This window comes from Mesorhizobium sp. M0615 (assembly GCF_040320805.1).
GTDB lineage: Bacteria > Pseudomonadota > Alphaproteobacteria > Rhizobiales > Rhizobiaceae > Mesorhizobium.
Genome location: NZ_JAMYQI010000002.1, coordinates 55,835 through 280,672 on the forward strand (window position 1 = coordinate 55,835; position 224,838 = coordinate 280,672).

Sequence of the window (224,838 nt, forward strand, 5' to 3'; positions counted from 1 at the left end):
GCGCTTCCTGATCTCGCAACGCGCGGCGTTGGTGCGCCGGCTGCGCCGCAACTACATTTTCATGTACACGATCCTGATGCTGGCGTGGGTGCTGAAGATCACGACGCCCAGTCTGCAGCGCGAAGGGTCGCCGATAGGCTTGGGCGCGTCATTTCTCGACGCCGCGCGCGTGGCGCAGCTCGGCCCGGTTCCAGGCATCTATGTCGTGTGCATGGTCGGGCTGTTCTATGTCGGCCTACTCGCAGCCGCTTTCCTCATCTCAAGCGACGAGGGCGAGCTTTCGCATGGCACCGTGCATGTCTGAGAGCGGCCTCGAAAAGCGCAATCTGCCGCGGTGATCTTCAGCAGACATTGTCGACCATCAGAGCGGTCGCTTCCGACCGGCTTGCGGCTTCCTCAACCGGAAGCCGTGCGCGATGGCGCTTGTAGGCGGTGAGCGCGATGACCAGCACGCAGCATACGGCGTTCAGCCAGTTGATCGCCGCCAGAGCGGGATCGTTCAGATTGATGTGGGCGTAGAGTCCCGTCGTGGCGTTGGCGCCTGTCCACAACAGCCAGGTCGCGTAGGAAATCGCCGACGCCCCGTGCCTGTCCCGGGCCACCCGCACGATCTGCGGCAGGTAGGACACCACCCGCAAGCCATTGAAAATAGTGAAAAGATAAAAAGACAGATCAGCAAGTGTCATCCGAAACCCCTGTCATGGCCGGACGTCCCATAGCGTTCCTTGCAGTGGCGGCATGTGAGCCCGTTCACATGCCGGTTTCGATTTCCTGTTGCGGCCCGGCATCCGGATTCTTTCGCCATGGGGGCGTTCGCCGTGAGCCAGCCCGACGAGGTCGACATGAACCAGATCTTGTTTCGGCCGACGGCGCGGGAGTGCTAAACAGATCTCGTGCTTGGGCAAAGTTCGGGTTGACCGCTGCCAAGCGCGCGGCGACTATCCCTGCAACGTGCAGGAGGACATGAGAATGGACGAACCCGATCGCTGGCGGCACATGGCGAGCGCCCCCAAGGACGGCAGCCGCATCCTGGTCACGGTCAGGCCATCGGAACAGGGGCCGGCCGAGGTCGACCTCGCTTACTGGTCGCGCGCCGACCAGTTCGGCACGGAGGGCTGGCGCTCTTCCGATTCGTCGCCAGGACGGGTGATCGAATACCCCGAACCGGAGTTGAAATGCTGGATGCCGCTGCCGACGGCCAATCTGAGCCGGGCTTCAATGCCAAGTCCGTGGCAAGGCGAAGACGTCCCGCTGCTCGACGGCTCCGGGATATGATCTCGGCGGGATGACCGTAGGAAATACGCTGCCGGCCCAATACTTGACGGCCTTACTTCGGCCGACGCACCGATCGCACCATGCCGCCCGGGCCGCTGCCGCAAAAGAAGCGGTCGCCGCCGTCGGATTCGAGCCCGGAAACGCCCACCCCCGCCGGCATGTCGAGCCGTTCCAGCACCTTGCCAGTTTGCGGATCGACGCGCCGGACATCGCTCTGGTCGCCTTCCCAGGTGCCGTGCCAGAGCTCGCCATCGACCCAGGTCACTCCGGTGACGAAGCGGTTTGAGTCGATGGTGCGCAGGATTTTCCCGGTCTCGGGATCGATCTGGTGGATCTTGCGCTCCCGGTTCTGCCCCACCCAGAGCGTGCCCTCGGCCCAGGTCATGCCGGAATCGCGGCCGCCGCCGGGCGCCGGGATGGTGGAGAGCACCTTGCCGGTATCGGGGTCGATCTTCTGGATGCGGTCCCCGGCGAGCTGGAACAGATGCCGGCCGTCATAGGCGGTGCCGGCATGTGCCGCGACATCGATCGAGCGCAGCGTCTCGCCGCTTGCCGGATCGAAGGCGGTCAGCCGCTCGCCCGTCGCAAACCAGACATTCTGTCCGTCGAAGCTCACGCCGTGCACGGTGTCGACATCAGGAAAGGGCCCGTATTCGCGCAGGATTTCCGCTGCTGAATGTTTCATGTCCTGGTCCTCGATCATGGTCACCTTTCCTAGCCGTTCGGCAGCGGCGACGGGAGTAACAAGGTGGTCGTGAAACCAGCGACCGGTGGCGTCATCCAGCGCCGCGCCCGGCCGTGGCCGAAGGACTGCACTTTGCCGGTCTCGGCCAACTGCTCGAGCGCCCGCTGTACGCTGCGCTGTCCGGCGCCCAGCGCCAGCGCCAACGCCGAGCTGGCCCAGGATTCACCATCAGCCAGGAAGGCCAGCACCGCGGCGTGCCGCTCCTCGATCGGCCGCGCCAGCACCGCCACGGAGCCTGCTTCGCGCGGCTTTAGCGCGAAGCCCTGGCTGGTCGCGCCTATGCCCGCCAGCGGCCGCAATTCGGCGCGCAGCCGGCCGATCTCGACCCGCAGCCTGGCGCGATGCGATTCATCGGCATGCCGGCCGCCAAAGGCGCGGGCAATCAGCGTCGCCCTCGGCACATCCGCCGGCCAGGCTTCGGCAAGCGCGCGCGCCAGCGCAAACAGCACCGGCCTCGTTGCCAGCGAGATCGTTGTTTCCTGCTTGTGCACGATATAGCGGAACGTATCGACGACCAGCGCGCGCGACGCCTGCAGCGCTTCGACCTCTTCGAGCAACAGCGGATGCTCCTCGCCGCCTGCGATCAGCCGCGCCGCCGGCGTCTCCAGCGCCAGGAAGGCGCTGTCGACCTCCGCCATAAGACCCGGAATGCCGGCCCGGCGGGCGGCATGGCGCGCCCACTCAAGGGCTGCGCGCGCGGCCTTCGTCTTCAGGCGCCGCATGGCGATGCCGGCAACCGCGAGTTCATGCGCGGCGCGTGAGGCCGGCGGAAGCGGCGACGGATCGAGCCCAGCCAGCACGTCTTCAGCCTCGTCGAGGCGGCCGATCAGCAGCAGGCGGCGCACTTTGAGATGCCCGGCATGCGCCGCGTTCAGCCGGTCGCCATGCTTTTCCAATGTCGACCGCGCCGCGTCGAGCGCCTTGGACGGCCAGCCGAGATCACGCGAAACAAGTGCGATCTCGGCTTCGGCGACAACGCACCTGGCGCGCGCCACCGCCTCCTTTGGACCGAAGGCACGGCCGGCCCTACGCAACAGTACTTTGGCGCGATGGAAATCGCCGAGCTGCGCCATGGCAATGCCGCGCAACGCCAGCGCCGGGGCATCCTCGCGCAAGGCGACGCGGTCGAGTGCCGCCAGCGGATTGCCCGCCGCCAGCGCCAGCCCTGCCGCGGTGATCAGCGAGTCCATGCAAATCCCGTCACATTTGTAACTCCCACCGCTCCCCTTATCGGCCCTAACTTAAGTCACCACCGCCAAGCAGCAAGCCGCGGACGGCGACCTAGCCATCTGGACTGGTTGAAGACGCCCAGGCCTGCGTTGACGGCAATATTCGCATTCGCTAGCCTGAGCATCTCAGACAGTCGTGTTAAGCTTCTCAATAAGGAAAAACCGACCATGCCTGCTTCCGAGGACTTCGAGCCCACCGTGCGGCCTCGCCACCCCTGCTGCGGTGGCCCGCCTGCAAATGCCGTCACATTTGTAACTCCGCCCTCGCCGCCTCGCGGCCCTAGCCTGCCTCACGATCAACAGTCAACGACAAGCCACAACGGCTCAACAACTGGCAAAGGAAACAAGCAATGACCAAGCACGTGGCAATGAAGACCCCACCGGTCGTTTCAAGGCAGGAATGGGAAGCCGAGCGCGAAAAGATGCTGGTGAAGGAAAAGGCAACGATGCGCGCCAGGGACGCGCTGTCGGCCGAGCGCCGGCGCATGCCATGGATGGAAGTAGACAAGGCCTATGTGTTTGAAGGTCCCAACGGCAAAGCGAGCCTGCTCGATTTGTTCGAGGGCCGGCGGCAGTTGATCGTCTACCGCGCCTTCTACGAACCCGGCGTCCACGGCTGGCCCGAACATGCCTGCCGCGGCTGTTCGCTCGGCGCCGACCAGGTCGGCCATCTCGCCCATCTCAACGCCCGCAACACCACGCTTGCCTATGCCTCGCGCGCGCCGCAGGCCGACATTGTCAGCTTGAAGCGGCGGATGGGTTGGGAGATGCCCTGGTACACAATCACCGACAGTTTCGACAAGGATTTCGGCGTCGACGAATGGCACGGCCACAACGTGTTCATCCAGGACGGCAAGAAAGTGTATCGCACCTACTTCATCAACAACCGCGGCGACGAGCAGATGGGCACGGTCTGGAGCTACCTCGACGCAACGCCGCTCGGCCGCCAGGAAATCTGGGAGGATTCGCCCGAAGGCTATCCGCAGACCGAGCTCTACAGCTGGTGGAACTGGCACGACAATTACGACGCCGCACCCGACAAGACGTGGGAGGAAGTGTCGGCGGCCGGCGAAGCCGCGTTCCGCAACAAGGACGGCAAGTAAGGACCTGGAGCGGCGCCCATCCAGCTTGGTTTCCTGTCCCTCACGGGACAGGAAACCCGGGCATTGATCATCAAGGGATTACGACCATGAGCGATATCGGCACAGGCACCGGCAGTGAGGTCCCTCAACGCTCCGATGCAGTTTCTCTCCGCACCGCCGACTGGCTGTGCCTCGCCGCGGCCCCTGTTTTCGCCGTGATGGCGCTGCTTACCTGCATTCACGCTGGCGACGGCGTCATGTCGTGCCTGGGGGCCGATGCCTCCCCGTTCACCGGCATGCCGCTGATGTATCTCTTGATGAGCGCCGTCCATCTGGCGCCTTGGCTGCGCGTGATTTCCGGCCGGCCGGTCCGGCGATAGGCTGGACCGCCGCCGCCATGCTAACGCTCTTTACGTCGGAGAGAGACTATGAAGCTGGTCAGGCTGAGAGCGCCGGGCGGGTTGGACAAGCTAGACCTGGTCGAGGAGGATCAGCCCCGGCCTGGGCCGGGAGAAATGCTGGTCAGGATTCGCGCCTGCGCGCTGAATATGCGCGACGATTTCGCCGTACAAGGCAAGGTGCCGCTCGCCGACGGCCGCGTGCCGCTGTCGGATGGCGCCGGCGAGGTGATCGCGATCGGTGACGGCGTCGACACGTTCAAGCCGGGCGACAGCGTCGTCAGTGTTTTCTACCCCTGGTGGCTGGCCGGCGACATGAGATCCGATACAAGCCGCGACATTCCCGGAGACAGTTTCGACGGCTTCGCCAGCGAGTATGTGTGCATGCCGGCGCAGGCCTTCACCAAGGCGCCGGCGGGCTATACGCATCTCGAGGCGGCAACGCTGACCTGCACGGGCGTCACCGCCTGGCGCGGCCTGGTGACATGCGGCAAGGTAAAGCCCGGCGACACGGTGCTGATCCTTGGCACCGGCAGCGTGTCATTGTTTGCGCTGCAATTTGCCAAGGCCGCCGGCGCAAGGGTCATGGCCACGTCGTCCGATGAAGGGAAGCTGGAGAAGCTCAGACGACTCGGGGCCGACAGCGTCATCAACTACAAGGCGGTGCCGGAGTGGGGCGGCAGGGCCAGGGAACTGACGGACGGTCGCGGCGTCGATCATGTGATCGAGGTCGGCGGACCGGCGACGCTGCCGCAGTCGATAACGGCCTGCCGGACAGGCGGGCATATCGCACTCATCGGCGTCCTGACCGGCTTTGCAGCAGAAATTTCGATCCCGGCGCTGTTTTCGAACCAGATCCGCATCAGCGGAATTTCCATCGGCAGCAAAGCTGACCAGCAGGACATGATCCGTGCCATAGAGGTCAACCGCCTGAAGCCCGTCATCGACAGCAGCTTTCCACTGCAGGATATCGCCGCCGCCTTCAGGCATTACGAAGCGCAAAGGCATTTCGGCAAGATCTGCCTCGAGCTTTAGACCCTGCGATCGGCATTCCTACCCAGCGGCCGGCGCCAGCGTCCCGCTTGCCATCAGGCCCCAGAGTTGATCGGCGGTCAGTTGTCTGGCCGAGCCGTCGTAGGCCACCCGGCCGAGGCTGAGCACCACGATCCTGTCGGCCAGCGCCCTGACCGTCGACAGGTCGTGCGTGACCAGGATGACGCCGGTGCCGCTGGCGGCGATCGAACGGATCAGTTTGACGACCTGCGCGGTCTGCTTGACGCCAAGCGCGGCGGTGGGCTCGTCGAGGCAAATCAGCTTGACGTGATCGGCAAGCGCGCGGGCAATGGCGATGGACTGCCGCTGGCCGCCCGACAGCGAGCGCACCAGAACGTTTTCGTCGCGAAGCGTGACGCCCAGCGCGGCAAGCCGGGCACGACACTGCTCGGCGGCCTTTCGGTCGTCGCGAACCGGGAAGACACCGAGCCAACGCCGCGTTTCCTCACGCCCGAGGATCATGTTGTGGGCGACGCTGAGGTTTGGGCAGAGCGCCAAATCCTGATAGACGGTCTCCAGGCCGGCGCCGCGTGCATCCTGCGGGCTCCTGAAGGAAATCGGCTGGCCCTCGAGGGTCATCGCGCCGGCATCGGGCTGGATGGCGCCCGAAATAATCTTCACCAGCGTCGACTTGCCGGCGCCATTGTCGCCGAGCAGACAGACGATCTCGCCTTTGCCGACCGTGAAGCTCGCCTCTTCCAGGGCCGTCAGCGCGCCGTAGGATTTGCGGGCGCCGGCAATTGAGAATGCCGGACCTTGCGGGGCTTCTCCATTGCCCGCCGTCACGGCAGGGCCGGCCGATGCGACGGCACCATTGTCCGCCACCGTGAAGTTGGTCGCGGCCACCAGGGCGCGCCGGCCGCGAAAACCGATCGCAGCCTGGTCGGCCACCAACGCCAGCAACAGCATGCTTCCCACTGAAATGGATTGCCACCATGATTGCAGGCCGACGAAGATCAGTCCTGCATTGAGGATGCCGATGGTGGCAACGCCGATGGCGATGCCGAGCGGCCGGCCGGAGCCGCCGGAAAAAGCGACGCCGCCAAGGATCGCGGCGGTGAGCACGTCGAGCTCGAAGCGAACGCCGATGGTCGGCGTGATGCTGCCGAGACGACCGGCGATCAGAACCGAGACCAAACCGATCAGCAAGCCATTGGCGGCGTAGAGGCCAACCACCGTGCGTCCCACAGGAATGCCGCAGAGTTCGGCCGCGCGTGGGTCGCCGCCGATGGCATAGATTCTTAGTCCCGTGACCGTGCTGGTCAGGACAAAGGCTCCGGCGACAAAGACCAGCGCGGCGATGACCACGGTGTACTGGATGCCGAAGATCTTGCCCCGCCCCAATTCGAGCAGAGCCTCGGGAAAACCATAGACCGCGGTGCTGGAGACGACGAAGGCAAGGCCGCCATAGAGCGCCAGCATCGCCAGCGTGACGATCAACGGCGAGATGCTCAGCCTGCGCACCAGCAGACCGTTGAGCAGACCGAGCAAAAGGCCCAGACCCAGGCCGACGCAGATCGCCAGCAGCGCGCTCTGCGTCGCCACTGCAACCTTGGCAGTGATGATGCCGATCAAGGCGACCATGCTGCCGATGGAGAGGTCGACAAAGCCGGCGATCAGCAGCGCGGAGGTGCCGAGCACGGCAATCAGGATCGAGGTCGAGTTGACGCCGATGACGACGAAATTGTCGAGGCTGAAGAACGATTTGTTCAACAGCGAGAAAGCGACGATCAACCCCAGCGCAACCAGGGCAAGGCCGACGCGGCCCGAGGCTTCGCCGGGCGGCTTGGTGCCGGGCAGCAGGGATGAGGCTGCTTGCATCGGCAGCCGCTCGGATCGAACATTGTCTGTCATCATGCCCAACCGGACTCAAGGATAGGAACCGGCCGGCCAGCACGGCTGGATCCGGCCGGCGCAACACATTGGGCGCTACTTTGCCTCGGATGACCAGGGGAAATTCACATACTGGTCGCGCGTATCGTAGCAAATGTTGCCGTACATCCTGAGATAGATGTCGCGGCGCTTCGGGTCCTTGTAGACCGCGGCCGGATCGGCCACGTCGGCCTCGTATTGGGCCATGTAGTCGCTGGTCAGCGCCACGGGGAGGATATCCATCGCCTGCGGGATGCTCTTGCCCTCCAGCCAGTCGGCGGCGTGCTGGCCCATGGCATAAGCGAAGACCGGCGACGCCAGGCTGATGCTTGCCTTGTAGGGACCGCCGCCTTTCTTGATCGCGGCGACCGCCTCCGGCTCGCCGTCGATGCCGCCAAGGAACTGGTCCGGCCGCGCCTTGCCCGCCGCTTCCAGCGCAGCCAGCGCGCCGAGCACGACGGTGTCGGCGCCGAGCACGACATCGACGTCGGGATGGGCCTGGAGAATGGTGCTCATCGTGGCAAAGCCGCCTTCCTTGTTGACGGGATTGGGCGAGATGTCGGCGACGATGGTGACGCCTGGCATAGCCTTGAAGATGTCGCGCATGGCGGCAAAGCGCGGCGCCAGGAATTCCATGCTGTCATGCGACAGGATGACGACATTGGCCTTGCCGCCGAGCTTGTCCTTTATGTAGGCCGCGGCCGCTTCGGCCAGCACCTTGCCGGTCTCGTATTGCGGCGCGTTGAGCAGCGACGTCGCCGGCGGCGGCACGATGGTGCCGACATAGGCGCCCGACCAGATAAGCTCCTGCAGGCTGCGGCTCATCGAGGCCGGGTCCACGGGGGCTGCGACCAGACCGCCGATCTTGGAGGCGAGAAACAATTGCACCTGCTCGACCCCCTTGGCGGCGTCATTGTTGGCAAGCGCGCGGCGATATTCCAGGCCGCGATCCTTGGCGGCGGCGGCCAGGCCGCGGTCGACGCCCTGCATGAATTCACGCTCGTTGTCCTGCGCGAAGGCCAGCACCTTGCTCAGGCCGGGCGGTGGGCTGCAGGCCGGCGCCTTCGGGTCGAACGGCGCAAATACCGCCGGCTTGGTGAGCCCGGCCGGGCCGTCCTGCGCGCTTGCCAGGACGGTACCGCCCGCGAGCACAGCGGCAACGCCGAGCAGCGTCGCCAGCATCATGTTCCTGTCAGATCGCATTTTACTTCCTCCCTGTCGTTGATTGTTGCCGCGCTTCGTAAGCCTCGCGGTCGCTACTCTTCCCAGTCTCCCCAGATACCCACCTTCCCGCTTGCAAGTCAAAAGTTTTTCCAGTGGAATTAATTAATCAGAGATAGTCGGGTGACTCGCCCACGCGATCACGCCTTGGCGATCAGCGACTGGACGGCTTTGGCCAATTCCGTGCCGAGCACGCGATGCGCGTCGCTGTCGAGGTGAATGCCGTCTACCGCGCTCGATTCGACGACGTCGCCGGCGTTGAAGAAGGCGGCGCCGGCGCGCCGGGCCGCATCGCGGAACAGGCCGGCAAAGTGCATCGACTTTGAAGCGCCGCCCAGGAACATCTGGCCGAACCAGTCGACCTCCAGCATCGGCGGCGGCGCAACAATCAGGACCGCGGGCGCCACGCCTGCGGGGCCAGCTTCGCTGCGCAGCACAATTCTGGCCAAGATCTCAATAGAATCAGCGACATCATTCGGCGTTACCGAGAACCTGTGCTTGAGATCGTTGGTGCCGAGCATCAGGATGACGAGGTCGAGCGGCATATGCGTTTCCAGGCACACCGGGAGCGATTTGAGCCCGTTCTTGTGGAGACCTTCGATCGGATCGTCGTGCAGGGTGGTGCGCCCGCCCTGCCCTTCTTCGATCACATCCCATCCGCTGCCGAGCTGGCGGCGCATGATGCCCGGCCAGCGCCGGTCGGGCGTGAAGCGGTGCCGTCCGACCCGGGCCAGGGTGGGAATGGCGCCATAGGTATTGGAATCGCCAAAGCACATGATGGTCCGGGTCTGCGTCACGGCATTGCTCCTCCAGGCCTGCATACTTTGAACGACAGCAGGCCGGCCGGCGTCAACTACATTTTTCCATCGGGTGGATTTAAGTGTTGCCTTGCCATGCCCGCATTGCTACGTCAGCGCTTTGATCGGCTCGCCTTGCGGCCAAACTCCTTGCGCAGGGGAAAGCGTGACCGGAACCAGCTTCTTCAGTCTCGAAAAGATCGCCGAGGGCCGCAGCGGCGGAACCACGCAGGCCGAGAGCCGCATCTACAACGAACGCCTGATCGTCTCGCTCATCCGCCGGCACGGGCAGCTGGCCAAGACCGATTTGACGCGGCTGACCGGGCTGGCCGCGCAAACCATCACCACCATCGTCAACCGCGCCGCCGACAACAAGCTGCTGCTGCGCCTGGAGCCTTTGCGCGGACGGCTGGGGCAACCCTCGGTTCCCTATGCGTTGAACCCGAAAGCCGCGTACGCCTTCGGCCTCAAGGTCGACCATCGCAGCGCCGATGTCGCCCTGGTCAATTTCGTCGGCGACGTGATGGCGTTCGAACGCACACTGTTCGACTATCCGACGCCCGTCGAGGTGATGAAATTCGCCAAGGGCGCCATCGCGCGCATGTGCCGCAAGCACAGATCGATAGAGCAAGACCGCATCGCGGGTCTTGGCATCGCCTCGCCATTCCATCAGTGGAACCTGAGCGAAGAGGGCGCGGTGCCGGCGAGCAGGCTGGATGCCTGGAGGGAAATCGACATTCGCGCCGAACTGGACCGGGCGTTCGACTGGCCGGTGTTCCTCTACAACGACGCCACGGTGTCGGCCGCGGCCGAACTGATGTTTGGCGCCGGCGGATCGCGCGCCGACTTTCTCTATGCCTATGTCGGGCACTTCATCGGCGGCGGCCTGGTGCTCGATCATCACTTGTTCCCCGGACGAAACAAGCTGGCCGGGGCGCTGGGCGACATGCCGGTGCCCGCGCCGGGGCGCAAGGGCGACCGCATGATGCCGTTGCTGCGCGTCGCTTCGCTGCATTCGCTCGCCGGCAAGCTCAACGACCAGGACAATGGGGACAAGGATGCCGGCCGCATCTGGTCGTCGCCCGACGATTGGGGCGACCTTGGAGAGCCGCTCACCGCGTGGATCGATGAGGTTTCGGACGGGCTTGCCTATGCCGCCCGCAGTGCCGTTGCCTTGCTCGACATCGACAATGTGGTGATCGATGGCGCCATACCGAATGGCGTGCGCAAGGAGATCGCCAAGGCCATGCGCAGAAAGCTGGCGCGGATCCTTGTCGATCGCCCCGAGCCGTTCTCCGTCATCGAGGGGACGTTTGGCCATCTCGGCCCCGTTATCGGCGGCGCCAGCATTCCGTTGCTGGTGAAATATTCGAACGACAAGGAATTGCTCTTCAAGGAATAGGCGCGCAGCCGCCGGCACCAGGCATTTCGAACTGTGAGACTTGTCACATACCTGCTCGTGAAGCGCGTGCTACTTGCACCCTGCGGTCGGTCGACGCCGAAAGAAATCGCCTGCCATGGTCTGGCGGTGACGGGCCTTTCACTTTATGCTGTGGCAGGTTGCATACTCTCAACGGACCTTGATGCCGCAAGCGGTGTTCTCGTCGGCGTCAGGCCGCGACCAGGAGTTTTGTCATGCTCCGACTTTGCGGATTCATCGCGGCCTTCATCCTTGCCGGCCTCACAAGCTTTGAGGCCTGCGCCGATCGAAGGGTCGCGCTCGTCATCGGCAATTCCGATTATCGCGACATCCCGGCGCTGAAGAACCCGGCCAAGGATGCCCAGGACGTATCGGCCACGTTCCGGCTGGCGGGCTTCGAGGTTTTCGTCGCCGAGAATCTCACCAAGCAGCAGTTCGAAGGCCAGTTCCGGGACTATCTGGCCGCCGCCGACGGCGCCGATCTCGCCGTCGTCTACTATTCCGGGCACGGCTTTCAGATCGGCGGCGAGAATTTCCTGATACCGGTCGACGCCTCGTTGAAGAAGGCGGCCGACATCGAGGTCCAGGCCATCAAGCTCAACGACGTGCTGGAGCAGTTGCGCTCGAAGTCGAAGATCCAGGTGATCATCCTCGATGCCTGCCGCAACAACCCCTTCCCGCGCAACAATTACTGGCTGCGCGACCAGCTTGTCACCGCCGGCAATACCGGGCTGGCGCAGGTGCGAAGCTCGCTCAACACGCTGATTGCCTTCGCCACCGAACCAGGTGCGGTCGCCTATGACGGCAGCGGCGATCTCAGCCCGTTTTCATCGGCGTTTTCGCGGCGCGCGCTGGCGCCGAACCAGGAGATCCGCACGGTCATGTCGGCGGTGCGCCGCGATGTCGTGCAGGCCACCAACGGCATGCAGGTGCCATGGGAAAATTCCTCGCTAATCGACGACGTGGTGCTGGTGCGCCGCAACAATCGGCCTTCGCTGCCGCCAGTGCTGGAGAAGGTAGTGCTGTCGGGGGTCGGTCCTGTCGCTCTCGGCCTGCCGGAGCCGGTCGATGTCGATGGCGGCGCTATCAGCGTCAGCATCGAACGTCCGCCAGCAATGGGCCGTCTGGTGCTGGACGGCAAAGACGTCGCGATGGGCGAACCGATTGCCGGCAAGGACCTGCCGCGCCTGCAGATGGATATCCCCAAAGGAGCCGCCACGCAGGACGAGGTGGATATGCTGGCCTACGCCACGCATGACAATTGGGGCGGCGGAAGCCAGGGCATATTGGTGTTCCGCGTCAAGAGCGGCGAAGGTGCGGCGGGTCAGCAGATCATGGCTTCGCTCGAGGCCGAGCAGAAGCAGCAGGTGCTGGAGCGCGGCATCCACATCACCGGCGCTGCCGAAGCGATCGAGAACCGCAAGCTTGATGTTCCCGTCGGCGTCGGACCGGTCGCGCTCAATCTGGATTTCCCGACCGACGATCCGGCGGTCAGCCTGAAGGTCTCTGGGTATCCGGCAACGGGAACGCTGTCATTGCCTGATCGAACCTTGTCGCCGCAATCCAGCCTTCTGGCCGGTGAAGTCGACCATCTCCGTTACGAGCCGCAGATCGGCGCCGGCGCGCCGGTCGAGGTCGGCTTCGAAATCCGGGCCGACAGCAGCTCGGCTAAGCCCGCGACAATGAAGCTGTCGCCGACGGTCGATGCCTGCGATACCGCCGCCGGCGAGCCTCTCGACCTGCAAGGGGTGGTGCCCGGCCTGCTGCCGAACGAGATCGGCGCCGGTGCGGTGGCAGCCTGCGAGGCGGCCGTGAAAACCTATCCAGACGTCGCCCGCTTCCACTACGAGCTCGGCCGCGCCCTGCTTGCGGCAGGCCAGGTTAGAGAGGCCAGGACAGCCATCGAGGACGCCGCCAAGAAAGGCCATGTGCGCGCCGTCTTCGAACTCGGCTATCTCAACGCAACCGGAACCGGAACGACCATAGACCGCACCCAGGCCAACGCTCTCTACAAGGCTGCCGCCGACAAGGGTGATCCTTACGGTATGACCTCGTGGGGACGCGCGCTGTTCAATGGCTATGGCGTCAACCGCGATACGGCCAAGGGCCTCGACCTGCTGCTCAAGGCGGCGGCCATGGGGCACACCTATGCCATGAACGATCTTGCCGCCATCTTCACCGAGGGCCGCAACGGCGTGCCTGCCGATCCGGCCCGCGCCGTCGCCTTCCTGCAAGCGGGGGTGCAGCGCCAAGACATGTATTCGATGAACCTGCTCGGCCGCAATTACCTCGCCGGCCAGGGCATCGACAAGGATCCGAAGACGGCGCAGGCCCTGTTCCAGCAGGCCACCGATCTTGGCCAGCCCTACGCGCCCGGCAGCCTCGCCCGCATGTACAGGGATGGCGCCGGTGTGCGCCAGGACCCGGCGGAAGCGCAAAGGCTGTTCGAACTGGCGACCACGCGCGGCGATCCGTCGAGCGCCTATGATCGCGCGGCGCTTGAAATGGCGAAAGGCGACAAGGCCGATCAGGCTGTCGCGGTGCGCTTCCTGGCATTCGCCGTCGCGCTCGATCTGCGCAAGGAGCTGCCGGACGCCAAAAAGGGCCTGGCGCAGTTCGGCACCAAGCCGAAAACGGCAGCTTTGGACGCCCTGCGTCGAGAGCTCAAGTCGAAGATTCCCGCGTCCGGTTCGCTGGACACGCAACTGGTCAATGCGGCCCGGGGGGTCTGGGAAGAAGCCAATCCGCGTCGGGATTTGTTCTGAACAATAAGGAGGCCATGGTGGGCAAGGCATTCAAGCAGACATTCGGGCAGGCATTCATCGGGATAATTCTATCCGGCGTTCTGGCCGGGCTCATGGGCTGCACCTCGGTGTCGCCGATGTTTGAGCCGGCATCGCCGGTGAAACATCGCAAGGTGGTTCGCGCAGCACCCCAGCCAAAGGTGGTCAGATTCAAGAAGGCGGCCACCGGCAAAGTGATCAAGCCGGCCGAGGAGATCCCGCAAAAGCCGCCCGTCATTCCCGCTCTCGGCGGTAGCGGCGGAGGCGGTGGGGCTGGCGGCGGCGGCGGCGGTTGGGGATGAGATCGTCGACCAAGGGCGCTGCACTCAGCGGCCCCAAAGGGTCTTGCTAAGATCCGCATGAGCCTTGGACAACGTCAAGCCGAAATCGTCCATCCCTGTCGCGGCATCGGTTGGCCAGCGGACAATTCGGCGCAGCGCTGCACGGAAAAGGCAGCGGACGAACGCTGCCAGTGCAGAGGCCACGACCGCCGCCGGATCGAGTCTGCGAGCCGCCAATGCCCGATGGGCCTGTTGTGTTTCGAGATAGCGGGCCAGCGCAACATCGTGACGCGATGGTGCGCCAAGCTCCTGCCGGTCGCGCCCGGGGTCGTCATGCCAGATGGGCCACTCGGTCGGGCTAGGGTGATGCACGGTATCCTCCTGCGAAAAGAGATCCAGTGCGAACAATCTCCTCAAGCGCCGTGAGCAACGCGTGGGAACCTGCGTGATGGAATCGTGAAAAGCGCCTCGGCGGCGGAATAAGTGTTGAAATGGACCGAGCTTGAGCGGATCGTCGTCGCGCTGTGACCGTGGCGGATCCGATGACCGGACCTTATCTTCACCTGCTGGGTGGTTTCGACTTTGCCGGCGTCGGGGCCACGGTTCCAGCCATCAGCCGCAAGGCGCGTGCGATGGTCGCCTATCTCGCGCTGCAGTCGGGGCATTCGCAGTCGCGCGAGAAGCTGGCGACCCTGCTCTGGGGCATCAACAGCGAGGCGCAGGCGCGAATGAGCCTGCGGCAAGCGGTATCGTCTGTCAGGAAGGCCATGCAGACGTGCGGCGGCGGCCGCTTCCTCACCGATGGCAACAGCGTCGCTCTGCATCTCGACGGCCTTGATTTCGACGTCGCGCGGTTCGAGGCGCTGGTCGCCAGCCCGGCACCCGAAGACCTCGAACTGGCGCTCAATGTCTACCGCGGCGACCTGCTCGACGGCTTCGGCCTGAAGGAGGAGCCATTCGAGGACTGGCTGAGGATCGAACGCGAGCGGCTGCGGGCATTGGCCGTCGCGGCGCTCGACAGGCTCGTCGCGCATTATGCAGCGACGAACGATCCTGCCGCATGCGTGCGCGCGGCAGCGCGCCTGCTGGCCATGGACCCGTTGAGGGAGGATGTCCACCGGGCCCTGATGCGCGCCTATGCGGCGCAAGGCAGGACCAATCTCGCGCTGAAGCAATATGAGCACTGCCGCACCGCGCTTCTACGCGATCTCAAGCTGCAGCCGGAGCCGGAGACGCGGCAATTGTTTGAGACGCTGCGCACACGCCGCACAATGGCGCCGGCACGGCCACCCACGACCGATGCGGATGACGCTACCGGCTTCAGCCACGAACTCGCAGCCCCCCCGACCCACTATGTCAAATCGGCCGGGATCAACATCGCGTATCAGGTGACCGGCGACGGTCCGGTCGACCTGATCCATGTGCCGGGATGGGTCTCCAACCTCGACCACGCCTGGGGCTCGCCGCGGCTTTCGCATGTGCACCGGCAGCTCGGCACTTTCTCGCGCCTAATCCGCATGGACAAGCGCGGCACCGGGCTCTCGGACCGCAATGTCGGTCTGCCGACCCTGGAAGAGCGGATGGAAGATGTGCGGGCAGTGCTGGATGCGGTTGGCTCGAAGCGCACGGTGCTTTTCGGCAGCTCCGAGGGCGGCCCGATGTGCATGCTGTTCGCGGCGACCTATCCCGAGCGCACAGCGGCACTCGTGCTCAATGGGGCCTACGCCCGCGGCAGGTGGTCACAAGACTATCCGTGGGCGAAGACAAGCGAGCAGGTGGAAGAGGATCTGGCGATCGTCGAGAAAGAATGGGGAGCGGCGGCGGATATGAGCAACGCGGCGCCCAGTCTGATGAGCGACACGTTCGAGACAGAATGGTTCGCCGCCTATCTCAGGAATTCTGCCTCGCCCGCCGACGCGATCGCCCTGTGGCGCTGGGGAGCCGAAATCGATGTTCGCGACATTCTGCCTGCTGTCCATGTTCCGACACTGATCATGCAGACGACTGGCGACGGCTGGGTGAAGCGGGAAGAAGGACGTTACCTGGCGACGCACATCGAGGGCGCCCGATACATTGAGTTCGCCGGCCGCGACCACGTCATCTGGGGCGAGAATTCCGATCGGATCGTCGACGAGATCCAGGCTTTCGTCACCGGCGCCTTGCCGGCGGCCCCAGGCGAACGGCTGCTTGTGTCGGTGCTGTCCCTCGATATGACGGGCTCGCCTTTCGGCATCGACCCGGCCGAGCGGCACGCCGAAGCGCTCCGTGGCGAACTCCTCGCGGCCGAAGGCAGAGAGATCAGCCGATCGGACGGCAAGGTGCTCGCGGTGTTCCAGCGGCCAACGCGGTCGATCCAGTGCGCGATCGCCATCCGCGATCGCTTGCGGCAATCCGGTGTCGAGGTCCGCTCGGCGGTGCATATCGGCGAGTGCGAGCAGCGGGGCCATCAATTTTCAGGCGCGGCGATCGAACTGTCATCGCGTCTGCTTGACCATGCGCGGCCGGGCGAAATCATCGCATCAAGGACGGTGCGCGATCTCGTGGTCGGCTCCGGCCTGCGGTTCGAGGAGCGTGGCGAAATGGCGGCAAGCGGGCTGCCCGGCGCGTTTCGGTTCTATGCGGTCGATGGTTCGGCTTGAGCCGCTAGGTCACCTCTTCCCTGCCCCGAACCGCAGCCCGTCCATCAGCAGCTTGACCAGTCGGCGCGAGCGGTCGCGCCAGTCCTTGGTGTCGGGGGCCGAGTAGATGCCGCCGAGTGCGTGCAGCACATCGGAGGCGTCGACGTCGCTGCGGATCGAGCCTTCGGCCACCGCCGCCTCGACCAGTTGCCGCAAGGCCAGCGACACCCGGCCCGACATGTCGGAGAACACGGCGGAATTGGTGTTGAACAGGATGCGCAGGCTGGCAGCCAGGCCGCGCTTGGTGGCGATGTAGTCGACGAAGCGCTGCATCCACTGTTCCAGCGCCATGTCGGCCGAATGGTGGCTGGCGAGGTCATCGGCAGCCGCGCAGAGCGCCTCGACCTCACGCCGGTAGACCACTTCGACCAGATGCTCGCGGGTTGGGAAATGCCGGTAGAGCGTGCCGATGCCGACGCCGGCCTGGCGCGCGATCTCCTCCAGCGAGGCATCGACGCCGTGCGCGGCAAAGGCCGCTGCCGCAACCTCGACCAGCCGGTCGCGGTTGCGCTGCGCATCGGCGCGCAGTTGCCTTGGCGCTGCGGCTTCGCGCTTCTCGTCGGCAATTGCTTGCGACTGCTCGGTCAATTTTTTCTCCACTGTCGACATATGGGGGCTTGAACCCAAAGGGGTAAGCCCCCAACTGGATAAACGGAGGCGCCTCCGTTTTAGTGGAGCAGTCTTATCATATAATCAGGGGAGCCGGTATGTCACGTGTTGAGATTGTGAAGACTGAAGCATCCCCTGCCGGCTGGAGAGTCGGGGCGGCAGAGCTGCCAATCTTCCCCCTCGTGGGGGAGATGTCCGGCAGGACAGAGGGGGGCGCTGTCCCGCCAGCCTATCAAGGCCTGACCAACACCCGCTTGGAAAAGGTCTATTTCGACGCATGTAAATCGGGAACGTCGCATTCCTTCGCGCCCCCTCTGCCCTGCCGGGCATCTCCCCCACAAGGGGCGAGGTTAGGCGCACCGTCGCCTCTTCCCTTTTCCTCTCCCACTCGGACGCCATTTCAATCCCCTTGCGTCAAGCAACTGGAGCCAGACGCCCATGACCAGCCAGACCATCCACCTCACCATCAACGGGCACGACCATGAACTGCAGGTCGAGCCGCGCGTCACGTTGCTCGACGCCTTACGCGACCGTCTTAACCTGACCGGCACCAAGAAGGGTTGCGACCAGGGCCAGTGCGGCGCCTGCACGGTGCATGTCGAGGGACAGCGCGTGCTGGCCTGCCTGACGCTTGCAGCACAGGTCGAAGGCCGCGAGATCACCACCATCGAAGGATTGGCCGGCGACGACGGCACGCTTAACGCGGTCCAGGCCGCCTTCCTCGACCAGGATGCTTTCCAGTGCGGTTACTGCACGCCGGGACAGATCATGTCGGCGGTCGGCTGCATCCGCGAGGGCCATGCCGGCTCGGATGACGAGATCCGCGAATACATGGCAGGCAATCTCTGCCGCTGCGGCGCATATCCGCACATCGTTGCCGCCGTGCGCCAGGCGGCACTGGAGGTCGCGTCATGAGGGATTTTTCCTACGTTCGCGCCGATAGCATCGATGCGGCACGACAGGCGGCCGCCCTGCCTGGGGCCATGCTGCTTGCCGGTGGCACGACGCTGGTCGATCTCGCCAAATGCGGCGTGGCCGAACCCGACAGCCTGGTCGACATCACCCATCTCAAAGGACTCGACGCCATCAAGGTCGACGCTGACAGTGCCATGATCGGCGCGCTGGCCAAGATGAGCCACGTCGCCGACCATGCCGAGATCAAGAGCCGCTTTCCCGCGGTCTCCGAAGCGCTGTGGCAGGCGGCTTCCGCGCAACTGCGCAACATGGCGACCATCGGCGGCAATCTGATGCAGCGCACGCGCTGCCCCTATTTCCGCGATCCCGCGAATTTTTCCGCCTGCAACAAGCGCTCGGCCGGCAGCGGCTGCTCGGCGATCGGCGGCGTCACCCGCGGCCATGCCGTGCTCGGCACCAGCGACGCCTGCATCGCCATGTATCCCGGTGACCTCGCCACCGCGCTGGTCGCCTTCGACGCCGTGGTTCATCTTGGCGAACGCCAGGTTGCCGTCGACGACTTCTTTCTCCTGCCCGGCGCCACGCCCGACAGGGAACATGCCATGCAACCGGGCGAGATGATCACGGCCATCAGCATCCCGGCTTCAGTCGCCGCCCGGCAGTCGACCTATCTCAAGGTTCGCGACCGGCAGTCCTATGAGTTCGCCGCTGCAAGCGCCGCAGTCGGCATCGACTTCGAAGCCGATGGCCGCACCATTCGCGACCTGCGCGTCGCGCTGGGCGGCGTCGCGACGAAGCCGTGGCGGGCGCACGCCGTGGAAGCGGCGTTGAAGGGCAAGGTGCTCAGCGAAGACAGGGTGCGGGCAGCCAGCTTGCTCGCCATGGAAGGGGCGATCGACCACGGCGCCAACCACTACAAGATCGAACTGGCGCCGCGCGTCGTTGCCCGCGCCATCCTCAAGACGGGAGCCATGTCATGACCATTCACGACCCGAGGACACGGCACGGCGACGCTTCGGACGGCACTGCCGATCAGGTTGGCGGGCGGCTGTCGCGCGTCGACGGCCCGGCCAAGATTACCGGTGCGGCAAAATATGCCGTCGAGCAGCAGCTCGACGGGCTAACCTACGGCGTCCTGGTCGAAAGCACGATCGCATCAGGCAAGGTGCGCTCGATCGACACGTCAGCCGCCGAGGCGGCACCTGGTGTGCTCAAGGTGCTGACGCCGGACACCATCATGCCGCTGAAGACTGCATCGGACTGGTTCGGCACACCGCCGCCGGACAAGCCCTACTGCCCGCTGGCGCGCGATATCACCTTTTCGGGCCAGCATGTCGCCGCGGTCATCGCGGAGACCTTCGAGCAGGCCGTTGCGGCCGCAGCCCTGGTCAAGGTCAGCTATGACGAGACGCCGGCCATCGTCGACCTCAGCGACGCCAAGGCGGGCGACGGCATTCCGATCGCCGCCATGACCAAGGAATGGGGCGATGCGCAGGCCGCTTTCGCCGCTGCCCCGGTGCGCGTCTGCGGCGCCTATAACACGCCGCGCGAATACCAGGCGCCGATGGAGCCGCATGGCCTCATCGCCCGCTGGGAGGGCGACCGGCTGACCGTGTGGGAACCGAGCCAGTGGCTCGACGGTATGGCCCGCACCTATGCCGAATGGTTCGGCGTGCCGTTCGAAAATGTACGGCTGGTCTCGCCCTATATCGGTGGCGGCTTCGGCTCCAAGGCGCTGGCGCTCGGCCACGGCGCGGTAGCGGCTGCCGCAGCCAAGATGCTGGGACGGCCCGCGAGGGTGGTCATGACTCGGCCGCAGACTTTTACCGGCTATGGCGGCCGCGCCGCGACCCGCCAGACGGTGACGATCGGCGCCGACCGTGACGGAAAAATCCAGTCGATCGTGCATCGCGGCGTCAATGAAACGTCGATCGACGGCATGTGGGTCGAGCCTTTGGGCGTGGTCACCTCGATCATGTATGCGACGCCCAACTTCTCCTCGAAGCAGAATGTCGTGCGGGTGAATTCGGTGGTGCCTGGCGCCATGCGCGCGCCGGGCGAAAACCCTAGCGCCTTCGGCATCGAAAGCGCCATTGACGAGCTCGCCTACGAGGTCGGCATCGATCCGCTGGAGATCCGGCTGAGGAACTATGCCGAGCAGGATCCGCACGCCAAGAAAGCCTGGTCGACGCGGCAGTTGCGCGAGGCTTTCGCGGCTGGCGCCGAACGCTTCGGCTGGGCCCAGCGCACGTCCAAACCGCGTTCGATGCGCGACGGCAACCAGCTGATCGGCTGGGGCGTCGCCGCCGGCACCTATCCGGTACGGCGCGCTTACGGCGAGGCCATCGTGCGTATCCTTGCCAACGGCTCGGTCGAGGTCGAAAGCTCCTCGATCGACATGGGCCAGGGCACCTACACGATCCTGGCGCAGACAGCGGCCGAAACGGTAGGCGTGGCGGCCGACCATGTCGTGGTGAAGCTCGGTGATTCCCGGTATCCCCGCGCCGGCGTCGCCGGCGGGTCGCGGCTGGCCGGCGTGATGACGGGCGCGGTCTACAAGGCGGCGACATCGGCGCTCGACCAGCTTGTCGGGCTGGCGATCAGCGATCCGCGCTCGCCCTTCCACGCGCTGCAGGCGAACACTTTGGTCGTCGCCAATGGCCGCATCAGGTCGCCGCGCGGCGATGGTCCCGATGTCTCGATCGCCGACCTGCTGGCCAGCGTCGGCCGCGACCGCATCGAGGCCACCGGCGACACCATGCCGGCGAACTCGACCGCCGAGGATCGCTACAAGAACTACACCACCATCGCGGCGGCGCTGCCGCACACCGAGGGCGACTATTCGCGCCACTCCTGGTGCGCGCATTTCATCGAGGTGCGCGTCGACGAGGATTTCGGCACGGTGCGCGTGTCGCGCATGGTATCGGCGCTGGATTCGGGCCGGCTCTACAACCCCAAGCTGGCCGAAAGCCAGTGGAAGGGCGGCATCATCATGGGCATCGGCCAGGCGCTGCTTGAAGAAGGCATTGTCGACCGCAGGCATGGCCGCATCGTCAACAACAATCTCGGCGACTATCTGGTGCCGACCAATGCCGACATCCCCGATATCGAGGTCATCTCGGTCGGCGTTCCCGACCTGCACTCTTCGGTGCTCGGCGGCAAGGGTGTCGGCGAACTGGCCATCGTCGGCGTAGCGCCGGCGATCGCCAATGCGGTGTTCCATGCGACGGGAAAAAGAGTGCGGGACTTGCCGATCACGCTGGAGAAGTTGATCTAGGAAGCGGCGTGCGTAATCTCCCCCCTCGAGGGGGAGATGTCGCCGAAGGCGACAGAGGGGGTCGCCTCTCGTAGAGCGCCAACCTCCTTCCGCCGCAGTAGGTCGAGCCCGGTCGGACCGACCCCCTCTGCCCTGCCGGGCATCTCCCCCTCAAGGGGGGAGATTGGCAGCTCGCGCGCCTCGGCTACCAGTCGAGCTTGAACGCAAGCTTGCCGAAATGCTGCCCGCCCGCCGCCATGTGCGCGTAGGCTTCGGCCGCCTGCTCCTGGCTAAACACCTTGTCGACGACCGGGTCGATGCGGGCGGCGGCGATGGCGCGGACGGCGGCGCGAAGGTCAGATACCGACCCGGTGTTGTTGCCGACCACCTTCAGCGCCTTGATGATGATCGGCAGCAGGTCGACCGTGGCCTCGGCGCCGGTGACGAAACCGATGGTGAACAGCGTGCCGCCAGGCGCGGTGGCGTTGACGGCGCGGGCGAAGGTGGCGGTGCCGGCGGTCTCGACGACGAGGTCGGCGCCGAGGCCGCCGGTCAGTTCCAGCACCTTGCCGTCCCAGTCGGGCGTCGCGCGGTAGTTGATGAGATGATCGGCGCCGAGCGCCTTCGCCCGCCCCAGCTTCTCGTCCGACGAAGAAGTGATGATGACGGTGGCGCCGGCGGCTTTCGCCAGCTGCAGGGTGAAGATGGAGACGCCGCCGGTGCCGAGCAGCACGACGACCGAGCCCGGCCCGACATCGGCGGCGCAGACCGCGTTCCAGGCGGTGGTCGCGGCGATCGGCAGTGTCGACGCCGCCTCGAAGGAGAGACGAGCCGGTACCGGCACGAGCGAGTTGGCCGGCAGCGCGACATATTCGGCGAGCGACCCCGGCAGCGAAATTCCGCGCATCTGTGTCATCTCGTTAGGCCGGGGCGGACCGCCGATCCAGCGCGGCTTGGCATGGGCAATGACGCGATCGCCGACGGCGAAATCCGTAACGCCCTCCCCCAGCGCGACGATCTCGCCGGCGCCGTCGGCGACGGGAATGAGCGGAAAGCCGGGCACGCGATAATTGCCGCTGGCCACCGCCACATCGACGAAATTCAGGCTCGCGGCGCGCTGGCGGATCAGCACTTCGCCGCGCTGCGGTTCAGGCGTGGCAATGGTGGTGGCGCGAAAGGCGTCCAGCTTGGCGGCGGTCAGTTCGATGGCTTTCATGGCTCACGCATTCCTGTTTAAGGGGTCAATCGTCAGGATTGAGTGAAGCTATCTGCTGCGCTACAAGCAGATAATCTGGAATTTTTACATTTGAATCCTGTGCTTTATGCAGCAATCACACGACCCCGCCAGCCTTGCCGAAATGGCCGCCTTTGCGGCCATCACGGAAGCGCGCTCCTTCACCAAGGCAGCGTTGCGCGTCGGGCGCGACTCGACGGTTCTGTCACGCCGCCTGCAATCGCTGGAGGAGCGGCTCGGCGTGCGGCTGCTGCACCGGACCACCCGAAGCGTGTCGTTGACGGAGGCCGGAGCGGAGTTCCTGGTGCGTGTCCGCGCCATCCTCGCCTCGGTAGACGAAGCTGAGGCTGCTGCTTCCGCGCATGCCAGCGGGGCTCCGCGGGGCTTGCTGCGGCTGGCGATGCCGGGAACCTTTGGCCGTATGTGGATCGGGCCGCTGCTGCCGCAATTTCTAGCGACGTTCCCGGATGTCCGCATCGAGGCCGAGTTCTCCAATCGGTTCGTCGATCTCGTTGCAGAGAACTTCGATGTCGCCGTCCGTCTCGGCGCGCTGGAGGACTCGCGCCTGGTGGCGCGCAAGATCGCGACACGGCGGCGGTTGCTGTGCGCTGCTCCCTCCTACCTCGCCCGCCGGGGCACGCCGGAAGCGCCGGAAGCGCTCACAGAACACGCCTGCCTCGGCTTCTCCGGCTTCCAGACCTTTCCAACCTGGGAGATGACCGACAGTTCGGGACGCCGCGTCAACGTCGACGTCTCGGGGCCGATGGTGTGCGACGATGCCGAGGTGCTGGTCGAAGCCGCGGTGCAAGGCCTCGGCCTGATGATGAGCACCGACTGGCTTGTCGGACGCGAACTCGCCGACGGACGGCTGGTGCCGGTGCTGGCGGACTGGACGCTGGCCGACGAAGGCGCGGTCTATGTCGTCATGCCCTCGGCCAAGGGACAAGCCGCCAAGACACGCGCCTTCGCCGAGTGGATCGGCAAGCGCTTCGCGCCGGAGCCGCCCTGGACGTCGAGGCCGGTCTCAAAGGCTTGATCAATGGGGCGCGCCGGGGGCTAAGACGGCATATGCCGCTGTCACCAGGCCTTTTGTCCTGTATGATCTCGTTGAATGTAGCTTGGGAGGGGATCATGCAAAGTGCATTGGCGAAGTTCATGATGGCAGGTTCCGTTCTGGCCGCGCTGCAAGCCGCGCAGCCGGCTTTTGCCGCATCCTGCAACTGGAGCGCCAAGATGGAAGAAGACGAAGGCGGCAGCGTGCTGACGGCTTCGGTGTGCGGCGGACCGAAGGCCGATGCGCATCTGATGCTCGTCTGTTTCGACAAGCCGGTGCTGAGCTACGATCTGGGTGCGGCCGGCCAGCAGCTGGAACCCGGCATCAGCGCTTCCTTCACCTTCAAGGGCGGTGACAAGAGCGTGACCAAAAAGCTCGACCTCGAGGCCATGTATAATTACTTCACGGCTGAGCTGAGCAAAGACGATCCACTGCTCGGCCTGTTGCGCGGCAAGGGCGACGTCACGGTTACGGCCGACAAATATGGCGAGAACAGCTTTCCGCTGACGGGCTCGAGCGCTGCGATCGGTAAGGTGCTGGCGCAGTGCGGCAAAAGTTCGGCCGGCGAAGCGGACTGAAGCTCCCTACTTTCGACCACGCAGCTTGGTCCCGCGCCTCCATCAGGGCAAAGCCAAGCAGGTTCTCGCCGCGCCCGGTTTGCCGTTTCGCTCATCGACGGGGGCACGGGTTTGGAGGCGGCAATATGCGGCCTGAGTTTTCAACGCGAGCTGCGCTTTCCCTCCGGTGTCGCCACCAGCGAGGCGGCGGCGGCATTGGCCGTGGCGATCGCCGCTTCCATCGGATGGCCACGGGCGAGGCCTGCCGCGAAGGCGCCGACGAATTCGTCGCCGGCGCCATGGGTGCTGACGACCTTGACCGGGACGGCCGCCAGTGCGAAGGCCGCGCCGGTCCGGTCGCAATAGGCGACACCTTCGCCGCCGGCGGTGACGATCGCCGAGGGGTAGGCATCGATCAGCCGCCGCGCGGCTTCGGTTGCGCCGGCGAGCGTATCGACGACCGGAACGCCGGCCAAAAATTCCGCTTCGATGGCGTTGACGATGACGATGTCTATCAGCGCGGTCAATTCGGCCGACAGTGTTCGCGCCGGTGCGGCGTTGAGCACGACGCGGCCTCCGGATGCCCTCACCGCGCGCGCGGCAGCGATGTTGGCGGCATCGGGCACTTCGTTCTGCAGCAACAGCACTGCCGTCTGTACCACCACCTCGCCCGCAGCCGCGATGTCATCACTGCCCAGGGTGAGATTGCTGCCGGAGACGATCACCGCACCATAGTCGCCATCGCTGTCGAAGATCGCCACGCTGATGCCGGAGCCTGCGCCTGCCGCCACGCGCACGAAGCGGCGATCAACGCCGGCGCGATCGAGATTGGCCAGCAGCGCCGTGCCGAAATCGTCGTCGCCGACGGCGCCGATCATCGCCGCACGCACGCCGGCGCGTGCCGCCGAGACCGCCTGGTTGCCGCCCTTGCCGCCGCATTTCGGCTGCCAGGCATGGCCGGTCACAGTCTCGCCCTTGCGCGGACGGTCGGGCGCGTCGACCATGATGTCGTAGTGCAGGCTGCCGAAGACGGTGACCAGCGGAACCGTCATGTGCCCCGGTCTTTTCGTTTCGAGGTGACCGCCGACATGGTGCGGCCGAGATTGCGCTCCGCCGCCTGGTAGTCGCGCTGCGCCACCGCCACGAACAAAGCGTCGAGGATGTTGAGTTGCGCGATGCGCGCCGCTGCGTTTTCGCCCATCAGCGGCGAGCCTTGCGCGGTCGAGCACAGCACGATGTCGGCAATCCGGGCCAGCGGCGAGTTGTCGTAGTTGGTGATGGCCAGCGTGCGGGCGCCGCTCTTGCGGGCAAGATGGATGGCGTCGATGACGGCCGACGTGTTGCCGGAATGCGAAAAGCCGACGGCGATGTCGTCGGCGCCGAGCAGCGAGGCCGACATCAGCATCATGTGCGAGTCGTCATAGACAGACGCGCGGATGCCGATGCGCAGGAATTTGTGCGAGACGTCGCGGGCGATCTGGGCGGAGCCGCCGACACCATAGAAATCGCGGTTCCTGGCGCGGTAGAGCAGATCGGCGGCACGGTCGAAATCGTCCATGTCGAGGATCGCGAGCGTCTCCTCCAGCGCCTGGATCGAGGTGCGGAACACTTTCTGCACGATCTCGGCCAAGCTGTCGTCGACCGACAGTTCCTGGTGCATCTCGGCGGTCGGGAGGCGGCTGTATTCATAGACGGCGGTGCGGAAGTCGCGGTAGCCGGAGAAGCCGAGTTTCTTGGCGATCTTGACCACCATCGCCTCCGACACGCCGGCCTCCTCGGCGATCTGCTTGAGCGGAATGGTCTCGTCGAAACCGCGCCGGCCGAAGACGGTTTCCACCACCTTGGCCTCAAGCGGGGTGAGATGCGGCATCATCATGCGGATGCGCGGCCCCACGGCTTTCAGATCGAGATTGCTCAACGTCATCCACGTCCCCTCGTCACGACCCGAGCATGGCTTCCTGGACGATAGCCTGCGACGTCACGGCGTCCTGGCTGTCCATGGCGGCGGACAGGCGGTTATCCTTCTCCAGCCGGTCGACAACGCGCAGCAGGCGCTTGACGGTGGCGATGTTGACTTCGCATTCGCGCACCGGATCGAGCCCGGTCATGTCGGGGAAGGTGTCGAAGTAGATGGCGCCGGCGTAGCCGTCGCGGCGGATCTGGCGCAGCAGTTCGATGGTCTGCAGCGTGTGCACCGCGCCGACCATCAGGCCGTCGTCGCGCTTGGCATAGCCATCGTTGAGATGGACGCCGAGCAGCTTGCTGTGGCGAGCGATCAGCGCCGCGGCGAAGGCCGGCTGTTCGTCGGCATAGAGCACATGGGCGAAATCGAGCGTGACGCCGAGAGTGGGTAGGCCGACCTCGCGGATCGCCAGCAAGGTGGTCGCCGCATCCGGCATCAGCGAGTAGGAGCGCGGTTCGTTAGGCTTGTACTCCAGGCTGATCTGGCAGCCGGGATCATGCGCGGCAACTTCACGAATCCCCTCGATTTCGTGCTGCCAGAGCGTCGCATAGTCAGTTTGAAATGCATAGTCGAAGCCATCCTGGCCCAGCCACAGCGTCATCAGACTGGCGCCGGCCGCGCGCACCGCATCGATACCGGCCTTGGTCAAGTCGATGGCTTCGCGGCGCACCGCCGGGTCCGGATTGGTGAAGGCGCCGAGCTTGAAGGCCGGATTGGAGTAGTAACGCATGGCAAAGCCATTGATGGAAAGCCCGAAATCACCGAGCTTTCGGGCGATTTCAGCCGGCTTTTCACTGACATGGTCGGGGAAATTAAGATCAAGGTCGGTCAGCCCGTCGACCTTGGCCGCGCGGGCTGCCATCTGCAGCATGGACGGCTTGCCGGTAAGATCAGGCCATTCGGCTTGCGGCCGCGAGGCGAAGGAATTCAGGCGGGTGGCGAAGCGACTGTTTGTCATGATGGACCTTTCAGTGATTTACTTCATATAAATACGAATATTTGTAAAGTTCTCATTTGCGAGGCGGTTTGTAGCGCGCAACATCCTGCTTGGCCGAGATCTTCGGCTGCGCCTCTGCATCCATGCCGGGAGTTTCGAGTCCCGCAACGGTGCGGATGCTGGTGCAAGCCCTTGCGCCCTGCCTGCCGATTGACCAATCTCGCCGACACTGTCATGAGCCGCGGTTGGGGGATCGCACATGCCAACGCTTTATCAACTGAAACCGGCCTTTCAGGCCAGGCTGCGGCCGCTGGCCGACCGGCTGGCCGATGCCGGCGTCACCGCCAACCAGATCACGCTTCTCGCCGCGGCGCTCTCCATCGCCACCGGCCTGGTGGTCGCGGCCTTTGCCTACCATCCCCTGGTTTTCCTGTTGATGCCGGTGGTGCTGTTCGTGCGCATGGCGCTCAACGCCATTGACGGGATGCTGGCCAGGGAACATGGGCAAGCATCAAAACTCGGCATGTTTCTCAACGAACTCTGCGACGTCGTCTCGGACCTGGCGCTGATCCTGGCCTTTGCCACCTTGTTCCCGGCCTGGGGTGTCGTCGCCTTCGCTATTACCGCCATGCTTGTCGAGTTCGCCGGCGTGCTTGGCGTTGCCGCAGGCAGCGGGCGCAACTATGCCGGGCCGTTCGGCAAGAGCGACCGAGCCCTGGTGCTCGGCGTCATCGGCTTTCTCCTCGCTTGCGGCCTGTGGGTGGCGGGGATCGCGCCATTTGTGTTTCCGATCATGGCTACACTGTCGGGGATAACCGCCATCAACCGGATACGCAGCGGCCTTAGAGCGGGCGGCACCTGATGCCAAAGCGTCAGGCACCCGACCGCCAGAGGGAAACCATGATCCACCAGACCATCGCCGCCCTAGCACCGGCAAGCCTCGAGCGCATCGCGCTGGAGCGCACGTTCAAGAGCCATGACGGCACCGAGATCTTCTACCGCTACTGGCCGGCCGCCGGGTCGACGCCAAAGGGTGCGATCCTTCTGTTCCATCGCGGCCACGAGCATGGCGGCCGCATGGCGCATCTGGTCGACGAACTCGCCATGCCCGACCATGCCTTCTACGCCTGGGACGTGCGCGGCAATGGCCGCTCGGCCGGCGAGCGCGGCTATGCGCCATCCTTTGCCGCCCTGGTTCGTGACATCGACTGCCTGGTGCGTGAGATCGGCCGGGATGGTTTTGGCCAGCGCGACATCGCGCTGATCGCGCAGTCGTTCGGCGCCGTGCTGGCTGCTGCCTGGGTGCATGACTATGCGCCCGACATCCGCGCGCTGGTGGTGGCTTCACCGGCCTTTTCGGTCAAGCTCTACGTGCCCTTCGCCAAAGAGGGCATTGCGCTGTGGCAGAAGCTCAAGGGCCGCTTCTTCGTCAATTCCTACGTCAAGGCGAAGTTCCTGACGCATGATGCCGAGCGCATCGCTTCCTTCGACGCCGATCCGCTGATCACGCGACCGATCGCCTCCAACATCCTGGTCGAGCTTTACGACCACGCTGCCCGCATCGTCTCGGACGCGCGCGCCATCACCGTGCCGACGCAGCTCTTGATCTCCGGCAGCGATTGGGTGGTGCGGCATGGACCGCAGCACGAGTTCTTCGTCAATCTCGGCAGCAGCGCCAAGGAGCGGCATGTGCTGCCCGGCTTCTTCCACGACACGCTGGGCGAGCGCGATCGCAAGCAGGCGCTGGACCTGATCCGGCCATTCCTCGAAAAGCAATTTGCCACGCCGGAGAAAACCATCGACTTGCTTCAGGCCGACCGCGCCGGCTACACCCGCGACGAGGCCGAGAGGCTGGCCTCGCCGCTGGCGCTGCTGTCGCCAAAGGGTATCTACTGGGCGATAAGCCGCGCCTCGATCGGCATCGGCGCCTGGCTGTCTTCGGGCATGAAGATTGGCATCGCCACCGGCTTCGATTCCGGCTCGACGCTCGACTATGTCTACGAGAACGACGCGCGCGGCATCGGCTTCATCGGCCGCATGATCGACCGCACCTTCCTCGACGCCATCGGCTGGCGCGGCATCCGCCAGCGCAAGCTGCATCTGGAAGAGCTGATCGGCAACGCCGCCGCCAGCCTGAAGGCAGCCGGCCGTCCCGTCCACATGCTCGACATCGCCGCCGGTCACGGCCGCTATGTGCTCGATGCCGTCGCCAAATGCACTGAACCACCAGCAAGCGTGCGGCTGCAGGATTATTCCGAGCTCAATGTCGGGTTGGGTTCGAAGCTGATCGCCGAGCGGCGTCTGCCGACCAGCGTCAGCTTCCACCAGGCCGACGCCTTCGATGCCGACATGCTGGCCGGGCAAAAGCCGGCGCCGGACCTCGCCATCGTCTCCGGGCTTTACGAATTGTTCGCCGACAACACGATGATTTCCCGCTCGCTCGGCGGGCTGGCCAGCGCCATGCAGTCCGGCAGCCTGCTCGTCTACACCAACCAGCCATGGCATCCGCAGCTGGAGATGATCGCGCGCAGCCTGACCTCGCATCGCGGCGGCCAGGCCTGGGTGATGCGGCGGCGCACGCAGGGCGAGATGGACCAGTTGGTGACGGCTGCCGGTTTCGAAAAGATCGACCAGCGCATCGACCAATGGGGCATCTTCACCGTCTCGGTCGCACGGCGCGTCTGAGACCATGGCCCTGCCTGTCACTGACCCTGCCCCGGCGCGGGAACCCTATTTGGGCATCGTGCTGAGGGCCGCCCTTTGGCTGGCGCTGCTGGCGCCGTTCTTCTATTCGACCTATGGCTTTGCCAACTGGCTGGCGTCGCGGCGCGACCATGTCGGCAGCATCGTGTTTGCCTGGGAACACGCCATCCCTTTCGTCGCCTGGACGATCGTGCCCTATTGGTCGATCAATCTGTTCTACGGCCTATCGTTGCTGCTCAACACGACCAGGCGCGGTGTCGACCGGCTCGCCGGCCGTTATCTCTCGGCGCAGATCATTGCCGTCGCCTGCTTCATCGCGTTCCCGCTGACGGCGACATTCGTGCGGCCGGAAACCACCGGCCTGCCGGGTTTCCTGTTTGCAGTGCTCGGTGGTTTCGACAAGCCGTTCAACCAGGCGCCATCCCTGCACATCGCACTCCTGGTGATCATCTGGGACCATTGGCGTCACGTTCTGGCACGTCACCGTCTCGGCGGCATTCTCCGCCCCGTCTGGCACGTCTGGTGTTTTCTCATCGGCGCCTCGGTGCTGACGACGTGGCAGCATCATTTCATCGACATTCCGACCGGCGCGCTGCTCGGCCTGTTTGCGCTATGGCTGTTTCCGTTCAAGGGCGAATTGCCTTTCTGGGGTTTTCGTCTGACCGCCGACCCCAAGGCGCGGCGGCTGGCGGGCTACTACGCGCTGGGCGCCGCCCTTGCCTTGGCCGGCGCTGCCGGCGGAGCGTTTGTCTCCGCCGATTTTCTCATCCTGTTGTGGCCGGCATTGGCGCTGGCCATCGTCGCCTTCGCCTATGCCGGGGCCGGCGCCAAAGTGTTCCAGAAGGCGGCCGATGCCAGTGTCTCACTGGCCAGCCGCATCCTGCTCCTGCCCTACCGGCTTGGCGCCCGGATCAATGTGTGGGTATGGACCCGCCAACTGGCGCCGCAACCGGAGATCACCGACGGTGTTTTCCTCGGCCGGTTTCCGAGTGCCGACGAGGCCAACCGCTTCGGCACAGTGATCGACCTTGCCGGCGAGATGGAACGGCCGCGCGGCGTGACCTGCCGCTGGATCAGCTACGCGATGCTCGACCTCGTGGCGCCGCCTCACGACAGGCTGGAGCGAGCGGTGGCGGCGATCGAGCTGGCGCGCCGGCGCGGCACCGTCCTGGTCTGCTGCGCGCTCGGCTTCCAGCGCAGTGCAGCCGTCGTCGCCGACTGGCTGGTGGTGACGGGGCGCTCGTACACAGCTGCACAGGCGCGCAAGAAACTCGCCGCGTCGGGCAGGCCCGTGCACCTTCAGATCGGGCTGGATGAACCGGGGCTGGAAGAACCGACATGAGTTGGCCGGCATGAGTGGCGACAATTTTCCCGAGAAGGCCGAAATATTCGCCGCCGGGCTGATGGTGCAGGCGGTGTGGCCGATCCTGCTGGTGGTCGCGGCTGTGATGGCAGCGCCGGTCATCGGCCTGGTGGCCGGACCGCAGACGACAGCGCTGTCCGCGGCGGCCTGGCTGGTCGCGGCGGCGAGCGCCGTGGCCACGCTGGCTCTTTCGGCCTTGCTTTTGTTCGATGCGCTGCTGTTCCGGCTGATGGCAAGCCACGCCAGCGAGGCCGCCGGGGGTGCCGCGGTCGACGATGTGCTGGCGCGCATGCGCCTGAAATCCACCACTGCCGGCGGCCGCTCGCTCGACCATCGCATGGCAGGCACGCGCCGCCTGCTGACAAGGCAGCGCATGGCGCTCGCCATGTTTGCTGCGGCATCCCTTTTCGCAGCATTTGTTTGAGCCATGACAAAACTTCACCTGCGCGCCAACACCTTCACCTTGCTGCAGACGGTGACGTCGGTCGGCCTGTCGGCGGCGGCCTGGGTGGTAACCGGCGTCAGACCAATCTGGAACGGCAGCCAGCCGTCGGAGCGGCAGCGCATCTACTTCGCCAACCATGCCAGCCATGGTGATTTCATCCTGCTGTCGGCCTGTCTGAGTGAGAAGGTGCGCGCCCGGACCCATGCGATCGCGGCGGCCGAATATTGGGGCAAGTCGCGGCTGCGCCGCTTCATCGCGCAGGACATGCTGTCGTCCGTGCTCATCCACCGGCAGTGGACCGACGAAACGCAACACCCGATCTCGATCATGCTGTCGGTGCTCGACGACGGCCACTCGCTGATCCTGTTTCCCGAAGGCACTCGCAACACGACGGAGGCGGATCTGCTGCCGTTCCGCTCCGGCCTCTACAATCTGTCGATGGCGCGGCCCGATGTCGAACTCATCCCGTGCTGGATCGAGAACATGTCGCGCGTGCTGCCCAAGGGCCAGTTCCTGCCGGTGCCGCTTCTGTGCCGCGTCGTCTTCGGTCCGCCGGTGGCGATCGCGCCCGGCGAAGAACGCCGCACCTTCCTCGAGCGCGCGCGCCAGACGCTGCTGTCGCTCAACCCGCGTCCCGATCGGGACCACTAGCATGACCAGGCAAAGAGACTTCGTATGACACTGCCGCCAATGCATGAAACCGTCATCCTGCTGGCCGGCCTGATCTGCGTGCTGACCATGGCGAGCATCGTTGCCGGTATCCTCTCATGGCGGGCGCCGAAGCCGCTGCCCTCGACGCTCGTCAACTTGAACCAGCGCATCAACGCCTGGTGGGTGATGGTGCTGGCGATCACCGTCGCCTTCTTCTTCGGCCGCACCGGCATGACCATCCTGTTTGCGCTGATCTCGTTTGCCGCGCTGCGCGAGTTCGTGACGCTGACGCACAGCCGGCGCAGCGACCACTGGGTGCTGCTCGGCATGTTCGGCATCATCATTCCCTTCCAGTACTGGCTGGTGTGGACCGCCTGGTACGGGCTCTTCACCATTTTCATCCCCGTCTACTGCTTCCTCTTGATGCCGGCGGTCACCGCGCTCAACGGCGACACCGAGCGCTTCCTCGAGCGCGTGTCCGCGCAGCAATGGGCGGTCATGATCTCGGTCTACTGCGTCAGCCATGTGCCGGCGCTGCTGACCCTCAACGTGCCCGGTTTCGAGGGCCGCAACCTCCTGCTCATCGCCTTCCTGATCATCACCGTGCAAGGCAGCGACGTGCTGCAATACATTTTCGGCAAGCTGTTCGGCAGGCATCTTCTGTCGCCCTCCGTCTCGCCCTCGAAGACCTGGGAAGGGCTGGGCGGCGGGCTGGTGGCATCGAGCCTTCTCGGCGCGCTGCTGTCGTTCCTGACGCCGTTCTCGCCGCTGGCGGCGGCAGGCGTCGCCTTCATCGCCTGCCTGATGGGGTTCCTCGGCGGGCTGGTGGCGTCGGCGATCAAGCGCGACCAGGGCGTCAAGGACTGGGGTCACCTGATCGAGGGTCACGGCGGCATGATGGACCGCGCCGACAGCCTGGTCTTCGCCGCACCGGTGTTCTTCCACATCGTCCGCTATTTCTGGACGTGAGCGAAGCCGTTCAACCGCGGATGGCCCGGCCTGCCTGCTGCAGCAATTCGAAGGCGGCGAAGCGCTTGTCGTGCCAGGGCACGAGGTCGCCACCGGCCGGGCGATAGATGTCGCCGATGCGCGACATGCCGGTCATCGCCGCGATCACATCGGGAAATTTTTGCGCCGCCACCGCAGCCAATATGGCTGAGCCGAGCAGCACCGGTTCGGGCGAGGTCGAACCGGCGACGGTCAGGCCTGTGGTGTCGGCCAAAAGCTGACGTACCAGCTCGCTTTGCGCCGCACCGCCGCTGACGACGATAGTGTCGATGGCAATGCCTTTTTTGGCCATCGCCGCCAGGATCTGGCGAACGCCGTAGCCGATGCCCAGCAGGCCGGCGACATAGAGCGCGACCAGACTGTCGAGGGACGTGTCCATGCCAAGCCCGGCGATCAGGGCCTTGGACTCGGGATCGGCGAAGGGCGAGCGGTTGCCGAGGAATTCCGGCACGACATGCAGTCCATCGGCTAGGTGCGCTACTGCGGACAGGTCGGCGGACTGTTTCGCCGCCTGCTGACCAAGCCAAGCGGTCAGGCCGAGACCTTCCGCCTTGGCTTTTGCGGATGCCTCAGCCGTGGCCGGATGGAAAGCGACGAGGTGGTCGATTGCAGCACCCGCCGCCGATTGCCCGCCTTCATTGAGCCAAAGCCCCGGCACCATCGAGGAAAAATACGGACCCCAGACGCCGGGCACGAAGGCCGGCTCGCTGGTGCTGGCCATGGTGCAGGCCGAAGTGCCGAACACATAGGCCATGCGCGACTGCAAGGTGCCGACCGAGCCCTGCCCGCCAACCGTGCCGACGCCGCCGGCATGGGCATCGATCAGGCCGGCCGCAACCGGCGTTCCCGGCAGCAGGCCGAGATCGGCCGCGGCGGCCTCAGTGAGGCCTTGGGCAAGTGCCGTGCCACCCTCGACGATTTCGGTGCCGATGCGGGCAAAGCCTTCATCGGCGAGCGCGCCGAGGCCGATGGCACGGAAATAGGCATCGTCCCAGCGCCGCTCGTGGCCGAGATAGGTCCATTTGCAGGTCAGCGTGCAGATCGAGCGCGCCAGGCTGCCGGTTGAGCGCCAGGTCAGATAGTCCGTCAGGTCGAAGAAATGCTCGGCCGCATCGAAGGTGGCGGGCAGGTTCTCGCGCAGCCACAGCAGCTTCGGCGTTTCCATTTCCGGCGAGATGGTGCCGCCGACATAGTCGAGCACGGCGTGCTTGCCGGCATTGATGCGCTGCGCCTGGTCGAGCGCGCGGTGATCCATCCAGACGATGATGTTGCGCTGGCTGTCGCCGGAACTGCCGGCCGGCAACGGCGCGCCATCCTGGCCGACCACGACCAGCGAACAGGTGGCGTCGAAGCCAATGCCGGCAATGTCGCGCCCGGCAAGCCCCGACTTGGTCACCGCCTCGCGCACGCTGGCGCAAACCGCACGCCAGATGTCCTCGCTCGACTGTTCGGCGATTTCGCCGGGCTCGATGAACAGAGCGATGTCGCGCTTCGCCGAGGCAAGCATGGTGCCCTTGCTGTCGAACACCCCCGCCCTGGCACTGCCAGTGCCGACGTCGATGCCGAGGAAGTGGGACATGGGGAACCTCAGAGGTTAGGCAGTAGGCAGTAGGCAGTAGGCAGTAGGCAGTAGGCAGTAGGCGAGATGGTCAGCAGTGAACGGTCAGTTGCAAGAGCCTCTCCCCATTCCCTACTGCCTAATGCCTACTGCCTCACAAATCATTGCTCTGCGGCAGGATCACCAGGTCCCGGATGGTGACGTTCCTTGGCCGCGTCAGCATGAACAGCACGGCTTCGGCGACCTCGACCGGTTGAATCAGGCCGCCCTTGGCCAGTTCATCCTCAAGCTTGTCCTTCGGCCAGTCGCTGATCAGCGCTGTCACCACCGGCCCCGGCTGCACCGCGCCGACGCGCAGGCCGTGCGGGGCGACCTGGCGGCGCACCGTATGGACGAAGGCCTGCACGGCGTGTTTCGACGCTGTGTAGATCGGCTCCCAGACCACGGGCACCAGTCCGGCGATCGAAGACGTGACGATGATGTCGCCGGTCTTGCGCTCGACCATATGCGGCAGCACGGCGTGGATGGAACGAAAGACCGCATTGATGTTGAGGTTCAGCATGCGGTCCCACACATCGGGGTCGCCTTCGAGCACCGGGCCGCCGACATAGGCGCCGGCATTGGCGTGGAAGATATCGAGCGGGCCGGCCTTGTCCAGGATTTGCGGCATCATCGTCGCGACGCTGGCCGGCTTCATCAGATCGATCACCAGCGGGATCGCGTCGGGACCGAGTTCGGTGCAGACGCTTTTCAGCGCGTCTTCGGCGCGGTCGACGAGCACAACGCGAACGCCGGCGGCAATCAGCGCTCTCGCGCATTCCAGGCCTATGCCCGACGCGGCGCCGGTGATCGCCGCGACCTTTCCACTCAAATCCTGAGCCATTCTATCCTCGTATCGATTGCGGTTGCGTTCAGGCGCGGCCGTGGGAAACCCGCGAGCGGCGTGCCAGGGAGTCGACGATGACCGCAATTGCCAGAACGGCGCCGGTGATCATGTAGCGAAGCGACGATGACAGATCGAGCAAGGTCAGCCCGCTGGCGATCGACTGGATGACGATGATCCCGAGCAGCGCGGAATAGGCGCTGCCACGGCCGCCAAACAGGCTGGTGCCGCCTATGACCGCCGCCGCAATGGCGTTGAGGTTGACGTCGCCGGTGCCGGCCTGCTGGCTGGCAGAGGCCAGCCGCGCCGCCGACAGCACGCCGCCAAGGGCGGCGAACATCGAGCACATGACGAAGGCGCTGAGGTAGATCGAGCGCACCTTGATGCCGGCGCGGCGCGCCGCTTCGCGGTTGCCGCCGACGGCGGTCATCGAGCGGCCCCATTGGGTGCGGGTCAGCGCATAGTTCATCGCCACCACCAGGCCGACGAACAGGCCGAACATCCACGGTATGCCGCGCGCCTGGTTGAGATAGCCGACGATCAGTTCGAGCAGGATGGTCAGGGCGGCGACGCGCACGATGAGGCCGCCGACAGACGGCGCCGACAAATTGACGGCCCGGCGGCGGCTGACGGTGCGCAGGCCGCTGATCAGCATGACGATGCCGGGCAATGCCGCCAGTGCATAGGACAGCCAGTCCGGCATGACCAGCAACTGGCCGAAATTCACCAGGTTCGAGCCATAGGGCAGATTGATCGAGCCGGTGGAGCCCAGAATATACAGCTGCAGGCCGAGCACGGCGAGCAGGCCGGCGAGCGTCGAGACGAAGCTTGGCATGCCGAGCCGGTTGAACAGCAAGGCATAGAGCGCGCCGATGAAACCGCCGACGGCAATTGCGGCGAGGATGGCGAGCGCCACCGGCCAGCCCTGGTTGACCCACAGCGTGCCTACCATGGCCGAGGCAAAGCCGCTGATCGAGCCGACCGACAGGTCGATCTCACCGACCATCAGCACACAGACGATGCCGAGCGCGATGACGCCGACGGTCGAGCAGTCGAACAGGAGATTGACCAGATTGCTCGACGAGACGAAGACCGGATTGAGGGCGGTGAACACGCTCCAGATGATGACCAGGCCGACGATGACCGGCAACGAGCCGAGGTCGCCGGAGCGGACGCGGTCGAAGAAGGCGCTGATGGCGCCACCAACGCCGGCCTGGTGCTTGACGCGCACGTCGCTGCGGTCGAGGGCCGTCGACGAGGAGGTGTCCTGCTTGGGCTCCGCGCTCATGGCCGCTGCTCCTGATTGTTCGCTTGTTCGGCGGCCTTGCGCCGTTCGGCGCGGCGCGACACTGCATTGTTGGCGGCGCCGGTGATGGCGCTGACCAGTTCCTGGTTCGAGGCGTCGGGTTCGAAGACGCCGTTGTTGCGGCCGAGCCTGAGCACGACTATGCGGTCGGCGACGGCGCGCACGTCCTCCATATTGTGACTAATCATCAGCACGCCGAGCCCACGCTCGCGCACCCGGTCGATGAGGTTCAGCACTTCCGCCGTCTGGGCGACGCCAAGAGCGGCGGTCGGCTCGTCGAGCAGGATGACCTTGGGGTCGAGCAGCAGCGAGCGGGCGATCGCCACGGTCTGGCGCTGGCCGCCGGACAGCGAGGCGACCGCCTCGCGGACGCTTGGAATACGCGCCGACAATTCGTTGAGCAGCGTCCAGGCGCGAATTTCCATCGCCACCTCGTCCAGCCGCAGCGGGTTGATCTCCTTGCCGAGAAAGATGTTGGCGACGACGTCGAGGTTTTCGCACAGTGCGAGATCCTGGAAGACGGTGGCGATGCCGAGCGTCAGCGCGGCGCTCGGGTCGGGCATCGTCACTTGCCTGCCGCGGAAATTGATGGTGCCCGAGCTCGGCTGGTGGACGCCGGCCAGAATCTTGACCAGCGTCGACTTGCCGGCGCCATTGTCGCCGACCAGCGCCACCACCTCGCCGGCATGGACATCGAGATCGATATCGGTGAGCGCCGAAACGGCGCCGAAATTCTTCGAGATGCCGCGCAGGCTGAGCACCAGCTCGCCTGCCGAAACCGGTCCGTCAGAGATGTCAGACATGGTGGCAAACCTTTCCGGATGGGCGGTCAAGAGTGACTGCGAACTTCCGGCCACCGCAAGGGCGGCCGGAAAGCAGGATCAGGATTCTAGGTCATCCTTTTATGCATGTCGTTATCCCAAAACCGCTGCGCACTTTTGGGCGACCTGCATTGTCACTTTGTAATGCCGAGCTTCTTGCAACCTTCGGCGTAGCGGTCGACGCAAAGCTCTTCGGCGGTGTTGATCTTCTTGTCGATGATCTCGGCCTTTAGGTTTTCCTGCGTCACCACCGCCGGCGTGAACAGCTGCGAAGGAGTGTCGTAGAGGGTCATTTCGGCCTTCGGCGTCTCGCCCGACAGAAGCTGGACGGCGACGTTGGCGGCAGCCGCCGCAACGATCTCGCTCGGCTTGGAGATGGTGTTGTACTGATCGCCGGCGATGATCAGCTGCAGTGCGGCGATCGTCGCGTCGTTGCCGGTCACCGGCGGCACCGGATCGACACCGGCGGCCTTGAAAGCGGCGATGGCGCCACCACCGGTGCCGTCATTGGCCGCAACGACGCCGACGATCTGCGTGGAGAAGCGGGTGATCTGGCCGCTTGCCCATTGCTGCGCCTTCGGCGGCGCCCATTCCGGCGTGTCGTATTCGGCAAGGATCTTGTAGCCGCTGTTGTCGAGGCTGGAATGGATGCCCTTCTTGATCAGCCCTGCGGCCGCGTCGGTCGGCGATCCGTTGATCTGCAGCAGGCCGCCGCTGGCCGGGTCGACCTTCAGCGCCTTGAGGTGTTCGACGAGCGAGTCGGCAATGGCCTTGCCGATGCCTTCATTGTTGAACGAGACGTAGAAGTCGGCAGGTGCAGTCGGGATCGGGCGATCATAGGCGATGACCTTGACGCCCTGGCTCTGCGCCAGCTTGACCAGCGAGGCGGCGGCGGTCGAGTCGACAGGGTCAAGCACGATCGCCTTGGCGCCCTGCGAGATTACCGAGTTGAACTGCTGCTGCTGGCGCGAGGCGTCGGCATCGGCGTTCTGGTAGATCACCTTGCAGCCGGGGCAGAGTTTTTTCATCTCGGCGACGAAGCCGGGATAGTCGTGCTGCTCGTAGCGCGTCGAGGCCTGGTCGGGCATCAAGAAGGCGACCGTGGCGTCGGTAACCGGGGCGGCAAAGGCAGCGGTGCCGCCAAGAAGAGACAGAGTGAGCGCAATGGCTCCCGTCGATTTCCAGGCAAATCTGGTCATTTTGATAGCTCCGTTTCAAGGAATGGTTTCATGAAGCCCTGGACACCACATGGCGCCGGGCCTTGACTGCAGTCGGCTGTTGCGAGGAACAACGGAGCACTTGATCCGTGCTGCGCATCCCCTTGATATCTCTGGATTTCGGGACAAGCGATCTCCAGCACGGGGCGCCTCCAACGCACCCCGCGTTCTTACCTCAGTAAACGTCTAGGCTCCTCCCGGTCCTCCCTGTTAGGCGGCAATCTCCGCGCTGATGTTTTCCGCCAGCAGGGCCCTGAAGCGCGAAGGCGACATGCCTTTCTGGGTCAGGAACTGGCGGTTGAAATTCGAGATGTTGTTGTAGCCGGCGGCATAGCAGATCTCGGTGATCGGCATGTCGGCCTCGCTCATCAGCAGTTGGCAGGCGAGGTTGATGCGCAACCGGTTGACATACTGCACCAGCGCCATGCCGGTATGGCGGCGGAAGCTGCGCGAAAACGCGCTCGGGCTGCGGCCGGCGATCGCCGCCAGATCGCTTTCGCTGAACGGCTCGGTCAGGTTGGCGTTGATATAGGCAAGCGCCTTGTTGACGCCGGCCGACATGAAGCCTGAGGGATCCGGCAGATAGCTGGCGCTGGTGAGCGTCCGCACATCGGCGGCGCGGCTCAGAATATCGATCAGTTCCATGAACAAAGCGATGCGGCGAACGCCTTGCGCTTCGACCAGTTCGGCCAGCACAGGTGCGGCGAGCTTGGCGGTAGCGGTGGAGAACAGCGCGCCGCGGCGGCTGAGCTCGAGAATGTTTTCACAACCGGCAAGTTCCGGCAACGCGGCGGTGGCGTCGGCAATGAACTCTTGCGAGAACTGCACGACGCGGCCGCGCAGCGGCACGCTGGCGCCTGCCGGCACGTCGCTGACCCAGTTGTGCGGCAGGTTCGGGCCGGTGAGCACGAGGTTGCCGGGCTCGAACTCGCCGATGAAGTCACCGACGAAATAATGGCCCGTGGTGGCGACGACGTGATGGATTTCGTATTCGGGGTGGAAGTGCCAGCGCACCGTGTGGAAGGGGTAGCCGTGGGCCCAGGCCTTGAACGACTCGCCGCGTCTGATCTGGACGACTTCCAAGTCCGGATTCATGTCAGTTCCTCCCGGCGCCGGTCCGGTCATGCGACCAGTTGCAGTGCCATCTCCCGCAGGCCGCGTTTGCCGCTCTCTGCAGTGATCGAAGCTTAGGCGGCAATTCATGCAGCCGCCACCACGGTGTGTCCACCTCACTGATACTTTTTTGACGTTTTTGTGGTAAAGGCGATACGTTTGCGAGTACGCGGGAGAGATCAGGCCCCGCTTGCGAGACGGTGACGACGCAAACGATGTCGCCGGCGGCGAGAGCTGGTCGCTCGATTTCGGCTCCGTCACAGTGACAATATGCAAAGGGAGCGGATCGGCATGACAAGGACGTTCACCTACTCCGGCAGCCCTGCGCATATTGTCTTCGGCAATGGCGCGTCGTCCGAGGTGGGCACCTGGATCGAAAAACTCGGCTGCAAGCGCGCGCTGGTGCTGTCGACGCCGCATCGGGCTGCCGACGGCGAGGCGCTTGCCAAGTCCCTCGGCGCGCTGGCGGCCGGCATCTTTTCGGGCGCCGCCATGCACACGCCGGTCGAGGTAACCCAAACGGCAATGGCCAAGGCAACCGAGGTCAAGGCTGACTGCGTTGTCGCGCTTGGCGGCGGCTCGACCACCGGTCTCGGCAAGGCGATCGCCTGGCGCACCGACCTGCCGCAGATCGTCATCCCGACCACCTATGCCGGCTCGGAGGTGACGCCGATCCTCGGTCAGACCGAGAACGGCGAAAAAACCACAATGCGTGACGCCAGGATCCTGCCGGAAGTGGTGATCTACGATCCAGAGCTGACCGTCGGCCTGCCGATAGCGATGAGCGTCGCGTCAGGACTCAACGCCATGGCGCACGCGGCCGAAGCGCTTTACGCGCAGGATCGCAATCCGATTTCCACCCTGATGGCGAAAGAAGGATTGCACGCCATGACGGCGGCGCTGCCGGTGTTGACCAAGGAGCCTGGAAACATCGATGCACGCGGCGATGCGCTTTACGGCGCCTGGCTGTGCGGTACGGTGCTCGGCGCCGTCGGCATGGCGCTGCATCACAAGATCTGTCATACGCTCGGCGGCTCTTTCGACATGCCGCATGCCGAGACGCATGCGGTGATGTTGCCGCACACGATCGGCTTCAACGCCGTCGCGGTGCCCGACTTGTTGAAGCCGGTCGCCGACTTGTTTGGCGGCAGCGCGGGCGGCGGTCTCCACGATTTCGCCAAGGCGGTCGGCGCGCCCCTTACATTGAAAGAACTCGGCCTCATGCAGGCCGATCTCGACCGCGCCGCTGAGATCGCGACCAGGAACCCATACTGGAATCCGCGGCCTTTCGACCGCGCCGCAATCCGCGCCCTGTTGCAGGACGCGTGGGAGGGAAGGCGCCCGCAAAACTGACGGCAACAAGCAAGGAACTTACCCGCCGCGAATTCATCAGGATACCGCCACGAGTGGCTCCGCCTGATCGGCGCAGGCCGCTCACGCTTTTGTGCGCGTGAAAAACTGAGCGGCTCAACAAGCCCATTGACATCAGCCGTATTTTCGACGCAAACGTTATATTGTTACTGTTATACAGTTACACAGCCCGCCTCTCCGGCGACATACATTTCAGACTGCAAGGAGACCACGGATGCGTCGCATTCCCTTTCTCGCCGCGCTGCTCGTCGCGGTGCCGCTTTTGACCGGCACGGCTGTCGGCGCCGAAGACAAGCTGACCATCGTGGCGGCCGAGAATTTCTATGGCGACCTTGCCCGCCAGATCGGCGGCAGCAACGTCACCGTCACCAGCATCCTGGCCAATCCCGACGACGATCCGCATCTGTTCGAGACCAGCCCGTCGACGGCGCGCACCATCGCCGATGCAAAGATCGTCATCTATAACGGCGCCGATTACGATCCGTGGATGGACAAGCTGCTGTCCGCCTCGACAGCCAAGGATCGCACGACCATCGTCGCCGCCGACCTGATCGGCAAGAAGTCGGGCGACAATCCGCATCTGTGGTACGACCCGGCGACGATGCCGGCCATCGCCAAGGCGCTGAGCGCCGATCTTGCCAAGCGCGATCCGGCCAATGCCGTGCATTATGAGGCGAACCTGAAGGCATTCCAGACCTCGCTCGAGGCCATTGACAAGGAAATCGCCGACGTCAAGAACACCTATGCCGGAACCGAGGTGACGGCTACCGAGCCGGTCTTCGGCTACATGGCGGAAGCGCTCGGTCTCAAGATGCTGAACTACGATTTCCAGGTGGCCTTGATGAACGATGCGGAGCCGAGCGCCACGCAGGTGGCGGCGTTCGAAAACAGCCTGAAGGACGGCTCGGCCAAGATCCTGTTCTACAATTCGCAGGTGACCGACGAGGCAACGACAAGGCTGCTCGACATCGCCAAGCAGAACAAGGTCACGGTCATCGGCGTCACCGAGACGGAACCGGCGGGCCAGACGATCCAGACCTGGTTCGGCGGCCAGATCGACGCGGTCCAGAAGGCGCTCGCGGCCCGCACACAATGAACGTGACGCGAATGAATGTGACTAAATGAACGCAATCGAATTCGACAAGGTCACGCTGACCTATGGGGGACGCCGGGTTTTATCCGACGTCTCCTTTTCTCTACCGCAAGGCGCCTTTGTCGGCCTGCTCGGCGCCAATGGCGCCGGCAAGACGACGATGCTGCGCGCCATTCTCGGCCTGATCAAACCGGCCGGCGGCGCCATTTCGGTGCTTGGCAAATCGCCCACGCGCGGCAACGCCGACATCGGCTATATGCCGCAGGCGCGGCGCGCGCTTGGCGATGTCGGCGTCAGCGGCCTCGACTTCGTGCTGAGTGCCGCCGGCGGGCATCGCTGGGGCTGGCCCGTCGCATCGGCTGCCGAGAAGGAGGCGGCGTGGAAGGCACTTGAAGAGGTGGGCGCCGGCGACCTTGCGCGGCGGCCGCTGGGCGAGCTTTCCGGTGGCGAGCGCCAGCGCATCCTGATCGCGCAATCCTTGATCGGCAATCCGCAACTGCTTTTGCTCGACGAGCCGCTGATCAGTCTTGACGCGGGCCATCAGCGCGCGATCATCGACCTGGTGCATCAGATCGGCGAACGGCTCGGCATTGCCGTGCTGTTCTGCTCGCACGAGATCAACCCGCTGCTGCGCGCCGTCGACCGCGTGCTCTATCTCGGCAACCGCAAGGCGGCGATCGGCTCCGTCGACGAGGTCATCAGCGGTCCGGTGCTGTCGAAACTCTACGGCACGCATATCAATGTGGTGCGGGTTGCCGGCCGCATCTTCGTCATGGCCGACGATGTCGAACTGGAGAGCGGGGCGCATGTCCACGATCTTTGACTATGAATTCATGCGCAACGCCTTCTATGCCTGCACCATCGTCGGCATCGTTTCGGGCGCGGTCGGCTATTTCCTCGTGCTCCGGGGCCAGACCTTCGCCGGTCATGCGCTCTCCCATGTCGGCTTTCCCGGCGCCACCGGCGCCGGCCTGATCGGGCTGTCGCCGTTTCTCGGCCTCACCGTGTTTACCGTCGCCGCCGGCATCGGCATCGGCCTGCTCGGCGAACGCGCGCATCGCGACGTCGCCATCGGCATCGTTTTGACGCTGTCGCTCGGCCTGGGCTTGCTGTTTCTGCATTTCTACACCGCCTTCGCCTCGCAGGCGACCAACGTGCTGTTCGGCAATGTGCTGGGCATCAGCCTGCGCACCGTTATCGTGCTTGCGGTGCTGGCGGTGGCGATCCTTGTCGCGCTTTTGCTGATCGCGCGGCCGCTGCTGTTCGCCAGCCTGCAGCCGGAACTCGCCGAAGCGCGCGGCGTGCCGCTCACTCTTGTCTCGACCCTGTTCATGGTGCTGGTCGCCGTCGCCACGTCCGAGGCGGTGCAGATCGTCGGTGTGCTGCTCGTCTTCGCGCTGATGGTGGCGCCTGCAGCCACCGCGCTCAGGCTTACCAGCGGCGTCGGAGCCGGCGTGCTGACGTCCATCGCGCTTGCCGTGATCATCGCCTGGATCAGCCTGACGCTCGCCTTCCTGACCGACTGGCCGACGAGCTTCTGGATCACGGCGCTGGGCGCGGCGGCCTATGTCGTCATCGGCATGGTCCGGCGCCCGTCGGTCCGAGAGACTCAGAGCGCCGACGCCGGCCCCTGAGGCTTGCCCTCCGGCGGGTCGATCGGGCCGGCTGGAGTGCAAAACTGACGTCAGGGAAATACACCCAAAAAAAGTCAGGTTTACAAACCGGCTCCTGAAACGTTCAGCCGCGAAAGACAAATTCATCCAATCGCCTAGATCGCGACCTCTGTCGCGCCAAAGGGCCGCTCCGGAGCGGCCGGAACACCCGGAAAACCGCCATTTCAAGCGCATTTTGTAGCGGCGAATGGCGTCCGCGCGGCCGGTTGGAAGCTGGCCGGGAGGTGCAATGGCGACCCCCCGCGGCCATCGCGGGCGGCGTTGACAGACCGCGGTGCTGCATGCGTATAGCAAGCCATGGGTCACGCCATGGCCGTGGCGGTTGAGACGGGGCTGGGGGGTTTCGTAACAACAGCATTGACGGCCCGGCGCCGGACGGGCGGCATGCACTCTCGAAGTGCGCCGCTCGCTCTTGGCTGACGCGCCGGCGACCCGGCAGCAGTCCTGGCCTGCGTTATCTCGACCAGGCTCCGCAGAACGCCATCGTCTCAGCTTTTCGATCCGCATCGGTTCGAAGCGAACGAGGTGACGCCCTCTTAACCGATATTCGCTTCGCTACGTCCCCCTCCCCTGCTGGGCGAGGGGGACGCTGGCGATGAACCGCGCCGGCCGAGGTGTATCGGCACCGATCAGGCAAGCCTGACGACGTCGATCAAGCAAGCTTGACGACGAAGTGCTTGGTTACCGGCTCGATGATCTGCCAGGTGCCCTTGAAATCGGCTTCGACCACGAACGCATCGCCCGGACCGACCTCGACCGGCGTGCCGCCATCGGGCGTGATGATGATGCGGCCGGCGATCATGTGCACGAACTCATAGTCGGTGTAGGTGGCGTGATAAGTGCCGGGCGAGGCCCGCCAGGTGCCCGACAGCACCTTGCCGTCGGCGGTGGTGTGCTGCACGGCGGTCTGCATGGTCGGCCGGCCCGCCACAACGATCCAGCCCGGTAAGTCGCCGCCCTCGGCATGCTCGACAGCGCCGAATTTGAAAATGGTGGTGTTGGTCATGGGAGGCTCCGTTTGAATTGCATGGCTGCCGGTTGGATAGCCGATGCGTGTGACGGGGGCAACGCAAGGGCCGACCCCGGATGTCGGAGATTTGGCGAAGGAGGCGGGGACCTAATCTCCCCCATCGAGGGGGAGATGTCGCCGAAGGCGACAGAGGGGGTCGCCGCGCGTGGAGCGCCTGCCTTCACTTGCAGGATTGGGCCGAGTCCGGTCGAACCGACCCCCTCTGGCCTGCCGGCCATCTCCCCCTCAAGGGGGGAGATCAGCGGCGTCGCCTCCTCCAATGTTGCACTGCGTTAGATTTGTTGCATTGCGATATCGACCCATAGGGCGGAGTCTTGGTCCGACTGTCAACGGTTGCAGCGCCGTGTCCCGTTGGGCGCAAAGCTGCCGCACGTATGATCCCGGCGCGATCGTTACTCGCCGAGGCGGGGTCATGCACCAGCACGAGGTGGCAAATCGTGTCAGCATCGTTCCGGCCCGATATCGAAGGACTGCGTGCCTTGGCGGTGGCAGGCGTGATCGCCTTTCATTTCGGCTTCACCGGCCTGCCCGGCGGCTTCACCGGCGTCGACATCTTCTTCGTCATCTCGGGCTATCTGATCACAAAACACCTGCTTGCCGAAATCACCGAGACCGGGCGGCTCAACCTGTGGCGCTTCTATGCCAGGCGCGCTCGGCGGCTGTTGCCGGCGTCGCTGTTCGTCATCCTCGCCACACTGGTGGCCGGCGCCTTCATCCTGTCGCCGGAGGAACAATCGCTCTATTCCAAAGCCGCCATGTTCGCCTCGGCCTACATGATCAATCTGTGGCTGATCCGCTGGTCGTTCGATTATTTCGCCGCCGATACGGCCAGCAACCCGTTTGTCCATTTCTGGTCGCTGTCGGTGGAGGAGCAGTTCTATGTCGCCTGGCCGGCGCTGCTTGTGCTGGCGGCATGGCTGCGCCCCGGCAAGCGCGGCGCGATCCTGGTGATCGGCATTGCCGGCCTCGTCTCGTTCGCCGTCTGCGCGTGGCTCACCACGGTCTCGCAGCCCTGGGCCTTCTATTTCTCGCCGCTACGCGCCTGGGAGTTCGCCGCCGGCGGGCTGGCCAGCATGGTGCCGCAGCAAGTCTGGCAAAACCGCCCGCGGCTCGCCACGCCGCTGGCGTGGCTCGGCCTAGCGCTGATTGCCGGCGCCTATCTTTCCTTCAGCGACGAAACGCCCTTCCCGGGTTTCCTCGCCCTGGTGCCGGTGGCCGGCACCGTGCTGTTGCTGCTGGCAGGAGCGGCGCACGCGCAGCAGGAGAGCGCTAAGAAAAGCCCGATCGAGGCACTGGCGCTGGCGCCGCTGCAATGGGTCGGCAAACTCTCCTACTCGCTCTATCTCTGGCACTGGCCGGTGATCGTGTATGCCACGATGCTGACGCCGGAACTTTCGCCGCTGCAGCGGCTCGGCTGCTTGGCGCTGACGCTGGCGCTGTCGGGGTTCACCTATCATGTCATCGAAAACCCGATCCGCCGCAATGGCTGGCTGATGGCCAGTGCGGCGCGGGCGCTGGTGCCGGCCGTCCTCCTGACCGGCACCGGCGTCGCAGCCGCCTACGCCAATGCCAGGCTTGCCGTCCACGATCTGGACCCTGAGCAGCGCAGCATTGCCGCCAGCGCCGCGCAGCCGTCCACGGCGCGCGCGGCCGGCTGTATTCTCTCCTTTGAGACGGTGACGCCGAAGGCCTGCGTGTTCGGCAACAAGGACGCCGGGCGCTCGATTGCGCTGTTCGGCGATTCGCATGCCGACCACTGGTCGACGCCGCTGATCGAGGCGGCGGCCAAGAACAATTATCGCCTCGTCACCTATCTCAAATCGTCCTGCCGTGCCTCGCGGGTGACGACCTGGAACTGGCGGCTGAAGCGCGACTACACCGAATGCGACCAGTGGCGGGAGCAATCGGTCAAGGACATTATCGCGTTGCACCCGCACATGGTGGTGATCTCGGAATTCTCGATCGGCAATGTGATGAAGGAATCGCCCGAGGAACTGAAGCACGCCGATTGGAACGAGGAGTGGAAGGCCGGCCTGCGCTGGACGCTGGCGGCATTCAGCCGGGCCGGGATCAAGGTCGCGGTAATCCGGGACGTTCCCTACAATGGAAGCTATGCCGACAAATGCGTGGCGCGGGCGCTGTGGCGCGGGCAGGTGCCTGAAGTCTGCGACACGCCGAGGGACGCGGCGGCGAACGACGACATCGCCGCGGCCGAGCGCGACGTCGTGCGCAGCGTGCCCGGCGCCACCTATGTCGACCTGACCAGCCAGTTCTGCGACGCCCAAACCTGCCACGTGTTCATCAACGGCCAACTCGCCTTCCGCGACCGACACCACCTGGCGACGCCATTTGCTGAATCACTGGAGCCGGTCTTGGAGAAGGCGGTGTTTTAGGGGGCGGCGAGGTAGGGGGACCTGACGGCTGACCGCTCAGTTGATGCGAGCTATGCCACAAACACATCCTCTCGATGGTGAGCGAGGTAAGCCTGCTGCGGCGGGGTGAACGTGCTAGTGCGCCAGACGGCGGGGGCTTCGGCAAAGCCGAAACTCTGCATCACCAATTGCTCGAAACCGAGCCGCCGCAAATCAGTCTTGTCGACGCGCTGGGATATGAGGACCTGCCCGCTATCTTCAAAACTGATGAAGCCACGGTCAAAGAGGTGGTCGGCATCAGGCGTGAGGAGCAGCCCGTTCATGCCGTCCAAGCGCTCCTGCGCGGAAGCGCATAGGCGCCAAGGCTTGATGTGGCTTGCAATCAGCAACGAGGGATTGGTGACCCCTGTGAGTCGGCACGAGCGCTCCATGGCTTCGACATTGGAACGAAATTTACCTTGGCCGCGACGAGCTTGAATGACGCTCGTCTTTACAGTGTCCTCGAGTTGGAGGTCGTCTCGGATACGGCGCTCAACGACGTCCTCTAAAATTTCATTGACGACTTCGAAAGTGAGACTGTTTGCGCCACCACGCCTCAGAGCTTCGCGGTCGAAAGCTGTACCCGCGACAATGGTGTGAAACACCTCTTGCGATACGCTCGCGAGATAGGCGTTTTGACGGCCTGATCCGGAGTTTGGGTCGATGGGCGAGTATCGGGGAGGCAGAAGCGGACCCAATTCGCCAATTATGTCCGACGGGCGCACCGTCGGCAGGAGCGGCGCCCAATACACCGGGAGAAGCCAACCTTCCTCGTTCCAATTGGCTCCAGTGTTCTTGAACTCCGGTGGTTTCGGTGCTGTGAATGCAAACTCCGCTACCCGACCAATATAGCGCACGGCTTGACCGAAAAAAGACAACACGAGGTCACCAGGTGTCGCCCGACGCATATTTTTGTAGAACTCGCTGCGTGCCCCATTCTTCTGAGTTTTGGGCGACCAGAGATATTGCCCGTCGATCTCTTGGCAGGCGGTCTGACTGTGATTTACCCACCAGAATTGCGACATCGTTTTTGATTTTAATAGTTGCCGTCGGCTGGGTAAGCTCTATTCGAGACCTGTCTCGCCTACAAGCATGGAGCCGACCTTATTGCCAGGTGCGACAGGCGGCGTAACTGCATCTTTCGGCGAGACGCCAAGAAGAGCGTAGGGCGACGATAGTCGCCGCCCCCACCCCACTTGCAAATCGCCCCCCAAATGCCATCTAGATCACAGGCGCACCGCCGGTGCGCCTTAGCCACGGAGCTTTCACTTGACGCAGCGAAGCGGCAGTGCGGATTTGCCGCTGCATGGCGGGCGGGTTCCGAAATGGCTGGGCGATCGCATGACGCGGCTGGGCGCTGTGCTGTGCGAGGCGATCATCCATCACTATGGCCGCGACGAGCTGTTGCGGCGGCTGGCGCATCCGTTCTGGTTCCAGTCTTTCGGCGCCGTCATGGGCATGGACTGGCACTCCTCGGGCATCACCACCTCGGTCGTCGGCGCGCTGAAGCGCGGGCTGAACCCGATGTCGCGCGAGCTCGGCATCCATGTCTGCGGCGGGCGCGGCGCGCATTCGCGCAAGACGCCGCAGGAGCTGACCGCGATCGGCGAACGCGTCGGCATCGATGGCGCGGCACTCGCCACCGCCAGCCGCCTGGTCGCCAAAGTGGACAGTGCGGCCGTGCAGGACGGCTTCGACCTCTATCTGCACGGCTTCATCGTCACCGACGACAGCCGCTGGGTGGTGGTGCAGCAAGGCATGAACGGCGACAGCCGCCAGGCGCGGCGCTATCACTGGCTGTCGGAAGGGCTGACAAGCTTCGTCGACCAGCCGCATGCGGCGATCGAGGGCGAGCGGCAGGGCGAGATCGTCAACCTGACCGACCATCGCGCCGCGCCGTCACGTAGCGGCCAGATCGACCTGTTGAAGACCATGAGCCCGGAACGGATCCTCGACGAGCTTGCCGTGCTGGAGCCGCCGCCGAAAGCAGCGCCTGCGAAACCGGCGGCGCAGCCGATGCTGCCCAATCTGGTGATGCCGGCGCATCACGACGTGCGCGAGAGCGACATCGTCATGCACCGGCTGCACGGCAACATTTCCGCCGCCATCGAAAGCGGGCCGGCCGACTTTCCCGAGCTGCTGCTGGTGCCCGGCGTCGGCGCGCGCACGGTGCGGGCGCTGGCCATGGTGGCGGAAGTGGTGCATGGCGCGCCCTGCCGCTTCTCCGATCCGGCGCGCTTCTCGCTCGCCCATGGCGGCAAGGACCGCCACCCCTTCCCGGTGCCGCTGAAAGTCTATGACGAGACGATCGCGGTGCTGAAATCGGCCGTCGGCAAGGCCAAGCTCGGCCGCGAGGAAGAGCTCGGCGCGCTGCAGCGGCTGGATGGCGAAGCGCGGCGGCTGGAGCGCTACGTCACCGGGCCAAGCCTTAAGGAGATCGTCGCCGGCGAGTTCGACCAGTCGCATCTGCTTGGCGGGCGCAGTGTGTTCGGGTGGGAGGGGGCGGCGGAAAGCGACGACGGTTCAGACAGGGGCCGCCAGTAGCTGCCTGTCCATCATGCAGAGATAGTGCGCGGCCCATAGAAACACGTGCTCGGCTTGTTTTGATAATGCTTGCAAAGACCCATTTCTCAAGTGATGCTCTGCCAGGCGAGGCTCGGCATGAAGACATTCGCATGGACGTTGGTTTTCGTGCTGCTGGCGATTGGCGGCGCGATCGCCCAAACGACGCCTGAGCCTGCCATACTGGCATATACACCGCCGATGCACTTCGTCGTTGTACGCAACAGCACGCCAGGATGCGAGCCGACATGCCCGGAATGGATTTCGGCGGAAGGTCACATCGTGGCCGGCACGCCAGCTTTGCTGAAGGCTTTGCTGAAAAAACTCGGCCCCCGCAAATTGCCTTTGGCGTTGAATTCCCCGGGCGGCGAGACCGATGCGGCGATGGCGCTTGGCCATATGATCCGCGCCAGCGGGCTCGACACGATGGTTGGCAAGACGGAGTTCTCCGAATGCGCGCCAGACACAAAAGCCTGCGGGCCGGGCGACCTCCGCTTCGGCGTCGCCAACCCCGTCGGCGCAGTCTGTTCGTCAGCTTGTACGATGGTTCTTGCGGGCGGCGTACGGCGCCTGGCAGACAGCCGCGCCTTTGTCGGCATTCACCGGATCATGCTGCCGGCCGCCAAGAAAATCCACGGCAAGAAGACCATCGTCCTCGTTCCGATACCCAAATGGTATGAACGCAAGGTCGACAGCTATTTCACCGAGATGAAAGCAGGTTCGTGGATCGTATCGGCCATGCAAAAAATACCCGACGACAGCATACGATACCTCGTGACATACGAACTTTTGGACCTGAATCTGATAACCGAAACCGGTCACGGCGACACGCGCACCTCCATCGATATCTGCAAGACCACGCCGCCGGCGGGCAACTGCCGAACGGTCAGGCAATAGGAATAGCGGGCCACGTAGGTCGTCGAAGCGCCTGTTTCTCAACAGCAACCCTTCACTTTACGCGGCGCCCTTCAACAGGTCTTCCGGCCGGCCCTCGACGAGCGCAGCAATATAGCTTTCCAGGCTGGTCGTGCCGCGCTCCGGGTTTTCCGGCTGCATCGGCTTGTCCAGCGTGGCCCCGGTCATGCGGGCATAGGACTCGGCCGCCGCTTTGGAGAAGCCTAGTTTTTCGTAGGTTTCTGTCCAGCGCTCCCGCGGCACCGTGACCACGCGCACGTTTTTGCGCAACGCCGCACTGAAGGCTGCGGCGACATCGGCGGCGGAGTAGCGCCGAGGACCCTCGATATAGTGCGTGCCGGTCTTGTCCGCCGGCTCCAGCAGACGTCTCGCCGCAGCCTCGCCGAGATCCTGCGGCGCCACCATCGGCAGCTCGAAATCCGCCGGGAAGAAGGAGGTGATGACGCCGTCGCGCCGCGCCGTCTCCAGGGCCTGATCCCAGTTGCTCATGTAATAGGCGGCGCGGTTGATGCTTGCCGGAATGGCCTGGGCCTTCAGCTTCTGCTCGAGGCCGTAAAGGACGGTGAGATCGCCGACACCCTCGCCGGCCTGCGCGCCGTAGGTCGATTCCGCCACCAGCTTTTCGAGGCCGGAGCCCTCCAGCGCCGCCGCAATGGCGCCAACCGTCTTGCGCTCCTCGGCGTCGGTGTCGGTCGATGGATCGGCCGGCGGGTTGAGCAGAAACGCCCGCTTGCCGCGCCGCAAGACTTCACGCAGCGCCTCGACATCGAGCACATCGGCAACCGCGGCCTCCGCGCCCTGTTCAACCAACCATGCGGCCTTCGACTCGTCGCGCGTCACCACCGTGACATCCTCGCCCTGCCGCAACAGCGCCATTGCCGCCGCCGAGCCGACATGGCCGGTACCTCCAAGAATGACATGCATGGTCTCGTCCTTCCCTTGCTGATTCATGCCGGATTAATGGCTGGGGCGGCGAAGGGTTCAAAAATCGGGGGACGATGCTGACAGGAGGTGACGCTGACTTTCCCCGCAATGCACGGCGCAGGGGTCGTTCGCATCTTGCAAAATTATGGAACGAGGTCGTGCCCAGCGAGTTATATTAGCGCAACCTTGAATAGGAGGCAGCTATGAGAAAGCTCCTGCTTGCTTCGGCTATCGCTATCACTGCGGCGGCGGCGATGATCGCCCCGGCGAATGCCGGCGGGCGCGTCGTGATCGGCATCGGCAACGGCTACTATGACGATGACTACAATGACAGCTATGGCGACTATTACGATCGCTATGCTCCTCGCCCCTACTACCAGTATGATGCCTACGATAACGGCTTCAGGTACCACAGGTATCACAGGCACCATCGCCATTGCCGCATAGAGTTGGTCAAGCACTGGCGCCATCATCACAGGATCGTCGAGGAAATTCGCGTTTGCGAACGGTGATCCGATAGGGTGAAACCGGTTCGGCCGGCATCTGCCGGCCGGCCGCTTCACTACGCGGCTGCCGGCCTTATCGCGGCTTCCGCATCAGCATCATCCCGTAATCCACGGCCAAAAGGTCGAGCCCGACCTTCAACAGCTTCACCACCACATCTCGTCCCTCGCCGGTGCGTTCGGCGAGCGCCTTCACCGACTGGCCTTCGAGGCAGATTTTGCGAACCACCTCCGCCACTTCCCAGTGGGCCATGGCGGCGATGGCATGGGTGTGGGCGCGGCCGGCGTTGAGCACGCGGTCGGGGATGCCGCCATTGATGCGGCCGCCGTCAATGCGCTCTTCCCACGGCATCGGCCGCAGCCCGTCACGCGAGGCGCGCTCGAAATCGTCGCGAAACCGCTGGCCGGCCTCACGCTGCTGGCGGGTCAGCGAGGTGATGCCGACCAGCGGATCGACATTGCGCACCCGCACGATGCCGCCGGTCGCGGTGTAGCCGTCATTGGAGACCTCGTAGACGCGCCGCGCCTCTTCGGTGCCGACGCTCAACCGCTTGCGGCCGAAGCGATCGTCCTTCAGCGCGAAATCATGGCCGATCTCGCGGCGGATGCGCACCTGCTCGGCTTCGCCTATGGGGAGTTTTGGTGGCTGCCGTTTCTGCGCGGTTTTTTTGCTCATCGGGGGATCCTTGTGGGATTGGGTTGTTGAGCCGGAAGGTTGGCGTTCCTTCGCGCCCCCCTCTGCCCTGCCGGGCATCTCCCCCACGAGGGGGGAGATTGGCAGCTTTGGTCATGTCGCTGACTTGCAACGCCGGCGATCGGCAAATGCCGTGGTGACATCCGATCTCCCCCCTTGAGGGGGAGATGGCCGGCAGGCCAGAGGGGGGCGCTGTCCCGCCGACCTTTCGATCATTGGTGATGTCGTTCCCGAGGCGAGAACCGAGCCTGGCCGCTCACACCACCTCCACCACCGGCCGATGAAACCTCGCCTGATGATATTCGCAGTAACTCTTCAGCGCCCTTGTGCGCAGGCCGCAGCACAGCATCTCGGACCCCGGCCGGCTGCCGGGAGCATCGTTGTCGGGGTCTTCCTCCAGCGTCATGTCGAGCGGCGCGCGGCAGCGGTTGAACAGGCAGTCGATGAAGCGCATGGCGGCGACATGCGGCTGGCGCCCGAGCGAGGCAGGGCGCGGCGCCGGCACATTGAAGCGGTAGATTTCGCCGTCCACCACCAGCCGTCCTTCGGCCGGGGTGGAGCGCGCCGGACGGGCTGGCAACAAAGGCCTGGCCGGCGTGTGTCTGGCTTGCCTGGCGACCGGTGTGGCCGGTGCGGCCTGCTTCGAAACTGCAGGCCACCTTACCGGCTTGCTCGGCTGAACCGGCAGAATCTTCCCTGCCGTGTTCTCGTTTGCCGCAGTCTTCCCCGTCGCATTCTTCCTCGGTCGGCCGCCGGACCTGCCGCCTCTGGGGTTGGCGAAGCCGATGGTCTTCAACGCGCTGTTGCGGTGGACGATGCCGATGATGGCATTGCGCGAGACCGGACTGCCGCGCAGCGCCGTGAAGCGGACGGCGATCCCTGTGGCCGACAGGCCATCCCCCAGCCAGACGGCGATCTCCTGCAATTCGGTCTCGGTATAGGCAGTCATGTCGGTATCCATTGATTGCGCGCGCAAAGGCGGAGCGCCGGCCCGAGGCCTACGGGAAAAAATCAGAGCGGATGGTCGGTGCGGTCAGCCGATACTGGCGGCCGGCAGCGCGCTGGCGAGATGCCGCAAGGCGGCTTCGGCGGCCGCTTTGGTGAGGGCGGAAACCGCCCTGCCCGTCAGCCCGTCGAACAGGATGACGGTGCCGTCTTCCGTGCGGATGCAGGAGATGCCCTGCCCGCCGGAGACAGCCCTTGGCGCACCGGCGGCGCCATGGGCCGAAGAGGTGGCCGGAGCCGGGAGAGGAGCGGCTCCGGCCGTTCCGGTCGATCGGGGGGACGACGGTTCGACCGGATCCGGGGCAAGAGCCCCGGTTTGCGTCCGGACCGGGGAGGAGGACAGCCCGGACGATGGGAGAAAGCTGACGATGTCTGCGGAAACGCTTGCGGTTTGTTCGATCATGCGCTAAGCGTACGATATGTACGAAACGTACGCAAGCGAAATCGTACATATTGGACGATAAATTTCAGGCAATTTGTACGATGCAGGAACCGAGGCACAGATTGCAGCAGGCGCGGGCGGAGGCGGGTTATGCCTCGCCGAGCGACGCGGCGCGGGCATTGCGCGACATCAACAAGAACACGCTGATCAGTCACGAGAATGGTAACCGGCCGCTGTCGCGCAAGGCGGCGGAGAAATACGGCCGCCTGTTCGGCGTCGATCCCGGCTGGCTCTTGTTCAACGGTGACGGCGGCAGCCTTGCGGGGGGCCATTTCGGCTTTGACGAGTCGGGCCGGCAGATCCCGATGCCGTCGCTGGCCACCGTCGATGTGCCCATCGTCTCATGGATCAGCGCCGGCGAACTCGGCAGCCAGGATACGGTGGTCAATCTCAGCGACTATCCGACCATCCCCACCACCGATCTGGAGCAGGGCCAATGGATTGCTCTGCGCGTCGACGGCCCGTCGATGAACAAGATCTCGCCACCGGATTCGATCATCTTCGTCAACCTCAGGGACAAGCGGCTGGTGACCAATGGCTGCTACGTCATTTCGGACGAATCCGGCCAGGCCACCTACAAGCGTTACCGCCCCAACGAGAACCCGCCCTTCCAGCCGGCCTCCTACATGGACATCCCGCCGCCGGCGCTGGAAGGCGCCATCACCATCATCGGCCGGGTGAAGCGCTCGATGATCGATATGTGAGGGAGAAGGCGGTGAGGCGCAATCTCCCCCCTCGAAGGGGAGATGGCCGGCAGGCCAGAGGGGGTCGCCGCGCGTAAGGCGCTGACGTCCTCTGTCCGCGATAGGAAGTCGCGTCAGGACGTACCCACCCCCTCTGTCGCCTTCGGCGACATCTCCCCCTCGAGGGGGGAGATTACGCGCCCAAAAACTCGTTCGTAAAATACCCCCCGAAATCCGGCTTCTCCTTCAGAACCTTGCCATCGCCATCGAGCAATATGCCGGCCCTGAAGAGGTAGGTTCCGATCGCCTCGATCTTGGCCCTGGCGATGGTGCCGATGACGCCGTCCTGGCTGCGCAAGAAGTGTCCGTCGACCAGCATTTTCAGCGAAGCGTGGATCAGCGCCGGGTCGGTCAGCGCATCCCTGTTGGAAGCGATCAGCAGATCGCCGGCTTCCTGCGGGTGATCGCAGGCAAATTGGTAGCCGCGCCGCGTTGCCTCGACGAAGGCCGATGCGGCCTTCGGGTTTGCCTGGAGATATGCATTGCTGGAGGCGATCAAGGTGGTGTGCTCGTCGGGCACGCCGTAGTCGGCGTAGCGGAAGCCGCGCTGCCTGACGCCTCTCAACTCGGCAGCGACGCCTTCCCAGGTCGAGACCTCCAGCGTGAAGTCGACCGAGCCGTTGGCCAGCGCCTCATAGGCCGAGGTGCCTAATGTCACCGTCTCGAAAACGCCCTTGCCGCCATCGTGGCGGATGATGGTCGAGATCAGCGTGTTTTCCCAGGCGCTGCCGAAGCCGCCATAGGTCAGACCGTCAAGGTTTTTCGGGCCTTTAATCTCACTACGGTCCGCGTTGAAGACCAGCTGTCCGGTCTCCTGCTGGACCACGGCGTAGACCGCCTTGAGATCGGCGCCGGCAGCCCGCTGGGTGAACAGGCCGACGCCGGCAATGCCGAAATCGGCGATGCGGTTGGCGACCAGCGTGCCGGCGCCGGTATCGCCATAGGGCAGGATCTCAACATCGAGCCCAGCCTCGCCGTAAAACCCTTTGTCGCGGGCAACGAACAGGCCGACATGGTTGGTGTTGACCGTCCAGTCGAGCGCGACGGTGATTTTTTGCGTAGCCGCATGAGCGCGAGAGGCCAGCGGCAATCCGGCGGCCAGCGTCAGCAGCAAAGCCTGCCGGCGTGTGAATTCGGTCATGAAAAACTCCTTTGAGCGGTCTGCGGAAACAAGCCCCGGTCAGTCCCGGGATTGAGCAGCGTGTCGAGGATGTCGGCTTCGAGCGCGGCGGCCTGGCGCGCGGCATCGCCGCCGGTGGTGCGCGGGCGCGGCAGCGGCACGGCAATCTCGCCGATGATGCGGGCCGGCCGCGCCGACATCAGATAGATTCGATCCGAGAGGTAGACGGCTTCGCGCACGTCATGGGTGATCAGCAGCGCGGTCCAGCGGTGGCGCTGCCACATGCCTTCCAGCCAGCGCTGCACACCCGCGCGGGTCAGTGCATCCAGCGCGCCAAAGGGCTCGTCGAGCAGCAGCATGTCGCGCTGCTGCACCACGGTGCGCAAAAGCGCCGCGCGCTGGCGCATGCCGCCGGAAAGCTCGGCCGGCCAGGCGCGCTCGAAACCGGCAAGGCCGAACTCAGCGAACAACGGCGCGACGCGTTCGCGCGCCGCCTTGCGGCCAAGACCCTGCACTTCCAGCCCCAGCGTCACATTGTCGATGACGCGCCGCCACGGCATCAGCGCGTCGCGCTGCGGCATGAAGGCGAAGGGGCTGCCCTGCAATGGCGCGCCGTCGAAGCGCATGTCGCCCTCGCCTTTCAGCGCGCCGGTCAGCAACTGGAACAGCGTCGACTTGCCGGCGCCGGAAGGGCCGAGGATGGAGACGAACTCGCCGGCCGCGACATGAAGCGAAATGCCGGCGAGCACCTCAAGCGCGCCGAAGTTCTTCCTGATGTCCCGGAGTTCGAGCCGCGTCATTGACGGTTCTCTTCTGCAGCTTCAACCTTGCCGTCGCGGCTTTCGCTCCCTGCATTCTCCCAAGGCATGGCGAAGCGCTGGACGAGCACCGCAATGGCGAACAAGACAAGCGTGAGCGCGGCGCTGACGGCGACCGCGGCGAGCACCAGATCGGGCCGAAAGTTGTTCTTGGCATTGAGCATGTAGATGCCCAGCCCCTTCGCCGCCCCCGCATATTCGGCGAAGATCGCGCCGACGACGGCGTAGGTGATGGAGATGCGCAGCCCGGCGAAGAAATAGGGCAGCGCCGAAGGCAGGCGCGCCAGCCAGAAGATGCGCCAGCGCCCTGCCCCCATGGTGGCGAGCATCTGCGAAATCGCCTTGCTGGTCGCGGCAAAACCCTCGACCAGCGCCACCATCATCGGGAAGAAGGTAACGAGCGCCACAAGCAAGATTTTTGGCATCAGCCCGAAGCCGAACCACAGTACGATGAGCGGCGCAATCGCGACCAGCGGCAAGGTCTGGCTGATAATCAGCAGCGGAAACAGCGCGCGGCGCAGCGGGGCCAAGAAATCGACCAGCGCCGAAAGCACGAAGGCAGCGACCAACGAGCAGGCGAAGCCGGCTGATGTGGCGCGGATGGTGGGCAGCGTGTTGTCGGCAAGGGCAGCGCGATGCTCCCAGGCCTGCTGCAGCACGCGCGACGGCGCCGGCAGCATGGTGGGCGCAGCGCCACCATAGCGGGCGTAGAGCTCCCACGCCGCGAGGAGCAGGGCGGAGGCGCAGGCGGCGGGGATGGTCTTGGCGATGGCTGCGGCTAATCTCCCCCCTCGAGGGGGAGATGTCGCCGAAGGCGACAGAGGGGGTCGTCTCGCATAGAGCGCCCACGCCTTGCCGATGCGAAAAGGACGTCGGCGCTCCACGCGCTGGGACCCCCTCTGGCCTGCCGGCCATCTCCTGCTCGAGGGGGGAGATTCGTGGGCATCGCGGTCTTCGCCAATCGCCAATGGCTCCCCTCCTCTCTGTGCTGAGGGGTCAGAGGCATCTCCTCCACGCAATGGGTCAGATAAACCAGCCACGGCAATATCCTCAAGGAACGACGCTTGAGCCGCGGCTCAGACGGCGCTCGGGCTGTTCGCCGAGATCGTGATGTCGAGGGTGACGTGGCCGGCGCCGGGGCCGAAGCGGCAGAAGGCCTCGTTGAGCGTGGCAAACACCGCACCGGCATCGCCACGCAATTTGGTGCAGAAGTTCTTTGAGCGCTCAAAGACGCCGGACTGTTTCAGGAAATCGATGCAGCCGTAGATCTCGTCCATATGGTCGCCCGTGCCCATAACGTAGAGCGAGAACTGCGCCGCCACCGGCTGGCCGGTCGACGGCGTGGCCTGGACAGCGCGGATCGCGGCGATCTTGCGCTCGTCCAGCGGAATGGCGGGGCCGCCGGTCTCGTCGGAGCGGCAGATCGGATCGTCGGGCTCGCCCGGACAGCCGCGCGAGACCGCCGCCGAAAGCACGCAGTGCTTGCCGCTTTTGGCCGCCGCGACGAACAGGTCGCGCATGGCGGGAAACAGCACCTCGGGCGGCCCGACCATAAGGGTCGAGATGTCATCGGTTTCGATCCGCAGCCGGTCGCGCCAGGGATCGAGCGCGCCGAGCGCGCCGAGGATGACGCCGACGAAATCGTCGGTCATGGGATAAAGGGAAATCTGTGCGCCTGAAAACATCGCCCGCCTCGCTCCGCTGGTATTATCCAGATCAGCTTTAGGGTCCGAAGGCTTGCCGCCCTCATCTCAGCCCCGACGATACGGAGCACCCCTGTGGATGGGCGGGTTAAAGCACCGTTCGCGGCATTGGGGAAGCCGTTTGTTGAGGCACTGCGGGAAAGTGTTTTGGGCCAGACGTGCCGGGCGCCCGGGCGTTAACAGACGACTCGTCAGTTCGTTGCGTTATAACGTTTCCACGAACTTCTTATAACTGCGTTGAAATTCAAGCTGATAAACGTAATTATAAGAAAACGGCAGAGACTCCGCGCAGCCCTTACGGTTTCTGGATTTCCTTATCCGCGACCCCATCCGGACTGTGCTCCTGCATCGCTCGGGCTTGCCTGTGCTGGTCCCCTCGCCCCAGCGCTACGCCATCCACAAGCTGATCGTCGCCTCGCGACGCGGGCCGAGCGCTGGCGCCAAGCGGGAGAAGGATCTCCATCAAGCGCGCCTGCTGACCCAAGCGCTCGAAGCCACGCGTCGCCAGGACGACCTTGCCTTCGCCTTCATGGAAGCGTGGGACAAGGGCGAAAACTGGCGCGAGACGATCCGGGGCGGCTTGAACCTGTTCGACGCCGCCACGAGGGAAAACAGTCACACCATCCTGGGGAAATCCCTCCGCGAAATTGGTGCGACTCCTGAAGGATTCACGATGCGGGATTAGCTGAAGCGACCGCTGCTATATTCATTTCCATCGTCCCAACCGTACGAAATTGGCTTGACGCTTATTCGTACATAAAGTACGATATCTCTTTTCGCAGAGAGGAATGTCCTTGAGCACAGCGAACCATGTTGCCTTCGCCGATCTCTCTCGGCCTTTGCTGTCACCCCCGTCGTTGCCGCCGCCTTTGTTGCCGCCGCCTTTATTGCCGCCCCCTTTGTTGCCCTTGTCATTCGATCAGTGCGAACGCCTCGCCGGGGCCTGGCGAATGGCCAGCCAAGACATCGCCGACGACATCCGCTTCATCCGCCAATATCTGAAAGTCGTTGCCGAGAAGGACGAGAGGCTGTCGACCGGCACCCTTGTTCACAGCCGCGCCTATGTCGAGGCCTGCGCCGGCTGGCTGCCACAGACTGTAACGCGCTATCTGCGCCACCTGCGCCAGATCACCGAATGCGAACTGGCCATGACAGCTGCCGGCATTCGCTTTGCGCTGTCGAGTTATGCCTGGGAGGCATGAGGGCGCCTGTCGCCAAACACAAGGAATTGCGCTGCCCGTCGCAGGCGCAATTCGTCAGGTTGAGAGGCTCGGGCGCGCCTGAACGGCGGGCGCCAAGGATGGCCCCGGCCAGCGAATTCCGGCCTTGCTTTATTTCGACTGGCCTTATTTCTGGCCTTATTTCGATTTGGCTTTGCCGGACTTTGCGGCGGCAGGCTTCGCCGCCTTTGGCTTGGCGGCTGCCTTGGGGGGCTTGGCGTCAGCTTTCTTCGCCGCCTTTTTGGGCTTGGCGACCGCGCCATCGACTTCAGCCGTGGCCTGCTCCCAGTGTTCCTGATGCGCGCCTTCAGGCCGGCCGGCCTTTTCCCAGATCTCGTGCGCGCGCTGGCGAATGCGGTCCTGTTTGTCGTCCGTCACTTAAGCCTCCGTGGTTGGGTCCGGTCGGTTGGTCCAGATTCCACGAAAACATTAGCCGAAAATTCGACCGGCGTCTTGAGTGACGAGACATCTCAGCGCGGGTCGGAAATCACCGCAACGCCGAGCAGCGCCGCTTTCTTGACGATCAGCCCGGCGAGGTCGGCATCCGAACGATCGGTGCCGGTGCGCTCCCGCAGGAGCGCGATCGCTTCCTTCATCGATAACAGCGCCGTGTTGCGCTCGGCCAGCAACTTGTCGCAACACGCCGCAACATTGGCGGAGTTCGGGGTCTCGACATGCGGCAACATGGCAATTCTCCTTTCATCATGTTCGTCATTCGGCCCTGCCGCCCTTTTGGGAAGAACGACAGGGCCGTATCACCGATGAATGGTTAGGTTGTCGAGCGTTACTCGACCACCTCGACAATCCTGCGCGTGCTGGGGTCGACCAACACGGTATGGTTGTCGACGACGGCGTATCTGTACTGAACGTCGGGAACCTCCTGCAGCTCGACAGTGTCAGGCAAGGCAGTGCCGACATTCAATTCGACGCCGAGCAGATTGACCGAGGCAAGCGGATGTTTCTTTACGTATTGGTGCACGACCGTGCGCTGTTCCGGGGTGATGATCACCTGCTGCTGTGCCGGCTGCGTGACGATGACCTCGTCGGCGGCGGCAATGCCGATACCAGCGATCATGGCGAGCCCGGCGACGGCGGGAATAAGGATGGTTTTCATCTTCGTCTCCTGTCGTTGTTGGCGAGCTCCGCCGTGTTCCCGCATGAGGCGAAAACAGCGCAGATCGAGGTGGCGGGCTCCTGGAGGCAAACGCAGCCGGTACGGTCTTGTTCCGCAAGCGGAGACTAAATTGATCGGCTTCCGGTCATGCCAGCAGAACCCGCACCCGCAAGATTCGCATTGAAGCACAATCCCTCAGGAGACCTTCGACATGGACGATGCACGGCTCCAATTCCGGTGGCGATCGCGGCCGGCGCCGGCATTGATCCGGTGACCGCGTCGTGCCCGGCCAAGACCGGAACCGACCGCCTTCGTGCCACGCCGTGAAGTTTCAAGCAAAGGTCATTGCTTCGGCGGCTGCGCAGGCACCTCGCCAGGCTTGATCACCGGCGTCTTGCCCTGATCCGGCGGCGGCTGCGTCATACCCTGGTCACCACTGGGCGGCGGCTGCAGCACGCCGCCGCAGGGACCGAGCGTGCTGGACGATTCGCCACCGCCATTGGCGGCCGGCGGCTTCTGACCATCGTCCTGAGGCTGCGCCTGGCAAGGCGCGGCAGGGCCGTGCTGGTCGCTATTGTCCTGCGCGGCCGCCGGGTCGACCAGCGCCAAGAGCAGCACGCATGGGATGAGGGGGAAAGTCTTCATGGTCCAGCTCCTCTGGATTCATCACCTTGGCAAAGCAGACTAGTCCTTGGCAAAGCAGACTGGCGGCAATTGGTTCCACTGAAGCTGGAGTGGTTGCTGGAACCTGGCAGCCGGAAGTGAGTTCCACCTTCTCGACGCTAAGCCGCCCAGAGGAGGCAATCATGGAACGAAACAGAAAACCCAATGACGAGGTCGAGGCGCCACCGAGCAAAAACGATGCCCGCGACAGGATCGCCAATGATGAAGTGGAAGCGCCGACGCCGGGTCGGCAGGATTGGGATGCGCTGCGTGGCGCAACGGTCCTGCCCGACGGAGCAGATGAGGAAAGCCTGCCGGACACCACCGGTGTCGAGACGGAAGGCGAATTGCCCGAGGAGGATGACGACAACCCCTACCAGGACAGTGACGATGCCTTGCCCGACGACGCCGAGGAAGCCGCCATTGGTCACGATCTGGCGAGGCGCGGCGGCCCGTTCGACGACGTGTAAGGCAGCGACCGCGGATACTTTCGAGAGGTTTCCCGGGACGTCCACGCCGTCACCAGTTGGACCAAGGATGAGCTGAAGGCGATGCCGGAGCATCGCGATATTTCGAAGGATCCGGCTGGCCGGATCCTTCGTTTAAGGCGCCTTGGCGGTTTGGCTTAGCCCTTGTGGTCAAGGGCTGGACGGCGACAATCTCGGCACCTTCGACAGCCGAGAAGCAGCCGAGAAGCACGAACGCGAAGCCCAATATTTCAAGCGCCGTCGAGGCCGCTCGCCTGAAATCTTCAAAGTGCGCAAGAAATCCCCGCCGCGGGCGGTGCAGACACGCTCCAGCATCGCAACGCTGCGAACCGGGCCATCGCCCGCCGGCACTTGAGTGCCGACGGGCTCTGACCTTCAGTTCGACCCGGGATCGCCGAGCGCCTCGGTGACGAAGGACGCCGCGATCAGGTCGTCGGCGTCGAGGCGTAGGGAGCCTTCGACACCCCCCATGATGGCCGCGACCTTCTGGAAGGTCTGCATCTCGTGTTCAGTAACGCTGGCGTCTCGCATCCTGGCTTTCAGATCGGCGATGCGTCGGCCCAGTGAGGCCGACGTTCCGATTTCTCTGTTCGACATGGTGGCCTGCTCCTCCCCCAACCCATGCTGTGGACGTACTCAAGTCTGCCTATATATAAGGCAGCGCGAATACAGTCGCCGCAACGCGCGATATCTGGGAAGGTTCCGGCGCCAAATAGTCACGAAATAATACGTGGTGGGACTCGGGTATGTTGAGCGCCGACGCGGCGATAGACACCGCAGCCAGCGGCTGCGGCCATCGGCCTGGCCAACCCGCGTGGCGGGTCGCGAACGCGGGTCGGACTTGATCGCTGCGCGAACAGTCAGCGAGAAGCCGGCACCACGCCGGACACCGAGCGCGCCGTTTCGGGCGAAAACACCACGAAAGCAAAAACCAGAACGGCAGCGGCGACGATGAGCGAGCCGCCGGCGACGATCGGTTCAAGCGCCGGGTTTCCCTGCAGCATCACATACAGCGCCGGCAGCATGATCACTAGGCCGAGTGTGTAGAGCCCGTAGTGGATCATGGCGATGCGACGCGCCGCCTTTTGCGGATTGAGCGCGTAGTAGCCGCCGAAGATGGCGCTCGTCACCCAACCGAGCAGATTGATATGCGCGTGCGCCGGAAAAGCGGCGTGGTCACCCGAGATCGCCATCTGCAGGCCGGCCGCAATCCCCAACATCAGGAACAAGATGGCAGTTTTGAAAAAGAGTTCTGAAACCCTCGGCATGTCATTTCTCCCCCTATGCGGTCTGCGACCGCTTGCGACCTGGAGAATACACCCACGCGCAGAACTTTTCCACGCCGCGCTTATGGGCCATGCCTGCACAGCTTTTTGCACGCTGTTCGACTTTTCTGGCTGCCACAACCCGGCGCCGCCGCGCTACGGCGTCAGCAAGATGTCGGCGCCCGCTCGCTCGTCGAACACCACCGCGCAGCCGCGCCCCAGCGCCACTGCCGACAGCGCGTTGGCCACCGTCTCGTCCGGCGATACGAAATCACCGGTCAGCACTCGCAACTCCTCCACCGCCCTGGCCATTGACACGCAGTGCCCGGCAACGCGATCGCTCGTGCAGGCGTCAATGACGCTGACGAGGTCGATCATCTCGAACTGGCCCATACCGGCCTCCACAAAAACAGCGTCCCGTCGCGGATATGAACGCCGAGGCGAGAGACAATGTTCCGCAGGTCCGATGCCCAGGCGGAGCACTCGACAGCCCGACCTGGAACGGGCCGGCCGGCGACAACCGCTTCGCTTGACAATAGGCCCTGTTTGTTCTCTATTTGTTCGGCAAAAACGCCTCTCACAACAGACGCGGCTAATGCTGCAACGCCGCAAAGGGAACGGTCGGGATGGAGCCCACCATCCTGCATGCGGATCTCGACGCCTTCTACGCCTCGGTCGAGCAGCTGCTCGACCCGGCGCTCAGGGGCAAGCCGATCGCCGTCGGCGGCGGCGTCGTGCTTGCCGCTTCCTACGAAGCCAGGGTTTTCGGCGTGCGCGGCGGCATGCCCGGACAACGCGCGCGCGAGCTTTGCCCCGGACTGATCTTCGTCGGCGGCCATTTCGCCGACTATCAGCGGCTGGGCGACGCCGCCATCAAGGTGCTCGACGATTTCACGCCGCTGGTCGAGCGGATTTCCATCGATGAAGCCTTTGCCGACGTCGCCGGCTGCACGCATCTGTTCGGGCCGCCGGCCGAGATCGCCGCCACGGTGCGTCGGCGCGTCCGGGCAGAGCTCGGCCTGCCGATCTCGATCGGCGTGGCGCGCACCAAGCATCTGGCCAAGATCGCCTCGCAGGTGGCCAAGCCCGACGGGCTGGTGGTGGTCGATCCGGACACCGAACTTGCCTTCCTGCATGATCTGCCGGTCGGGCTGATGTGGGGCGTCGGCCCGGCGACCAGAGCGCGGCTGGCCGAGATCGGCATCGAGACCATCGGCCAGTTGGCAAAGACGCATGGTGGGGCGCTGCGAAGATTGCTCGGGCCCGCCGCCGGCGAAAAGCTGTCGTGGCTGGCATGGAACCGCGACCCGCGAAAGCTCGAAACCCACAGGCGGTCGCATTCCGCCGGCGCGCAGTCGGCGCTTGGCAGACGGCCGGCCGAGGCGCGTATCTTCGGACCCGTCCTGCTGCATCTGGCAGACCGGGTCGCCAGCCGGCTCAGGGCGAAATCACGGCCCGGGCGCACGGTGACGGTGCGCGTGCGTTTCGCCGATCTGCACGCTGTCACACGCTCGCTGACGCTCGAGCAGCCGATTTCGGCAACCGCGATGCTGGCCGAAATCGCCGGGGAGCTGGTGCGCGGCGTGCTGGCCGCCAACCCTCGGGAGAAGACCATCTCGTTGCTGGCGATCTCGGTGTCGCAGCTGGAAGAAAGTGTCGAGCTGCAGCTGGAGTTGCCGCTCGGGCTTGCCGATGAAAAGCAGCGGCCCGGCAGCAGGCAAGGCCTGGCGCGCTTTGGCGCCGATAGCGCCATCGACAAGATCCGCCAGCGCTTTGGCAGAGAGGCTGTCGGCTATGGCGCCGTGGCGCTGGAAGCCCGGCGCTCGGTTCCCGATGCCTTCCGCGAACTGGCGGAGAAGGAACTGTGAGTGCGGCGCGACGGCAAGGCCAATGTTTAGGCTGGACCCCTCCGCGCTGCATTGCCGCTCTGTTTGAGCAGGCCGACCAACCAGGCCAGACCCGCCGCAGTTTCGGACATTTTTCGCACCGCAACCCGGCCACGCCATGCACGCCCAAGAACAACGCTTTGTCGATGAAGGTGGACTTGCAGTTAGCGCATCGGCGCCAAGAAAAACCGGGATGGGACAGCGAGGCCGCGAAGGTTGACAGTGCCGATCCGTCTGGCATTATCGCGTAAGCTTGGAGGATTCACTATGAAGAAAACCTATTCGAAGCCTGTTCTGGTCAAAAAAGGCAAGCTTTCGCAGGTTACGGCGCTCGCCAATGGAGCGGGTTCCGGCCCGATCGAGTGAAGTCGTTGAGTCGGCTGTCGCCTGATCTGGCGGCCTCGCCTGACACTGGAGATGCGGCATGAAGAAGACCTATTCGAAGCCGGTGCTGGTCAAGAAGGGCAAGCTCTCGCAGGTTACAGCCGACAATGGTAACGGCTCCGGGCCGGTCGCAGTCTAGCAGCCGATCATCCGGACGCCTTGTGCCGTCTGGCCGGGAACAGGGCTTTGGGTGCCCGACGTGGAGAGTGGAAAATGAAGAAAACCTATCTGAAACCGGTGCTGGTCAAAAAAGGCAAGCTCTCGCAGGTCACCGCGAACGGTGCTTCCAATCCGCGATAAACCCTTTCACCCCGATTAATCGCGACACGCTTCAGCGCACAACCACCAGATCGTCGAGCACGAGCTGCCAATAGTGGCTCGTGGAGAGGCGCACGCGCGTCACCGCCGCCAGCATCGGCGCGTAGTGGACGGGCGCCAGTGCCGACAGGACGATCGTGTCGCTGGCGATCAGCCGGTCGCCAAGCCAGCTCTCGACCAGTGCGGTTTCGCCTTCGGACTTCAACCATGCCGCTGTCAGCATCACGGAATGGAACCCGAACGGTTTGTCGCTCGAGAATTCGGCCGGGTGTCCGCTGCTCGTATAGCAGACATGGTCTCCCGAGATATTGCCGTTGACGTAGCCTTCGCTGCCTTCGGTATGATCGCGCGCCAGTGCGTTCAGGTTGAACCAGGTCAACCCGGCATAACCGGACGGCACCTTGCGCAGGCCGCGCGTCGTGACATCGTCGAAACCGATGGCCTGCAAGGACGCGGCGCTGTCGACAGCCGCGTTCTCGGGCGACAGCAGGCCGAGCTCGGTCGGGTAGGCCGACAAGGCCAGTCGTCGTTCCATGCCACCGCCGGTGATTTCGATCGCGTCGGCGTCATCGGGCAGATCGAGGCGGAAGCCATCGCTGAGCGGATGCACCGCCACCTCTTGCCCTTTCGCCATCACCGAGATGCTCGCCGAGACACCGTCCGCTCCGCGGCCGCTGAGCCGGCGTATCGCAAACAGGCCGACCGGCTGCAGCATTGCTTCCGAGACCAGCCCGGTGGGCGAGCCCGGCAGCGGCCGGAGGTGCTGCGACTGGACCTCGTTGGCGCTGCTGGAGCGCCAGCCGGGCGGAACCGACACGGTGAAGCGGTAGCTGCCCGGCACATGGATGGGCGCGGCCCGACGTTTCGCCGACGCCAGGAAATTGGCAAAGCCGCCGCGGTTGCTCCGCGCCGCGGCGACGAAGCGGCCGTCGCCATCATGCAGTCTGACCATGATGCCGGCCATCGGGCGGTCGCCGAGCCCGTAGCGGCCGTCGCGATCGGCATCGAAATAGACAAAGGACGAATGATTGAGCTTACCGTGGTTGCCCGACCAGTCGCGGCGCACGGCGTAGTCGTTGGCCGGATCTTCACGAAGCCGGGCTCTGCGACGCGACCGCGCCAGCCGCCAGGCCAAAGCCGCAACGACAGCGGCGAGCCCGACAAGGAGTATTGCCTTGATCACGGACGGCTCAAGCAATGCTGTCGGCCCTGCTCATCTGGATCTCCTGCGCATACATCGATCCATATATCGATGCTGCAGGCGCTTGAGCAACCGGACACGGGACCGGCGGACCACGGCATCGGCGTCACATATCCATTTCAGGCAACTATTCCGGCGACGGTACCGGCGGCTTCGTCGTCAGCGCCGCGCCGAAGGCGGCGACGACCACGGCGGCGATGCCCGCGCATTGCAGCGGGCTCAGGGTCTCGTGCAGGAACAGGAAGCCGGCCAGCGCGCCCAGCGCCGGCTCCAGACAAGTCAGCGTGCCGTAGAGCCTGGCCGGCATCCGGGTCAGCGCCACCATCTCCAGCCAGAACGGCAAGGCGCTGGAGAACAGCCCGACCAGCAGCGCGCTGACCAGGATCGCGGGTGCGATCAGGCCGGTACCCGCCTCGGCTAGGCCGAACGGCAGGGCGACAGCAGCGGCAATGACCAGGCCGTAAGCCGTGGTCTGGCTGCCAAGCTCGGCGCCCGCCTTTTGCGCAAAGACGATGTAGAGCGCCCAGCAGCAGCCGGCGGCCAGCGCCAGCATCACGCCGATCGGGTCGAGTGCACTGCCGGAGTGGATGAAGGGCGACAACAGCAATATGCCGGCAACGGCCAGCACCACCCAGACGAAGTCGGTGGCGCGCCGCGACGACAGCGTCGCCACGAGCAGCGGGCCGGAGAATTCGAGCGCCACCGCGACGCCGAGCGGGATTCTGGCGAGCGCTGCGTAAAACAGCAGGTTCAGCGCCGCGAGGTTGACGCCATAGGCGATGAGCCAGGGCAGAACGGCGCGCGACGGCCGCACCCGCCACGGCCTCAGCACCGCCGCCAGCATCAGCGCGCCCACGGCCAGCCGCAGCGCCGTGGTGCCATTGGCGCCGATCAGCGGAAACAGGCCCTTGGCGAAGGTGGCGCCGATCTGGATCGACACCATGGCGCCAAGCAACGCGCCGATCGGCAAGCCCTTCGCTTCAGCTGCGGCAATCGGCGTCGACGTCAATTCCAGTCCCTCCCCGCGCGACCAGCCGGCCGTAGCGCAGGCCGGAGATAGGGATAAAGGGCCTGGCTGTCGTGTGGCACGAGCGGGCTGTTGATAGGGCAAGGGTGGGAGGCGAACGCCGACACCCTTCCTCTCCCCCGTCGATCGGGGAGAGGTGTCGAGCGAAGCTCGACGGAGTGGGGGTCGACCGTCCATCACATCCGCCCGATTGCCTGCTTGCCGGAGGCGGCGACCGTGGGTTTCCTGAGCGCCTTCCCCCACTCCGTCGCCGCTTCGCGGCGCCACCTCTCCCCCCTCCGGAGGGAGAGGAAAATGCCAGCTCGCATAAGCTCGCGCCCTTCCTCTCCCCCGTCGATCGGAGGAGAGGTGTCGAGCGTAGGTCGACGGAGTGGGGGTCGACCGTTCATCCGCCTGATTGCCTGCTTGCAGGCATTTCGCGCTCGCTTCCGTCGCTCCTGTTTTGCGGCGACCGTGGGTTTCATGAGCGCCTTCCCCCACTCCGTCGCCGCTTCGCGGCGCCACCTCTCCCCCCTCCGGAGGGAGAGGAAAAGAGGCTAGCTCGCCAGCCCATACACCAGGCTCACCCGCCCATCCGACAGCTGGCCGACCTGGCGCAGCTCCAGTCCGTGCCGGGCGTGCACCGTGCCGAACAGCGCCTTGCCGTCGCCGGCGAGCAGCGGATAGACGATCAGCCGCATTTCATCCACTAGCCCCGCCTGGATCAGGCTGGCGGTGATGCGGGCGCCGCCCATGAGGTAGATGTCCTTGCCGGGCTCGCGCTTCAGCGCCGCGACGTCGTCGAGGCGGCGCAGGAAGCGCGTCGAGGCCCAGGCTGACGTCGTCATGGTGTTCGACAGCACATAGTGCGGGGTTTTCGCGGCAAAGCGCGCCCATTCGAGTTCGGCCGGGTCGACCAGCCTGCCGGTCATCGGCAATGGCTGGTCCGGCTCGTTCTGTTGGATCGCGCTCCAGTAGCGCTCATAACCGGCATACATGACGCCGCCGAGCAGGCAGGCGTCGATCTCAGGCATCAGGCCGTATTCCTCCGACCAGTTGTCGACCCAGTCGGCGAAGCCTTCGGGGCCTTCCATCTTGCCGTCGATGGAGATCTTCATTCCGGTGATCAATTTACGCATGACTTCCTCCTTCGGGCTTGCGGGATGCAAGCACGTTGCCTGGTTTCATTTCCGCTGGCGCGCCGCGGTGTCTGGCGAAGGCGCGTGTTTCGCCGGCCCTTGCGCCGGCATCCGGCGCAAGGGATCGATGGTGCCCGGTTGGACCGGGCGATGCGTTAGGTCAGGTCAGGCCGGCAGGCGCCGGTCGTATTCCGCCACGATACGGCTAAAGCTGTCCCAGAACGGTTCGGGCTTCTCGGCCGCTACGCGGGCAACCAGGAGGTCGAGATGCACGTGCCAGCCGGCGGCATGCATCATCAGGCTTGAGCGGTCCGGCAGGCGGCGGTGGACCAGGGTGAGCAGGACGTCGTCGCCGCGCTGCGCCAATTCGAAGGCGACATTGCCGCTGCCGTTCCAGGTGATGGTGAGCTTGCGCGGCGGATCGCACTCGACGATCTGGTTGTGCATCCGCTGCTCCCCGCCACTGAAGCTGGCCGGCCTGTCGCCGGGCGGGTCGGTCAGTTCGTCATTGCGCCAGACCAGATCGAAGGAAGAGCCTTCCTCCATCTCCATGTCGCCGGCCGCCAGCCATTGGCGGCGCAGATCGCTCTGCGTCAGATATTCCCAGACGCGCTCCCTGGTTCCGGGCAAAAGCCGTTCGATCCTCAACGTGGCCGGCTGGATCAGCTGGGCGTAGCCGTCGAAGCTGTTCATCTGGTTCATCGGTCGTCTCCCTCGGATGATGTTGGCCTGGATGTGTCTGGCTTGGGTGATTCCGGCTTCGATGGTTCTGGATTTGCCGGTGCCGGCGTTGTCGACGTTTTGCGCCCCGCCTCCTCGCGCAAAAGCTGTTCGAGGACATCGAGGCGGCTGTTCCAGAAACGCGCGTATTGGCCGAGCCACTGATAGGCGGTGGCCAGCGGGCGGGCCTCGAGGCGGCAGACATGGGTGCGCCCGCGCACTTCGCGCCGGATCAGCCCGGCATGCTCCAGCGCCTTGATGTGCTTGGAGGCGGCGGCCAGCGACATGGCAAAGGGCTGCGCCAACTCGCTCACCGTACGCTCGCCGCCGGCGAGGTGGTTAAGCATGTTCCGGCGCGTGGCGTCGCCGAGGGCGTGAAAAACCTGGTCCATCTGGGGCGCCTCTAATTCAACCATGTAGTTGAATATAGAGGCGAGATTTTAGATAGTCAACTAGTTGGTTGAATGTTTTTTGGGGAGAGGCGCAAACGCCCTACCTCCCCCTTGTGGGAGGTCGGACCGCAGGTCCGGGTGGGGGTGCTTGGCGCAGGCGAGCGCGAGGAGCGCAATCTCCCCCCTCGTGGGGGAGATGTCCGGCAGGACAGAGGGGGGCGCGAAGGATCGCTACATCTCGGCGAATCCAGATCTTCGGCAAAGCCGTTGCTACATGTAATCGACAGGCCGGCGGGACAGCGCCCCCCTCTGGCCTGCCGGCCATCTCCCCCACAAGGGGGGAGATCAGCAGCTTCAATCTCACCCCGCCATCGCCAGCGGCACCGCGCTCTTGTTGGGGATCTGGATGTCGATCTCCAGCGTCGACATGGTCTCGCCGCGGTCCATCGAAACTTGCAGATAATCCTGGTCGATCTGCACGTGCTTGGCGATCACCGCCATGATCTCCTCGCGCAGGATGGAGACGAGATCGGGCTGGCTGCGGTTGCGGCGCTCATAGGCGAGAAGCACTTGCAGCCGTTCGCGCGCCACCGGCGCGCTGGTGCGCCGCTTGAAGATGTCGAGCAGGTTCATGCCGCCCTCCTTCCCAAAAGACGATCGAGGAAGCCCTTGCGCTCGAAGGGCACGATGACCGGCAGCTGTTCGCCCTCGAGCCGCTTGGCCGCGTCGATGTAAGCCTTGGCGGCGGCGTTCAGCGGCTCCGACAGCGTCACCGGCGAACCGAGGTTGGAGGCGCGCAGCACATCCTGGCTTTCCGGAATGATGCCGAGCAGCGGCACCGACAGTATCTCCAGCACATCGTCGATCGACAGCATTTCACCGCGCGCGGCGCGTCCCGCATCGTAGCGCGTGACCAGCACATGCTTGGCGATCTGCTCGCCCTCCTCGGCCCGCAAGGTGCGGGAATCGAGCAGGCCGATGATGCGGTCGGAATCGCGCACCGACGACACTTCCGGATTGGTGACGATGACCGCCTCGTCGGCAAAGCGCATGGCGAGTTGCGCGCCGCGCTCGATGCCGGCCGGGCTGTCGCAGAAGACATAGTCGAACACCGAGCGCAGCTTGCCGATGACCTCGGCCACGCCCTCCTCGGTCAGCGCATCCTTGTCGCGCGTCTGCGAGGCCGGCAGCAGGAACAAAGTCTCGACCCGCTTGTCGCGGATCAGCGCCTGCGACAGCTTTGCCGAGCCCTGGATGACGTTGACGAGGTCGAACACCACGCGCCGTTCGGCGCCCATGATCAAATCGAGGTTGCGCAGGCCGACATCGAAATCGACCAGCGCCACCTTCTTGCCGGTCTTGGCGACCGCCGCCCCCAGAGCCGCGGTAGAGGTCGTCTTGCCGACGCCCCCCTTGCCCGAGGTGACCACCACTACCTTGCCCATCAATAAAGCCTCCGTTGTTGTTCGTTATGTCGTTGTCGGGCGAGACGCATTAGCTGAAAGGGGCGATGCGCAGCATGCCGTTGTCGAGAAATGCCTGCACAGGCTTGCCCCGGACTGACGGGTCCATCTCCTCGGCCGTGCAATACCAGCCATCCACGGACAGAAGCTCGGCCTCGTTCCTGCGGCAGAAGACGCGCGCCGCCGTGTTCCCTTGAGCGCCTGCCGAAGCGCGGCCGCGCAGCGTGCCATAGACATGGATCGAGCCGGTGGCGACGATCTCGGATCCGGACGCGACCGAGCCCAGCACGATGACATCGCCATGCGGATGGAAGATGAGCTGGCCCGAACGGATCGGCGAGCGGATCATCAACGTGCCAGCGTCGGGTGCGGCAATTTTGGCGTCTTTCGGCTGTGCCCTGGCATCGCTCGCCGGTTTCAAATCGCCCGCCTTCAAATCGCCGGCCTCTGCCTTGATGTCACCGGCCGCCTTCGTATCGCCTGCCGGCGTGGCGTCCTCCGCCCTGCCCGCCTTGCGGCTCGGCTGCAGCAGACCGTCGGTGGTCGCCTCCTTGGCGCCGACCAGCACCGGCGGCAGATGCGCGCCAAGCTCGGCGCCGCCGTCGAGTTCGATGGCATAGATGCGGATGCCGCGCTGGCCGAGCAGATCGACCAGCGCTTCGATGGCCACGACATCGGGCTTCAGCACGTTGAGATCGAGCACCACCGGGCGCCCGGCAAAATAGCCCGGCGAGTTGCCGACCCAGCGATCCAGGCTCTCCAGCCACACATCCAAAGGCGCCTCCGGCGTCAGCGTGAAAGCGACGAAGGAGCGGGCGCGAAAGCGAATGGATTTGGCCTCGAGGGGAGCGGCAAAGGTCACGGCGGGCGATTCCTTACTGAGAGGTAAACGCTAGCGGTGGTATGGTTAATGAAAGGTTAATGAACTGAATAACCGCATGGCAGATCGGACGCCAATTGGCGACACAGACCGCGACATTCACGAAACTAAGCGCGATTGCTAAGGAACAACGCTGGCGTTGCAAGGGCTATCTAAAGTATCACCACTGGGTGAAATCTGGGGCTTGGCGAGATGAAGTTCTTTCGTGTGGCGTTGGCGGCAATCACCGCCGCGGCAATCTACCTGCCGTCCGCGGCAAGCGGCGGCGAGATCGCTTGCGCAACCACCTACGCCGGCCGGCGAATCACCCTCGTTGTCCCCAACGCTGCCGGCGGCGGCTATGATACCTATGCCCGTGCATTTGCGCCGGCCCTTGCCAGCACGACCGAGCTCGATGTCAGGGTCGTCAATATGCCTGCGGCAGGCGGATTTGCGGCGCTAAAGCGTGTAACCAATGCCCCGTCCGACGAACTGGTCCTTATGATTGAAAGCGTCTCAGACATAATTTCGCAAGGTGACATTCCGGCTGGCGTCGACAACTGGATGAATCGGCTAAATCCGATAGGACTGATTCACATCGATCCCGAAGCGTGGATCGTTCGGAACGATGTCGATTTGCAAAGCGCCAAACATCTGGTCGCGTCGGTTTCATCGCTTGAAGCCGGCATCCTGCCGATAGTGCTCACCGCGCACCTCCTCGATATCAAGGTCGACGTGGTCTCGGGCTATGAAGGCAGCGGCGCACTCATGTCCGCGCTCCTGCGTGGCGAAGGCGATATGACATCCAATTCATTGACGACAGGCTTGCGCTCGACCGCCGCAGGCGAAGCCAAAGTCGGTCTGGTTCTCACGGAGGGACCTGACCCGAACGCGCCAGGCGTGGCTTTCCTGGCGGGTGAAGGAGGGTTGGTGTGGCAGCGTAGCCAAGGCCTTTCCAAGGAGAAGCAGGAAGAACGATTGCGGTTGGCCATCGCCGTCGCGAAAGCTTCGGCGACAGCGCGGGGATTTTTTGCCCCTGCCGAGATGGAGCAGAAATCGCTAGGTTGTCTTCGTGACGCCGTCTCTGCCGCGGTCAAGAGCGATGGGTTCAAGGTGGCGCTTGAAGCTCAGAAACGTCCAATCGAGCCGCGCGACGCTGACCAGACCGTCATCGTGATCAACGATATGCTCAGTGCCTTCCATGAGGCGGAAGCGTATCTGAAAAAACACCCGGAACTCGAGCGGGATGCGCGAGCAACGCGCTGATGACCGGATATTGGGCTGCCCTCGGCACTGGACTGGGCAATGTATTCTCCTGGCCGAACATACTGATCCCGGTGCTTGGCACCTTGGTTGCCATGGCTACGTCCTTTCTTCCAGGGATTGGCGGCGCCAGCCTTGCAACCCTTCTGCTGGTCGCAACCGTGCATTGGGATCCGGTATCGGTGTTGTTGCTGTTTGGCGCCCTGACCGGCGGCGCGACCTTCATGGGATCTATAACGGCTATCCTCTTCAACATACCGGGCAACGCGCCAAGCGCGGCAACCCTGCTCGACGGCCATCCGATGTCCAGGGCCGGCCTGCCTCGCACCGCGATAGCCGCCGCGGCAACGGCCTCGGCCGTCGGATCGGTTTTTGGCGTCCTCGTCCTCATAGCGCTCATGCCGATCATTCGGCCGTTCATCCTGCAATTCGGACCGTTTGAATACGTGCTGCTCGGCGTGTGGGGCCTGTCGACGATCATTGCGGTTCCAAGCGCGTCCCGTCTGAAAGCGCTGGCGATGGCGCTGCTGGGGCTTTTGGTCGGTCTTGTCGGAACTGATCCGACCTATGGCCAACCACGCTGGACGTTTGGGAGCATCGCTCTCTTCGACGGCGTCGACATGGTCGCGCTGCTGCTTGGCTTTTTCACCGTTTCTGAAATCATCTCGTGGCGAAAAAGATTGCAGCTTGAAAAAGCGGCTGGCCTGGAAAACGCGAACGACTCGATCTGGACCGGTATGCTTGCTGTCTTTCGTCATTGGGGACTAACAATGCGATCGTCGGCCATCGGCGTGTTGGTCGGCATCATTCCAGGTGTTGGAGGAACGGTCGCCAGCTTCGTTGCCTACGGGCAGGCGATCCAGACAACCCCCAAGGACCAGCGCTCAAGGTTCGGATCTGGTGACATCAGGGGCATCATTGCGCCGGAAGCGGCCGTCGATTCGAAGGACGGAGGCTCGCTTCTGCCGACCGTTGCCTTCGGCCTTCCCGGCAGCGAGGGCGGCTTGATCCTGCTGACAGTCCTGACGGTACACGGCATCGTTCCGGGCATACCGATGCTGACGACCGGCTTGCCCCTGACGTTCACGTTGATTACCGCGCTGCTGCTGTCGAACCTGCTGACGTCCGCAGTGGGATTGGCGTTGACACCATATTTTGCGCGCCTGACTGCTCTCAGGATCGACCGCATCGCGCTCCCGATCATTGTCGTCAGCTTCGTGACGATCGTGCAGCTAAACGGGCTGCTGATCGATCTGTACGTAGCCGTCGCTTTCGGGCTGGCCGGCTACATGCTGAAGCGCCTCGCCTGGCCGCAAATTCCTTTTGTCATATCATTCGTCCTGGGCGGCTTCATCGAGCGAAACCTGGCGCTCAGTGTGGAGTTGGCCCGTGTCGGCAGGCTGAACCCTCTACAACGGCCGGCGTCGTTGACGATCATGGTCATAATCGCGCTTTCCCTCGCATGGATCGTGCGCGGTGGTGTTTTGCCGCCGCGACGTGTCAAGCCAAAGCGTGCCGATGCCGCAGTCGCATGGCTGTTGACCGGTGGATGCGCTGTGATGGCAGCGATATCGCTCCAAGGGCAGCCAGGCTATTCGATCTTCGCGCAGGCCGTGGCCTGGTGTTGTCTGTTTGCGATGCTCGCGGTCGCCCTTGTGCAAACGATCTCGCTTGTTGGCCACGAGAAACAGGGAGGCGGACGGACCCATACGATCCCGGAAAGCCATCGTGTGCCGTTGATGATGATGCTCCTGTTGCCGGCCGCTGTCTGGCTGGCGGGCCTCCCGGCGGCGCTATCCCTGTTTACCCTGATATGGATTGCAGCCGGTCAGAAGCTGACCTTGAAGTCGGCGGCACTGGCATCTTGCACCTCGGTTGCGGTCGCAGTGGCGACCTGGTTTTATCTAGATCGGATAGCGGCTATCGACCTTCCCGCTTCTGCGATGTCGCACTTGTTCTAGTGGTCGGGCTACATCCTGACGGCGACGATTTCGTATCTTGGAATTGTCTGGACGCTGTCGGCAGCGGCAAGCGGGGAAACGCTTTTCCCGGTATGATGCTGCTCCGAGCCGATAATCGTCAGGTTGGATTGCTTCAGCATATCCGCAAGGTCTGAATACGTAGTGCGATCTTCATGCAGCGGTTCATCCCAGAGCGCTTCGACGGCCGTCTTCAGCTCCGCCACGGCAGCGGCAGGAAAATGCGCCGCGACGGCGGCCTTCTCGATGGTCGAAAGCCTTCGGCCGATTTCAGCGCTGCCGCGAGGCCCCCTCGGCTGGTCTTTTTCCGATAGCAACCTCTGGGAGAGAAGCAGGCGTCCGCCAGGCTTGAGACTACGCGCCCAACTGTCGACCACCTGCTGGCGTGCGCTGCGGTCGAAGAAATTAAGAACGCTATGCGCGACAACTGCCTGCACCGGCGCACAGTCGCAACCGCGAATGTCGGCGCGGTGGGTCTCGAGCGCAAAACCGGCGGAGCGGGCAAACAGCCTGTTCTGTTCGACCGTCGTTTCACAGCGATCGATCAGCACAAGTTCGGGCTCGATGCCGACCGGCCTCGTTTGGCCCAGAACCATTGCCGCCAGGCCGGTGTCGGCCGCGCCCGACAGGAGAATGCGACAGCGTCCCTCCTGGGCCACGGCAGCCAGTTCACGCCCAAAGAACCCCCCGCCGGCCGGCTTGGCACCTTTCGATTCCAGCAGGCGGATCATGCTCCACGTGCGATGGTAGGGCATACACCCATGGCTCGGGTCACACAGCACCTCAGCCCAATCAAACGAAAAACGGGCAAGTTGCGTGAGTGGTTCGTCGGTGTAAATCGAGAGCCGTTGTCCTGCCGGTGGGCTTTCTCGCGGGCCGTTCATTGCGATTGCATCTTCCTTCGCCGGGCCATTCTTGTTCTCCAAAGCCATCTCACCGGCCATATCCAGCGGCCCGACTGAATGAATTGGTAAGATCCGGCTGAAGGCAGGAAGTCGATTCTCCCGGTGCCGGAACTGTCGATTGCCTCGAATGCAACTTTCAACGCCGCGATAATGTGGCCACGTCGTTCCTCACGGGCGGCTGCGCCACCTTTGAACTTCGGAAAAGTCGGATTGGGGTTGACCTCGAATATCACCAATGCGCCGTCTCGCAACGTGTAGTCCACGCGGCCGAACTGGATATGGCCCGTATTGCAGGCGCGAAGCAGGTCCTCAGCGTGCGGATTGTCCTTTACGAAGGCGAGTTCCTCGCGCACGAAATCCGGGTCGGTGCTGCTTGCCGATGACTTAACGTTCCAGTCGACGGACCTAAGTATGTGCTGGGACACAATCGCGTCCCCAATGCGGAATGCGCCATACTTTCGATAGTAGCCGTTCGAATCGCGATCGGCTTCAAAGGAGACGGCGATGCGCCGCTTCATCGGCTTGGCGTTGCCCTGGAGCACGGCGATCGCCTCTTCAAGTTGGCGTGGGTTTTCCAGAAGCTTGGTTTCCGGCCCCCAAAAGCCATCTTCCATCCGGATAAAAACAGGGTAACGGGTTGGTCGCTCATCCTGCTCCAGACGCGATACTTCGACCGGGTTGATTCCTCTAATACGAAGCCGGCGGAGCAGGGCGAACCGCTCCAGGACAGTCGCGGGATGGTTTAGAATTCGAGCATCAGGGTCGGCGCGCTTTGCGGCTTCAGCAATATCCGCCGCCGCCATCATTTCCATGCCATTCAGATACTCAAAATCAGTAAAAACCAAGGTACCCGCGGGAAAGTTTAGTCGGCGGAAGACTGACTGATAGGTTTCCATGCGCAAAAGCGGCAACAAGTGCCCTGCCGACGAAATCAGCCGCCGCATCGGCGTCTGATTCAACTCGTGCACCAACACTGTGATCATCGTTGCTCGCCACCCCGTCTCGACGTCGTATAGAGAAAGTGGCGAGAGTGTCTACAGGCACGCTGGTGCCGCGAAGTGGTTGGCACTTCGTATCGCGGCATCTGGGCTGCTTCGCCGGCATCGGCACCGTCCGCTTACGGATGTTGCTATGGCCAGCACGGATCAATTTAGGCGCAAAGCTGTCAGAGAATGACGGCCCCTGTCGCGACTGCCAAAGTGATAAGTGTCAACAAGACACTCTGAAAGATCGTCCTAGGCCTCTGATCATGCCTTTGCCCGCCTCTTTCCCTCGCTCCCCCTCGCCGCCTGCTCAACCGCCGCCCTGTCCGTGCCCAGTCTGTCGATCAACTCCTGCGCCTCGTCGCCCGATATGCCGGTGCGCACGGCGAGTTCCTCGACGGCACGTCGGTGCTGGCGATCTCGCGCGGCAGGGCGTCGTCTGCGGTCAGCGGCAGGGCTGCTTCGCGGTCGATTTCGGCCTCGGCCCGGTGCCAGTGATGCTCGGGGTCGCCAGTGCCTTCGCGCTCCCAGATCTGATAGGCGCGCTGCTGTATCTTGTGATGCCGGTCGTCTTCCATGGTGGTTCCTCCCCTGGGCTTTGAGGACGATCCGAACGATCCCAGAAATCGCGCGGTCGCAATCGTTGCGGCGCCCTTCGCGCTGGCTATTCGCATTGCCGTCTCGGCCCGCCGGAATATGGCTGGTAGCTGTTGTCTTCCGGACGGTAGGAGCGATAGCGGCTGAAGCAGGATTCGACATGGTCGCCGCCGGCGGCCGCGTAGGCGCCCGCGCCCTCGACGTAGCTTGCCTCTCGCGGCGCGACGCGGTCGGCGGCGAGATAGGGCGATACGCAGGTGCGCTGCTGTCCGCTATAGGACATGTAGCTGTTGTCGTCGGGATCGTAGGAGCGGTATCGGCTGGCGCACCAGGCGAGATGCGGCGGCGGCAGTTCGGTCCGCGCGATGGCGCCGGTGACTGTGGGATCGGGCTGCTGCCTGGCCGGGTCCTGGGCTGGCTCCTTGGCGGCGATGTCGGCAGGCGCGGACTGCTCGGGCGGCACACGTTCGAAGTCCTGCGCCGTCTTGTCCACCGGCCGCGCTTTCCGGGTCCACAGTTCCGCCACGCTGACGGTGGGCCTTGCCTCCCGCACAGGCTTGGCGGCAAGCAGCCAGGCTGCGAAAACCAGCCCGCTGCCGAACACCGCAAGGGTCAGCACGAAGCCGCCGACCAGTCCCAAAATCGCTTTCACTCGACACTCCTTGTGTCCCTGCCAATAAAATGCGGGACATCACGGCTTGTTCCAGAAAAGCAGGCGCGAGGGACCTAAGTCTGACCGACCGACAACCGGCAGCTCGCCGAGAACCGGGTGCGGCGCGATTTTTTTCGACGGTGAAAAATCAAGGGAGCGGTCGAGCAGCCATTGGGCCACGTCGCAGCCGCTATTCCGCCGCCTCGGCATAGTGCTGAGGGACATAGTTGAGGATCGGGCCGAGCCAGCGCTCGACATCGGCCAGCGGCATGGCTTTGCGGCGGGCATAGTCCTCGACCTGGTCGCGCTCGACCTTGGCGACGCCGAAATAATAGCTTTCGGGATGGGCGAGATAGATGCCGGAGACCGAGGAGCCCGGCCACATCGCATAGCTCTCGGTCAGGCTGACGCCGACATTGCGCTCGCCGTCGAGCAGCCGGAACAAGGTCGCCTTCTCGGTATGATCGGGCTGCGCGGGATAGCCGGGCGCCGGGCGGATGCCGCGATAGGGCTCGCCGACCAGTTCGTCGGGCGCCAGCGTCTCGTCTGATGCATAGCCCCAGAATTCCTTGCGCACCTTCTCGTGCATGCGCTCGGCGAACGCTTCGGCGAAACGATCGGCCAGCGCCTTGACCATGATCGAGGAATAATCGTCATTGGCGCGCTCGAAGCGCTCTGATATCGCCACCTCCTCGATCCCCGCGGTGACGATGAAGCCGCCGATATAGTCCGGCTTGCCGCTGTCGGCCGGCGCGACGAAATCCGACAGCGCGACATTGGCCTTGCCGTCGCGCTTGGTCAGTTGCTGGCGCAGCGTGAAGAAGGTTGCCAGTTCCTGCGAGCGTGCCTCATCCGTGAACAGCCTGATGTCGTCGCCGACGGCGTTCGCCGGCCAGAAGCCGATGACGGCGCGCGGCGCGAACCATTTTTCCGCGATGATCTTTTTCAGCATCGCCTGCGCATCCTCGAACAGCTGGCGCGCCGCCGGTCCCTGCTTCTCGTCATCGAGGATCTTGGGATAGCGCCCCTTCAGCTCCCAGGTCTGGAAGAACGGCGTCCAGTCGATGTAGCGCGAGAGCTCAGTCAGGTCCCAGTTCTCGAACACTTTCACGCCGGTGAAGGACGGCTTCGGCGGTTCATAGGCGGACCAGTCCACCCTGTGCGCATTGGCCCTGGCCTTTGCCAGCGGCAGCCGCTGCTTGTCGGCCTCGGAGCGGGCATGCGCGTCGGCGACCTTTTTGTACTCGGCCCGCACTGTGTCGACGTAGCCGCCCTTGGTCTCCTTCGACAGCAAGGACGAGACGACGCCGACCGCCCGGCTGGCGTCGTTGACATAGACCGTCTGTCCTTTGGAATAGCGCGGGTGGATCTTCACCGCCGTGTGCACGCGGCTGGTGGTGGCGCCGCCGATCAGCAGCGGAATGTCGAAGCCTTCACGCTCCATCTCGGCGGCCATGTGCACCATCTCGTCCAGCGACGGGGTGATCAGGCCGGACAGGCCGATGATGTCGACATTTTGCTCACGCGCCGTCTGCAGGATCTTTGCCGCCGGCACCATGACGCCGAGATCGATGATCTCGTAATTGTTGCAGGCCAGAACGACGCCGACGATGTTCTTGCCGATGTCGTGGACATCGCCCTTCACCGTCGCCATCAGGATTTTTCCCGCTGTCTGGCGCTCGCCATTGTCGATGCCGTTGGCGGCGTTGGCCAGCTTTTCGGCCTCCATGTGCGGCAACAATCCGGCCACCGCCTGCTTCATCACGCGCGCCGACTTCACCACTTGCGGCAGGAACATCTTTCCAGCGCCGAACAGATCGCCGACGACATTCATGCCGGCCATCAGCGGGCCTTCGATGACATGCAGAGGCCGCTCGGCCGCATGCCGCGCCTCTTCGGTGTCGGCGTCGATGAATTCGGTGATGCCGTTGACCAGCGCATGCGAAATGCGCTGCTCGACCGTCCAGTCGCGCCAGGCGAGATCGCGCTCCCTGGCTTCCTTGCCGGCCGTGCCCTTGAAGCGTTCGGCGATCTCCAGCATGCGCTCGGTGGCGGTGCCGCCGGCCTTGGGCATGCGGTTGAGCACGACATCCTCGCACGCCTCGCGCAGCCCCGGCTCGATCGTGTCGTAGACGGCGAGCTGGCCGGCATTGACGATGCCCATATCCATGCCGCGCTGGATGGCATGGTAGAGGAACACCGCGTGCATGGCCTCGCGCACCGGCTCGTTGCCGCGGAACGAGAAGGACAGGTTCGAGACGCCGCCCGAGATATGGACATGCGGCAGCGTGGCGGTGATCTCGCCGGTGGCCTCGATGAAGTCGACGCCGTAATTGTCGTGCTCCTCGATGCCGGTGGCGACCGCGAAGACATTGGGGTCGAAGACGATGTCCTCGGGCGGGAAACCGGCCTGTTCGGTGAGCAGCTTGTAGGCGCGGGTGCAGATCTCGACCTTGCGCGCCCTGGTGTCGGCCTGACCGGCCTCGTCGAAGGCCATGACGACCACGGCCGCGCCATAGGCGCGCACCAGCTTCGCGTGATGCAGAAAGGCTTCCTCGCCTTCCTTCATCGAGATGGAGTTGACCAGCGGCTTGCCCTGCACGCATTTCAGCCCGGCCTCGATGATCTCCCATTTCGAGGAGTCCACCATCACCGGGACCCGCGCGATGTCAGGCTCGGCGGCGATCAGGTTTAGATACTCGACCATCGCCTTCTTCGAATCGATCAGGCCTTCATCCATGTTGATGTCGATGATCTGTGCGCCATTGGCGACCTGGTCGCGCGCCACGTCGAGCGCCGGAACATAGTCGCCCGCCGTGATCAGCTTTCGGAACTTGGCCGAGCCGGTGACGTTGGTGCGCTCGCCGACATTGACGAAGGGAATCTCATCGGTCAGCGTGAACGGCTCCAGCCCGGACAGGCGCATCTTGCGCTCGATCTCGGGGATGGCGCGCGGCGGATACTTCTTGACAGCCTCGGCGATGGCGCGGATGTGGTCCGGCGTCGAGCCACAGCAGCCGCCGACGACGTTGACGAGCCCTTCCCGCGCAAAATCCTCGATCTGCGCGGCCATGAAGTCCGGGCTCTCGTCATAGCGGCCGAATTCATTGGGCAGGCCGGCATTCGGATAGGCGCAGACGAAGGTGTCGGCGGCGCCTGAAATTTCGGCCAGATGCGCGCGCATCGCATTGGCGCCGAGCGCGCAGTTGAGGCCGATGGTGAAGGGGCTCGCATGGCGCACCGAATGCCAGAAGGCGGTCGGCGTCTGGCCCGACAGCGTGCGGCCGGAGAGATCGGTGATGGTGCCCGAAATCATCACCGGCAGGCGCACGCCCTTTTCGAGGAAAATCTCGTTGCAGGCAAAGATCGCCGCCTTGGCGTTCAGCGTGTCGAAGATGGTCTCGATGAGAATGATGTCGGCGCCACCGTCGACCAGGCCGCGCAGCTGCTCGCCATAGGCCAGGCGCAATTCATCGAAGGTCACCGCGCGGTAGCCGGGATTGTTGACGTCGGGGGACATCGAGGCGGTGCGGTTGGTCGGCCCGAGCGCGCCGGCGACGAAGCGCCGCTTGCCGTCCTCCTGCTGTGCCCTCGCCGCTGCCCGACGCACCAGTCGCGCGCCGTCCCGGTTCAGCGCGTAGACGGCATCCTCCATGCCGTAATCGGCCTGGGCGATCGAGGTCGAGGAGAAGGTGTTGGTCTCGAGGATATCGGCGCCAGCGATGGCGTATTGATAATGGATCTCCTCGATCGCCTTCGGCTGCGTCAGGATCAAGAGGTCGTTGTTGCCTTGCTGGTGGCAGGCGCAGCCGGCGAATGCCTCGCCGCGAAAATGCTCCTCGTCGAAACCGAGACCCTGGATCTGCGTGCCCATGGCGCCGTCGAGGATGAGGATGCGCTCGCGTGCCGCCGCGGTGAGCGCCGCAAGCACTTCCGAACCGTCGGGCTTGGCCGCGACGGGGCCGAACAAAACGTCCAGCGATGCAGAATTCTGCGACATTTTTTATCCTTGAGGCGACAACCATCACATAAGGATATCTATATGTCAACATATGGAATGCAGGCGAACGCGTCGTGGCGAGAGTTTGGTGCGATCGGTCATCCCGATCGACAATGTGACGGCGGCGGTCATCGTCGCCGCTGCGCCGTGCCTACACCACCACGTCCCGATATACCCTCACCTCGCCATCCTGGCCGCGGATGCGCCAATCCTGCCCGTCCCGTCCCTCGACATGGCATGGCCCGAGCGGCACCTTGCCGCCGCCATCCGGCAGGTCCAGCACATAGACCGGATTGCAGATGCCCGACAGGCGGGCGCGCAGCGCGCCGGCCAGCGCCTGTCCCTGCGCAATCGTGGTGCGCCTGTGCGCCATGCCGCGCGCGAGGTCGCCATGGTGCAGGTAATAGGGTTTGACGCCGAGCCGGTACATCAGTTCGCGGCAGAGTTCCTCCAGCACCTCGACCGTGTCGTTGACGCCCTTGAGCAGGACACTCTGGTTGAGCAGCACGAAGCCTGCCTGGCGCATGACGCGGCAGGCCAATTCGGTGGCCGGCGTGATCTCCCGCGCATGGTTGAAATGGGTGACGATTGTGACCATCAGCCGGCCCTGCAACGCGCCAACCAGCCCCGGCGTGATGCGCGCGGGCAGTACGACAGGCACGCGCGTGTGGATTCGCAGCAGCCTGACATGCGCGATCGCCTCGATGCGGGCGCGGATTTCGGCCAGCGCCTTGTCCGGCAGCGACAGCGGATCGCCGCCGGTCAGGATCACTTCGCGGATTTCGGTATGGCCCTCGATATAGGCAAAAGCCTCTTCGAGCGCTTCTCGCGTATAGCCGCGGCCGATCGAGGTCAGGGATTCCTTGCGGAAGCAGAAGCGGCAATAGACCGCGCATTGGTAGGTCGCAAACAACAGCACGCGGTCGGCGTGGCGGTGCGTCAGTCGCGGCACCGGACTGAAGGCATGGTCGGCGATCGGATCGTCGAGCTCGCCTTCCGTTTCCGTCAGCTCATCCGGCGATGGAATGACCTGGGCGCGGATCGGATCGGCGGGATCGTTCCAGTCGATCAGGTCGAGATAGGTTTTGGGGGCACGCACCTTGTGGCGTACGGCCGCCTCCTGCGCCGCCGCGCGCTCGGCGGGTGACAGCGGCAGGGAGGCGAGATCGCGGACGTGGCGCACGCCCGCGCGGATGTCGTTTTGCCAGGCGGGGTCGGCGTCGCGTCCTTCGTCGGCTGTGGCCGCGTCATCGAAAGTTGAGTCTGGGGTCATTGGGGCCTCGGGGCAATTCTGGCGGTGCTATCGGCCGGATGGATGGTTCGGTCAACAGCAGTGGCTCGGCGCGGATTGTCGCTGCGCTGCGGTCCTTCGCATCCCCCGACTATCGCCGTAATCGACCAGCGCAGCAATTTCAGGCAATCTGACCGATAAGGCGCTCCAAGGGGAGATGGGCGCCGCCTAGGGAGGACCGCGATGAGCAAAATGCCGCGCTATGAGGATGCCGTTCAGCGCTTTCGCATCGAAGATGAGATCGCGCGGTTGTATGGCAACCCTGGAACCGGCATCAATGCCTATGTCGAATGCTGCGGCCGCTACACCGGAGAAGACCGGCTGGCGCTGCGCGCGATCTCGGCCGGCGGCGAGCTTCGCGAATTCAGCTTCGACGATCTCGCCGACATGTCCGGGCGCGCCGCCAATGTGCTCAAGGCCGCCGGCGTCGGTGCCGGCGATGTCGTCGCCGGCATGCTGCCGCGCGTCCCCAAACTGGTGGCGCTGATCCTCGGGACGTGGCGCATCGGCGCGGTCTACCAGCCGCTGTTCACCGCCTTCGGTCCGAAAGCCATCGAGCACCGCCTCGGCTATAGCGGCGCCAGGATCGTGGTGACCAACCCGGCCAATCGCGGCAAGCTCGACGAGGTCGAGACATCAGCGCAAATCGCCACCATTCTTGGCAATGGCGATGTGCTACCTGCAGGCGACATCGATTTCCGCGCCGCGCTTGCCGCCGCCTCGCCCGAGTGCCAGCCGGTGATGCGCAAGGGCGACGATTTGTTCATGATGATGTCGACGTCGGGAACGACCGGCCTGCCCAAGGGCGTCCCGGTGCCGCTCCGCGCCCTGCTCGCCTTCGGCGCCTATATGCGTGGCGCGATCGGCTTGCTGCCCGACGACATCTTCTGGAATATCGCCGATCCCGGCTGGGCCTACGGCCTCTATTACGCCATCACCGGCCCGTTGCAGCTCGGCATCGCCACGACCTTCCATGAAGGCGCCTTCAACGCCAAGAGCACTTACGACATCATCGAGCGGCTCGGCGTCACCAGCCTTGCCGGCTCGCCGACCGCCTATCGCCTGCTGATGGCGGAAGGCGCGGAAGCTGCGGCCCGTGTCAAAGGCAGACTGCGCGTGGTGAGCAGCGCCGGCGAGCCGCTCAACCCGGAAGTCATCCGCTGGTTCGACGCAAATCTCGCCGCGCCCATTCACGACCATTACGGCCAGACCGAGAACGGCATGATGGTCAACAACCATCATGGGCTCTCGCATGTCGTGCGCGCGGGCTCGGCCGGCTTCGCCATGCCCGGATATCGCATGGTGGTACTGGACGAGGCCGGCAACGAGCTCGGCCCCAACCAGCCCGGCATCCTCGCCGTCGACATCGCGAAGTCGCCGCTGCGCTGGTTCGACGGCTATCACCAAGCCGAGACGCCGGCGATCAGGGGCGGCTACTACCGCACGGGCGACACGGTGGAGTACGAGCCGGACGGTTCGGTCTCCTTCATCGGCCGCGCCGACGATGTCATCACTTCGGCCGGCTATCGCATCGGCCCGTTCGACGTCGAAAGCGCGCTGATCGAGCATCCGGCGGTCAACGAGGCGGCCGTGGTCGGCGTACCCGATCCGCAGCGCACAGAGATCGTCAAGGCCTTCGTCGTGCTGGTGCCGGCTTACAAGGGCAACCCCGACCTCGCCGAAGAGCTTGCCCAGCACGTGAAGAAACGGCTCTCCGCGCACGCCTACCCGCGCGAGGTCGAGTTCATCACGGAACTGCCGAAGACCCCAAGCGGCAAGATCCAGCGCTTCCTGCTGAGGAAGGCGGAGGTGGAGAAGCGCAAAGGGTGATGTAGGCGCCAATCTCCCCCCTTGAGGGGAGATGTCGCCGAACGCGACAGAGGGTCGTTGCGCGTTAAGCGCTAACGTGGTCTCGCGCGGCAAAAGAGTCGGCGCTTCAAGCGCAACGACGCCTCTGGCCTGCCGGCCATCTCCTCCCTCAAGGGGGCAGCTCCAACGCCGTCTTTTTTCAGCCCAATGTTGTCATGTATCCTTGGAATCGAACGTAGAGCAGGGTTTATATCATGCGGTGGGTCTGGACGTTTCTGTTTGCACTGGTGAGCAGCGTGGCTTTCGCGGCCTCGCCGGAGGACGACTATGTGGCCGCGCGTGACAAGGCGATTGCTGATATCGCGGCGCTGAACAGCGCGAACGCGGCAATCGAGACCATCGACGCTGAGAACGAGAAGGCCTTGGCCGACCTCCAGCAGCGTCTTGCCGGCATTATCGGGCCGCTGGCGGTCAAGGACTTTCCGCCAACCGGCACAATCAATATCGAAAGCCTCAGCGATTCCGATATCGGCTATGGCATGCTCGATGGGCTGCGATACACCAAGGACGACGACGGGCCTAGCCTGGTGGCAACGACGCGAGGGCTGCTGGAGCGCTGGCTCCAGTCCAGAACCGCCGAGACCGACGAGAGTTTCAAACTGCCCGCTGGCATCGATGAGGCGCTTAAGCTGGATGCCTTCTATACCCAGGCGATCAACAGCGACGCCGCCTTCGAGGGAACGCTCGACTTTCCATTGAAGAAGCCCGAGGGCGCCGACATCGCCTTCGCACGGCTCGGCGGCTGGACGCAGGACGTCGGGCCGATCTATGAGCAGGAAGTCATCGTTACGCTCGTCAAAGGCAACAGCGTGAGAATTATCGCAGCGCCGGCAGCCCCTGCAGTTCCGAAGATCACCGCTTGCGACGCCGTGTGGGCTGCTGCGGACGCCGCCGCGCAGAAATTCCAGGAGGCCTACCAGGCGTCGGATCTGAAGGACGAAAAAGCGTTCGATTCCTCCAACGCCGCCTGGGACAAGGGCGACAGCGACTACCGGGCCTGCATGGCGCAGCGCCTGCCGGCTGACACGGCTTTCCCGGCGCTGCTCGCCCAGGCGCAGGCGCTGGCCGATCAAATGGCTGGGAAGTAAGCCTCCCGCAAGGGCCCGCGCGGCAAGATCAGGCGGCTTGTTGCAATCTGAGACGAATATGACTTCGCCGCTGGGTTGCAGAACTCTGCAACCTGGCGTCCTACTTTCGGACACTCATTCAGATTTCGGCTGGACCCTGGCAACCAAAAGCTTACCGTTTGTTCTCGGAGTCGTCTCGAAGCTCAAATTTAAGCTTTAGCTACTATGGTCGACCGAAGGACTACTGTCCTGGAAAGGTCTTCGGATCGAGTTGGCAGGTGCAATGCTCAATTCCGGCCGGTTGAAACGGGCCGTTTTTTCTTCCGCCAACTTGCCGGCGGCGATTGCCTTTGTCGTGCTTCTCGTCTGCGCCCTGGTTGCCGACCAGAGGAACAGAGAGGTCTCCGATCAGCTGGCGCGCGCCGACGTCCTGGCCAAGGTCAACATCATACGTGCCAAGCTCGAAGGCAACATAAGCGGCAATCTCCAGCTGGTTCAGGGTCTCGTTTCGACAATCGTTACCGAGCCCTATATGGGCCAGCAAAGATTTGCGGCACTCGCCCGTAATTTGTTCGAGCAAAAATCGCAGTTGCGCGATATTGCCGGTGCGCCCGACCTCGTCATCGCGCTGATATATCCGCTGGAAGGCAATGAAAAAGCCATCGGGCTGGACTACCGCAAGAGCGATACGCAACGCATGGCCGCGCTTCGCGCCCGTGACCAGCGCGCGCTGGTGCTCGCCGGGCCGGTCAAACTGGCGCAAGGCGGACGTGGCTTCATCGGCCGTATCCCGGTTTTCGTGCCGACGGCGGGTGGCGGCGACCGTTTCTGGGGTATCGTCTCGGCCGTGATCGATGTCGATCGGCTCTACGCTGCCAGCGGACTGACCGACCCTGATCTGGATATCGATGTGGCGCTTATCGGCAAGGATGCGCTCGGCGGCGGCGGGGAACTGTTCTTTGGCGGCGATAATGTCGTGTCCGGCAATCCGGTGATGGCAGAGGTGCAATTGCCTTCAGGCTCCTGGCAAATTTCAGCCATACCGAAGGGCGGTTGGCCGACCGCTCCGAAAAATGAGTGGCTGTTGCGTCTGCTCATGGCGCTTGCCGGCGCGCTGGTGGTGCTGCCGATCCTCGTGGCAGGACGTCTTTTCGGTGAGCGGCAGAAAAGTGACGCCGAGTTGAGGCGCCTGTCCCGGCGGCTGGAGTTGGCGTTGGAAGCCTCTGCTATAGGCGTGTGGGAGCACGATACCGTCAGCAACCAACTCGTATGGGACGACCGCATCAACGAAATCTATGGCAAACCCGGCGGCGGCAAGACCCGTAGCTATGACGACTGGGCGCTGGCGATCCATCCCCAAGACTTCGAACGGGCTAAAGCAGATTTCGATTCGGCTGTTGCAACACAAGGACCCTACTCTTCGCAATATCGGCTCCTGCGGCCGGACGGCACCATTCGCCATGTGCGCACCCGCGCCAGTTTCTTCCGGGACATCGACGGCACGCCAAAAATGATCGGCGCCGAATGGGATGTGACAGGCGACGTGCTGCTCAACGAGAATCTCGTGCGTGAACGTCGCCTTTCAGAATCGAAAAATGCCGAACTGAACCTGGCCAAAGCCCGCATCGAGCATGTCGCGATGCATGATTCGCTGACCGGTCTGCCCAACCGTCGGTATCTGGACGAGATGCTTGCCGAAAACCGCGAAGCCGACGGCCGTGCGGCGTTGCTGCATCTCGACCTTGACCGGTTCAAGCAGATCAACGACACGCTCGGCCATGCAGCGGGCGATGCATTGCTGGTGCATGCTTCGAAAGTCATCAAGGCCAGCGTCGGCAGTGCCGATTTCGTTGCGCGCATCGGCGGCGACGAGTTTGTCGTGCTGAGCCATGGACGCGACGACAAGGACCTCGCCGCGCTGGCCGACCACATTATCGATGCGATGCGCCAGCCGGTCGACTATCTGGGTCACCAGTGCCGGTTCGGCGTCAGCATCGGCATTGCGGCCAATAGCGGCGTCGATGCCAAGCAGTTGCTTGTCAATGCCGATCTGGCGCTGTACCGGGCGAAAGGCCGCGGCCGCAACCGCTACGAGTTTTTCAACGAAGAGCTGCAGAGCGAGATCGTGCGGACCAAGCAAACCGCCGACGAGATTCTGGGCGGGCTCGAGCGGAACGAATTCATCGTCTACTATCAGCCGCAGTTCGACGCCAAGACGCTGGAGATCGTCGGCGTCGAGGCGCTGTCGCGTTGGGATCATCCGCAACGCGGCATGCTGACCCCCGACGCCTACATCAAGGTGGCTGAAGAACTTAATGTCGTGGCGCTTATCGACCGCACCGTCCTGGAGCAGGCGCTCGATAATTTTGAGCGTTGGTCGCGCAGCCACCTCAACATCCCGCGCGTCTCGGTCAACGTTTCCGCACGGCGCCTGGAAGACAGGGACCTGATCAAGGGTTTGCGCAAGCTTCCGATCAAGGAAGGGACCGTGTCGTTCGAACTGGTGGAGTCGATTTTCCTCGACGAAAACGACGAGCTGGTCAGCTGGAACATCGAACACATCAAGGGGCTCGGCATCGACGTCGAGATCGACGATTTCGGCACCGGGCATGCCTCGATCGTCTCGCTGTTGAAGTTGCGGCCCCGTCGCCTCAAGATCGACCGCCAGCTGGTCACCCCCATCACCAGCTCAACCGCACAGCGGCAGCTTGTGTCGTCCATCATCGACATCGGCAAGTCGCTCGGGATCGAAGTGATCGCCGAGGGCGTCGAGACGATGGAGCACGCGCGCATCCTGAAAGAGCTTGGCTGCGACATCCTGCAAGGCTTCCTGTTCGGCTACCCGATGGATGCCAAAGCCTTCAAGGCCTTCGCGCAGTCGCGCAAATGGCTGGCGGCGAGCTGACAAATCCTGGCTTTGCTGGACGCAAATGCGGACGCAGAACCTGCGTCAGGTCCGCAGCCCCGGCGCCTCGTGCCCGGTCCTCTCCACATATTCGGTATAGCCGCCGCCATAGGTGTGGATGCCTTCTGGCGTCAGTTCCAGCACGCGGTTGGAGAGTGCGGCCAGGAAATGGCGGTCGTGCGAGACGAACAGCATGGTGCCTTCGTATTGCGACAGCGCCGTGATCAGCATCTCCTTTGTGGCGATGTCCAAATGGTTGGTCGGCTCGTCCAGCACCAGCAGGTTGGGCGGGTCGAACAGCATCAGCGCCATTACCAGGCGCGCCTTTTCGCCGCCCGACAGCACCCGGCATTTCTTCTCGATCTCGTCGCCGGAAAAGCCGAAGCAGCCGGCGAGTGCCCTGAGCGGCGCCTGGCCGGCTTGCGGAAACGCGTCCTCCAGCGTCTGGAACACGGTGCGTTCGCCCTCCAACACCTCCATGGCGTGCTGGGCGAAATAGCCCATTTTCACACTCGGCCCCCGAGCAACTGTGCCGGCATCCGGGTCAGACGCGCCGGCCACCAGCTTCAGCAGTGTCGACTTGCCGGCGCCGTTGACGCCCATGATGCACCAGCGCTCGCGGCGGCGGACCTGGAAGTCCAGCCCCTCATAGATCGAGCGGCTGCCATAGCCCTTGTGGACGTTCTTCAGCGTCACGACATCCTCGCCGCAGCGCGGCGCCGGCTGAAAATCGAAATTCACGATCTGACGGCGCTTGGGCGGCTCGACACGATCGATCTTGTCGAGCTTCTTCACCCGGCTCTGCACCTGGGCGGCGTGTGACGCCCGCGCCTTGAAGCGCTCGATGAAAGCGATCTCCTTGGCCAGCATGGCCTGCTGGCGCTCGAACTGCGCCTGCTGCTGCTTGTCGGCGATCGCCCGCTGCTGCTGGTAGAATTCGTAATTGCCGGAATAGGCGGTGAGCGAACCGGCGTCGATCTCGACCACCTTGTTGACGATGCGGTTCATGAACTCGCGGTCGTGCGAGGTCATCAGCAGCGCGCCCTCATAACTCTTCAGGAACTGCTCCAGCCAGATCAGGCTTTCGAGATCGAGATGGTTGGACGGCTCGTCGAGCAGCATGACGTCGGGCCGCATCAACAGGATGCGGGCCAGCGCCACGCGCATCTTCCAGCCGCCGGACAGTTTGCCGACATCGCCGTCCATCATTTCCTGGGAAAAGCCGAGGCCGTCGAGCACTTCGCGGGCGCGGCCATCGAGCGCATAGCCGTCGAGCTCCTCGAAACGATGCTGCGCCTCGCCGTACTTCTCGATGATCTCCTCCATCCGGTCGGCCTGTTCGGGGTCGGCCATGGCCGCCTCGAGTTCGGCCATTTCGGCCGCCACGTCGCTGACCGGCCCGGCGCCGTTCATCACCTCGGCCACAGCACTGCGGCCGGCCATGTCGCCGACATCCTGGCTGAAATAGCCGATGGTGACGCCGCGATCGACCTGCACCTGGCCTTCGTCGGGCTGTTCCTGGCCGGTGATCATGCGAAACAGCGTCGTCTTGCCGGCGCCGTTCGGCCCGACAAGGCCGACCTTCTCGCCCTTCTGTAGCGAGGCCGAGGCCTCGATGAAGACAAGCTGGCGGCCGTTCTGCTTGCTGATGCTTTCAAAACGGATCATGCGACTGGAAGAACCTTGGAGGATTTTCCCCGGCCCTTACGCGATCGGCCGCGCCAGAGGAAGCGCCCATTTGACGCCGCGCGCAAAAGCCGCTGCGGTCCGCACCTCCAGAATGCAAAACAGCCCGCCGCGCGATTTTGCGCAACGGGCTGTTTTTGAACCAGCTTCTGTACTCAGTTCGGTGCGGGCACTTCCGCTTCTATTGACGGCACCTGCTGGGCGGCGAGCGAGGCGAGCTTGCCCCGTCTGACGAGTGTCGGCTTCTCATAGGATCGTTTCATAAATTCCCCTCTCTTACACAAGCGGAGACTGTTCCGCCGAACTCGCCATGTCAATAAGCAGCGGTAGTGAGGTGCTTTGGCTGTGTCCGACGAATTGTCACTTCGCGTCGTGGAAAATGATCCCCACTGTATGCCGCCTGCCGGAGCGCAGGCGGCTGACGCCGTGCCTGAGGTTGACGCGGTAATGGCCTTTCGTGCCTTGCACCGGGCGGTTGTGGACAGCAAAGATCACCGCATCGCCCCGGGTCAGCGGCACCACTTCGGCACGGCTTTGCATGCGCGGGCGCTGTTCGGTCAGGACGAATTCGCCGCCGGTGAAATCCTCGCCGGGCTGCGACAACAGGATCGCCACCTGCAGGGGAAAAGCGAGATCGCCGTAGAGGTCCTGATGGAGGCAGTTGAAGTCGCCGGGGCCATATTGCAGGAGAAGCGGCGTCGGCCGCGTTTGGCCGCTTTCGTGGCAAAGCTGGAGGAAGGCGGCGTGGTCATCGGGATAGCGCCGTGCCGCGCCCATGCGTTCGTTCCAGTCGTTGGCGACGCAGGCGAGCCTGGGATAGAGCGCGGTGCGCAGGCCACCGACCAGATCCGGCAGCGGATAGCGGAAATAGCGGTACTCGCCTTGCCGAAGCCATGGCGGGCCATCACCACATGGCTGCGGAAATGGTCCTCATGCGGATAGAGACCGGCGATCTCGGTGCACTCCTCGGGTGAAAGCAGCGCCGGCATGACGGTGCTGCCGTGGCTGTTCAGTTCGCCGATCAGAGCACTCCAGTCCTGCGCTGCGACGCGCGCTTCGGCCGAATGGGCTGCGCGTTTGGTGCTTATCGAATGGATGGTCATCGATGCCTCCTTTGATATGATCAAAGTGGGGCGAACGGCGGGCGTGAACCACCCGATTCCTGCGGAGGTGAAGCGCGATCTTCCCCTTTGCCCCCTGTGGGAGAAGGGAAAACGCGCTTCACCGCTTGCGATACACCTCCAGCTCCGGGTCGAGATCAACGCGCACCGCATTCGTGAACAAGCAGGTCGCCACCATGATGCCGGCGAAGGCGACGAGGTTGACCAGCAGTGTGTCGTCGTAGCGAGCCTTGAGTGCCGCCCAGACATCGTCGGGAACGGCGTTGGTATCGGCAGCGACTGCCTTGCCGAATTCGATCAGCAAAGCTTCTTCAGCGCTGGGCTCGATCGCCTCGGGATCAAGACCGCTGTCGATCAGCGCGCGGCGGAAGAAGGTGAGCGGAATCTCGGCGCGGCATCTCTCGGAGAGCGCCAGCGACAACAGCCAGATGGCGCGGTCGTCGAGCGTGGGCTTCAAGAGATCGCGCAGGGTGAACCATTCGGCATAGATGCGGTGGGCTGCCGGTGAATGCAGCAGGATGCGCTTCATGTTGGTCATGCGCCCGCGCAGGCCAAGTTCCCTGTCGTGCTCGGCGCGGATGTCTTGCGATGCCGAGGCGTAGTCGATCGGCGGGATCATGGCCATGGGACGGTCCTTGGTTGGTGGTAGCGAGGCATTCTGCGACACCCTCACCCAAGCGTCGTATGCAATTGCGGCGCGGCGCGCAGCGTGTTGGACACCGTGCAGATCGCTTCGGCGTCCTCGACGATCCGCTGCTTGGTCGCAGCGTCGAGATCGCCTGAGATGTCGAGCCTGATGTTGAGCCTTTCGACGCGCGACGGTTCGTCCTTCGCCTTCTCGCCGCTGACCTCGGCGCGTACTTCGCCAAGCTCGGCGGCGACGCCGAGGCGTGAGGCGGCGATGCGCGCGCTCAGCACCATGCAGGAGGCGAGCGAGGCGTAGAGCAGGTCGAGCGGATTGAAGCCCGGCGCGCTCACGCCGGTGACGACATCGACCGCGCCGCCGGTCGGCGTCGTGACAGCCGGCAAGCCGCCTGGCTGCAGCGTCGCCGTCGCGCCGGTGACGCGGGTTCTGACCTTCAACTCAGCCATCGCAAATCCTTCTGGCCGGCAGTCCGGCAAAGGGGTAAGGATCGCCCGTGGCGTGTCCTGTCCCGCTATATGGTATGTCCTGGGCCGATGCCGCAAGCTCCGCAGAAGCGGCACCCTGTCAGCAGTCTTCACCGCGCCCGTTTCCTCTCCACCCTGCTCTTTGCTAGGCTCGCGCGATCCGCAACAGGAGCGCGAGAGCCATGATCGTCCAGGCCTGCATCAATGGCGCGCGCGCCGCCGATTTTCACCCCACCCTGCCGCTCGACCCCGATACCATGGCGCGCGACGGGGCGGCTTCGATTGCCGTGGGCGCAGCTGAGCTGCATGTCCATGCCCGCGGCGCGGACCGCCGCGAGAGCCTTGCGCCGGAAGCGATGGACCCGACGATCGCAGCGCTGCGCCGCGCCTGCCCCGGCACGCTGATCGGCGTCTCCACCGGCGCCTGGATCGAGAATGACGATACAAGCACGCTGGTCGCCATCGCCGGCTGGCGCGAATTGCCGGACTATGCCTCGGTCAATCTCAGCGAGGCGGCGGCTCCGATCCTCATGGAGAGCCTGCGCCAGCGCGGCATCGGCATCGAGGCGGGTCTGGCGTCGGTCGCCGACGCCGAGCGGCTGGTCGGCCTCGACCATGGCGGGCGCGTGCTGCGCGTGCTGATCGAGATTTCCGAGCAGACGCTAGACGAGGCTTTTGCGGTCGCCGGCGGCATCGAACAGGTCCTGGAGCGCGCCGGCATTCGCCGTGCCATCCTGCTGCATGGCGAGAACGCGACGGTGTGGCCGTTCGTGCGCCGTGCGGCGGATCGCAACTGGTCGACGCGCGTCGGGCTGGAGGATGGGAAGCATCTGCCGGATGGCACGGTTGCGGCCGGCAATGCCGCGCTGACTGCGGCAGCGGTGGCGATCTTCCAGTCCATTCGATCAGCGTAGCAACAAACTCACCTCTTGCTGTTATTATAAAAATCTCGTAGGCTATTTTCATATCAGGAAGAAATTCCACCACATTTTTCTCCTTTATGAAAGCCTTGCCTTTTGCGTGAGCATCTCGATCAAACCGATCGACGGCTGGTAAAGCTGTTGTCGCAGGATGCCCAGCCCGGCATCAACCGGCTCGCCGAGACGATGGCGATCTCGGTGCCGACGGTGCGCTCAAGGTTGCGCAATCTGCTCGACCGCAACCTCTTGAAGATCGTCGGGCTGCTCAATCTGACCGAACGCCCCGAGTTGATCTCGGCCATTGTCGGCATCAACGCTCAGGGACGTGGCCGCGCCCGGGAACTGGCGCAGCGCATTGCCGAACTGCCTTTCGTCAACTCGGCCTCGGTGGTTACCGGGCGCTTCGACATCATCGTCGACGTGACCGTCGCCGGCGATGTCGCCGACCTCTACCGCATCACCAGCGAGCTGATTCCGGGCGCCGGCATTCCCGGGGAAGTCGTGCGCAGCGAAACCTTCGTCGTCATGGCTTCATGCAACAAATGGGTCAGCCTTCCCGAAGGCTGCTGGTCGGAAGAAACACCGTCACGCAAGGAGCCGGCATGAGAATAGCTGTTCTCGGCGGCCTCGGCCTGCAGGGACGGGCGGCCATCGCCGATCTCGTCGCCAGCGCCGGCGTCGAGGAAGTCGTCTGCGTCGATACGTCGGCCGACGGCCCTGCCCGGCTTGCCGGGCTGACCGACCTTTCCCGCGTGCGTTTCGTCATGCCCGAGGGCGCGATCGGTCCGGCGCTTGCCACCGTGCTGGCGGATGTCGACGCCGCCATCGATCTGTTGCCGCAGCCATTGATGCGCGAGGCGGTGCAGGCCGCGATCGCAACGCGCACGCCGCTGGTCACTACCAATTACGGCAAGGCGATTGCCGATCTGGCGCCGGAGGCTGAACAGGCCGGCGTTTCGATCATGACCGAATGTGGGCTCGATCCCGGCATCGACCTCGTGCTCTATGCGCGCGCCGCAAAGCAGTTCTCTACGATCTCCTCGATCGATTCCTATTGCGGCGGCATCCCCGAACCGAAGGCGATGGCGAAGCCGCTTTGCTACAAGGTAAGCTGGAATTTCGACATGGTTCTGGTCAGCCAGAACCGCGACAGCGTGATGATCGAGCATGGCAAGCGCGTCGAAGTGCCGGCCGGCCGACAGCACGACAATGCCTTCATCCACGAGATCGAGGTCGCGGGCCTCGGCCGGCTGGAAGCTTTCCCCAATGGCGACGCTCTGCACTATGTCGAGATGCTGGCAGCCGCCAAGGGATTGCAACGCTCGGGCCGCTATACGCTGCGCTGGCCGGGATGGTCGGCGTTCTGGGCGCCGCTGAAGGAACTCGGCTTCCTCTCCGAAGACAAGGTGCCCGGCACCGGCGCCAGCCCACGCGAATTTCTCGGCCGTCTGCTCGGCCCGCAACTGCAATATGGCGCCGACGAGAAGGACCTTTGCGTGATGCGCAATGTCTTTTCCGGTCTCGAAGGCGGCCGCGCCAAAACGGTGACGTCGGACCTGATCATCGAACGCGACCTGGCATCAGGCCTGTTCGGCATGAGCCTTGGCGTCGGCTATCCCGCCAGCATCGTGGCGCAGATGCTGGCGCGGCGCGAGATCGCCACACCAGGGCTTTTGAACCCGCTGCTGCATGTGCCGGACGGGCCGTTCTTCGACGAGCTGGCCAAGCGTGGCATCAAGGTTGCCGAGACGGTGGCCTGGGACTGAGGATTTTCGAACGGTGGCTGCCGCCGGCAAACGGTGCCGCCGCTCAAAAAACACCCAAAAGGGTGGAATAACAAAGTGGAACAACAACGATAACAGGAGGAATGCCAAATGAAGATTGCCAAGCTTTTCATCGCCGGACTTGCGCTTGCGGGCCTGACCGCTGCTGCCAGTGCCGGAACGCTCGACGAGATCACCAAGCGCGGCGAACTGCGCGTCGCGGTACAAACGCAAGGACCTCCCTTCTCGCTGGTCGGCGCGGCCGGCGAGCGCACCGGCAGTTCGGTCGAACTCGCCGAACTGATGGCCAAGGAAATGGGCGTCAAGATCACCTTCCTCGACTATGATTGGGACGGGCTGATCCCGGCGCTGCTTTCGGGCAAGGCCGACCTGCTCGTCGCCGACATGACGCCGACGCTGGCGCGCGGCATGAAGGTCGCCTTCACCACACCTTACATGTATACGGGCAGCACCGTCTTCACCAAGGCCGACAGCAAGTTCAAGACAACCGAGGACTGCAAGGCCAAGGGCACCAAGATCGCCGTGCTGTTGGGCGCCACCGGCGAAAAGGAAGCCAAGAACGCCTTCCCGGATGCCGACATCAAGAGCTACAAGGGCGGCGGCCCGCTGCTGCTCGACGCGGTCAACAACGGCCAAGCCGATTGCGGCGTCAACGACGTCTCGGCGGTCAAGGGTCAGTCGACAGCCTATCCCGCCGGCACCTTCACCATCATGCCGGACCTGTTGTCGAAGGAGCCGCTTGCCTTCGCCACCCGCTACGACGAGCCGGACCTGTTGATCTGGATGAACCTGTTCCTCAACCAGGTCAGCATCGACGGCCGCCTGCAGAAGAACCTCGACTACTGGGTCAATTCCGACGCCTGGAAGAAGGATCACTAAGCAGAGGTAAGCAGGGAGTAGTGAGTAGGAAGTAGTGAATGGTGAATGGTGAATGGCCATTCCGGACGCCCTTCACTGCTCACCACTCACTACTCACTACTGCCCATTCACCATTCACAATTCACCGCCATGCTCGAAAATTTCAGCTTCCGCACCATCGTCGAATATCTGCCGCTGTTCGGGCAGGGTCTGATCACGACCGTGTGGCTGTCGGCGCTGTCTTTTGCGGGCGCGCTGGCCGTCGGCATCGTGCTCGCCGCCATGAACCTGCAGCGCGGCCAGCTGTTTCGCGTGCTGGCCAAGGGCTATATCGATGCCGTGCGCGCCACGCCGTTGCTGGCGCAGCTCTACTTCCTCTATTTCGGCCTGCCGCGTCTCGGCTTCGTCCTGCCCGAGCTCGTCGTCGGCATAATCGCTTTGTCGCTGAACAGCGGCGCCTATGTCGCGGAAATCATCCGCGCCGGCATCCTGTCGATCCCGCGCGGCCAGGTCGAGGCCGGGGTTGCCTCGGGAATGACCTATGTCCAGCGCATGCGCCTGGTCATCCTGCCGCAAGCCTTCAAGGTGACGATCCCGCCGCTGCTCGGCCAGGCGATCGTGCTGGTCAAGGATTCCGCGCTTTTGTCGCTGATCTCGGTTTCCGAACTGACGCGCGCCGGCCAGTTGCTGGCGTCCGACCGCTTCATGCCGGCGGAAGGCTTTCTCACCATCGCCGCTTTCTATCTGCTGCTCTATTACTGCCTCAAAGGGCTGGCGGGGCTGTCCAGTCGGTGGCTCGGTCTGCAGCCGGCAAGGAGCAGCACATGATCTGGCAACAGCTGCAAAGCCTGGCCGGCAGCTACCCCCTCGCCTTGCGCGGCCTTGGCATGACCGTGATGCTGTCGGCGATCAGCCTGGTGCTGGGCACGCTGCTTGGCTTCGGCCTCGGCATATTGCGCACCGGCGGCAACCGGCTGATCTCGAGCGTGATCGGCGCCTGGGTCGACCTGATCCGCGGCACGCCGTTTCTGGTGCAGATCTTTCTGATCTTCTTCATCCTGCCGGAATTCGGCATCGAGCTCGATGCCTTCACGGCCGGCATCATCGCGCTCACCAACCTCGCCGCGTGCTTCATCTGCGAGATCGTCGCCGCCGGCATCCGCTCGGTGCCGACCGGCCAGGTTGAGGCAGCTCTGGCGTCTGGCCTGTCGCGCTGGCAACGCATGCGCCAGGTGGTGCTGCCGCAGGCGATGCGCATCGTGCTGCCGCCGCTGGTCGGGCAATATGTACTGTTGATCAAGGATTCCTCCGTCGTCTCGGCGATCGGGCTGACCGACCTCACCCGCGTCGGCTGGCTTGTGGTGCAGCGTGTGCCCAACGGCCTGCTGGTCTTCTTCCTGGTCGGCGTCGGCTATTTCGTCGTCTGCTATCCGCTGATCATGCTCGCCCGCCGGCTGGAGCGCCGCATGGGCGCGGCGCATGGCGAGGTGCAGCTGTGACATCGAACCCAAAGGGCTGACCGCCATGACCAATCCAAGCCCGACCAAGACAAACCTGACCAAAACGGGCATGATCGACTTTCGCGGCGTCAACAAATGGTTCGGCTCGCTCAATGTGCTGAAGGACATCACGCTCAGCGTCGAGCCGCGCGAAGTGGTCGTCGTCTGCGGCCCAAGTGGTTCGGGCAAGTCGACGCTGATCCGCTGCATCAACGGCCTGGAAGCGATCAAGGATGGCGACCTCGTCGTCGACGGCCAGCGCCTCGGCGACCCCGCCACCAACATGACGCAGCTGCGCACCGAGATCGGCTTCGTCTTCCAGTCGTTCAACCTCTACCCGCACAAGACGGCGCTGGAAAACGTCACGCTGGCGCCGATCCATGTGCGCAAGATCCCCCGCGCCGAGGCCGAGCAGGCCGGGCGCGACTTGCTGGCCAAGGTCGGCCTCGCCGACAAGGTCAACGCCTACCCGTCACAGCTGTCCGGCGGCCAGCAGCAGCGTGTGGCCATCGCGCGCTGCCTCGGCATGCGCCCCAAGATCATGCTGTTTGACGAACCGACCTCGGCGCTCGATCCCGAGATGATTTCCGAAGTGCTCGACGTCATGGTCGCGGTGGCCGAGGAAGGCATGACCATGATGGTGGTAACGCACGAAATGGGCTTTGCCCGCAAGGTGGCGCAGCGCGTGGTGTTCATGGACGCCGGCGCCATCGTCGAAAGCGGCACGCCGGAAGCGTTTTTCTCCGACCCGAAGACCGACCGCAGCCGGGCTTTTCTAAGCAAGATTCTAAGGCATTAGAGCTTAGCCAAAGCCGGTCGTCCGAAAGGCCGCGGGGCAGGAACTGTCGACGCACAGCGCCAAACAACGAGCCGCCGGTAGAGTGGATCGGCTACGTTTAGGTCTCCGGCTACGCCTCTGGGACCTTCCACGTGCCGTCCAGAACCTTCGCGCGTGGTCGATAGAGCCGTACCATCCAGTTCCAGCCGGGCCACCATCGGCTGTACGGTCAAGCCACCGGCGCCGCGCCGCGCCGCTCGAGCGCGGTCCTGCGGATGATTTCCGCGATTTCCGGGCTGCTGCTGCACAGCATCTGGAAATCCGCCGCGTGCAGCGACAGGAGTGAGACAGAAGTTGCGGCAGTGACGGTCGCCATACGCGGTTCGCCGCTGATCAGCGCCATCTCGCCGAAGAAGGCGCCAGGGCCAAGCTCCACCGGGTTCGGCGTCGCGACGCTGACGCGGCCCTCCACGACGAAGAACATCCGATCGCCGGTCTCGCCGCTGCGGCAGATCACGGCGCCCGCCGGCACCGTGCGGGGTCTTAACGCGCGCACGATCTCGACCAGCGTGGCCGGGCCAAGCTTCTGAAACAACGGAACGCCGGCAATCAATTGCCAATTGCGGACGAAATCCTCGCGACGGACTTCTTGATAAAAGCCGGAGGCAAGAATGCCGGCCCAGAGCCCGAAGATGCCGATGCCACACATCATGACAGCCCCGGCAAGAACGCGGCCGGCGAAGCTTTGCGGAATGTCGTCGCCATAGCCGGTAGTGGACAGCGTGACCACCGCCCACCACATTGTCTCGGGGATGCTGCCGAACTTTTCCGGTTGGACGTCGCGCTCGATGACATAGGCCGCAAGTGCGACACCGAACAGAACCAGGCCGAAGACCGTGGTGACGCCGACCAGGTTGCGCGCTTCGTTGGCCAGAACCCTGCCAAGCAGCGGGAAGAAGGTCGAGTCGCGCAGCGGCTTCAGCAGCCAGACAGCACAGTAGAGGCTCCGGTCGGGCGTGCCGTCGAGCAGAAATGCGGCGACTGGAACCAAAACCGCGAGCACATCGATCGCGATTGCCGGCGTCCTGTCCCTGAGGTCTCCCGCCCAGCGCTTGAGCAGGGTCTCGGCCATCTGCAGAAGATAGGCGGCCCAAATGACAGCGAGCACAGCAGCCAGAGCCAGTCTGCTTCGTCCGGACATGTTCGGCATCGTGAGCGCAGCCACCGCCAGAAGCCCAGGCGCAGCGAGCACCGCATTTAGCGGTGCGTAGATTCTCAGAAAAGGCAGTACCGACATTCTATCCCACCAGCGGCCACTGTGCTCCAGAATAGAGGCCTTCCGGGCAAGCGCAAAGGGTGCTTTGCGATCGCAAGATCAGGTCACGCCAATGGCTTTCGGGCGCCGCTATCGGCGCTCCACGGTCGCACCGCAGGCGACGGATCAGCTCGGGAGCCGCCACATTCGCACGCGACCCGCACCGCGCAATTCCGTTTCCTCGAGTGGGTCGCAAGCAAATTTCGGTCCAAGCAGTTGGTAAGTTGCATCGGAAATACGGATTTCATCGGGCTCCGCGGACGTTTGAATACGTGAGGCGAGATTAACGGTCTCACCCCACAGGTCATAGGCGAACCGCCTCTTGCCTATGACACCGGCGACGATCGGTCCTGAGTGAATTCCAATTCTCAGCCTTATCGGTTCTCCTGCGAAGCGTTCCCGCCTTACCGCCTTGCGCAGCTCAACTGCATAGCGCGCGAGGGCTTTTGCATGATCGGATCGCGCGGTGGGCAAGCCAGAGACCACCATCACACAATCGCCGATTGTCTTGATTTTTTCGCAGCCGTTTCGTTCCGAGAGCCGGTCCGCCGCCCTGAAGAAGTAATTCAAGATAGCGAGCGTCGTCACGGCTCCGACGCTTCGCGCTCTTTCGGTAAAGCCGACGATGTCGGCAAAAAGCACACTCACCTCCGCGTGGTTGTCGGCAATTTTCTTTTGCGCTTTCAACCGCTCCGCGATGGATGCCGGAAGAATGTTGAGGAGCAGGGTTTCGGCGCGCTGGTATTCACGCGCCAATCCCTCCTGGCTCTTTCTCAGTGCCTCGTTCGTCGATTGCAATTTTTCGTTGAGTTGACGCTCCCTCTCTTGCAGGAGCGTCATTTCATAGGCCTTCTGTTGAAGCCGCTGCCTGTTGTCTCGTTCGGCAGTGGCGTCCAGAAAAAGCAGCCACACGCACGCATTGTCAGCAAAAAAATGAAGGTCGGCGACACGCCCGCCGGGCAGTTCGATCATGTCCATGCGAAACGGAAGCTCCGGGCAAGGCAGCAAACCTTCCATGAATTCAAGCTGCCCCGCAACAGGCTTGCCGATGCGAAGCGATGACAGCCCGTAATGTTCAACATTACCGCCCTTGGCAGCTATGCAAAGCTCAGCGTCGATTTTCAGATAAGCGACAGCGTGCCCGTCGAAGAAGAAATTGAAAAACCAATTTCTGACTTCTTTTGGCAATTCATGCATGGTCTATTTGGTGACCATCAAGGCAAGTTGACGAAAGGCGTCATCGACCTGCTCGCCCGAAAGCGCACTTGTTAGATAGATTTGCCATCCACGTTGCCTCAACTCGTTGATCTCACCATCCGATATCGCCCACCGATCGGCCAGATCGGACTTGTTGAACAGCAATACGAACGGCATGGCGCCGAATTCGGCCTCGACCCGTTCGCGCAGCGTGAGTGCCACGGCAAGAGTAGCAGCGCGGGTTCCATCGACGACTAGCACGAGCCCGGTTGCACCTCGAACATAGCTGACGCGGAATGAGCCGATATCGTCCTCGCCGGCCAAATCCCACAAAATCAGATCCACGGTTTTGTCCGGGAGCGCGACGCTTTTCTTGTCGATTTTCACTCCGACGGTGGTCAAGTAGGTTTCTGAGAAGATGCTCTGCACAAACCTGCGGACCAGACTCGTCTTTCCGACGGCGAAGCCGCCCAGCATGCAGATCTTTTTTTGCAACATGTTGGGCTCCGCTAGTCCAGGTTTACCGTAATCGAAACCCGGCGATTGGTGGAGCTACCGGTTAGACTGTTTTCAGGTACAGCCGGCTCAAAAGTGCCCGCGCCCCGAACCAGCAGCAGTTCGGGAGCAACGCCGCGCTTGTTGAGAAGCGCACGAACTGTCTCGGCGCGGGCGGCGCTGATCGACGCGTTGGCCGTCTCACGGCCCGTGGTGTCCGAATGCCCGGTCAACATGAACCGCGCCGTTACGCCGGAATTGCGGGCACTCTGGGCGAATTCCTTTATTTGATCCGCCAACCTGTCGAGAACCGGCGTCTGCTCCGGTCCCGGCACAACCTTGCCGGAAGAGAAGAAAATATCGGTCGTCTGGATCGCCTGCCTCAAATGATTAAGTTCTGCGAGGTTCAGCTCACGCAGCTGCGAGACATCCAGAACCACTCCGTCCGCCGAAAGTTGTTCAGCGGCGGCCCGCGCGCGGTTGATCCAGCCGGCAGGAGCCTCACCCACGGCCACAATGCGACCCTGGATGATCGAGAGCTGAACGGTTTTCGGCGGGGACAGCGCCGCCGTCAGCCGCTTCACCACAAACTTCGGATCAAGGCTCTGATAGAATTGCCACTGTGCATGAACGCGGGCAGGATCAACGTCCGTTCCGGACAGCAGGGCTTGCGGGTCGGCGGCAAGCGGGTCTCTCAAGCCGGAAATATAGAAATGTCCGCCCCTCGCCGTTTGTTGGGCTACGATGATTCCCGGTTGGGCCTCAAGTCGCGACACATAATACTGCCAGTGCTCCGCCGCGCGTGCTTCGGGGCTCACGTCACGAACCTTGGAGATGTCGAATTCGGGTCCGCCTGCCGAAAGCTGCCGGGCCGCCGCGCGCGCGCGATCGATCCAGGTGTCGGGAGCCTCACCCTCGGCAACGATGCGATCATCGACGATCGAAAGTCGTACTGTTTCCGGCGGATACAGTGACGCCGTCAGCCGCTTCAGCACGAACTCCGGCTCAAGGCTCTGATAGAACTGCCACTGCGCATGAACCCGGGCGGGATCGACCTCTGTTCCCGACAACAGCGACTGCGGATCGGCGCCAAGCGGGTCTCGCAGGCCGGCAATATAGAATTGGCCGTCGCTTATCTTTTGGTCTGCAACGATGATGCCCGGCTGGGTCTCCAGTCGCGACACATAGGCGTGCCAGCGCTCCGCCTCGCGCACTTGGGGACTTACGTCACGAACCCCCGAGATATCGAAGACCGGCCCGCCTGCCGAAAGCTGCTGGGCCGCCGCGCGCGCCCGGCTGATCCAGGTGTCGGGAGCCTCACCCTCGGCGACGATGCGGCCATCGACAATCGAAAGTCGCACTGAATCCGGCGGAGCCAGCGACGCCGTCAGCCGCTTCAGCACGAACTCCGGCTCAAGGCTCTGATAAAATTGCCATTGCGAATGAACCCCGGCCGGATCGACTCCCGTGCCTGACAACAGCGACTGCGGGTCGACGGCAAGCGGGTCCCTCAGGCCGGCAATATAGAACTGGCCATCGCGTACCTGCTGTTCGGCAACGATGATGCCCGGCTGGGCCTCCACTCGCGACACGTAAGCCTGCCAGCGCGACACGTAAGCCTGCCAGCGCTGCGCTGATTGCCAGGAAAGAAGGTACCAACCGCCTGCCAGACTCAAAAGCAGCAGGGCAACGGCCGCCACCAGCCACGGAAATCCGTCGTTTGATTCCTCCTGCTTCAGCTCGACGCAGGTCTGCAACTGCGCCTCTACGCTGGCCAGCTGCGAACCGTCGCCGTCAAACTGCTCTAAGGCCTGTGAGCTTTCCTCATGGATGCGAAGCAACACATCGCGAACGATTTCATGCAATTCCTCCGGCGGATTTCCCCGGATCACCGAAACCAGGGTCGCAAACGGTCCAACTTCCGACCAGAGACGAAGCTCGCCGAAACGGATTGTGTCCAGGCCGCTCTGCTCTTTCTCGTTAAATGAGTCTTTTACAAAATCCTGAATCGCACTGAGCATCGAAGAAATGAGCTGAGGATCTTCGCTCGTTGCATTGTCGGCCGTTACATGCGTTATCAAAAGGCCGGAATTCCGATGAATGAGAAACGCATGTTCCACACGGTAGACAAGGGAATGCTTCAGAACAACTGCCGAGAAGCTTGCCCCTGTTCTCCAGGCTTCAAGTCTCCACTTGAGCCCGTGCCAGGTGAATATGTGCCTTAGAGTTTCATTCAGCGACTGAAAGGTCTGGTCGATCTTTTCGCCGATCGACTTGCGAATTGCCGGCAGAAACACCGGGTACAATATGTCCGTCAGCGTGCGCGGGCTCTTCTGGATCGACCGTTGCACAGCCCGTTCGACAGCTGGCGCAAGCGCCTCGCCGAGTTGCGCGTAAGGCGCTCGTCCGGCAGCACTGGGAAGAACGTCGCCCACGGCCGCCGCAAGCTGCTCGGGTTCGTCGAGCAGATGCGTGACGCGTGAAAGCTCGGAGATTTCGCGGCTGACCAGCAACTGCCGCAGCGTTTCCATGCGCGGATCGGCGGTTGGAACCGCCTCGAACTGCGCACGGTAGTCCGGATCAACGTTCCGGGCAATTTCGATCAAAAGACGAGCCAGAGCCTCGCGATCAATCTCTGTATCGTTCGAGGCTGTTCTTTGCGGAAGGTTGAATGGGTCGACGGTGGACGTCAAGGTCCCATCAACTCACTTTCCAGCTACGGTCCGAGTTGCTCTTGCTCCCGACGGGATCCTGATTGAGACACTTTGCAACCTCGACAAACAGGCCAGCCAAAAGATTTCGGTCGGTCTTGACGTTGCTGAGGTCGGCAAACATCTTCTCGATCAGCATCTGAACGCCTTCATTCTTCTGCTTGATTTCCTCACGCAGCAAATGATCGTTTCGATTTATCCGGTCCGAAACGTCGCGCTCGAGCGCGCTTAACTGATCCGACAACGTGCGCACCTGCTTTTCAAGAGCCTGGTTTTGCTCGCGAAGATTCCGGTCGATCTCCTTGTCGGCATCGGCTCGTGAATCTTTTTCGCTCCGCAATTGCCCTGCAAGCGAATCGATCTGCTTCTTTGCATTCGACTCGTACATTTCGAGATTGCGCTTGGCCTCGGATTCAACATCCTTGAAGCGCTGCAACACCCGTTCTTCAAGCTTGGAAAAGCGGCGGTCATAGTCCTGCATCTGGTTGCCGAACAGCAGGTCACGGATCTTGTCGACACCGACGGCGTCGCCGGCGGTTCCGTTTTCGCGGGCCTGAACTCCCATGAAGTTCAGCCCGTTTCCTTCTGTGTTACCTATCAGATTTACGTCCGCCTTCTTTTCTGAAGAAGCGGAATTCGAAGATTCCTTAGCCATCCATATACCCCCATTGAACACATGCCGTCAGGTAAGCATGTCAGCAATCGGGCCGCAAGCCGGATTCGTCTTGACTTATGCCTATTCATGGGGCAGCCGAGCGCGATGGCTAACGGCCCGGCAATGGCAATCAGGGGCGATGCCCTCTTGAAGGCGCGGAGCGTGCGGACGGTTCCGGGTATCCAAAAAGCGGCCTTCAGTCGAACGTCGCCAGCGGCTCGGCATTGATCTCGACCCACTCACAGCGCCGGCTTTCGTGGTAAAAAGACTGAAATGGCGGCGGGAACGACGGGTCGGCGAAGGCGCCGACGGGAATGGCGATCACACCGGGCTGCGTGTCGATGCGATAGTGGACGGCGGCGCCGCACTCCGGGCAGAAATTGTAGATGACGCGGCCGCCCTCGTCGCCGGTGCGCGTGAACTGCTTCGCCCGTCCCTCGATCGATACATCAGCTTGCGCAAACCGGACATTGTAGCTGAAGGCGCTGCCGGTGCGGCGCTTGCAGTCGAGGCAATGACAGACCGAGATGCGCACCGGCTCGCCCGAACAGACGGCTGAAAGCTGGCCGCAGAGACATTGCGCGCGGCGCGTGACCATTGTTTCTTCCTCCCTTCACATCACTGCGTATCGGCACTGGCCCTCAGTTCCGTCCGCTTCTGTTCCGAAACCATGGCCAGATCCAGCACCTTCTGCAGTTCGGCGGCATGGTGGAATGAAGGCTCGGCCTGCACGCCGCTGCGAACCGCATCGACGAAGCGCTGGTAATTGGTCGGCACCGTGCCGGCGTCGAGCACCTGCCATTTGGCGTTCTCGATATCCTCGCCGACACACGCCTTCAGTTCCGAACCCTCGAGATTGTGCACGACTTCGATGCCGCCCTTGTCGCCATAGATGCGCAGGCGCAATTCGTTGATGTGGCCGGTCGCCCAGCGGCTGGCGTGAACGACGCCAAAGGCGCCGTTGGAGAAATCCAGCGTCATGGCGAAGCTGTCATTGGCGTCGAGGTCGTATTCGCCGATGCGGTTGCCTGGCGCCTTGTCGAAGGTGCGCAGCCGGCAAAACACGTGGTCGACGTCGAGTGCGGCGCCATAGCTGGCGAAATCGAGGATGTGGATGCCGACATCGCCGAGCACGCCGTTGGAGCCGTGGTCGCGCGACAGCCGCCACAGCCATTTCGGGTCGGTGCGCCAGTCGCCCCAGAATTTCGAGACCAGCCAGCTCTGCAGATAGGAGGACTCGACGTGGCGGACGGTGCCGATCTCGCCGACCAGCACCATCTGCCGCGCCTTCTGCAAGGCAGCGACATTGCGATAGGTGAGATTGACCATGTTGACGATGCCGGCCGCCTCAGCCGCTTTGGCCATCTCGCTTGCCTTGCCGAAGTCTTCGGCCAGCGGCTTTTCGCACAGCACCGGCTTGCCGGCCGCGATCAACGCCATGGTGGTCGGGTGGTGAATGCGGTCCGGCGTGACGTTGGCGACCGCATCGAACTCGCCCCACGCCAGCGCGTCTTCCAGCGATGTGAATCGCTTCGGTATCTTGAACCCGTCGGCGAATTCGCCCACGCGCTTTTCATCGACGTCGACAGCACCGACGATCTCGACGCCGTCGATGCCGCCGAAACGGCGGGCATGCTCCTGCGCCATCCAGCCGGTACCCAGTATCAAAAGCCGCATTCTCTGCACTCCGAGCGAATTGGTTCGATTCAATCATATGGCGCAGATACGGTCTAGGAAACCCATGCGGAAAACCGCTACGCCTTTTTTCCTGGATTTTGCTTTAGCGGAAGCCGGCCTCGCCCGAAGCGTGCAGCTTGCCGCCGCGCTCGACGATCGGCTCCAGCGCCTTCTCGACCGGCACGTTCGGCGCCTCAAGGATCGCCGACTTGGTGCCCTGCGGATTGTGCGCCCACTTCACCGCATTGCGCAGCACCTTGTGCACATTGGCGTCGTGATAGGTCGGATAGGTCTCGTGGCCCGGGCGGAAGTAGAAGACATTGCCGGCGCCGCGGCGATAGGTCAGCCCAGAACGGAACACCTCGCCGCCCTGGAACCAGGAGATGAAGACGGTCTCCAGAGGTTCGGGCACGGCGAACTGCTCGCCATACATTTCTTCATTCTCGAGCTCGAAATATTCGCCGACGCCCTCGGCGATCGGATGGCTGGGACTGGTCACCCAAAGCCGCTCGCGCTCGCCCGCCTCGCGCCATTTCAGCGTGCAGGGCGTGCCCATCAGCCGCTTGAAGATTTTCGAGAAATGGCCGGAATGGAGAACGATCAGCCCCATCCCCTCCCAAACGCGGCGGGCGACGCGCTCGACGATCTCGTCGGCCACCGCGCCATGATCCTTGTGGCCCCACCAGACCAGCACGTCGGTCTCGGCCAGACGGTCGGCCGGCAGGCCGTGCTCCGGCTGCTCGAGCGTGGCGGTCGAGGCGGAGATCGCCTTGTCGGCATTCAGCGCCTTGGCGATGGTCGTGTGCATGCCCTCGGGATAGAGGGCTGCGACCACCTCATTGGTCCGCTCATGGATGTTCTCGCCCCAAACGACAGCGCGTATTGTCATGGATGTCCTCGTGGTGAAGCCGACCCGCAGGGGTCACTCATAGTCTGCCTGGGGGTGAAAAGGGAATAGGCAGTGGGGAATAGGCAATAGGGGCAGAAAAACAAATCAACAGGCGATGGACGCTCCTGGGCCCTACTGCCTACTGCCTACTGCCTACTGCCTACTGCCTACTGCCTACTGCCTACTGCCTACTGCCTACTGCCTTACGCTCCCCGGCCTTCCTGAGCGACCCGCGTCAGCGGCTTGGTCAGGCGCGGCACGACGACGAGGCGCTTGATCTTGCCCTTCTTGTAGGCGGCAAGGAAGCGGGCGTAGTCCTTGAAGACGACGCAGCCATTGGATTCCGCACGGCCGCCGCGCAGCATGTAGGTGTGGGCGAGCAGGCCGTCGCGGCCGTATTTATTGCCGCCGCTGACGGGAGTGAGACGGAGCGCCTCGACGCCATGGAAGCGGGATTCGCGCAGTCGCAGATCATAGGTGTTGGGCGGCGTCGGGCCGACATTCTTCTTGTGCACGAAGCGCGGCTGGTCGACCATCGAACCCAGCCCCGAATGGGCCTCCAGCCGCGAGCCGTCCGGCATATAGACGGTCTTGGCCGAGATATCGTACACGGCGACGCCGCCGCCCATTCCGGGCGTGGCGAACAGATCCTTGAAGGCGCGACCGACACCGCCCGCCGGGACGTCCGGCTTGGCATAGGCCAGCATCTCGCCGGCCTGTGTCTTCGACCGTTTGCCAGGCTTGATCCGGCTTGATTGGATGCTCTGGCTGTCTGGCACGCCAGGCAGTGCGGCGACCTCCGAAGTACTGCGTGGCGAGCGCGGCGACGAATTGCCCGGCGACTGGGGTGCGGGGCTCTCGGGCGTCCTGTCGGTCTGTGGCTTGGCTGCCCTGGGCTTGCTGGCTTGCCGAGCCTCGGCAGGCTGAGCGGTTTCGGCGCGTGGACGCCAACCGGGCAACGCAATGTTGTCGGGCAGATCGTCCTGCGGCGGCAGCGAAGCGACCTGAACCTCGGCCTGCTCAGGATCCTGCCCTCCGGCGATTGCTTCAACGGCCGGCGGCGGGGCCAGCATGTCAGCGTCTTCCGGCAAGCTGTTGGCCAGCGCCAGCGCCAGGCGCGATGAGCGTTCGATCTCAGCCACTTCCGGCCCAAAGCGTTCCGAGGCCGGGCCATGCTGATCGGGCAGCCGGACTTCGGCGAAACGGGCAGCGACCGGAAGGCTGGCAAGCATGAAGGGCGCATTCGAGGCCTTGGCGAAGGCGGCAGCCAGCTTTTGCGGCGACAGCCCTGCCTTGGCCACCACGCCGTCGAAGCGCATGCCGCGCGAAGTGGCGAGAGCGACGCTGGTGTTTGGCGCAATGTTTGAGGCGACAATGCTCGGGGCCACAGCATGCGCGGCCGGCTTCAGCCGCGCCATCTTGCCGTCATGCGCGAAGTTCGCGGCGCCATGCGCGCACCCGGCGTCGCATTGGCTGAGCAGCGAGGCCTGTGATTTTTGCGCCGAAAGCCGCGGCGCCCACGAATTGGCGAGGCTGCGCCGCGAATCGGCAAGTGCTGCGTTCGGCAGAAGCAGACTGTGCGGAAGGCTGTTGGAAGCGGCGGTGAGCGAGGTGCCGAGCGAATAGAGGCCGGCCATGGTTGCCACCGACCACAGCGCCAAGGCCGCGCCGACAACCGGCACCAACACCCAGCGCTGGCCGGATCTCTTCGAAGTCAAACCCCGCTCAGGAGTATCGCCCCGGTCTTTCAAACGCAAAAACGCCATACAACCACTCTCAATCGGCATGCAGGCTTGCGACCCTCGCATCCGTGACATCCACAGTTCGCTGGTGCCCCCTGCACCTTTCGCGTCTGTTGCCGATTGAATCAAAAGATGGACAAAGTTGGTTAACCAATCCCTCCATCAGCCACCGATTATGCGGCGCCTGATACGAAAAAAAGAGCACTCCATGGTCTGCGCCACGGTAGAATGCTCTCCCTCACCCCCGCCTTGCTGCCCGTTTTTGCGATCCAAGTCAAGGAAACGCTGCGTCAGCTTGCTGCAAGCCTGTGCTGATTGCCCGCTGATCGGCCTTCTCAATCAGTTGACCTTCCGGTGGCTGGAAGGTCTATCTGCTCAGAGACGGGGACCTCCGGCGACGGAAATTTACCGATGAGAACCGGCATCACGACCGAAGAATCCGACTGCAGGTCGAACCCCTGCTGCGGCTGGCTGAGCACGGATGGATGGGGCAAGGACATGGCGCCGTGAGATGGACTGTGAAAGCGGCGCTGCTGTGGCTGGTCTGTGCCCTTACGATGGGCGCCTCCGTCGGCAGCGGACCGATCGTCGCGGCCCGCCAGGCGTCGATGAAGGAGATGGCGGCGGCTGCGAAAACCATTGCCGGCATGTTCGACCGCAGGCAAGCCTATGACGCGGCAGCCTTCAAGGCGGCAGCGGACACGCTGCGCGCGCGCACCGGCCCTGCCCTGATTGCCGAATTTCCGAGCGGCTCGCTTGGACCGCCTTCGCAGGCCAGGCTGGAGATCGATCAGTCACGGGCGGAATTCGAGGCCCTGGCAAATCATATCGGAACGCTGGCCGACGCTCTGGCCGCCAAGGCCGAAAGCGCGCCGGCCGTCATCACCGATGACATGCGCATGGGCACCGGCCTGGCGATGGGCGGCGGCAGCCTGCTCGGCAAGCGCTCGATTCCAGAGGAAGCCGATCCGACCAAACTGCCGGCGGAGCATATCCTGCATCTCATCCTGCAGGATTGCTCGACCTGTCATTCGAAATTCCGGCAAAAGGTACAGTGAAGCGACATTATCCGGCGGAGCATTTCTTGCTGGCCTGCGCCACAGCCACTTTGCATACAAGTAAATTCGTTTGTGCTAATATATCGCGGTCGTGCATATCCATGCATGACGAGCATCGGGAGGATGCAATGAAAACCATGAATCGCAGGTCTGCAATTGCCCTCGGTCTGACGACCGCCGCGGTAGCGCCTTTGTTCACCTTGGCGGCATCGGCAAAAATCAAGAAATACGGCCCGAAAGAGGGCAAGGAGATTGCGCCCGGTGTCAGGGTGGTGGAGGTCGGCACCGGCAATGCTGACATTCCCGCCTACAAGAGCATCGCAATTATCGACGTTGTGTTTCAGCCCGGAGCACATGCTCCTCAAACCGTGATGGACAACGACATGGTGTGCACCATTACCTCAGGTGCATTCACGATCAAGAAAGCGGACAAGGAATTCAAGCTCAAGACGGGTGATATGTACACCTGCTCCAAGGGCAAGACCGATGAAGCGACGAATACAAGCAAGGAGGTCGGCGTGCATCGCATCGCCGTATTGATACCCGCATAGCAGATGGAGTTCCGGCCGGACCACGCCGTCGCGAGTCCGGCCGGCCAGACGAGGCGATCTCGTTCCGTCGTCAGCGCGGCCATCTCACGCCAGCCACTCCCTGATCGCCGAGCGGGCGGGAACGGCGCGCATGTGGTCTTCGCGCTATGGCTTTGTTTGGGCATGATCTTTTGGGAAAGCTGGCTTGGTTTTCAAATCATCGGCTAGGTCGAATGGCTGATCAACCAGCGCATCCACGTGGCCAATACGGAGATCGAAAACCGCGGGAGTTTTGCCGGCCACCAGGCGGTGTTCGAGGCGATCGAGCGCCACGACCCGGAAGCGGCCGGCAGGCGATGCGCGCGCATCTGGAAAACGCCCGGCGCAAGTTCAATTCAGGGTCGGGAAGACTGGGCTAGCCAGTTGACGCGGCGGCGCTCTGGCGCAAAGCAAAAAGCCCGCCGTTCAAAGCCGGCGGGCTCCCTTCAATCATACAGCGCGATCCGCTCGCCGGTAACCAGGACGACCGAATTTCGGCCTTCAGCGGCTGGTTGCGCTCAGGGGGCGGGCTTCGACGGGTTTGAAGCGACCAGCGATCCGAGTTTGCCGGCTTTGGCCAGACTCGGCTTTTCGTAAATTTTCTTCACAGAATCCCTCCTCTAATGGCATCAATTTCCTCTGCCAGGCCTGTTTTGTCAAATCTGACAGCAGTCCGTCACAGGTCCCGGCGGCAATTCGTGCCCTTACGCCGGCTCGCGCTTGAGCGCCTGCGCCATGCAGTGAATGCCGCCGCCGGTCTTGGAAATCTCACTCATGTCGACGGCAGCAACCTCGAAGCCGCGTGCCTTGAGCTGGCCGATCAGCGACTGGCTCGACGTCGGCGCGATGACCCTGTCCTTGCCCAGCGACATGAAGTTGCAGCCGAGCGCCATCGTGTCCTGGAAGGGCACGTCGATGATCTCGTGGCCCTTGCCCTTCAGCCAGTCGACAATGCCGGGCTCGGTGCAGGCGAGGCACACCGCGGTGAGCTTTTCAGCGATCGGCACCACCATCAGATCGATATGGACATAGTATTCGTCGATGAAGGCGAGGCGCGTTTCCCAGCCTTCCTTTTCGAACCAGTCCTGCACCTGCCGGGCGCCCTCTTCCTGCGTGCGGGCGCCGCCGCAGCCGATCAGCACCACGCCCTCCTCGATGACGTTGAAGTCGCCGCCTTCGAAGGTGCCAGCCGTGACCATGTCGTAGATGGGGATGCCGAGCTTTTCATAGGTGCGGATGGCGGCATAGTTCTCGCCGCGCCGCCACCAATTGGCCATGGCGGTGATGAAGGCGCCGTAGGGCGTCATGACGCTGGAGTCTCTGGAATAGACCTGCATCGGCAGTTCCGGCGTCGGCTCGTGCCAGTGGATGTTGACGCCGAAATGCTCGTAGGCGGCGACGAGGTCCTTGTGCTGCGCCTGCGCGATCTGGACGTTGCAGGGCGCTTCGCGCAAATGCTTGCGCGACAGCGAGCTGGTCGAGAGGTGGCGCAGGAAGTTTGGCGAGCCGAGCAACACGTCTGTCAGCACGTCGGTCTCGTTGGCAAAGCCCCATGACGTCAGCGGCTTGGTGCCGCCGGCGGGATTGCGGCGCTGCAGCGAGAACGGTTCGGCGACGATGCGGTCATGGACGGTCATAAGGTTCTCCTCGATTTGACTATGCAGCTTGATTGGATTGGCTGCTCGGAATCCACCAATCGCGTCCGCGCGCGGTGGTGACATATTCCGGCCAGCGGAAATTGATCGGCGGGTCATAGTCGCAAAGCGGCGCGATCCAGTTCGAGCCGCCGACGCCGCCGCCAGTGCGGGTGACGAATTCGTCCATGGCCGCATCGCGCGCGGACTTGTCCTCGAGCAGGCGGAGGGCTGCAAGCGCAACCGTCTTGGCGGCGCAAATGACCATCGGGTCGATGGTGGCCGAGATACCGCCCAGCGCGTTCATCGCCCAGGATGGATAGGCATGGCCATTCGCCGAGCGCAGCGCCGGGCGGGCGACATAGAAGCGTGCGGTCGGCGTGTGCCACGACATGTCGGTGTAGTCGTCGGAGGTCGAGTTGATCTGCGACGGAGGCAAATCGCGGCGCAGGATTGCCTCAGCCTCTTGCGGCGCAACCAGCCGCTCCATCTCGTCGATGAAAGGGTTGTCGGTCGCGGTGCCGCCGGCATTGACCTGGACCTCGCGACCGATCGCTTTCGCCGCCTCGTCCCAGTTCGGAGCGCCAACGGTGGACAGCGCCTCATAGGCAATCCCTGCCATGGCGTGATTGGCGAGGCCCGGCCGCGACTTCGACACCCAATGGCGCTCATGGCGACAACCGCTGATCGCCGCGGCCGCGGCCGCATTACGGTCGAGCACCGCGGTGACCTGCTCTGCCATGGCAATGGTCGGCACGCGGATCATGTACTGGATCTCGGCCAGCCCCGCCGGCAGATTGTCGGCGGTCGCCTGCCCGGCGGTGAGGATCGCCTCGCTGATCGACCAGCCGCCCTGGTGGGGTAGCATGGAATCGCGCAGCGCCTTGGAGGCCATGTACATCGTCATCAGCGCGTCATTGGCGCCGGGCGCCCGCACCGCCGAATGCGCCTGCGGGATCGGCGCGCCATCGCTTGCGCGAACCCATTTTTCGGGTTCGTCGCAGACAAAACGGTAGATCATGGCATAGGCGGCGCCGCAATGCGTGTCCCAGCGCGCCGTGTTGCAGAGCGGCAGCATATAGAAGGGGTGGAAGGAGATCATACCGGCAAGGCCGTCATAGTAGCCCTTGGCCGCATGGATCGGCTTCGAGCCCCTGACCTTCTCGGCCGGCTCGCCGGTGAAGCGCAGCGTCCCCTCGATGCCGTGGCGTTGCATTGCCGCCTTGGCGGCGAGAAGTCCGCCGAGGCCGGCAATGCCGAGCCCGGAATGCGGATCGGTGTGGCCGCCGGCCTCGACGCCAAGGCCCGGCCGCGATCGCTTCACCGTTGCCGCGTCCTGGCAGTTGCCGGGCACGGCGTCGTATTCGCCGTACATGCCGATGGTCGGCCCCGGGCCATTCGTCCAGTGGGCACAAAAGGCGGTCGGCATGCCGGCCGACCCTTCCTCGACCGAAAAGCCCTCATGCTTCAGCCGCGCCACATACCAGGCCGCCGACTGGTATTCGCGCCAGGCGGTTTCCCCGAAATCGAAAATGGCGCGCGTCCACGCCGACAGCGACGGTTGGATGCCATCGAGACAGGCAAGCGCGGTGGCTTGCGCCGAGGTCGTCACCGGTTTCTCCATGCGCCCCAAGAAAGCAGTGAAGCGGCATTGCAAAAAGTGATATGTTTTTCCGGTTCATGCAAATTCGGTTCACCTGAGGCCTCTTGCGAATACCTTCCACACAGGCGTTGCGCGCCCTCGACAGTTTTGCCCGTCACGGCAGTGTCTGGCGCGCAGCCGATGAACTGCATTTGACCCGCAGCGCCGTCAGCCATCAGTTGCGGCTGCTCGAACGCGACCTCGGCTTCGACCTGCTGGAGCGCATCGGCAAGGGCGTGGCGCTGACACCGCGCGGCCAGCGCTATGCCGCCGATGTGAGAAAGGCGCTGACGGTGCTCGGCGATGCGGTGACGCGCCAGGCCGGCACGGGCGTCGGCGGCTCGTTCGCCGTTTCCTGCACGCCGGGCTTCGCCTCTCTGTTTTTATGCACGCATATCGGCGAGTTCCGGCAAATGTATCCGGACGTGGCGCTGTCGATCCTGACGCCGCGGCGGCTGGACGATGTCAGCAATCCGGACGCCGATGCCTTCATTGCCTTTGGCGTCGGCAACTGGCCGAACCGCTCGGTGGAGTTGCTGTGCGAAATCTCGTTCACGCCACTTTGCAGCCCGACACTGCTCAACAAGGTCGGCGGCTTTTCAAAACCGGCCGACGTGCTGCGCGCCAATCTCCTGCATCTCGGCGACACCGAGGACTGGGCGCGCTGGCTGGCGCTGTCCAAGGTGGAAAACCCCGACACCGAAGGCGGCATCTTCTTCTCGGACATGAACCTCGTTTTTTCCGCGGCGATCGCCGGCCAGGGCATCGCCATGGGCGACGAGCTGACCAGCCGCCGGGCGCTGAGCGAAGGCCGTCTGGTGCGCCCCTTCGACATCGCGATCCCCTCGCCGCGCTCGTATTTCCTGGTGTCGGAACATGCCAAGGCCAGCCACCCGGTGCTGGAAGCATTCAATGGGTGGTTGAGGTCGAAGCTGTCGGAGAACCGGATCAGCCCGTACTAGCCTCCCATCCGTGAATCAAATTTGCCGATCTGGCGAAAACTATTCGGTTGCGGTGAGCCGGCGCACTGCCCTACGCTCAAGCCACGATCAAGGAAGAGGCAGGATGCAGCAACCCGGCCGGGCCGCAGAGATCAAGGCAATCGGGATCGGCAAGAGCTTCGGCTCGTTCCAGGCGCTGGACGATCTGACGCTCAATATCGGCCGCGGCGAGTTTTTGACGCTGCTCGGTCCCTCCGGCTCGGGCAAGACCACATTCCTGATGATCCTCGCCGGCTTCGTGCAACCGACCGCCGGCAAGCTTTTCAGCGACGGCATCGACATCACCGAGCGGCCGGCCGAACAGCGTGCCGCCGGCATGGTCTTCCAGGGCTATGCGCTGTTCCCGCACATGTCGGTCGAGGCCAACATCGCCTTCCCGCTCAAGGTACGCAAGAAATCGGCTTCCGAGATCAAGCGCCGCGTTGCCGAGATGATCGAGCGCGTCGGCCTCAAGGGCCATGAGACGAAACTGCCGGCGCAGCTTTCCGGCGGCCAGCAGCAGCGCGTGGCACTGGCGCGCGCGCTGGTGTTCGAACCCGGCGTGCTGCTCCTCGACGAGCCGTTCTCGGCGCTCGACAAGAGCCTGCGCGGCCAGATGCAGGCCGAGATGAAGCGGCTGCATCAGGAGACCGGCACCACCTTCGTCTTCGTCACCCACGACCAGAGCGAGGCGCTGGCGCTGTCGTCGCGCGTCGCCATCTTCAACCACGGAAAATTGCTGCAGGTCGGAGCGCCGGACGAGGTCTACGACCGGCCGGACAACCGCTTCGTCGCCGAGTTCCTTGGCGAGATCAACATGCTGCCGTTGAAGGGGGTCAAGCCCGCCGACAATGGCTCGACGGGCCTCTGCGAGGACCGCGCGGTCAACATGCTCTGCAAGGCCGAGAAAGTCCGTGGCGATGCCATATTGGCGATCCGGCCCGAACATATGTCGATCACGCGCGAAGCCGCCGCCGGCGAGAACGGCATTGCCGCCACCGCCATCGGCTCGACCTATCTGGGTGCGGCGACCAAACTCGATCTGACGACACGCCAGGGCGCCAAGGTGACCGTCTCGGTGCCGAACGAGGTCGCGGCGGCGGCGCTGAGCCAAGGCAATTCCGTCTGGCTGACCTGGCCGGCGGAAAAGGGTTTCCTCCTTCCGGACGGAGGATGACGACGAGAACGGCGAAGTCTTCCAGCAAAGAATCTGGAGCGCGCCATAACCACCGGAACCAACAACGAAAAAGGGGAACTAAAATGACAGACCAAAGCAAAAAACAAGCCATGGACGCGCTATCCGCCCGGGCTGTGCGCGGCGAGATTTCGCGCCGGCAATTCACCCAGCTTGCAGCCTTCGTGCTGGCCGGCACGCCGATGCTGCTGCGCTCGACCGGCGCGTTTGCGCAGGCCAAGGAACTGGTGCTGGTCAACTGGGGTGGCGATGCCCTCACCGCTTATGACGCCGCCTATGGCCAGGCCTTCACCAAGGAGACCGGCATCGCCGTCAAGATGGACGGTTCGGGCCCGACCGAAGGCGCGATTGCCGCACAGTTCAAGAGCGGCGCGCCGACCTGGGATCTCGTCGATGTCGACCCGTTCTCGGCCATCACGCTCGGCGCCCAGGGTGCGCTCGAGCCGATCGACTATGCCATCGTCGACAAGAAGAAGATGCGCGACGGCTTCGGCTGGGAATACGCGGCCTCGACCTATTTCTTCTCCTACGTCATCGCCTATGACTCGGAGAAATACGGCAAGGACGCGCCGACCGGCATGGCCGACTTCTTCGACGTGAAGAAGTTTCCGGGCAAGCGCTCGCTCTACAAATGGGGCGTGTCGAGCTGGGAAGCCGCACTTCTCGCAGACGGCATCGCGCCGGCCTCGCTCTACCCGCTCGACCTGAAGCGCGCGCATGACAAGATCGCCGCTTTCAAGGAAAACGTCGTGGCTTACTGGGGCGGCGGCGCCGAGAGCCAGAGCGTGCTGCTCAACGGCGAAGCCTCGATGGCGATCGTGTGGTCGACCCGCGCCTCGCTGATCGAGCAGGACTCGGGCGGCAAGATCAAGTTCATCTGGGATCAGGGCCTGATTTCGCCCGGCGCGCTGGCCGTGCTCAAGGGCAACCCCGGCGGCAAGGACGCAGCGATGAAGTTCATCGCCAGCGCCCAGGATCCGCAAAAGCAACTGGTGATGTTCGACAAGCTCGGACAGGGTCCGGCCAATCCGGCCGCCGATGCGCTGATCCCCGCCGACAAGAAGCGCATCAACCCGGTCGATCCCGAAAACATGAAGAAGCAGATCGCGCTCGACATGGACTGGTACGCCAAGAATTACGGGGCAGCACTCGACGAATACACCAAGATCATCTCGGCCTGACCAGGCCGGGCACGAGCTTCGATGAGAGGCACCCTCTCCGACAGGATGGGCGCGGCGGTGCTGATGGCGCCGCTGCTCCTGTTCCTTGTGCTGGCCTACGCCTGGCCGTTCCTCGGCGTCGTCAAGTGGAGCGTCACCTTGCCGACACCGGGGCTCGGCCAGTATGGCGCGCTCGCCACCGATGCCCTGGTGCAGTCTGTGTTCATCCGCACGCTGCGCATCGCGCTGATCGTCACCGTGGTTTCCGTGGCGGCGGCATACGCCATCACCATGGTGTGGGTGCGCGGCAGCCCGGCACAGCGCATAATCGCTGAATTCTGCATTCTCGTCCCCTTCTGGATCTCGGTGCTGACCCGCGCCTTCGGCTGGGTGGCGCTTTTGTCCAACCGCGGCCTGATCAACACCTGGCTGCAATCGATCGGCTTCATCTCCGAGCCGCTGGCGCTGGTGCGCAACGAGTTCGGCGTCATCGTCGGCATGACGCATTTCCTCATTCCCTTCGCGGTGTTCCCGCTGGCCTCCGCCATGCGCAGCCTCGACGAGCGCGTGCTGCTCGCGGCGCGCGGGCTCGGCTCCAGCCGTATGCGCACCTTCTGGACCGTGTTCGTGCCGATGACGCGCTCCGGCATCATCGGTTCGGCGATGATCGTGTTCGTCTTCTCGCTCGGCTTCTTCGTCACGCCGGCGATCCTCGGCGGCGGCCGCAGCGTGATGATCGCCGAGCTGATCTATCTGCGCATCTTCCAGAGTCCCGATTGGGGACTGGGCGCGGCGATCAGCGTCGTGCTGGTGCTGTTCGTCGGCGCGCTCATGGCGCTGCTGTTCCGCTATGTCAGACCGAAGCAACTGATCTGATGCCGACCTATCGCCCCGGTCCCGTCTCGCTGATCCTCGCCGTGCTGGTGGCACTGTTCCTGCTGCTGCCGCTGTTGGCGGTCATCCCGGTGTCGCTGACGCCAAGCCGCATGCTGGCGATGCCGACGGGCGAGCTGTCGCTGCGCCACTACCGCGCGCTGATCGAGGATCCGCGCTGGCTCGACGCCATCCTGCTGTCGATCCGCATCGGCATCGTCAGCAGCGTCATCTCCACCGTGCTGGCGCTGTGCTTCAGCCTTGGCGTCTGGATGTTCCAGCCGCGCTTCACGGCCACCCTTGTCGGCTTCGTGCTGTTGCCGATGGTGGTGCCGCCGGTGGTCTCGGCGATCACGCTCTACTTCCTGCTGACGTCGATCTCGGGCATGAGCTCGTTCTTCGGCTACGACACCTGGCTTGGCGTCGCCATGGCGCATTCGGTGATGACGGTGCCTTTCGCCACGGTGCTGATCCTGGTCTCGCTCAGCCAGCTCGACCGCCGCATCGACCTTGCCGCGCGCGGCCTTGGCGCCGGTGTGTGGGAGCGCGCCACGCGCATCATCATGCCCAACATCAGGTTCGGCATCGTCACCGCCGCGCTGCTGTCCTTCGTGCTGTCCTGGGAAGAGATCGGCGTCACCCTGTTCATCACCTCGGTCAACGCCATCACGCTGCCGCGGCTGATGTGGATGGGCCTGCGCGACAACATCGACCCGGCGATCGCCGCGCTCTCGGTGATCCTGATCATCATCACCGTGCTGGTGCTGGCGGTGCGGACTGTGGTGGTGAAGATGCGCGGCGGGCACTGAGCCAAGGTGGCCAACAACAATCGGCGATAGCCAAGCCGCTGTGTGAAGGGCGTTACGGACGGTGAGCGCCGGGTACATTACGCGGCGTCATGGGAAACCTGCCGCTGGTGACATTTGCCTTCGTGTCGGTGCTCGGAATGGCGGTTCCGGGACCGGACGTCGTGCTCGCCATCACCAACGGCTCCCGCTACGGTTTTCGACGCGCGTTTCTCGGCATGGCCGGCGTCGTACTGTCTGATTTCGTTCTTATCAGCATCGTCGCGCTGGGCTTCGGCGCTCTTTTGCTGGCTTCGGAATTCTATCTCTCGGCTCTCAGGATGTTCGGCGCGGGCTATCTGCTTTTCGTCGCCATCGGTACCCTGCGCACCGCATCCCGACCTTCGTTCAACGCTAACCTTCCCGAAACACGCCATTCAGCCAAGGCACTCATTGGGCGCTGCTTCTTGGTGGCGGTCACAAATCCGGCGGCCTGGCTGCTTTTCCCCGCGATCCTGCCGCATTTTGTCCGCGTGGATGAGCCGATCGCGATCCAGTATGGCATCCTGGCCATTATCGCCGCGCTTGCCGATGTGTTTGTGCTGACGTTTTACGCAGCCCTTGGCGCGCGGGCTGCAAGGCTTCTGGCTGGGCCAAACGCCGTGTGGATCGACCGGTTTTACGGTATCGCCCTGCTTGGTCTTTCGAGCACTTTGATCCTGCAGTCCCTCGGGCATCTGAGATAGTCGACACAGGACTACACAGGGCCGGATTTAGCAATCGGTCCGCCGTCAGCTTGCGAAGAATCTCGACAGCCTTGCAGCCGTGTCTTCGGGGTGCTCTTCCGGGAAGAAATGCCCACCCTTGACCGAGCCGCCTTCGACGTTATCAGCCCATTGCCGCCAGATCGCCAACGGGCCGCCCTCCTCCGCATACCAGTTCTCCAACCCGCCCTCGCCGCTCCAGAGCGCAAGCAGCGGGCATCTGATGCGACAGCCATCAGCCTGGTCCTGCGCGTCGTGCTCGCGGTCGATGCCTGCGGCGGCGCGATATTCCTCGCAGATGGCGTGGACATGGGCGGGATCACGCAGCGCCTCGATATAGGCGGCCCTGACCTCAGCGGGAAAAGCATCTGGAGCCGAGCCCCAGCCGGCGATCGCATTGTCGACAACTGCGTCGGGTGCTGCGGACAACAGGCGCTCAGGCAGCGGTTCCGGCTGGGCGAGCAGGCTCCACGGCCAGAAGGCCAGCGCCAGCCTGGCATCGGCCCGATCCCAGGCGGAGGCCGTGGGGACGATGTCGAGAACGGCGACTTTCGACACGGTTTCGGGATGGTCGAGCGCCAGCCGGTAGGCGACGCGGCCGCCACGGTCATGGCCGGCAACCGTGAAGCGGTCGAAGCCTAGAACGTCCATAACCTGCACCATGTCGCGCGCCATCGCTCGTTTGGAATAGGCGGCATGATTGGCTCCGGAAGCCGGACAGCCGCTTTGTCCGTAGCCCCTGAGATCGGCGGCAACCACGCTGAAGTGCGAGGCCAGGGCCAGCGCTATGTCGCGCCACATCACATGCGTTTCGGGAAAGCCATGCAGGAGCAGCAGCGGCGGCCCTGAGCCACCGGCCCTGACGAAGATCGATGTCTCCTCCATTTGAACGGTCCTGGCGTCAAAGCCCGCAAACATCAGCTGCCGCCAACCATTCCGTGGCTGGAAAGGATGCGCAACACCTGGACACCCTTCGGCAATTCGATCAGGAACTCCTTGTCGCGGTCGAGATGGTGGATGCTTTGCGGATCGCCGCCGGTAAAGGCGGCCATCGCCTCGACGCTCTCCCAATAGGAGATGGTGACGAATTCCGAATGCGTCGGCGTGTCCTCGCGAAAAGTCTGCACGCCAAGCGCTTTCTCGATCAGCGGCTTGATGCCGGCCTCGTAATTGTAGCGCTCATAGGCATCGGCCTTGTCGGGCAAGGTCCTGCCGCGCCAGATGCGCGCAATGGTGGGCGTCTTCGGTGCCATCTCCTATAACACCCGAAGGCGCGCCGCGTTCCGACTATCCTGACTGGCCGCACAACTGGCTGATAGTCGACGTATGGCAAAGGTTCCGTACAGTAACTTGCACTGGACACGCGGCTATCCTGTCAAGCCCAAACGTGCTCTCTTGTGCTCAACTTGGGAGGGCACAATGAAACTACGTCTAGCTTTCGCTGTATTCACCGCAGGAATTTTCTTCGCATTGTCGGCTGCCTCGGCCGGACAAGGGGAACAGCAAAACATCAACTTCCTGGCTCGGATGTCCGATGCAAGGTTAAATTTGGCCGCCAGAATGGCCGGTGACCTCGTTGGCGTAAGGCAAAGATGTCCGGCGTTGAGGCCAACGGAAGACGGAAAAGCAATTTTCGCAGTCCCGGTCCTTTTGTATGATGGGCGGGACAAACACCTGACCCCAGACCCCCGAAAGTTCAACATGGCCATCCATACCTATGAGAGGGCTTTCGCAATGGCGGCCCAGAGATCGGCAAGTTGCCAAAGCGAGAGGGCCAAATACCCGAAACTTTACCGGTAGATGGCTAACAAGGACGACCTTCAGTCTCCGGCGCCGCGACGCCTCACCTAACGTATTGAAATTATTGGCAGGATTCGAACCTGCGACCATCGGCTTAGAAGGCCGGTGCTCTATCCGGCGGAGCTACGGGACCGCTGCCGTCAGCGAACGCGCCCTGCCTTCAGGCAGTATGCAGGGTCGGGGATGGCGCTAACGTCAACTTGGCGCTCCGCATGCCAGGCATCATACGCGGCCTGCATCCTGAGCCAGATCGCGGCACCATCGCCGAACATCTTGCCAAGGCGGGCGGCCACGGCAGGCGATACCGGCTTCTTCTCACGGATGATGTCGTAGAGCTGCTGGCGCGAGATTCCGAGCAGATTGGCGATTTCCACCTTGGTCTTGCCGGTGGCGGGAACGATGTCGTCGAGCAACGCGCCAGGATGGGAAGGGCAGCGCTCGGTCGTTCTGTTTCGTTCGTACACCTTCAGAGTGCTACCCATATGCCAGGTACAAACCGTAACCTATGTGTCCGGAATGGACCCGGCAAAATTGGCGATCCCGACAGGATTCGAACCTGTGACCATCGGCTTAGAAGGCCGGTGCTCTATCCAGCTGAGCTACGGGACCGCTGGCCGGCATTTGATATCTTGGCCGGCTGGTGTCTATGTGCCAGGCGCTGACCGCCGGTCAATGCGTCCAGGGTATCCTGCGGTCATAGCGGAAATTTTCCGCGTAGGAAATCTGCCGGCGCTTGGTCTCTTTCGGCTCCTCGACACGGAAGGCCAGCCCCTGCTTTTCGGCATAGGCCACCGCTTCTTCCCTGGTGTCGAAGGTCAGCCTGATCTGGCTCAGCATGTCGCCCGATGTGGTGTAGCCCATCAGCGGGTCGATCTTCTTGCGTTGGGCGGGATCGAATTCCAGCACCCAATGGCCGGTCTTGGCCTTGCCGGACTGCATCGCGGTTTTGGCTGGGCTGAAAATTCGCGCGGACATGGGCACCTCGTAGCTGCGTTGGCGGTAGCGCCGCCTTATTTCAGTCAATACTGTGCAACACTGCCGACGGCAAGGCCGAAGCGGCCTGCAACCAGGTCGCTTCGACAGCGGCATAGGCTGGATACACTGGCGTAGCATCAAAAGTCATGGTCATGATGGCGACACAAAGAGGCATGGACGCAGGGATTTTGCACGCCGAGGCCGACAGCCAAGCGATTTTCGACGGCGCGATCGTGATCGGCGCCGGGGCAGCCGGCTTGACCGCAGCCCATGCGCTGCTCAAGACCGGCGTGCCTGTGATGGTGTTGGAAAAGGAAGCCCGGCTGGCCGAGCCATGGCACGGGCGGCACGAGCGACTGCATCTCAACACGCATCGCGACCTTTCGGCGCTGCCGGGCGTTTCCTTTCCTGCCGGCACCCCTGCCTTTCCGCACCGAAACACCATCATCGGCCATTTGAACGAATTCCACGCCATGCACCGGCTGCCGGTCGAGTTCGGCATCGCGGTCGAGGAGATTGGCTTCGAGGGCGACCACTGGCTTGTGCGGACCAGTGCCGGGCCGCGGCTGGCGCGCCATGTCGTCATCGCCTCCGGGCGCGACCGGCAGCCCTTCGTCCCGGCCTGGAAAGGCATGAAGGCCTTTGCCGAACGCATCATCCATTCGGCCGCATTCGGCGACGCCAAGGCCTATGCGGGCAAGAAAGTGCTGGTCGTCGGCGCCGGCAATTCCGGCTTCGACGTGCTCAATCACCTGGTGGCAGCCGGCACGGGACAGATCTGGCTGTCGGCGCGCAACGGTCCGGCACTGCTGCCCAAGCGCCTCGGCCAGATCGCCGTCCACCGGTTCTCGCCGGTCCTGGCGCGGCTGCCGTTCAAGCTCGCCGATGCGGTGATGGCGGCGACGCAGCGATGGGCCTTCGGCGACCTCACGGCCTACGGCCTGCCGCCGACGCCTTCGGGCGGCGCAAGCCGGCTGGCGTCGGATTATACCGCCATCGCCACCGATGACGGCGCCGTCGATGCCATCAAGGACGGCAGGATCATCGTCTTGCCAACCGTGCGGGAATTTACCGGCGACACGGTCGTTTTCGACGATGGCGCGACGATCCAGCCCGATATCGTCATCGCCGCGACCGGCTACCGCACCGGGCTCGAGGCCATGCTGGGCAAGCTCGGCGTGCTCGACGAAAAGGGCGTGCCGCTGTTCAACGGCGCCGACAGCGACCCGAAACTGCCGGGCCTGTGGTTCACCGGCATGCGGCCAAGCATCCGCGGCTGCTTCGCCAATGCCCGCATCCAGGCCAAGGCGATCGCAGCCAGGATTGCACGGGAGCGCAGACCGCCAAGCCCCGTTTGACGATTTAGGGGTTGCGCGACATGGTCCGGAACCGTATACGCCGCAGGGCCTCGGAGTGTAGCGCAGCCTGGTAGCGCATCTGGTTTGGGACCAGAGGGTCGGGAGTTCGAATCTCTCCACTCCGACCATTTTTTCCCACAAAGCCAGTCCTTGCCCAAGGTCACTCCCAAGGTCGCCAATGGCTGCCTCGCCGGTAGCGCATGGCGGCACGCTTTGCCCAAGCAGCAGCCGCTCGCCGATCGGACCCTACATTGGAACACCAGTTCGCTCCGAGAGTTGTGTATGTTCAACCCAAGGAGCCAACAATGAAAACCCTTCTCATCGCCTCGATGATCGCGTTCGCCGGAACGGCGGCTTTGATCGCACCGGCGCAAGCCGCCAGTCTGACTATCCAGTCCGATGACGACGATCAATATTCGTCCGACGATGGCGATATACAGATTCTTCGCCATCACCAGCGCCACAAAGACTATAGCGACGACTATGGCGACGACTACAGCGACAACCAGGATGGCCAATGGCGGCGCCACCATCGCCATCACCGCTGCCATATCGAACTGGTCAGGCACTGGCGCCATCACCACAGGGTCGTCGAAGAGGTCAGGGTCTGCGGCTGATCCGGTCGCTTCGGACCTGCTACGGCCGAGTTGGCGGCCGGAGCACAATCTGACCTAAAGCCCGTCGCTTTGAACGGACTCACGCGACGCGCTTAATGTGCTTGTTTGATGCATTTCGTTCTCTCAAAAACCGGGGCCACTTTTTTTGCGACATGCATTAGGCGCCGGTATCATCGACAGCATCCCTTCTGCGGGTTTGGCTGAAAATCCGACGCAGGGATAATCCCCCCGCTTCCACCTCTACCGCCGGTCTAAAAGCACGTCGCGCTGAAACGTATCCAGGTGATGCATGTCGTTCTCTCAAAACCGGGACCACTTTTGAGCGACATGCATTAGACTCCGGGCAAAGGGGAGATTCTGGATGCTTGGTCTCGAGGCATGGCTTTCGCTGATTGGCCCTGCCTACTTCGCCTTGATCGGCATCACGGTTCCGTTCGTCGTAGTCTGGGCCATTATCTGTGCAGCCCTGTGGATCTGGAACAACCGGCCGAGCAAGAGGCAAGGCCCTCCCCGCTCGTGGCCCGCCAGCGTGCTGTTCTTTGTCGTCGTTGCCGCGTGCTACGTGGCAGCGCATACGGTGGTCTATCTGCTGGTCCGGTATCTAGCGGCGTTGTGGGCATAAACGTAGCTCTATAGAGCGCTCTCGATATCGGTCTTCGAAAAATCGTCGCCAACATAGAGCAAGCGGCAGGCTCGATCCTTTGCCACTTCATAGGCAAAGCAATCGCCGAAATTGAGCCCGGCCGGATGAATACCCTTGCCCCATCGCCCATACGCCTCGGCTATGCGTCGGCCAGAGGCTGGTGTCACCGCCGTGACCTCGAAGCCGAGCCCGTCGATCAGGCCGGCCATTTCCTCACCGACATTGCGCCTATCCGCCACGATCAGCGCCTCGGCCATTGTGCCAGCCGAGATCAGAATATCGTCTTCGGCTTCCAGCGCCGCAATGCAGGCACTGGATTGAGGTTCGGCAAGAACGATCGCCATCAGGGCCGAGGTATCGACCACGATCATTCGGGCAGGCCATCGTCGCCATAGAGGAAGTCCTGGCTCCGCGCGGCATCCGACCCGGCCTTTGCCTTGGCAGCGCCGGATGCTCGCATCGCCTCCAGTAATGCCCGGCGGCTTTTCCTGTCAGGGACAGCCTTCACGGGAACAAGGCGCACGGCTGCATGACCATGACGGGTCAGGATAACTTCATCACCCGCCTCGGCACGACGGACCAGTTCGGTGAGCTGCCCCTTGGCGTCTGTAACGGATACCTGCATTGACCACTCCTTTATGGACCATGCTCTGGTCCATATTCAAAAAGTAGACCATCTAATGGTCCATTTCAATGCAGGACGATGAAGATCTTGCGACTTGGTGAAATCTGAATGACAGCTGGCGCGCAATCGTAGGCCTTGCGGCGATTCTATCTGAAGGTAAGCTCGCCGGGCGAGAACCCCAATCATCACTCCCGGCGAGCCTACAACCCGATCAGGAACGCGATCAGGACCGGGGTCAGCCGGCAAACGCAGTGTTGCAAGATGGATGCCAGAGGTTTCTTCTCGAAATGGGACAGGAGCGGAGTCTTCTCCTTCCACTGCCTAAACCTCGAACTCGCCCTGCCCTTCATCCATGGCGCTGACGATCTCGGCGGCGAGCGCCCTGGTGATCGGCGTCTTACGCTCGAGCGCGGTGCGGTCGAGGCGCTCGACCACGCGCATGGCGGTGGCCAGCGAGCGCTCCATGCGGCGCACCAGATATTGCACGACATGCGGCTCGACCTCGACCTGGCGGTCGGCGAAGAGTTTGGTGATAACACCGGCCAGAAGCAAATCGTCGGGTTCGTGGATTTCGACCGTTGCCGCCGCCTTCAGCCGCGAAGCCAGGTCGGGCAGCGTCACCCCCCAGGCGGCGGGGAAGCGCCGCGCCGTCAACAGCAAGGTGGACCCGGCGCCGCGCACTTCATTGATGAGATGAAACAGGCCCGCCTCGTCGATGGCTGTCTTGTCGACATCGTCGATCAGCGCCGGCCTGCTGCCAAGCCCGGAGATGGCATTGCCGATGCGCTCGGCATCGACCGCCACAGCGTTGGTCCGCGCCTGCCAGATCGAGCCCAGATGTGTCTTGCCGGAACCGGCCGGGCCAGCGAGCACGATCACCGGCGACGGCCAGTCCGGCCAGCGGTCGACAAGGGCTGCCGCCTCGCGGTTGGTGGCCGACACCACCAACTCGTCGCGCGAGTAGCCGGTGCCGTGGCCAAGGTCGAGCGGCAGCTGGCGCGGCGGTTCGGTCTTTTGATCCGTCACGTTCAGCCGCGCGGCGAGCGGTAGCCCCCGCCGCGAGCGGCGGGCAGCGGCGGGACGGGCTCGGTGGAGTGTCCCTTGTAGAGCGGCGATTCGAGATAGCGGGCAATGGCAAACCGCACCAGCACGGCAACCGCCGCCGAAGCAGGAACGGCGATCAAAAGGCCGACGAAGCCGAACAGGGCGCCGAAGGCAAACAGCGCAAACATCAGCCAGACCGGGTGCAGGCCGACGCTTTTTCCGACCAGCCTCGGCTGGAGGATGTTGCCTTCGATGAACTGGCCGATGAAGAAAACCACTGCGACAGCAACGATCATGGTCCAGTCCGGCCAGAACTGGACGAAGGCGACGCCGACGGCCAGCACCAGCCCGGTCAGCGAGCCGACATAGGGAATGAAGGAGATCAGCCCGGCGAAGAGGCCGATCAGGATGGCAAAATTCAGCCCGGTCAGCGTCAGGCCAGTGGCATACATGCCGCCGAGCACCAGGCACAACGTGCCCTGGCCGCGCACGAAGCCGGCCGTCGCGGTGTTGATGTCCCTGGAGATCGCCCTGACCGTCCCGACATAATCGCGCGGCACCCAGCTGTCGACGACCGCCACCATGCGGTCCCAGTCGAGCAGCATGTAGAAAGCGACAACCGGTGTGACCACGAACAGGCTGACCACTGACACCAGAGCAACGCCGGAACTCCAGATCGAGGTGAAGACGGTGCTCAGCAGGCCGAAACCGGAAGTGAGCAGCGAATTCAGCCCGTCGCGCAGGCCATTGGCATTGACGCCGAATTTCTGCTCCAGCCATTTCGGGTCGAACGAGGTGATCAGCGACTGCAGCCGGGTCAGATATTCCGGCAGCTTGCTGGCGAAATCGGCCATCTGCGTGGCCAGTACCGGAACCAGGATGACGAAGGCCAGCACCAAAAGGACGATGAAGGCAATCAGGATGACCACCGTCGCCATCAGCCGGGACAGCCCGAGGCGCTGCAGCCGGTCGGCGACCGGGTCGAGGAAATAGGCCAGCACCATGCCGGCAACGAACGGCAACAGGATGCTGGAAAAAATGTAGAGGAACAGCGCCAGGAAGATTGCCGTGCCCAGCCAGAAGAAAATCTGGCGGCGAAACGCCAGGGACGCAGCCGCGTCTGCTAACGCGGCAGTCGCGGCATTCTTGTCAACTACCCGGGGTGGAGCCTTCGCCATAGCCGCTCATATGCCTCAGCCAAGCCACGAGATAGGCCGCGGCCGAAGCCACGGTCAAGACCCCGGACAGCAATATGAGCGCAGGCCTGAGCGGGTCGAGGTGGAGGCCAAGGGCAAGTTCGCCCAGCACCACGGCGCCAGCACGATCTGGGCGGCGGTGTTGGCCTTCGACACATAGAGCGGCTTCATCTCGACCGGATTCGCCATGACCGTGGACAAAAGCACGGCGCAGATGATCAGCGCATCGCGTGACACCATGGTCACCACCAGCCACAGCGGCAATTGCCCGATGAAGCCCATGACCACGAACACCGAGACCAGAAGCACCTTGTCGGCCATCGGATCGAGATAGGCGCCGAGTCTCGATTGCTGGTTGAAGCGGCGGGCGATGAAGCCGTCGACGCCATCGGAAATTCCGGCAACGAGAAATCCGGCAAAGGCCCAGTCCCAGCGCATGTTCAGCATCGCCAGCACCAGCACGAAGCGCAGGATGGTGATGAGGTTGGAATGGTCAAAGGCATGTCCCGCCATGCTTGTTCTGCAGATAGATGATGGAGTTGGATTGTGGGTGCAAGGACCAGCGGTGAAGGGACTGTCCACGTATTTATCTTGGGCAAAAGCCCGGTATCCTGTCGTCATCCTTGCCCCCCGAAACCATTCATGCGAAGAGCCGCCGAGGGAAACAGGATGCGCCGACGATGAGCAAGGGCGACCGGGCCAAGCGCAAGAACGGGCTCACCTATGCCGAGGCGGGCGTCGACATCGATGCCGGCAACCTCATGGTCGAGAAGATCAAGCCGCTGGTGCGCGCGACGCGCCGGCCGGGCGCCGATGGCGAGATCGGCGGTTTTGGCGGCCTGTTCGACCTCAAGGCGGCGGGTTTCACGGATCCGGTGCTGGTCGCCGCCAATGACGGCGTCGGCACCAAGCTGAAGATCGCCATCGATGCCGGCAAGCACGACACGATCGGCATCGACCTCGTCGCCATGTGCGTCAACGACATCGTCGTGCAGGGCGCCGAGCCACTGTTCTTCCTCGACTATTTCGCCACCGGCAAGCTCGACCCCGACCAGGGGGCGGCAATCGTCGGCGGCATAGCAATCGGCTGCCGACAGGCCGGCTGCGCGCTGATCGGCGGCGAGACCGCTGAAATGCCCGGCATGTATAACGACAAGGATTACGACCTTGCCGGCTTCGCCGTCGGGGCGGCCGAACGCGGCCAGTTGCTGCCGACCGACGATATTGTCGAAGGCGACGTGCTGCTTGGGCTGGCTTCCTCGGGCCTGCATTCGAATGGCTTTTCGCTGGTGCGCCGTATCGTTGCCGTCAGCGGGCTTGCCTGGAGCGATCCGGCGCCGTTCAACGACGAAGCGACGCTGGCCGAGGCGCTGCTCGAGCCGACCCGCATCTATGTGAAGTCGGTCCTCAAGGCCATCCGCAACACGCATGGCATCAAGGCACTGGCCCATATCACCGGCGGCGGCTTTCCCGAAAACATTCCGCGCGTCCTGCCCAAGGACTTTTCCGCAGAGCTTGATCTCAATGCCATCGATGTGCCGGCGGTGTTTTCCTGGCTGGCGAAGACTGGCGGCGTGGCGCCGGAGGAGATGATGCGCACCTTCAACTGCGGTATCGGCATGATCCTCGTCGTCGCCTCCGGCCAGGCCGCACAGGTCGCAGCCGTGCTGCAGGAGGCCGGCGAGACTGTGACGCCGATCGGCCGCATCGTTCCGCGCCGCGACGCCGGCGTCATCTATCGGGGCTCGATCGGCCTATGAGCAGGAAACGCACGGTTGTTCTGATCTCGGGACGCGGCTCGAACATGACGGCGCTGATCGCGGCGGCGAGCGACCCGGCCTATCCCGCCGAGATCGTCGGCGTCATCTCCGACCGAGCCAACGCCGCCGGCCTTGGCATCGCGGCCGCGCGCGGCATCCCGACCAAAGTCATCGTGCGCGCCGACCATGCCAGCAAGGAAGCGCATGATGCGGCGATCGACGCCGCTCTGATTGCGTTCAACGCCGAGATCGTGGCGCTGGCCGGCTATCTGCGCATTCTCTCCCGCGGCCTGGTCGAGAAGTGGCAAGGGCGCATGCTCAACATCCACCCTGCCCTGCTGCCGGCCTTCAAAGGCCTGGACACGCATGCGCGCGCCCTGCGCGCCGGCATTCGCATTCATGGCTGCACGGTGCATTTCGTCACATCAGAGATGGATGACGGCCCGATCATCGCGCAGGCAGCGGTGCCGGTGATGGTCGGCGACATCGAAGACACGCTGGCCGCCAGAGTGCTGAAGGCCGAGCACCGGCTTTATGCGCTGGCGCTCGGGCTGGTCGCCGACGGCAAGGCGCACATGGAAGGCGGCCGCACCGTGCTGGCACATTTCGCCGACGATGCCGAAAACGGAACTTCCGTGGTGATGGCGCCCGACCCGCTGCGCGAAGAACGCGATCTCGAACATCTGGCGCGGATCACGCCGTAGGCCGACATTGGCGACACCGAGACAATTGCTCCTGCTGCGCCGCCAAGTCGATCTGGGACGACCCGGCGCTTGCTGATTTGGACCGGCCGCTCGGGCCGCGCGGGCTGAAGACGGCGCCGCTGATGGGGCGCGAACTGGCGCGGCGCAGTTGGCCGCCTGACCTGGCGCTGGTGTCGCCGGCGCTGCGCACGCGCGAGACATGGCGGCTGGTCTCGGCGGAACTGTCGGCGAGCGTAACGGTGGAGTTCGCCGAGGCGCTCTTCGAAGCCACGGCTGGCGACATTCTGGCCGAAGTGCGACAGGCAATCTCCTCTGCCGGCTGTCTCCTGGTGCTCGGCCATAATCCCGGCCTGGAGGACTTTGCCCGCCGGCTCGCCGGTCCGCGATCGGGTGTGGCTGCTCTCAGGAAACTTGAAGAGAAATTCCCGACCGGCGCCCTTGCCCGCTTTGTCATCGACGGCGACTGGGCGGATCTCGGCTTCGGCGCGGCCCGGTTGACGCATTGCATCAAGCCGAAGGATCTAAGCTAGACCAAGCTGCCTAACGGGCTAGCCGCAGGTGACAGCCGCAAAGCGTGTTTTGAAAGACCACGGTAAAACATGGAGATAGGACCAACTGCTGGCGGATTGATTCAAGATCTTTGCGGCCCGAGTCGATTGCATAAAAACAAGAGCGGTGGGCCGGGCCTACCGCTCTTGTGGTCGTCGATTTCTCAGAAAATCAACGACCCCAGATGCCCTGGCCGGATTCCGGCTGGTTCGAGTCGCCCTTGATCGGGAAATCGCCGAGGCTGGCCGGCTTGCGGATCGAGGCGGTATAACTGTGGTCGATGTTGCCGGCGGGCGCTGTCACAGCAGGCTGGTTGACGCCGTCGGAGCCGTAGTGGTCGCTGCCTGCGAAAGCGGTGCCGGTGGCAAGGAGGATGGCAGCAGCGGTAAGTGCGATCTTGGTCATTTCAGGTAATCCAGATTTTTTAGTTCTGTCCGTCAAGTGGCGTGCCTTGGGAGGAATTCGCGTCGCTCGGACCACCCCGAAATGGGTGTGCGTTGCTGCCATTGCCAATCACAAAAATGTGCGAACCGAACCGTTCGGTTCGGTCTGGGAAGGGCGAAATGGCGTAGTTGTTGCTATATTCTATTCTCTAGGCGGCTCCGACCTCGCAACGCCCCTCGTTGCGTTACCCTTTGCACCTCAAAAGGTCGTGAAACCCAGTACGTCGCGCATATCGTATTCGCGGGGAGGCCGGACGGCGACCCAGCGCGCTGCCGCAATGGCGCCGCGCGCGAACATCGAGCGGCCGCTGGCTGAATGCGAGAGCGTAAGCGTTTCGCCCTCACCGAGGAAGCTCACGCTGTGCTCGCCGACGATGCTGCCGCCGCGCAGCACGGCAAAGCCGATCTCGCCGGCAGGGCGTGGACCTGTAACGCCGTCGCGGATGCGTTTCGCCACATCGTCAAGCCCGCGAGCGGCCGCCTCGCCCAGCATCAGCGCCGTACCCGACGGTGCGTCGACCTTCATGCGGTGATGCGCTTCCAGGATCTCGATGTCGGCGGCGGGACCAAGTGCTCGCGCCGCCTGTTCGACCAGCCCAGCCAGCATGTTGAGCCCCAGCGAGTAGCTGCCTGAGCGAACGATGGCGACGGACTTCGAAGCAGCAGCGATGGCGGCGAGATCGGCAGGTTTGAAGCCGGTCGAGCCGATGACCAGCGCCGGGCCGCCGCGGGCCGCGCAAGCTTGTGCAAGATCGACCGAGGCCGCAGGCGTGGTGAAATCGATGACGACATCCGCAAGCGCCAGTGCTTCGTCGCGCTCGACCAGCCCCTCACCGATGCTGCCCGGCCTGTGAAAGCGGGCGACGAGCGCCAGCCTGGGATCGGTCTCGACGGCCAGCGCCATCTCCCTGCCCATGCGGCCGAGCGCACCGGCTAAGGCTATTTTCAATGGATGCGGCATGGCGGCTTTCACTGGAAATGCGAGTCACAACAATGATCTACCATGCCGCCCTGCCAGATTGATTCAGCCGGCGCTATGCGTCTTGAGCATCATACCGGCGATCTCCTTGACCAGCTTGGCGGCAACCAGCGCGGTAAGATTGGAGACATCCTGGCTTGCATTGTATTCGACGACATCGGCGCCGACGATGGGCGGGTCGATCCGCTGGATCAGGTTGATCACTTGCCGGGTTGTAAGACCACCGGGTTCGCGGTGCGACACGCCGGGCGCACAAGCCGGGTCGAGGCCGTCCAGATCGACCGAGAGATAGACCGGCGTCTTGAGATCGAGCTGCAGGTCCTCGCTGAAATGGCGCGCCTCGATCACCTCGACGCCGAAGCGCTTGAGCTGGTCACGAAGTTCATCATTGAGGGTGCGCAAGCCGATCTGGACCAGCCGGTCGGCCAGCCCTCCTCCAGGATGCGCGCGAAGGACGAGGTGTGCGATCGCCTGTTGTCCTGATAGGCATCGTAGATGTCGGGATGGGCGTCGATCTGGACGATCGTTAGCCTGGCATGGCGGCGGCGCACGGCACGCAGCATCGGCCAGGCGATGGCATGATCGCCACCGAGGCTGATCAACGGGTGGCCGGCATCCAGCGCGCGGCCGACCTCGGCCTCGATTCGCTCCCACGGATCGCCGTCGCCTGAAAAGTCGATGTCGCCGTGGTCGACGAAACTGTCCGCCACATCGAAGCCGGTTTCGCTCCACGAGCTGTGGGCGTCGCTTTTGAGTTCGCGCCGGATCAGGGCCGGCGCTGCAGCCGCGCCCTTGAGATAGGACGAGTTCTCGTCATGCGGTATTCCCAGAAGCGAAACCCTGGTCATCGGCGTGCGATCTCCGGCAACAGGCAATCTCCCTAAACCCGGCAGCTGGCTGGCGATAGCAGTGCCGCTTGGGCCAGCTGCGAAGGCGATCAGGCGTCACTTCACGATCGCGCCGCCCAGCCTTTGCCTGACGATCGCGATATGGAAATCCGTGCCGTGCAACAGCCCGTCATCGTTGAAGTCGTAGCTGGAATTGTGCAGCGGCGGCGAGGTCTCGCCATTGCCGAGAAACACGAAACAGCCCGGTACGTGATCGAGGAAGCGTGCGAAATCCTCCGAGGCGGTCATCGGCTCCGCCGCGATGCTGGCGGCGCCATCGGCCAGCACGCGCCTTGCGGCGACAAAGGCCGCGTCCACCAGGTCGGCATCGTTCTGCAGCGGCACGAATTCCCTGCTATAGGTCACGTCGGCGGTGACATTGTAGGCGGCGGCGGTGCCCGCCGCGATGACCCGCATCTGGCGCTCGATCTCGGCGCTGACCTCGGGACGAAAACTGCGGGCGTCACCGAGGATGCGGGCGAGGCCGGGCAATGCGTTGCGGGTGCCGTCGGTGATCAGTTCGGTCACCGAAACCACCGAAATGTCGGCCGGGCTCAGCCGGCGCGAGACGATGGTCTGCAGATTGGTGACCAGCGCGCAGGCGGCGACCAGCGTCTCGTTCCCGGAATGTGGCCGCGCCGCATGGCCGCCGATCCCCTTGAGCACGATCTCGAAATTGTCCTCCGCCGACATGAACGGGCCGGCACGGGTCTCGAAATGTCCAATGGGCAGGCCCGGCATGTTGTGCAGGCCAAAGATCTCGTCGAAGGGGAAGCGCTGCAGCAGCCCGTCATCGAGCATTGCCAGCGCGCCCTTGCCCCATTCCTCGGCCGGCTGGAAAACGAAACGCACGGTGCCGTCGAAACCGCCCTCGGCGGCCAGCAGCTTTGCCGCGCCGAGCAGCATGGTGGTGTGGCCGTCATGACCGCACGCATGCATGATGCCGGGGTTCTGCGAGCGATAGGCTGTCGCGGACTGCTCGGTGATGCGCAGCGCATCCATGTCGGCCCTGAGCGCAACCGTCCGGTTGCCGCTGCCGCGCTTCAACGTGCCAACGACGCCGGTGCCGCCGACCCCCTCTGCAACATCGTCCAGCCCGAATTCGCGCAGCTTCGCGGCGACAAAGGCAGCGGTGTGCTTTTCCTCGAAGCCGAACTCGGGGTGCGCGTGCAAATCGCGCCGCCAGCCGGTCATTTCCTGCTTCAGCACATCACGATCGAGCTCAGCCATTTCTTCTCCCCCGACCTATCTTGCAAGCTCACTGGCGACATCAAGCAGGATGTTGGCGCCGGCGACAAGCTCGGCATCTTCAGTGTGTTCGCGCGGATTGTGGCTGATGCCGCCGGCGCTCGGCACGAAGATCATCGCCGCCGGTGCGATGCGAGCCATCATTTGTGCATCATGGCCGGCGCCCGATGTCATGCGCCTGACGCCAAGACCGCGGTTCTTCGCGGCCGCCTCGATCCGTTCGACGATGCCGATGTCGAATAGCACCGGTTCGAAACGGGCCAGTTGCTCTGCCGAAATCGACAGGCTTTCGGCTGCAGCGAGCTCCTCGATATAGGCAGCAAGGGCCGCCTCATGCGCCTGCAGGCGCTGTTCGTCGGGATCGCGCAGGTCGATGGTGAAGACGGCGCGCGCGGGAATGACGTTGATGGCGTTGGGTTCGAAGCGCATCGTGCCGACCGTGGCCACGGTTGGCCCATTTGAAGCCCTGGCCCGATCGTGCAGGAAGGTGATGATGCGGGCGGCGGCGTGGCCGGCGTCGCTGCGCATCGACATCGGCGTGGTGCCGGCATGGTTGGCGGCGCCGTCGATGGTGATGCGCTGCCAGGAAATGCCTTGCAAATTCTCGACCGCGCCGATCGGCACGCCTTCGCGCTCCAGCACCGGCCCCTGCTCGATATGAAGTTCGAGATAGGCATGCGGCTTGAGGAAGCCGGGTTCGCGGTCGCCGGCATAGCCGATGCGGGCGAGCTCCTGGCCGAGCACGCTGCCATCCGTGCCGATGGCGGCCAGCACGGCCTCCGCGCTGACGCCACCGGCATGGCATAGCGAGCCCATCATATCAGGCGTGTAGCGCACACCTTCCTCATTGGTGAAAGCGGCGACCGCGACCGGGCGTGACGGCGAAAAGCCCGAAGCCTGCAGCTTCTCGATCACCTCCAGCCCGGCCAGCACGCCGTAGCAGCCATCATAGATGCCGGCATCGATGACGGTGTCGATATGCGAACCGATGAGCAGTGGCGCCTGCCCGGCATTGTCGGGGCATTGCCAGATGCCGACAATATTGCCGACCCGGTCGATGGCGACTTCCAGCCTGGCCTGCCTGAGCCAGCCGACAAAGAGGTCACGGCCCTGTTTGTCTGTGTCGGAGGCGGCGAGCCGGATCAGCCTATCCTCACTGTCGCGGCCAACGGCGCCGAGTTCCCGGATGCGGCCAAGCAGACGCTGTGCATCGATCCCGATCATGGCTATGCCTCGGCCTTCAGCTTGCCGGCCAGCACATCGGCGGGGCTCTGCCCGACCAGCTCGGTATAGCGATGCGGGTCTGTGGCGCCTTCGGTGTTGATTACAAGCACGCGGGATTTGTCGTCGAGCCCGAGCGCGGCCTTGTGGTCGGCCACCGCCCGGATCAGCCCGGCCAGACCGACGCCGCCGCTTTCGCCGGCGACGATCACTGGATCATTGCCAGCCGGCCGTGCCAGCCGCCGCATCACCGCGACCGCCTCCTCCTCATCCACCGTCATGAAGGCATCGGCAACCCGCGCCAGAACGCGCCAGGCAACTTGCGAGGCCTCGTAGCATTCGAGCATCGCCATCACCGTCGGCTGGTCGTGTGCGACCTTGACCACGTGGCCCGCCCGGGCGGCTGCGACAACGCAGGCGGCGCGGGCCGGCTCGACGACGATGAAGGTCGGCCTGGCGTCACCGAGCACGATGGCGAGATGGCCGGCCAGGGCGGCGGCAATGCCGCCGACACCGGCCTGCACGAAGACATGGGTCGGCGGCTGCGGCAACTGGCCCAACGCTTCACGCACGATCGTCGAATAGCCCTGCATGACCAGACCGGGGATGCGCTCGTAGCCCGGCCAGGAGGTGTCGGACACCACGGTCCAGCCTTGCTCAGCTGAAACCTCGGCGGCCTGCCTAACCGAGTCGTCATAATTGCCGTCGACGCGGATCATCTCGGCGCCATAGCGGGCTATTGCTGCAATGCGCGCCTCGCTGACGCCGGCGTGAACGAAGATTGCCGCTTTCGCGCCAACCAACTGTGCACCTTGCGCGACCGAGCGGCCATGATTGCCGTCGGTGGCGCAGGCAACCGTCATGCCGGCAGCGACCGCCCGGACGTCGAACCGGTTGAGATCGGCCACGTCAACGGGCCGACCAAGCGATCGGCTCGCCTCCTCCAGCACCAGTCGAAAAACGGCATAGGCGCCGCCGAGCGCCTTGAAACTGCCGAGACCGAGGCGAAAGCCTTCATCCTTGATGTGGACGGCGCCGAGGCCGAGTTCGCCGGCCAGCGTCGGCAATGCATGCAACGGAGTTGCGAGGTGATTGTCGCGATGGGCAAGAAAGCGCTCGACCGTATCGGCACCGGCATTCCCCAGCGTTTCGGCATCGACCGGATCGAGCGGCCGGCGGTGCAAGGCATTGCTGTTGAGCAGGAACACGGGTGGCCTCCTTTGGGTGTGACGAAATCATATTGCAGCCGAGGCGCAAATAGCGCTGTTATTGGCGCTTCGAAATGCAAGTTTGTTTCGCCAGGATAGCGCTTTGCCTCGATCGCCTTCGCTCGACAGTTTCGACCTCGCCATCCTTGCCATCCTGCAGCGGGACAACACGACGCCGCAGCGGCTGATCGGCGAAGCCGTCAACCTGTCGGCGCCGGCGGTGCAGCGGCGCATCAAGCGCATGGAACAGTCCGGCGTCATTGCCGGCAACGTCGCTGTCATCAACCCCGTTGTGGTCGGCCAGCCCATCACCATTTTCGTCGAGGTCGAACTGGAGAGCGAACGCTCGGACCTGATCGACGCGGCCAAGCGGCAATTCTCGGCAGAGCCCGAAGTGCAGCAATGCTACTACGTCACCGGCGAGGCCGACTTCATCCTAGTCATCACCGCGGCCGACATGGGGGCCTATGAGGCCCTGACGCGCAGACTGTTCTTCGACAGCAAGAATGTCCGAAAATTCCGCACCTTCGTTGCCATGGACCGTGTCAAGGTGGGGCTGACGGTGCCTCTGCCGGGATAGCCAGTCTCTTTTACGCAATTCCGGACGGAAAACCGCTCACACTTTTCCTGGAATTGCTTTAGCCCGCCGGCCGCAGGCAGACCTTGTTGTCGTGAAAGGCAGCGCCGCCATAAGGTGCCGGCGCATCGGCGCCGGTGAGCACATTGATGCCTTCGCCACGCTCATGGGCGCTGTTTGGCCAGATGCCCTCGGCGATCACCACGCCGCGCTTGAGGCCTTCGAACAGCTTTGCGTGCAGCACCACCTCGCCACGCCGGTTCCCGACCTCGATACGGTCGCCGTCGCCCAATCCAAGCGCGGCGGCATCGTCCGGGTGCACCAGGAGTTCCGGCCGGCCTTCCTTGGCTCTCGACACAGGTGTCTCGGCGAATGTCGAATTGAGAAAGTTGCGCGCCGGCGATGTGGCGAGCCGAAACGGATGCTCGGCGTCCGCCACCTCGATCAGGTCGACATGGTCAGGGAATTCGGGGAGTTCCGCCACCGGCCCGAACAGGCCCATGATTTTCGGCGGCCGGTTGGGCGCCGCCTGCCCGCTCCAATTGGCGCGGAAGTGAAATTTCTTGTCGGCATGGCCGAAACCATTGATGAAATGCGCCGCCTCGAAATCCGGCTGCAGGTCGACCCATTTGTCTTCCTTGAGGCTGGCGAAGGAGCCCAGCCCGCGCTTGCCGAGGATGATGTCGATATGCTGCTGCTCGGTCAGGCCAAAGCCCGGCCGGTCTGCGACGCCGAGACGCTGCGCCAATTGCTCGATGACGAAATGGTTGGTGCGCGGCCCTTCCGGCGGTTCGATCAGCTTGGGACCGAGCGTGATGTGCTGGTTGCCACCGCCCTTGTAGACGTCGTCATGCTCGAGAAACATCGTTGCCGGCAAAACGACATCGGCGAGCTTTGCCGTGTCGGTCATGAACTGCTCGTGCACGCAGGTGAACAGGTCGTCACGCAGGAAACCCTGCTTCACCAGCCGCTGCTCGGGCGCGACATTCACCGGGTTGGTGTTCTGGATCAGCATCGCCGTCACCGGCGGGCCGCCATAGAGCGCGTCCGCTGCACCGGTCAGCACCGGGCCGATACGCGACTGGTCGAGATGGCGAATATTGGGATCGCGCATCGCGGCGCCTTCCAGCACATCCTGGTTGAGCTTGAAGATGCCGGAATTGGAATGGAAGGCACCGCCACCCTCATATTGCCAGGCGCCGGTGACGGCGGCGATGCAGGATGCCGCGTGCATGTTGACCGCGCCGTTGCGCTGGCGGGCAAAGCCATAGCCGAGGCGGAAATAGGTTTTCCTCGTCGTGCCGACGAGGCGTGCGAAAGCCTCGATCTCGGTGACGGCAAGACCGGTGATGGCGGAAGCCCATCCCGGCGTGCGCGTCTCCAGATGCGCTTCCAGCCCCTTCGGATCGTCGGTGTATCTTTCGAGATAGGCGCGGTCGGCCATGCCTTCCCTGAACAGCACATGCATGACCGCGCAGGCCAGCGCGCCATCGGTGCCGGGCTTCAGCACAAGGCCCATATCGGCCTGCTTCATCGTCGCGTTCTCGTAGACGTCGATAACGACGATCCTGGCGCCACGCTCCTTCCGCGCCTTGATGGCGTGGGTCATGACATTGACCTGCGTGACCACGGCATTGGTGCCCCAGATCACCACGCAGTCGGACTTCGCCATCTCGCGCGGATCGGGACCGCGCAAGGCGCCCGCTCCCATCATCCAGCCGGTCCAGGCCAGATTGGTGCAGATCGAGCCGAAGAAGCCGGAGTATTTTTTTGCATGGCGCAGCCGGTCGATGCCGTCGCGCTGCACCAGCCCCATCGTGCCGGCATAGTAATAAGGCCAGACGGTCTCGGAGCCGTATTTTTCCTCGGCCGCGATGAGTTTCTCGGCGACGAGGTCGAGTGCCGCTTCCCAGCTGGATTCTTTCCAGATGCCGTCGCCCTTGGCGCCGGCGCGAACAAGCGGCTTCAGCAGTCGGTCCGGATGATGGACACGATCGGCATAGCGCGCGACCTTGGCGCAGACCACACCAGCCGTATACGTATTGGACTTGGCGCCATGGACACGGCCGATGCGGTTGCCATCGAGCAGTTCGACCTCGAGCGCGCAGGTCGAAGGGCAATCATGCGGACAGGCGGAGTGGCCGATTCTGAGCTTGGCGTGCTGGTTCATGCGGCGTTTTTAGCGGGTTTCGCGGGCGGCGTGTAGGGCCAGATCTTACCCTCCCCTTGATGGGGAGGGTCGGCGCGCAGCGCCGGGGTGGGGTGCGGCGCAGACCCCCGCCCCGCTCCGCTTCGCGGATCGACCCTCCCCCCAAGGGGGAGGGTAAATCACTCCGCCGTGCCTTCCTCGTACTCGGCCGACATGGTCAGCCACTTTTCCTCGTGGCCAGCCAACTGCTGTGCCAGTTGCGATCGCTCCTTGGCAAGCCGGGTCGCCGTCGACGGATCCTTCTCATATACCGCCGGGTTGGCGAGTTCGTCCTCGATCAGGTCGATGCGCTTGCGGATGCGGTCCATCAGCGCTTCGGTGGCGCGGATTTCCTTGGCCAGCGGCTCGAAGGCGGCGCGGCGCGCCGCGGCATCGCGGCGGCGATCGGCCTTTGATGCCTTCTCGGCCTCGCGCTTGCCGCGTCGATCGCCGGACACGCCGGTGACGAGCGTCTTGTAGTCCTCTAGGTCGCCGTCATACGGGTTGACCGCACCATCCTTGACCAGCCACAGGCGGTCGGCGGTCGCTTCCAGCAGATGCCGGTCATGCGAGATCAGGATGACGGCGCCGGGAAACTCGTTCAGCGCATGGATCAAGGACTCGCGGCTGTCGATGTCCAAATGGTTGGTCGGTTCGTCGAGGATGAACAGGTTTGGACCCTCGAAGGCCGACAGGCCCATGAGCAGGCGCGCCTTCTCGCCGCCGGACAGGTCCTTGGCGGCGGTGTTCATCTTTTCGGTGGTCAGACCGAACTGGGCGACGCGGCCGCGCACCTTGGATTCCGGCGCTTCCGGCATCAGCCGGCGGACATGCTCATAGGCGTTTTCATCCGGGCGTAGGTCGTCGAGTTGGTGCTGGGCGAAGATCGCCACTTTCAGGCCCGGCGCCACCGTCATGGTGCCGCTCTCCTGCTTCAACCGGCCCGACAGAAGCTTGGCGAAGGTCGACTTGCCGTTGCCGTTGGCGCCGAGCAGCGCGATGCGGTCGTCGGCATCGATGCGCAGCGTCATCTTCTTCAGGATCGGCTGGCCCTCGGTGTAGCCGACATTGACGTTGTTCAAGGCAATGATCGGCGACGCCACCGTTTTCACCGGTTCGGGGAAAGAGAACGGCCGCACCGTGTCGTTCACGATCGCGGCAATCGGCTTCATCTTCTCCAGCGCCTTGATGCGCGACTGCGCCTGTCTCGCCTTCGAAGCCTTGGCGCGGAAGCGTTCGACGAAGGACTCCATGTGTTTGCGCGCGGCTTCCTGCTTGACGCGGCCCTTCTCCTGCAATTCCTTCTGCTCGGTGTACTGGCGCTCGAACTGGTCGTAGCCGCCGCGCCAGAAGGTCAGCTTCTTCTGGTCGAGATGAACGATGGAATTGACGGCGCGGTTGAGCAGGTCGCGATCGTGCGAGATCAGAAGCACCGTGTGCGGATATTTCGACACGTAGTTTTCCAGCCACAGCGTGCCTTCGAGATCGAGATAGTTGGTCGGCTCGTCAAGCAGCAGAAGGTCGGGCTCGGCAAACAGCACGGCGGCAAGCGCGACGCGCATGCGCCAGCCGCCGGAGAAGGACGAGGCCGGGCGGCGCTGCGCGGCGTCGTCGAAGCCAAGGCCGGCGAGGATGGTGGCCGCGCGGGATTCCGCCGAATGCGCATCGATATCCGCCAGCCGCATATGGATGTCGGCAATGCGGTGCGCGTCGGTGGCGGTCTTTTCCTCCTCGAGCAATGCGGTGCGCTCGAGGTCGGCCTTGAGCACGATTTCGATCAGCGGCTCCTCGGTGCCGGGCGCTTCCTGCGCCACCTGGCCGATGCGGGTGTTCTTGGGCAGGCTTATCGAGCCGGTCTCGGAGGGAAAGTCGCCGGTGATGGCCTTGAACAGCGTCGTCTTGCCGGTGCCGTTGCGGCCGACGAGGCCGGCCTTGGTGCCGGCCGGCAAGGTCAGCGAGGCATGATCGAGAAGCAAGCGTCCGGCCATGCGGAGCGAAAGATCGTTGATGATAAGCATGCCGGGGCTTTTGCACGGGAGGGCGGCGCTTCGCAAGGGCCTGGGCGCTGGCGGGGGCATAAGGCATGAAGACGGCGCGCCTTAAGCGCGCCGTCCATTGCAAACAGCAGACTGACTTTTCAGAGGCTGCCTGGTTCAGGCTTTGGGTTTGCGCTTCGTCACCTTGGCCGCGGCGGCCGGAACGGCCGGCTTGCGGCCGAGGCCCGAGGACTTGGCCAGTGCCGAACGGGTCGCGGAGTAGTTCGGCGCCACCATCGGATAGTCCGACGGCAAGCCCCATTTGCCACGATATTCCTCCGGGCTGAGACCATGGTCGGTCATCAGGTGGCGTTTCAGCGACTTGAATTTCTTGCCATCTTCCAGACAGACGATGTGGTCGGGAAACACCGACCGCTTCGGATTGACAGCGGGGTTCAGCGCGGGGCTTTCCACGGCGGCAATGCTGCCCAGCTTGCGCACCGATGCGCTGACGCTGGCGATCAGATCCGGCAGGCCGGACGCAGGGAGAGGATTGTTGCCGACATAGGCCGAGACGATGTCAGCAGTCAGTTCAATAGCGGTCTTGCTGTCGATGGTGTGCAATTCTGTTTCTCCCGCCGGTCATGAAGTTGCCGGCTTTTTTTAAGACTTCTCTTGATGTATCGACCTAGCTGCACCCCCCAACGGGTCGCTAAGTCTCAATAAACGATCAAGAATCGGAACAGGAGGATGTTTCCACAACAGGTTGCAACGTTGCAAATTAGAAAATCTAATACTTGGAAACGGCCGACTTCGCGCCAGCAGATTTCAACTGCACGGACCCGGCAGGTTTGGAGTCGGCCAGTATCTCCAGAATGCGCTTCCAGCGGGCGCACCGGCCGAAATCTTTTTGCTCTATCGCCTTTTCGGCCTTCATGGCGGCGTAGAGCGGCGCCTCGGCGCCGAACTCCTTGAGCAGCCAGAATGCTTCCTGTCTGGCGAGGCGTTCATCGTCGTCAAGCATGTTCAGCCTCCGAGCGTTCTATGCCCACCGCAATACAGCTGCCGATGACGAGGACCGCACCGGCTATCGCGGTCAGCGTCAGCCTTTCGCCCGACAGCGTCAGCAGCAGCGTCGATGCGATCGGCGTCAGATAGGCGATGACCGCAACCTTGCCGCCGCCTTCAAGCTTCAAGGCGCGCGACCAGAAATAATATCCCAGCCCCATCGGGCCGGCGCCGAGATAGAGGCCAAGCAGGAGGTGCTCGCTGGATGGCCAGGCTGCGCCGTCGTGAATACACCATAGCAAGGTCAGGCCGACGCCGACCAATGCCGAAGGCAAAAGCAAACGCTCCGACGGTGTGGCCAGGCGGGCGACCGCAATCGAATAGAAGGCCATGCACAGCGCCGAGCCGAAGGCAGCGAGATAGCCGACGATGCTGCCCTGGAGAAAAGGCTGGCCGCGACCACCCGAGATCACCAGCGCCACGCCGACAAAGCCGAACACGGCAGTCAAACCCAGCAGCACGGGGCGTTGCCGCTTGCCCAGCACGATGACCGCCGCCGCGACCATCAGCGGCCAGGTGTAGGCGACGAGATTGGCCTCGATCACCGGCATGGAGGCAAAGGCGATGTATTGCAGCACCATGGTGCCGACCAGGCCAATAAAGCCGACCGCGACCGGCGCCAGGGTGCCGTCAGCACCCTTGGCAAAGGCTGCGTCTTGCGTGTCCCCCTTCCGGCTCGCCAGATGGATGACGGCGAACACCAGAGCCGCTCCACAAAACTGCAGCAACTGCACGAGCGACACCGGATGGCTGGCCAGCAGGGATTTGCCGACCAGCGCGTTGGTCGACCACAGGGCGACCGCGCCGGCGGCGAAGACCAGGGCCGACGGCGAGCCCGATCCACCCCGGAATCGCCGAGACGGTGCCTTGTCCTTATCGCCGACCATGATGTTACCGACGGCCAAACAGGCGTCCACTTCTATGCTCTGGCTACCATGATTCCCTTGATCCGCCCGGGACCGGCGCATCGGTCGCCGCCGCAACCGGACGCTCTTCCTCGAAGCGGCGATAGGCCGGCAGCTGGTTCGTCCAGACGTCTTCGGCCAGTTCGTTGACCCATTCGCGATCGTGATCATTGTCGGCTGCGAGATAGAACATGCGATTGTCGTCGACGTAGGGCTTGGCCACAGAGCGCTGGTTGAGGACCAGCGTGACGCGTGAGCCGAGCTGGATCGGCGCGGTGCGGTGCAGCACACCGAGAAACTGACCGAGTGTGGCGTAGTTCATCTTGTGGTCGATGCGCATGACCTGGTTGCGCGGAATCTCGCGGCCGGATTCAAGGATGGCGCGGCCGGTCTCGGAATCGTCGCAGTAGATTTCGAGATGGCCGCCGACCAGCGGATTGCTGATCGACAGCGGAATGAGTTCGGTGACCGGGACACCGTCGCAATGCCAATCGACGGCGCCGTCCTTGGGATTCATGAAAGTGACGGTCGAGCCGACGATCGACAGCGGATAGGGCTCGAGCTTGGTGCCCATCATGTCGGACAGACGTTCCAGGCGCAGCTTGTCATGCAGCAGTTCCTTGATCTCCGGGATGAAACGGTCGGCGCCGGTGATGAAGGTCAGATCGAGGTGCTTGTGCACGGCGTGGCTGGCCTTGAGCTTCAACGCCGCCTCTTCGATCGCCGCCAGCAGCGCCGGGTCGTAGCCATGCAGATACTGCGCAACGCCGAAACCCGACACTTTCCAGGCCGTCTCATGGCCGATAATGGCTTCTCGGCTCATCGCGTAGCGCAGTTCAGGTATGGTATGGGCGTTCATTCTACTTCTCCAGGATGGGGGCATCACTTGGTAAACTGTCGATTAATTTCCCCACCCCTGTAAAATTAGGAATGCTGGTGCTAGTGTAAGCCCAGCTTAAGGTCGAAACGCGTGCGTCTGCTCAGTCAGGTCAACCTCAATTCGCTGAAGATTGTCGAAAGTGCCGCCCGGCACCGTAACTTCACGCGCGCCGGCGAAGAGCAGTTTATTACTGCTTCCGCCGTCAGCCAGCGCGTTAAAAGCCTCGAGGACCAGCTGCGCTTCAAGATCTTCCAGCGCGGCGGCAATGCGGTGTCGCTGACACCCGAAGGCGAGACCTATGTGTCGCGCGTTCGCGAGGCGCTGGAGCGCATCGTGGCGGCCAGCATGGAGGCGACCGGACAGTCGCAGGCGCATGTGCTGAAGATTTCGGTGCTGCCGACGTTCGCGGCGCGCTGGCTGTTTGCCCGCCTGCCGCTGTTCCAGCGGCAATATCCCGAAATCGAGATGCGCGTCTCGACCTCCTACGCCACCAATGAGTTCGCAACTTCCGAGTTCGACCTCGAGATCCGCTATGGCGACGGCAGCTTTCCCGACCTCAAGGCGGACCTGCTGTTCAAGGAGGATTTGACGCCGGTGTGCAACAGGAAGCTGTTCCACGAAGTTCTCGGCGACAGGCCGCCGTCAAAGGTGACGCCGGACGACCTCAGGCATTTCACGCTGCTGCATTCCGACACCTGCACGCAGAACTGGCAGTCGTGGCTGGGTTTTGCCGGCGCGAGTTCCGTGCTCGGCGAGACCAAGAGCATCTATTTCGATTCCTGCATGATGTCCTATGAGGCGGCCAATGCCGGCATGGGCTTTGCAGTCGCCAACCGCGCCTATATGGCGAGCGAGATCCGCGCAGAGAGACTGGTGGCGCCGTTTGCCGTGCATCACCCCAACACCGCCGGCTGGTATTTCGTCTGCCCGGTCACCGCGCCCTACACGCGCAAGGTGGAACTGTTCAAGCAGTGGATAATGGCCGAGGCGGCGCTGACGCAGTGCCAGCTGGACGCCGGGATTGCCGGCGGCCCGGTGCTGCGCAAGGCCATTGCCTGAGGTCCTCCCGTCGAGTTTCGTTCCGCACGCCATCTGACATCGAAGTTGTTTTGTGCAGAAGCGCCGTCATGAAGCAGGTCGATGCGGCCCACCTCATGACGCAGGCGAGAGACTCAGCTATCTTCGGTTGTTGCGGCGGACCTGATATCCGCCTGGCCGGCGCTATCAGCTCACCTCCCAAGCGGCGCCGGCCTTCTTCTCCTGAAAGCCGTTTCTCGTCTCCCGCCGGAAAACGATCATTGCGCCGGCTGATCGCCGCTGGCCGCCGGCTTTGGCGCCGAATCCGTCTGCGGGGTTTGGTCGAGCACCGGGGCTTTGGTTGGCTGGATGTCGCCGTCGCAGGCGGCGAGCGCCAAGCTGGCGGCCAACAGAATCAGAAGCCTCTTCATGGCGACCTCCTAGGTCTGCCCTCTCCTTCATAAGGCAACGAGGTGGTTCGGCTTTGGTTGCACGCTCGCAAACGACGCCGCGTCGGCTGGAACCAAACGGCGGCTCTGAGGTTGGTTGCCCAAAGGAGATCGCGCCATGATCCGTCTGCTCATTACCGGCCTTTTCGCTTACGCGACCTATCGCATCGCCAAGGAGATCATCAAGGACGTGCCCGACAATTTCGATCCGTTGCCGGTGCCTGGCGACGAACGCGCCACATTGCGGCGCCAGTCGGCGGCGACGGGTGTCGCGCCACGGCGATAGGGGCGACTTCGGCCCGTTGCGAACAAAGCGGAAACGATGCTTGATAGGCGATGACCATCGCCATCAATGATTCGTCCTTGCAGCCCGCCTATCTGACGAAGCTCAACGCCGAGCAGCGGCTCGCCGTCGAACATGGCGACGGCCAGATCGCCGGGCCGCTGCTGGTGATCGCCGGCGCCGGCTCCGGCAAGACCAACACGCTCGCCCACCGGGTTGCGCATCTGATCGTCAAGGGGGCTGATCCCAGACGCATTCTGCTTATGACATTCTCGCGCCGCGCCGCCACCGAAATGGCCAGGCGGGTCGAACGCATCGCCGGCGAGGTGCTGGGCCGAGACGCGTCCGTCATCGCCGACGCGCTGGCCTGGGCCGGTACGTTTCACGGCATCGGCGCCAGGCTGCTGCGTGACTATGCGCTGACGATCGGCCTCGACCCCGCCTTTACCATCCATGACCGCGAGGATTCCGCCGACCTGATGAATCTTGCCCGGCATGAGCTTGGATTCTCGAAGACCGAAAGCCGGTTTCCGACCAAGGGCACCTGCCTGGCGATCTATTCGCGCGCCGTCAACGCGCAGGCGCCGCTTGGCGAGGTGCTGGGTTCGGCCTTTCCCTGGTGCTCGGGGTGGGCAGAACAGCTGAAAGAGCTGTTCGCCGGATATGTCGAGGCCAAGCAGGCGCAGAACGTGCTCGATTACGACGACCTCCTGCTCTACTGGGCGCAGATGGCCGCCGAGCCGGAGATCGCGGCGCATCTGGGCTCGCGCTTCGACCATGTGCTGGTCGACGAATACCAGGACACCAACCGGCTGCAGGCCTCGATCCTTTCGGCGCTGAAGCCGGACGGCGCCGGACTGACAGTGGTGGGCGACGACGCGCAGTCGATCTATTCGTTTCGCGCCGCCGAAGTGCGCAACATCCTCGATTTCCCGCAACAATTCGCGCGAGCCGCCGATGTCATCATGCTGGAGCGCAACTACCGCTCGACCGAGACCATTTTGGCGGCAGCCAATGCGGTCATCTCGGAGGCATCGGAGCGCTTCACCAAGAACCTCTGGTCGCAGCGCAAATCCTCGCAAAGGCCGAAACTGGTCAGCGTGCGCGACGAGGCGGAGCAGGCGAACTATGTCTGCCAGGCCATCCTGGCCGAGCGCGAGGCCGGCACGGTGCTGAAATCGCAGGCGGTGCTGTTTCGCGCCTCGCACCACAGCGGCCCGCTGGAGATCGAACTGACGCGCCGCAACATCCCCTTCGTCAAGTTCGGCGGGCTCAAATTCCTCGACGCCGCCCATGTCAAGGACGTGCTTTCGGTGCTGCGTTTTGCCGAGAACCCGCGCGACCGCGTCGCCGGCTTCCGCGTGCTGCAGCTCCTGCCCGGCATCGGCCCTTCGGCGGCGAGCACCATCGTCGAGACCATGGCGACATCGCTCGACGAGGAAATGGGGCTGGCCCGCTACCGGCCGCCGCAACGCGCGGCTGAGGACTGGCCAGCCTTCGTTGCGCTTTATTCCGGCCTGCGCGCCCGGTCGGGGAAATGGCCGGCCGATCTCGAACAGGTCAGGCTGTGGTACGAGCCGCATCTCGAGCGCATCCACGAGGATGCGACGACGCGGCGAGCCGACCTCATGCAGCTCGAGCAGATCGGTTCCGGCTATGCTTCGCGCGAGCGCTTCCTGACCGAGCTGACGCTGGATCCACCGGATGCGACCAGCGACCAGGCCGGGCCGCCGCACCGCGACGAGGACTATCTGATCCTGTCGACCATTCATTCGGCCAAGGGCCAGGAATGGAAGAACGTCTTCGTGCTCAACACCGTCGATGGCTGCATCCCGGCCGATCTCGGCGTCGGCACCAAGGAAGACATCGAGGAGGAGCGCCGGCTGCTTTACGTCGCGATGACGCGGGCCAAGGACGGCCTGCATCTGGTGACGCCGCAGCGCTTCTTCACTCACGGCCAGGCAGCGCGCGGCGACCGCCACGTCTATGCCTCGCGAACCCGTTTCATCCCGGCCTCGATCCTCGGCGCCTTCGAGCAGACGTCGTGGGCGAGCGTCCACGCCAAGGACGATCCGCGCCACAGACCTGAAGTCCGCGTCGACCTCGGCGCCCGCATGCGCGGCATGTGGAAATAGCCGCAACCGCGAATGCCGGCAGGGAGCGACCTCAAGAGCAAATCGTCCTGTCATGGCATCTCTCAGGGAACCTCGGGCCGCCAGCCGCGTTTTCTGGCGTCCAACCCGCGATCGGAGGGCGGCGGCCGCCGCCCTTCCGCCCATCCAGAGAGGCCAGAATGCACGACGCGATGTTCTTCACCCCGGTTGCCGTTAGCGTTGGCGCCGGCCACAAACGCATGCTCGCCTCGCTGTTCGAGATGCATGATTTCCTGACCGAATTTCCGCCGTCACGCCGGCGCCTGAGCTATGGCGCGGCCGTGAGGGCTTGCGAGGCGGCGCGCGCCGGAGAAATCTCGACCGAGGCCGCACGCGATGCCCTGATCACCTTTGCAGTCACGGCAGGCATCCTCTGGCCCGCGGTCCAGCCGGCCGTCTCGGTCAAGCCGGTCGCACACGGTTATGGCGGCTACGCCGTCTGAGAGCATGATCCCGAAAAGTGGGAAGCCAGTTTTCGGAAAAAGATCAGACAAGCGCGGCAGGAGCAGCGACTTGAAGCGGTTCATCGTTTCATGAACGTAGAACCGCCCCATCTCTTTTTTGACGCGATTTCTCAAGGAAAGCGCTACGCGCTCTTCCCGGGAGAATCATTCAGACTTTTCTCGAGTTGCTTTCGCCACCCAAAGAGCGCTCAGGCCTGCCGGCCTGCGCTGGGAGACCTCGGCCAACTTGCCTGCAGCTCGATCTGAACGATTGCTGACCGCTGCATTGCTGCCGCCGGGCACCTATTTTCCAGAAAATCGATATTCCATCAATATAACGATATTTTCTGCATTACTCCTTTAATATCGCGTCAAGTGCAAAGATGATATCGGAAGCGATAGCTTTAGCGATGTCATAAAACAAATATGTTTCCCGTTTTTTGCATCAAAAATTGGATCATTCCTTAATTTCAGCATTACGAAAATCGCATACCAAGTAGGCCAATTCACGATGTACATAACCCGCTAAGGCATATTGTGTGATCAAGCTTTGAGAGCTAATGTGCCTTTGTGAGCCGGGGGGACGATCAAGCGACCTGTGCGCTGAACACGCCAATAAGCGAAATTCGAAAGTATTATCAGCGTAGAAATAGGTGGATCTTGCAGAATACACAAAGTGTATTGACGTTTAGATCGGGTAATTTTTGGAATAGAGCAAATTTTGGCTCGCTGTTCACAACAGCCGAACGATTGGGTGTTCCTTCTAAAGGAGATTCTCCGGCGACCAACGCCGATGCGTTGGCTGGTGAGAGGCTGGATGCCGGAACGCTCGCGCCAGGCTGGGCGGATGCCGACATAACGGAAGGGCTTCCTGAGCGCTCGACGTGTTGCCGCCCACGGCAGACACCTCGGTGATCGATTTACCCATTGAGATGAAGAGGGTCGACGGCACAGGTGTGGAAACCGCCGCGCGCGCCGTTCCCTAGTTTGATGCTAATCGAGGATCATTCCGACGATGAACGAACAAACTGCACCCTCCAGGCCTAGTATTTCCAATGGGAATCCGGCACCGGCCAAGGGCCCTAAAATGTCGCTCCGTAATCTTTACAGCATACACAGCGGTAAGGTGACGGATAAATGGTCGATCTACTTGGATGCATACGACCGCATTTTCTCCGAATTCCGAGAAAAGCCGGTTCGAATCCTGGAAATTGGGGTTCAGAACGGCGGTTCGCTGGAAATTTGGCGGCAGTATTTTCAGCATGCGAAGCTCATTCTTGGCTGCGATATCAACGCTGTCTGCGGCGACCTCGTTTTCGACGACGCGAAGATCAATATTGTCGTAGGAGATGCCAATACTGATGAAGTTGAACGGAGTATAGTTTGGCACTCAAAAAAATTCGACCTTATAATAGACGACGGATCACACACGTCGCCGGACATCATACGCGCTTTTGCCCGCTATTTTCCGCACCTTTCTGAAGGCGGTATATACATAGTAGAAGATCTGCATAGCAGTTACTGGCGGGAATACGAGGGTGGTCTCTACGACCCTTTTACGTCGATGTCATTCTTCAAACGTTTGCTCGACGTGGTCAACCATGAGCATTGGGGATTTGACCGCCGCAGACTGGACGCCTTAGCAGCTTTCGCTGAAAGGCATACGATTGCATTCGAAGAAGCCTGCCTTGCATCCATCCATGCCATCAGTTTTCTGAACTCGCTGTGCATTGTTACAAAACGTCCTCTTCAGAAAAACATATTGGGGAACCGACATGTGAGAGGCAGGTTCGCGCTCGTTGACGACGCTGTGGTGTCCTTGGATGGCGGGGTGAATGCTCCGCTCGATCAAACTGGCAGTCCGTGGGCTTTGCGGTCAACGACAATGGAAGAGGAAATTGGGCTTAACCGGGAATTGATCAAACGCCACGTGGCCCAATTGATTGCGCTTTCCGATGAGGTCGCTGAAGTGCGGGCGAAGATACAAATACGGGAAGACGAGATCGTCCAGTCAAGGACACAGATCGTGGCGAAAGGTGAATATATCCAAGGGTTGCAAGGAGAACTGTCCGTCGCGCATGCGGTAGCGAACGCGTTACTTGATGAACGCGACAATGCGCTCGCTGAGGAGGCGCGGGTACACGATGCGCTCGATGCCGTCTATGCTAGCACCTCTTGGCGCTTGACAAAGCGCCTGCGGGATCTCAAGCGCTGCGCTCGTCAGATCAGCAACATGCGTAAGGTAGTTCGCAGCACGCTGGCGCGCGGAGCTTATGCCGGGTGGCACAATCTCCCGGTATCCATCGGCGTAAAGATGAGAATTAAGAGCACGGCTTTTTCGGCCTTCCCTTGGCTGTTCGGCACAACGAATGCCTACCGCGCCTGGAAGTATGACCATCCCGGTCCAACGCTAGGCGACAACAGGTCGAAGGTATATGCGACAACCTGCTCTGATTCGAATTTGGCGCCCAAAGCTGTCTATGTGCCTCTTCTTGAGGGGGCGCCGCTGCTCCACAAGCCCGTTCGGGTCATCGCGTTCTACCTGCCGCAGTTCCACCCGATTCCCGAAAACGACCAGTGGTGGGGGCAGGGTTTCACTGAGTGGACCAATGTCACGCCCGCAAAGCCGCAATTTGTCGGCCACTACCAGCCGCATATCCCTGATGATCTCGGCTATTACGACTTACGCGATGTGGCCGTGCAGCGCCGCCAGATAGAACTGGCAAAGCTATATGGCGTGGAGGGCTTCTGCTTTTATTTTTATTGGTTCGGAGGCAAAAGGCTTCTAGAAAGACCCGTAGAAAACTGGCTCCAAGATAAGACCCTCGACCTGCCTTTCTGCTTATGCTGGGCCAACGAGAACTGGTCCCGCCGCTGGGACGGGCTGGATCATGAACTGCTCGTCGCCCAGGTGCACTCCCCCGAGGACGATCTCGCCTTCATCGCCGAAGTTGCGCCGTACCTTCGCGACCCCCGCTACATTCGCGTCGATGGCAAGCCGCTGCTGCTTGTATATAGACCGAGCTTACTGCCCGCGGCTGCCGAGACGGCGCGGCGCTGGCGGATATGGTGCCGAGAAAACGGCGTGGGCGAGATTTTCCTTGCCTATACCCAATCCTTCGAGTCCGTTCCGCCCGGCCGATACGGATTTGATGCCGCTGTGGAATTTCCGCCGAACAATTCGGCGGCGCCCAACGTCACCCGCACAGTGATGCCTCTGCAGCAGGATTTTGCAACGACCGTATACGACTGGTCAGTTTTTCCTGAGCGCAGCGAGAATTATTCGCGCCGCGAACATAGTCACTTCCGCTCGGTTTGCCCTGGCTGGGACAATACAGCGCGCCGCCAGCATGGCGGCAGTGTGTTCATCAACAACACCCCTGCGCTCTACCGCAGATGGCTAGAGAACGCCATTGAAGATACGCTTGCACATGTGAGAGAGCCGACCGAACGACTTGTCTTTGTCAATGCCTGGAATGAGTGGGCGGAAGGCGCGCATCTGGAGCCGGACATCGAAACAGGCTACGCTTATCTGCAAGCTACGCGCGATGCCCTTGAGGCGGCGAGCCGGAAGTCGAAGCCCCGGATAGCAATCGTATCTCACGACGCCCATCCACACGGTGCACAACTGTTGGCTTTGGCGATGGCGCGCGAATTTGGGAATCTGCATTTCGAGGTAGATCTCATTGTCCTCGGAGATGGCCCTATGCTTTCGCGATTCGCCGAAGTTGCAACCCTACATCGCATAGCTCTCGACGGAGAGCCAAAGGAATCGATTCGCCGAAAAGTGGAGGCGATTCGGAGCGCCGGCGCTGAGGTCGCCTTTGTAAACACAACGGTATCTGGCCTGATTGTTCCTGTCCTCAAGGAAGCTGGCTTCACCACTGTTTCGCTGGTTCACGAATTGCCGGGGGTCTTAGATTCCTACAACCTCAAGAGTCACGCCATCGCCATCGCTGAACACGCCGACACCATTGTTTTTGCAGCGCAGATCGTCCGATCTGGATTTGAGGACTTCCTCGGCAAGCCACTGCAACGGGCCTTGATTCGCCCACAAGGTCTAGTGCGAAAAAACCCGTTCAAAGGCCGGGGCGAGGAAGCACGGCGTCTTGTTTGCGAACAGCACGGCTTCGCCCAGGACACCAATTATGTTCTCGGCGTGGCCTTTGTGGACCATCGAAAAGGGCCAGACATCTTCATTGAGGTGGCTGAAGAAGTTCTTGGCACGCATCCCAACACGGCTTTCATCTGGGTTGGGCACTTCGATGCAGGAATGGAGGAGAAGATCGGCACGATTCTCGACAAAAAGAAGTTGAGCGATCGCGTAAAGTTCGTCGGGTTCGTTCAAGAACCAATGGCATATTATGCCGGAGCGTCTGTCTATGCATTGACGTCGCGCGAGGACCCGTTTCCAAATGTCGTCCTTGAGGCTGCGGAGGTCGGTGTCCCGGTTGTGGCCTTTCAGGGAGCGACCGGTGCGGCCGATTTCATCCTCACAAGCGGAGGACGGCTTGCGAAGAAGTTCGACGTTCAGGATTTCGCACTGCAGGTAAGGGAAATTTTGGACAATCCAGAACAACGCTTCTCTGCCGTTGGGTCAATGCGGCAGTATCTGATGGATCTTCTCCATCATGCAACAGGGTTCCAGCGGGTGTCGGTGATCGTTCCCAATTACAACTACGCTGATCACTTGTTGCAGCGGCTCCCGGGTATCACGGCCCAAAATTATCCCGTTTATGAACTCATCGTGTTGGATGACGCCTCGACAGATCAAAGTATTGAAGTCATCAACACCTTTCTGGCCGGACACCCGGCAATAGACGGTGAACTGATCGTCAATGACGAGAATTCTGGATCGGTCTTTCGTCAGTGGGCTAAGGGTCTGGGCCGCAGCCGAGGTGATCTTGTCTGGATTGCAGAGGCAGATGATCTAGCCGACCCCGACTTTCTTAGCGAACTCGCACCGACCTTCGCTGATCCGTCGCTTGTGCTTGCCTACAGCCAGTCGCGGCAGGTGGACGGCAAAGGCAACGTCTTAGCCGAGGACTATATCAGCTATACGCGCGACATCTCTGACGATTGGTTATCCGACTACACAAGGACTGGTCAAGTCGAGATCGAGAAGGCGATGGTCATCAAGAACACGATTCCGAACGTAAGTGCGGTTCTTTTCCGTCGCGTCGCGATCACGAGCGCGATCGCCGAAATCGGCGACGAACTGTTCGAATACCGCGTGGCGGGGGATTGGCTCGTCTATCTAAGAGTGCTGCTACAGGGAAAGGTGAGGTTTAGCGCGAAGCGGCTCAACTGGCACCGACGTCACGAACGTAGTGTTACACAGTCCGGAATGGCCGATCAGCATTTTAATGAGGTGCGTCGCGTCCAGGAGGTCGCACGCTCATTGGTGTCTGTCGCCGCCGGAACGCGCCGGAAGGCTGACGCGTGGCTTGATCACCTACGGACCTATCTCGGTGTCAAGGGCTCGGATGCGGCATGACGCAAGTCGGCCTTCACCGAGCCAATGAGCGTAATAAGGCAGTTATCCTTGGAGCTTCCGGCTTTATTGGAGTCAACTTGGCCCGAGCCCTGGCGGCACGGGGTTTTGCGCTCTTTTGCTTTGCCCGTCATACGTCTGAGCTCTGGCCAGCCGAGAGCAATATTATTCTTGGCGATTTAGCTCACCCACCCCGCCAACTTCTTGCGGCGATGGAAGGCTCCATTGTCTTTCACTTGGCCAATTCCTCGCGCCCAACAGAATCTACAGACAAAGCCGCCGCTGAGATTGAGGCGGACCTGATCGCTACCGTAGGTTTGTTAGAGGCGACTAAGGGTTTAGATTGCCGATGGGTGTTTTCATCGTCAGGGGGCACTGTGTACGGCCAGAGCGACGCTGTACAAATAACTGAGGAGCACTCGACCATACCAATCTCATCTTACGGCACAGTAAAACTCGCGACGGAGCGTTATTTCAATCTTTTTAAGACCCTCCATGGGGTCGACAGCGTCATAGCGCGAATTTCGAACCCATTTGGTCCGTATCAATCGGCGGCCAAAGGCCAGGGGCTGGTTGCAGCTCTGTTTGATCGGATCGCCAGCGGGAGCCCAGTGGAAGTGTGGGGCGACGGCAAGAACGTCCGCGACTACGTTTATATTGACGACGTCACCCGGGCGCTGATCTTACTCGGCCTTCGAGGCAGCGCAGGGGAAATCTATAATGTTGGTTCGGGTGTGGGTACAAGCGTAACCGAACTGGTGACAAAGATCTCCGCCTTTCTTGGCGTTCCGGCGGAACTTGTTTATACTCACGCCCGCGGAATCGACGTCCACCGAAACGTTCTCGACATTCGAAAGATCGGACGTGAACTCGGTTGGCGTCCAGTTTACACCCTCGAAGAAGGTATCCGCCTAACGTATCACTGGCGACAACGCCAAAGTCAGTTGCGCGACAGCTACGAAGGCTGAAGCAACCAACGTTGCGTGCACGTGGCCAGTCCGCATCATTTTGCCCTGATAGGCGGGGCCGTCGGACGAAATCTTTAATCCATTGCTACAACGTAGGCGCCTGTGCTGATCACATATTTCCGGCAAGCGCAGGCCCACACCCATGCAGCCTCATAGCCTTGGTTATATCGTCGACGGCGCCGTTCAGTGCAACAATCATCGGTGCTGCGGTCCGAACTTGCCGTTGCTCCTATTTCCACTGGCGAAGATGAGCCGTACAGACCCCGTCATAGTATTGCGACGAGCACAAAGGAACGGCACGATCACGTGGCCTGGAGGATGATAGATATTTGGAATGCGTCCATGATCGATCTGTCATACCCAAGGAAGTCCCAACCATCCTTTTTGAAGAAATCAAAGGTCAACGACGTGTCCCCATATGTCTCGCCCTCTACCCCGCCATGAGGTAAGTAGGCGATCCCAGTTTCATTGTGGGCGGCGACCAGTCGTTCGCTATCATTCGTCTTTCGGGTTGCGTCTATGAAGGGCCAGAATTCGACCGGCCGAATAGTCAGAATAAACAGGCCGCCATCCTTCACGTGCTTTCTCACTGCCTTTAGGCACGTGTCTGCTGTTTTTGGGGCAAGGTGTGTAAAAACAGAGAAGGCAAATGCCAAGTCAAATTTCGTCTCACCGACGGGCAGACTATCTGGAACCCGGTCCGACTGAACGAGGTGGCCAAGAACGCCAGCCTCTCGGCTACTGCTAAGAGATTGCTCCCAAGCGTCAACACCCCAAATGTGATCTGGCTCTGTGTAGTAGTACATCATACGGATGATGCGTCCATAACCGCAGCCAAAATCAAGAATTGACGCGCCATGCAATGTGCGGTTCGTGTAGCGCAGGATGCTGCTATCTACGATCCGGGTGAACGCAAGAGTTTGCTTTAGTAACTCGACGCCGCTCGCGCCGGTCCACGTAGTCTGAATCTCGGGGCTTGCCATCTTCGGCAAGATGCTCGAGAGGGCCGGGTAGCTGAGATTTGGTAGCGAAATCATAAACAGACCAAAGTCGTCCAAGCTTAGCCTGCGTAGTGCAACAAATGCCTGTCCAGGGTCGTTCGTACTGGCGGCAGAGGCCTCAGCCTCTGCAAGATACGGCAACGTGTGTTTCATTTTCGTCTCGCTAAATAACATCCCCGAGCTAACCATGATCACCGAAAGCAGTTCTCTCGGCCCCTCATTTCGATCGCTCTCTTCTAGTGCCTAGTTGTCCAATCTTGGCCCACTGCTTAGGCAAGCGCGTCAACCGACAAACCTCAATCTGTTGCGTTGAATCGCCCTTAGCGATCCGATGCTCCGCGCACAAGCATCTAACTGAGTCTCCTTACGACAAACACGTCTTGGTGATTCCACCAAGAGTCCACCTCATCGTCGAGCAACTCGGCATTGCCAAGCGTATTAATGTGTTTGACGACGAACTCCTTATCCATTGCCATCAGGCCGTACTCCTCAAGCGGGAGATCAGCTTGCTCGCTCCGCAACGCGAACCGAAAGCCAAATTCACTCGACGGCGCCTCCATGCCAAGAAAAGGCAGGGATCGCGGGCCGTGAGTTGTAAAAATAAAAATGCCGCCGGGCCGAACAAAGCTGAACAGACGAACCAGCCACCGCGACCAAGTCGTTATGGGCATGTGGGAAAAGAACGAAAGCGCAAAGACCGCGTCATAGAGCCGGCCAGGATGCACTTCTTCGGGTATCGATCGTGATTGAAGGGCTTTAACTTTTAATTCGTGGGCCAGGAAAGAAATGGCTTGTGGATGAATATCGCAACTGACTAGGTTAATGTCTTTCTCCTTCACAAGATGCCGCGTCACGCAACCATATCCTGACGCAAATTCAAAAAGTGAAAATGGGCCGCCACCTAGATGCCGCGTTAACATGCCCATAAGTTTCATAGCGGACGTCTGGCCATCCCGGAAGTAGTATCTGATCCTGGACTCATCGGAATCAAATCCGGCATGATTGATCAGAAAATTGAATATGTGATCGTCCTGATGGATAGATGACTTAACGGAAAAGTCCGACGCGATACCTTTAATCAATCCTTCGTTTCTCGTGGGTGTATTCTTCAGAAGTTCCACATCTACTTCTAGAGCTGCCATTGGTTCCACCGATCTATGAGCAATTAATGAAGTCGCGGAAGCGAGAGCTGCGGAGCAGGAAGCGGGCGGCGCAACAGCCGTCGTTTCAGCAGCGCATTTATCGGCATCTCGTAGCAGAAATGCACCATCAGTCCGCAAGCAGCGGCGCAGCTCGCCATAAGCACCAAACCTAAGTGAGGCTCGATCATCGAGTACCAGTGCCAATACCAGATAGGCCATCGGAACAGACTAAAGGCCAGAATCATGTGGGTTAGATAGATTGCATAGCTAGCGGCACCTAGTTTTTGAAAAGGCGGGGCTCGCATAAAAACCCAGCCCCGAATCTCACCAGAGACAAAACCCAGGACGAAAAAGAACGCACCAACACCCCATATCGTTCGGATAGTTGGATACTCCGTGATCAAGGGTGTCGTTGAGACGATTAACGCCCCTGTCCCTATGCCTAGATAGATCGGCCAAGGCCGGGTCACGCCCCGACACTGAATCATGAATGCAATGATTAGGCCGCCACAGAATTCTAGGATTATGGGGTCGAAAAAATCAAGTATTTGCGCACCGGTTAACTTTTTCGCTGAAGCTAACAGCGTGAAGAGCGCGATCAAAATAGTAATGCCCGCTCGCTTCGACGCTGTAACGCCGGAGACTACGAACACGGCGAAGCAGATATAGAAAAACATTTCATATTCTAGGGACCAGCCCGGACCCAGCACTGGGAAATCACCGTTTGCTGGCCCCTCTACGAGCAGCAGAGATCTAACCAAGCGGACCGGCGTCCATTCAACAAAGCAGGCAAAAATCAACGTCGTTGACCAATAGAGGGGGACGATGCGAGCGGCCCGCTTTGCCATAAAGTCATAGACGCCTGCAGCGCCGGTTTGAAATTGCTGTACGCCGATGACGAAGCCTGAGATTACGAAGAAAACAGGGACCCCAACCGCGCCAAAAATCGACAAATGGCCGTATGAGAGCAGCCACGGGGTCGCACCACCGACACTCTTATTGATCTCGATATAAATTCCGTTGTAGTGATGAAAAACGACAAATAGTGCCGCCATTCCACGGAGACCTTGGATTGACAAGAAGACTTTTGGCACCAGTCCCTCAAAAGAAGACAATTTGTCGGCGAACTGGTTTTGATCCTTGCATCATTTTTTGACAACATCAATCGTACAATCTTGAAGGACTGTGTTCGATGCGCGGCCTGTTGATAAGGCCTTGTAGCCAACCCGCCGGTCAACGCGTGCACCCCTCGAAGCAGGGTTTTCCATTGACAGAGGAGCCCAGTCCAATCTCGGTTCGGCGGCCTGCCGGGTGGAGTGAATGCGTTGCAGGGCGGCTGTGCCGCCAGATGGATGTCAACGCCGGCTTATGTGCCCCAACGAACGGAAGCCGGCCCCGAATCAGAAGCTCAATGAAACGTTGCCGGATCACCGGCCAGCAGGCCGCGCGGCCCGGTCGTTTCGAAACTGACCTGGTCGCGGCCGTTGGATTTGGCCTTGTAGAGGTGCCGGTCGGCCGTCAGGAACATGTCGGCATAGGTGGTGGGTCCGCTGAAGGCGACGCCACCGATGCTCACCGAGAGCGGACAGGGCCGCCCATCCGGGGCAAACTCGACCTCGCGGATGCGCCGCCGGATCCCCTCGGCAACCAGCCAGGACTGCGACGGGTCGGCGCCGGGCAGGAAGATGGCGAACTCCTCGCCGCCGATGCGTCCGACGATGTCGGCGCCGCGCAGCTGGGCCTTGATCGTCTGCGCGATCAGCTTGAGCGCCTGATCGCCGCAATCGTGGCCCAATCGATCGTTGATGGTCTTGAAATGATCGGCGTCGACGATCAGCAGGGCGCCGGCATCGACGACGGCCTGGCTGCGCGCCTGTTCGAGATAGGCCTCGACCAGCATTGAAAACGCGCCGCGGTTGAACACCGCGGTCAGGCTGTCGGTCGCCGCGACAATGCTCAGATTCTTCTGGGCGATCGCCAGCTGGCGCATCTTGTACATAAGGAAAGAGAAGAACGACCCACCCAGCACGAGCGGCAGCAACAGGTCGGTGAGCTGCGCCCAGCGCAATGCTTCGGGCGACAGCGACGGAAAATTGTAGGAATCGACAAGGAAGGCCGCCGCGATGCAGATCGCCGTGCCGACAACCGTGACTGCTATGACCCTGCCCCAGCTCGTGGGCGACAGATCGACCCGCATGCCAATTTCTCCCACTGTGTTCGCTATTTTGCAGCGGGAACACAAATGAAACCCTAAACCCTTGCCTTCAATTCTAATGTGGTTAACGGTTAATCGAAAGTGTGACCGATTGCCGTGAAGATGGCGGCGGTCACAAAAAGCCCGCCACTTGCGCGGCGGGCTTTCCGACTGGCCGGAGGCTTCTCGTCAGCGCATGTCCCTCGGGAAGTCTGGGCCATGCGGTAGGAGAGTGCCGTAAAGCCTCACGGCTGTTTCGACACTCCCGGCGAAACCTGTCTCAGCGACGCGAGATCATAAGGCATAGCTGCCGCAGATCGCTGTCGTAGGTGCCCTCACTGGCGAGCACATCGACGCAGCGCTTCTTCATACGTGTCAGCTGGCTGTTCGACATGCTGGCGACGACACCGGGTGTCCCAGGTGTGCCTGGTGTTCCAGGAGTTCCTGGAGTGCCGGGCGTACCCGGCGTGCCCGGCGTTCCGCCAATGCCGACGCCGACGCCGACGTTGATGCCGCTGCCGACGTTGACGCCGACACCGGCCTTGATACCTCCGCTGCCGCCGACCGTGGCCCCAACACCGGCCTTGATGCCACCGGCTCCGCCGACCGTCGCGCCAGCGCCGGCCTTGATGCCGCTGCTACCGCCGACTGAGGCGCCGAGGCCCGCAGTAACGCCGCTATTGCCGCCGACCGTTGCGCCAGCACCCGCCTTGATACCGCCGCTGCCGCCGACCGAGGCGCCGGCACCGGCCTTGACCCCGCCGCTTCCGCCGATCGAAGCGCCAACACCTGCATTGATGCCGCCAGCACCGCCGATAGATGCGCCGACACCGACGCCAATTCCGCCTCCTGCATTCGCGGGAGCGGCAAAAATAACGATAATTGCACCCGCCGCCAGTGCTCTAGCGATTTTCTGAGTGATATTAACCATGACACTCTCCTTGTTGCCGTTCTGCTTTGTGCATTGCAACATGCCAGCAAACCAAAGCAGACATATGCTTATGCACTCACAGCTACGCACGAGTCTTCCTTATAGTTTCTTTATTTTTTTCGACATAGGCCGTTGTAGTTCTCAATCAGTGTACTCGGTTTCTAGAAAAAAATATGTTTTTGCTTCAATATTTAAACTTTGTTGAATTTATTAAATAGAAACTCTACTGAAAAATGGAGCAGGTTGTAGCGGCCGGCCGAGCAAGGGGCGCGCCAAAGGGCGGCACAAGCCACCGGGCAGCGTCGTGCAACCACGGGCTTCAAAAAACCCGGCTTGGGATTCAGGCTGAAGGTTGAGGCTTTGGCGCTGTCCGTCGCGTCCAGAGGCGTTTCACTGGTATCGACAGCCGGTCGCGGACGGATGGCACAAAGGCGCCGAAGTAATGCCGCTCCGGCGTCTTCAAACGCAAAGCGCGGTCAAGAAATCAGGCGTAGGCGCGGCCTTCGTCGGTGCGTTGGAAAAACGCCAGATCGAGCTGCACCGAAGGCCGGCCGAGAATGGTCAGGATGGTGTGCGCCTGGCCGCGGTGATGGGTCTGGTGGTTGAAGACGTGGCTCAGCGCCGGCGCCAGTCTTTGCGAGACTGTGCGCATGTCGGAAACGGTCATGTAGGAAAAGCGGCCGGACAAGGCCTTGTCGCTCAAGCCGCCCACCCAGTCGGCGATCCGCCTGTCCTCGGCCTCGCGCGCCAGCCTGAGGCCAGGCAGCGCCCGGTGCAGGATGGCGTCGAGCTTCGTCGGCGCGTCACCCTCGCCGGTGAAGCGTTTCATCCAGATGCGGTCGGTGGCCAGGAGATGGTTGAGCGTGCCCATCATCGAGCCGAAAAATGCGCCGACATCACGGTTGAACTCTTCTTCGTCAAGCGCGGCGACGGCATCGTAGATGCGGCCATTGGCCCATTGATTGTAGGCCGCGAACATCATGAAATGCTGTTTCATCTTTTTCCCGCCGACGAGTTCCGCTTCAGCCGCAGGCGCCTAATTAGACCGCGATGACGCAGCCGCCAATGACCATTCTGTTCTATGAACTCGTCGGACGCGACGCGGCCCGCCCGTTCAACCGGCATTCCTGGAAGGAGGCGGCGGCAGCAGCTTAGGGAATAGGCAGTAGGCAATAGGGTCTGAGCGCTGTACTGCCTACTGCCTACTGCCTACTGCCTACTGCCTACTGCCTACTGCCTACTGCCTATTCCCCACACAAGTCTCCTGATCGCCATGCCACCACCCCCCGATTTCACCGATGATTTTCGCGCCGGGCTGGTCACGCTGCTGCGCTGGCGCCGGGATGTGCGGCGCTTCGAGCGGACGGCTTTGCCCGAGGGTACGCTGGAGCGGCTGCTGGAGCTTGCCAGCATCGCGCCGTCCGTCGGTCTCAGCCAGCCGTGGCGCTTCGTGGTGGTCGACAGCGCCGAGCGGCGGGGCGCGGTGAGAGACTGTTTCGAGCGCTGCAATGCCGAGGCGCTGGCATGCTTTTCGGGCGAGCGCGCCGCGCTCTATGCCCGGCTGAAGCTCGCCGGTCTCAATGAAGCGCCCTGCCAGTTCGCGGTTTTCGCCGACCGCACGACGCAACAGGGCCACGGGCTCGGCCGCATGACCATGCCGGCGACCATCGACTATTCGGCCGTCATGGCGGTGCACACGCTGTGGCTGGCGGCGCGGGCGGAAGGCATCGGCATGGGCTGGGTGTCGATCCTCGACGCCGCCGAGATGGCCGCAATCCTCGACACCCCGCCTGAGTGGACGCTGATCGGCTATTTCTGCCTCGGCTATGCCAGCGAGGAGCATGATCTGCCGACGCTGGAACGCGAGGGCTGGGAGCAGCGGCGGCAGCCGGTGGTGATCAGGCGGTAAGGCTGCCCATCACTTCGTCTCTTCTTTGCCGACCAGCTTGACGCAGATCGGGTCGCCCTTCGGCATCGGCGTGCATTGCCATTCGGGGCCGAAGCCGAAGTTCGTATCTGTGCGGCGACCCAGAAAGAGCAGCAGAACAAGGCCCACGGCAGCAAAAATGCCGATAGTCAATAGGCTCCCTTTTATGTCGCCCGGCCTGAGGTGGTGGTAGGGCCAGCGCGTCCCGTCAAACATGGTCCGATGTCTTTCCGTTCCGCTGATTTCCCTTCGAAACCGTGCGTGCCTGCGCAATCGCCATTTTCCCGCAAAGCCTTTGCCTTTGACCAGAGCGTTGCGAACAGCCATGCGGGCGGTCGCGGCCGAATAACGCTGCCGGGGCGCGTCCCCTTGGCAATGGGCCGGGCGGCTTGTATAGAGCCCGCCACTCCCAATTCCACTCTTCATCACCCAATTCCTCTCTTCATCACCCAATTCCTCTCTTCATCACAAGGATGACCAATGGCGATCGAACGCACCTTTTCCATGATCAAGCCGGACGCGACCCGGCGCAATCTTACCGGGGCCATCACCAGGATGCTGGAAGAGGCCGGCCTGCGCGTCATTGCCTCACGTCGGGTATGGATGAGCCGCCGCGAGGCCGAAGGCTTTTACGCCGTCCACAAGGATCGTCCGTTCTTCGGCGAACTGGTGGAATTCATGTCGTCGGCGCCGACCATCGTGCAGGTTCTGGAAGGCGAGAACGCCATCGCCAGGAATCGCGAAGTGATGGGCGCCACCAATCCAGCCAACGCCGCCGAAGGCACCATCCGCAAGGTGCACGCGCTGTCGATCGGCGAGAATTCCGTGCACGGCTCCGACGCGCCGGAAACCGCCGCCCAGGAGATCAAGTACTGGTTCTCGGACACCGAGATCGTCGGCTGAGCCGACCATCAGCTTTGAATCAAAAAGGCCGGCTCATTGCCGGCCTTTTTCGTTGCTGCCCGTGATCAACTCGCTGCGTTGAATCGCAAAATGTCGCGGCCGTCTTCGTCGGCGATGATCAGCTTGCCGCCATCGACACGGTATGACGCCGCCTTGGCGAGCGCCTCGAACAGCGCCTTTTCCTCGGCCATGATCTCCGGCGCGCAGGCCTTGTAGGTCGAGCCGATGTCGCTGATGACGATGGTCTCGCCATCGACCTTGGCGGTGGCGAAATAGGCGTTGCACGGGCCGCTGCCGCCCGCCTTGCCGGCTTCGCTGACCCGGAACGTCGCCTGCGGCTCCGAAATCACGCCGATACCGTCGATATATTCGACCAGCCAGCTCTGGCCGAACAGCGAGGCCGAGGTCGGCTTGTCGCTCGGCGCCACCATTTTCAGCACAATGGCCTGCGGCGCCTCGCTGAGCGGATCGACCTGATAGCGCGAGTCCGTGACGAACAGCAGCTTGTCGTCGGCGGTGATGCGCGCCTGCAGCGCATAGGTCATGTTGGGCCGGATCACCGTTGGATCGAAGCTGATCTCGAACTTGATCGGCACCTGGCCGGCCGGCGCCACCTTGCGCTCGCCGACAATGGCGGCCGGCGCATCGGCCAGCGACACATCTGCAAGTTGAACCGACAGCACGGCGTTGGGCGGCAACGCAATGCGCTCGCGATACATCACCTCGCCCTTCAGCGTTTTCTCGGCGGCGACGGAAGACTCGGGAACGGCCAGAACGCCGATAATCAGCGGCACAAAGCCGAAGACGAAGAATTCAGCGATCCTGTCCAGCATTCCCTTGCTCCCTTTTGCCGGATGCGATTTGGCCAAGGCATTGCGGTCAATGGGAGGCGGCTGCATGGCATTATTCCGGCTGTAGATCAGTCCGCCTGCGACAGTGTCCAGCGCGCCGCAGCCTGGTCGTCGGCGTCCTTGGCCTCGACCCAGCCGCCATCGGTGCCGTCCACGCGGTGCTCCTTCTTCCAGAAGGGTGCACGCGATTTCAGGAAATCCATCAGGAAATTCGCCGCTTCGAACGCCGCCTGCCGGTGCGAGGACGCCGCCACCACCAGCACGATGTTTTCGCCCGGTGCGATCTTGCCGTGGCGATGGATGACCGTCAGCCCTTGCAGCGGCCAACGCTGAAGTGCCTCGCGGGCGATGCGGGTGATTTCGGCCTCGGCCATGCCGGGATAGTGCTCGAGTTCCAGGGCCGACAGCTGGCCCTGTTCGTCGCGGCAAAGTCCTGAGAAGGACACCACGGCGCCGATGTCGGCGCGACCCTCGGTCAGTTTCGCGATCTCGGCGGCAACGTCGAAATCGTCGCGCTGGATGCGCACCGTCGGCGCGCCGGACATGGTGTCAGCCCCCGGTCATCGGCGGAAACAGCGCGATCTCGCGCGCGCCGGCTATCTTTTCGCGATGCTCGACATGTTCCTGATTGATGGCGACGCGGATTACATCAGGATATTGCAGCGCGTGCCCATATTCCTCGCCGCGCGATTTCAGCCAGCGCAGGAGGTCGGCGACCGTCTCGATGCCCGCGGGCAATTCGACATCCTCTTCCGGCTTGCCGATCCGTTCGCGCACCCAGGCAAAATAAATGAGCCGGGTGGTCATCTCACTCGTCCATGATGTGCTTGAGGCCGGCGCGGAAATAGTCGTAGCCGGTGTATAGCGTGACGAGAGCTGCAATCCACAGCAGCACCAGTCCGGTCTGCGTGGTCAGCGGGAAGATCTTGTCCCCGGCAGGCCCGGCCAGCAGGAAGGCGATGGCGACCATCTGGATGGCGGTCTTCCATTTGGCGAGCTGCGTCACCGGCACCGAGACTTTCAATGCCGCCAGATATTCGCGCAGCCCCGACACCAGGATTTCGCGGCACAGGATGATGATTGCCGCCCACAGCGACCAGCCTGCGATGCCGGCATGGCGGTCGGTGTCGGCGGCGAGCAGCAGCAGGCAGGTGGCGACCAGCAGTTTGTCGGCGATCGGGTCCAGCATCTTGCCGATGTTGGACGTCTGCTGCCAGGCGCGCGCCAGATAGCCGTCGAGATAGTCGGTGATCGAAGCCAGCAGGAAGATGATCAACGCCGACCAGCGGGCGAAGTCGCTCGATTTCAGATGCCCCTCGAGAAAAAAGCACAGCACCACCAGCGGCACCGCGACGATGCGGGCGTAGGTAAGCATGTTGGGCAGGTTGAACGCGCGCTTGGCCATATCTCAGGGACTCTTTCTGCCTGCGTACTCAAATCAGAACCGGATGTAGGGGGTCAACAGGCGAGATTCGATTGGCCAGACGAAAATTGCGCGCGATTGCCGGGATTCGAGTGGCCTGCGAGAAAAGAACGGCTGCTGCCATTTGATCGGGACAGCGGCGTCACCGGCGCTCAGCTCTCATGGAAATGATTGTAGACGAGCTTGGCGACCTGCTCGGAAATACCGTCGACCTTGACCAGATCCTCGACTGCCGCGCGGCTGACCGCCTTGGCAGTGCCGAAGGCCAGCAGCAGCGCGCGCTTGCGGCCGGGACCGATGCCGGCGATCTCGTCGAGCGGGCTCTTGACCAATTCCTTCTTGCGTCGCGCGCGGTGCGAACCGATGGCGAAGCGATGGACCTCGTCGCGCAGCCGCTGGACGAAATAGAGCACGGGATCGCGGACGGGCAGCGAAAACGAGTCCCTGCCTCTGACGAAGAAACGCTCGCGGCCGGCATCGCGGTCCTGGCCCTTGGCGATGCCGATGGCCGCCACGCGATCCTCGATGCCGAGGTCGGCGAGGATCTTGCGCACTGCGCTCATCTGGCCCTGGCCGCCATCGATCAGGATGACGTCGGGCCAGGCCGGGAAGCTGCCGGAGATGTCTTCCTCGATGTCGTCGCCTGCTCCACCGGCTGCCGCGTCGTCGGGAACGACATCGCCATGTTCCTTCAGCAGCCGCGAAAAGCGCCGTTCCATCACCTCGCGCATCATGCCGAAATCGTCACCGGGCGTGATCTCGGTCGAGCGGATGTTGAATTTGCGGTACTGGTTCTTCACAAACCCTTCCGGCCCGGCGACGACCATGGCGCCAACGGCGTTGGTGCCCATAATGTGCGAATTGTCATAGACCTCGATGCGCACCGGTGGCTTCGGCAGGCCGAAGGTCTCGGCAAAGCCGGCGAGCAGCCGGCCTTGCGTGGAGGTTTCGGCCAGCCGGCGGCCGAGCGCCTCGCGCGCATTCTGCAGCGCGTTGTCCGTCAAATCCTTCTTCTCGCCGCGCTGCGGCACCGAGATCGACACTTTACGGCCGGCGCGGGTGGACAGCGCTTCGGCCAGCAGTTCCTGATCCTGGACGCCTCGCGACAGCAGAATGTTCCGTGGCGTCGGCTTGTCGTCATAGAACTGCGCCAGGAACGAGCCCAGCACTTCCGCCCCCTCCAGTGCCGGATCGGCCTTGGGGAAATAGGCGCGGTTGCCCCAGTTCTGGCCGGTGCGGAAGAAAAACACCTGGATACAGACCTGGCCGCCCTCCTGATGGATAGCAAAGACATCGGCCTCATCGACCGTGGCCGGGTTGATGCCCTGATGGCTCTGCACATGGGACAGCGCTGCCAGCCGATCACGATAAATGGCGGCGCGCTCGAAATCGAGCTCCTGCGAGGCCTGCTGCATGGCGGCAGAGATTTCGGTCTTCACCTTCTGGCTGCGGCCGGACAGAAAATCCTTCGCCTCGCTGACCAGCTCGGCATAGTCGCCATGCGAGATTTCGCCGGTGCAGGGACCGGCACAGCGCTTGATCTGGTAGAGCAGGCACGGCCGGGTGCGGTTTTCGTAAAAGGAGTTGGTGCAGCTCCTGAGCAGGAACGCGCGCTGCAGCGAATTGATGGTGCGCCCGACCGCGCCGGCCGACGCAAAAGGTCCGAAATAGTCGCCCTTGCGCGAGCGCGCACCGCGATGCTTGTAGATGCCGGGCGAGACGTGATCGCCGGTCAACAGGATGTAAGGGAACGACTTGTCGTCCCGCATCAGCACATTGAAACGCGGCCGCAAGCGCTTGATGAGATTGGCCTCGAGCAGCAGCGCTTCGATTTCGGTGCGGGTGACGACGAACTCCATCGTCGATGTCTCGCGCACCATGCGGCCGATGCGGGCGGTGTGGAACCGGCCTTGCGCGTAGTTGGTCACCCGCTTCTTCAGGCTGCGCGCCTTGCCGACATAAAGCACGTCGCCGGCAGCGTTCATCATGCGGTAGACGCCGGGCGCATTGGGCAGCCGCTTGACCAATGTCTGGATGACCTCGGCGCCGACCATGCCGTCGGCGTCGCCGGCATGCGGCGCCCAGTCTATCGCTGTGAAGGCGACATCGGGCCCGGTGGCCTCGGGCTCGACGATCTCCTCGACCGCTTCATCCTCAAGGTCGATGTCGGGCGGCATATCGTCGGCGGCGCCGGCGCGCGTCTTGTGTTTCTGGTCTGCGGGACTCATTCCACCATGCCTGTCACATCCGGCGTCTGCCATGCAAGATGCTGGCCGCCGTCAAGCGCGATCATCTGGCCGGTCACCGAGCGCGCATCCCAGAGATAGCGAATGGTGGCGCCGAATTCGGCCAATTGCGGGCCGCGCTTCAGAATCAGGCCATCGACCTGCTTCTGGAAATCATCATCTTCCTGGCGCGCATTCTTCAGCGTTGGACCGGGACCGATGGCGTTGACGCGGATGCGCGGACCGAGCGCCTGTGCCAGCATTTCGGTCTGCGTCCACAAGGCCGACTTCGACAGCGCATAAGAGAAATAGCGCGGCGTCGGCCGCCAGACGCGCTGGTCGATGATGTTGACGATCAGCCCCTCCTGCCCTGGCGGCAAGGCGCGGGCGAAGTTTTGCGCCAACAGCGCCGGCGTCTTCACATGGATGGCGAAGTGAAGGTCCCATGCCGCCCAGTCGAAGTCCTCGACGCTATCGTCGACGAACAGCGACGCATTGTTGACAAGTAGCGTGACCGGGCCGAGCGCTGCCGCGGCGCGGCCGACGAGATCGCCAACCGCATCCATGTCGGTCAGATCGGCGGCTACCACGCCGGCGCGGGCGCCTCCGTCCCTGATGCTCGCAGCCAGCGCGTCGGCCTCGGCGGTCGAGCGGTTGGCGTGGATGGCGACGGCAAAACCGTGCGCGGCCAGATCCTCGACGATCGCCTTGCCGATCCGCTTCCCCCCGCCCGTCACCAGCGCCGTTCCGGCGGCTTCGATCATCTGTCAATCCTCAATCTGCGCCTCAATTCGGCTAGCGGCACATTGTGACGCGTCCAGGGGTTAAATGCCGTTTCCACCTGGGGCAGGAATGTGGCGAAACGGCTTTTTCGCCGCCGGCACCGCCCCGGATTCGGGTCGGCAGGACCGCAATATAGGACGCTGAACCCGTTGCACCAAGCCGAGTGCAGTGCAGCATCGCCTGCGTACTGACATTTCGCTGTTGCGAAGATGCAACGTCAAGCTTCGGCCTCATTCGTGCCGGGGAATGACCCATTTTCAGGTTCGCTGCCGCCGCATTTTGACACGACATTCGGAACCGTTGAGTGCCAGATCCGTTTCACCCCCCGGACGGGTTGATGGCGCTCAGGACAAACCAGCCTACGTGTCTTGTGGCTTAAGGAGTAAACAACAATGCAAACCAATCTCAAATTCGCGCCGCTCGCGGTTGCGCTCGGGCTCTTCGCCCTCAGCGGTACCGCTTTTGCTGCCGATGTCGTCTCGGAAGAGCCCCCGGCGCCGGCCCCGATCGCCGAGCTCCCCGTCGCTTCCTGGGCCGGCCCGTATGCCGGTCTCAGCGCCGGCTACGGCTTCAGCGGTCATGCCAAAGTCCAGGACGGCGGCCCCGACATCAAGACCAAGGGCTTTGTCGGCGGCGTTTTCGGCGGCTACCAGTGGCAGCAGGAAAACTTCGTGTACGGTGCTGAAGCCGATCTCGGCTACAATGGCGTCAAGGGTGACAGCGGCGGCGTCAATTCCAAGGGCGGCTTCGAAGGCTCGCTGCGCGCCCGTCTGGGTTACGCCGTGACCCCGGAAATCCTGCTCTACGGCACCGGCGGCGGCGCCCTGAAGAACCAGAAGGTCTCGGTCCCCGGCGACAGCGACAGCAACACCATGCTCGGCTGGACGGCCGGCGTCGGCACCGACATCAAGATCACCGACAATGTGTTCGGCCGTGTCGAGTACCGCTACACCGACTTCGGTTCCAAGAGCTTCGACAGTGTCGGCACCAAGGTCAAAGAGAGCGACAACCGCGTCACCTTCGGCGTCGGTATGAAGTTCTAACTGTCGTTCAAGCCACGACACGAGAAAGCCGGGCCTCGCGCCCGGCTTTTTTTGTTTCGCCCGTCAAGCCGGCACAGCCACCTTCAGCCCCGGAAACTTCTCATCGAAACGCGCTGCCCAGCGGGTCAGGCGACCGCGGCCCTTTTCCCATTTGCCGGCGAAGCGCAGAGAGAGGTAGCCGAGGCAGGCACGCAACGCCAGCTGGCCAAGCGTGATCTTCTTCGGCAGCTTCGGCGGATTGGCGTTGAGGAAATCGAGTGCGGCGGTGATCTTGGTCCACTGGCGATCGAGCCAGGGTTGATAGACCATCTCCTCCGGACGCGTGCGCCGCTCATAGACCATCGACAGCGCGCAGTCGCATATGCCGTCGGCCAGCGCCTCCAGCACTTCGGCCTCGAGGCGCTTGTCGGCATTGCGCGGCAACAACAGGCTCTTCGAAGCGCGGTTGAGATGCTGAGTGATCGCGCGGCTGTCATGGATCGAGCGGCCGTCGTCGAGCACCAGCACCGGAATCTTGCCGAGAGGATTGGCTGACATCAGTTCAGCAGGCTTGTCCTCGGTCTTGACCGGCACGAGCTCGACGGCAATGCCGGCATGGAGTGCTGCCATGCGCACCTTGGAACTGTAGGGGGATGAGGACGCGTAGAGCAGCTTCGGCATGATCGGTTCCCTGTTTTCGGACGGCCAGTGCATGTCGCTCAAAAATGCGATTCCGGTCTTGAGAACGACGCGCGTAAAACAAAGGTCTAGAGCGTGTCGCCTGAACCCCATCGAATGCGACCGCCTTAGTGTTGGCCGATCTTCCCTGAGGGAGCAACTGCCAGAAGGGCAAAACCAGGCGGCCAATCCGCCGACAATGAAATCGCCATGCATGTCTCACAGAAGTGGCGTCAATTTCGAGAGAACGACATGCATCAAACAAGACCTAAATCACAACAAAAAAGCTCCCGGGAATCTGCCAGTCGGCAAAGTTCCCGGGAGCTTTGAGATGGACCGCTGTTACTTCTTCTTGGCGGCTGGCTTTTTGGCCGGTGCAGCCTTCTTCACAGCGGCCGTCGACTTGGCGGCGGCGGCCTTCATCGGAGCCTTGGCGGCGGGTTTTGCCGCTGCCTTGGCTGCCGGCTTCTTGGCGGCGGGCTTGGCTGCTGCCTTCGCAGCAGGCTTCGCCACAGCCTTGGCGGCCGGCTTCTTGGCGGCGGGTTTCGCTGCTGCCTTGGCGGCGGGTTTTGCTACTGCCTTAGCTGCCGGCTTTGCCGCTGCCTTGGCAGCCGGCTTTGCCGCTGCCTTCGGTGCTGCCTTCTTTACTGCTGCAGGTTTCGCGGCTGCTTTCGGTGCCGCTTTCTTTGCCGGCGCTTTCGCCGCCGGCGCCTTCGTCGTGGTCTTTGCCATGCGATGCCCCTTGCGTTTGTGCCGATGGCCGTGAGTGACCCGGCGAGCTAATGCATATCTGACTCGTGCGTATCTAGCCAGCGAAGCATTACATAGAATTTTGCAGATTAAGTTTCGGTTACGCTGAGAGCATGGTCGCAATGATCGGCACAGAAATCGGCAAAGAATCTTCCCGCTTCGCAGCGAACTATTGCGAGAGAAATCTCTGATATCGCGACTCACACGATCTTCTCGTCAAGCTCACATTCTCTTGCAACGCCGTCGATCTCACGCGGTCATCGGCGGCCTATCGGATGGCAACAATCATCGCACCGCAGAGGCTGATCTTGCTTCATCCCCACGGTTGCAGGAACAGCACTAAACTAAACGCGAGCTTTTTACTCGTATATCGAAAGTGGTTGGATGGAAGCCAGGAAAGACAGCACTTGAAGGGACAGCCTGTTGTGTCGGACGTTTCCCAGACGAGAAGGGAGATCGCCAGCTTCGGCGCAAGAGATGCCTAACGGAAATGGGAAACGAAGATCGGGGAATCCTCCTTCCCAGGAAGCCGCGATCCCTTGGAAGCCAAGGGGTGCAGGCCCCTAAGCGCCAACCCGCTCGCGCACCTGTGGCCGGCGCGAAGGCTCGGCGTGGTGGAGGTGGGCGGCAAACGTATCCCACGGCGGCGCAATGCCGATCTGCATCAGGATCCGCCCGATCTCGCCGCGGTGATAGCCGCCATGCGTGACGACATGTGTCAGCATTTCCTGGCGTGACATCATCGCCCTGTCGCCGTCGGTGAAGGTGAAAGGCACAGGCTCTGACATGAGCTTTGGCGAGACGGCTTCGATATGGTCGAGATACCAACGATCCATCGCAGCGACACCAGCGCTCAATTCGGACGCATAGCCATGACGCGTGCCGGAAAGATGCGCGGCGAATATCTTCGATACGACAAGGTTGTGGTTGATGAGACGGGTCGCCGTGTGGCGCTGATCGACATGCTCCTGCTGGTCGAGGCCCGCAAGCTTCTGCAGCAATTCACCATTCGCCCAGGCTTGATAAACGAAGAGGCTGCGGAGCAAATCCAGCGCGTCCATGGTTTGTATCCTTTGCAAGAAATGTGAGTATATTATCTATATTCTTGGCTGCTGGAGCAGACATGTCTACTCGCATTGCAAAGCCGCGCTCACGCATGCGCAAGCAGCCGCGCCAGGCGCGTTCGAGAGCGACGGTCGAGGCGATCATCGAAGCCGGTGCTCATGTTCTAAGCGCGCTCGGCTGGGCCGGCTTCACCACCAACAAGGTGGCCGATGCGGCCGGCGTCAGCATCGGCTCGCTCTATCAATATTTTCCCGACAAGCTGTCGCTGGTCGAAGCAATTCGCCGGCGACATTTCGATCAGGTGCTGTCGGTGATCGCCGAATCAACAGAAGGCGACAAGCCGATCAAACGATTCGCGCAGGAGCTGGTGCGCGGCATGATCGATGCGCACAGCATCCATCCGACGCTGCATCAGGTGCTGCTCGACGAGGCGCCGGGCGATCGCGGCTCACGCGCCGCCCATGCCTCGTTCCAATCGCGCTATCTCGATCACTACACGACGGCGGTGGCGCAATATCGCAGGCGCAGAAAGGACAATGAGGCCGTGGCCCGTGTGCTGTCCTCGGCGGTCGAGGGCGTCATCCACAATGCCGCGCGGCGAGACACGCTCGACGCGCCGGAGCTGCAGAAGCAGTTGGTCGAACTGATCTGCGCTTACGTGTCTGGTGGGAAGGCGGTGTGAGGCAGCGGCAGCAGTTCGGAGATTGGCGAAACCGGAGCGACATCAGATCTCCCCCTTGCGGGAGATGGCAGGTTCAACGGCGGTTCTTATCCGACCTTAGCGCAGGACGCGGCAGCGGCCGTTGTAGACCATCCAGCGGTCGAAGCCCGAGACGCAGAATTCGACATTGTCGCCGATCGAGGCAAAACCCTGGCCTTCCTCGATCAAGTACCAGATGGTGCGGGCGCGGCCATCGGAAAGGCTGACGGTGGCGCCGCAATAGCGGCGGCCGATCGGCCATTCTTCGCTGGCCGGGAGATAGCGATGCTGGTGGATGCGCTGGAAATCTGTGATCGAAACATCCGGCAGATGCGGCACGTGATGCACCTGGTAGGAGAAGCGGCTGGAGATCTTGCTTAGCACCCAAGCCTCGCCGCAAACGCCGCTGTCCTCGTCGGAATAGACGGAAAGGTCGGCGGCCTGTGCTGGCTGGCCGAGGGGTGCGGCCAGCGGCGTGCAAAGCGAAATCAGGGCAGCAAGAGCGGATTTGGCAAAGCGAGTCATGGCAGCCTCTCAAAGGTCGACTGCGCCCACTTTGCGGATTCGGCGGCGCGCGGTCAAGCGGTCGCGCTGCCGATGGTTTCCCGCTCCGCAACCGGTTTTTCCGGTGCGAAGCTGCGAAACCACGTCCTGACCTTTGAAAAAGCTCGCCTTGCCCATTAGGAAAAGCGGCCTGCCCATGGCCGGCGGGCCGCCGAAACCCGGTTCAGCCTTGCTTGGCGGCGCCCTGCGGTATGGCGGCCGGGTCCATCCACATCGCTTCCCAGACGTGGCCGTCAGGATCGGCCAGGCTGCGATTGTACATGAAGCCATAATCCTGCTGGGCGTTGATGTCGGCGGCGCCGCCATTTTTAGCCGCCGCCTCGTTCATCGCATCGACCGCCGCGCGGCTGTCGCAGGACACGGCAAGCATGACCTCGCTCGAGGTGGCCGGTGGGATGGGGCGATCGGTGAACTGACGCCATTTGGCATGGGTGAGCAGCATGACGTTCATCGTTTCGCTCAGCACAATGCAGGCTGCGGTGTCGTCGGTGAAGTGCGGGTTGTTGTCGAAACCGAGAGCTTTGTAGAAGGCCATCGACGCAGCGAGGTCGGCGACGGGCAAGTTGACGAAGATCATACGGGGCATAGGGTCTCCTTGACAGTACACAGTTGAAACCGGACCGGCGTTGCGCCGGACCATCCTCCGATGCCTTCTCTCAAGGCACCGGTTTTGCTTTGCCGCGCAGCCTCTCGGTCTGCGCCTTGTGCATCGCTTCGACCTCTTCGATGAAGCCGAGCAAAACCTGCATCTCGGCCACCGAGTATTTCTCCAGCAATGCGTCGCCCGCCTCGGGGATCGGATGGTAGCAGCGCCGGACGAGTTCCTCGGTCTTCTTGCCCGCCGCGACCATGACCTTGCGCCTGTCATTGGGGTCCGGCTGGCGGCTGACGAAGCCGCGCTTTTCCAGCCGGTCAATCAACGTCGTAACCGCCGCCGGCGTGAGATTTGTCTCCCTCGCTACGACGTTTGCCGGCCGCGGGCCGTGACTGATCGCGCCGAGACAGCGGCGCTCGGCAGCGCTCAGCACATAGATTTCGGCAACGGTCCCATCGAACGTTTCAACGGCATCCTGCCAGCGCGACATCGCGAAGCCTATCGCGTTGACCAGTTCCTTTTTTTTCGATCTTGGCTTCGATTCGAAATCTAATAATTAGACATCTATCTATCTGATTCTGGGATTAGCGTCAACGCCAAGCCGATTAGATGTGCATCTCCATGGTTTCGGTTCGTTGAACACAGCTGAGCATTCGCGGATGGCGCCATCGTCAAAACTTCTAGCGACTTTGTGTCTTTGCCGCGGGCGTCGCCCGCTGCGAAGCGTCGCTACTCCCCGGCCAGCCATTCCAGCGACCAGTGCGCCGGCTTTTCGACCGCCAGCAATCTGTGCAGGACCGGCAGCACGATGCGCAGTTCGCGCTCCAGCGTGAAGGGCGGGTTGACCACCACCATGCCGCTGCCGTCGAGGCTTGGTTCACGCGATGCCGGCCGGATCTCGAACTCGATGTCGAGCAGTTTTGGAACGCCGGATTGCTTGAGCGCCTTGCGGAAGGCGATGATCGCTTTGCGGTCCTTGATCGGATACCACAGCGCGTAGATGCCACCCGGCCAGCGCCTGTGCGCTTTCTGCATTCCGTCGACCAGGCGGTCGAATTCGCCGGCTTCTTCGAACGGCGGATCGATCAGCACCAGGCCGCGCTTTTCCTTTGGCGGCAGATGCGCGCCAAGCGCCAGCCAGCCGTCGAGTTCGATCACCCTTGTCTGGAAATCGCCGGCAAACAGCGTCTTCAGCCTGGCAGCATCTGCGTCGTGCAATTCGATCGCCGACAACCGGTCCTGCTTTCGCATGAGGTACCTGGCGATCAATGGCGAGCCCGGATATTTCTTCACCCCGCCATCGGGATTGAGCGAACGCACCGCTTCAAGATAGGGGGCAAGCAGCGCAGCCGCCGATTTTTCGATCGGGGCGTGGATGAGGCGGCCGATGCCGCCTTGCCATTCGCCGGTCTTTTGCGCTTCCGCCGACGAAAGATCGTAGCGGCCAATGCCGGCATGAGTGTCGACGACACGGAACGCCTTGTCCTTCTGCTTCAGATAGTCGAGCAGAAGGCTGAGCACGACATGCTTGACGACGTCGGCGAAATTGCCGGCGTGATAGGCGTGACGGTAGTTCATGACGCGCTCATGTCGAGGAGCCTCTGCCCCAACGCGGCGGTGGCGGCTTCGAGTTCGGGTTCTCCGGCCGGCGACCGCCGAAAGCCAGAGCAAGCAGGAAGCCGATCAGGCCGACTGCCATCAGCCCATAGCCGACCGGCCGTGCGCGTTGATCGATCTCACCGGCGCCGGAGCGCAGTATCAGATCCACCGCGCGTATCGGGATATCGTCGGCGTCGCCCGGGCCGGCGGTGAAGAGATAGGCGCCGGGACTGACGGTTTCTATCACGCCGGCCTCGTCGCGAAAGATCTTGTCGGGCAGTTGCGGGCTGACCTGGCGCGGATTGTCGGCGTGGTTGAATTGCAGCGTCGAGGCAAGCACCGTGCGGCCGGCTGTGGCGGCGGTCAGCGTCAGCACAGTGCGCTGCTGCGAGACAATGCGCTCGGCCTTTGCCGTCAGGTCGACCAACACTCTGACCGGCGCGTCGCCAGCTTTCAGCGTCACCGTTACAGGCCTAAACCGTCCCTGGTCGTAGACGCGCCAGGCGCCGATCTCGTGGCCGGAAAAATTGCTCACCGCCCAGGGATAGACGAAGCCAATGGCGGCGCCGGCAAGCAGTATCAGGACAAACAGAAAGCGCATTGAGGAGATCCGGGTGTTCGACAGATTGCCAATAACGCCCCGAAGGCCAAAAAGCGATGGCTGACGCAGCGGAGCCACCTTTGTGGAGTCCGTTGGCGGCACGCAAGCCATGTGGCACTTATGGCGAATGAAGCCTTCCGCAGAAGCATCGACTCGTCTTTTCCAACCGATGCCGGTGGCTCATGCCCAATAGCACCGTGCTGATCACCGGTGCCCGCGCGCCGGTGGCGCTGCACCTGGCGCGGCTGTTGCATGGCGCCGGGCGCCGGGTGATCCTGGCCGACAGCCCGGCCCGGCCGATCGCCGCAGCGAGCACGGCCTGCGCCGCCTACCATCGCCTGCCGCCGCCGCGCTTTGCCGCCGGCGCCTATGCCAAGGCGGTGGAAGCGCTTGTCCGTGCGGAGGGCATCGAACTCGTTATCCCGACCTGCGAGGAAGTCTTTTATCTCGGTCGTTTCTGGCAGCACCGCGCCATGCCGGCCCGCCTCTTCGCACCCGAGATGGCGATGCTCGCCCGCGTTCACGACAAGCATGCCTTCATCCGGCTGGCGCAGAGCCTTGGGCTCGACGTGCCGGAAACGATACTGCTGCAAAGCGAGGCCGATCTCGACGGCGTTCGTGGCCAATCGCGCGAATTGGTGTTCAAACCTGTGTGGTCACGTTTTGCCCGTGACGTACTGCTGCGGCCATCGCCGGACGAACTCGACGCCGTCCGCCCCTCGCCCGCCGCTCCTTGGGTGGCGCAGCGCTACATCGCAGGTGAAGAGATCAGCGCCTATGCGGTGGCGGTCGAGGGTGAACTCAAAGCGCTGGCGCTCTACAGTTCGCTCTATCGCGCCGGCATGGGCGCCGGCATCTGTTTCGAGCCAGTCGGGGATGCGGCTGCCCGGCGCTTCGTCGAAACCTTCGTCGCCGGCGCCGGCTGGACCGGCCAGATCTCCTTCGACCTGATGCGCGAGAATAACGGCACGGTGCTGCCACTGGAGTGCAATCCGCGCGCCGTGAGCGGCCTGCACTTCTTTCGCGATCCGCGGCGCTTCGCCGACGCGGTCCTGGAGGATGGCGCCGAGGTGAAGCCCGACGTGACGGCGCCGCAGACGGTGAGGCTTGCGATGTGGATCTACGGGATGCCGGCGGCACTGCGCTCCGGTGGTCTCGGCAGCTTTCGCCAGGCGATGCACGATGCCGATGAGCTGCTCGACTGGCCGGGCGACCCCGCGCCGAAGCGGGCGCAGTGGCGCACGCTGGCCGAGATCGCCGGCACAGCACTGCGCCAGCGCATCAGCCTTCAGGCTGCGTCGACGCGCGATATCGAGTGGAATGGGCCGGAGCAGGACTGAATAGAGCGCTTTCCTACAGCTCGATCTGGTACACCCTCGGCTCTGCCGCCGCCGGTGGCATCTTGCCGTCGATGATCGCCGCTATGTCGCGGCGCAGGAAATCCAGCGGGCCGATCGCCGGCTGAACCTGCGGCGATATACGGGCGTTGTCGCTGGCCGATTTCAGCACACGGCGATCCTGCTGCAGGGCAAAGGCAAAGAGCGGCCGGAAAGCAAGCGCCTTGAGTTCGCCGAACAGGCCCTGTCGCGGGCCGATCAGCCAGCCGACGCCTTCGACGGTCCGTTCGTCCGCCTGACGCAAATGGAAAGTGGTCGCCAGCGCCAAGCCGCCCTTGCCCCAATATTCGAGTTCGACGATGCCGGGATGGCGGTAGCGGCCGATGGTCTTGGCGCGCTCGCCTTCCAGCAGCCGGCTGACCAGCCCCTGTTGGCGGTCCTCGCCGGTGTAGCAGCTTTCGACCCAGCCCTTGCCGCCGGTCACCTCGACGCGCACGAGATGGCGCTTTGCGGTCAGGCCGCGCAGCACACCCTTGTGGGTGAAGTGGGTGTGAGTGGCGTCGAGAATGTTCTCGGCGGCGTCGAGCACCGTCGATCGCGCCGAGCTTCGCACCCGCTTCACGACGACATCCTTGCCTTGCATGCAATGGAGATAGGGCTCGCCCTCAGGCGTGCCTGCCGAGACGAAGACGACGCCGTCGCGCTCGATCGCGCTGTAGCGGCGGACACGGTAATGCGGGACGTCGCCGACATGGCCGGGAATGGCGGTGCAGCGCCCTTCCCCATTGTAGCGCCAGCCATGATAGGGACATTCGATCTCGCCGCTGATGACCTTGCCGGTCGAGAGTTCGACCAGGCGGTGAGCGCAGCGGTCGAAGAGGGCTGCAATCCCCTGCGCCGAGCGGAACAGCACCAGCGGCGCGCCGTCGAATAGGATGCGCTTCGGCTTGGCTTTGATGTCGGCAGACCGCATCACCGCCTGCCAATAGTCTTTGTCTTTTTGCTGCCGGGCTTCGCTCAAAGTTCAAATCTCCTGAGCAGGGGAACGCCGATCTTCGCGAGCACAAATTCCATGATACGCACTGCAGCGCGCTGGCGGCGCCGAAGATGGCCGGCATAGACGGCGTTGTACTCCACCGTTGCCACGGCGCCACGCAAGCGTTTGAAGGCGGCGGCACCGGCGCTCATGTTGAACAACAGGCCGTGCGCCATCGCATGGTCCTGCGCAATCGCCATCATCATGCGGTAGAGCCCTTCGCTCACTGGAAGACTTGTGTCGTAGCCAACGATTGGCTGCGTCAATGTCCTGCCGTTCTGAGACAAAGCGGCGACGGCGACCAGTTCACCGCCGGGACGACGCAGGCCTGCCAGTTGCAGGATGCCGCGACGGTGCGTCTCGCCGATATAGCGGGCGGTGTAGTGCGGGTTGAGTGGCGTATATTTGTCGAGATAGAGCATCCGGTAGAGCGCTTCGGCGCGCGCATAGTCGGCCTCGGTGAAGTCGCCATTGCCGACCCGCTCGAACGGCGTCGTGCGCAGCCGCTTGCGGTCGCGCTTCATGTCGTTGGTCATGGCCGAACCGCGCCCGGCGAAGATGTAGATTTGCCGCGCCGCCAGCATTCGAAAACCCTCCGCCTTCAGCGCTGCGATTGTCGAGGGATCGGCGATCTCGTTCAGGGAGCGGATGAGAACAGCGCGATCGGGAAAACGCGCCGTGAGATCGTCGCGGATCGCAGCGACCGCGTTGCGATCGAGCAGCGGCACCGGATTGGTCGAATAGAGCCAGTTGTTGACCTGAACCTGATGGTCGAGGCCGCTCATCCTGACCAGCGGCGCGCACAGGCCAATCAACATGCGGATCGCTCTTTGCAGCATGGGCGACGAGACGAAATTGCGGGTCTCGTCGATGGCGTAGTCGATATAGGCGCTGGACGGGCAGCAGACATAGCAGTTCGGCGCTTCGCTTCTGTCGTTCAGCGTCAGTGGAAAGAAGCGGCCAGCGATCTCGAGGGCCTCGACGGCGACCGTCAGATTTCGCACGAGGTCGCGCACCGGCACCTCGTTGAATAGCTGAACGAAGGCTTCGACCTCACGCGGGTTGTTTTCAACCTGGTCCAGTTGAGCGACTGGCAATGCGGCAGGCCGATTCACGTCCTCCTCCCCAGTCGGCATTCTACACGGCGCAGTTTACGGCTGGTCTCCAGCGGCAGGCTCTTGCGCAGGAGGCTGACTCTCACCGTCGCCTGGCGCGCGGCCAGTAGCGTTCGCACGGCTGCATGCGCGGCAGTGGCGGCTTCGTCGGCGAGCTCGGGCGCAAGGCTAAGTTCGATGACGTCGGCAGCGGTCTGGACCAGGCGGAAATCGTCGATGCGCCGGTCGGCCTTGAGCACCGCATTGCGTAGTATGTCGGGCGTGACGAGGAGCTGCCCGTGCGGCGAGGCGAGCCGGAAAGCGTCGTCCATGCGGCCGACGATCTCGTCCAGCGTGCGCAGCGGCGAGCCGCAGCGGCATGGCTTTTCGGACAGCCGCAGCAGATCGTTCATCCGGTAGCGCGCCATGATCTGGGTCCGGCGGCGAAAGGCGGTGATCAGCGGCATGACCAGGCCGTCGCCGGCCGGTTCGAACTCGAAGAACACCGAATCCTCGGCCAGATGCAGCCCGCCCTGGCGGCAGGTGACGGCGAACAGCCCTTCCGTCGCCATGTAGATCTGGTCGAGCTGACGACCAAAGAATGCCTCGATGACCGGCCGATCAACCGGGTCGAGCGTTTCGGCGGCGCTGAAAACACGCTGCGGCTTCAGTCGAAAGCCCTCGGCCGCGAAGTGCCGCAGTATCTTCGGTGGCGCGATGATCACCGTCGGCGCGAAACCTTCGAGGGCGGCGCGCCAGCTCTCCGGCCCGCGCATCAGGTCGAAGAAGCCGAGGTCGATGCGCCGCGATTTGCGCGCGCTGTCGTAGAGCCCGGTGTTTTGCGGCAGGATCACCGCCGCGCGCTGCCGGCGCCAGACGAGATCGGGCACGGTCTTGGCCAGGATCGTGCCCAGCCAGCGGTATTTTTCCGCTTCGGAAATGACGAACAGACCGCGATTGCCCGACGTGCCGGTGCTGGCGCCGACAGTCAACTCGCCGATCCGGCCATCGACTGCCTGCGCCTTCCAGGCCTCGGCCGCCGAGACGCCATGAATGTTGAAGCGGTCGAAATTGCCCATCACCGTCGCCTTGTCGGTCACCGGCAGGTCGCCGAGAAGACGTGGCGCCTTGCCGTAGAACGGCGCACGCGGCAGGTCGCGGCCGAGAAAGCGGCGCAAGGCATGACCTTGCCAGCGTTCGAAATTCTCGCGGCTCTTGCGCGAGAGCCATTGCGTCAGCGCAAACGAGCGGATCGCTTCGGCCGGCCCGTTCATGCGCCCTCTCCGGCAAGATCATACGCCGTCAACGCCGGATCATGGCAAAGCACGACCTCGCCCCCGGTCGCCATAAACCGGCGCAGCGTTGCGCTGGTCGGCTCAAGCGCAGTGGCGTCCTCGGCCAGCAGAGTAGCCGGCAGACCGGGCGTCCGGTTTTCCACCAATGCTCTGATCAGCCATTCGGCATCGACGGCGTAGAGCAGCGGCCGCTCCAGATTGGGGAACAAAAGGCCGAACTGGCCATCGGCATGGCCGGGCAGATCGACTGCGACGACGCTGCCGTCGCCGAACAGATCGGCGCCGCCTGGCACGCCGCCGCGAGGTTCGATCCGCCGCTTCGACGACAGCCCGTCGAGCCGGACCTCGAAGTCAGACGGGAACAGTTCCTTGAAGACGCCATGGCGCAGATTCTGCCGGGAAGTCTTGGCCTTCGCCCGCGCCCAGGCGGTGTCATTGGCGATAAGCCGAGCGTTGGGAAACAGCGACAGGCCCGACATGTGGTCGGCATGGAAATGCGTGACAATGACGGTGCGCACGTCCTGCGGCGAGAGGCCGAAGCGCACCAGTACCGCGAGCGGCTGCTCGGCTTCGTTGAGCTGGGGCCGGAGGATCGCACTGTAAAGACGCAACGCCGTGCTGCGCTCGCTGCCTTGTGTCACATGCGGCGTGTAGCCGGTATCGATCAGTACGGGGCCGGCCTGCGGATGCATGATCAGGCCGTAGCGGACACGTAGCCTGACCTTCGCCCAGCTGCCGCCGCGCAGGATCAGGCGCTCGACTGCGCCGACAGAGGCGCTGTTGGCGAAGACGATCTTCACGCAGCCTCCCTGCTTTCCGTCGCCTTGCCGAATGTGCGATCGAGCCCTTCCTCGAACGACACTTTCGGCGCCCAGCCGAGGATGCGGCCTGCCTTGGAAAGATCGAGGCTCTGCGCATAGGCGAACAGGCCAAGACCGTAGCGCGTCACCGGCGGTTCCGGGCGGCCGGGCAATATATTCGCTACCGTCTCCGCTATCCCGGCCGCCAGCATGGCGGGCCAGAGCGGCATTCTGCGCCAGCGCGGCTGCACGCCGGCGCGGGCGCAGGCCGCCTCGGCAATGCGGCGCACCGGCACCACTTCGCCGCCGGAGATGTTGAATATCTGTCCCTCGGCAGCGCTGCCAGCGGAGAGCGCGGCAAGCACCGCATCGACGACATCCTCAATATAAGTGAGATCGATGCGCGCCTTGCCGTCGCGAAACAGCGGCAGCGGGCGCTGCCGCGCCACCTGCAGCAGACGCGGCAGCAGCGTGCGGTCGCCGGGACCGTAGAGGCCGCGCGGCCGCAGCACCACCGGGCTGATCTCAGGCGCCGCCAGCACGATCTCCTCGGCCTGCCGCTTGGTGCGGGCATAGTGGTTGACCGGAGGGGGCAAGGCCGCATTCTCGGAAACTCCGAGCTGGTCGCGATAGGCGAAACAGACCGTCGGGCTGGAGATATGGACGAAGCGGCGCACGCCTTGCCCGCGCGCGAAATCGCTGAGGTTGCGGGTAGCTGTGACATTTGCCGTCTGGAAATCCGCCAACCTGCCGAAGGGCGCGGAAAGTGCCGCGCAGTGGATGATCGCATCGACGCCGTCGAGAGCGCGCGCGGCAGCTGCATCGAATGGTTGAGACAAATCGAGCCGAACGACCCGATGACCAGCGGCTTCGAGCGCCGCGCAGCGTTTGGCGTCCCTGCCAAGACCCAGCGCCGGTGTACCCAGTGCCGCCAGCCGCGCCATGATATGCGCGCCGAGGAAGCCGCTGGCGCCGGTGACGAGGACGCGTCCCACGGTCATGCTTCCAGCGCCATGCCGCCGAACGACACGCCGGCCGAGGTGCCGAGGAACAGCACCTTGGCGCCCGGCACAATGCGTTGTTCGCGGCGCGCGACGTCGAGCGCAAACGGGATGGAAGCGGCGATCTGATTGCCGTAGCGCGCCGCGATGTCGACGAGCTTTTCCCTGGCGAAGCCGGTCTGACGCGCCATGTGGGCGAGCGCCAAAGGGCTCGCCTGATGCGGCACGACGAGGTCAACATCGTCGTGCCGCCAGCCGGCGCGATCGAGCAACTCCGCTACAAAGCCGTTGAAATGGCGTGACGTGACGCGAAACAGTTCCTTACCCTCCATGTGGAACAGGCTGTGGCGGGCAAATTCCTCAGGCTCACGATGAAAGTCGAACCGGGTGCCGCCGGAGCCGATGCTGCAGGCCTCATAGGCGGAAGGGTAGGTGCGCATCAGGTTGGCCGCGACTCGACCCTCGGCAGGGGCTGCCTGCTGCAGCACGGCGGCCGCCGCGCCATCGCCGAAGAGGGCAGCAATTTCCGGCTGGTCCTGCCACGGCAGGGCGCGCGAGGCGATTTCAGACGAGAACACCAGCGCCGTCCGGCATTGCCCGGCCTCGATCAGGCGCGACGCGGTCTCGAAGGCTGTGAGGAAGCCGAGGCAGGTGCTGTTGACGTCGAAGGCGGCCGCCGACCCATCGGCAAGGCCGAGGCGCTGCATGACCAGCGGAGCCGTCGATGGCAACGGCTGATAAGGCACGCCGCAACCGCCGATGACCAGATCGACACTGCCTGCCTCAAGTTCGGCATCGGCAAGCGCCAGACGGGCTGCGGCACAAGCAAGGTCGACCTGCGATTCGGCCTCGCAGACATAGCGTTCGATGATGCCGGTCGCGGCCTCGAAATGTCCATCGCCAAACCCCAGCCGCGCATCGAGGGCGCGCGACGTCACGCATCGAGCCGGCACGGCCCGCCCCGTTCCGATGATCCTGATCCGCATTCTCAGCCCGCCGCTTGAGTTGCGCTTTTCGCAATCCTTAGATCGGATCGTTCGGCGATAACAGCGTCGTTTTCAAGACGCGCCGGCAAAGCGCTTACGCCTTGCGTTCCCAGCGCCGGTCGGGCGTCTGCTGCCAGTAGGTGACCGCGTGGCCCGCTTCTTTCAACACCTTCCAATGCGTCCGCGCGCTTTCGACCTGGGCCGCGTCATGGCCGTCGAACAGGAACACGGCGCGTTCGTAGCCGGCGAGATCGGCGGGTGCGGCGCCATCGACGAGGAAGCGTATCTGCGCCTGGTTGGGGTTGGCGTCGCTCGTGGTGAGCAGGATTGGCTGTTCGGCCGGATGGGCTTCACGGTCGGTCGCGTGCGCGAGGAACGAATCGTCCCTGAATGTCCACAGATGCAGGTCGAGCGCATCGCGCCGCTCCTCGGTCCCGGTCTGCACCACGGCGCGCCAGCCGCGATCGACGCTGCGCTCCAGCAGGCCGGGAAGCGCATCCTCCAGCGTCGATTCGGTCAGGTGGTAGAACAGGACATCGGCCATTCCCTGCCTTATCCCTCGTAATTGTCGCGCACCAGCCGGTCGAGCAGCCTGACGCCGAAACCCGAGCCCCAGGACTGGTTGATCTCGCTCGGCGGAGAGCCCATCGCGGTGCCGGCGATGTCGAGATGCGCCCACGGCGTTTCCTTGACGAAGCGCTGCAGGAACTGCGCGGCGATGATGGCGCCGCCATAGCGGCCGCCGATGTTCTTCATGTCGGCGTTCTTGGAATCGATCAGCTTGTCGTATTCGGGCCCAAGCGGCATGCGCCACAGCCGCTCCTGACTCGCCTGGCCGGCCGCCGTCAACCTGTCCGAAAGTTCGTCATTGTTGGAGAACAGGCCGGCATAATGCTGGCCGAGCGCGACCATGATGGCGCCGGTCAGCGTCGCCAGATTGACCATGAATTTCGGCTGGAAGCGGTCGTTGCAATACCACAGCGCGTCGGCCAGAACGAGGCGTCCTTCGGCATCGGTGTTGAGGACCTCGATGGTCTGACCCGACATCGAGGTGACGATGTCGCCGGGGCGCTGGGCGTGGCCGTCGACGGCATTTTCCACCAGCCCGACGATGCCGACGACATTGGCCTTGGCCTTTCGCGCGGCCAGCGCCTGGATGAGCCCGATGACGGCCGCGGCACCGCCCATGTCGCCCTTCATGTCTTCCATGCCGGAGGCCGGCTTCATAGAATTGCCGCCGGTGTCGAAGGTGACGCCCTTGCCGACGAAGGCGACCGGTGCGTCCTTGGCCTTGCCGCCCTTCCATTGCATGACAGCCATCCGGGCGCCGCGCGGCGAACCCTGCGCGACACCGAGGAGCGAGCCCATGCCGAGCTTCTTCATTTCCTTCTCGGTGAGGATCTCGACCTCGACGCCGAGCGCTTCCAGTTCCTTGGCGCGGGCGGCGAATTCGATCGGGCCGAGCGTATTGGCCGGTTCGTTGACAAGGTCGCGCGCCAGAAGCACGCCGTCGATGACCGCAACCTCGTCGGCGAAGGCCTTTTTCGCCGCGGCAGGATCGGCGGTGTGGATGGTCACCTTGACCGGTTTCTTCGGCTCGGCATTGTCCTTGTCTTTCCTGGTCTTGTATTTGTCGAAGGAGTAGCTGCGAAGAATGATGCCGGCGGCAAGGTTCGCCGCTTGCCTGCCGCCAATCTTTGCGCCCGGCACATCGAGGATGACGGCCACCTCCGCTGCCTTGCGCAGGGACGCGGCGATGGTGCCGCCAAGCTTCAGCCAGGCAAAGTCATCGAGGCCGGCGACCTTGCCGGCGCCGACCGCCACCAGTCGGTCGAGCGATGTTCCCTGCGGCGCCAGCACTTCGACGACACCGGCGAATTTTCCGGAAAACTCCGCCACCGGAAACGCCCGCGCCAGCGTTCCTGAGGGGTCGCAGGCCTTTGCCGGTTCGCCAAGACCACCATCGTCGGCCGCCAGCACGATGATGCTGCCCTTTTTGGGTGCGGCAAATTTGGCGAAGGCGATCAATGGTCTCAAAGTCATCAGGTCCTGCTTTCGGGAAACGGCTCAGATTTTCAGGAAAAATGCATTCTCAGGGAAGATGCGCGACATTTGGTCGTTTTCCTTGATTTGGCAAGACTTTGCCGGAATCAGGGATCATATGCGCAGCGGAATCGATAACGATTCGTCGCGGCACGGCTCCGCTTTCCTGCCGCAACCTGTTGTTAACCATTGATGTTCTCCCTTTCTTATTCATTGCCGCCGACACTCCGGCCTGCGGAACGGGCGATGTGGGACGGAGAATCGGATCGAACCGCCTGAAAGAAATGGCCAAACGCACCCAGTTGTACAGCCGCAGCCGGACGACTACCTTGTCGGCGGGCATGATGCCGTTCGGCAAATCGAGAAAAGCCTTACATGAAGGTCGTTGAACGCTACATCATGCGTCGCGCACTGGCGGTGTTTCTCGCTGCGCTGATCTGGACGCTGGCCATTGTCTGGACGACGCAGGTGCTTGCCCGCATCGACCTGGTCACCGACAGTGGCCAATCGGCGCTCACTTTTTTCGAGGTCGCGGGCCTCATCATCCCCACCATCATCCCGATCGTGGTGCCATTCGCCCTGGTGGTGGCGGTGGCCCAGACGCTCAGCGTCATGAACTCCGATTCGGAATTGGCCGTCATCAACGCCGCCGGCGCCTCGCGCTGGACGATTGTGCGGCCGGTCCTGCTGATCGCGCTGGCGGCCAGCGTCTTTTCCTTCGCGGTCGACAATGGCGTCGAACCCTATGCCAGGCAGAAGAACCGCCAGCTGATAGCATCCTCGCGCGCCGATCTCTTGTCGCTGATCATCCAGGAAGGCACGTTCCGCAAGATCGACGACGGGCTGTTCCTGCAGATAGGCGAGCGGCTGCCGGACAACCGGCTCGGCGGCATCTTCGTGGCCGATTCGCGCGAGGAAGGCGCCAATCTGATCTATTATGCCAAGAGCGGCAGCGTCGTCGAAAAGGGTGACGAGAAGGTGCTGATGATGAATGACGGCGTCATTCATCGCAAGACGCTGACCGGCGACCTGTCGGTCATTCGCTTCACGTCCTACGCCTTCGACCTTTCCGCCTTCATGTCGGCGGCGAACGATATCATGCTCCTGCCCAAGGACCGAACGACGCAATACCTGCTCAACCCGGATCCGAACGACAAGATCTTCCAGCGCAGGCCCGGTGCCTACAAGGCCGAGCTCGACCAGCGCTTTTCCGAATGGTCCTATTCGCTGGTGTTCGCGCTGATCGCGCTGGCCGTGGCAGGCGATGCGCGCTCACACCGCGAGGCGCGCATCCACCCGCTGATCACAGCCATCGCCATTGCGCTGTTCGTGCGCTGGCTGGGCTTCTTTGCCGCCGGCAAGGCCGACAAGATCCCGCAATACGCCTATATGGTCTATGGCGTGCCGGTCATCGCCTCGGCGGTCGCCATCTGGTTCATCGTCACCTCGCGAAGCATGGAACTGCCCGGCAGCTGGGCCGACTGGATGACGAATTTCGCCGGCCGCGTCAGCGATGGCTGGACGGCGCTCAAGCTGCGCCTCAATCGGCGCTACACATCCGGCCAGGGAGCCTGACGATGGGCTGGACCCTGGGCCGCTACTTCTTCTTTCGCTACGTGTCGATCACGATCTGGTTCTTCATCGGCCTTCTGGCGCTGGTGTTCCTGATCGACTTCACCGAGCTGTCCGGCCGCATCACCGGCCTGCCGGGCTTCACCTACGGCACGGCGGTCGCCATCTCGGCGCTGAGGATGCCGATGATCATGCTGCAGACGGTGCCGTTCGTCGGCCTGTTCTCGGCGATGGCGACGCTGGTCTCGCTCAACCGAAAATACGAGCTGGTGATTGCGCGCTCGGCCGGAGTGTCGGCCTGGCAGTTTCTGTTGCCCTGCTGCATCGGTGCGCTGTTATTCGGCATATTGTCGGTCGGCGTGCTCAATCCGATCGCCGCGCATGGCTTCTCATGGTCGGAGCAGATGGAAAACCAGCTGCGATCCGGCAATTCGAACGCGGTGGCGGCCGATGCCACGCCGTGGATCCGCCAGAAAACCAACTCCGGCGATACCATCATCGGCGCCCGCGCCATCCTGAACCAGGGCCTGGAAATGGCCGACACCGTGTTCTTCGTCCTCGATCCGCAGGGCAATATCGTCGAGCGCAAGGACGCCGCCCGGGCCTTTCTGCGCGACGGCTACTGGGAATTGCAGGACGTCAAGGTGTTCAAGGACGGCAACATCCGTTCCGAAACGACCGACCAGTTGCCGACCAACCTCAAGCCGGAATTCGTGCAGGAACGGCTGGCGCGCCCCGAAACCATCCCGTTTTACGACCTTCCCGGCAAGATTGAGGTTGCCCGCTCCTTCGGCCTCAAGGCAAATGCCTTCGCCATGCAGTTCGATTCGCTGGTGGCGTTACCGTTCCTGCTTGTGGCCATGACGCTGATTGCGGCAACAGTTTCAATGCGATTTGCGAGGATGGGGCAGTCGGCAACGATGATTCTGGGTGGCGTCCTCGCCGGCTTTCTGCTTTATGTCGTTTCGGTATTGGTCAAGGCATTCGGCGTTGCGGGATTCGTGCCCACAGCCGTGGCTGCATGGGTTCCGGTTGTCGTGGCTATGTTCTTTGGGGTGACATTCCTGCTATACAAGGAAGACGGCTAGTGAGGGAGGCGGCTTTGCGCAGCCATAGGCAGGCCGGTTTGGCGCGCCTCTATTCGGCGAGCGCCTTGGCATGCCTGCTCGCCTGCGGCGTGCTGACGGGCCCTGCGCTGGCGCAGGACGTTACCGACGTGGCAAGGAAGGTTCCCTCCGGCTCCCAGATGCTGCTGGCGGCCGACACGCTCGTCTATAACAACGACAACCAGACGGTCACCGCCATCGGCGGCGTCCAGATCGACTATGGCGGCAACAAGCTCGTCGCCCAGCGCGTCGTCTATGATCGAAACACCAAGCGGCTGGTTGCCAGCGGCAATGTCGAGATCGTCAACAGCGACGGCACCAAGATCAACTCGCAGCATATCGACATTACCGACGATTTCGCTGACGGTTTCGTCAATGCGCTGCGCGTCGAAACGCCCGAAAAAGCCTATTTCGCCGCCGAAAGCGCCGAGCGCATGGGCGGCGTGCTGACAACGTTCCACAACGGCGTCTATACGGCCTGCGAGCCTTGCGAAGACAAGCCGGACAAGGCGCCGACCTGGCGGATCAAAGCCAGGAAGATCATCTGGAACGGCGAAAAGAAAACGGTTCGCTTCGAGAACGCGAATTTCGAATTCTTCGGTTTCCCGCTGGCTTATCTGCCGGCGTTCGAGATCGCCGACCCTACGGTCAAGCGCAAAAGCGGTTTCCTGATCCCCAGCATCGGCTACAACAACCGTCTCGGCGTCGGCGTCAAAGTCCCCTACTATTTTGCCCTGTCGCCGACCTACGACCTCACCGTTACCGGCAGCGGCTACACCAAGCAGGGTTTCCTCGGCGAGGCCGAGTGGCGCCAGCGCTTCAACAATGGCCAATACACGCTGAAGCTTGCCGGAATCAACCAGCAGGACCCTGGCGCTTTCCGTGATTTCGCGGCTTTCCCCGGCGGCTACAATGTCAATTCGGGGCCAGCAGGCGATCCGAACAAGTTCCGCGGCATGATGGGCACCAAGGGCCAGTTCGCCATCAATCCGCGCTGGGACTTCGGCTGGGATATCCTGCTGCAGACCGACAAGAATTTTTCGCGTACCTATACGATCGAAGGCTACAACGACGCCGTGCATCAATCGTCGGTCTACCTGACCGGCCTAAACGACCGCAATTATTTCGATGTGCGCGCCATGCGCTTCCAGGTTCAGGAGAACACACCGGACGGCAACGTCGCATCGCGCAGCGACAAGCAGCCCTGGGTGTTGCCGTCGCTCGATTATGCCTACATCCCCGACATGTCGGTGGCCGGCGGCCAGCTGTCGTTCAACGTCAATGCGCGCATCATCCGCCGCGACGATCTCGATCAGGCCTATTTTACCCCCTATGTGCCGGGCTCAGGCGTCCAGCGCGTGCGCGGCATCGAGGGCGAATCCGGTCGCCTCACCGCCGAGGCCGAATGGAAGCGTACCTTCACCACGGACGGCGGATTGCAGTTGACGCCCCTTCTGGCTCTGCAGGGCGACGTCGACTATCTCAACGCTTCTTCGGCTTCGCTGACTGCGGTAAACCAGATGGCAACGAATGTCGGTGCCGCCGACGACATGCGGTCTTCCTTCGCCCGGTACATGGCGACCGCCGGACTTGAAATGCGCTGGCCGGTGCTGTTCTCGATGACCGGCTCCAGCCATATCGTCGAGCCGATGGCGCAGGTCTTCATGCGCCCGAATGAGCAGTATGTCGGCGGGCTCGCCGTTCCCAACGAGGATGCACAGAGCTTCGTCTTCGACGCCACGACGCTGTTCGAGCGCGACAAGTTCTCCGGCTACGACCGCGTCGAAGGCGGCAGCCGCGCCAATGTCGGGTTCCGCTATTCCGGCGCCTACGACAATGGCTGGGGCACCAACGCGATCTTCGGCCAATCCTACCAGTTGGGCGGGCGCAACTCCTTCGATTCACCGGATCTGGTCAATGCGGGCGCCGATTCCGGCTTGGAGACTTCGACCTCCGACTATGTCGGCCTTGTCGGCTTCAGCAGCCCGAGCGGCTTCTCCGGTTCGCTCAGCGGCCGCTTCGACGAGCAGACCTTCGAAGTTCGCCGTGCCGAGGTGAAGGCCGCCTATTCCGGGCTGCCGGTTTCGCTGAGCGCCAAATACGCCTTCATCCAGGCGCAGCCGCTCTATGGTTTCACCACCGACCGCCACGAAGTCACGCTCGGCGCCTCGACACACCTGGCCGAAAACTGGCGCGTCTTCGGCACCGGCACCTACGACCTGCAACAAAGCGTGCTGGTCAAGGACGGCGTCGGCTTTGCCTACAATGATTCCTGCTTCACCTACCTGATGACGTACTCGGAATCACGCGACATCAACACCAAGGAAGTGTCGCAGAATGTCGGCTTCAACCTGTCGTTCCGCACGCTCGGCGATTTCGGCTCGTCCCAAAGCTCGATCGACTCCATCCAGTAGAGCCGGCTGACGACATCGTTTTGCCGCACAAAGCGGGCACGGATTTCGCCAATATCGGGCTGGAATCGGCCAAAACCGGGCTAGAATTGGGATGCTTTCGATGAGGAAATACCTGTTTTCGGCAGGATTCGCGCTCCTGTTGGCGGCGACCTCGGTCTCTGTCACCATGATGGTACCGCCGGCCTTCGCCAGTGAAATCAAGTATGTCGTCAACAACATGCCGATCACCACCGGCGACATCGCGCACCGGGCTGCCTTCCTGAAACTGCAGCGCAAGAAGGGTGACGCGGGTCAGGAAATGATCGACCAGACGCTGCGTATGGCGGAGGCCAGGCGTCTCGGCATCCGCATCTCCGACGCCCAGGTAGAGGCTGCCTATCAGCGCTTTGCCTCGAGCAACAAGATGCAGCTCAAGCAGCTCGACGGTGTCATGGCGCAGTCCGGCGTGACCAAGGAGCATTTCAAGGAATTCATCCGCTCCCAGATGGCGTGGAACCAGGCGCTGAGCGCACGCTACAGCGGCGGCGGCGGGCAGGTGAGCGAACAGGATCTGGTCAAGCGCATGCTCGAAAAAGGCGGCGCCAAGCCAAGCGCCACCGAGTACATGCTGCAGCAGGTGATCTTCGTGGTGCCGAAGGCCGAGCGCAGTGCCACACTCGCCAAACGCAAGCGCGAGGCCGAAGCCATGCGCGCCCGCTTCAATGGCTGCAACACCACGCGTGAATTCGCCAAGGGCCTGATCGACGTCACCGTTCGCGACCTCCCCCGATTGCTGGCGCCGCAACTGCCGCCGGACTGGGCCGAGCAGATCAAGGCCACCAAGCTGGGCGGCGCCACGGCCGTGCGCGAGACCGATCGCGGCATTGAATTCATCGGCATCTGCTCGTCGCGCGAGGTTTCCGACGACAAGGCGGCCCAGATGGTGTTCCAGAGCGAAGGCAGCGGCGACAAGAACGCCGACGAGCTCTCGGCCAAATATGTCGAAGAGCTGAAGGCGAAAGCCAAGATCGTTACGCGCTGAACCGGCCCAGCCGTGCGTGAGACAGAGCTTCCGCTGGCGCTGAGCGTCGGCGATCCATCCGGCGTCGGTCCGGAAATCGCCATTGCCGCGTGGCAGAGCGCCCGCGGTTCCGGTGCCGCGCCCTTCTATCTTCTCGCCGATCCGGCGCTGATTGCCGCGCGGGCGCGCCGGCTCGGCGCGGCGGTGGCAATCGCCGAGACGGTGCCGGCCCAAGCAGCTGGTGTCTTTCAACACGCCTTGCCCGTGGTGCCGCTGGCGGCCCACTTCACCGACGATCCCGGCCGGCCCGACCCGGCCAATGCCGCCGGCATCATCGAGGCCATCGATCGCGCCGTCGCCGACTGCCTTGCCGGTCACGCGGCCGCGGTCGTCACCTGTCCGATCGCGAAGAAGCCGCTTTACGATGCCGGCTTCGGCTTTCCCGGTCACACCGAATATCTGGCGCATCTGGCCTCGCTCCACACCGGCGGCACGGTGACGCCGGTGATGCTGCTCGCCGGCCCCGAATTGCGCACCGTTCCGGTCACCATCCACATAGCGCTGGCCGAGGTGCCGAAGACGCTGACGACGGAGCTGATCGTTGCCATCGCGCGCATCACCGCCGGCGATCTTGCACGCCGTTTCGGCATCGCCAGGCCGAGGCTCGCGCTGGCCGGCCTCAATCCGCATGCCGGCGAAAGCGGCGCCATGGGGACAGAGGACGAGCGCATCATTCGTCCTGCGGTCGACATGTTGCGGGCGCAAGGCATCGATGCCTTCGGACCGCTGCCGGCCGATACGATGTTTCATGCGCGCGCCCGCGCCGGCTACGACGTGGCGGTCTGCATGTATCATGACCAGGCGTTGATCCCGGCCAAGGCGCTGGCCTTCGACCAGGCCGTCAACGTCACGCTTGGCCTGCCGTTCATCCGCACCTCGCCCGATCACGGCACAGCCTTCGACATCGCCGGCAAGGGCATCGCACGTCCCGACAGCCTGATCGCGGCGCTAAAGCTGGCCCGCCGGCTGGCCGATACCGGCGCAAAGCCCGCAGTTGCATGAGCCAAAAATCATGAGCCCAAATCATGAGCCCAAAATTCATGAGCATTGACGGGCTGCCGCCGCTGCGCAAGGTGATCGAGCGCCATGGACTGCAGGCAAAGAAGGCGCTTGGCCAGAATTTCCTGCTCGACCTCAATTTGACCGGCAAGATCGCGCGCGTCGCCGGGGACCTTAGCGACAGTACGGTAATCGAGGTCGGCCCCGGCCCCGGCGGGCTGACCAGGGCGCTGCTCGCTGCCGGTGCCCGCCGCGTCGTCGCCATCGAGCGCGACGAACGCTGCCTTGCGGCCTTGGCCGAGGTCTCCAACCACTATCCGGGCCGGCTCGAGGTGATCAGCGGCGATGCGCTGAAGACGGATTTTGCCGCTCTTGCCAAGACCGCGTCACAAGGCGGCCCGGTGAGGATTGCCGCCAACCTGCCCTACAATATCGGCACCGAGCTGTTGATCCGTTGGCTGACCGTGACGGACTGGCCACCCTTCTATCAATCGATGACGCTGATGTTCCAGCGCGAGGTGGCCGAGCGCATTGTCGCCGGTGCCGGCAGCGATGCTTATGGCCGGCTCGGCGTGCTGGCGGGCTGGCGGACCGAGGCGAGGATCGCCTTCGACGTGCCGCCGCAAGCGTTCACGCCGCCACCCAAGGTAACGTCCTCGGTGGTGCATCTGGTGCCGCGCGCCAGCCCTTTGTCAACCGACGTGAAAAAACTCGGTCGCGTCACCGAAGCCGCTTTCGGGCAGCGCCGGAAAATGCTGCGGCAGAGCGTGAAGAGCCTGGGTGGCGAGGCACTGCTGACGCGCGCCGGCATCGATCCGACCCGGCGTGCGGAGACGCTCAGCGTCGAGGAATTCGTGCGGCTGACAAACGCGGTTTGACCGGCGGCGCTGGTCGGCCGTGGACCCAAATCGCATCCTGTGTGACAGCGACGACAAGCAGCATATAGCGGCATGCAGTTGCCGGTGAGTCGCCGAGCGTGATATTGTCGTCATATGAAAAAGAGTACCTCAAGCCTCCGGCCGACCCAAAATGGCCAGTTTGTCCTGACCAGCGGCAGGGGCGAAAAAATCAGCGCGGTTGAAGGCTTGAAGCTATCGCAACGTATGGGCTTCATTCTGAAGGAAAGCCGTGAGCGCGGCCTGAGCGGGGATGAGCGCAGGGCGCTTATCAAGGACCAAGTAACCCGCAAGAAGTAGGATCGGCAGGTGGTCTATGCCGCTGAACATGATCCGCTGTGCTACCCAGGCACGACCGTTCTCCGCAACAGGCTGAATATCAAAGACCAGGCCCAACTCGATGAATTCGAGTTGGCACTTTTCCTGACCAGGGCCGACGAACATATCCCCGCAGGCCGTCTGGATTTCGAGCACTACAAGGCTGTCCATCATCACCTGTTCCAGGACGTTTATGAATGGGCGGGAGAGGTTCGCGCCATCCGCATCGGCAAGGGGGGCAACTGGTTCTGCTATCCTGAGTATATCAACCAGGAAATGCATAGAATTTTCGGCGAACTCGCCGACGGTGATTATCTCTGCGAACTCGACCTCGACGCCTTCGCCGTTCGGGCCGCGCATGTTTTGGCCGAAATCAATGCCGTCCACCCGTTTCGCGAAGGCAACGGCCGCACGCAGCTTACCTTTCTGGCAATGCTGATGGAGAATGCGGGATTCCCATTCAATGCCGATATGCTTGGTCGCGAAAACGTCCTGAATGCGATGATTGAGAGCTTTGCCGGCGAGGAAACCCCATTGGCAGAACTCATAAAAGATATCGCCAGCCAGTAACAGATGCCCACAGCGTCCATATTGCCAGATCGTTTGCCAAAGACGCCTTCATGGGGACAGCCGGCCATCGGGGAACGACAGCTGCCTATTCCGTCTTCTCGTCCAGCAACCCCGAGACGAAATCGAACAGCCCGGGCCGGCGGTCGCGCCGCAGCCTTTCCGCCGTCACGATGCCACGCACTTCGGCGAAGGCGCGGTCGAGATCGTCGTTGACGATGACAAAGTCATATTCCTTCCAGTGCTCGATCTCGTTGCGGGCGTTCTTCAGCCTGGTCTCGATCACGTGCTCCTGGTCCTCGGCGCGGCGCTTGAGGCGCGACTTCAGTTCCTTCATCGACGGCGGCAGGATGAAGATCGAGACGATGTCGGCGCGCATCTTCTCCTTGAGCTGCTGGGCGCCTTGCCAGTCGATGTCGAAGAGCATGTCACGGCCCTGCGCCAGCGCCAGTTCGGCCGGCTCGCGCGGCGTCGCGTAGCAATTGCCGTGCACCTCGGCCCATTCGAGCAACGCGTCGGAATCGCGCAGCCGCTCGAACTCGCGCGTGGTGCGGAAGTGATAGTGGACGCCCTCGATCTCCGAGCCGCGGCGTGGCCTGGTGGTGACCGAGACCGATAATTCCAGGCTGCCGTCGCTTTCCAGCAGGTTGCGCGCGATCGTCGACTTGCCGGCGCCCGACGGCGACGACAGGACCAGCATCAGCCCGCGGCGGCGAATGCGGGATCCGAGATCCCTGGCAACCATCGGCTCCTTGCCACCCATTCGGGTTTACTCCAGATTCTGGACCTGTTCGCGAAACTGGTCGACCACCGCCTTCAGTTCCAGCCCGATGGCGGTGACAGTGGCGGCGTTCGACTTGGAACACAGCGTATTCGATTCGCGGTTGAATTCCTGCGCCAGAAAATCGAGCTTGCGGCCGATGGCGCCGCCATTTGCCAGCAGCGCTCTGCCCGACGCCACATGCGTCTTCAGCCGGTCGATCTCTTCACGGATATCGGCCTTGGTGGCCAGGAACGCCGCTTCCATGTGCAGCCGGCCGGCATCGAGATTGGCCGACGCATCCATCAGCAGCCGCACGTGTTCGGCGATCCGCTCGCGGATCGCCGCGGGTTCGCGCGACGGGTCGGCCTCGGCTTGAAGCGTCAGCGCCTCAATGGCGTCGATATGGCCAGAAAGCAGCGAACGCAGCGCTTCGCCCTCGTTCTGGCGTGCCTGCTCGAGACCTGTAAGCGCCGTTTCCAGCGCGGACAGGATTGACGCGTCGAGTGCTGCCCGCACCTCCTCGGTTTCGCTGGTTTCAGGGATATCGAGCACGCCGCGCAGGGAAAGCAGACCGTCGGCAGTTGCCGGACCAACACCGAACTGGTCCTGCAGCCGCTTGGCCAAGCCCGCCAGATCCCTGAGGAAGGCTTCGTTGACCACCGGCTGCGCCTGCTGGCCGGCGGCGCGGCCGACGGTCAGCGTCGCTTGGAAATTGCCACGCGAAAAGCGCTTCTGCAGCGTCTGCCGCACAGTCGGTTCGAGCCGCTCGAAACCTTGCGGCAACCGCAACCTGACCTCGACGCTCTTGCCGTTGACCGACTTGACCTCCCAGGCGATCGAGGCGCCGTCATGTTCGGCAACAGTGCGTGCAAATCCGGTCATGCTCTGCAAATTCATGATGCGGCTCGTGTCTCCCTGATGGTCCGATTCTATAAATTGCGCATGCGTTCGATATCACGGGCGGCGCGAATGTCAGAATCGCAATACCGGCAAGATGTTGATTTCCGCTGTCGTTTCGATCTCGCAGGGCTGAAATCGAGAAGCAGAGGCACCCGAGCAAGACCGAAAACGCTTCGAACCCCGCTACTCGTTCAAAGCAGCAGCGCGTCCGCCTCTGTCCGCGTTGCTTAAGGTCGATCCGTCTGAAAGCGCCGACCTGCTACTGGGCGGCACCCGTATCGCCGCCGGCATCACCGCTGTCACCGGCGGCATCGCCACTTGCGTCACCGTTGTCGTCGCCATCCGCCGGCGCATCGGTCTGGCCCGGAGTCTTGGCGCCCTTGGCGGCGTCTTCAGCCTGCTTCTTCTGCAGTGCCCGGTAGCGGGCAACGTTCTCATTGTGCTCGGCAAGCGTGGTGGCAAAGACGTGGCCGCCGGTGCCGTCGGCGACGAAATAGAGATCATCGGTCTTCGACGGGTTGGCGACGGCTTCGAGCGCGGCGCGGCCGGGATTGGCGATCGGCGTCGGCGGCAGGCCGTTGATCAGATAGGTGTTGTAAGGCGTCTGTTTCTGGATGTCAGATTGATAAATCGGCCGGTCGGCGGGTTTGCCCTTGCCGCCGAACAGGCCGTAAATGATGGTCGGATCGGATTGCAGCCGCATGCCCTTGGCCAGACGGTTGAGGAAGACGGCGGCAACGCGCGAGCGCTCGTCGCCCCGGCCGGTTTCCTTTTCGACGATCGAGGCCAAGGTGACGAAGTCGTCGACATTGGCCAGAGGCAGGTCGGGCGCGCGCCGCTGCCAGACCTCGTCGACCAGCTTCTTCTGGTCCGCGAGCAGCTTGTCGACCATCTGTTGGCGCGTGGCGCCGCGGGTAAAGCGCAGCGTGTCGGTGGCGAGGCTGCCCTCAGCCGGCTTGGCGGCCGGCATGTCGCCGGTCAGCGCATCCTGCTCGGCGATGCGCTGCAGCGCCTGCTCGACCGTCAGGCCCTCGGGAATGGTCAGCGAATACATCACCGACTTGCCGCTCTTCAGAAGCTCCATGATGTCGCGCATGGAGGCGCGCGGCTTTATCTCGTATTCGCCTGCCTTCAGCGCTGAATCATTGCCATAGACCCGCACGGCGATGCGGAAGATGCGGGCATCGCTGATCAGCCCACGCCGTTCGAGCTGGTCGGCAATATCCTGGACGCCGGTGCTCGGCTTGACCAGGAAGGTGTCGCCGGCCACCGACGGGCCCGGTTCGTTGAATGCCTGCTTGCCGAAATAGAGCGAAACGCCGGCGGCGAGGATCATCAACATCACCGCGGAGATGACGAAGTTCATGAACACGACGACTTGGCTGCGCGAGGCGCGCGAGCGCTTTGGTGGTGGTGTGCCGGCTTCCGGGCGCAAAGCTTCGGCCGCGGTCTTCGGCACGATCGGGCCGGTCTGCTGGTTTTGTCCGAATTGTCCGCTGCCGCCCGGATTGGTGTTCATTAGCGCCCTACCATCTGATCTCTTAGAGCGACCATGCGCCCGATTGGACGCACAGCGTGCCCTAACATTTCAAGCCTACGCATCGTGCTTTTAAAAAAAGCGCCTTCGGTTTCAGGCCGATGCGACGAATCCCCAGCGGCAGAGTAGGCTTGAATATGGCAAAATTGACGACAGACCGCTGGCGCGCCGGTCGATACCGCAATCAGCCTGTATAACGCTGGAATACCAGCGAAGCGTTGGTGCCGCCGAAGCCGAAGGAGTTGGACAGCGCCACGTCGACCTGGCGATGCCGTGGCGTGTTCGGAACAAGATCGATCGCGGTTTCGCGTTCCGGGTTGTCAAGATTGATGGTGGCTGGCGCGATGTTGTCTCTGATAGCGAGGATCGAAAAGATCGCCTCGGCGGCGCCCGCGGCACCCAGGAGATGGCCGATCGACGACTTGGTCGATGACATCGAGATTTTCGAGGCGGCGTTGCCGACCAGCCGCTCGACGGCGCCGAGTTCGATCGTGTCGGCCATGGTCGAGGTGCCGTGCGCGTTGATGTAGTCGACGTCGGCGGGCGTCAGCTTGGCCCGGTTCAGCGCCGCCGTCATGCAGCGGAAGGCGCCGTCGCCGTCTTCGGCCGGTGCAGTGATGTGATAGGCATCGCCGGTCAGGCCGTAGCCGGTGACCTCGGCATAGATCTTGGCGCCGCGCGCCTTGGCGTGTTCGAGTTCTTCCAGCACGACGACCCCGGCGCCCTCGCCCATGACGAAGCCGTCACGGTCGCGGTCATAGGGACGCGAGGCCTTCTCAGGCGTGTCGTTGCGGTCGGTGGACAGTGCCCGGCAAGCAGCGAAGCCGGCAAGCGATAGTCTGGTCACCGGCGATTCCGCGCCGCCGGCCAGCATCACGTCGGCATCGCCGAAGATGATCAGGCGGGCGGCATCGCCAATGGCGTGCGCGCCGGTCGAGCAGGCGGTGACGACGGCGTGGTTGGGGCCTTTCAGCCCATGCCGGATCGATACCTGGCCAGATACCAGGTTGATAATGTTGCCGGGAATGAAGAATGGACTGATACGGCGCGGTCCGCGCTCTTTCAGGATGATAGCGTTCTCGGCGATGCCCTCGAGGCCGCCAATGCCGGAGCCGATCATGACGCCGGTGGCGCAGCGCTCGGCTTCGGTGCTGGGCTCCCAGCCGGAATCCTTCAGCGCTTCGTCGGCGGCCGCAATCCCGTAAAGGATGAAGTCGCCGATCTTGCGCAGTTCCTTGGGCTCGAGCACGGCTTCGGGATTGAGCGTGCCGTTGGTGCCGTCACCGCGCGGAATGACGTGGGCTATCTTGCAGGCAAGATCTTCCACTTCGAACTCGGTGACGCGCTTGGCGGCGCTGCGGCCGGTCAGAAGTTCCTTCCAGCTGTGCTCGAAGCCCATGCCGAACGGCGAAACCAGGCCAAGGCCCGTGACGACGACACGCCTCATCGCAGGTCCTCCCCGGTGATGACTGCGGATAGTGTCAGGCCGAAGCCTTGTCGATGTACTTCACGGCATCGCCGACGGTCAGGATGGTCTCGGCCGCATCGTCCGGAATCTCGACGCCGAACTCTTCTTCGAAGGCCATGACGAGTTCGACCGTGTCGAGGCTGTCCGCGCCCAGATCATCGATGAAGCTCGCCTGCTCCGTCACCTTGTCGGCATCGACGCCAAGATGTTCGATGACGATCTTCTTGACGCGCTCTGCGGTGTCACTCATTTGGGGCATCCTCGTCTTTTGTTTGTCTGTCTTCGTTAGCGGGCAGAATGCCGCTAATCAAGCTGAAAGATGGTCCTGCCGGAAACGCAACGATGCCGGACCGGTTTTTGCCCGAACCGCCGGGTTGCGGGCCGCATTACACGAAAAATGGCTGAGGTCCAAGGCGAAATGGTCTCTTTTCACAAGCCGGCCATGTCTTCTTATCAACAGGCAATATCCCGTCAGATCATGGCCATGCCGCCGTTGACATGGATGGTCTGGCCGGTGACGTAGGCTGCCTCGTTGGAGGCGAGATAGGCGACGGCCGACGCCACTTCAACACTCGTGCCCATACGGCGCGTCGGGATCGCGGCCATTATCGCGTCTTTCTGCTTGTCGTTGAGCTTGTCGGTCATGGCCGATTCGATAAAGCCCGGGGCGACGCAGTTGACGGTGATGTTGCGGGTGGCGATCTCCTGCGCCAGCGACTTGGAAAAGCCGATCATGCCGGCCTTGGAGGCGCAATAATTGGTCTGGCCAGGATTGCCGGTGACGCCGACCACCGAGGTGATGTTGATGATGCGGCCATGGCGGCGGCGCATCATCGGATGGGTCAGCTCGCGGGTCAGCCGGAACACGGCGGTGAGGTTCACCTCCAGCACGCTGTCCCAATCCGCGTCCGCCATGCGCACGAACAGGCCGTCCTTGGTGATGCCGGCATTGTTGACCAGTATGTCGACGCCTTCGAGTTCGGCTTCGGCCTTCTGACCAAGCGCCTTGACCTCGTCACGGTCGGCAAGATTGGCCGGGAACAGCTTTACCCGGTCGCCGAGTTCGCCGGCCAGGGTCTCCAGTTTCTCGATGCGGGTGCCGTGCAGGCCGACAATGGCGCCTTGCGCATGCAGCACCCGGGCAATCGCCTCGCCAATGCCGCCCGATGCGCCGGTGACGAGCGCCTTGCGGCCGGTCAGTTCGAACATTTTCGTCTCCTGATCTTAAGAGAACACCCTTCCCACGGGAGGGGTTGAATCGCCAGTGGATTATGCAAGAGCGGCCAGCGCCGCCTCGACATCGGCCGGCGTGCCGACGGCCGATGTGGCGATGTCGCGGCTGATCCGCCGCGCCAGGCCGGAAAGCACCTTGCCGGCGCCGATCTCAAACAGCGTGGCGACGCCATTGGCGCCGAACCACTCCACCGTTTCGCGCCAGCGCACGCGGCCGGTGATCTGCTCGACCAGGCGGCGCGCGATCTCGTCGGGGTCGCTGGTCGGGACTACAGTGACGTTGGAGACGACGGGCACCACCGGTGCATTCTTGGTCACCCCGGCCAGCGCCTCGCGCATGACATCGGCCGCCGGCGCCATCAGCGCCGAATGGAAGGGGGCCGAGACCTGCAGCATCAGCGCCCGCTTGGCGCCCTTTTCGGTGCACAGTTTCGCGGCGAGTTCCACCGCCGCCCTGGCGCCGGAGATCACCAGTTGGCCGCCGCCATTGTCGTTGGCGATCTGGCAGACTTTGCCGGATCCCGTTGCGGCCTCGGTGCAAGCGGCTTCAACGTCGGGCTGTTCCAGTCCGATGATCGCCGCCATGGCGCCCTCGCCGGCCGGCACCGCCGCCTGCATGGCGTTGCCGCGGATGCGCAGCAGCCGGGCGGCATCGGCGACCGAAACGAAACCGGCCGCGGCAAGGGCGGAATATTCGCCGAGCGAATGACCGGCAACGTAGGCAACCTTGTCCTTCAGCGAAAAGCCGCGCGCTTCCAGCGAGCGGATTCCCGCCAGCGAGACCGCCATCAGCGCCGGCTGGGCATTGGCAGTCAGGGTCAGCGCCTCTTCCGGGCCTTCCCAGATCAGTTTCGACAGCTTTTCGCCCAACGCATCATCGACTTCCTCGAACACCCTGCGTGCCTCGGGGAAGGCGTCGGCGAGGTCCTTGCCCATGCCGACAGCCTGGCTGCCCTGTCCCGGAAAGGTGAATGCGACGGCCATTTGGGCGCTCTCCAGCGGCTGATTTTTCCTGCCTGTGACGCAAGGCGGACCGTCAAGTCAAGCCCGGAGGCGGCATTTCCGCTCTCGCTTGAACCGGAGCTGACCTCGAGTCCCTGTTCCCAAAGGCTTTTCGCCGATCACACCTGATGAAAACCGCTCACGAATCGTTTGCTGGCTCTTCTTATTTTCGCCACAGGCGCTAGCTTTTGCATGACAGTTCTATGACAGAACGGTGGCGCGAGTGGAAATTCGCGTTGCTTGGGCCGGGGGAAGAGACGTGGCTAGGATCAGGAAGGGCGCGGCCGTATCCGCGCCACAGTTCTTGGAAGACGATCCGTCCACCGGCTACCTGCCGGGGCGCAGATGGCCGGTCATCCGCTACGGTCTGGTCACGCTGCTTGCCTCCGCCATCCTGGTGTTCGCCATCGAATGGATCGTGCGCGGCGACTTCTTCGGCACAGTCGACTTCTTCCTGCAGCCATTCAAGCCGGGCTGGACCACCATCATTGTCTTTGCATTGGTGCTGATGGGACTGGACGCCGTGCTTGGCCGCAGTCACCAGAGCCTGATGATCGTGGCGCCGCTGACGCTGGCGCTGGCCTTTGTCGGGCATCAGAAGTCGCATTATCTCGGCGATCCGCTCTACCCAACCGATTTTCTTTATTCGCGCCAGATCATGGCACTGATGCCGCTCCTGGTGCGCGAGCGGCCTTGGACGGCGCTCGCCATGGCGGTCGGCATCGTCGCCGGCCTGTCGCTGCTGATCTATGGCTGGCGGTTGTGGCGCCGCAAGGTTCCGATCCTCAGCCGCAAAGGGCGGCTGGCGCGGCTGACGCTGGCAGTGCCGCTGCTCGCCTTCTTCGTCTCGATCATGGACTACGCCACCTTCTCATGGACCCGCGACCGGCTGCAGATCATCCCGATCATGTGGGACCAGAAGGAGAACTACGCCTCCAACGGGTTTGCGCTGGCCTTCGCGCTCAACGTGCCGATGGCGCATGTCTCGGCGCCGGCGGGCTATTCCGACAAGGCGATCGACGCGATCGACAGGCCTGCTGTGGCGGCCTCGGTACCGGATGAGAAACCCGACATCATCGTGGTGATGAGCGAATCTTTCTGGGATCCGACCAAGCTGCCCGGCGTCACAATCACGCCTGACCCGATCCCCAATGTGCGGGCGCTGCGTTCCGGCTATATGTTTTCGCCGGAATTCGGCGGCATGACCGCCAACATCGAATTCGAGGCGCTGACCGGCTTTTCCAATGCCTTCCTGCCGGCAGGCTCGATCCCCTACCAGCAATATGTGCGCACGCCGACGCCGTCGCTGGCGACCTTCCTGAAAAGCGAGGGCTACCGGGCGCGCGCCATCCATCCGGGCACCAACTGGTTCTGGAACAGAGGCGCCGTCTATGCCGATTTCGGTTTCAACGATTTCCGCTCGGAAGAGACGCTGCCGCCACTGGAAAAGCGCGGGCCGCTGGCTTCCGATGCGTCGATGACCGACGAGATCATCGCAGAGGCCGACGCCAGCGAGCGGCCGGTGTTCTTCTTCGCCGTCAGCCTGCAGAACCACGGTCCCTACGAGCCGTACCGCTATTACAATCCGACCCACAAGGTCGCGGCGCCGATCAGCACATGGGCGCGGGAATCGCTGCTCAGCTATGCCGAAGGCTCCGCCGATGCCGACCGTGGCCTCGAACGATTGATCGAATGGGCGAAGAAGCGCGAGCGGCCGACGGTCATCGCCTTCTTCGGCGACCATCTGCCGCCGCTCGGCCCCGTCTATGTCGAAACCGGTTACCTGAAGGACAATGTCGCGCCGCGCAAGGAACCGACGCCGGAGGCGGCACTGGAGCATCATCAGACGCCGCTGGTCATCTGGTCTAACCGCACCGGTCCGGCGCAGGATATGGGCGCGGTGAGCCCGGCCTTCCTGCCCTACCATATCCTTACCACGGCCGGGATCACGCACCCCTACTATACCGGCTTCTTAGGCGCGCTGCGCGAACGCTATCGCGTCGTGGATCGCAATCTGCTTCTGACACCGTCAGGTGAGGCCACGGCGGACTGGGCGCGGCAGAAGGACATCGATCCGGCGATCAACGATTTCCGCCTGCTGCAATACGATATGATGTTCGGCAAGCGTAAGGCGGCTCCGGACTTCTTCCCCGAAACGATCAACGGTCGTACCCCGCATACGAGTTGATGCCTGGTCTTTTCCAACCCTGCGACGCCAGGACGCTGTCCGGAGCATGCGTTACCCTTGCCTTCCAGCCAAATTGCTAATATAGACGCCCGCAATCTGCCGGTCCTTGCTGGGGGCTGAACGGAGGGCCGGAGGTTTTACCCAAAACCTTCGTGTGAAGCCAGAAGCGCTTCCGCCTCCCGTGTCTCCGCTCTCGACCGTCTCGAAATGCTCCTTTCTTCCTCGCCCCCTCGGGACCAGCGGGTCAGAGAAGTTGCAGAGGCTTTTGCCGCGAGGATCCGGGAGAGAAACGAAGAAAGGCACTGAACCACTATGGCTCTATACGAACATGTGTTCCTTGCCCGGCAGGACCTCTCGCAGCAGCAGGTCGATGCGCTTGTCGAACAGTACAAGGGCGTCATCTCCGCAAATGGCGGGTCCGTCGGCCGGGTCGAGAACTGGGGACTGAAGTCCCTCACCTACCGGGTCAACAAGAACCGGAAGGCTTACTACACGCTTATGGACCTCAACTGCCCGCCGGCAGCGCTCAACGAGATGGAGCGCCAGATGGGCCTGTCCGAGGACGTGCTGCGTTTCCTGACCGTCAAGGTCGAGGCGCATGAGGAAGGCCCGTCGGCCATGATGCAGAAGCGCGAAGAGCGCTCGGAACGCGGCGGCTTCGGCGACCGCGACCGTGGTGATCGTGGTCCGCGCTCGTTCGGCGACCGTGATCGCGGCGACCGTGGCGATCGTCCGCCGCGCTCATTTGGCGACGCCGGTGGTGATCGTGGTCCGCGCCGTCCGCGCGAAGGCGTTGAAGGAGGTGCAGAATAATGGTCGACATCAATCAGATCCCGACCCGGCGCCCGTTCCATCGCCGCCGCAAGACCTGCCCGTTCTCCGGCGCCAACGCGCCCAAGATCGACTACAAGGACGTGCGTCTTCTGCAGCGCTACATTTCCGAGCGCGGCAAGATCGTGCCGTCGCGCATCACCGCCGTCAGCCAGAAGAAGCAGCGCGAACTCGCCAAGGCGATCAAGCGCGCCCGCTTCCTCGGCCTGCTGCCCTACGTGGTTCGCTAAGACTTTCGAGCGGGCGGTTCGCCGCCTGCTTCCTTCTCCCACGGCGACGGGCGCCGCAGGGGTAATTTGATGATGCATGTCGTTGTCCCAAAACCGGGACCACTCTTGGCGACATGCATTGAAATCCCGAGTTGAGGTGAAAAGCCTCTAACTGCCGCGACAGGCAGGACAGCGACACCGGCGCCAAGGCGCTCAGAGCTTCCTGACCTGTTCCATTCAATTCGGCGCCGATCCCGCGGTCGGTGCCCAGACGAAGGAACAAAACCATGCAAGTGATTCTTCTCGAACGCGTTTCCCGCCTCGGCCAGATGGGCGATACCGTCAAGGTCAAGGACGGCTTTGCCCGCAACTTCCTCTTGCCGCAGGGCAAGGCGCTGCGCGCCAACGAAGCCAACAAGAAGAAGTTCGAAGGGCAGCGCGCGCAGCTCGAAGCGCGCAACCTCGAGCGCAAGTCGGAAGCCAGCCAGGTTGCCGAAAAGCTCGACGGCAAGAGCTTCATCGCCGTGCGTTCGGCCGGCGAGACAGGCCAGCTCTACGGTTCGGTGTCGACCCGCGACATCGCCGACCTGCTGACCGCCGAAGGGTTCTCGGTCAACCGCAACCAGATCCAGCTCAACCAGCCGATCAAGACCATCGGCGTCACCAATGTGGCGATTGCGCTGCATCCGGAAGTCGAGGTCACCATCAGCCTCAACATCGCCCGCACGGCCGACGAAGCCCAGCGCCAGGCCAAGGGCGAGACGCTGACCACCGCCGAAGCCATCTATGGCGATGACATCAACGACAACGCACGGCCGGAGAACTTCTTCGACCCGAACACCGAGTTCGAAGGCGGCGAAGAAGACAACGCCTGATCCCGCACTGGGCCTGATCGGGAAGCGAGGGAGCAGCGCTCCAATCACTTCCTCGTCATCCAGCCTTTCTGGACCAATGCCCGGGCCTCTCGCCCGGGCATTTTTGTGCCAAATGGAACTTTTCGAACCCCTATATATTGTTGCAGAATTGGTCCGCCAGTCTGACCGTGAGGGGACATTTGGTGATGAATATTCTGTTGAAACGCGTTCTCGACCGCCTGGTGCGTACGGGCAATCTGAAAGTCACCGGCCCGAAGGGCTCGACAGTGGTTTTCGGCGACGGCAGCGGCGAGCCGGTGCATATGCACATCAAGACCGCGCATGCCGAGCGCGCCATTACCTTCGATCCGATGCTGGCGGTGCCGGAAGCCTATATGGACGGCGAACTCGACATCATCGAGGGCGGCGTACTGGGTATGATGCGCATCGCCTTCCAGAACATGGGCAGCGGCGGTATCGACGCCACCTGGTCGAAGGCTATCGAGGGCCTGCGCCACGCCTTTCGCCGCCTGCAGCAGATCAACACCGCATCGCGGGCGCGCCGCAACGTGCAGCGCCACTATGATTTGTCGGGTGACATCTACCGGCTCTTCCTCGACGAGGACATGCAGTATTCCTGCGCCTATTTCGAACAGCCGGACATGACGCTCGACGAGGCGCAGATGGCCAAGAAACGCCATATCGCCGCCAAGCTCAGGCTGAAGGCCGGGCAGACCGTGCTCGATATCGGCTCCGGCTGGGGTGGACTCGGCCTCTATCTCGCCAAGGCTTTCGATGTCGACGTGCAAGGCGTGACGCTGTCGACCGAGCAGCACGGCGTCGCCACCGACCGGGCGCATGCGCAAGGCTTGCAGGACCGCGTGCATTTCGACCTCAAGGACTACCGCGAGCTCAACGAACGCTTCGACCGCATCGTCTCGGTCGGGATGTTCGAGCATGTCGGCGTCAACCACTTCCGCACCTTCTTCGACAAGTCGGCGACGCTGTTGAAGCCCGACGGCGTCATGCTCTTGCACACGATCGGCCGCTCCGGCGTGCCGTGGGCGACCAGCGCCTTCATCCGCAAGTACATTTTTCCGGGCGGCTACATTCCCTCGCTGTCGGAGGTGATGCCGGCGATCGAGAAGTCGGGGCTTGTGGTCACCGACATCGAGATTCTGCGGCTGCACTATGCCGATACGCTGAAGCATTGGGGCCAGCGCTTTGCCGCCAACCGCGACAAGGCCAAGGCCATCTATGACGAGCGCTTCTGCAGGATGTGGGAGTTCTATCTGGCGGCTTCGGAAGCCGCCTTCCGCTGGCAGGATCTGGTGATCTTCCAGATCCAGATCGCCAAGAAGAACGACACGCTGCCAATGACGCGCGACTACATGGCAAAATGTGAAAAGGCGCTCGAAATGCGCGAAATGGGGCATCGTCAGGAGGCGGCGGCCGCCGAGCCTGCTGTCGCCAGGTCTGTGCCTGCCAGGTCCGTTGCTGTCAGGTCCGTTGCGGCCAAGCCAGCGCGCCGTCGCAAGGTGGCGGATCGCGAATAACGCCTCGATTGCGATTGCCGCTTGCCATTGACGGCTCTGACACTGAAAAAGGTCTCGTTCTCGCGAGACCTTTTTTAATGACCTGCCTGCCCACCATCGCCACCACCCTTGTCGAGTTCGCCCGCGCCTCGGTGCTCGCGGCACGCGGAGCCTGAGCGTGGAACTCCCCGCCTCGCTGCGACAAGGCGTCGAGCGCCTGCTCGAAACGATACCGCTGGCGGTGCTGCGCCAGGCGGCGAAGACGCTGTCTGACCGCTACCGCGCCGAATTGCGCGACGGCCGCCTGCACATGGCCGAAGAGATGGCGGTAAAAGCCTATCTGGCGACGCGGCTGCCGGCGACCTACGCGGCGGTACGGGCCGGTCTCGACGAACTCGCCTATGCGCGGCCCGATTTCCAGCCAACGAGCCTGCTCGATGTCGGCGCCGGTCCTGGCACGGTGCTTTGGGCCACTACAGACCTGTGGCCCGACCTCGAAGAGGCGGTTCTGGTTGAAGCAAGCGCCGCGGTGCGCAAGGTTGGCCAGTCGCTCGCCCTTGATACCATCGCCACCAGGATGGACTGGCGCGCCGGCGACGTGACCATCGACCTTGCCGATCTCAAGCCTGCCGATCTGGTCACCTGCGCCTATGTGCTGGACGAGATCGCGCCGGCATCGCTGCCGAAGCTTGTCGGCCGGCTCTGGCAGTTGACCGGCGACACACTGCTGATCGTCGAGCCCGGCACACCGGCCGGCTGGCAGCGCATCCTGGCAGTGCGCAGGCAATTGCTGGAGGCCGGGGCGCATGTGCTGGCGCCTTGTCCGCATGAGGCGCCCTGCCCGCTTGAGCCCCCCGACTGGTGTCATTTTTCGCGCCGCGTCGCCCGCTCGCGCCTGCATCGCCTGGCCAAGGACGCCGACGTGCCGTGGGAGGACGAGAAATTCATCTACGTCGCGGCTTCGCGGCAACCCGCGCCTGCACGTCAGCCGCGCGTGATTGCGCCGCCGAAATCGGGCTCCGGCAAGGTGCTGCTCAAACTGTGCCAGCCGGATGGCGGCGCCGGCGAGACACTTTTCACCAAGCGCGAGGGCGAGTTGTTCAAGGCAGCGCGGCGGCTGGACTGGGGCGATACATTGGACGGAAGAAGCGGATAATCACCGAGATTGTTCTTGCTCTGTTCCAACGACTCGGATAAAAGTCAGCGCCTTTCTGAGTCAACCGGAATCGGGGCGCGGAAACACTCTTCTGTGGACGGTTTGCCGCCCCTGTGAACAAACGGGGCATCAAGGTTGATTGGTCGTGCGGTGATGCAGAAAGGTCAGCACCGATTTATCTCGTTCTGATATCGAGAAGCCGGGATCAAAATCGGGGACATCATGGCAGAGGCAGCGCGAAAATTCGGCGTGGCGGAGCAGCAACCGCTTTATCGTGAAGCGCCGAACAACATCGAGGCCGAACAGGCGCTGCTCGGCGCCATCCTCGTCAACAACGATGCCTTCTACCGCGTCTCCGACTTCCTCAAGGCCGGCCATTTCTACGAGCCGCTGCACCGGAAAATCTTCGAGGTCGCGGCCGAGCTCATCCGCATGGGCAAGGTGGCGACGCCGATCACGCTGAAAACCTTCCTGCCGGCCGACGAGAAGGTCGGCGACATGACGGTGGCGCAATATGTGGTTCGTCTGGCGGTCGAAGCCGTCACCGTCGTCAACGCCACAGACTATGGCCGCGCCATCTACGATCTGGCCACGCGCCGGGCACTGATCACCGTCGGCGAGGACATGGTCAACATCGCCTATGACGCGCCGGTCGACATGGCGCCGTCCGAACAGATCGAGGATGCCGAGCGGCGGCTGTTCGAACTGGCCGAAACCGGCCGCTACGACGGCGGCTTCGAGAGCTTCACCGACGCGGTCAAGACCGCCGTCGACATGGCCAACGCCGCCTATATGCGCGACGGCCATTTGTCGGGCCTCGCCACCGGCATGCGCGATCTCGACCGCCGCATGGGTGGCCTGCAGGCGTCGGATCTGATCATCATTGCCGGCCGTCCGGGCATGGGCAAGACATCGCTAGCCACCAACATCGCCTTCAACATCGCCGAGATGTATGAGCCGGCGCAACAGGCCGACGGCTCGTTCAAGGCAGCCAATGGCGGCGTCGTCGGCTTCTTCTCACTGGAAATGTCGTCCGAGCAGCTCGCCACCCGCATCATTTCCGAACAGACGGAAATTTCGTCGTCAAAAATCCGCCGCGGCGAGATTTCAGAGATGGATTTCGAAAAGCTGGTCGCCTGCTCGCAGACCATGCAGAAGATCCCGCTGTTCATCGACCAGACCGGCGGTATCTCGATCGCGCAGCTGTCGGCGCGGGCGCGGCGGCTGAAGCGTCAGCGCGGCCTCGACCTCATCGTCATCGACTATATCCAGCTGATGCAGGGGTCGAGCGCGAAATCGTCGCAGAACCGGGTGCAGGAAATCACCGAGATCACCACCGGCCTCAAGGCGCTGGCCAAGGAACTCTCCGTTCCGATCATCGCGCTGTCGCAGCTGTCGCGTCAGGTCGAAAGCCGCGAAGACAAACGCCCCCAGCTGTCCGATCTTCGCGAATCCGGCTCGATCGAGCAGGACGCCGACGTGGTGATGTTCGTCTACCGCGAGGAATATTATCTGAAGAACCGCGAACCGAAGCCCGGCACCGACGAATACATCAAGTGGGAACACGAGATGAACGAGATGCGCGGCAAGGCCGAAGTCATCGTCGCCAAGCAGCGCCACGGCCCGACAGGTTCGGTGAGCCTCGCCTTCCATGGCGAGTTCACACGGTTTTCCGACCTCGCCGAAGAGCATCATATTGCGGAGAGGTTCGAGTAGCTTTTTGGCCTACCGCAGCGCTCCGTCACACCCCCCTCTGGCCTGCCGGCCATCTCCCCCGCAAGGGGGGAGATCAGCAGCTTTGCGGATGGCGCTCATCTTGCGACGTTGGCGATTGGCGAAAGCAGCGACGATAGCCAATCTCCCCCCTTGCGGGGGAGATGTCCGGCAGGACAGAGAGGGGTGTGCAGGATCACCCTCCTTCGGTCATTTGCAGGCAGCATCACTCCATGGCTAAATCGCGCGTCCAGTTCATCTGCCAGAATTGCGGGTCGGTGCATCAGCGCTGGGCCGGTAAATGCGATGCCTGCGGCGAGTGGAACACACTCGTCGAGGAAGGCACGTCCGGCGGCATCGGCTCGGGACCGGCCAACACGCGAAATGCGCGCAAGGGCCGCGCCGTGGTGCTGACCAGCCTGTCCGGTGACATCGAGGATGCGCCGCGGATCATCTCCGGCATTGGCGAACTCGACCGCGCCACCGGCGGCGGTTTCGTGCGCGGCTCGGCGCTGCTGGTCGGCGGCGATCCCGGCATCGGCAAGTCGACGCTGCTTACCCAGGCCGCAGCAGCATTGGCGTCAAAAGGCCACCGCATCGTCTATGTCTCGGGCGAAGAGGCTGTCGCGCAGATCCGGCTGCGGGCGCAGCGGCTTGGCGTCGCCGACACGCCGGTCGAACTTGCCGCCGAGACCAATGTCGAGGATATCCTGGCAACAATAGCCGATGGCAGAAGGCCGGACCTCGTCATCCTCGATTCCATCCAGACGCTGTGGACCGACATGGCCGACTCGGCGCCCGGCACCGTCACCCAGGTGCGCGCCTCGGCGCAAGCGATGATCCGCTACGCCAAATCCACCGGTGCTGCCATCGTGCTGGTCGGCCATGTCACCAAGGAAGGCCAGATCGCCGGTCCGCGCGTCGTCGAGCACATGGTCGACGCCGTTCTCTATTTCGAAGGCGAAGGCGGCCATCACTACCGCATCCTGCGCACGGTGAAGAACCGTTTTGGGCCGACCGACGAGATCGGCGTCTTCGAGATGTCGGACAAGGGCTTGCGCGAGGTCGCCAATCCGTCGGAGCTGTTCCTCGGCGAACGCCACGCAAAATCGCCGGGTGCCGCGGTATTTGCCGGCATGGAAGGCACACGTCCGGTGCTGGTCGAGATCCAGGCGCTGGTGGCGCCGTCCACATTGGGCACGCCGCGCCGTGCCGTCGTCGGCTGGGACGGCGCACGGCTGTCGATGATCCTTGCCGTGCTCGAAGCCCATTGCGGCGTGCGCTTCGGCACCCACGATGTCTACCTCAACGTCGCCGGCGGCTACCGGATTTCCGAGCCGGCGGCCGATCTGGCGGTTGCCGCTGCACTGGTTTCGTCGCTCACCGGTCTTGCCCTTCCCGCCGATTGCGTCTATTTCGGCGAAATCAGCCTGTCGGGCGCAGTGAGGCCGGTTGCGCATGCGCAGCAGCGCCTTAAAGAGGCCGAAAAGCTGGGTTTTGGAAGTGCGGTTCTGCCCTTGGGCAGCGAGGAGGTTGTCGGGGGGATCGGGGCCGGCGCTTTCCAGCCGACCGAACTTGCCGATCTCGTCGCGCGGATAGCCGGCTCACGGCGCAGCCGTGTCGACGTGGAAGATTGACGCGGCTCGCCCGAGCCGTGAAAAGACAATCTGAGTGGGGCGAAAGACATGCCGATTACGCTGCTGGACGGAATTCTCGTCGGCTTCACCCTGGTCTCGGCGATGCTCGCCATGGTTCGCGGCCTGTCACGCGAAATCCTGTCCGTCGTGTCCTGGGCGGCTGCCGCCGCGGCGGCATTCTTCTTCTACAAGCCGGTGCTGCCTTACGTTCAGCCCTATGTCGAAAGCGACAAGATCGCCATGGCGGCATCCGCCGGCATCGTCTTCCTCATCGCGCTGATCGTCGTTTCCGTCATCACCATGAAGCTAGCCGACTGGATCATCGATTCCAGGATCGGCGCGCTCGACCGTACGCTGGGCTTCCTCTATGGAGCCGCGCGCGGCGTCCTCGTCGTCGCCGTGGCGCTGCTGTTCTTCAACTGGCTGGCCGGCGCCAAGGCGCCTGCCTGGATCGCCAACGCCAAGTCGAAGCCGCTGCTCGAGACCATCGGCGCCAAGCTGGAAAGCCTGCTGCCCGAAGATCCGGAAAACGCCATCCTGAAGAAGCTCAATCCGAATCAGCCGGCAGCCGAGACGCCTCTGGCGGCCGGTGCACCGGCGGCAGATGCTCCGGCAACCGGTGACGATACGCCGGCGCCCGACGACGAGACCGACGCTCCGGCCGATAACGCACCCGCTGCTCCGGCTCCGGCCCCAGCCGCGCCGGCAAACTGATACGGACGGATGGTGCCTGACAGGCGCCATCCCGGCAGTTCCGGCCTGACTATGGTGTGAACGGCGCACGACGTGCGTTGCTTTCGCGGTGCTATCGCACTATATGGCCATTTTAGCGGAGCTTGAGCCCCATGGCAGTTTCGAAGGCAGACGCGGACGACGTGCTTTCCGCCGAAGCAGACGATCATTTCCACGACGAATGCGGGGTGTTCGGCATTTTCGGCCGGCAGGACGCTGCGGCCATCGTAACGCTAGGCCTGCATGCGCTGCAGCATCGCGGCCAGGAAGCGGCCGGCATCGTCTCCTATGACGGCACGCAGTTCCATGTCGAACGCCATGTCGGCCTGATCGGCGACACCTTCACCAAGCAGCACGTCATCGACAGCCTGCAAGGCAACCGTGCCATCGGCCACACGCGCTATGCCACGACCGGCGGCGCCGGCATGCGCAACATCCAGCCCTTCTTCGCCGAACTCGCCGATGGCGGCTTTGCCGTCGCCCATAACGGCAATCTCACCAACGCCATGACCGTGCAGCGCGCGCTGCAGAAGCAGGGCGCGATCTTCTCGTCGACCTCCGACACCGAGACGCTGCTGCATCTCGTTGCCACCAGTAAGGAACGCGATTTGAATTCGCGCTTCATCGACGCCGTGCGTCAGGTCGAAGGCGCTTTCTCGCTGGTCGCGATGACCTCCAAGAAGATGATCGGCTGCCGCGATCCGCTCGGCATCCGCCCGCTGGTGCTCGGCGACCTCGACGGCGCCTGGATCCTGGCCTCCGAAACCTGCGCGCTCGACATTATCGGCGCCCGCTTCGTGCGCGACCTGAAGCCCGGCGAAATGGTCGTGGTGACCTCGAAGGGCATCGAGAGCCTGTTCCCCTTCGAGCCGCAGAAGACCCGCTTCTGCATCTTCGAATATGTCTATTTCGCCCGCCCGGACTCCTCGGTCGAAGGCCGCAATGTCTACGAAGTGCGCAAGCGTATCGGCGCCGAATTGGCGCAGGAAAGCCCGGTCGAGGCCGATATCGTCGTGCCGGTGCCGGATTCCGGCACGCCGGCGGCAATCGGCTTCTCCCAGGCGGCAGGCATCCCCTTCGAACTCGGTATCATCCGCAACCACTATGTCGGCCGAACCTTCATCCAGCCCGGCGATTCGATCCGCCATATGGGCGTCAAGCTCAAGCACAACGCCAACCGCCGGATGATCGAGGGCAAGCGCGTGGTGTTGGTCGACGATTCGATCGTGCGCGGCACCACCAGCCAGAAGATCGTGCAGATGGTGCGCGACGCCGGCGCCAAGGAAGTGCATATGCGCATCGCCTCGCCGCCGACCAGCGCGTCGTGCTTCTACGGCGTCGACACGCCGGAGAAGTCGAAGCTTTTGGCATCGCGCATGTCGATCGAGGAAATGGCCGAGTTCATCCGTGTCGATTCGCTCGGCTTCCTCACCATTGACGGGCTCTACCGCGCCGTCGGCGAAGCCAGCCGCGACAATGAGCAGCCGCAATTCTGCGACGCCTGTTTCACCGGCCAGTACCCGACCCGCCTGCTCGACTTCGAAGGCCACGACAATGTGCGCACGCTGTCGCTGCTGGCGAACAACGGGGCGTAAAGCCCAACTGCTATCCTTGAAAGCGCTCGCATGACCCTCGACCTCTCCGGCCGCGTCGCGGTCGTTACCGGCGCCTCGCGCGGCATCGGCTACTTCATCGCCAAGGAACTTGCCGCCGCCGGCGCGCATGTCATTGCGGTAGCCCGGACCGTCGGCGGGCTGGAAGAACTCGACGACCAGATCAAGGCCGAGCGCGCGAAAACCGGCAAGGGCGAAGCGACGTTGGTGCCTCTCGACCTCTCAGACATGGCCGGCATCGACCGGCTGGGCGGCGCCATTCACGAGCGCTGGGGCAAGCTCGACATTCTGGTGGCCAATGCCGGTGTGCTCGGCGTCATCTCGCCGATCGGCCATGTCGAGGCCAAAACCTTCGAGAAGGTTATGACCATCAATGTCACCTCGACCTGGCGGCTGATCCGCTCGGTCGACCCGCTGCTCAGGCTGTCCGACGCCGGCCGCGCCATTCTCATCTCGTCCGGGGCCGCGCATTCGGCGCGCGCCTTCTGGGCGCCCTATGCGGCGTCGAAGGCGGCTGTGGAAGCCATGACGCGTTCCTGGGCGCATGAGACGCAGAGCCTGGCGCTCCGCATCAATGCCGTCGACCCCGGCGCCACCCGCACCGCCATGCGTGCACAGGCCGCGCCCGGCGAGGATCCGGAAACGCTGCCGCACCCCTCAGAGGTGGCAAAACGCATCGTGCCGCTGGCGAGCCCCGAGCTGAAAGAGACGGGGCTGATCTTCCAGGTCAAGAACAACCGCTTCGTCGCCTACCGGCAGCCGGAATAAACCGGGTTGTAGCGGGATTAAACAGGCCTCCAGTTACGTTTCTTCGAATGTAGGACATTCGAAACCGGAGGACCGACATGCGTAGACTTCTTCTCGTTGCCGCCGCCGCGATTGCCGCCACAGCTGGCGTGGCGCTGGCGCAAGACGCCAAGATAAGTTTCTTCGTCACCAGCGTCGGTTCCGGCAAAGGCGCCGATCTCGGCGGTCTCAAGGGTGCCGACGCGCATTGCGCCTCGCTGGCGGAAGCGGCTGGGGTTACCGGCAAGGAATGGCACGCCTATCTCTCGAGCGCCAATGTCGATGCGCGCGACCGTATCGGCAAGGGTCCCTGGGTCAACGCCAAGGGCGAGAAGATTGCCGATGACGTCGCCTCGCTGCACAGCGACGCCAACGCCATCACCAAGCAGACGGCGCTCAACGAAAAGGGCGAGGTGGTCAACGGCCGCGGCGACAAGCCGAACCGGCACGACATATTGACCGGCTCGAAGCCCGACGGCACCAAGCTCGCCGACCAGACCTGCGGCGACTGGACCTTGAGCGGGGCGGAGGGCGCGGCGATGATGGGCCACCACGACCGCACCGGCCTTGACGAGTCGGCGGCGGCGAAATCCTGGAACTCCTCGCATGCCTCGCGCGGCGGCTGCAGCCAGGAGGCGCTGAAAGGCACCGGCGGCGACGGCCTGTTCTACTGCTTTGCCGCGAACTAAGCGGGCTCGGGAGCGGTTCTGTTCACGGGTCTGTGATGGTCCGGCGAGCCGCTCCCCCATCGCCCTGCTTTCGCCATCAGCCGGGAGTTGCTAGGGTCAACCGACTCCGACACCCAGCAAAGCGAGGAATTCCCATGGCTGCTCCCAGCGTAGCATTGGTCTGGTACCTGGTGATCGCCGGCCCGCAAGGCGGCATGGTAGTGCTGCCCAGCACCTTCGACACCCGCGAACAGTGCACAAACGCGATTACCGAATACCAGAAGCAGCCGACGCCGGCCGGCTGGGCGGTCAACTGCGTGCCGAGCGCCTCGCCTTTCACCGATGAGGGTGATGCGGAAGAGCCGGCGGCGCAGTAGCGCAATCTCCCCCCTCGAGGGGGAGATGGCCGGCAGGCCAGAGGGGGTCGCCTCGCGTAGAGTGCCAACCTCCTTCCGCACAAAGGGCGTCGCGTCCAGTCGGCCCGACCCCCTCTGTCGCCTTCGGCGACATCTCCCCCTCAAGGGGGGAGATCAGGCGCGCGCCTTCACCGTCAGCTCCGGCTTGCTGTTGATGGTCTGGAAGACCACGCAATAGCGTTCCGTCAGCTTGATCAGCGCGTCGATGCGATCCTGCGGCTCATCCGTGTCGAGGTTGAAATTCAACCGGATGGCGCGAAAGCCCACGGGGGCGTCCTTGGCCACGCCCAGCGTGCCGCGAAAGTCGAGATCGCCTTCGGCCTCGACGGTGGCTGCGCCGAGTTTGAACTCTAGTGCGGTGGCCACCGCCTTCAGCGTCACCCCGGCGCACGCCACCAGCGCCTCGAGCAGCATGTCGCCCGAACACAATTCGAGCCCGGAACCGCCGGTCGCCGGATGCAGGCCGGCGACCGCCAGCGCCCTGCCCGTCTCGACCTTGCAGGCAATCGACTGGTCGTCGATGGAGCCTTTGGCGCGAAGCGTGATCAGCGCTCGCGAGGAATCGTCGCGATAAGCCTCCTTGATCGGTGCCTGCATGGCCTTGAGTGCGGTGGCGTCCATGTTGCATTCCTTTTCGAGTCCGTCGCGCTTTGATAGCACTGATATGCCAGCGAGACAGCGCCCCCCTCTGGCCCGGCCACCTCCCCACAGGGGGGAGATCTGCAGCTTCGCCGATGGCGCTTTCTACGCCGGCGATTAGCGAAGGCGGTCGCGACATCCAATCTCCACCCCTGTGGGGGGAGATGTCCGGCAGGACAGAGGGGGCTGAAGGAATGCTACCTCACGAAGAGTTACTTTGACTTCGACCGCCCCAGCCATACCTAAGCAGAGTCATTCCCGCGGAGACATCATGCCGTTCAAGCTGAAACTGATCTCGCTTACCCTGTTGGTGCTTGCAGCCTTCGCGCAGCCAGTCCTCCCCGAAACGCCCGAGCGCCCCGCCCCTGCCGGCGGCGTGCTGTCGCTGCTGCCGGCACCGCAGACGACCAGCCATTCAATCACCATTGCCGGGCGCAAGCTGGACTATCAGGCTAAGGCCGGCACGCTGTCGCTGCTATCCGGCAAGGGCGAGGTCACCGCGGAAATCTTCTATGTCGCCTATACGCTGCCGCCACTGGCGGGCGCGGAGAAGGCTCGCCCCATCACCTTCGTCTTCAATGGCGGCCCGGGCGCGGCATCCGCCTATCTGCATCTCGGCGCACTCGGCCCGCGTGTCGTCGCGACCGGCGCCGATGGCCAATTCCTGCCGCCGCCGCAAAAGCTGATCGACAATCCCGACAGTTGGCTCGACATGACCGACCTCGTCTTCGTCGATCCGGTCGGCACCGGCTACAGCCGCGAGGCCCCCGGCCAGGACACGAAAGATTTTTGGGGCGTCAGCCAGGACGCCAGTTCGATCGGCGCTTTCATCCGGCTCTATCTCGCCCAGAACGGCCGCACCGGATCGCCGCTCTTCCTCGCCGGCGAAAGCTATGGCGGGTTCCGCGCGGCACTTCTCGCCAGGACCCTGCAGGAAGATGTCGGCCTGAGCCCCAACGGCATCGTACTGATCTCGCCTGCACTGGAGTTCACGCTGGTGCTGCCCGACGAATTCCAGCCACTGCATTGGGCGCTGGAACTGCCCTCGCTGGCGGCGGTGCGCCTGCGCAGCGAAGGCCTCAGCGGCGAAGCACTGCGCGAAAAGCTCGCCGAGGTCGAAAAGTATGCGCTGGGCGACTACCTCACGGCTCTGACCGGCGGGCTGGAACAGGGCGGGCGGCTGGCCAGCCAGCGCGTGGCCGAGATCACCGGCCTGCCGCTCGACCTCGTGCAGCGCAATTTCGCCCGCATCCCGACCGGCCTGTTCGCGCGCGAATTCCAGCGCGCCAGTGGCAAAGTGCTCAGCCCGTATGACGGCACCATCGCCACCAGCGACATCGCCCCGGAGAGCGCCCGCAGCGCCGGCCCGGATCCGGTGCTCGACCGCAGCGTGCCGGCGCTGACCTCGGCCTTTGTCGGTTATGCGCGCGACGAGCTGAATTTTCGCACCGATGTCAGCTACAGGTTGCTCAATGGCGATGTGACCCACGCCTGGGACTATGGCGGCTCGCGGCAAGGCTATGCCGGGGTGATGGACGATCTGCAGCGGGCGCGCTCGCTCAACCCGGGGCTCGGCGTGGTGATCGTCAACGGCGACACCGATCTGGTCACTCCCTATCTGGCCTCACGCTATCTGGTGAGCCAAATCCCGACGCTGGGCGGGGCAAAACCCATCCGTCTCGACGTCGTCGAAGGCGGCCACATGATGTATCTCAGGCCGGGCGGCCGGCGCGCCCTGAAGGAGGCCGCTTCGGAGCTCTACCAGGCAACACAGTGACGGCGTGCCCACGCTGTCGGCCAGGCTGCGCCAACGCAAGCTTGCCAGTGGCGTAGCGCCCCGCAGGCTTTCGCCCGTATAGCCTGCAATGGGAGCCTGATTGGGGCAGGCTTCTTCTTCGTCCTCTTGACAGCGCCGGACACGCCGCATGGCCGATATTGCCATTCTGGAAACCCGCGAAAGGGTGCTTGCCGGCATCCTGTTCACCGGCTGCGCCTATTTCCTGTTTTCGACGCAGGACGCCGCGATCAAGCTTCTGGTCGTCGGCATCAGCGTCTGGCAGATCATGTTCTTCCGCTCGATCGCTGTGCTTATCGGCTGTGCTGCAATCGGCGGACCGCCCATCTTTGCCGACACAATGCGCTCGCCCATCGTGCGGCCGATGCTGGTGCGCAGCGCCTTCACGCTCGGCGCCTGGCTCTGCTACTACAACGCGGCCCGCTCCCTGCAGCTGGCCGAACTCACCACCATCTATTACGCCGCCCCGATCATCGTCACCGTGCTGTCGGTGGTGATGCTTGGCGAAAAGGTGCCTCTGTTGCGCTGGCTGGCGGTGTTCATCGGCTTCGTCGGCGTCTTCATCGCCTGTGATCCCACTCGTCTCGGCTTGTCCGTGCCGATGCTCTTGGTACTGGCTGCGGCAGTGCTGTGGGGCATTGCCGTGGTGCTGTTGCGCAAGACGGCGCTGGCCGAGCGCACGCTGATCCAGCTTGTGCTCAACAATTTCTACTTCCTGGTGTTTTCCACGGTGCCGGCGCTGTTGGTCTGGCAGATGCCGGACTGGCGCCAGTTGCTGCTTTTGATCAGCGTCGGCGCGCTCGGCGGCGTGGCGCAATTTATGCTGTTCGAAGGCATGAAGCGGGCGCCGGTGTCGATCGTGGCGCCGTTCGAATACACCTCATTGGTCTGGGCCTTCGGGCTCGGCTTTGCGATCTGGGGCGACGTGCCGCGTCGCGAGGTGTTTCTGGGGGCGGCGTTGATCGTCGGCGCCGGCCTGCTGATCATCGGCAACGAGCATTTCCGCAAGCGGCTATGAGTACCCCGTGCTGACAGCATGGTGGCAGGAGAAGACGGATGGCTGCTGAGATGACGGAAGCGCTCGACGGCCCAGGCACCACAGATACCGCTGCCGAGCGTACGCTCGGCATCATGCTGGTGGCGGCCTCGGCGGCTTTCTTCGCCCTCACCGGCGTGCTGACCAAATCGATCCACGCCGACCCGCTGACCATCACTTGCTGGCGCGGCTTTGTCGGCGCGATCCTGATCACCTTCTATGTGCTGTGGCGCCGGCGCCGCTCCGGCGGGCGGGAAAGCTTGCGGCTTGGCTGGCGCGGCTGGCTGCTGGCCCTCGGGGGCGCCGCGGCCAGCATCGCCTTCATCTCGGCGTTCAAATTCACCTATGTCGCCAATGTCGCGGTCATCTACGCCACCGCGTCTTTCATCACCGCGCTGCTCGCCTTCGTGCTGGTGCGCGAGCCGTTCCGGGCGCAGACGCTTGCCGCCGCCGCCGTTTCGCTGTGCGGCGTAGCGATCGTGGTCGGCTCCGGCTTCGGCAGCGGTCATCTGTTTGGCGATGGGCTCGCGCTGCTGATGACCGCCGGCAGCGCGCTCTACATGATCATGGTGCGCGCCTTCCGCGACACGCCGGTGGTGTGGGCGGGCGCAGTCTCAGCGCTTCTGCTGTTCGTGCTCGGCTGGTTCGTCACCGACCCCTTGGCGATTTCTGCTCGCGACGCCGTGCTGCTCGTCGCCTTCGGAGGATCGTTCGCAGCGGCGTCGATCCTGTGGACCGAAGGCTCGCGGCTGATCCCTGCGCCTGAGTCCGGCCTTCTCGGTGCCGCCGAAGTGCCGTTTGCGATCCTGTTCGCCTTCCTGTTCCTCGGCGAGATCGCGCCGGCCGCCAGCCTGATCGGCGGCGGCATAGTACTGTGCGCGGTTTTCGCCCATGCGGGGCGCGACTGGCTGACCGCGAGAAAAAGTGGCGGCAACCCAATAATTATTTTCCAAGTCATGGAACCATCATGCGGATCAGGCAGTTTTAGGTGCGACGGGTCACCCCCCAAGTCCCCCCAAACCCCTCGACCCGTCCTCCTCAAAGCCGACCGTAAAGGTCGGCTTTTTCTTTGGACATCAGCCGGCAAAGCCGGGCTAGGCGAGGTTGTCGCTGAGCAGGATGGCAAGATCGCGCGCCGGCCGCTCAGCGCCCTGGCCGAGTTTTATCGCGAATTGCGCTGTCGGCACCGGCGGCAGGGCGAATTCGCGCGGTGCTTCGGCAATGCCTGAATGGGCAAAGCGGGCGGTGCGCAAGGTCAGCGCGATGCCGGCATTGACCGCCGTACGCAAGCCGGCAAGGCTGGCGCTGCCGGCGGCGATGCGGTAGCGGCGGCCGGCAGCATCGAGGGCCGCAAGTGCCGCTTCGCGAAAGCCGCAATAGGGATCGAGCAGCGCCAGCGGCAGTTCCTCTTCCCGCACGGCAAGGCCCTTTTGCGAACACAGCCACAGCATCGGTTCACTGAACAGCCCTACTTCGTCATTGGCCGGCGTCTTGCGCATGACAACGGCCAGATCGAGCTGCCCGGCCTGCAGCGCCTCGCCAAGCTCGGCCGAACGGCCGACGCGCAGTTCGACCCTGACGCGCGGATGGCTGGTCGCGAAGGCGCGCAGCAACTCCGGCAGGCCGCTATCAGCGAAATCCTGTGTCGTGCCGATGGCGACGCGACCAGCGGCACGCGCGCCCTTGAGCGCCAACCAGGCCTCGCTGTGCACGGCAAGAATGCGGCGGGCATGACCAACAAGATCCTCGCCGGCCGGCGTCAGCCCGCGCCCGCGCCCCTGCGCCACCAGCAGCGGTTCGCCGACGATCTCCTCCAGGCGCTGCATCTGCGCGGTCACCGCCGAGGGCGAGCGGCCGACAACAGACGCAGCCTGAGCCAGCGAGCCGCCATCGACAAAGGCAAGGAAGGTTTTGAGCAGATCGGGATCCAGCGCTTGCATACTTCGATAATACAGAACCTTCTGTTCGAAACAATTCGATTTTTTTGATTCAAAGATGATGGCATTGTCTCTCCAACGGCAAACAGACGCCGCTCAAACGAAGGAGAGAAAATATGCCCATCATCAACATCAGCGTCACCGGCAAGCCCGACGCCAAGCTGTCCGCCACAATCGCCAAGGAAATCACCGGCCTGACCGCAGCCCATCTGCGCAAGGACCCGACGATCACCGCCGTCGCCGTCACCTATGTCGACCCGCAGCATTGGTTCGCCGGCGGCAAATCGCTGGCGGAGCATGGCGCCAACACCTTCTGGCTCGACATCAAGGTGGTCGACGGCACCAACACCAAGCTGGAACTGGAAGCCTATCTGAAGGCGATCTTCGACACCTTTGGTAAGCTGCTCGGTGGCGTGCATGAGGAGAGCTATGCCTTCGTGCATGAAGTCCCGGCCGCGGCGTACGGTTATGGCGGCAAGTCGCAGGAGTTCCGGTTCATCAGCGGGCGGATCAAGGCGGCTTGAGCGCGCGGCAGCCTGGCCTTCTGGGAGAAGGTGGCCTCGCGAAGCGGGGTCGGATGAGGGGTGTTGGTAGGATGGCAATCTTCAAGAACTAAGCGCTTGATAGGTCTTGATTTTTCAACGTCTCACTCCGCTGGAACACCCCTCAACCGTCTCGACGCTGCGCGCCGATCCACCTTCTCCCCAAGGGGAGAAGGGGAGCTTGTCCCTTCCGCATTGACCTCGCCCCCCATTGCGCTACGCTCTCCCCGAAGCGGACGAAGAGCCGCGATATCGGAACGTTGGGAGAGACGCGGTATGATCCTGACACTGGCGCTGCTTGCAGGCCTCGTGCTGGCCTGGCTGCTGATTGGCGCGATCGAGACGTTTCGTC

The 224,838-nt window shown here is 63.2% G+C and carries 218 protein-coding genes, 3 tRNA genes, 7 pseudogenes and 1 riboswitch (2 of these 229 only partly in view); of the genes and pseudogenes, 102 read left to right on the top strand and 126 right to left on the bottom strand.

The genetic code is table 11. From position 1 onward, the window contains the following. A protein-coding gene (locus NKI46_RS03005; protein ID WP_023673885.1) for a DUF2270 domain-containing protein crosses the window boundary here: on the top strand, positions 1-304 show its 3' end. It extends 428 nt beyond the left edge of the window; the window shows 304 of its 732 coding nt (coding positions 429-732); the start codon falls outside the window, past its left edge; it ends in the stop codon at positions 302-304. A 37-nt stretch (positions 305-341) separates the two neighbouring features. Here NKI46_RS03005 and NKI46_RS03010 read toward each other — a convergent pair whose 3' ends face one another. Continuing rightward, on the bottom strand, positions 342-686 hold the full coding sequence (locus tag NKI46_RS03010; RefSeq protein ID WP_023673886.1) for a PQ-loop domain-containing transporter: 345 nt from the start codon (positions 684-686) through the stop codon (positions 342-344). Between the two features lie 283 nt (positions 687-969). Here NKI46_RS03010 and NKI46_RS03020 point away from each other — a divergent pair, with 283 nt between their 5' ends. Beyond that, positions 970-1,275 (top strand): hypothetical protein, encoded by a 306-nt coding sequence (locus NKI46_RS03020; protein ID WP_023689804.1) that lies wholly within the window; start codon positions 970-972, stop codon positions 1,273-1,275. A 52-nt stretch (positions 1,276-1,327) separates the two neighbouring features. Here NKI46_RS03020 and NKI46_RS03025 read toward each other — a convergent pair whose 3' ends face one another. After that, on the bottom strand, positions 1,328-1,960 hold the full coding sequence (locus tag NKI46_RS03025; RefSeq protein WP_023730380.1) for a Vgb family protein: 633 nt from the start codon (positions 1,958-1,960) through the stop codon (positions 1,328-1,330). 29 nt (positions 1,961-1,989) lie between these two features. Further along, on the bottom strand, positions 1,990-3,210 hold the full coding sequence (locus tag NKI46_RS03030) for a hypothetical protein (RefSeq protein WP_023834511.1): 1,221 nt from the start codon (positions 3,208-3,210) through the stop codon (positions 1,990-1,992). Between the two features lie 389 nt (positions 3,211-3,599). Here NKI46_RS03030 and NKI46_RS03035 point away from each other — a divergent pair, with 389 nt between their 5' ends. The 3 genes from NKI46_RS03035 (at position 3,600) to NKI46_RS03045 (ending at position 5,764) form a co-directional block, all read left to right on the top strand. Further along, positions 3,600-4,352, top strand: coding sequence for a DUF899 domain-containing protein (locus tag NKI46_RS03035; RefSeq protein WP_352460496.1), 753 nt, complete (start codon positions 3,600-3,602; stop codon positions 4,350-4,352). Positions 4,353-4,438: 86 nt separating this feature from the next. Further along, on the top strand, positions 4,439-4,711 hold the full coding sequence (locus tag NKI46_RS03040; protein ID WP_023712515.1) for a hypothetical protein: 273 nt from the start codon (positions 4,439-4,441) through the stop codon (positions 4,709-4,711). 48 nt (positions 4,712-4,759) lie between these two features. Further along, entirely contained in the window at positions 4,760-5,764 is a 1,005-nt protein-coding gene (locus NKI46_RS03045) for a zinc-dependent alcohol dehydrogenase family protein (protein WP_352460497.1), read from the top strand. An 18-nt stretch (positions 5,765-5,782) separates the two neighbouring features. Here the strand turns inward: NKI46_RS03045 and NKI46_RS03050 are convergent, their stop codons facing one another. The 3 genes from NKI46_RS03050 to NKI46_RS03060 all read right to left on the bottom strand — a co-directional run bounded on the left by NKI46_RS03050 (position 5,783) and on the right by NKI46_RS03060 (position 9,672). Then, positions 5,783-7,639 (bottom strand): ATP-binding cassette domain-containing protein, encoded by a 1,857-nt coding sequence (locus NKI46_RS03050; RefSeq protein WP_352744718.1) that lies wholly within the window; start codon positions 7,637-7,639, stop codon positions 5,783-5,785. A gap of 72 nt (positions 7,640-7,711) precedes the next feature. Further along, positions 7,712-8,857: a sugar ABC transporter substrate-binding protein gene (locus NKI46_RS03055; protein WP_352443657.1), complete on the bottom strand. Its 1,146-nt coding sequence runs from the start codon at positions 8,855-8,857 to the stop codon at positions 7,712-7,714. A gap of 158 nt (positions 8,858-9,015) precedes the next feature. Further along, on the bottom strand, positions 9,016-9,672 hold the full coding sequence (locus NKI46_RS03060; RefSeq protein WP_352460499.1) for an SGNH/GDSL hydrolase family protein: 657 nt from the start codon (positions 9,670-9,672) through the stop codon (positions 9,016-9,018). Between the two features lie 166 nt (positions 9,673-9,838). Here NKI46_RS03060 and NKI46_RS03065 point away from each other — a divergent pair, with 166 nt between their 5' ends. The 3 genes from NKI46_RS03065 to NKI46_RS03075 all read left to right on the top strand — a co-directional run bounded on the left by NKI46_RS03065 (position 9,839) and on the right by NKI46_RS03075 (position 14,177). Next, on the top strand, positions 9,839-11,074 hold the full coding sequence (locus NKI46_RS03065; protein WP_352744722.1) for an ROK family protein: 1,236 nt from the start codon (positions 9,839-9,841) through the stop codon (positions 11,072-11,074). 233 nt (positions 11,075-11,307) lie between these two features. Next, a complete protein-coding gene (locus NKI46_RS03070) occupies positions 11,308-13,857 on the top strand; it encodes a caspase family protein (RefSeq protein ID WP_352744724.1) in 2,550 nt (849 codons plus the stop codon). A 14-nt stretch (positions 13,858-13,871) separates the two neighbouring features. Beyond that, positions 13,872-14,177, top strand: coding sequence for a hypothetical protein (locus tag NKI46_RS03075; RefSeq protein ID WP_023727043.1), 306 nt, complete (start codon positions 13,872-13,874; stop codon positions 14,175-14,177). Between the two features lie 24 nt (positions 14,178-14,201). Here the strand turns inward: NKI46_RS03075 and NKI46_RS03080 are convergent, their stop codons facing one another. Beyond that, positions 14,202-14,564, bottom strand: a complete 363-nt coding sequence (locus tag NKI46_RS03080) for a hypothetical protein (protein WP_023733969.1) — start codon at positions 14,562-14,564, stop codon at positions 14,202-14,204. Positions 14,565-14,698: 134 nt separating this feature from the next. On the opposite strand from NKI46_RS03080, the gene NKI46_RS03085 reads away from it, so the two are divergent. Continuing rightward, positions 14,699-16,795, top strand: coding sequence for an alpha/beta fold hydrolase (locus tag NKI46_RS03085; protein WP_031244625.1), 2,097 nt, complete (start codon positions 14,699-14,701; stop codon positions 16,793-16,795). 9 nt (positions 16,796-16,804) lie between these two features. Here the strand turns inward: NKI46_RS03085 and NKI46_RS03090 are convergent, their stop codons facing one another. After that, positions 16,805-17,443 carry a TetR/AcrR family transcriptional regulator gene (locus NKI46_RS03090; protein ID WP_050591108.1) on the bottom strand — a complete coding sequence of 213 codons (639 nt, stop codon included), beginning with the start codon at positions 17,441-17,443 and terminating at the stop codon, positions 16,805-16,807. A 438-nt stretch (positions 17,444-17,881) separates the two neighbouring features. Here NKI46_RS03090 and NKI46_RS03095 point away from each other — a divergent pair, with 438 nt between their 5' ends. From NKI46_RS03095 to NKI46_RS03105, 3 genes are read left to right on the top strand one after another with little or no spacing between them, the layout of a single operon-like run. After that, the gene (locus tag NKI46_RS03095) at positions 17,882-18,358 is read left to right on the top strand and encodes a (2Fe-2S)-binding protein (RefSeq protein ID WP_023754625.1); all 477 of its coding nucleotides are present in this window, start codon (positions 17,882-17,884) and stop codon (positions 18,356-18,358) included. Further along, on the top strand, positions 18,355-19,338 hold the full coding sequence (locus NKI46_RS03100) for an FAD binding domain-containing protein (RefSeq protein WP_352744729.1): 984 nt from the start codon (positions 18,355-18,357) through the stop codon (positions 19,336-19,338). Before NKI46_RS03095 ends, NKI46_RS03100 begins: the two co-directional genes overlap by 4 nt. Continuing rightward, positions 19,335-21,635 (top strand): xanthine dehydrogenase family protein molybdopterin-binding subunit, encoded by a 2,301-nt coding sequence (locus NKI46_RS03105; RefSeq protein ID WP_352744732.1) that lies wholly within the window; start codon positions 19,335-19,337, stop codon positions 21,633-21,635. Before NKI46_RS03100 ends, NKI46_RS03105 begins: the two co-directional genes overlap by 4 nt. 184 nt (positions 21,636-21,819) lie before the next feature. Here NKI46_RS03105 and NKI46_RS03110 read toward each other — a convergent pair whose 3' ends face one another. Further along, positions 21,820-22,830, bottom strand: a complete 1,011-nt coding sequence (locus NKI46_RS03110) for a zinc-dependent alcohol dehydrogenase family protein (protein WP_023695489.1) — start codon at positions 22,828-22,830, stop codon at positions 21,820-21,822. A gap of 106 nt (positions 22,831-22,936) precedes the next feature. Here NKI46_RS03110 and NKI46_RS03115 point away from each other — a divergent pair, with 106 nt between their 5' ends. Beyond that, the gene (locus tag NKI46_RS03115) at positions 22,937-23,884 is read left to right on the top strand and encodes a LysR family transcriptional regulator (protein WP_023688979.1); all 948 of its coding nucleotides are present in this window, start codon (positions 22,937-22,939) and stop codon (positions 23,882-23,884) included. Between the two features lie 95 nt (positions 23,885-23,979). Continuing rightward, complete coding sequence (locus NKI46_RS03120) at positions 23,980-24,480, top strand: hypothetical protein (RefSeq protein WP_023713519.1); 501 nt, start codon at positions 23,980-23,982, stop codon at positions 24,478-24,480. A gap of 140 nt (positions 24,481-24,620) precedes the next feature. Here NKI46_RS03120 and NKI46_RS03125 read toward each other — a convergent pair whose 3' ends face one another. The 3 genes from NKI46_RS03125 to NKI46_RS03135 are packed head-to-tail and all read right to left on the bottom strand — an operon-like array spanning position 24,621 to position 27,380. Then, positions 24,621-25,511, bottom strand: a complete 891-nt coding sequence (locus NKI46_RS03125; RefSeq protein ID WP_023695490.1) for a ribokinase — start codon at positions 25,509-25,511, stop codon at positions 24,621-24,623. Then, positions 25,508-26,383: a MurR/RpiR family transcriptional regulator gene (locus NKI46_RS03130; RefSeq protein WP_023695491.1), complete on the bottom strand. Its 876-nt coding sequence runs from the start codon at positions 26,381-26,383 to the stop codon at positions 25,508-25,510. The genes NKI46_RS03125 and NKI46_RS03130 overlap by 4 nt, the downstream gene beginning before the upstream one ends. A 13-nt stretch (positions 26,384-26,396) precedes the next feature. Continuing rightward, positions 26,397-27,380, bottom strand: coding sequence for a sugar phosphate isomerase/epimerase family protein (locus NKI46_RS03135; RefSeq protein WP_023695492.1), 984 nt, complete (start codon positions 27,378-27,380; stop codon positions 26,397-26,399). 238 nt (positions 27,381-27,618) lie between these two features. Between NKI46_RS03135 and NKI46_RS03140 the strand changes: the two genes are divergently transcribed. From NKI46_RS03140 to NKI46_RS03165, 6 genes are read left to right on the top strand one after another with little or no spacing between them, the layout of a single operon-like run. Beyond that, entirely contained in the window at positions 27,619-28,221 is a 603-nt protein-coding gene (locus NKI46_RS03140; RefSeq protein WP_023703071.1) for a CDP-alcohol phosphatidyltransferase family protein, read from the top strand. A gap of 41 nt (positions 28,222-28,262) precedes the next feature. After that, positions 28,263-30,044, top strand: coding sequence for a bifunctional alpha/beta hydrolase/class I SAM-dependent methyltransferase (locus NKI46_RS03145; protein ID WP_502896792.1), 1,782 nt, complete (start codon positions 28,263-28,265; stop codon positions 30,042-30,044). 4 nt (positions 30,045-30,048) lie between these two features. Then, positions 30,049-31,404, top strand: coding sequence for a phosphatase PAP2/dual specificity phosphatase family protein (locus tag NKI46_RS03150; protein WP_352744737.1), 1,356 nt, complete (start codon positions 30,049-30,051; stop codon positions 31,402-31,404). A gap of 10 nt (positions 31,405-31,414) precedes the next feature. After that, the gene (locus tag NKI46_RS03155; protein WP_023693832.1) at positions 31,415-31,849 is read left to right on the top strand and encodes a hypothetical protein; all 435 of its coding nucleotides are present in this window, start codon (positions 31,415-31,417) and stop codon (positions 31,847-31,849) included. Positions 31,850-31,852: 3 nt separating this feature from the next. Then, positions 31,853-32,521: a lysophospholipid acyltransferase family protein gene (locus NKI46_RS03160; RefSeq protein WP_023672504.1), complete on the top strand. Its 669-nt coding sequence runs from the start codon at positions 31,853-31,855 to the stop codon at positions 32,519-32,521. Positions 32,522-32,560: 39 nt separating this feature from the next. After that, complete coding sequence (locus tag NKI46_RS03165; protein WP_031193489.1) at positions 32,561-33,490, top strand: phosphatidate cytidylyltransferase; 930 nt, start codon at positions 32,561-32,563, stop codon at positions 33,488-33,490. Positions 33,491-33,500: 10 nt separating this feature from the next. On the opposite strand, the gene NKI46_RS03170 is transcribed toward NKI46_RS03165, so the two are convergent. From NKI46_RS03170 to NKI46_RS03195, 6 genes are all read right to left on the bottom strand, one after another. Further along, on the bottom strand, positions 33,501-35,108 hold the full coding sequence (locus NKI46_RS03170) for an FGGY-family carbohydrate kinase (protein WP_352744740.1): 1,608 nt from the start codon (positions 35,106-35,108) through the stop codon (positions 33,501-33,503). A gap of 133 nt (positions 35,109-35,241) precedes the next feature. After that, positions 35,242-35,970: an SDR family oxidoreductase gene (locus NKI46_RS03175; RefSeq protein WP_023685460.1), complete on the bottom strand. Its 729-nt coding sequence runs from the start codon at positions 35,968-35,970 to the stop codon at positions 35,242-35,244. A gap of 28 nt (positions 35,971-35,998) precedes the next feature. After that, the gene (locus NKI46_RS03180) at positions 35,999-37,258 is read right to left on the bottom strand and encodes a sugar ABC transporter permease (RefSeq protein ID WP_023672500.1); all 1,260 of its coding nucleotides are present in this window, start codon (positions 37,256-37,258) and stop codon (positions 35,999-36,001) included. Next, on the bottom strand, positions 37,255-38,079 hold the full coding sequence (locus NKI46_RS03185; RefSeq protein ID WP_023715131.1) for an ATP-binding cassette domain-containing protein: 825 nt from the start codon (positions 38,077-38,079) through the stop codon (positions 37,255-37,257). Before NKI46_RS03185 ends, NKI46_RS03180 begins: the two co-directional genes overlap by 4 nt. Positions 38,080-38,231: 152 nt before the next feature. Then, positions 38,232-39,296, bottom strand: a complete 1,065-nt coding sequence (locus NKI46_RS03190) for an ABC transporter substrate-binding protein (RefSeq protein WP_023672498.1) — start codon at positions 39,294-39,296, stop codon at positions 38,232-38,234. A gap of 228 nt (positions 39,297-39,524) precedes the next feature. After that, on the bottom strand, positions 39,525-40,409 hold the full coding sequence (locus tag NKI46_RS03195) for an AraC family transcriptional regulator (RefSeq protein ID WP_023672497.1): 885 nt from the start codon (positions 40,407-40,409) through the stop codon (positions 39,525-39,527). Between the two features lie 309 nt (positions 40,410-40,718). Here NKI46_RS03195 and NKI46_RS03200 point away from each other — a divergent pair, with 309 nt between their 5' ends. From NKI46_RS03200 to NKI46_RS03215, 4 genes are all read left to right on the top strand, one after another. Next, the gene (locus NKI46_RS03200) at positions 40,719-41,780 is read left to right on the top strand and encodes a maleylacetate reductase (protein ID WP_352519854.1); all 1,062 of its coding nucleotides are present in this window, start codon (positions 40,719-40,721) and stop codon (positions 41,778-41,780) included. A gap of 232 nt (positions 41,781-42,012) precedes the next feature. Next, entirely contained in the window at positions 42,013-42,894 is an 882-nt protein-coding gene (locus NKI46_RS03205) for a metal ABC transporter solute-binding protein, Zn/Mn family (RefSeq protein ID WP_352744743.1), read from the top strand. Positions 42,895-42,919: 25 nt separating this feature from the next. Next, complete coding sequence (locus NKI46_RS03210; protein ID WP_023685455.1) at positions 42,920-43,714, top strand: metal ABC transporter ATP-binding protein; 795 nt, start codon at positions 42,920-42,922, stop codon at positions 43,712-43,714. Then, positions 43,698-44,525: a metal ABC transporter permease gene (locus tag NKI46_RS03215; protein WP_352744745.1), complete on the top strand. Its 828-nt coding sequence runs from the start codon at positions 43,698-43,700 to the stop codon at positions 44,523-44,525. Before NKI46_RS03210 ends, NKI46_RS03215 begins: the two co-directional genes overlap by 17 nt. A gap of 691 nt (positions 44,526-45,216) precedes the next feature. Here NKI46_RS03215 and NKI46_RS03220 read toward each other — a convergent pair. After that, the gene (locus tag NKI46_RS03220) at positions 45,217-45,570 is read right to left on the bottom strand and encodes a cupin domain-containing protein (protein ID WP_023672492.1); all 354 of its coding nucleotides are present in this window, start codon (positions 45,568-45,570) and stop codon (positions 45,217-45,219) included. Positions 45,571-46,031: 461 nt separating this feature from the next. Here NKI46_RS03220 and NKI46_RS03225 point away from each other — a divergent pair, with 461 nt between their 5' ends. After that, a complete protein-coding gene (locus NKI46_RS03225) occupies positions 46,032-47,987 on the top strand; it encodes an acyltransferase family protein (RefSeq protein WP_352744748.1) in 1,956 nt (651 codons plus the stop codon). A gap of 50 nt (positions 47,988-48,037) precedes the next feature. Here NKI46_RS03225 and NKI46_RS03230 read toward each other — a convergent pair whose 3' ends face one another. Then, complete coding sequence (locus NKI46_RS03230) at positions 48,038-49,030, bottom strand: HNH endonuclease (protein ID WP_023702917.1); 993 nt, start codon at positions 49,028-49,030, stop codon at positions 48,038-48,040. Between the two features lie 244 nt (positions 49,031-49,274). Between NKI46_RS03230 and NKI46_RS03235 the strand changes: the two genes are divergently transcribed. Together NKI46_RS03235 and NKI46_RS03240 are read left to right on the top strand one after the other, a co-directional pair. After that, on the top strand, positions 49,275-50,549 hold the full coding sequence (locus tag NKI46_RS03235; RefSeq protein WP_023689001.1) for a DUF763 domain-containing protein: 1,275 nt from the start codon (positions 49,275-49,277) through the stop codon (positions 50,547-50,549). A 117-nt stretch (positions 50,550-50,666) separates the two neighbouring features. Continuing rightward, a complete protein-coding gene (locus NKI46_RS03240) occupies positions 50,667-51,464 on the top strand; it encodes a COG3904 family protein (RefSeq protein WP_352744750.1) in 798 nt (265 codons plus the stop codon). A 57-nt stretch (positions 51,465-51,521) separates the two neighbouring features. Here NKI46_RS03240 and NKI46_RS03245 read toward each other — a convergent pair whose 3' ends face one another. After that, on the bottom strand, positions 51,522-52,406 hold the full coding sequence (locus tag NKI46_RS03245) for an NmrA family NAD(P)-binding protein (protein WP_023819108.1): 885 nt from the start codon (positions 52,404-52,406) through the stop codon (positions 51,522-51,524). Positions 52,407-52,609: 203 nt separating this feature from the next. Between NKI46_RS03245 and NKI46_RS03250 the strand changes: the two genes are divergently transcribed. Further along, positions 52,610-52,918 (top strand): hypothetical protein, encoded by a 309-nt coding sequence (locus NKI46_RS03250; RefSeq protein WP_023693854.1) that lies wholly within the window; start codon positions 52,610-52,612, stop codon positions 52,916-52,918. A 67-nt stretch (positions 52,919-52,985) separates the two neighbouring features. On the opposite strand, the gene NKI46_RS03255 is transcribed toward NKI46_RS03250, so the two are convergent. The 3 genes from NKI46_RS03255 to NKI46_RS03265 form a co-directional block, all read right to left on the bottom strand. Then, a complete protein-coding gene (locus NKI46_RS03255) occupies positions 52,986-53,585 on the bottom strand; it encodes a DUF6456 domain-containing protein (protein WP_352744754.1) in 600 nt (199 codons plus the stop codon). Positions 53,586-53,859: 274 nt separating this feature from the next. Continuing rightward, entirely contained in the window at positions 53,860-54,552 is a 693-nt protein-coding gene (locus tag NKI46_RS03260; protein ID WP_031253608.1) for a hypothetical protein, read from the bottom strand. Positions 54,553-54,636: 84 nt separating this feature from the next. Next, the gene (locus NKI46_RS03265; protein WP_352744757.1) at positions 54,637-55,011 is read right to left on the bottom strand and encodes a hypothetical protein; all 375 of its coding nucleotides are present in this window, start codon (positions 55,009-55,011) and stop codon (positions 54,637-54,639) included. Between the two features lie 80 nt (positions 55,012-55,091). On the opposite strand from NKI46_RS03265, the gene NKI46_RS03270 reads away from it, so the two are divergent. Further along, entirely contained in the window at positions 55,092-55,754 is a 663-nt protein-coding gene (locus tag NKI46_RS03270) for a LexA family transcriptional regulator (protein WP_023727016.1), read from the top strand. A gap of 172 nt (positions 55,755-55,926) precedes the next feature. Here the strand turns inward: NKI46_RS03270 and NKI46_RS03275 are convergent, their stop codons facing one another. From NKI46_RS03275 to NKI46_RS03290, 4 genes are all read right to left on the bottom strand, one after another. Beyond that, entirely contained in the window at positions 55,927-56,934 is a 1,008-nt protein-coding gene (locus tag NKI46_RS03275; protein WP_352744759.1) for an ABC transporter substrate-binding protein, read from the bottom strand. Continuing rightward, positions 56,931-57,713 (bottom strand): ABC transporter ATP-binding protein, encoded by a 783-nt coding sequence (locus tag NKI46_RS03280; protein WP_352744762.1) that lies wholly within the window; start codon positions 57,711-57,713, stop codon positions 56,931-56,933. Before NKI46_RS03280 ends, NKI46_RS03275 begins: the two co-directional genes overlap by 4 nt. Beyond that, complete coding sequence (locus NKI46_RS03285) at positions 57,710-58,552, bottom strand: ABC transporter permease (RefSeq protein ID WP_023831086.1); 843 nt, start codon at positions 58,550-58,552, stop codon at positions 57,710-57,712. Before NKI46_RS03285 ends, NKI46_RS03280 begins: the two co-directional genes overlap by 4 nt. A 255-nt stretch (positions 58,553-58,807) precedes the next feature. Next, a complete protein-coding gene (locus NKI46_RS03290; RefSeq protein ID WP_023670364.1) occupies positions 58,808-59,416 on the bottom strand; it encodes a YkoF family thiamine/hydroxymethylpyrimidine-binding protein in 609 nt (202 codons plus the stop codon). After that, a riboswitch (TPP riboswitch) is annotated at positions 59,407-59,519 on the bottom strand. Its footprint overlaps the gene before it by 10 nt. A gap of 210 nt (positions 59,520-59,729) precedes the next feature. Here NKI46_RS03290 and NKI46_RS03295 point away from each other — a divergent pair. Then, positions 59,730-60,119: pseudogene (locus tag NKI46_RS03295) on the top strand (GSU2403 family nucleotidyltransferase fold protein); the annotation flags it as partial. A 265-nt stretch (positions 60,120-60,384) separates the two neighbouring features. Next, positions 60,385-60,636 carry a hypothetical protein gene (locus NKI46_RS03300; RefSeq protein WP_023684826.1) on the top strand — a complete coding sequence of 84 codons (252 nt, stop codon included), beginning with the start codon at positions 60,385-60,387 and terminating at the stop codon, positions 60,634-60,636. Between the two features lie 156 nt (positions 60,637-60,792). On the opposite strand, the gene NKI46_RS03305 is transcribed toward NKI46_RS03300, so the two are convergent. The 4 genes from NKI46_RS03305 to NKI46_RS03320 all read right to left on the bottom strand — a co-directional run bounded on the left by NKI46_RS03305 (position 60,793) and on the right by NKI46_RS03320 (position 62,413). Beyond that, positions 60,793-61,032, bottom strand: coding sequence for a DUF2934 domain-containing protein (locus NKI46_RS03305; RefSeq protein WP_023695508.1), 240 nt, complete (start codon positions 61,030-61,032; stop codon positions 60,793-60,795). A 92-nt stretch (positions 61,033-61,124) separates the two neighbouring features. Next, positions 61,125-61,340, bottom strand: a complete 216-nt coding sequence (locus tag NKI46_RS03310; protein ID WP_023670360.1) for a hypothetical protein — start codon at positions 61,338-61,340, stop codon at positions 61,125-61,127. Positions 61,341-61,438: 98 nt separating this feature from the next. After that, positions 61,439-61,768: a DUF1236 domain-containing protein gene (locus tag NKI46_RS03315; protein WP_023670359.1), complete on the bottom strand. Its 330-nt coding sequence runs from the start codon at positions 61,766-61,768 to the stop codon at positions 61,439-61,441. A 342-nt stretch (positions 61,769-62,110) separates the two neighbouring features. After that, on the bottom strand, positions 62,111-62,413 hold the full coding sequence (locus NKI46_RS03320; protein ID WP_023689013.1) for a hypothetical protein: 303 nt from the start codon (positions 62,411-62,413) through the stop codon (positions 62,111-62,113). Positions 62,414-62,574: 161 nt separating this feature from the next. Between NKI46_RS03320 and NKI46_RS03325 the strand changes: the two genes are divergently transcribed. After that, complete coding sequence (locus NKI46_RS03325) at positions 62,575-62,901, top strand: hypothetical protein (RefSeq protein WP_352744766.1); 327 nt, start codon at positions 62,575-62,577, stop codon at positions 62,899-62,901. Between the two features lie 393 nt (positions 62,902-63,294). Here NKI46_RS03325 and NKI46_RS03330 read toward each other — a convergent pair whose 3' ends face one another. The 3 genes from NKI46_RS03330 to NKI46_RS03340 all read right to left on the bottom strand — a co-directional run bounded on the left by NKI46_RS03330 (position 63,295) and on the right by NKI46_RS03340 (position 64,577). Continuing rightward, positions 63,295-63,516, bottom strand: coding sequence for a hypothetical protein (locus NKI46_RS03330; RefSeq protein ID WP_023670355.1), 222 nt, complete (start codon positions 63,514-63,516; stop codon positions 63,295-63,297). A gap of 263 nt (positions 63,517-63,779) precedes the next feature. Further along, positions 63,780-64,187 (bottom strand): heme-copper oxidase family protein, encoded by a 408-nt coding sequence (locus NKI46_RS03335; protein ID WP_023684822.1) that lies wholly within the window; start codon positions 64,185-64,187, stop codon positions 63,780-63,782. A 153-nt stretch (positions 64,188-64,340) separates the two neighbouring features. After that, positions 64,341-64,577, bottom strand: a complete 237-nt coding sequence (locus NKI46_RS03340) for a hypothetical protein (protein WP_023670353.1) — start codon at positions 64,575-64,577, stop codon at positions 64,341-64,343. Between the two features lie 233 nt (positions 64,578-64,810). Here NKI46_RS03340 and dinB point away from each other — a divergent pair, with 233 nt between their 5' ends. The 3 genes from dinB to NKI46_RS03355 all read left to right on the top strand — a co-directional run bounded on the left by dinB (position 64,811) and on the right by NKI46_RS03355 (position 66,593). Continuing rightward, entirely contained in the window at positions 64,811-66,052 is a 1,242-nt protein-coding gene (gene dinB, locus NKI46_RS03345; protein ID WP_352740420.1) for a DNA polymerase IV, read from the top strand. Between the two features lie 285 nt (positions 66,053-66,337). After that, positions 66,338-66,436 (top strand): hypothetical protein, encoded by a 99-nt coding sequence (locus NKI46_RS03350; RefSeq protein ID WP_023670351.1) that lies wholly within the window; start codon positions 66,338-66,340, stop codon positions 66,434-66,436. Positions 66,437-66,494: 58 nt separating this feature from the next. Continuing rightward, on the top strand, positions 66,495-66,593 hold the full coding sequence (locus tag NKI46_RS03355) for a hypothetical protein (protein ID WP_023684816.1): 99 nt from the start codon (positions 66,495-66,497) through the stop codon (positions 66,591-66,593). Positions 66,594-66,785: 192 nt separating this feature from the next. On the opposite strand, the gene NKI46_RS03360 is transcribed toward NKI46_RS03355, so the two are convergent. The 8 genes from NKI46_RS03360 to minC all read right to left on the bottom strand — a co-directional run bounded on the left by NKI46_RS03360 (position 66,786) and on the right by minC (position 73,555). Next, positions 66,786-67,955: a hypothetical protein gene (locus NKI46_RS03360; RefSeq protein WP_352520202.1), complete on the bottom strand. Its 1,170-nt coding sequence runs from the start codon at positions 67,953-67,955 to the stop codon at positions 66,786-66,788. A gap of 145 nt (positions 67,956-68,100) precedes the next feature. Then, complete coding sequence (locus tag NKI46_RS03365) at positions 68,101-68,982, bottom strand: EamA family transporter (RefSeq protein WP_352520201.1); 882 nt, start codon at positions 68,980-68,982, stop codon at positions 68,101-68,103. 554 nt (positions 68,983-69,536) lie between these two features. After that, positions 69,537-70,118 (bottom strand): dihydrofolate reductase family protein, encoded by a 582-nt coding sequence (locus NKI46_RS03370; protein WP_352744769.1) that lies wholly within the window; start codon positions 70,116-70,118, stop codon positions 69,537-69,539. A 165-nt stretch (positions 70,119-70,283) separates the two neighbouring features. After that, on the bottom strand, positions 70,284-70,820 hold the full coding sequence (locus tag NKI46_RS03375) for an SRPBCC family protein (protein WP_352744771.1): 537 nt from the start codon (positions 70,818-70,820) through the stop codon (positions 70,284-70,286). Then, complete coding sequence (locus tag NKI46_RS03380; RefSeq protein ID WP_352627422.1) at positions 70,817-71,254, bottom strand: ArsR/SmtB family transcription factor; 438 nt, start codon at positions 71,252-71,254, stop codon at positions 70,817-70,819. Before NKI46_RS03380 ends, NKI46_RS03375 begins: the two co-directional genes overlap by 4 nt. A gap of 336 nt (positions 71,255-71,590) precedes the next feature. Then, positions 71,591-71,863: a cell division topological specificity factor MinE gene (gene minE / locus NKI46_RS03385; RefSeq protein WP_023684809.1), complete on the bottom strand. Its 273-nt coding sequence runs from the start codon at positions 71,861-71,863 to the stop codon at positions 71,591-71,593. Then, positions 71,860-72,675, bottom strand: a complete 816-nt coding sequence (gene minD, locus NKI46_RS03390) for a septum site-determining protein MinD (protein ID WP_023670342.1) — start codon at positions 72,673-72,675, stop codon at positions 71,860-71,862. Before minD ends, minE begins: the two co-directional genes overlap by 4 nt. A gap of 49 nt (positions 72,676-72,724) precedes the next feature. Then, positions 72,725-73,555 carry a septum site-determining protein MinC gene (gene minC, locus NKI46_RS03395; RefSeq protein ID WP_352744775.1) on the bottom strand — a complete coding sequence of 277 codons (831 nt, stop codon included), beginning with the start codon at positions 73,553-73,555 and terminating at the stop codon, positions 72,725-72,727. Positions 73,556-73,765: 210 nt separating this feature from the next. On the opposite strand from minC, the gene NKI46_RS03400 reads away from it, so the two are divergent. Continuing rightward, positions 73,766-74,818: a Bug family tripartite tricarboxylate transporter substrate binding protein gene (locus NKI46_RS03400; protein ID WP_352744778.1), complete on the top strand. Its 1,053-nt coding sequence runs from the start codon at positions 73,766-73,768 to the stop codon at positions 74,816-74,818. Next, on the top strand, positions 74,818-76,776 hold the full coding sequence (locus NKI46_RS03405) for a tripartite tricarboxylate transporter permease (RefSeq protein ID WP_352653063.1): 1,959 nt from the start codon (positions 74,818-74,820) through the stop codon (positions 76,774-76,776). Before NKI46_RS03400 ends, NKI46_RS03405 begins: the two co-directional genes overlap by 1 nt. An 8-nt stretch (positions 76,777-76,784) precedes the next feature. Here NKI46_RS03405 and NKI46_RS03410 read toward each other — a convergent pair whose 3' ends face one another. From NKI46_RS03410 to NKI46_RS03435, 6 genes and pseudogenes are all read right to left on the bottom strand, one after another. Further along, positions 76,785-77,726, bottom strand: coding sequence for a class I SAM-dependent methyltransferase (locus NKI46_RS03410; protein WP_198020726.1), 942 nt, complete (start codon positions 77,724-77,726; stop codon positions 76,785-76,787). Then, entirely contained in the window at positions 77,675-78,682 is a 1,008-nt protein-coding gene (locus NKI46_RS03415) for a hypothetical protein (protein WP_023695521.1), read from the bottom strand. The genes NKI46_RS03410 and NKI46_RS03415 overlap by 52 nt, the downstream gene beginning before the upstream one ends. 264 nt (positions 78,683-78,946) lie before the next feature. After that, positions 78,947-79,260 (bottom strand): annotated as a pseudogene (locus NKI46_RS03420) (DUF2934 domain-containing protein). An 86-nt stretch (positions 79,261-79,346) separates the two neighbouring features. Further along, complete coding sequence (locus NKI46_RS03425; RefSeq protein ID WP_023738670.1) at positions 79,347-79,931, bottom strand: BA14K family protein; 585 nt, start codon at positions 79,929-79,931, stop codon at positions 79,347-79,349. 190 nt (positions 79,932-80,121) lie between these two features. Further along, entirely contained in the window at positions 80,122-83,931 is a 3,810-nt protein-coding gene (gene metH / locus NKI46_RS03430; protein WP_352744782.1) for a methionine synthase, read from the bottom strand. Between the two features lie 151 nt (positions 83,932-84,082). Continuing rightward, positions 84,083-85,204: a KamA family radical SAM protein gene (locus tag NKI46_RS03435; protein ID WP_352744785.1), complete on the bottom strand. Its 1,122-nt coding sequence runs from the start codon at positions 85,202-85,204 to the stop codon at positions 84,083-84,085. 201 nt (positions 85,205-85,405) lie between these two features. Between NKI46_RS03435 and NKI46_RS03440 the strand changes: the two genes are divergently transcribed. The 3 genes from NKI46_RS03440 to NKI46_RS03450 all read left to right on the top strand — a co-directional run bounded on the left by NKI46_RS03440 (position 85,406) and on the right by NKI46_RS03450 (position 91,063). Next, a complete protein-coding gene (locus tag NKI46_RS03440) occupies positions 85,406-87,052 on the top strand; it encodes an acyl-CoA synthetase (protein ID WP_352744788.1) in 1,647 nt (548 codons plus the stop codon). A gap of 233 nt (positions 87,053-87,285) precedes the next feature. Continuing rightward, positions 87,286-88,179, top strand: coding sequence for a hypothetical protein (locus NKI46_RS03445; RefSeq protein WP_352459589.1), 894 nt, complete (start codon positions 87,286-87,288; stop codon positions 88,177-88,179). 262 nt (positions 88,180-88,441) lie between these two features. Beyond that, positions 88,442-91,063, top strand: a complete 2,622-nt coding sequence (locus NKI46_RS03450; RefSeq protein WP_352459590.1) for a bifunctional diguanylate cyclase/phosphodiesterase — start codon at positions 88,442-88,444, stop codon at positions 91,061-91,063. Positions 91,064-91,108: 45 nt separating this feature from the next. Here NKI46_RS03450 and NKI46_RS03455 read toward each other — a convergent pair whose 3' ends face one another. The 4 genes and pseudogenes from NKI46_RS03455 to NKI46_RS03470 form a co-directional block, all read right to left on the bottom strand. Beyond that, positions 91,109-92,731 (bottom strand): ABC-F family ATP-binding cassette domain-containing protein, encoded by a 1,623-nt coding sequence (locus NKI46_RS03455; RefSeq protein WP_352744791.1) that lies wholly within the window; start codon positions 92,729-92,731, stop codon positions 91,109-91,111. Between the two features lie 378 nt (positions 92,732-93,109). Further along, positions 93,110-93,852, bottom strand: a pseudogene (locus NKI46_RS03460) (2OG-Fe(II) oxygenase). A 118-nt stretch (positions 93,853-93,970) separates the two neighbouring features. Next, positions 93,971-94,495, bottom strand: coding sequence for a carboxymuconolactone decarboxylase family protein (locus tag NKI46_RS03465; protein ID WP_352459593.1), 525 nt, complete (start codon positions 94,493-94,495; stop codon positions 93,971-93,973). Between the two features lie 44 nt (positions 94,496-94,539). Beyond that, positions 94,540-94,962, bottom strand: a complete 423-nt coding sequence (locus NKI46_RS03470; protein ID WP_352459594.1) for an OsmC family protein — start codon at positions 94,960-94,962, stop codon at positions 94,540-94,542. A 200-nt stretch (positions 94,963-95,162) separates the two neighbouring features. Between NKI46_RS03470 and NKI46_RS03475 the strand changes: the two genes are divergently transcribed. The 7 genes from NKI46_RS03475 to NKI46_RS03505 all read left to right on the top strand — a co-directional run bounded on the left by NKI46_RS03475 (position 95,163) and on the right by NKI46_RS03505 (position 100,840). Next, positions 95,163-95,894, top strand: coding sequence for a 3-keto-5-aminohexanoate cleavage protein (locus NKI46_RS03475; protein ID WP_352744794.1), 732 nt, complete (start codon positions 95,163-95,165; stop codon positions 95,892-95,894). A 102-nt stretch (positions 95,895-95,996) separates the two neighbouring features. After that, positions 95,997-96,506, top strand: a complete 510-nt coding sequence (locus NKI46_RS03480) for an Lrp/AsnC family transcriptional regulator (RefSeq protein WP_023670324.1) — start codon at positions 95,997-95,999, stop codon at positions 96,504-96,506. Further along, positions 96,503-97,666, top strand: coding sequence for a saccharopine dehydrogenase family protein (locus NKI46_RS03485; RefSeq protein ID WP_352744797.1), 1,164 nt, complete (start codon positions 96,503-96,505; stop codon positions 97,664-97,666). The genes NKI46_RS03480 and NKI46_RS03485 overlap by 4 nt, the downstream gene beginning before the upstream one ends. 108 nt (positions 97,667-97,774) lie before the next feature. Then, entirely contained in the window at positions 97,775-98,563 is a 789-nt protein-coding gene (locus NKI46_RS03490) for an ABC transporter substrate-binding protein (RefSeq protein WP_023684789.1), read from the top strand. Between the two features lie 129 nt (positions 98,564-98,692). Then, the gene (locus NKI46_RS03495) at positions 98,693-99,370 is read left to right on the top strand and encodes an amino acid ABC transporter permease (protein WP_023695534.1); all 678 of its coding nucleotides are present in this window, start codon (positions 98,693-98,695) and stop codon (positions 99,368-99,370) included. Beyond that, positions 99,367-100,041, top strand: a complete 675-nt coding sequence (locus NKI46_RS03500) for an amino acid ABC transporter permease (RefSeq protein ID WP_023684787.1) — start codon at positions 99,367-99,369, stop codon at positions 100,039-100,041. Before NKI46_RS03495 ends, NKI46_RS03500 begins: the two co-directional genes overlap by 4 nt. A gap of 70 nt (positions 100,042-100,111) precedes the next feature. Then, positions 100,112-100,840, top strand: a complete 729-nt coding sequence (locus NKI46_RS03505) for an amino acid ABC transporter ATP-binding protein (RefSeq protein ID WP_023670319.1) — start codon at positions 100,112-100,114, stop codon at positions 100,838-100,840. A gap of 208 nt (positions 100,841-101,048) precedes the next feature. Here the strand turns inward: NKI46_RS03505 and NKI46_RS03510 are convergent, their stop codons facing one another. The 9 genes from NKI46_RS03510 to NKI46_RS03550 form a co-directional block, all read right to left on the bottom strand. Next, on the bottom strand, positions 101,049-102,116 hold the full coding sequence (locus NKI46_RS03510; protein WP_023684786.1) for a cyclic nucleotide-gated potassium channel: 1,068 nt from the start codon (positions 102,114-102,116) through the stop codon (positions 101,049-101,051). Between the two features lie 144 nt (positions 102,117-102,260). Further along, a complete protein-coding gene (locus NKI46_RS03515; RefSeq protein ID WP_352744799.1) occupies positions 102,261-103,331 on the bottom strand; it encodes an adenylate/guanylate cyclase domain-containing protein in 1,071 nt (356 codons plus the stop codon). Positions 103,332-103,334: 3 nt separating this feature from the next. Continuing rightward, positions 103,335-103,829, bottom strand: a complete 495-nt coding sequence (locus tag NKI46_RS03520; RefSeq protein ID WP_023670316.1) for a Rab family GTPase — start codon at positions 103,827-103,829, stop codon at positions 103,335-103,337. An 11-nt stretch (positions 103,830-103,840) separates the two neighbouring features. Continuing rightward, entirely contained in the window at positions 103,841-106,519 is a 2,679-nt protein-coding gene (locus NKI46_RS03525) for an OmpA family protein (RefSeq protein ID WP_352459598.1), read from the bottom strand. 7 nt (positions 106,520-106,526) lie between these two features. Further along, entirely contained in the window at positions 106,527-107,192 is a 666-nt protein-coding gene (locus NKI46_RS03530) for a hypothetical protein (protein ID WP_023670314.1), read from the bottom strand. Positions 107,193-107,388: 196 nt separating this feature from the next. Next, on the bottom strand, positions 107,389-107,790 hold the full coding sequence (locus tag NKI46_RS03535; RefSeq protein WP_023670313.1) for a GFA family protein: 402 nt from the start codon (positions 107,788-107,790) through the stop codon (positions 107,389-107,391). Between the two features lie 20 nt (positions 107,791-107,810). After that, positions 107,811-108,869, bottom strand: a complete 1,059-nt coding sequence (locus tag NKI46_RS03540) for a Gfo/Idh/MocA family protein (RefSeq protein WP_023670312.1) — start codon at positions 108,867-108,869, stop codon at positions 107,811-107,813. A gap of 103 nt (positions 108,870-108,972) precedes the next feature. Beyond that, on the bottom strand, positions 108,973-109,758 hold the full coding sequence (locus NKI46_RS03545) for a ThuA domain-containing protein (protein ID WP_023701869.1): 786 nt from the start codon (positions 109,756-109,758) through the stop codon (positions 108,973-108,975). Positions 109,759-109,961: 203 nt separating this feature from the next. Continuing rightward, positions 109,962-111,476: a DUF2778 domain-containing protein gene (locus NKI46_RS03550; RefSeq protein WP_352744802.1), complete on the bottom strand. Its 1,515-nt coding sequence runs from the start codon at positions 111,474-111,476 to the stop codon at positions 109,962-109,964. Between the two features lie 530 nt (positions 111,477-112,006). Between NKI46_RS03550 and NKI46_RS03555 the strand changes: the two genes are divergently transcribed. The 3 genes from NKI46_RS03555 to NKI46_RS03565 all read left to right on the top strand — a co-directional run bounded on the left by NKI46_RS03555 (position 112,007) and on the right by NKI46_RS03565 (position 113,724). Next, positions 112,007-112,558, top strand: a complete 552-nt coding sequence (locus NKI46_RS03555; protein WP_027048847.1) for a cytochrome c — start codon at positions 112,007-112,009, stop codon at positions 112,556-112,558. Positions 112,559-112,686: 128 nt separating this feature from the next. Continuing rightward, a complete protein-coding gene (locus NKI46_RS03560; protein ID WP_023684778.1) occupies positions 112,687-113,109 on the top strand; it encodes a hypothetical protein in 423 nt (140 codons plus the stop codon). Positions 113,110-113,346: 237 nt separating this feature from the next. After that, positions 113,347-113,724, top strand: a complete 378-nt coding sequence (locus NKI46_RS03565) for a hypothetical protein (protein WP_352459601.1) — start codon at positions 113,347-113,349, stop codon at positions 113,722-113,724. A gap of 107 nt (positions 113,725-113,831) precedes the next feature. On the opposite strand, the gene NKI46_RS03570 is transcribed toward NKI46_RS03565, so the two are convergent. Both NKI46_RS03570 and NKI46_RS03575 read right to left on the bottom strand, forming a co-directional pair. Further along, positions 113,832-114,764, bottom strand: coding sequence for a dimethylarginine dimethylaminohydrolase family protein (locus NKI46_RS03570; RefSeq protein WP_023693913.1), 933 nt, complete (start codon positions 114,762-114,764; stop codon positions 113,832-113,834). A 19-nt stretch (positions 114,765-114,783) separates the two neighbouring features. Then, positions 114,784-116,385: a zinc-binding metallopeptidase family protein gene (locus NKI46_RS03575; RefSeq protein WP_352459602.1), complete on the bottom strand. Its 1,602-nt coding sequence runs from the start codon at positions 116,383-116,385 to the stop codon at positions 114,784-114,786. A gap of 83 nt (positions 116,386-116,468) precedes the next feature. On the opposite strand from NKI46_RS03575, the gene NKI46_RS03580 reads away from it, so the two are divergent. The 6 genes from NKI46_RS03580 (at position 116,469) to NKI46_RS03605 (ending at position 122,142) form a co-directional block, all read left to right on the top strand. After that, on the top strand, positions 116,469-117,365 hold the full coding sequence (locus NKI46_RS03580) for a LysR substrate-binding domain-containing protein (RefSeq protein ID WP_023684774.1): 897 nt from the start codon (positions 116,469-116,471) through the stop codon (positions 117,363-117,365). A gap of 103 nt (positions 117,366-117,468) precedes the next feature. After that, complete coding sequence (locus NKI46_RS03585; protein ID WP_023743842.1) at positions 117,469-118,560, top strand: ABC transporter ATP-binding protein; 1,092 nt, start codon at positions 117,469-117,471, stop codon at positions 118,558-118,560. Positions 118,561-118,643: 83 nt separating this feature from the next. Then, a complete protein-coding gene (locus NKI46_RS03590) occupies positions 118,644-119,759 on the top strand; it encodes an ABC transporter substrate-binding protein (RefSeq protein ID WP_352459603.1) in 1,116 nt (371 codons plus the stop codon). A gap of 21 nt (positions 119,760-119,780) precedes the next feature. Beyond that, positions 119,781-120,614 carry an ABC transporter permease gene (locus tag NKI46_RS03595; protein WP_023670301.1) on the top strand — a complete coding sequence of 278 codons (834 nt, stop codon included), beginning with the start codon at positions 119,781-119,783 and terminating at the stop codon, positions 120,612-120,614. Next, a complete protein-coding gene (locus NKI46_RS03600) occupies positions 120,614-121,420 on the top strand; it encodes an ABC transporter permease (RefSeq protein WP_352459604.1) in 807 nt (268 codons plus the stop codon). Before NKI46_RS03595 ends, NKI46_RS03600 begins: the two co-directional genes overlap by 1 nt. A 137-nt stretch (positions 121,421-121,557) precedes the next feature. Further along, positions 121,558-122,142 (top strand): LysE family translocator, encoded by a 585-nt coding sequence (locus tag NKI46_RS03605; RefSeq protein ID WP_280948364.1) that lies wholly within the window; start codon positions 121,558-121,560, stop codon positions 122,140-122,142. A 45-nt stretch (positions 122,143-122,187) separates the two neighbouring features. On the opposite strand, the gene NKI46_RS03610 is transcribed toward NKI46_RS03605, so the two are convergent. The 6 genes from NKI46_RS03610 to NKI46_RS03635 form a co-directional block, all read right to left on the bottom strand. Further along, complete coding sequence (locus tag NKI46_RS03610; protein WP_502896790.1) at positions 122,188-123,078, bottom strand: alpha/beta fold hydrolase; 891 nt, start codon at positions 123,076-123,078, stop codon at positions 122,188-122,190. Further along, positions 123,078-123,413 carry an antibiotic biosynthesis monooxygenase family protein gene (locus NKI46_RS03615; RefSeq protein ID WP_352459606.1) on the bottom strand — a complete coding sequence of 112 codons (336 nt, stop codon included), beginning with the start codon at positions 123,411-123,413 and terminating at the stop codon, positions 123,078-123,080. Before NKI46_RS03615 ends, NKI46_RS03610 begins: the two co-directional genes overlap by 1 nt. Positions 123,414-124,026: 613 nt before the next feature. Beyond that, positions 124,027-124,085: transfer RNA gene (locus tag NKI46_RS03620), tRNA-Arg, on the bottom strand. 15 nt (positions 124,086-124,100) lie between these two features. Further along, a complete protein-coding gene (locus NKI46_RS03625) occupies positions 124,101-124,442 on the bottom strand; it encodes a HigA family addiction module antitoxin (RefSeq protein WP_352459607.1) in 342 nt (113 codons plus the stop codon). Between the two features lie 50 nt (positions 124,443-124,492). Beyond that, positions 124,493-124,569, bottom strand: a tRNA-Arg gene (locus NKI46_RS03630). A 60-nt stretch (positions 124,570-124,629) separates the two neighbouring features. Next, positions 124,630-124,935, bottom strand: coding sequence for an ETC complex I subunit (locus NKI46_RS03635; RefSeq protein ID WP_023670294.1), 306 nt, complete (start codon positions 124,933-124,935; stop codon positions 124,630-124,632). 173 nt (positions 124,936-125,108) lie between these two features. Between NKI46_RS03635 and NKI46_RS03640 the strand changes: the two genes are divergently transcribed. The 4 genes from NKI46_RS03640 (at position 125,109) to NKI46_RS03655 (ending at position 127,532) form a co-directional block, all read left to right on the top strand. Next, a complete protein-coding gene (locus NKI46_RS03640) occupies positions 125,109-126,293 on the top strand; it encodes a flavin-containing monooxygenase (RefSeq protein ID WP_352459608.1) in 1,185 nt (394 codons plus the stop codon). A 51-nt stretch (positions 126,294-126,344) separates the two neighbouring features. Next, positions 126,345-126,421 (top strand) — tRNA-Pro (locus NKI46_RS03645). A gap of 177 nt (positions 126,422-126,598) precedes the next feature. Beyond that, positions 126,599-126,910: a hypothetical protein gene (locus NKI46_RS03650; RefSeq protein WP_023689055.1), complete on the top strand. Its 312-nt coding sequence runs from the start codon at positions 126,599-126,601 to the stop codon at positions 126,908-126,910. Positions 126,911-127,271: 361 nt separating this feature from the next. Further along, the gene (locus NKI46_RS03655; protein ID WP_023738658.1) at positions 127,272-127,532 is read left to right on the top strand and encodes a hypothetical protein; all 261 of its coding nucleotides are present in this window, start codon (positions 127,272-127,274) and stop codon (positions 127,530-127,532) included. Between the two features lie 8 nt (positions 127,533-127,540). Here NKI46_RS03655 and NKI46_RS03660 read toward each other — a convergent pair whose 3' ends face one another. The 5 genes and pseudogenes from NKI46_RS03660 to NKI46_RS03680 form a co-directional block, all read right to left on the bottom strand. Continuing rightward, positions 127,541-127,924, bottom strand: a complete 384-nt coding sequence (locus tag NKI46_RS03660; RefSeq protein ID WP_023738657.1) for a type II toxin-antitoxin system VapC family toxin — start codon at positions 127,922-127,924, stop codon at positions 127,541-127,543. Continuing rightward, complete coding sequence (locus tag NKI46_RS03665) at positions 127,921-128,178, bottom strand: type II toxin-antitoxin system Phd/YefM family antitoxin (RefSeq protein ID WP_352459609.1); 258 nt, start codon at positions 128,176-128,178, stop codon at positions 127,921-127,923. Before NKI46_RS03665 ends, NKI46_RS03660 begins: the two co-directional genes overlap by 4 nt. Before the next feature lie 321 nt (positions 128,179-128,499). Then, on the bottom strand, positions 128,500-129,204 hold the full coding sequence (gene hdaA / locus NKI46_RS03670; RefSeq protein WP_023738655.1) for a DnaA regulatory inactivator HdaA: 705 nt from the start codon (positions 129,202-129,204) through the stop codon (positions 128,500-128,502). A 2-nt stretch (positions 129,205-129,206) separates the two neighbouring features. Next, positions 129,207-130,400, bottom strand: a complete 1,194-nt coding sequence (locus tag NKI46_RS03675) for an AI-2E family transporter (protein WP_352744810.1) — start codon at positions 130,398-130,400, stop codon at positions 129,207-129,209. Further along, positions 130,372-130,931, bottom strand: a pseudogene (locus NKI46_RS03680) (CDP-alcohol phosphatidyltransferase family protein). The gene NKI46_RS03675 and the pseudogene NKI46_RS03680 overlap by 29 nt, the downstream one beginning before the upstream one ends. A gap of 167 nt (positions 130,932-131,098) precedes the next feature. On the opposite strand from NKI46_RS03680, the gene purM reads away from it, so the two are divergent. The 3 genes and pseudogenes from purM to NKI46_RS03695 all read left to right on the top strand — a co-directional run bounded on the left by purM (position 131,099) and on the right by NKI46_RS03695 (position 133,412). Further along, positions 131,099-132,178 carry a phosphoribosylformylglycinamidine cyclo-ligase gene (purM, locus tag NKI46_RS03685; RefSeq protein ID WP_023738653.1) on the top strand — a complete coding sequence of 360 codons (1,080 nt, stop codon included), beginning with the start codon at positions 131,099-131,101 and terminating at the stop codon, positions 132,176-132,178. Continuing rightward, positions 132,175-132,882 (top strand): phosphoribosylglycinamide formyltransferase, encoded by a 708-nt coding sequence (gene purN / locus NKI46_RS03690; protein WP_023738652.1) that lies wholly within the window; start codon positions 132,175-132,177, stop codon positions 132,880-132,882. Before purM ends, purN begins: the two co-directional genes overlap by 4 nt. Before the next feature lie 7 nt (positions 132,883-132,889). After that, positions 132,890-133,412, top strand: a pseudogene (locus NKI46_RS03695) (SixA phosphatase family protein). Between the two features lie 190 nt (positions 133,413-133,602). Here NKI46_RS03695 and NKI46_RS03700 read toward each other — a convergent pair. From NKI46_RS03700 to NKI46_RS03725, 6 genes and pseudogenes are all read right to left on the bottom strand, one after another. Beyond that, the gene (locus tag NKI46_RS03700) at positions 133,603-133,836 is read right to left on the bottom strand and encodes a DUF680 domain-containing protein (RefSeq protein ID WP_023738651.1); all 234 of its coding nucleotides are present in this window, start codon (positions 133,834-133,836) and stop codon (positions 133,603-133,605) included. Positions 133,837-134,073: 237 nt separating this feature from the next. Next, positions 134,074-134,835 (bottom strand): 4-hydroxy-tetrahydrodipicolinate reductase, encoded by a 762-nt coding sequence (gene dapB, locus NKI46_RS03705; RefSeq protein WP_023738650.1) that lies wholly within the window; start codon positions 134,833-134,835, stop codon positions 134,074-134,076. Positions 134,836-134,898: 63 nt separating this feature from the next. Next, a pseudogene (speB, locus tag NKI46_RS03710) lies at positions 134,899-135,701 on the bottom strand (agmatinase). A gap of 96 nt (positions 135,702-135,797) precedes the next feature. Further along, positions 135,798-136,970, bottom strand: coding sequence for an amidohydrolase (locus tag NKI46_RS03715; RefSeq protein ID WP_023738649.1), 1,173 nt, complete (start codon positions 136,968-136,970; stop codon positions 135,798-135,800). Positions 136,971-136,985: 15 nt separating this feature from the next. Then, positions 136,986-138,212, bottom strand: a complete 1,227-nt coding sequence (locus NKI46_RS03720) for a Zn-dependent hydrolase (protein ID WP_031253530.1) — start codon at positions 138,210-138,212, stop codon at positions 136,986-136,988. 2 nt (positions 138,213-138,214) lie between these two features. Next, positions 138,215-139,417 carry a diaminopropionate ammonia-lyase gene (locus NKI46_RS03725; protein WP_352744817.1) on the bottom strand — a complete coding sequence of 401 codons (1,203 nt, stop codon included), beginning with the start codon at positions 139,415-139,417 and terminating at the stop codon, positions 138,215-138,217. A gap of 103 nt (positions 139,418-139,520) precedes the next feature. Between NKI46_RS03725 and NKI46_RS03730 the strand changes: the two genes are divergently transcribed. Next, the gene (locus NKI46_RS03730; protein ID WP_023738646.1) at positions 139,521-139,997 is read left to right on the top strand and encodes an Lrp/AsnC family transcriptional regulator; all 477 of its coding nucleotides are present in this window, start codon (positions 139,521-139,523) and stop codon (positions 139,995-139,997) included. A gap of 58 nt (positions 139,998-140,055) precedes the next feature. Here the strand turns inward: NKI46_RS03730 and NKI46_RS03735 are convergent, their stop codons facing one another. From NKI46_RS03735 to NKI46_RS03760, 6 genes are all read right to left on the bottom strand, one after another. After that, positions 140,056-142,164, bottom strand: coding sequence for a molybdopterin oxidoreductase family protein (locus NKI46_RS03735; RefSeq protein WP_352744820.1), 2,109 nt, complete (start codon positions 142,162-142,164; stop codon positions 140,056-140,058). Positions 142,165-142,322: 158 nt separating this feature from the next. Beyond that, positions 142,323-144,200, bottom strand: coding sequence for an ABC-F family ATP-binding cassette domain-containing protein (locus NKI46_RS03740; RefSeq protein WP_023705325.1), 1,878 nt, complete (start codon positions 144,198-144,200; stop codon positions 142,323-142,325). Between the two features lie 135 nt (positions 144,201-144,335). Next, positions 144,336-144,782: a Ros/MucR family transcriptional regulator gene (locus tag NKI46_RS03745; protein ID WP_023670270.1), complete on the bottom strand. Its 447-nt coding sequence runs from the start codon at positions 144,780-144,782 to the stop codon at positions 144,336-144,338. A gap of 166 nt (positions 144,783-144,948) precedes the next feature. After that, entirely contained in the window at positions 144,949-145,182 is a 234-nt protein-coding gene (locus NKI46_RS03750; RefSeq protein ID WP_023733893.1) for a hypothetical protein, read from the bottom strand. Beyond that, the gene (locus NKI46_RS03755; RefSeq protein WP_245259943.1) at positions 145,175-146,131 is read right to left on the bottom strand and encodes a DMT family transporter; all 957 of its coding nucleotides are present in this window, start codon (positions 146,129-146,131) and stop codon (positions 145,175-145,177) included. Before NKI46_RS03755 ends, NKI46_RS03750 begins: the two co-directional genes overlap by 8 nt. A 25-nt stretch (positions 146,132-146,156) precedes the next feature. After that, positions 146,157-146,990 carry a hypothetical protein gene (locus tag NKI46_RS03760; RefSeq protein ID WP_023684748.1) on the bottom strand — a complete coding sequence of 278 codons (834 nt, stop codon included), beginning with the start codon at positions 146,988-146,990 and terminating at the stop codon, positions 146,157-146,159. Between the two features lie 111 nt (positions 146,991-147,101). On the opposite strand from NKI46_RS03760, the gene NKI46_RS03765 reads away from it, so the two are divergent. Further along, entirely contained in the window at positions 147,102-148,070 is a 969-nt protein-coding gene (locus tag NKI46_RS03765; protein ID WP_352741232.1) for a LysR substrate-binding domain-containing protein, read from the top strand. A 236-nt stretch (positions 148,071-148,306) separates the two neighbouring features. Here the strand turns inward: NKI46_RS03765 and NKI46_RS03770 are convergent, their stop codons facing one another. Further along, entirely contained in the window at positions 148,307-148,459 is a 153-nt protein-coding gene (locus NKI46_RS03770; protein WP_023693936.1) for a hypothetical protein, read from the bottom strand. A gap of 136 nt (positions 148,460-148,595) precedes the next feature. Here NKI46_RS03770 and NKI46_RS03775 point away from each other — a divergent pair, with 136 nt between their 5' ends. The 5 genes from NKI46_RS03775 (at position 148,596) to NKI46_RS03795 (ending at position 157,818) form a co-directional block, all read left to right on the top strand. Then, positions 148,596-148,763 carry a hypothetical protein gene (locus NKI46_RS03775; protein ID WP_023670264.1) on the top strand — a complete coding sequence of 56 codons (168 nt, stop codon included), beginning with the start codon at positions 148,596-148,598 and terminating at the stop codon, positions 148,761-148,763. A 50-nt stretch (positions 148,764-148,813) separates the two neighbouring features. Beyond that, entirely contained in the window at positions 148,814-150,895 is a 2,082-nt protein-coding gene (locus tag NKI46_RS03780; RefSeq protein WP_352459620.1) for an ATP-dependent helicase, read from the top strand. 158 nt (positions 150,896-151,053) lie between these two features. Next, positions 151,054-151,356 (top strand): DUF982 domain-containing protein, encoded by a 303-nt coding sequence (locus tag NKI46_RS03785; protein WP_023670262.1) that lies wholly within the window; start codon positions 151,054-151,056, stop codon positions 151,354-151,356. A 1,015-nt stretch (positions 151,357-152,371) separates the two neighbouring features. Beyond that, on the top strand, positions 152,372-156,853 hold the full coding sequence (locus tag NKI46_RS03790; RefSeq protein WP_352744824.1) for a glycoside hydrolase family 99-like domain-containing protein: 4,482 nt from the start codon (positions 152,372-152,374) through the stop codon (positions 156,851-156,853). Continuing rightward, positions 156,850-157,818, top strand: coding sequence for an NAD-dependent epimerase/dehydratase family protein (locus NKI46_RS03795; RefSeq protein ID WP_352744827.1), 969 nt, complete (start codon positions 156,850-156,852; stop codon positions 157,816-157,818). The genes NKI46_RS03790 and NKI46_RS03795 overlap by 4 nt, the downstream gene beginning before the upstream one ends. Positions 157,819-158,120: 302 nt before the next feature. On the opposite strand, the gene NKI46_RS03800 is transcribed toward NKI46_RS03795, so the two are convergent. The 6 genes from NKI46_RS03800 to NKI46_RS03825 form a co-directional block, all read right to left on the bottom strand. After that, entirely contained in the window at positions 158,121-158,972 is an 852-nt protein-coding gene (locus NKI46_RS03800; RefSeq protein WP_352744830.1) for a class I SAM-dependent methyltransferase, read from the bottom strand. Between the two features lie 197 nt (positions 158,973-159,169). Continuing rightward, complete coding sequence (locus NKI46_RS03805; RefSeq protein WP_352744833.1) at positions 159,170-159,961, bottom strand: class I SAM-dependent methyltransferase; 792 nt, start codon at positions 159,959-159,961, stop codon at positions 159,170-159,172. Between the two features lie 23 nt (positions 159,962-159,984). Continuing rightward, the gene (locus NKI46_RS03810) at positions 159,985-161,055 is read right to left on the bottom strand and encodes an acyltransferase family protein (protein WP_352744836.1); all 1,071 of its coding nucleotides are present in this window, start codon (positions 161,053-161,055) and stop codon (positions 159,985-159,987) included. 314 nt (positions 161,056-161,369) lie between these two features. Next, complete coding sequence (locus NKI46_RS03815; RefSeq protein WP_352744838.1) at positions 161,370-162,158, bottom strand: GGDEF domain-containing protein; 789 nt, start codon at positions 162,156-162,158, stop codon at positions 161,370-161,372. Positions 162,159-162,435: 277 nt separating this feature from the next. Then, positions 162,436-163,086, bottom strand: a complete 651-nt coding sequence (locus NKI46_RS03820) for a hypothetical protein (protein WP_023743818.1) — start codon at positions 163,084-163,086, stop codon at positions 162,436-162,438. Between the two features lie 484 nt (positions 163,087-163,570). Next, positions 163,571-164,083: a DinB family protein gene (locus NKI46_RS03825; protein ID WP_352744841.1), complete on the bottom strand. Its 513-nt coding sequence runs from the start codon at positions 164,081-164,083 to the stop codon at positions 163,571-163,573. A gap of 276 nt (positions 164,084-164,359) precedes the next feature. On the opposite strand from NKI46_RS03825, the gene bluB reads away from it, so the two are divergent. Further along, entirely contained in the window at positions 164,360-164,995 is a 636-nt protein-coding gene (gene bluB, locus NKI46_RS03830; protein WP_023747894.1) for a 5,6-dimethylbenzimidazole synthase, read from the top strand. Positions 164,996-165,004: 9 nt separating this feature from the next. Here the strand turns inward: bluB and NKI46_RS03835 are convergent, their stop codons facing one another. Beyond that, on the bottom strand, positions 165,005-165,439 hold the full coding sequence (locus NKI46_RS03835) for a hypothetical protein (RefSeq protein ID WP_352744845.1): 435 nt from the start codon (positions 165,437-165,439) through the stop codon (positions 165,005-165,007). Between the two features lie 54 nt (positions 165,440-165,493). Here NKI46_RS03835 and ndk point away from each other — a divergent pair, with 54 nt between their 5' ends. Further along, a complete protein-coding gene (ndk, locus tag NKI46_RS03840) occupies positions 165,494-165,916 on the top strand; it encodes a nucleoside-diphosphate kinase (protein WP_192259008.1) in 423 nt (140 codons plus the stop codon). A 65-nt stretch (positions 165,917-165,981) separates the two neighbouring features. Here ndk and NKI46_RS03845 read toward each other — a convergent pair whose 3' ends face one another. The 6 genes from NKI46_RS03845 to NKI46_RS03870 all read right to left on the bottom strand — a co-directional run bounded on the left by NKI46_RS03845 (position 165,982) and on the right by NKI46_RS03870 (position 171,179). Further along, entirely contained in the window at positions 165,982-166,749 is a 768-nt protein-coding gene (locus NKI46_RS03845; protein ID WP_352744847.1) for a YbaY family lipoprotein, read from the bottom strand. Between the two features lie 86 nt (positions 166,750-166,835). After that, on the bottom strand, positions 166,836-167,312 hold the full coding sequence (locus tag NKI46_RS03850) for a molybdenum cofactor biosynthesis protein MoaE (protein WP_352744848.1): 477 nt from the start codon (positions 167,310-167,312) through the stop codon (positions 166,836-166,838). 4 nt (positions 167,313-167,316) lie between these two features. Next, positions 167,317-167,574 carry a molybdopterin converting factor subunit 1 gene (moaD, locus tag NKI46_RS03855; RefSeq protein ID WP_023738628.1) on the bottom strand — a complete coding sequence of 86 codons (258 nt, stop codon included), beginning with the start codon at positions 167,572-167,574 and terminating at the stop codon, positions 167,317-167,319. A 1-nt stretch (position 167,575) separates the two neighbouring features. Further along, positions 167,576-168,172, bottom strand: coding sequence for a CDP-diacylglycerol--glycerol-3-phosphate 3-phosphatidyltransferase (pgsA, locus tag NKI46_RS03860; RefSeq protein ID WP_023673449.1), 597 nt, complete (start codon positions 168,170-168,172; stop codon positions 167,576-167,578). Between the two features lie 170 nt (positions 168,173-168,342). Continuing rightward, complete coding sequence (gene uvrC / locus NKI46_RS03865) at positions 168,343-170,418, bottom strand: excinuclease ABC subunit UvrC (protein ID WP_023752534.1); 2,076 nt, start codon at positions 170,416-170,418, stop codon at positions 168,343-168,345. Continuing rightward, positions 170,415-171,179, bottom strand: a complete 765-nt coding sequence (locus NKI46_RS03870) for an SDR family oxidoreductase (RefSeq protein ID WP_023738625.1) — start codon at positions 171,177-171,179, stop codon at positions 170,415-170,417. Before NKI46_RS03870 ends, uvrC begins: the two co-directional genes overlap by 4 nt. 411 nt (positions 171,180-171,590) lie before the next feature. On the opposite strand from NKI46_RS03870, the gene NKI46_RS03875 reads away from it, so the two are divergent. After that, the gene (locus tag NKI46_RS03875; RefSeq protein ID WP_023673452.1) at positions 171,591-172,241 is read left to right on the top strand and encodes an outer membrane protein; all 651 of its coding nucleotides are present in this window, start codon (positions 171,591-171,593) and stop codon (positions 172,239-172,241) included. A 63-nt stretch (positions 172,242-172,304) separates the two neighbouring features. On the opposite strand, the gene NKI46_RS03880 is transcribed toward NKI46_RS03875, so the two are convergent. Then, positions 172,305-172,901, bottom strand: a complete 597-nt coding sequence (locus NKI46_RS03880; RefSeq protein ID WP_023689091.1) for a glutathione S-transferase family protein — start codon at positions 172,899-172,901, stop codon at positions 172,305-172,307. Between NKI46_RS03880 and NKI46_RS03885 the strand changes: the two genes are divergently transcribed. Further along, positions 172,900-173,664 carry a hypothetical protein gene (locus tag NKI46_RS03885; RefSeq protein WP_198018625.1) on the top strand — a complete coding sequence of 255 codons (765 nt, stop codon included), beginning with the start codon at positions 172,900-172,902 and terminating at the stop codon, positions 173,662-173,664. The two genes, NKI46_RS03880 and NKI46_RS03885, sit on opposite strands and share 2 nt — an antisense overlap. 547 nt (positions 173,665-174,211) lie before the next feature. Here NKI46_RS03885 and NKI46_RS03890 read toward each other — a convergent pair. Further along, positions 174,212-174,709 (bottom strand): DinB family protein, encoded by a 498-nt coding sequence (locus NKI46_RS03890; RefSeq protein ID WP_023738624.1) that lies wholly within the window; start codon positions 174,707-174,709, stop codon positions 174,212-174,214. 62 nt (positions 174,710-174,771) lie between these two features. Between NKI46_RS03890 and NKI46_RS03895 the strand changes: the two genes are divergently transcribed. Next, entirely contained in the window at positions 174,772-175,395 is a 624-nt protein-coding gene (locus NKI46_RS03895; RefSeq protein ID WP_031253531.1) for a TetR family transcriptional regulator, read from the top strand. A gap of 96 nt (positions 175,396-175,491) precedes the next feature. On the opposite strand, the gene NKI46_RS03900 is transcribed toward NKI46_RS03895, so the two are convergent. The 5 genes from NKI46_RS03900 to NKI46_RS03920 form a co-directional block, all read right to left on the bottom strand. Next, positions 175,492-175,938 (bottom strand): hypothetical protein, encoded by a 447-nt coding sequence (locus NKI46_RS03900; RefSeq protein ID WP_023673457.1) that lies wholly within the window; start codon positions 175,936-175,938, stop codon positions 175,492-175,494. A 202-nt stretch (positions 175,939-176,140) separates the two neighbouring features. Then, positions 176,141-176,563, bottom strand: a complete 423-nt coding sequence (locus tag NKI46_RS03905; RefSeq protein WP_023738621.1) for a VOC family protein — start codon at positions 176,561-176,563, stop codon at positions 176,141-176,143. Between the two features lie 70 nt (positions 176,564-176,633). Further along, positions 176,634-177,062: a MarR family winged helix-turn-helix transcriptional regulator gene (locus NKI46_RS03910; protein WP_023738620.1), complete on the bottom strand. Its 429-nt coding sequence runs from the start codon at positions 177,060-177,062 to the stop codon at positions 176,634-176,636. A 239-nt stretch (positions 177,063-177,301) separates the two neighbouring features. Beyond that, the gene (locus NKI46_RS03915) at positions 177,302-178,150 is read right to left on the bottom strand and encodes a 23S rRNA (adenine(2030)-N(6))-methyltransferase RlmJ (RefSeq protein ID WP_023705344.1); all 849 of its coding nucleotides are present in this window, start codon (positions 178,148-178,150) and stop codon (positions 177,302-177,304) included. A 7-nt stretch (positions 178,151-178,157) separates the two neighbouring features. Beyond that, a complete protein-coding gene (locus NKI46_RS03920) occupies positions 178,158-178,772 on the bottom strand; it encodes a hypothetical protein (RefSeq protein ID WP_023738619.1) in 615 nt (204 codons plus the stop codon). A gap of 182 nt (positions 178,773-178,954) precedes the next feature. Between NKI46_RS03920 and NKI46_RS03925 the strand changes: the two genes are divergently transcribed. Continuing rightward, positions 178,955-180,112 (top strand): ATP-grasp domain-containing protein, encoded by a 1,158-nt coding sequence (locus NKI46_RS03925; protein WP_031253533.1) that lies wholly within the window; start codon positions 178,955-178,957, stop codon positions 180,110-180,112. A 13-nt stretch (positions 180,113-180,125) separates the two neighbouring features. On the opposite strand, the gene NKI46_RS03930 is transcribed toward NKI46_RS03925, so the two are convergent. From NKI46_RS03930 to NKI46_RS03970, 9 genes are all read right to left on the bottom strand, one after another. Then, on the bottom strand, positions 180,126-181,130 hold the full coding sequence (locus NKI46_RS03930) for a Rieske 2Fe-2S domain-containing protein (protein WP_023738617.1): 1,005 nt from the start codon (positions 181,128-181,130) through the stop codon (positions 180,126-180,128). Further along, a complete protein-coding gene (locus NKI46_RS03935) occupies positions 181,127-182,260 on the bottom strand; it encodes a GNAT family N-acetyltransferase (protein ID WP_352744854.1) in 1,134 nt (377 codons plus the stop codon). The genes NKI46_RS03930 and NKI46_RS03935 overlap by 4 nt, the downstream gene beginning before the upstream one ends. Next, the gene (locus NKI46_RS03940; RefSeq protein WP_352459632.1) at positions 182,257-183,513 is read right to left on the bottom strand and encodes a F390 synthetase-related protein; all 1,257 of its coding nucleotides are present in this window, start codon (positions 183,511-183,513) and stop codon (positions 182,257-182,259) included. The genes NKI46_RS03935 and NKI46_RS03940 overlap by 4 nt, the downstream gene beginning before the upstream one ends. Beyond that, positions 183,510-184,334, bottom strand: a complete 825-nt coding sequence (locus tag NKI46_RS03945; RefSeq protein ID WP_023738614.1) for an MBL fold metallo-hydrolase — start codon at positions 184,332-184,334, stop codon at positions 183,510-183,512. The genes NKI46_RS03940 and NKI46_RS03945 overlap by 4 nt, the downstream gene beginning before the upstream one ends. Beyond that, positions 184,331-185,335: an NAD-dependent epimerase/dehydratase family protein gene (locus NKI46_RS03950; RefSeq protein ID WP_031253535.1), complete on the bottom strand. Its 1,005-nt coding sequence runs from the start codon at positions 185,333-185,335 to the stop codon at positions 184,331-184,333. Before NKI46_RS03950 ends, NKI46_RS03945 begins: the two co-directional genes overlap by 4 nt. Continuing rightward, a complete protein-coding gene (locus NKI46_RS03955) occupies positions 185,332-186,273 on the bottom strand; it encodes a 3-oxoacyl-[acyl-carrier-protein] synthase III C-terminal domain-containing protein (protein WP_245260397.1) in 942 nt (313 codons plus the stop codon). Before NKI46_RS03955 ends, NKI46_RS03950 begins: the two co-directional genes overlap by 4 nt. A 142-nt stretch (positions 186,274-186,415) precedes the next feature. Further along, positions 186,416-186,865, bottom strand: a complete 450-nt coding sequence (locus NKI46_RS03960; RefSeq protein WP_023738611.1) for a DNA polymerase III subunit chi — start codon at positions 186,863-186,865, stop codon at positions 186,416-186,418. Positions 186,866-186,873: 8 nt separating this feature from the next. After that, a complete protein-coding gene (locus NKI46_RS03965) occupies positions 186,874-188,364 on the bottom strand; it encodes a leucyl aminopeptidase (RefSeq protein ID WP_352744859.1) in 1,491 nt (496 codons plus the stop codon). A 49-nt stretch (positions 188,365-188,413) separates the two neighbouring features. Further along, positions 188,414-188,707, bottom strand: a complete 294-nt coding sequence (locus tag NKI46_RS03970; RefSeq protein ID WP_155923815.1) for a hypothetical protein — start codon at positions 188,705-188,707, stop codon at positions 188,414-188,416. A gap of 32 nt (positions 188,708-188,739) precedes the next feature. Here NKI46_RS03970 and lptF point away from each other — a divergent pair, with 32 nt between their 5' ends. The 8 genes from lptF to NKI46_RS04010 all read left to right on the top strand — a co-directional run bounded on the left by lptF (position 188,740) and on the right by NKI46_RS04010 (position 197,299). After that, positions 188,740-189,939, top strand: coding sequence for an LPS export ABC transporter permease LptF (gene lptF, locus NKI46_RS03975; protein ID WP_023672737.1), 1,200 nt, complete (start codon positions 188,740-188,742; stop codon positions 189,937-189,939). Positions 189,940-189,941: 2 nt separating this feature from the next. Next, positions 189,942-191,024, top strand: coding sequence for an LPS export ABC transporter permease LptG (lptG, locus tag NKI46_RS03980; protein WP_023695591.1), 1,083 nt, complete (start codon positions 189,942-189,944; stop codon positions 191,022-191,024). Beyond that, positions 191,024-193,456: an LPS-assembly protein LptD gene (locus NKI46_RS03985; protein ID WP_023738610.1), complete on the top strand. Its 2,433-nt coding sequence runs from the start codon at positions 191,024-191,026 to the stop codon at positions 193,454-193,456. The genes lptG and NKI46_RS03985 overlap by 1 nt, the downstream gene beginning before the upstream one ends. 91 nt (positions 193,457-193,547) lie before the next feature. Further along, positions 193,548-194,477, top strand: a complete 930-nt coding sequence (locus tag NKI46_RS03990; RefSeq protein WP_023738609.1) for a peptidylprolyl isomerase — start codon at positions 193,548-193,550, stop codon at positions 194,475-194,477. Between the two features lie 12 nt (positions 194,478-194,489). Beyond that, complete coding sequence (pdxA, locus tag NKI46_RS03995; RefSeq protein WP_031253537.1) at positions 194,490-195,518, top strand: 4-hydroxythreonine-4-phosphate dehydrogenase PdxA; 1,029 nt, start codon at positions 194,490-194,492, stop codon at positions 195,516-195,518. 38 nt (positions 195,519-195,556) lie between these two features. Beyond that, entirely contained in the window at positions 195,557-196,393 is an 837-nt protein-coding gene (gene rsmA, locus NKI46_RS04000) for a 16S rRNA (adenine(1518)-N(6)/adenine(1519)-N(6))-dimethyltransferase RsmA (RefSeq protein ID WP_023738607.1), read from the top strand. Positions 196,394-196,507: 114 nt separating this feature from the next. Then, a complete protein-coding gene (locus tag NKI46_RS04005; protein ID WP_023693963.1) occupies positions 196,508-196,711 on the top strand; it encodes a hypothetical protein in 204 nt (67 codons plus the stop codon). 9 nt (positions 196,712-196,720) lie between these two features. Beyond that, a complete protein-coding gene (locus NKI46_RS04010) occupies positions 196,721-197,299 on the top strand; it encodes a Fic/DOC family protein (RefSeq protein ID WP_023738606.1) in 579 nt (192 codons plus the stop codon). An 85-nt stretch (positions 197,300-197,384) separates the two neighbouring features. On the opposite strand, the gene gmk is transcribed toward NKI46_RS04010, so the two are convergent. The 7 genes from gmk to fabD all read right to left on the bottom strand — a co-directional run bounded on the left by gmk (position 197,385) and on the right by fabD (position 204,181). Continuing rightward, the gene (gmk, locus tag NKI46_RS04015) at positions 197,385-198,059 is read right to left on the bottom strand and encodes a guanylate kinase (protein ID WP_023672729.1); all 675 of its coding nucleotides are present in this window, start codon (positions 198,057-198,059) and stop codon (positions 197,385-197,387) included. Positions 198,060-198,065: 6 nt separating this feature from the next. Further along, on the bottom strand, positions 198,066-198,956 hold the full coding sequence (locus tag NKI46_RS04020; protein WP_023738605.1) for a YicC/YloC family endoribonuclease: 891 nt from the start codon (positions 198,954-198,956) through the stop codon (positions 198,066-198,068). A gap of 262 nt (positions 198,957-199,218) precedes the next feature. Then, complete coding sequence (gene mltG, locus NKI46_RS04025) at positions 199,219-200,478, bottom strand: endolytic transglycosylase MltG (protein WP_023672727.1); 1,260 nt, start codon at positions 200,476-200,478, stop codon at positions 199,219-199,221. A 202-nt stretch (positions 200,479-200,680) separates the two neighbouring features. Then, positions 200,681-201,943 (bottom strand): beta-ketoacyl-ACP synthase II, encoded by a 1,263-nt coding sequence (gene fabF / locus NKI46_RS04030; protein WP_023685687.1) that lies wholly within the window; start codon positions 201,941-201,943, stop codon positions 200,681-200,683. A gap of 34 nt (positions 201,944-201,977) precedes the next feature. Beyond that, positions 201,978-202,214: an acyl carrier protein gene (locus NKI46_RS04035; protein ID WP_006203723.1), complete on the bottom strand. Its 237-nt coding sequence runs from the start codon at positions 202,212-202,214 to the stop codon at positions 201,978-201,980. Between the two features lie 221 nt (positions 202,215-202,435). After that, positions 202,436-203,173, bottom strand: coding sequence for a 3-oxoacyl-[acyl-carrier-protein] reductase (gene fabG, locus NKI46_RS04040; protein WP_023685686.1), 738 nt, complete (start codon positions 203,171-203,173; stop codon positions 202,436-202,438). A gap of 60 nt (positions 203,174-203,233) precedes the next feature. Next, a complete protein-coding gene (gene fabD / locus NKI46_RS04045; RefSeq protein WP_023705360.1) occupies positions 203,234-204,181 on the bottom strand; it encodes an ACP S-malonyltransferase in 948 nt (315 codons plus the stop codon). A 277-nt stretch (positions 204,182-204,458) separates the two neighbouring features. Between fabD and NKI46_RS04050 the strand changes: the two genes are divergently transcribed. From NKI46_RS04050 to NKI46_RS04110, 13 genes are all read left to right on the top strand, one after another. Beyond that, positions 204,459-206,387, top strand: coding sequence for an LTA synthase family protein (locus NKI46_RS04050; protein ID WP_352459633.1), 1,929 nt, complete (start codon positions 204,459-204,461; stop codon positions 206,385-206,387). A gap of 312 nt (positions 206,388-206,699) precedes the next feature. Continuing rightward, on the top strand, positions 206,700-207,200 hold the full coding sequence (gene rpsF / locus NKI46_RS04055; RefSeq protein WP_023672722.1) for a 30S ribosomal protein S6: 501 nt from the start codon (positions 206,700-206,702) through the stop codon (positions 207,198-207,200). Next, entirely contained in the window at positions 207,200-207,448 is a 249-nt protein-coding gene (rpsR, locus tag NKI46_RS04060; protein WP_006203718.1) for a 30S ribosomal protein S18, read from the top strand. Before rpsF ends, rpsR begins: the two co-directional genes overlap by 1 nt. A gap of 266 nt (positions 207,449-207,714) precedes the next feature. After that, positions 207,715-208,302, top strand: coding sequence for a 50S ribosomal protein L9 (gene rplI / locus NKI46_RS04065; RefSeq protein ID WP_023738603.1), 588 nt, complete (start codon positions 207,715-207,717; stop codon positions 208,300-208,302). Between the two features lie 185 nt (positions 208,303-208,487). After that, entirely contained in the window at positions 208,488-209,837 is a 1,350-nt protein-coding gene (locus NKI46_RS04070) for a cyclopropane fatty acid synthase (RefSeq protein ID WP_023738602.1), read from the top strand. A gap of 157 nt (positions 209,838-209,994) precedes the next feature. Further along, positions 209,995-210,972: a small ribosomal subunit Rsm22 family protein gene (locus NKI46_RS04075; RefSeq protein ID WP_023738601.1), complete on the top strand. Its 978-nt coding sequence runs from the start codon at positions 209,995-209,997 to the stop codon at positions 210,970-210,972. A gap of 222 nt (positions 210,973-211,194) precedes the next feature. Further along, positions 211,195-212,688 carry a replicative DNA helicase gene (locus NKI46_RS04080; protein WP_023672717.1) on the top strand — a complete coding sequence of 498 codons (1,494 nt, stop codon included), beginning with the start codon at positions 211,195-211,197 and terminating at the stop codon, positions 212,686-212,688. A gap of 230 nt (positions 212,689-212,918) precedes the next feature. Further along, entirely contained in the window at positions 212,919-214,322 is a 1,404-nt protein-coding gene (gene radA / locus NKI46_RS04085; protein ID WP_023672716.1) for a DNA repair protein RadA, read from the top strand. A gap of 48 nt (positions 214,323-214,370) precedes the next feature. Continuing rightward, positions 214,371-215,036, top strand: coding sequence for a CvpA family protein (locus tag NKI46_RS04090; protein ID WP_352744869.1), 666 nt, complete (start codon positions 214,371-214,373; stop codon positions 215,034-215,036). Positions 215,037-215,167: 131 nt separating this feature from the next. Beyond that, a complete protein-coding gene (gene purF / locus NKI46_RS04095; protein WP_023672714.1) occupies positions 215,168-216,649 on the top strand; it encodes an amidophosphoribosyltransferase in 1,482 nt (493 codons plus the stop codon). A 30-nt stretch (positions 216,650-216,679) separates the two neighbouring features. Beyond that, positions 216,680-217,435 (top strand): SDR family NAD(P)-dependent oxidoreductase, encoded by a 756-nt coding sequence (locus tag NKI46_RS04100; protein ID WP_352744872.1) that lies wholly within the window; start codon positions 216,680-216,682, stop codon positions 217,433-217,435. A 77-nt stretch (positions 217,436-217,512) separates the two neighbouring features. Beyond that, positions 217,513-218,142, top strand: a complete 630-nt coding sequence (locus NKI46_RS04105) for a hypothetical protein (RefSeq protein ID WP_023735492.1) — start codon at positions 217,513-217,515, stop codon at positions 218,140-218,142. A gap of 134 nt (positions 218,143-218,276) precedes the next feature. After that, a complete protein-coding gene (locus tag NKI46_RS04110; protein WP_023689120.1) occupies positions 218,277-218,498 on the top strand; it encodes a hypothetical protein in 222 nt (73 codons plus the stop codon). A 153-nt stretch (positions 218,499-218,651) separates the two neighbouring features. Here the strand turns inward: NKI46_RS04110 and NKI46_RS04115 are convergent, their stop codons facing one another. Then, complete coding sequence (locus NKI46_RS04115) at positions 218,652-219,158, bottom strand: OsmC family protein (protein ID WP_023702954.1); 507 nt, start codon at positions 219,156-219,158, stop codon at positions 218,652-218,654. Positions 219,159-219,447: 289 nt separating this feature from the next. Between NKI46_RS04115 and NKI46_RS04120 the strand changes: the two genes are divergently transcribed. From NKI46_RS04120 to NKI46_RS04130, 3 genes and pseudogenes are all read left to right on the top strand, one after another. Then, on the top strand, positions 219,448-220,953 hold the full coding sequence (locus NKI46_RS04120; protein WP_352744876.1) for a S10 family peptidase: 1,506 nt from the start codon (positions 219,448-219,450) through the stop codon (positions 220,951-220,953). Positions 220,954-221,101: 148 nt separating this feature from the next. Continuing rightward, complete coding sequence (locus tag NKI46_RS04125) at positions 221,102-221,989, top strand: DMT family transporter (protein WP_023689123.1); 888 nt, start codon at positions 221,102-221,104, stop codon at positions 221,987-221,989. A gap of 50 nt (positions 221,990-222,039) precedes the next feature. Further along, positions 222,040-222,927 (top strand): annotated as a pseudogene (locus NKI46_RS04130) (DMT family transporter); the annotation flags it as partial. Positions 222,928-223,101: 174 nt separating this feature from the next. Here NKI46_RS04130 and NKI46_RS04135 read toward each other — a convergent pair. After that, positions 223,102-223,947 carry a LysR substrate-binding domain-containing protein gene (locus NKI46_RS04135; protein ID WP_352744879.1) on the bottom strand — a complete coding sequence of 282 codons (846 nt, stop codon included), beginning with the start codon at positions 223,945-223,947 and terminating at the stop codon, positions 223,102-223,104. 113 nt (positions 223,948-224,060) lie between these two features. Here NKI46_RS04135 and NKI46_RS04140 point away from each other — a divergent pair, with 113 nt between their 5' ends. Both NKI46_RS04140 and NKI46_RS04145 read left to right on the top strand, forming a co-directional pair. Continuing rightward, positions 224,061-224,468, top strand: a complete 408-nt coding sequence (locus NKI46_RS04140) for a tautomerase family protein (RefSeq protein ID WP_023738595.1) — start codon at positions 224,061-224,063, stop codon at positions 224,466-224,468. 294 nt (positions 224,469-224,762) lie between these two features. Beyond that, on the top strand, positions 224,763-224,838 hold the beginning of the coding sequence (locus NKI46_RS04145; RefSeq protein ID WP_352459637.1) for an AMP-binding protein. 2,147 nt of this gene lie beyond the right edge of the window; the window shows 76 of its 2,223 coding nt (coding positions 1-76); it begins with the start codon at positions 224,763-224,765; the stop codon falls past the right edge of the window.

Coding starts and splice junctions, on each gene's coding strand:
- NKI46_RS03785 (WP_023670262.1), top strand. CDS start 151,054: ATGCACGACGCGATGTTCTTCACCCCGGTTGCCGTTAGCGTTGGCGCC.
- NKI46_RS03370 (WP_352744769.1), bottom strand. CDS start 70,118: ATGCGTAAATTGATCACCGGAATGAAGATCTCCATCGACGGCAAGATG.
- NKI46_RS03115 (WP_023688979.1), top strand. CDS start 22,937: ATGCAGCAATCACACGACCCCGCCAGCCTTGCCGAAATGGCCGCCTTT.
- NKI46_RS03905 (WP_023738621.1), bottom strand. CDS start 176,563: ATGCCCCGTATGATCTTCGTCAACTTGCCCGTCGCCGACCTCGCTGCG.
- NKI46_RS04120 (WP_352744876.1), top strand. CDS start 219,448: ATGCCGTTCAAGCTGAAACTGATCTCGCTTACCCTGTTGGTGCTTGCA.
- NKI46_RS03240 (WP_352744750.1), top strand. CDS start 50,667: ATGAAGACATTCGCATGGACGTTGGTTTTCGTGCTGCTGGCGATTGGC.
- NKI46_RS03815 (WP_352744838.1), bottom strand. CDS start 162,158: ATGCGGGTCGATCTGTCGCCCACGAGCTGGGGCAGGGTCATAGCAGTC.
- NKI46_RS03170 (WP_352744740.1), bottom strand. CDS start 35,108: ATGTCCCACTTCCTCGGCATCGACGTCGGCACTGGCAGTGCCAGGGCG.
- NKI46_RS03250 (WP_023693854.1), top strand. CDS start 52,610: ATGAGAAAGCTCCTGCTTGCTTCGGCTATCGCTATCACTGCGGCGGCG.
- NKI46_RS03230 (WP_023702917.1), bottom strand. CDS start 49,030: ATGTCGCAATTCTGGTGGGTAAATCACAGTCAGACCGCCTGCCAAGAG.
- NKI46_RS03820 (WP_023743818.1), bottom strand. CDS start 163,086: ATGGTTAATATCACTCAGAAAATCGCTAGAGCACTGGCGGCGGGTGCA.
- NKI46_RS03575 (WP_352459602.1), bottom strand. CDS start 116,385: ATGGAGAAACCGGTGACGACCTCGGCGCAAGCCACCGCGCTTGCCTGT.
- NKI46_RS03220 (WP_023672492.1), bottom strand. CDS start 45,570: ATGACCAACACCACCATTTTCAAATTCGGCGCTGTCGAGCATGCCGAG.
- NKI46_RS03610 (WP_502896790.1), bottom strand. CDS start 123,078: ATGTTTGCGGGCTTTGACGCCAGGACCGTTCAAATGGAGGAGACATCG.
- NKI46_RS03315 (WP_023670359.1), bottom strand. CDS start 61,768: ATGAAAACCATCCTTATTCCCGCCGTCGCCGGGCTCGCCATGATCGCT.
- NKI46_RS03415 (WP_023695521.1), bottom strand. CDS start 78,682: ATGATCACAGTGTTGGTGCACGAGTTGAATCAGACGCCGATGCGGCGG.
- NKI46_RS04125 (WP_023689123.1), top strand. CDS start 221,102: ATGGCCGATATTGCCATTCTGGAAACCCGCGAAAGGGTGCTTGCCGGC.
- NKI46_RS03915 (WP_023705344.1), bottom strand. CDS start 178,150: ATGAACTACCGTCACGCCTATCACGCCGGCAATTTCGCCGACGTCGTC.
- rpsR (WP_006203718.1), top strand. CDS start 207,200: ATGGTCGACATCAATCAGATCCCGACCCGGCGCCCGTTCCATCGCCGC.
- NKI46_RS03290 (WP_023670364.1), bottom strand. CDS start 59,416: ATGTTTTCAGGCGCACAGATTTCCCTTTATCCCATGACCGACGATTTC.
- NKI46_RS03135 (WP_023695492.1), bottom strand. CDS start 27,380: ATGACAAACAGTCGCTTCGCCACCCGCCTGAATTCCTTCGCCTCGCGG.
- NKI46_RS03615 (WP_352459606.1), bottom strand. CDS start 123,413: ATGGCACCGAAGACGCCCACCATTGCGCGCATCTGGCGCGGCAGGACC.
- NKI46_RS04020 (WP_023738605.1), bottom strand. CDS start 198,956: ATGAATTTGCAGAGCATGACCGGATTTGCACGCACTGTTGCCGAACAT.
- NKI46_RS03045 (WP_352460497.1), top strand. CDS start 4,760: ATGAAGCTGGTCAGGCTGAGAGCGCCGGGCGGGTTGGACAAGCTAGAC.
- NKI46_RS03585 (WP_023743842.1), top strand. CDS start 117,469: ATGCAGCAACCCGGCCGGGCCGCAGAGATCAAGGCAATCGGGATCGGC.
- NKI46_RS03570 (WP_023693913.1), bottom strand. CDS start 114,764: ATGACCGTCCATGACCGCATCGTCGCCGAACCGTTCTCGCTGCAGCGC.
- NKI46_RS03400 (WP_352744778.1), top strand. CDS start 73,766: ATGAAGTTCTTTCGTGTGGCGTTGGCGGCAATCACCGCCGCGGCAATC.
- NKI46_RS03920 (WP_023738619.1), bottom strand. CDS start 178,772: ATGCGCTTTCTGTTTGTCCTGATACTGCTTGCCGGCGCCGCCATTGGC.
- NKI46_RS03970 (WP_155923815.1), bottom strand. CDS start 188,707: ATGCCCGCCGACAAGGTAGTCGTCCGGCTGCGGCTGTACAACTGGGTG.
- NKI46_RS03185 (WP_023715131.1), bottom strand. CDS start 38,079: ATGTCTGACATCTCTGACGGACCGGTTTCGGCAGGCGAGCTGGTGCTC.
- NKI46_RS03880 (WP_023689091.1), bottom strand. CDS start 172,901: ATGCCGAAGCTGCTCTACGCGTCCTCATCCCCCTACAGTTCCAAGGTG.
- NKI46_RS03410 (WP_198020726.1), bottom strand. CDS start 77,726: ATGGCTTTGGAGAACAAGAATGGCCCGGCGAAGGAAGATGCAATCGCA.
- NKI46_RS03445 (WP_352459589.1), top strand. CDS start 87,286: ATGCGGTGGGTCTGGACGTTTCTGTTTGCACTGGTGAGCAGCGTGGCT.
- NKI46_RS03535 (WP_023670313.1), bottom strand. CDS start 107,790: ATGGTCACGCGCCGCGCGCAATGTCTCTGCGGCCAGCTTTCAGCCGTC.
- NKI46_RS03125 (WP_023695490.1), bottom strand. CDS start 25,511: ATGACGGTTCCGCTGGTCACCGTCTTCGGCAGCCTGCACTACGACATC.
- NKI46_RS04135 (WP_352744879.1), bottom strand. CDS start 223,947: ATGCAAGCGCTGGATCCCGATCTGCTCAAAACCTTCCTTGCCTTTGTC.
- NKI46_RS03355 (WP_023684816.1), top strand. CDS start 66,495: ATGAAGAAGACCTATTCGAAGCCGGTGCTGGTCAAGAAGGGCAAGCTC.
- NKI46_RS03450 (WP_352459590.1), top strand. CDS start 88,442: ATGCTCAATTCCGGCCGGTTGAAACGGGCCGTTTTTTCTTCCGCCAAC.
- NKI46_RS03780 (WP_352459620.1), top strand. CDS start 148,814: ATGACCATCGCCATCAATGATTCGTCCTTGCAGCCCGCCTATCTGACG.
- NKI46_RS03280 (WP_352744762.1), bottom strand. CDS start 57,713: ATGACGCGGCTCGAACTCCGGGACATCAGGAAGAACTTCGGCGCGCTT.
- mltG (WP_023672727.1), bottom strand. CDS start 200,478: ATGAACACCAATCCGGGCGGCAGCGGACAATTCGGACAAAACCAGCAG.
- NKI46_RS03025 (WP_023730380.1), bottom strand. CDS start 1,960: ATGAAACATTCAGCAGCGGAAATCCTGCGCGAATACGGGCCCTTTCCT.
- NKI46_RS03095 (WP_023754625.1), top strand. CDS start 17,882: ATGACCAGCCAGACCATCCACCTCACCATCAACGGGCACGACCATGAA.
- NKI46_RS03635 (WP_023670294.1), bottom strand. CDS start 124,935: ATGTCCGCGCGAATTTTCAGCCCAGCCAAAACCGCGATGCAGTCCGGC.
- NKI46_RS03405 (WP_352653063.1), top strand. CDS start 74,818: ATGACCGGATATTGGGCTGCCCTCGGCACTGGACTGGGCAATGTATTC.
- purN (WP_023738652.1), top strand. CDS start 132,175: ATGAGCAGGAAACGCACGGTTGTTCTGATCTCGGGACGCGGCTCGAAC.
- NKI46_RS03375 (WP_352744771.1), bottom strand. CDS start 70,820: ATGAACCAGATGAACAGCTTCGACGGCTACGCCCAGCTGATCCAGCCG.
- rsmA (WP_023738607.1), top strand. CDS start 195,557: ATGAGCATTGACGGGCTGCCGCCGCTGCGCAAGGTGATCGAGCGCCAT.
- NKI46_RS03300 (WP_023684826.1), top strand. CDS start 60,385: ATGGCCAGCCAAGACATCGCCGACGACATCCGCTTCATCCGCCAATAT.
- NKI46_RS04100 (WP_352744872.1), top strand. CDS start 216,680: ATGACCCTCGACCTCTCCGGCCGCGTCGCGGTCGTTACCGGCGCCTCG.
- NKI46_RS03155 (WP_023693832.1), top strand. CDS start 31,415: ATGAGTGGCGACAATTTTCCCGAGAAGGCCGAAATATTCGCCGCCGGG.
- NKI46_RS03090 (WP_050591108.1), bottom strand. CDS start 17,443: ATGTCGACAGTGGAGAAAAAATTGACCGAGCAGTCGCAAGCAATTGCC.
- NKI46_RS04070 (WP_023738602.1), top strand. CDS start 208,488: ATGAATATTCTGTTGAAACGCGTTCTCGACCGCCTGGTGCGTACGGGC.
- pgsA (WP_023673449.1), bottom strand. CDS start 168,172: ATGGCCAAGCGCGCGTTCAACCTGCCCAACATGCTTACCTACGCCCGC.
- NKI46_RS04105 (WP_023735492.1), top strand. CDS start 217,513: ATGCGTAGACTTCTTCTCGTTGCCGCCGCCGCGATTGCCGCCACAGCT.
- NKI46_RS03270 (WP_023727016.1), top strand. CDS start 55,092: ATGCAGGAACCGAGGCACAGATTGCAGCAGGCGCGGGCGGAGGCGGGT.
- NKI46_RS03490 (WP_023684789.1), top strand. CDS start 97,775: ATGAAGATTGCCAAGCTTTTCATCGCCGGACTTGCGCTTGCGGGCCTG.
- NKI46_RS03655 (WP_023738658.1), top strand. CDS start 127,272: ATGCTTGGTCTCGAGGCATGGCTTTCGCTGATTGGCCCTGCCTACTTC.
- NKI46_RS03245 (WP_023819108.1), bottom strand. CDS start 52,406: ATGCATGTCATTCTTGGAGGTACCGGCCATGTCGGCTCGGCGGCGGCA.
- NKI46_RS03515 (WP_352744799.1), bottom strand. CDS start 103,331: ATGCATGAATTGCCAAAAGAAGTCAGAAATTGGTTTTTCAATTTCTTC.
- metH (WP_352744782.1), bottom strand. CDS start 83,931: ATGTCGCAGAATTCTGCATCGCTGGACGTTTTGTTCGGCCCCGTCGCG.
- NKI46_RS03085 (WP_031244625.1), top strand. CDS start 14,699: ATGACCGGACCTTATCTTCACCTGCTGGGTGGTTTCGACTTTGCCGGC.
- NKI46_RS03495 (WP_023695534.1), top strand. CDS start 98,693: ATGCTCGAAAATTTCAGCTTCCGCACCATCGTCGAATATCTGCCGCTG.
- NKI46_RS03150 (WP_352744737.1), top strand. CDS start 30,049: ATGGCCCTGCCTGTCACTGACCCTGCCCCGGCGCGGGAACCCTATTTG.
- NKI46_RS03485 (WP_352744797.1), top strand. CDS start 96,503: ATGAGAATAGCTGTTCTCGGCGGCCTCGGCCTGCAGGGACGGGCGGCC.
- dinB (WP_352740420.1), top strand. CDS start 64,811: ATGGAGCCCACCATCCTGCATGCGGATCTCGACGCCTTCTACGCCTCG.
- bluB (WP_023747894.1), top strand. CDS start 164,360: ATGCCACCACCCCCCGATTTCACCGATGATTTTCGCGCCGGGCTGGTC.
- NKI46_RS03210 (WP_023685455.1), top strand. CDS start 42,920: ATGAACGCAATCGAATTCGACAAGGTCACGCTGACCTATGGGGGACGC.
- NKI46_RS03990 (WP_023738609.1), top strand. CDS start 193,548: ATGCTTTCGATGAGGAAATACCTGTTTTCGGCAGGATTCGCGCTCCTG.
- NKI46_RS03735 (WP_352744820.1), bottom strand. CDS start 142,164: ATGAACCAGCACGCCAAGCTCAGAATCGGCCACTCCGCCTGTCCGCAT.
- NKI46_RS03465 (WP_352459593.1), bottom strand. CDS start 94,495: ATGGCCATGATCCCGCCGATCGACTACGCCTCGGCATCGCAAGACATC.
- NKI46_RS03105 (WP_352744732.1), top strand. CDS start 19,335: ATGACCATTCACGACCCGAGGACACGGCACGGCGACGCTTCGGACGGC.
- radA (WP_023672716.1), top strand. CDS start 212,919: ATGGCTAAATCGCGCGTCCAGTTCATCTGCCAGAATTGCGGGTCGGTG.
- NKI46_RS03720 (WP_031253530.1), bottom strand. CDS start 138,212: ATGATCGGGATCGATGCACAGCGTCTGCTTGGCCGCATCCGGGAACTC.
- fabD (WP_023705360.1), bottom strand. CDS start 204,181: ATGGCCGTCGCATTCACCTTTCCGGGACAGGGCAGCCAGGCTGTCGGC.
- minD (WP_023670342.1), bottom strand. CDS start 72,675: ATGGGCAAGGTAGTGGTGGTCACCTCGGGCAAGGGGGGCGTCGGCAAG.
- ndk (WP_192259008.1), top strand. CDS start 165,494: ATGGCGATCGAACGCACCTTTTCCATGATCAAGCCGGACGCGACCCGG.
- NKI46_RS03190 (WP_023672498.1), bottom strand. CDS start 39,296: ATGACCAGATTTGCCTGGAAATCGACGGGAGCCATTGCGCTCACTCTG.
- NKI46_RS03505 (WP_023670319.1), top strand. CDS start 100,112: ATGATCGACTTTCGCGGCGTCAACAAATGGTTCGGCTCGCTCAATGTG.
- NKI46_RS04140 (WP_023738595.1), top strand. CDS start 224,061: ATGCCCATCATCAACATCAGCGTCACCGGCAAGCCCGACGCCAAGCTG.
- NKI46_RS03850 (WP_352744848.1), bottom strand. CDS start 167,312: ATGTCCGGCGCGCCGACGGTGCGCATCCAGCGCGACGATTTCGACGTT.
- NKI46_RS03435 (WP_352744785.1), bottom strand. CDS start 85,204: ATGACCCCAGACTCAACTTTCGATGACGCGGCCACAGCCGACGAAGGA.
- NKI46_RS03215 (WP_352744745.1), top strand. CDS start 43,698: ATGTCCACGATCTTTGACTATGAATTCATGCGCAACGCCTTCTATGCC.
- NKI46_RS03940 (WP_352459632.1), bottom strand. CDS start 183,513: ATGAACGGGCCGGCCGAAGCGATCCGCTCGTTTGCGCTGACGCAATGG.
- NKI46_RS03845 (WP_352744847.1), bottom strand. CDS start 166,749: ATGCTGGACAGGATCGCTGAATTCTTCGTCTTCGGCTTTGTGCCGCTG.
- NKI46_RS03380 (WP_352627422.1), bottom strand. CDS start 71,254: ATGGTTGAATTAGAGGCGCCCCAGATGGACCAGGTTTTTCACGCCCTC.
- NKI46_RS03700 (WP_023738651.1), bottom strand. CDS start 133,836: ATGACCAAGATCGCACTTACCGCTGCTGCCATCCTCCTTGCCACCGGC.
- NKI46_RS03885 (WP_198018625.1), top strand. CDS start 172,900: ATGATCGGTTCCCTGTTTTCGGACGGCCAGTGCATGTCGCTCAAAAAT.
- NKI46_RS03795 (WP_352744827.1), top strand. CDS start 156,850: ATGACGCAAGTCGGCCTTCACCGAGCCAATGAGCGTAATAAGGCAGTT.
- minE (WP_023684809.1), bottom strand. CDS start 71,863: ATGAACCTGCTCGACATCTTCAAGCGGCGCACCAGCGCGCCGGTGGCG.
- NKI46_RS04080 (WP_023672717.1), top strand. CDS start 211,195: ATGGCAGAGGCAGCGCGAAAATTCGGCGTGGCGGAGCAGCAACCGCTT.
- NKI46_RS03035 (WP_352460496.1), top strand. CDS start 3,600: ATGACCAAGCACGTGGCAATGAAGACCCCACCGGTCGTTTCAAGGCAG.
- NKI46_RS03160 (WP_023672504.1), top strand. CDS start 31,853: ATGACAAAACTTCACCTGCGCGCCAACACCTTCACCTTGCTGCAGACG.
- NKI46_RS03950 (WP_031253535.1), bottom strand. CDS start 185,335: ATGACCGTGGGACGCGTCCTCGTCACCGGCGCCAGCGGCTTCCTCGGC.
- NKI46_RS03895 (WP_031253531.1), top strand. CDS start 174,772: ATGTCTACTCGCATTGCAAAGCCGCGCTCACGCATGCGCAAGCAGCCG.
- NKI46_RS03870 (WP_023738625.1), bottom strand. CDS start 171,179: ATGATCGAAGCCGCCGGAACGGCGCTGGTGACGGGCGGGGGGAAGCGG.
- NKI46_RS03260 (WP_031253608.1), bottom strand. CDS start 54,552: ATGACTGCCTATACCGAGACCGAATTGCAGGAGATCGCCGTCTGGCTG.
- NKI46_RS03835 (WP_352744845.1), bottom strand. CDS start 165,439: ATGAAGAGTGGAATTGGGAGTGGCGGGCTCTATACAAGCCGCCCGGCC.
- NKI46_RS03140 (WP_023703071.1), top strand. CDS start 27,619: ATGCCAACGCTTTATCAACTGAAACCGGCCTTTCAGGCCAGGCTGCGG.
- rplI (WP_023738603.1), top strand. CDS start 207,715: ATGCAAGTGATTCTTCTCGAACGCGTTTCCCGCCTCGGCCAGATGGGC.
- NKI46_RS03900 (WP_023673457.1), bottom strand. CDS start 175,938: ATGACTCGCTTTGCCAAATCCGCTCTTGCTGCCCTGATTTCGCTTTGC.
- NKI46_RS04090 (WP_352744869.1), top strand. CDS start 214,371: ATGCCGATTACGCTGCTGGACGGAATTCTCGTCGGCTTCACCCTGGTC.
- NKI46_RS03925 (WP_031253533.1), top strand. CDS start 178,955: ATGCCCAATAGCACCGTGCTGATCACCGGTGCCCGCGCGCCGGTGGCG.
- NKI46_RS03605 (WP_280948364.1), top strand. CDS start 121,558: ATGGCGGTTCCGGGACCGGACGTCGTGCTCGCCATCACCAACGGCTCC.
- NKI46_RS03265 (WP_352744757.1), bottom strand. CDS start 55,011: ATGATCGAACAAACCGCAAGCGTTTCCGCAGACATCGTCAGCTTTCTC.
- moaD (WP_023738628.1), bottom strand. CDS start 167,574: ATGACCACCCGGCTCATTTATTTTGCCTGGGTGCGCGAACGGATCGGC.
- NKI46_RS03540 (WP_023670312.1), bottom strand. CDS start 108,869: ATGCGGCTTTTGATACTGGGTACCGGCTGGATGGCGCAGGAGCATGCC.
- NKI46_RS03775 (WP_023670264.1), top strand. CDS start 148,596: ATGATCCGTCTGCTCATTACCGGCCTTTTCGCTTACGCGACCTATCGC.
- NKI46_RS03195 (WP_023672497.1), bottom strand. CDS start 40,409: ATGAATCCGGACTTGGAAGTCGTCCAGATCAGACGCGGCGAGTCGTTC.
- NKI46_RS03715 (WP_023738649.1), bottom strand. CDS start 136,970: ATGGCTGAGCTCGATCGTGATGTGCTGAAGCAGGAAATGACCGGCTGG.
- NKI46_RS03055 (WP_352443657.1), bottom strand. CDS start 8,857: ATGCGATCTGACAGGAACATGATGCTGGCGACGCTGCTCGGCGTTGCC.
- NKI46_RS03500 (WP_023684787.1), top strand. CDS start 99,367: ATGATCTGGCAACAGCTGCAAAGCCTGGCCGGCAGCTACCCCCTCGCC.
- NKI46_RS03805 (WP_352744833.1), bottom strand. CDS start 159,961: ATGGCAGCTCTAGAAGTAGATGTGGAACTTCTGAAGAATACACCCACG.
- NKI46_RS03310 (WP_023670360.1), bottom strand. CDS start 61,340: ATGTTGCCGCATGTCGAGACCCCGAACTCCGCCAATGTTGCGGCGTGT.
- NKI46_RS03520 (WP_023670316.1), bottom strand. CDS start 103,829: ATGTTGCAAAAAAAGATCTGCATGCTGGGCGGCTTCGCCGTCGGAAAG.
- NKI46_RS03625 (WP_352459607.1), bottom strand. CDS start 124,442: ATGGGTAGCACTCTGAAGGTGTACGAACGAAACAGAACGACCGAGCGC.
- gmk (WP_023672729.1), bottom strand. CDS start 198,059: ATGGGTGGCAAGGAGCCGATGGTTGCCAGGGATCTCGGATCCCGCATT.
- NKI46_RS03340 (WP_023670353.1), bottom strand. CDS start 64,577: ATGGGCCAGTTCGAGATGATCGACCTCGTCAGCGTCATTGACGCCTGC.
- NKI46_RS03790 (WP_352744824.1), top strand. CDS start 152,372: ATGAACGAACAAACTGCACCCTCCAGGCCTAGTATTTCCAATGGGAAT.
- NKI46_RS03545 (WP_023701869.1), bottom strand. CDS start 109,758: ATGACAATACGCGCTGTCGTTTGGGGCGAGAACATCCATGAGCGGACC.
- fabF (WP_023685687.1), bottom strand. CDS start 201,943: ATGAGGCGTGTCGTCGTCACGGGCCTTGGCCTGGTTTCGCCGTTCGGC.
- NKI46_RS03740 (WP_023705325.1), bottom strand. CDS start 144,200: ATGCTTATCATCAACGATCTTTCGCTCCGCATGGCCGGACGCTTGCTT.
- NKI46_RS03130 (WP_023695491.1), bottom strand. CDS start 26,383: ATGACGTTGAGCAATCTCGATCTGAAAGCCGTGGGGCCGCGCATCCGC.
- NKI46_RS03275 (WP_352744759.1), bottom strand. CDS start 56,934: ATGACCGAATTCACACGCCGGCAGGCTTTGCTGCTGACGCTGGCCGCC.
- NKI46_RS03600 (WP_352459604.1), top strand. CDS start 120,614: ATGCCGACCTATCGCCCCGGTCCCGTCTCGCTGATCCTCGCCGTGCTG.
- NKI46_RS03205 (WP_352744743.1), top strand. CDS start 42,013: ATGCGTCGCATTCCCTTTCTCGCCGCGCTGCTCGTCGCGGTGCCGCTT.
- NKI46_RS03760 (WP_023684748.1), bottom strand. CDS start 146,990: ATGAACGCCCATACCATACCTGAACTGCGCTACGCGATGAGCCGAGAA.
- NKI46_RS03910 (WP_023738620.1), bottom strand. CDS start 177,062: ATGTCGCGCTGGCAGGATGCCGTTGAAACGTTCGATGGGACCGTTGCC.
- NKI46_RS03030 (WP_023834511.1), bottom strand. CDS start 3,210: ATGGACTCGCTGATCACCGCGGCAGGGCTGGCGCTGGCGGCGGGCAAT.
- NKI46_RS03530 (WP_023670314.1), bottom strand. CDS start 107,192: ATGGCTAAGGAATCTTCGAATTCCGCTTCTTCAGAAAAGAAGGCGGAC.
- NKI46_RS03510 (WP_023684786.1), bottom strand. CDS start 102,116: ATGTCGGTACTGCCTTTTCTGAGAATCTACGCACCGCTAAATGCGGTG.
- NKI46_RS03010 (WP_023673886.1), bottom strand. CDS start 686: ATGACACTTGCTGATCTGTCTTTTTATCTTTTCACTATTTTCAATGGC.
- NKI46_RS04005 (WP_023693963.1), top strand. CDS start 196,508: ATGAAAAAGAGTACCTCAAGCCTCCGGCCGACCCAAAATGGCCAGTTT.
- NKI46_RS03890 (WP_023738624.1), bottom strand. CDS start 174,709: ATGGACGCGCTGGATTTGCTCCGCAGCCTCTTCGTTTATCAAGCCTGG.
- NKI46_RS03660 (WP_023738657.1), bottom strand. CDS start 127,924: ATGATCGTGGTCGATACCTCGGCCCTGATGGCGATCGTTCTTGCCGAA.
- NKI46_RS03330 (WP_023670355.1), bottom strand. CDS start 63,516: ATGTCGAACAGAGAAATCGGAACGTCGGCCTCACTGGGCCGACGCATC.
- NKI46_RS04110 (WP_023689120.1), top strand. CDS start 218,277: ATGGCTGCTCCCAGCGTAGCATTGGTCTGGTACCTGGTGATCGCCGGC.
- NKI46_RS03560 (WP_023684778.1), top strand. CDS start 112,687: ATGAAAACCATGAATCGCAGGTCTGCAATTGCCCTCGGTCTGACGACC.
- NKI46_RS03455 (WP_352744791.1), bottom strand. CDS start 92,731: ATGATCCGTTTTGAAAGCATCAGCAAGCAGAACGGCCGCCAGCTTGTC.
- NKI46_RS03180 (WP_023672500.1), bottom strand. CDS start 37,258: ATGAGCGCGGAGCCCAAGCAGGACACCTCCTCGTCGACGGCCCTCGAC.
- dapB (WP_023738650.1), bottom strand. CDS start 134,835: ATGCCGCATCCATTGAAAATAGCCTTAGCCGGTGCGCTCGGCCGCATG.
- NKI46_RS03640 (WP_352459608.1), top strand. CDS start 125,109: ATGGACGCAGGGATTTTGCACGCCGAGGCCGACAGCCAAGCGATTTTC.
- NKI46_RS03800 (WP_352744830.1), bottom strand. CDS start 158,972: ATGAAACACACGTTGCCGTATCTTGCAGAGGCTGAGGCCTCTGCCGCC.
- NKI46_RS03200 (WP_352519854.1), top strand. CDS start 40,719: ATGACAAGGACGTTCACCTACTCCGGCAGCCCTGCGCATATTGTCTTC.
- NKI46_RS04035 (WP_006203723.1), bottom strand. CDS start 202,214: ATGAGTGACACCGCAGAGCGCGTCAAGAAGATCGTCATCGAACATCTT.
- NKI46_RS03440 (WP_352744788.1), top strand. CDS start 85,406: ATGAGCAAAATGCCGCGCTATGAGGATGCCGTTCAGCGCTTTCGCATC.
- NKI46_RS03325 (WP_352744766.1), top strand. CDS start 62,575: ATGGAACGAAACAGAAAACCCAATGACGAGGTCGAGGCGCCACCGAGC.
- lptF (WP_023672737.1), top strand. CDS start 188,740: ATGAAGGTCGTTGAACGCTACATCATGCGTCGCGCACTGGCGGTGTTT.
- NKI46_RS03875 (WP_023673452.1), top strand. CDS start 171,591: ATGCAAACCAATCTCAAATTCGCGCCGCTCGCGGTTGCGCTCGGGCTC.
- NKI46_RS03165 (WP_031193489.1), top strand. CDS start 32,561: ATGCATGAAACCGTCATCCTGCTGGCCGGCCTGATCTGCGTGCTGACC.
- NKI46_RS03255 (WP_352744754.1), bottom strand. CDS start 53,585: ATGAGCAAAAAAACCGCGCAGAAACGGCAGCCACCAAAACTCCCCATA.
- NKI46_RS03595 (WP_023670301.1), top strand. CDS start 119,781: ATGAGAGGCACCCTCTCCGACAGGATGGGCGCGGCGGTGCTGATGGCG.
- NKI46_RS03750 (WP_023733893.1), bottom strand. CDS start 145,182: ATGCTTGACGACGATGAACGCCTCGCCAGACAGGAAGCATTCTGGCTG.
- NKI46_RS03825 (WP_352744841.1), bottom strand. CDS start 164,083: ATGAAACAGCATTTCATGATGTTCGCGGCCTACAATCAATGGGCCAAT.
- uvrC (WP_023752534.1), bottom strand. CDS start 170,418: ATGAGTCCCGCAGACCAGAAACACAAGACGCGCGCCGGCGCCGCCGAC.
- purF (WP_023672714.1), top strand. CDS start 215,168: ATGGCAGTTTCGAAGGCAGACGCGGACGACGTGCTTTCCGCCGAAGCA.
- NKI46_RS03320 (WP_023689013.1), bottom strand. CDS start 62,413: ATGAAGACTTTCCCCCTCATCCCATGCGTGCTGCTCTTGGCGCTGGTC.
- NKI46_RS03100 (WP_352744729.1), top strand. CDS start 18,355: ATGAGGGATTTTTCCTACGTTCGCGCCGATAGCATCGATGCGGCACGA.
- NKI46_RS03665 (WP_352459609.1), bottom strand. CDS start 128,178: ATGCAGGTATCCGTTACAGACGCCAAGGGGCAGCTCACCGAACTGGTC.
- NKI46_RS03110 (WP_023695489.1), bottom strand. CDS start 22,830: ATGAAAGCCATCGAACTGACCGCCGCCAAGCTGGACGCCTTTCGCGCC.
- lptG (WP_023695591.1), top strand. CDS start 189,942: ATGGGCTGGACCCTGGGCCGCTACTTCTTCTTTCGCTACGTGTCGATC.
- NKI46_RS03350 (WP_023670351.1), top strand. CDS start 66,338: ATGAAGAAAACCTATTCGAAGCCTGTTCTGGTCAAAAAAGGCAAGCTT.
- NKI46_RS03020 (WP_023689804.1), top strand. CDS start 970: ATGGACGAACCCGATCGCTGGCGGCACATGGCGAGCGCCCCCAAGGAC.
- NKI46_RS03070 (WP_352744724.1), top strand. CDS start 11,308: ATGCTCCGACTTTGCGGATTCATCGCGGCCTTCATCCTTGCCGGCCTC.
- NKI46_RS03175 (WP_023685460.1), bottom strand. CDS start 35,970: ATGGCTCAGGATTTGAGTGGAAAGGTCGCGGCGATCACCGGCGCCGCG.
- NKI46_RS03675 (WP_352744810.1), bottom strand. CDS start 130,400: ATGGCGAAGGCTCCACCCCGGGTAGTTGACAAGAATGCCGCGACTGCC.
- NKI46_RS03965 (WP_352744859.1), bottom strand. CDS start 188,364: ATGACTTTGAGACCATTGATCGCCTTCGCCAAATTTGCCGCACCCAAA.
- NKI46_RS03335 (WP_023684822.1), bottom strand. CDS start 64,187: ATGCCGAGGGTTTCAGAACTCTTTTTCAAAACTGCCATCTTGTTCCTG.
- NKI46_RS03960 (WP_023738611.1), bottom strand. CDS start 186,865: ATGGCCGATGTCCTGTTCTACCACCTGACCGAATCGACGCTGGAGGAT.
- NKI46_RS03075 (WP_023727043.1), top strand. CDS start 13,872: ATGGTGGGCAAGGCATTCAAGCAGACATTCGGGCAGGCATTCATCGGG.
- NKI46_RS03470 (WP_352459594.1), bottom strand. CDS start 94,962: ATGGCTGAGTTGAAGGTCAGAACCCGCGTCACCGGCGCGACGGCGACG.
- NKI46_RS04115 (WP_023702954.1), bottom strand. CDS start 219,158: ATGGACGCCACCGCACTCAAGGCCATGCAGGCACCGATCAAGGAGGCT.
- fabG (WP_023685686.1), bottom strand. CDS start 203,173: ATGTTCGAACTGACCGGCCGCAAGGCGCTCGTCACCGGCGCATCGGGC.
- purM (WP_023738653.1), top strand. CDS start 131,099: ATGAGCAAGGGCGACCGGGCCAAGCGCAAGAACGGGCTCACCTATGCC.
- NKI46_RS03050 (WP_352744718.1), bottom strand. CDS start 7,639: ATGATGACAGACAATGTTCGATCCGAGCGGCTGCCGATGCAAGCAGCC.
- NKI46_RS03590 (WP_352459603.1), top strand. CDS start 118,644: ATGACAGACCAAAGCAAAAAACAAGCCATGGACGCGCTATCCGCCCGG.
- NKI46_RS03120 (WP_023713519.1), top strand. CDS start 23,980: ATGCAAAGTGCATTGGCGAAGTTCATGATGGCAGGTTCCGTTCTGGCC.
- NKI46_RS03650 (WP_023689055.1), top strand. CDS start 126,599: ATGAAAACCCTTCTCATCGCCTCGATGATCGCGTTCGCCGGAACGGCG.
- NKI46_RS03475 (WP_352744794.1), top strand. CDS start 95,163: ATGATCGTCCAGGCCTGCATCAATGGCGCGCGCGCCGCCGATTTTCAC.
- NKI46_RS03770 (WP_023693936.1), bottom strand. CDS start 148,459: ATGAAGAGGCTTCTGATTCTGTTGGCCGCCAGCTTGGCGCTCGCCGCC.
- NKI46_RS03040 (WP_023712515.1), top strand. CDS start 4,439: ATGAGCGATATCGGCACAGGCACCGGCAGTGAGGTCCCTCAACGCTCC.
- rpsF (WP_023672722.1), top strand. CDS start 206,700: ATGGCTCTATACGAACATGTGTTCCTTGCCCGGCAGGACCTCTCGCAG.